The sequence below is a fragment of the Bacillus sp. LNXM12-1 genome, from assembly GCF_003004375.1.
Classification (GTDB): Bacteria; Bacillota; Bacilli; order Bacillales; family Bacillaceae; genus Bacillus.
The window spans coordinates 168,912-399,597 of the sequence record NZ_PVWX01000003.1 but is presented as its reverse complement, the minus strand read 5'-3'; the positions used below and the strand labels follow the sequence as shown (position 1 = coordinate 399,597).

Here is a 230,686-nt window from a genome sequence, read left to right as displayed (position 1 = left end):
ACAAACATTATGAATTGTAAACGCATCGAAACGGCGATGAAAAAGCAGCTTGGGGATACTGAAGGAATTACGCATCATGCGACGGTTCCCCTCAAAGCATGTAAGCGTACGTTCGGATTATTGAATGTGGCGGCAAAAGGAAAAGTCACATTTACGCAAGAAGAATTGAACTTGCTTGAAAGCATTGCGCTTCAAATTGGTACCGCCATTCAACGGATGAAGCTTGTGCAAAACGAACATCAACATGCTCTTTTGGAAGAAAGAAACCGGCTTGCACAGGACTTACATGATTCCGTCAACCAGATGCTATTTTCAGTCAGTCTGACTGCTAAAGCTGCCCGTCAAATGACTAATGATCAAAATCTAGGGGAAATGATTGATTTTATTCAGCATTTGTCACAAGATGCACTGGTTGAAATGCGGTCACTCATTTGGCAGCTAAGGCCAAGAGGACTTGAAAAAGGATTCACTACAGGAATTCAAGAGTATGCAAAGCTTTTAGGATTACGCTGTACATTATCGTTATCAGGCTGTATGGAGATGGATCATTCGCAGCATGAAACGTTGTTTCGGGTATGCCAAGAAGCGCTGAATAATTGTCAAAAACATGCGGGAGTAGAGGAAGTTAAGGTCCAGCTTGAACAATCAAAAGACACGTTTGAGATGAAAATCATTGACCGCGGAAAAGGGTTTCAGTATGACGAGCAAATGAGCCTCCCTTCACTTGGTCTGAAAGGCATGTCTGACCGTATCAAAAGAGCTGGTGGAACATTTTGTATAGAGTCTGAGCTCGGTAAAGGAACCACCATTCAAGTGAAGGTGCCATTTTCTCAAGAAAGGAAGGAGTCGTCATGAGAGTCGTGATTGCAGATGATCATCATATTGTGAGAAAAGGGCTTGTGTTTTTCTTGCAGACACAGCCTGACGTCGAAATCGTTGGTGAGGCTTCTAATGGAGAAGAAGCATTAGAAGTTGTCAGACAAACGCGGCCTGACATCGTTCTAATGGATCTATCGATGCCTGTGATGAATGGTATTGAAGCCACGAAACAAATGATGCTGGAAATGCCCGATACCCGCATTGTGATTCTGACAAGCTATGCGGATAAAGATTATGTTATTCCCGCTATTCAAGCAGGGGCAAAAGCCTATCAGCTCAAGGATGTAGCGCCAGAAAAGCTCCTTACGACAATGATTGACGTACAAAAGGGCACCTATCAATTAGATGCTCATATCACCAACTTTCTTGTGCAGCATTTGACTGAGTCAAAAGAGCAAAAATGGAAGTTAATGAAAGAGCTGACCAATAGAGAGCGAGATGTCTTATTCGAAATTGCAAAGGGGAAAAGCAATAAAGAAATTGCCTCATCACTGTTTATTTCTGAAAAGACTGTCAAAACACACGTATCTCATGTATTATCAAAACTAGAGCTGGCAGATCGTACACAAGCGGCTCTGTATGCAGTGGATTATCAAAAAAATCAGCCGAAAGAGCTGCTATGACAGAAGGGAATTTAGTCGTTATGCTAAAACTTTTAAGCGCACATTCAATTCAATGAATTGAATAAAAAAGAGCACAGATGTTGGTTTATTTGACGTGCCCTTTTGCGTAAAAAGAGAAGCATGTCCAGTCTAATTTCTAATAATGAAACGATAAAAGGCTTGATGAGTATATGCTCATCAAGTCTTTTTTTATTTTGAGGGAGGTGATGAACCGGCTGACTAAAGGTGAATTTAAAAAAGGAGGGAACAAAGTGGAGACATATGAATTAGTGAATGGTTATCGCCATGATGACAAATTGAAAGAAAGCTTTAATGCGTTAGCGATCAATACATTTGATTTGGATTTTAGTGACTGGTATAAAAGAGGGTACTGGGATGAAAAATATATTCCTTATTCCTTTGTCCATCACGGGAAAGTGATCTCAAACGCTTCCGTCTACCTCATGTCCCTGATCATTGATGGCCAAACGTATCGAGCTGTTCAAATTGGCACGGTGATGACGGATCAAGCCTACCGCCATAAAGGATTAGCGACAAAGTTAATGCAGCATATTATGGATACGTACGAAAATGACTATGATATGATTTTTCTTTTTGCCAATGAAACTGTACTGGATTTTTATCCAAGATTCGGCTTTACCCGTTACCACGAAAGCGAATTTAGTCTAAATATCGGCAAAAGCGCCATTCAAATGAAAAAGGACATGCGCAAAAAGCAGCTGACGTTGGAACATGACCTGCCATTACTTGAACAGTTCGCAGAAAAACGTCAAACGGGATCAATGAAATTAGATGCTGAAGACCATGGCAGCTTATTGATGTTTTATTTTACATTCGTTTGGCCGGATGCCATTTTCTATATTGAAGCGTTGGATACCATTGTCCTGATGAATGAAGAAAATGAAACCATACATGTCTTTGATATCATTTCTCTCCAGCCGCAAAATATAGAGGAAGTTGTTGCACATATTGTGAATGAAACGACGGAAAAAGTGATATTCTATTTTACACCTGATACGTCAATTGACGGCTTACATGTGGTTATGGCGCCAAATGACGAGGATGCGCTGTTTATTTATACAAAAAAAGAATGGGTAAAAGACCACTTTATGCTTCCAATCACTGCGCACTGCTAAGTGTATGTAAAAAGGCTGATAATCAGCCTTTTTCTTTATGTGTACATCGGTTGTGAATAAACTTCAGATGCAGCAGCCTCTGAAGCATGGTCAATGTACTGCAGGAGCCCATATAAACATTTTTCAACATCAGCATCGTTCCGGTTAAATTGATACGCGTGTAAGAAATGCTCAATACGTTTCGAGAGCAAGTCATCTTGCGTACGTACCATAAGAATAAGTAAATTATCCCATTGCGAGCGATGCGTATAATAAAGTGCTTTATCATAATCCGCCACATTCATCAAACCTTCTCCTTTCCCTTGAGAAGTCCTCATTAGTTTGCTCGGAACATATCGACATTTTCAGGGGAAAAGTTGGTGTCCGCATTAATCATGTACCGGGAATTTTAGGCTGAATAAATGCTTCATGTATGAAAAAGGATCGACCAGCAAAACATAAACAAAATATACATGAAAGTGAGATCAATGATATTATGCAGCCGAAATGGTGGATGCCTTTTGCAGCAGGAATGGTTTTGTATGGCATTTTCATGATCCATCCTGCAGCAAATGCAGCGATGCAGCCTGTTGAAAATTGGGAAAGACTTGCGTACACAGCGTTGCAAGAGGAATATGAAGGCGCCGCTTTAAACGATTATCAATATATTGGGCGTACACAAGTAAATGAAGATCAGACAAAAGATGTGTTTCGCGTCACCGTGAAGGAAGGCTCAACGCTTTTTGCCGCACATGCAGAAATCTATTTTCACCCGGTGACCGGTCATTTGATTAGTATTAACGTATTCCGGCTATAAAAAAAGCACCTCTAATAAAGAGGTGCTCCAGCGTGTAGACAAACCCTCGCATTCGGTGTCAGTCCTTGCGTGCCGGTGCTCACGAATGTCAAATTCGCTCCGCACCAGTACTCGTCCTTCCTAGACTGCAAAGGTTTTCTATCACGCTGAAAAGAAGACAAAGGGCCAAAATAAAGCTCATTTTAGCCCTTTGTCAATCTGAAGCACCTCTAATAAAGAGGTGCTCATTACGGATCAATTATTTCATGCTTCCTTGAAGGTATGAGCGAATATCCACACCAAGTGAATCGGCTAATCGTTGTCCGTAGTCTTCGTCTGCACGATAGAAGTTGCAGATCGCAAGTAATTTTGTTTTGTCATTTACATCTTTCAGGTCAGCTGTTAGGTTTTTGATCAATGCTTGCTTCTCTTCTTCAGAGTAGCTTCGATATTTTTCCCCAGCTTGTTTGAAATCGTTCGGTTTTTCAATTTTTTGTCTCACCATACGGTCACCGTGAAGAACTTGCTCACTTTCTTTGTAGTGAGGATTTTCTTTTGGCTGATCATCGTAACGGTTTGGTTCATAGTTAATATGACCGCTTGGACGAGTCGTTGTCATAAAGCCATCCTGCTGATTATTGTGTACTGGTGCATAAGGACAGTTCACCGGAATGCGCATGTAGTTTGCACCAAGACGATGACGCTGCGTATCAGGATATGAGAACAGACGGCCTTGAAGCAGTTTATCTTCTGATGCTTCGATTCCTGGAACAAGTGCACTTGGCGTGAAAGCAGATTGCTCTGTTTCAGCAAAGAAGTTCTCAGGATTGCGGTTGAGTGTCATGCGTCCTACTTTTTGAAGCGGATAATCTTCCTCGCTCCATGTCTTTGTTGGATCACATGGATCATAGTCAAGGTCATCATAATCGCTAAGCGGCATCAGCTGGACATATAAGTCCCATGCTGGGTAATGGCCATTTTCAATGCGGTCATATAAGTCTCTTGTCGCATGCTGGAAATCATTCGCTTGGATTTCTGCTGCTTCTTCCATAGATAAATTGCGAATACCTTCTGAAGGTCTCCAGTGATATTTCACATATTTTGTTTCTCCATATTTGTTGACCCATCTAAATGTATGCACACCAGAACCGCGCATTTCAGCGTAACTCGCAGGGATTCCTTCATCAGAGAAGAGCCATGTGAGCATATGAGTTGATTCAGGTGTTAAGGTCATAAAATCCCAATAACGGTCAGGATCTTGGATATTGGTTACAGGATCTGGCTTGAGAGAGTGAACCATATCAGGGAATTTCAATGCATCACGTATAAAGAAGATCGGCAAGTTGTTACCAACTAGATCATAGTTACCTTCTTCTGTGTAAAATTTGACAGCAAAGCCGCGCGGGTCACGCAATGTTTCAGGTGAACCTTTAGGATGAATAACTGTTGAGAAGCGAACAAAAACGTCTGTCTGTTTTCCTTCTTCACTTAAGAAGTCAGCTTTTGTATGTTTCTCCATGCTATTTTCAACTTCAAACACACCATAAGCGCCGGCGCCTCTTGCATGAACGACACGCTCTGGAATACGTTCACGATCGAAGTGTGCAAGTTTTTCAATCAAATGGTAATCATCAAGAAATGTAGGTCCGCGGTGACCAGCTGTTCTTGAGTTTTGGTTATCGCCAACAGGCACGCCTTGATTCGTTGTCAAATTTTTATGATTTGAATTTGTCATTCTTTTCTCCTCCTGTAAACAAAAAAATGATTTCTAGTAATCTATATACCCTAATTATATTAAATCAAACCTGATAGTCAATATTTATTTATAATAATTTTAAATTAATTATTATTACAAGAAGGTAAAGAAAAAGACGAAAGAAAAGAATTCTTTCGCCTAAAGGAGGAGCTCTCTAAGAGCATCTTTGTTTTGAGTTAAATCTTTTAATGTGTATTGATCAAGAACGCGTAAGTAAGCAGTAAGTGCTTCATGAAGTACATGCTTTAATGAACAAATCGGAGAGATGATACAGCTGTTTTTCTTTGAATCAAAGCATTCAACCATGACTAAATCATCCTCAGTATAACGGACAACTTCTCCAATATTAATGCTTTCTGGGCTTTTCCCAAGCCTAATCCCGCCATTTCTTCCACGGATCGTTTCCACATACCCGCGTTTTCCAAGATGATAAATCACCTTAGTCAGATGATTTTTAGAAATGCCATAAACATCGGCGATCTGCTGAATATTTGACAGTTCATTGTTTTCTCTTGATGCTAAATAAATGAGTACTCTTAATGAGAAATCTGTATAATTCGTTAGTTTCATTTTGACGACCTCTAAACCTGATAGAGTTTTGTATCATCGTAACACATTTTAGACAAAAACTGTTCGAGAAAGTGTTAAATGTGACAACATTTAAAACATGTATTATAAATATTGCTTTTATAAGCTGTCATCCATTACGATAAAGATGTATTTAAAATACACCTTTTTGAAAGAAGGAATGACGATGTTATCTAAAGATCAAATGAATGCCATTAAACAATCAGCCCCTCTATTAAAAGCTGAGGGAACCAAACTTGTGACTGTTTTTTATCAAAATATGATTCGGCAGCACCCAGAACTACTCAATCAATTTAATAAAACAAACCTCATGAACGGAAGTCAGCCAGAGGCGCTTGCTGCGACACTATATCAAGCAGCACTGCACATCGATCGATTAGAAGAATTACTTCCTGCGGTCAAACAGATTGCCCATAAGCATGTCAGTGTGATGGTCAAAAAAGAGCAATATCCAATCGTCGGATATCACCTCATTGAAGCGATGAAAGAAGTGTTTGGTTTAACGGAAAAAGATGACACGCTTTTAGCTTGGAAGGCCGCATATGACATTATTGCAAATATTTTTATCACGATTGAAGCAGAAATGATGGAGGAGAATGTAAAGCAAACTGGCGGATGGGCAGATGTGAAGCCGTTTGTGATTAAGAAAAAGGTACAGGAATCTCCATCGCTGATCTCCTTTTACTTAGTACCAGAAGATGAATCAGAGCTGCCAATGTATGAAGCAGGCCAATATGTTACGGTACAGGCAGATATGCCGGGTGAAGCTTATATGTGCAGCAGACAATATAGCTTATCTGATCAGCATCATCCTTCTTATTACCGCATTACAGTAAAGCGTGATGGTCATGTGTCTACATTTTTGCATGATGAAATGGAAGAAGGGGACGTTCTTCAAGTGAGTATGCCGCAGGGAATGTTCTGTTTGCAAGAAGACACTAAAGAGCCTGTTTATTTTATTAGTGCTGGTTCTGGTGTCACACCAATGATCGGTTTAATGAAAACAGCAGCGCAAAACAGCCAGCCGTTTACAATGATTCATGCAGATCGATTAGAGGATGTAACTGCTTTTGAAAATGAATTTGAAAGCGTTCTAGCTGCAGCTTCTCATGGTCGCATCATCTTATGTAATGAACAATTTGTACAGCCTGGTAAGGGTGAGCTTGTTGAAAAGGCAGCTTCCCGCATTGACCGTCCATTCCTTCAATCAGTGATTGGAGAAGGGAAAGGCCAATTTTATCTATGCGGTTCCCCGGTGTTTACACAGGAGATGATTCATATGCTAAAAGAGCTGGGAATTCCAGAACAGAATATTCATTTCGAGTCATTCGGCGGGCAATCCACGAAAGAAATGGAAGTCGTCTAAACGAATGGCGGAACATCATGTTTTTTTAGGTGCGCTCATATAGTAGGGATAAGTCCGATGAGGAGGGATGGTTTCCTTGAGCGTATCTGAAAAACGTCTTTTACAAAGAGCCATTGATGAAATTACAGAAATTGCAGATGGATTTGGTCTAGATTTTTATCCGATGAGGTATGAAATCTGTCCCGCGGAAATTATTTATACGTTCGGTGCATACGGAATGCCAACACGATTCAGCCACTGGAGCTTTGGGAAGCAATTTCATAAAATGAAGCTTCATTATGATTTAGGGTTAAGCAAAATTTATGAGCTGGTCATCAATTCAAATCCTTGCTACGCCTTTCTACTTGATAACAACACGCTTGTTCAAAATAAATTAATTGTGGCTCATGTACTGGCACACTGTGATTTCTTCAAAAATAATTGCCGTTTCCAAAACACAAAACGAGACATGGTAGAAAGCATGTCAGCAGCGGCAGAGCGGATCAAAGAATATGAGCATCTTCATGGAACAAAAGAAGTGGAATCCTTTTTAGACGCCGTATTGGCTCTGCAGGAGCATATTGATCCGTCTCTTGTTCGTTCAAAACTAAGCTGGAATATGGACGATGAAGAAGAATGTGAAGATGATAAACCAAAACGTCAGACGCCGTATGATGATTTGTGGGGAATGGATGAGCCGAAGACGCATGAGAAAAAGAAAATCGTCAAGCAATTTCCACCAAAGCCAGAAAAAGATATTTTGCTCTTTATTGAGGCGCACTCCCGGGAGCTAGAGCCGTGGCAGCGGGACGTCCTCACCATGCTGAGGGAGGAAATGCTCTATTTTTGGCCGCAGCTGGAAACAAAGATTATGAATGAAGGCTGGGCATCGTATTGGCATCAGCGGATTATGCGTGAGCTTGATTTAGATTCAAGTGAATCGATTGAGTTTGCCAAATTAAATGCAGGCGTGGTGCAGCCATCTAAAACAGGCATCAATCCTTACTATTTAGGTCTGAAGATTTTTGAAGATATCGAAGAGCGCTATGACAACCCATGTGAAGAATTAAAAAAAGCAGGGGTGACAGAAGGATCGGGCCGCAGCAAAATGTTTGAAGTCAGGGAAATTGAATCAGATATTTCCTTTATTCGAAATTACTTAACAAAAGACCTTGTGATGAGAGAAGATTTGTACTTGTTTCAAAAACAAGGGAGAGACTATAAAGTCATCGATAAAGAATGGAAGGCTGTTCGTGATCAGCTAGTCAGCATGAGGGTCAATGGCGGCTTTCCTTATTTGACCGTGATGGATGGCGACTATTTAAAAAACAATGAACTCTATATTAAACATTGGTATGAAGGCATTGAACTAGATCTGAAATACTTAGAAAAAGTACTCCCTTATTTGCATCAGCTATGGGGAAGAAGTGTGCATATCGAATCAGTTCTTGAAGGAAAAGAAGTCATGTTTTCGTATGATGGAAAAGGGGTTCATAGGAAATATCTCGCTTAAAAAAGACCAAAAAAAGATGTCTCTTAGCAGACATCTTTTTTTGCCCGTTTTATTGGTTTTTCAGCAGTTTGAAAATGTGTTTTGCTTGATCGGTGTTTTCCATCAGACCTTTTAGCTTTTGGCTTGTTGGGCCATATGCAAAGAATGGAACTTCATCACCCGTATGACCTGATGTTGTCCAGCCTGTATGTGATCTCATGTTGATCACTTCTTCAATCGCATCATCAATTTTAACAGCATCCTTTGTTTCAGAAGCCTTTTGAATGGAGGCTATTTCTTCTTTTGTAAATTCAAGATCGATATATTGTTTCAGCGCTGATTCAACAGGCATGCCGCTGACAATTTTGTTTGCAATAAAGTCAGGCGTCTTTTTCGCTGCTTTTACCGGTTTGTAATCCCAGCTGCCCGAGCCGTCTGCTCCGAAGGAAAGTCCGCCAGTTGAATGATCGGCAGTGGTGATGACTAACGTATTTTTATCCTTTTTTGCAAAACGAATGGCTTCTTCAAATGCTTTTTCAAAATCCTTCATTTCACTCATTGCACTGACAATATCATGATCATGTCCAGCCCAGTCAATTTGGCTGCCTTCAACCATAAGGAAAAATCCTTTTTTGTTTTTAGACAGCTGTTTAATGGCTGAGGACGTCATGTCTTGCAGGGAAGGGGTCTTTTTATCACGATCAATCGCTTTATCAAGACCACCGTCAGCAAAAATGCCTAGCACCTTTTGATTTTTGTTTTTTTGTAAGGCATCTTTATTGGTGACATAATCATATCCGGCTTGCTTGAATTCTTTCGTCAAATCACGATCCTTCCGGACAAAATCGACAAGACCTCCGCCAAGCATGACATCGACTGTATGCTGTTTTCCGATTTTTTCATCGAAGAAATCATCAGCGATGGCTGCTGTGTTTTTTCTCGATACATCGTGAGCCGCATACGCAGCAGGAGTGGCATTTGTTAATTCAGAGGTCACGACAAGACCTGTAGATTTTCCCTTCCGTTTTGCTTCTTCTAGAACTGTTTTTAATTTTTTGCCGTTTTTATTTACACCGATCGCATTGTTGTAAGTCTTTTTACCAGTTGCCATAGCTGTACCAGCTGCGGCAGAATCGGTGATATTGCTTTTAGAGTCGTTAGGGTATGTTTTGTGCATGCCAGTGAGGTAAGGGTCAAACGCTGTTTGTTTTGAAAGGTCTCCGTTGTGTTTAAATGAACGGTAAGTTGAAAGATAAGGTGTTCCCATGCCATCCCCGATCAGCACGATCACATTTTGCACGTCATTTTTTGGCTTCTTTTTAGCCTCTGCTTTGTCAGCCTGTCCAAATTCAATCCCTGAAAAAATGCCAATCGATAGCACAGATGCTGCCGCTACTGCAGCGATTTTCGTTTTCGAGCTTTTCAACACACTCATTCATTTTGCCTCCTCATTGTTTATGTATCGCTCTTACGTTTACAATGGTAGAGCAGAATTGTGGATTCCCATTTACAGGATCGTAAAGTTCACTTTAAAATTGTAAAGGTCCACTTTACATAGAATGGACCAAAAAGAGAAATGAATGTATCATTTATCCATGACAAGATGCGTTTATTTTGTCATGATTGTGTAATGAAAATGAAATATAAAGAACCCTAAAAAAAAATAAATTTTGCCGAATTAATAAGCATAATGTCGTAGGAAGTCAAGACTATTTCTTCTGGTATTTGATCCTTATAATAGTAAGTAGATAAAATTCGGATCACGATAGATACATACAGGAGGAACAAATGAAAAAACAATTGATCACAGCTGCAAGTGCAGTTCTACTTGGGACGACATTATTTGCCGGAGCTGCCTCAGCACAATCAGTAAAAGTTCAAAAAGGTGACTCTCTTTCTGTTCTAGCGAAAAAATACAAAACAAGTGTGAGCAAGATTAAATCAGATAATAAGCTGAAATCTAACACGATTTATGTTGGACAAACTTTAAAAGTAAATGGTACTTCCTCAAAAAAAACTACGAAAACATCAAAAACAACAACAAAAGTAAAAGCGGCGTCAGCGACAGCTACTCATAAAGTTGTTAAAGGTGATACATTATCTAAAATCGGCAAAAAGTACGGCATGACTGTAAAAGAGCTGAAATCGTTAAATAAACTCAAAACAAACCTGATCAAAATTGGGCAAAAGCTAAAGGTCAAAAAGACATCTAAAAAAGTGAAGACAACACCTGTTAAAGAAAAAACAGTTTCTGCTTCTTCTTTAAACACGTCTAAGCTTGTAGCAGATGCTAAAGCGCACAATGGCACACCATATAGATGGGGTGGAACGACACCAAAAGGCTTTGATTGCAGCGGATTTATGTGGTATATCATTAACAAACAAAAAAAGATTTCAAGACAAACAACTGAAGGTTTCTGGGGATCAATGAAAAGCGTATCAACACCAAAGGTTGGCGATTTTGTGTTCTTTACAACATATAAATCGGGTCCATCTCACATGGGTGTCTACATTGGGAACAACAAGTTTATTCATGCTGCTTCTGATGGTGTGACGATCAGTAATATGAATTCAAGCTACTGGAAGCCGATTTACCTTGGAGCGAAAACATTTGTGAACTAATTTATTCTAAGAGACTGCTTATGAAGCAGTCTTTTTTTATTTGCGCTGTAGACTTACCGTTGGGTATATTTAAGAAAACACCAAAAAGCCAGTGCTGCTTGGCGTTAGTCAAGTAACACTGGCTATTCATCTAATGAGATTTAAAAACCTAATTGAAGATCGACATCGATCGATACGATGGTGTAGACACAAACAATAACAAAGATATTCAGTACGACACCAAGGAACCCTGGGCCCGTACGGCCTTTTTTAATGAACAGTTCAATAATGCCAAATGGAACTGCGGCCATTGCAAAAGGAAGCATCTGAAAAGAATAAAATGTCACGTTGCTGATAATGGCGAGGTTCAGCATGAGCAGGGATAATATCGCTGTACCGACGGAAATCCAGCCAAATACATTATGCTCTTTAAAAATTCTTACCAATTCCATAATTCCACCTCGCTCACTTTTGCCGTTTTAATGCGTTTTGTCTTCACAAATTTCTCGATTTCTTTCGAAGGACCTGTGATCACAGAGCCATAAATCGTGACACCATTTTGGTTGATATAGCGTATTCGGTTTGACAGATCCAGTTCAGGTCTGCCAGAGATCGTTTTTGCCCAGGTTGGGTGCTGATCGACATAAGCAAGGGCATCTTTAAATTGATCTACCTCTGTTTTTGATGTGTGCTGAAGCTCTTTTAAGAATTCAGAGTCTTTCCCAGGGAAGCCGATTGGCCGCTGATTCCCGCTTAATGAATCCTCTGTTTTAATCGCATTCCAGAGCACTTTCATATCATATTTTTTAGCAAAGGAATAAACGTCCTTTGGTGTATAAGCTTTGTCATAGGATACATACACTTCACTGACTGTTCCTTCAGGAAGCTTGTCTAAAGTAGTGAGTGTTTGTTTTTTTGATGCATCTGGCTGCGCCGAAGGATGGGTAAAGAAATCCTCCGTATCGCGTGCGCTGTCACCATAATAAGAGATGGTAGGCTGCTTTAATTTATCGAAAAACATCTCGATTTGTTCACTGCCAATGGCTTCTGTTTTATTGCCAATTTGTTTTTGCAGCTTCAATTCGGTGTTCATCCCAAAAAGCTTGACTTGGCCTTTTAAATCCTTCATATCAATCGCCACGTTTGGTTTCGTCAAAGCGACGGTGACAGCGGCTGTTTCCATGAAGTGATTCCCTTTGCTCTCTGCTCCGCCCACACCGTAGTATAGATAACTTCCTAATGTACAAAGTGGTAAAATAATGAGTGTCGATATGACAGCAAGCACGGAAATACGTAAATAAGACTTTCTTTTTCCGTATTGTAAGATGGCTTTTTGCTTTTCAGGACTGATGGAAAAATCTGTCCAATCCGAGTCGTTCAGTTCCTGACTTAAGCGTTTTTCGTTTTCTTCAAGTTCTTCTTCAAACGCCATCATTTCTTCCTCGTTCATCTCACCATTATTATATTGTTCCCATCGCTTGTTAAACTCTTCATTCATCATTAACACCTCTGTTGTAAAGTGCTTTTAGGCGCTGCCTTGCACGAAATAAAACACTTTTAAAATTTGCTTCAGTAATATTCATGACCTTGGATGCTTCCTTGTAGTTCAGTTCTTTTAAATAATACAATGTCAACGCTTCCTTGTAGTTATCTGGAAGCTGCTCCAAATACATGTTGAGGACTTCTTTTATTTCAACCTGTTCAGCAGGGCTTTGTACAGACGTTTGTAAAAGGCCGCCAATTAGATCATCCGATATGGTCACTTCTTTTTTATGTTTCCTGACATAATCAATAAAAGCATTTCGTGCCACCTGAAATAACCAAGGTTTCACTTTGCTATGGTCGTAGGAATGAATATGTATATAAGCACGCATAAAAGTTTCCTGCAATAAGTCTTCTGCCAAATGTTTGTCTTTTGTCATGGAGAGCAGAAACCTGTAAACATCGTTCATATACATTTGATAAATTTCATCGATCGTCACTGATTTTTCTCCCCTCTATGTTATACACGCATAAGAAAGGCATAAAGTTGCACGAAACTTCTCAATACCGTACATTACTCATCTCTTTCGCCGAATCAAAATCATTTCTCCTTATCATAGCGAAATTTACGCCATTTATAAAGCATTTTCAATAGAACAAATCAGGAAAAAACCTTAAAAAACGACAAAATTGGACACAATTCCTCTTCTATTCTCTCCTAAAACCATGGACCTGGATACAGAAAGAACGGTGATTCTTAACGAAAAATGATGTGATGGTTTGGCTGTTTAATGAAATTTTTAGTACCAGGTAATAAAAAATTTGTTATAATAGAAACAAATCCTTCATTCTTCAAACAAAGGAAGTGCACTATGTATAAATTTTCAGGCTATACCATCAAAGTATTATTTTCTCTCCGAGGCGGAATCAAAGTATATCAAAAAGAGAATCTGCCAACGGATCGGGGGTTTGTCATTGCATGTACACATGAGGGTTTTGTGGATGTTCTTGCATTAGGCGCAGGGATTCTTCCGTTTGAGATCCACTACATGTCGAAAAAAGAATTGTTTGCAAATAAATGGATCGGTGGATTTTTAAAGAAGATTCATGCCTTTCCAGTTGATCGAGAGAATCCTGGGCCAAGCAGTATTAAAACGCCCATTAAATTATTAAAAGAGGGGAAGATCGTTGGGATTTTTCCAAGCGGAACACGTACAACAGAGGATGTACCTTTAAAAAGAGGTGCGGTCACCATTGCCCAGCTCGGTAAAGCGCCAATCGTTCCAGCAGCGTACAAAGGACCGTCCAATGCGAAAAGTCTTTTCAAAAAGGGGAAAATGCGCTTAATTATCGGTGAACCGATTGAGCAGTCAGAATTTGAGCATCTGCCGCCAAAAGAACGGTTAGGTGCCATGACGGAAGTATTAAACACGAGAATTAAAGAACTTGAAGCTCAATTAATGGAAAAGGCATAAGAAAAACGACCGCTTGCTTTGGCAAGGGTCGTTTTTTTTCTTAAGAAGCGCCTTCTTCAGCGGCTTCTGCTAATTGTTCATTTAACTTTTTGACTTCGATATATACCACATGGTGTCCATCGACTTCATTAATGATAAATTCATAGCCTTGTTCACGAATGGTGTCATTTTTCTCAACTTCATATTTCTGTGTAAGGAACCATCCGCCGATCGTATCGACCTCTTCGTTATCAAGCTGTGTACCTAAGAGCAGGTTGACTTGGTCAACTAGAACCTTTCCATCAAAGATGTAATGGTCTTCTCCAAGTTTACGCACTTCGTTGATTTCATCAATATCGAATTCATCACGAATTTCACCGACGATTTCTTCAAGGATGTCTTCTACAGTCACAAGACCTGCTGTACCGCCGTATTCATCTGATAAAATCGCCATGTGTACACGTTCACGCTGCATTTTGAGCAATAAATCATGTACAGGAACTGTTTCAATCACATGAATAATCGGGTTGACAAACTTTTCGATTGTATCACTTGTAGAACACTCACCGCTAATGCAGGCAGTGAGAACCTCTTTAATGTTCAGAACACCAATCATGTTATCTTTATCGCCATCTTCAATTGGATAACGTGTATATTTTTCTACCTTGGTCACCTTCAGCATTTCCTCAATGGTAATATCATGAGGGAAGCTGACAACTTCGGTACGAGGAATCATAATTTCTTTCGCCAGACGGTCATCAAATTCAAAAATTTTATTTACATATTTGAATTCAGACTGGTTAATTTCGCCGCTTTTATAGCTCTCTGATAAAATAATCCGCAATTCTTCTTCAGAGTGCGCCATGTCATGCTCAGAAACTTGCTGAAGACCGAACGCTTTTGTTAACAAACGAGCAGATCCATTTAATACCCAGATAAACGGGAACATCACTTTGTAAAAAATCATGAGCGGTCTAGCAAAAAGAAGAGATACTTGCTCCGCCTTTTGAATGGCGAGTGTTTTTGGTGCAAGTTCTCCAACCACAACGTGTAAAAACGTCATAATACTAAACGCAATAATAAAAGTGACAATAGAACTAGCTGATTGAGGAATGGACAGCTCTACAAATAGTGGAGCAAGCATGTGCGCAATTGTTTCTTCCCCTAACCAACCAATACCAAGGGCGGTAATGGTAATACCGAGCTGACAGGCCGACAGATACTCATCAAGGTGAGTCGTGACATGCTTGACAGCAACTGCTGTTTTATTACCTTCTGCGATTAACTGATCAATTCTTGAGCTTCTTAAGCGAATGATCGCAAACTCTGATGCTACGAAAAATGCGGTTAAAGCTATAAGCAAAGCAACTATAAGTAAATTAACTATGTCCAATTAAGGCCTTCGTTCTGACTTTGAGAACGAAGGTAACACCTCCTGTTTAGTAAAAATTTTAACTTAACAGCAGTAAAAATGATTGGACAGCCGTCATCTTTTCAGGTGTAAGCTGCTCTTTTAATTTTTCACGTTGTTCTGGCTGAAGCTGCTTACAACGTACCAAAATGCGGTCCATATGCTCGTTCATCCGATCGATATCAGAGGTTAAATGGACAAGTTCATCAGGATCTTCCTTTTGAGAAGGGAATTGTTCATCTAATCTGGATTTGATGTCAGAAAGAGCCAATCTCTGCTGTTTGCAAAGAACGATTAATTGTAATCGTTTTAAAGCATGTTCATCGTAATAACGATAATTTGAGCAAGATCTAACAGGCGCAAGCAAACCTAGATTTGTATAATAATCTACAGTTCGTTTCGTCACCTGTGCAATCTGTGCTAGTTCACCAATACGATACTTTTTCTCAGCCCCATCTGAACATCTCCTCCTAACCGTCACGTTATAGTTTATGAAAATAGTTTAATATAATTCGAGTCTGAAATACAAGTTAATTGTTCATATTTCCTGCCGATATGAACATTAGAGAGGGATTTCTCAGTCTAGATTGTCCTGTCAAATTTAACATGGTGATACAGGAATTTTCAGATTATTTATGGTAAGATAAAATGAATACCGTTTCATATATATGTAGAGAGGCGGATTTATACGTGAACCGGAGGTGGTTAAGTGGGGCCCTCAATGTAGTCTTATTTAATCAGTTAACCGTTTTGCAAAATATAACATCATCAATCAGGAGGTGACTCCTTGTTCTTCTAAGAAAGAGCAAGGTTAAATGGACGATATTGTTAATCTGAGTATAGTTGGTGTTTTGATTGCTTTAACAGCTTTCTTTGTTGCATCTGAATTTGCCATAGTAAAGGTGAGAAGTTCAAGAATTAATCAGCTTGTTGCCGAAGGGTCCAAAAAGGCCATCGTGGCGAAAAAGGTGACATCAAGGCTAGATGAATATTTGTCAGCCTGTCAGCTCGGTATTACAGTGACATCCCTTGGTTTAGGGTGGATTGGTAAGCCGGCTGTAAAAGAACTTTTGGTTCGAGGTTTTGGTTTGACAAACATTCCTGATTCAGCAATCAGCCTGATCTCAGCAACACTTGCGTTCTCTATTATTACCTTTTTGCATGTAGTCGTCGGTGAGCTTGCACCAAAAACGCTTGCGATTCAAAAGGCGGAAAAAATGACGCTCTGGCTGTCAGGCCCGCTGCATGCATTTTATATCCTGATGTTCCCTTTCATTTATGTGTTAAACGGGTCAGCCCGTGTTCTAACCAAAATGATGGGCATCGATATGGGGTCTGAAAAAGAACATTCCCATTCTGAAGAGGAATTGAAGATTTTATTATCTGAGAGCTTAAAAAATGGGGAAATCAACCCATCAGAATATAATTATATGAACAAGATTTTCGACTTTGATAATCGAATTGCCAGAGAGATCATGGTACCGCGGAGAGAAATTTGTGCCATTCCAGAAGATATGCCGCTAGATGATATCCTCTCCATCATGACGCAGGAAAAGTATACACGCTTTCCCGTGTTTTCAGGGGATAAAGACCATGTCATCGGCATGCTGAACAAAAAGCAGCTCTTTGCAGATCTTGTGTATCAAGGAGAAAAAGATCAACTGAAGATTCAAGATTATATATATCCAGTGATTGAGGTCATTGACACGATTCCTATTCAGGAGCTTCTCGTCAAGATGCAGCGCGATAGAATGCATTTGGCGATTTTAACCGACGAATATGGCGGAACGTCTGGACTTGTCACAACAGAAGATATTTTAGAAGAGATTGTTGGAGATATTCGAGATGAATTCGATGAAGATGAGCAGCCGGTTATTCAAAAAAGAGCCGATCATCATTATGTTTTAGATGGCAAAGTAAGATTAGATGAAGTTCAAGATTTGATCGAAATGTCATATCATGATGAAGAAATTGATACAATAGGCGGGTTAATCTTAAAAGAGAATATTGATATCCGAGAAGGACAATCCATTTATCTTGATGATATTCGGATGAAGGTCTTGGAGATGGATGGACGCTATGTTAAAAAGATCGACCTGAAGAAAGGCGTCATATCATCAGAAAAAGGAAATGCACGCACTGGGCTTGATATAAAAGAGCCGCTGTTAGTAAATGAAATGACCTTGAGCGAAAAATAAGCTCAAGGTTTTTTTAGGTATTTAGTCTCTTTTTACGAATGTTTGTTCGAGTTATAATAAGAACAAATGTTCGATAGAGGGGGATGGACATGCTTTGGTATGAAACAGCAAGTATCACAGAGAAAAAAACCTCAATGAAACGTATTGAGTTTCATTTGAAGAATTTCAAAAATTACCAGGCAGCGATTTTAAATATCGAAAGACAGCTTGAAAAAAGAAGCCCGCATCATCTGGATCACATGACACGGAAGAAGTTAGAAGAGCAAAAAAATCAGTATGAACTCATCGTTGCATGTATTAAAACAGCATTAAAAGAGTTGGATGAAATAGAGCAGCAGCTCATCGATTACAAATATTTTCGAGATTGGCGGATGGCCAAATGTGCGATGGAAATCGGCTACAGTGAAAAAACACTCTTTTTAATGAAGCGCCAGCTCATGGATCAACTGCTCATCAGCTTAGCCGCCATTACCAATATTTAAAAAAGGTGATGTCCTATTTGATAGAACGCAGCAAAGAGACAGAAAGACCCGATGATCGTCATCAATAAGTAGACAGCAAGTTTTCCGATTTGCCGCTGCTCTAGCATGGTCGCAGACTCTACACTAAACGTAGAGAATGTTGTAAAGCCACCGAAAAAACCTGTTCCAATGATCATAAGCAGCGGATGATTGGCAGTCACGGCACCTGTCAGTATACCTAAACCGGCAGCACCTAATAAGTTGATGAGAATAATACTATACGGGAAACGAGCATGAGACTTGGTTTTCTGTATTAATTGGCTAATGAAAAAACGAAGGGCGCTGCCAATCCCGCCGGCAACAGCTGTATATAAAACGATCATTTATCTGCCTCCTCTCTGCTGCTTATTTTGATGAAAGAGCCGCTGAGCAAGCATCAGTCCACATAAGGCAGCGGCTACTCCGGCAATGACTGAGAGCAGGATGTAGATCACACTTGAGGTGAATTGCCCAGTCTGTAATAAAAGAACCGTTTCTTTAGAAAAAGTGGACATTGTCGTAAAACCTCCGCAAAATCCTGTTCCGATCAAAGCGGCAAGATATTTTTTTCCCTTCTGGAACATAAAATATCCTGTTGAAAAACCAAGAAGCAGACTGCCTGTTACGTTTTCGATTAGCGTTGCATAAGGGAATGTTTGGCTGACAATCGATTGGCTTAGTTCATATCTGCAAAGTGTCCCAAGCAGTCCGCCTATAAATACAGCAAGATACGCTTTCATTTACATCATTTCTCCTTTAGAAAAAATGGCGGGTGATCCGTCACCACTCCATCAACGGGATATTTTTTGATCCGATCGGCTGTTTTTTGGTCTTTCACAGTCCATATAAACACATCCATCCCGAATGAGTGGATGCGGTCTATCCACCATCTGTTGATCATCGTTTTCTTCATATTAAGACAATCAGCAAACGAGCTGTATGCAGTTAACTTTCTTTTCGCCAGTTTATATGCAGTAGGCTTTATAATCAAAGCTGTTCGAAGAGAAGGGGCGAAAGCTTTGATTCTTTGAAGTGCATGATCATCAAAAGATTGAATCATGATATGACGAGAATAGGCAAACCGATTGATGATGTCGACAACTGCCTTTTCAATTCCTATCTGCCGTCTTGGGTGTTTGATCTCGATCAATATCCCGATCCGCTGACTGTATCTCTCAAGAACTTCTTGTAATGTTGGAATTCGTTCATTCGTGTACTGCTGGTCAAACCAGCTTCCTGCGTCCAGTTTTTTCAGCTGATCAAGTGTATAGCTTTTGACTAAACCGTTTCCGTTCGTCGTTCGGTCAACTGTATCATCATGGATCACGACTACGTGCTGATCCAATGTGAGCTGTACATCTAATTCAATATAATCTGCACCCTGCTGAACAGCTAAATCAAACGCGGCAATTGTATTTTCTGGGGCAGCACTTGATGACCCTCTATGCGCGATAATATACACATGCTCCAGCTCCCTGACATAAGTTCTGGTCTTATCATATCAAATGCTTTACCGTTTTTCCTTCTTTACTATATGGAGGGAAGAAGAGCTGTATGTAATGGTGAATCGCATTGCTAAGAAAGTATGATGATTCAAATGTGAAAAGTTGCAGGAATATCCCAAGCCATGATTGAGTAAATCTGAAGTACATCAATTTTTCTTCGATCAATTTTGTCCAAATCGTCAGCGTTCGCCAAAATATTAGTGCTTTCGTCATGTTGACTGAAAATTCTGATGTTTTATAATGATGAAAAGGAGGCGAGATGATTGGGTAAAGGGAGAATTAGAGTGGAAGAACGTATTAAGGCCGAAACGGATGCTGAAATGTTTAAAGCGACTCTCCTTGATCAGGCTCAGAAGAAAAAGTAGTTTGCTGCCCGTCGATATGTCTCTAGCCAAAATTTCATAATTGAACATCATGCCTCGGGACTGGTCCCGAGGCTTTTTATATAGAGGTCAGACATTTATGAGAGGACATAAACGAAGGTTATATTATAAACTAGAGAGGATTGTTTTAAAGGAGAGAGACAAACATGATTACACAAAAATGGATGGATACATATTTTACAGTAGATGTTGCGATCCAAATCGGTATTAGCCTTTGTATTTTATTGCTTTTTTTATTGCTTCGGAAAGTATTTACGAAGTACTTATTTCATCTTCTCTTTAGGCTGACCAATCGGTCTAAAACGGAGGTCATTAACCAAATTGTTGTGGCTTTCGAAAAGCCAGCCAGACTGTTTTTTGTCGCACTTGGGTTATATTTTGCGTTAAGACAGGCACCATACTTTGAGCATCATATGGATGTCATCGTCAAATTATATAGATCCTCCATTATATTGATGCTGACATGGGGGCTTTGTAATTTAACCGCAGCTTCTTCTTTCTTATTTCAAAAAGTAAATTCGAAATTTGAATTGGAAATGGATGATATTTTAGCACCGTTTTTATCAAAGGTACTTCGCTTCATTATCATTGCACTAAGTATTAGTGTCATTGCACAAGAATTTAATTATGATGTAAATGGACTTGTGGCAGGTCTTGGTCTAGGTGGTCTAGCCTTTGCGCTTGCTGCCCAGGATACGGTGGCGAACTTTTTTGGAGGGATCGTCATCATTACAGAGAAGCCTTTTACAATGGGTGACTTTGTGGAGACGCCAAGTGTTCTTGGAACTGTCGAGGACATTACATTTCGAAGCACAAAGTTTAGAACACCTGCTGAAGCTGTTGTGACAGTTCCGAATTCTACGCTTTCAAAGGAACCTATCACGAACTGGACGAGAATGAATAAACGCCAAATTACGTTTTCCGTACGTGTATCCTATAATACACCAAAGGAAAATCTTGACCGATGCATCAAACGTCTCAAACAAATGCTTTATGAACATGATGGGGTGCACAAGGAGACGATCATGGTAAATCTCGATGTACTGGCAGACAGTTATTTGAATTTATTTTTCAACTTTTACACAAACACGACGGCCTGGGCTGAAAACCTTGATATTAAACAGGACATTAACTACCGTATCATGGATATCTTCCATCAAGAAGGTGTAGAATTTGCCTTCCCTGGACAGACCATTTATATGAAACAAAAAGGCGAAAAACAGCTGGGTGAATAAAGGAGGAATGGTGAGTGGATCAAACAAAGATGGCAGCGCTAAGCGAGAAATTAACGCAGGCTTCACATATTATGGTACTTTCAGGTGCGGGTATGAGCACGGAATCAGGTATCCCCGATTTTAGATCAACGGGTGGCTTATGGACTGAAGACACCGCCCGCATGGAGGCGATGAGCCGGTCCTACTTTTTATCACACCCTCAGCAATTCTGGCCGAAATTCAAGGAATTGTTTCAGATGAAAATGAGCGGAGAGTACGAGCCCAATAGTGGACATACCTTTTTAGCCAGCCTTGAGAAACAAGGAAAACATGTGGATATTTTCACCCAAAATATTGATGGCTTGCATAAAAAAGCAGGAAGCCAGCATGTATATGAACTCCACGGCTCCATTCAAACAGCTACTTGCCCATCGTGTCATGCGACATATGAACTGCCTTATTTATTACAAGAAGAAGTGCCTGTATGTCTAAAGGTTTCCTCAGACGGACGGACATGTGGGCGTGTGCTGAAAACAGATGTTGTCCTTTTTGGAGACAGGGTCAAACATTTTGATCAAGTAGAGAAATCACTTCAGCGAGCGGACCTTCTGCTCGTCATGGGAACTTCCCTAGAAGTGGCGCCAGCAAGATATATTCCAGAAGATGCCGCTCAAAATCCTTCCATCTTCAAGGTGATGATGAATTTGAGTGAAACAGAATACGATCCACTGTTTGATCTTGTCTTTCATGAGCGAATTGGCGATCTCGTGAAAGCTTTATAAATCATCAAAGACCCCGCATCCAAAAAAGGTGCGGGGTCTTTCTTTATTGTTGCAGCGGCTTCATCGATTCATCAAGGACTTCAAATGTATAGCCCTTCGCTTTTAGCTGTGTGATTAAACTGTTTAAGTATTTTGCTGTCGCTGGCTGATCGTGCATTAAGATGATTTTTGGTTCTTTTGGATGTTTTGTCTCAAGCACTTGCAGCTGATTTAATACCTCTGGTACATATTTTGAGCTTTTATATTTCCAGTCAAGACTGTCAATTGTCCAATCCCAGTATACAAAGCCTTTTTGTTTTAAACGTGCCTTTTGCTGATCCGTTAAATTTGGGGCGCTGCCATAAGGTGTTCTCACAAGATGTGTATACTCACCTGTGACAGAAGCCAAAATGCGCTGATCTTCCTTCATCTCATTGACGGGAGAATCACTTTTTTGATAAAAGCGTTTCACATCATGTGTGATACCATGAAGCCCTAACTGATGACCTTCTTGATGAAGTCTTTTCACAGCTGCCGGGTGTTCCTTAATCTGCGGCCCAAGCATAAAGAATGTGGCCTTTACTTGATGCGCTTTGAGCACATCTAAAAGCTGATTTGATGTCGCTGACGGACCATCATCAAAGGTTAAAAAGATCGTTTGATCCGTTACATGTTTGTTTGGGTTGATCTTAAAATGTGCATCTAATGTTTTCGTAGAATCATCTTTTGCTTTCAGACTTGTGCTTGTGTCTCGGAATTGACTGCTCGCAGACATTTTAGCCGGCTGATCTGCTGCCTGCATATTGGTTTTAGATATATCCCAAATAAAAAAGAGGATCAGTGACAGAATCACTAAACCAATCGCCTTTGAGAGCAGCATCGTGTTTGAAGGTGTCTGTTTTTTCGTAACCCGTTGCATTACAATCGCTCCAATAAATCAAAAATTTGTGTCGAATCATGTAGTAGATTCTGTCTTTTTCCGCTGTTTTTTGTCGTGCTCATATCGATTAAGTATACAGGAAAAAAGAGCCTATGAATATAGAAGATGCTAAAAAATTGGAATCTTTTTGGTTATGAGTCTATGTTTGTTACAATAGAAAGTTGACCATTTATCATGATGTGAAATAATTCTGAATAATCATTGAAACGTACTCATTTATCCGCTAAGATAGCATCAGACTCAACCATTAATGCGAAGCGAAGGGGAGATTCCGTATGAAAGTATTGTATAATGGCGATTTCATTGAAAAAAAGGATGCACATGTTGATATTGAAGACAGAGGCTATCAATTTGGTGACGGCGTCTATGAGGTCATCCGTGTATACAATGGGACTTTGTTTACATTAAAAGAGCATACAGAGCGTCTGTTCAAGAGTGCAAAAGAAATCGGCATTCATCTTCAAGGTGCAGTATCAGATATGGAAGAAAAGTTAAAACAGCTCGTCGCCCACAACCAATTAACAGATGGAGGTGTGTATATTCAAGTCACGCGGGGCATCGCACCTCGTAAACATCAATATGGCGATTCTCTCACTCCTCAAATCACAGCATATACGTTCCAGGTGAAAAAGCCTGTTCATGAGCAGACAGCTGGTGCAAAGGCCATATTATCTGAGGACCTTCGCTGGTTAAGATGTGATATTAAAAGCTTAAATCTCTTATATAACGTCATGGAAAAGCAGAAGGCATCTGAAGCTGGTGCATTTGAAGCCATTCTCATTAGAGATGGTTTTGTGACTGAGGGAACCTCCTCGAATGTATATGCCGTCATTGATGGCGTGATTCGCACACATCCAGCAAACAATCTTATTCTAAACGGTATTACCCGTAGAAAGCTTCTTGAGGTATGTAAAGAAGAGGGATGCAGTGTTGAAGAAACTCGTATAAGTAAAGAAGAGCTGCTGCGCGCGCAGGAAATCTTCATCAGCTCGACGACGGCTGAAGTCATTCCGATTGTTGAAATTGATGGCCAGCCAGTAGGGGAAGGCGTTCCAGGAGAGTTGACAAAGCGTGTACAGGAAGGCTTCCAGCAAAAAATTAAACATGAAAGTGAAGCATCTATTTCTTCATAAATAAAGAGAGGCTGTAAACCAATGTTTACAGCCTTTTGTGATTCTTTTATTTTACAATAAGCACAGGTATATCTGATTTTGATGATAACTTTTCACTTACACTGCCAAAGAGCATTTTTTTCAATCTGCTTTGGTCACGTGCTCCCATGACGATGAGGTCTGCTGATATGTCTTCAGCATATTCGATAATCGCTTCCGCTGGTTCCCCCTCAACAATTTCAATGGCAGCTTCAAACTGCTCCTCATTTAAAAGCATTCTTGCTTCTGCAACGACCTCTTCTGTATGATCTTCAAAAATCAAGGGACTTTGCTGTTCATCATGAGGTACATACACAGGGGGTGTTTGAAGGTCTGCCATGCCGCCGCCGATATAAGCTCCGCCAGTCATTGGGCGTGGTGCATCAAACACCTGTCTGCTTGATTTGCCATCATGTGCATAGGCAACAGTCAGCTTGGCATTCAAGGTTTTGGCTAGAGCGATTGCCTTTTTTAATGCTTTCTTACTGTCTTCATGTCCATCAAACGCAACGACCATCCGATCAGCTTGAAACAATGTCCTCATTCCTTTCAAAAGGAGTCTTTACACTCATGGTATACCCGTTATCTGAAAAAGATACACATGAAGGCGGTGAACTTTTTGTTAGAAAATTTCATTTATTTAAAAATATTTATTGACAAAATGGTGACAGCCACTATAAGATAAAAAAAGATTCAAGAGCCAAAAGGAGGAAATGTCATGTGCAACATTGGAAGAATGAAATCAAACTGCATGAATGGGTTGATTCACGTGACAATTACACCTTCATTGGTCATTGAAAAGGGACTCGTATGTTCCAATTGATCGGATGAATCAAGGCGTATGTTGCGTATTTGTCAACATGCGCCTTTTTACATGACTAAAAGAGGCGTACCAGACAGCTGGTTGCCTCTTTTTTTGTTGTATTCATTTCGCATTTCGAAATAAAGGGATGGAGATCAACAAGTAAATGAAGAGGAGTGAAAGCATGTGAACATGCCAAAAGCAAGACAAATGACAAAAACCAAAAAAACGAAACAAGGTGACAGCCAGGAAAATCTAGAAAGCGGCTAGCTTTAAAAGGAGAGACAAACATGTTTTCAGTATTTGCGAAATTAGGCTGGTTCTTCAAACAAGAGTGGAGGCGTTATACGATCGCCATTACGCTTCTGCTCATTGTGAATGTGCTTGAAATGCTGCCGCCAAGATATCTTGGGCAGGCAGTTGATGACATTCGTTCTGGTCAATTTACAACATCCAGTATTGTGTTTTATGTAACCATTTTTTGCTTGCTAGGTGTCGTCGTCTATACGCTGACATATTTTTGGATGTATCAGTTATTTGGCGGCGCAAATGTCATGGAGCGTGTGATGCGCGGGAAGCTCATGCGTCACTTACTTAAGATGACACCCACCTTTTATGAAAAGAAAAAAACCGGTAATTTAATGGCATTAGGTACAAACGATTTAAATGCTGTGGCTTTAACGACAGGTTTTGGCGTTCTGACATTGGTTGATTCCACTGCTTATATGCTGATGATCTTCTTTACGATGGGGCTGACGATTAGCTGGAAATTAACCTTAATGGCGATCATCCCTATGCCGCTGATGGCGCTCTTGATTGCGTATTATGGCAGCAAGATTCATGATCGCTTTACAGTTGCTCAAGATGCATTTGGTGATATGAACGATCGCGTCCTTGAATCAGTCGCAGGTGTCCGGGTTATTCGGTCTTTTGTACAGGAGAAACAAGATGTCGAACGCTTTCGCCAAATGACAGATGATGTATTTCAAAAAAATATGAGAGTGGCGATCATTGATTCATTGTTTGAGCCGACAGTGAAATTACTTGTCGGTGTCAGCTACTTAATTGGAATCGGCTACGGAGCCTATCTTGTGTTCCAAAGTGATTTAACCATTGGTGAGCTTGTCGCATTTAACGTCTATCTTGGAATGATGATCTGGCCAATGTTTGCGATAGGCGAATTGATTAATATTATGCAAAGGGGAAATGCGTCGTTAGACCGGTTGAATCATACACTCAGCTACAAGCCGGATGTCACAGACGCTTCTCAGCCAAAAACGTTACAAGAGCCTGGCGATATTCAGTTTGATCACGTGACATTCAGGTATCCAACTTCCCCTAAAGATAACTTAATTGATGTGTCCTTTACGGTTCGAAAAGGGCAGACAATCGGAATTACAGGCAAAACAGGAAGCGGTAAAACGACTATCGTAAAACAGCTTCTACGCCAGTATCCAACAGGTGATGGTCAAATCCTGCTATCAGGAGTCCCAATCCAAGAGATCGAATTGGATCAGCTATTTCAATGGATCGGATACGTACCGCAGGATCATATCCTTTTTTCAAAAAGTGTAGAAGAGAATATGCGCTTTGGTCATCGGGACGCAAAACAAAATGAACTAGCACAAGCGATCAAAGATGCTTACTTTGAAAAAGATTTACGTCTTTTGCCAGAGGGTCTCGAAACCATGGTGGGGGAAAAAGGTGTGGCACTGTCAGGTGGACAAAAGCAGCGAATTTCCATTGCACGCGCTTTATTAATAGACCCCGACATTTTGATACTGGATGACTCGCTTTCTGCGGTAGATGCAAAAACAGAAACCGCTATTTTAGAAAATTTAAGGCAAAATCGTCATGGGAAAACGACGTTTATTACGACTCATCGTCTATCAGCTGTTGAGCATGCGGATCTCATACTTGTCATGGAAGAAGGACGCATAGTCCAAAAGGGCACCCACGAAGAGCTCATTCAGCAAGATGGGTGGTACAAAGAACAATTTCTGCGTCAGCAGCTGACAAACCAGCTGGAAGGAGGGGATGAGGCATGACAACAGGAAGAAGACTCCTTGCCTACGCACTCCTTTATAAGAAAGTACTGTCTGTTGCCTTGATCTTTCTCATCATTGCAGTAGGTGCTGAACTGACAGGACCATTTATTGGGAAGAAAATGATTGATGATCATATTTTAGGTGTAGAAAAACCATATGTCGAGGTCAATGAAAAAACAGACAAAACCGTTTATTACCAGGGAAATAACTATATACGAAGCGATCGATTAGACAGTGATATGAAATCCGGAAAACAAATCAATGTGGTGCAAGTCGGATTCGGTTACTATTTTGTAAATGAGCCGATTCGTTTTGATGGAAACCGAAAGATATCCGGAGATCAGCTTACCATTGAAAATGGGAACGAGCGCGAGACATATCAAGTACAGCGTTTATCAAAAGAGGAAATTTTCTCTTTTTATGAGCCGGAAATCAGTGGTTTGGTGCAGCTTGTTCTATTTTATCTAGGGCTTCTCGTCATTGCGATTTTCTTTCAGTATGCGCAGCATTATCTGCTACAGCGGATAGCCAATCGAATTATTCAAAAAATGAGGGTTGATGTATTTGAGCATATTCAAACGCTGCCTATCCGGTATTTTGATAATTTACCGGCTGGAAAGGTCGTAGCGAGGATTACCAATGACACAGAAACCATTCGTGATTTATATGTGACAGTCCTCGCTAATTTCGTGACGAGTGCTATTTACATGATTGGAATTTATATTGCCATGTTTTTATTAAATGTGAAGCTGGCACTCATTTGTTTGGTGGCGGTACCGATTATTTTCCTATGGTCAATGACCTACAGAAAGTTTGCATCAGTGTACAACCACCGCATTCGTTCGATCATTAGTGACATCAATGCCAAGCTAAATGAAGCCATTCAAGGGATGACCATTATTCAAGCGTTTCGTCATGAAAAAGTGACGAAAGAGGAATTTGATGAACTGAACAACAATCACTTTCGATATCAGCGAAAGATGCTGCATTTAAATTCACTTCTGTCGCATAACTTGGTTAACCTGCTTCGGAATTTAGCATATGTGGCACTCATTTGGTATTTTGGCGGTGCGTCCTTAAGTGCGACGGACATTGTGTCAATTGGTGTGCTCTATGCGTTTGTCGATTATTTAAATCGATTATTTCAGCCGATTACAGGCATTGTGAACCAGTTCTCGAGATTGGAATTAGCAAGGGTTTCATCGGAAAGGGTTTTCCGATTATTGGATGAGCCAGGAACAACAGTGGAAGAACCTGTTCAAAAGAAAATGGAGGGACACGTTCAGTTCCAAGATGTCACCTTTGCTTATAATGAAGGAAATAATGTATTAAAGAACATTACGTTCGAGGCCAAAAAAGGCCAAACAGTTGCACTTGTGGGGCATACCGGTTCTGGGAAAAGCTCGATCATGAACTTGCTGCTGCGTTTTTATGACATTCAGCAAGGAGACATTCTCATAGATGGGGAAAGCATTTATCACCAGTCACGCCAAACGTTGCGTAAACAAATGGGCATTGTGCTTCAAGACCCGTATTTATTTTCCGGAACGATTGCATCCAATGTCAGCTTAGGAAATGAAGACATTAAAAGAGAAACGATTGAATCATCATTAAAGCAAGTAGGCGCAGTAGAGTTATTGAAGCACCTGCCAAAAGGATTTGATGAACCAGTCGTTGAAAAGGGAAGTACTCTTTCCTCAGGAGAACGTCAGTTAATCTCATTTGCCCGTGCATTAGCGTACGATCCAGCGATCTTAATTTTAGATGAAGCCACCGCAAACATTGATACAGAAACAGAAGCGATCATTCAGCGGGCGCTTGATGTCGTCAAAGAAGGACGAACGACTTTTGTCATTGCTCACCGATTATCCACCATTAAGAAAGCCGATATGATTTTGGTATTAGAAAAAGGTGAAATTGTCGAGCGAGGCAGTCATGATCAACTCATGCAGCAAGAAGGGCTGTATGCGCAAATGTACGAACTGCAAAAGGGTGCTGTTGCAAACAGCTGATGAATAACAAAAAAGAGCCTATTCACTTTGAATGAGGCTCTTTTTATTTGCATAAAAAGTCGAGGATTCGTTTTTGACCTCGACCTTTACTAGTTATATCGTTTACACGAGCTGCATCATCAGTAGGCAATGCCGACGCGTTGATGTACAAATTCCTTCGAATTTAACTGCTGATATAAAAAGTGTGCGGTATCTTCAACTGAAATTTTCTTTCCATCTATAGGGAGAAAATCTTTCTCATAGCGATATGACCGTGTCACTTCTCCATCTGGTAAATAGGTTGGACAAATAATGGTCCAATCTAGATCAGTCGATTGAAGGATTTCAAACGCTTTGGCATGCTCTTTAGCTGCTCGGGAAGTAGTCCGCCTTGATTCATTTGTTTCAAAACGGTAAAGCTCCGGCTGCTGCCTTGCCTTTAAAATACCTGCCGTACCAATTGTAATAATTCTTGAAGTATTTGATTGCTTCATGGCTTGTACGATATGCTCCATTGAAACAGATAATGTATCATCACCATCTGTTGATAGACAGCTCACAACAATATCTGCTCCTTTGATCGTCTCAAGCACATCTTCTCGATTTCTTGAATTGCCGGTGACTTGAAACATACCCGCAAGCATTTCTTCTCGGTTTGTCCGAATCAATGAACGAACTATGTAACGATCATCTACTTGAACGAAACGAAGAAATGCTTGTCCTACACGTCCATGAGCACCGAAAAGAGCTATTTTCATCTGTTCGATCCCTCCACTACATACTATAAGTGAAAAGAACACAAAATGGTACAACTTTTATGTGATGCTTTTTTTATAAAGGTGAAAGGACCGAATACTATGAGCATATTCACATAATAGAGAGATCCCTACAAATTGTAGAAGTTCAAAGTTCATACCGGAAATAATGTCCATGAAGATCCGCTCCTTTCTACTACATGATATGAGCTGGAAAGGAGATTGGTGAGGGATAAAAATAAAAAAAGAAGACACCTTAAGAGAGGTGCCTTCTATGATCCAAATATGAAATTAAGCTTGTGTTCCACCCATGTGTTGTTGAGCGTAAGATACAAGACGCTTAGTGATTTCTCCACCAACTGATCCGTTAGCGCGAGATGTTGTTTCTGCACCAAGGTTTACACCGAATTCAGAAGCGATTTCGTACTTCATTTGGTCGATTGCTTGCTCTGCTCCAGGAACTAGTAATTGATTTGAACTATTAGAATTTGCCATGATGTGAATCTCCTTTTTGTATATGATTTGGTTTTTGGTTGGGTTTGCTGGAATCGCACCAGCGAAATGAGCAAGTCATTTGCCACTTGGCGAAACCCAATGCAGTAACTGCTTTGTACTAAGTATTATGGTGATTTCTGAAAAAAACATACGAGAAAAGAACATGGTAAATGTTGTTCAACATGCAAAAAAACCATCACTCAATCATGAGTGATGGTGCTGCATAGATCTCTTTAATCAGCAGAGCGAATGCGGAGCTCCGTATCCGAGTCAAAGAAGTGGGCTTTGTTCATATCGATGGCAAGAGGGATAGACTGTCCAGCCTGAACATCAGTACGAGAATCAACACGTGCAATAAAAGACTGACCATCGAGAGAAGAGTAAAGCATCGTTTCTGCTCCCATTAATTCAGCAACTTCTACACTGGCATCGATCTTTGTGCCCTCAGATGCCTCTATAAACACGGGTTCATCATGAAAATCTTCTGGTCTGATACCAAGGATGATATCTTTTCCGATATAACCTTGGCTGCGTAATACCTTCATCTTTCCTTCTGGTACACGAATATGCGTTTTTCCAACTGCAATAGCACCGTCAGAGAGTTTTCCTGTGAAAAAATTCATCGCAGGAGAGCCAATGAATCCGCCTACAAATACATTCTCTGGATTTTCATATACATCCTTCGGCGCTCCAACCTGCTGAATAAAGCCATCTTTCATCACAACAAGGCGAGTAGCCATTGTCATAGCTTCAGTCTGATCATGTGTGACATAGATAAATGTCGTTTGCAGACGCTGATGAAGCTTAGATATTTCAGCACGCATCTGAACGCGAAGTTTTGCATCTAAATTAGAAAGCGGCTCATCCAAAAGAAAGACCTTTGCATCACGCACAATTGCTCTCCCAAGTGCAACGCGTTGTCTTTGACCGCCAGACAGAGCTTTTGGTTTTCTGTCTAAATATTGCTCAAGCCCCAATATTTTCGCAGCATTTCGAACCCGCTCATCAATTTCTGATTTCGGGAACTTCCGCAGCTTTAATCCAAAAGCCATATTATCGTATACATTCATGTGAGGGTACAAAGCATAGTTTTGGAAAACCATTGCGATATCCCGGTCTTTTGGTGCTACATCATTCATCCGTTTTCCGTCTAACAGAAAATCCCCTTGTGAAATCTCTTCAAGTCCTGCAATCATGCGAAGGGTTGTTGATTTTCCGCACCCAGATGGACCAACAAACACAATAAATTCTTTATCTTCTATATGTAGATTAAAGTTGTCTACTGCTGTTACCTTGTTATCATACACTTTATAAATTTGATTGAGCATCATTTCAGCCATAGATGATAACCTCCCCATCCTCTTATTGAAAGCGCTTTACTTGTAAATAAAGTGTATAAAATGGGGAAGCGTCTGTAAATGGACAACGTGCACAACATCTCATTTTCACTTTTGGGCAGGATGCTCATGTCATTGATTGTTATGAAAGGTCGAGAAGATTCATCATAAAATAAACAGCAGATGCTTCTGGAAAATGCCGTATATCGATTCCTGTGCGCTCAATAAATTTATCGATTCGATATTGAAGGCTGTTTCTGTGAACATATAAAGCTTTTGCTGCCTTGGATGCATTTAAGTTACATTGCATATAGGTCATGAGGGTGCGGTAAACGTCCCGATCAAAGACCGCCTCTTTAAAAGCATCTGAAATAGCATGAGAGAGCGCGGATTCATCATAAAGTATGAGTGATGGCAGACATTCATAAAATGTGGAAATCCCTGATCTAAGCTTGCCTCGCTGCACATGGTCCAAGAAAAGCTGCTGTTCATTTAACAATTTCTTCTGTAAATGTTCATTTGGCAAATGGAGCTGTCCTTGTAAAAAGACTGAGTCTGTTAAAAAGTCACTTGTAATGGCTAGAGACAAATCGTTTAGCAGATCTAATTGACCATTTTCTGATGTAGCGTTTGTTTGAATCAGCATCGCTGTATCAGCGCCTGTCCAAATGAAATGAGTATGTTCGAGGCTGTGAACCACAGCCTCTTTTATTTGCTGCCTTTGTTCTGCTTGATGGGACATTTTAAAATAATATACACGGACGGGGTGCTGAACGGTTAGTGGTTTGTTATCAAAAAGATAGCTGTACCATTTTTGTTCATCCTCAGTCTGCTTTGTATGAGAAAGATCAATTGGTGTAAGGAAAGTATTGAGAAGAAGTGTTTCTCTTGCTGTAAGCTCTGATTTGTCTACTCCAAATAATTCGCCTTCGTCTGTTTGATACCAAAGAATTTGATGATCATTTGTAGGTGAGCTGATGATATGCTCTCCGTAAACAAGCTTTAATTTTTCTAACATGGCGAAGCTCCTTAAACAGTTTAATCATAGACATGGAATAGCATTAATTCGTGGATTTCTTCTTTTAAGGTTGGTTCGACTTCATGGGGCGGAAGCTGAGAGCCCCATTCAATATCACCTGTTTTGTGATAGATGCCTTCGTAGTGCGCACCATTGTGAAAAAAGGATATTTTCCAGCCTGGCAACTGTGCTTTCTTAAAGAGAGGTTTCCATTGAAAATGAGAAATCATATCATCATTGCCTCCTTGCTTTTATTGATGAAACAATAAATAAACACGACAATACGGAAACAACCTTGAACTTGATTTTATTGTATCTCATCTGATGAAAAGAGCATAGGAAAAGCATAGATTTCATAACACCATCAATTTAAAACGAAAAACAGTTAGTAGACGTTCGTGTGGTCTGTAGTTGTTGAGGTCGTTTGTGAAAGATAAGATGCATAATCCATGATTTTTTTCCCAATCAGCCTTTCTGAGTTTCGCAATGAAACATGCTGGAAAATCTCGCGGCCAGGGCGAGAATTGGCTTCAAACATCCAGATAGCTCCTGTCTGATCAATGCCTAAATCAAAACCGATTTCACCAATATGGCCGGACATTTTTTCATCTATCACCTGACTAAGCGTGATGGCAGTATAAGAAAGCTGCTCTAAAGTTTTCAAACGCTTCTTCTTTTCTGGAAAAACATCATAAAGTGTTTTTACTAAGCCACCATGTAAATGGTGAGTCGTTACTGTGTGATTGCCAGAGACTTTTGCTGCTGCTGCCGTGACTGTCCAATGGCCGTACTTATTTTTATTCGTATGAACTCTGAAATCCATTGGTTGATTGTCTATTTGAAGAAGTGCAATGCCTTGTTGAGCCATAAAGTCTTGAATTGCGTGATCTTTCCGGAGCTTGGTCACGAAATGCTCTATTGAGTCATATGGAACAGCGCTTCCGTGATTTGAGCATACAGTGATTCCATGAGCCGTCTTCTTTAATTGATAAATACCGTCGCCGTGACTTCCGTTCGATGGTTTTAAGTATATGACCTGATGTAGATGGAGGAGTGTTTCTATTTTATTTAGAGCGTCCACCGGATCCAATTGTATGGAATGTGGAAGAAAAGGACATGTTTTTTCATCTGTTAACAGTTGTTCATGAATATCCCATTTATTGAAAAAATAAGGGTTGAACCAAGGAATATCATAGTCTTGTGTGAGTTTACGCTTTGTTTCTTGAATGAATGCCGACTGAGCAGCCTTTCTATTTGGAAGACGGTCGTAAATGACTGACGGCAGGGGCATCTGTTTTTTAACCCATGTTTGCTGTTGGTACAACAATCCTTCTACTATTCCTTTATCCCAATCAATAGAATGTGTACCAAAAAGGTAGGCAAATCCAGCATGCTGCCTGAAAGAGTGCAGCAGTTTGATAAAAAAGTCTGATCTCGTTCCTAGTGGCTGCGTGCTTTGCCCAAAACCTGCTGTGAAAATGCCAAGCAGCGGCCCTATAAACAGTGTATGATCAACGGCAATCACATCAGCTTTTGATTGATAAGGAATTAGTAAATTTCTATATAGATTTTCTGATAATAAAATTTTATTTGGATGTTGATGATAGGAAACGGTGAAGTCATCTACTAAACGGGATCCTAAAGCAAGAGAATAGATCGCATCCTGCTGTTTAAAATGGGCGGGAAGATGAACTGTTTTTTCACTTGTGAGATGAGGGGCGATGATGAAGCGATTTTTGTTCATAAGAAACCTCCTTCGGTTGAGACGTCATCGATTGAGCATGTGCAAGAATGGTACGAATCAATTGATCTTCCTTGTCAGGATAAGCTTTTAAAAAAGCGGATCGCCCTGGCTTTGATCTTATATTTGATATGAAAAGCCTGCCTTCACTTGTATGGAGTAAGTCTACAGCGAATTCAAAGCAAGGGGAGAAGGTTTTATCTATATATGCTGGGAGAGATGCTTGAATGGATGCAATATCATCTAAAAGAAGCTCTTTGATGTGCGGCTGCAATGTGTTTAGATAGTGATCAAAGCCTATCATGGGAGCTGATTTTTGTGTAATGTTTAAATGACTATTTTCTGTAGGTGATTTTGTGTGAATCCCTATGCGACTCCATTGATTTTGTGAATCTTTCATAAGGAAAATCCTTATTTCATTGAATAAAAAGTCTTTTTGATCACTCGTCTGAAAAAATTGAAGGAAATATCGGCCTACGTACTTTTTGCACCAGCGCTCTATATCTGATGGACGCGAAAATGTGATGACTTGCTCGGGACTTAGCTGAACAGTGAAAGTGTTGTCTTTTAAGAAAATGAAGTAAGTAGATGCTGCATGCTGTTGAGAGAGCGGCTGCATTTTACAATAACCGTCTTTCCTTACCATGTTGAGAAGTTCTGATGGCTCTTTTAATAATGAGCAGACAGGTAAATATGGCTGTAAAGAAGGGAGGAGACGGAGCTGCTCAAATAGCATCATTTTATTTGAAATACCTGTATTCAAAAAATCTGTTTTCGGATACTTTTTCAGCCATTCCATGATTGGTTTTGCTTTTTTAGATTGTGCGTCATGCTTGTAAAGGCATCGATCGTAAATCAAGTCAGGAATCTCAAATTCTGCTGCGGCAAATCCTTGACCATTCGTATAAGTTTGACCTTGTATCAAATTTGAAGCCGGCTTTAAATCAAATGGTGTAAAACGAACAACCTTTAAACCATAAGAAGGGGCAGCTTTGGCTAACCCACGAGTGAATGCCTCTTCATACTTTGAAGAAAGGGTCACAATACCTAATGTTGATGTCATTAAAAAACACCTTCTTTTCAACTTCTTTTTTTACCAGCACAAAAACACTTTTTCATGATTTTACATAAAGATTGCGCTCCTTTATCATTACGACAGATCGATTGATCATATGTCTAGCAACATGCTTCATTTGCTTGGGGACTTGACAACAACTATAATACGTATAGATTAAACCAATAAACTTCGGGTGTTGTTTGAAAGGTAGATGACGACTTTGAATATATTCACAACGTTTATCTTTATGATTGTTATAGGCGCAGTCATAGGAGCAGCGACAAACCATCTTGCAATTAAAATGCTTTTTCGCCCTTATAAGCCGTATTACTTATTCGGGAAACAGCTTCCTTTTACACCAGGGCTCATTCCTAAAAGAAGAGACGAAGTAGCCAAGCAGGTTGGTGTCATGGTTATGGAGCATTTGCTTACGCCAGAAGGAATTCAAAAGCGATTTGAATCATCGGAGGCAAAGCAAGAGATCTTGCATACAGTCCATCGATATATTGACAAAGGCGCTGAAATGGAGATAACAGTGCTATCTTTGCTTGAAAGAGTCGGCGTATCACAGGCTGACGTCAAAGCAGATGAATGGATCCATCAGTGGTCTGATCAGAAGCTCAATTCACTGCTTGAAAAATATAATGAGCAAACTTTATCTGAATTGCTTCCGCTAGATGTGGAAAACAAAATATCTTCAAAAATTCCAGATGCAGCTGATTATATTTTAAAGAGGGGCATTCATTATTTTGAAAGCGAGGAAGGTAAAGCAAGGCTTGGTAATATGATTGATGATTTCTTAAAGGAACGAGGCATGCTTGGCAGTATGGTTCAAATGTTTCTAGGGAATTCAAGCTTAATTGATCGGGTACATCCTGAAATCATCAAATTTTTAAGAAACGCAGAAACAAAAAGATTTTTATCAGATTTGCTTGTTCAAGAATGGGACAAGGTGAAGCAGTTTTCTCTTCAGGAGCTAGATGAAAAATGGAATGTGAAGGAGCTTGCTTATAGTGTGAAAAAGCAATTGCTTTCACACTTCTCTACAAAGCTGATATTAGACAAGCCAGTTGGATATTATGTCAGTGCAGTAGCGCTTGATCTCAAAACACACTTTGCACCAGTGCTTGTCGACAAGGGGGTTAAAGCAGCATCGAATGCTTTAGAGGGACTGCTCGCAAAGCTCAAATTTGAAGATATCATTCGTGAGCAGATTGAACATTTTCCGCTTAAAAAAATGGAGGAGCTTGTGGTTAGCATTTCCAACAATGAACTTAAAATGATCACGTTTTTAGGCGGTTTTTTAGGCGGATTAATCGGCGCAATTCAAGCAATCTTTGTCACGCTATTTTAAGACAAGCTAGAGAAATTTTGATGAATTCATTGTATATATGTGAAACGAAAGCCATAGTTTGTTATAGTGGAGTGGTGTCCGCCGATCATATCGGTGATAACGGATAGAAAGGAGACATAACATGTCTGTAAATGTTTATGATGTTGCATATGACCTTGAAAAAGCACTGCGTCATAGCGAAGAATATTCAACTTTAAAAAATCTTTATGATGAGGTAAACGCGGATGAGTCCTCTAAAAGAATGTTCGAGAACTTCCGGGACATTCAAGTAAACCTTCAACAAAAACAAATGACTGGTCAAGAGATCACACAAGAAGAAGTGGAGCAAGCTCAAAAAACAGTGGCACTTGTTCAACAGCACGATAAAATCTCTCAGTTGATGGAAGCAGAACAACGTGTGAGTGTTCTCATCGGAGAATTAAATAAAGTGATCATGAAGCCTCTTGAAGAGCTTTATGGGAATCCAGAAGAAAATGAATGAAAAGGGCGATGATATTCGCCCTTTTTTTATTTCACATGTTCCCTGTCCAACTTTTCAAAAAAAGGTTGTCGAAGCTCATAAATTCTGCGATAATACTTATATTGAAAGTGCTTTCAAATGAGCGCTCTCATGGGACAATTGGGTGCGTTTCACTTGGGATTTAAGGCGATTAGCCAAACGAGAGAGAAGCGCTTCTGGGAGAAACGCAAAGCATAAGGGGATCTGATATAAGCAATGCTTTGGTGTGTGAAAGATAAGGGGATCATGGGGAGCTTCATCACCTCATTGTGACGCATCCAAACCATACATAAAAAAAAGCCTAGGGGTAGGCTTTTTTTATTTACAAAAGATTCATAACACAGGGCTCTTTCAACTGCATGTTCTAAAGCACCAAGCTAGGGCATATCCTCATCGTAAGTACAGTCATCAAGAAGGGGGATGCCTCAGTGTCAAAAAAACTACTTGCACTCAATATAGATGGAACGTTACTTCGTTCCAATGGAAAAATCCATTCCGCTACAAAAGAAGCTGTGGAATACGTGAAGAAAAAAGGGGTTTACGTGACGCTTGTCACCAACCGGCATTTTCGTTCCGCACAAAAAATTGCCAAGGCGTTGAAGATTCCAACTTCAACCCTTGTGACGCATAGTGGTGCATTTATCGCGAATAAACTCGATGAGCCGCTTCATGTGAAGAAATTAACGGAAGAAAAAACTTTTAATCTTGTGCAAATTCTTGAAAGCTTTGATTGTAATGTTCGCTTACTGCATGAAAAATTCTCAATTGGCAACCGGAAAAAAACGCAGTCACAGCTGATGGGAAAGACGTTGATTCATCCGTCTGATCCAATTTTCTATCCTGTTCAATTTGTTGAATCGCTAAGTGATATGCTGATGGATGAACCGGTCAGTACACCAGTGATTGAAGTATATTCAACCGCAGAGCTTCAGCCTGAAATTCACCGAACCATTCAACAAGCTTTTCCATCTGTCGATCTCATTCGGATCAGTGATGAGAAAATGAATATTGTATGCAAAGGCGTATCGAAAGAAGCGGGGCTTTCTCTTTTGACCTCAGCATTAGGTTTGACTTTAGAAGATACTGTGGTCATTGGACAGGGGACAGATGACATCCCAATGCTCGAATTGGCTGGCTTAGGCGTTGCGATGGGAAATGCCCCTCATTCTGTTAAGCGTAAAGCCGATTGGGTGACACGTTCGCAAGATGAACAGGGAGTCGCTTATATGATCAAAGAATACTTTAGAATGCAGCAAAGAGAAGGATTTTTACATCAATTCGATATTAAACGATAATATAGACGAAGGCCCTGTCAATCAAGAAATGGCAGGGCCTTCAACTGTTCCAGTCATTGCTTTTCCTACATAGATTTTGTAAAATGAAACAAGTTTGAAGATAAAGGTGATACGATGCGAATTTTAATTAAAGGGCTGTCAGATGAACGATTTCATCGCCCGCTTGTCAATATAGCCAATTTATTTGAAGAAGATAGTGAAGTGCTGTTTGATACAGGTGAATTGGAAGATGGCTTAACCATGGTGTTTAGCTGGAAAGAAGAAAATGGAACGGTGGAAGCATCTGGCCATATCGCTGGATCAGACATCACTAGTCGTTTTTCGCGAGACGTCCCAGAGGGCTTGAATGACAAGGAGCGCTGGAAACAAATCAAAAACACAGTGCTGTCTGTTTATTTACATCTGCTTCAGGAGCACACAGGAATGACGCAAAAGTGGGGGATTCTCACAGGGATACGTCCTACAAAATTACTCCATAAGATGCTGAGAGAAGGAATGACAAAGGAAGGTGCGCATGCCGCACTAAAGCGTGATTATTTGATTCATGATGAAAAAATCGATTTGATGCAGGAGATTGTCGACCGTCAGCTTCAAGCGATTCCTGACCTGTATGACCTTCAGCAGGAAGTAAGTATTTATATTGGTATTCCTTTCTGCCCAACAAAATGCGCTTATTGCACGTTCCCTGCTTATGCGATTAAAGGACAAGCTGGAAGAGTGGGAACATTTTTGTTTGGTCTGCATTATGAGATGCAAAAAATCGGTACTTGGCTAAAAGAATATGGTATCAAAGTGACGACTGTTTATTTTGGCGGAGGTACGCCGACGAGTATCACTGCGGAAGAAATGGATTTGCTGTATGAAGAAATGTATCGCTCGTTCCCTGATGTGAAACATATACGGGAAGTGACTGTCGAAGCAGGGCGTCCTGATACGATTTCGCCTGATAAGCTAGAAGTGCTAAACCAATATCATATTGACCGGATTAGCATCAATCCACAATCGTATGAGAATGAAACACTGAAAGCCATTGGCCGGCACCATAGTGTAGAAGAAACGATTGAAAAGTATCACTTATCAAGACAGTATGGCATGAATAATATTAATATGGACTTAATTATTGGTTTGCCGGGAGAAGGGCTAAAGGAATTCCAGCATTCCTTGCAGCAGACTGAAGAACTTAAGCCTGAATCTTTAACCGTGCATACGCTCTCCTTTAAAAGAGCTTCTGAGATGACGCGCAATAAGGACAAATATCAAGTAGCAGACCGAGAAGAAATCACACGTATGATGGATGAAGCGGTCGCTTGGACGAAAGCACATGACTATCATCCCTATTATTTATATAGACAAAAAAACATCTTAGGGAACCTTGAAAATGTCGGGTATTCATTGGATGGGCAGGAAAGTTTGTATAATATCATTATTATGGAAGAAGTGCAGACAATTATAGGGATTGGATGCGGTGCTGCTAGTAAATTCATTGATCCGCGTTCAGGAAAAATTACGCAGTACGCCAATCCAAAAGATCCAAAATCGTATAATGACCGCTATGAACACTATACCGAAGAGAAAATTGAATTTCTTGAGTCATTATTTGTTCCTCACGTTTAAACACTGCGGTGACGCAGTGTTTTTTTCATTTGTAAAAGGGTATATAAGTGATAAAAAGTTAAAGCAGGTGTACATATGATTGATGTGATCGGAATTGGGATTGGGCCCGCCAATTTAGGTTTGGCGGCTTTGTTAGAGGAGTATGAAGATGTTTCATGCTGTTTTTTTGAACAGGAGTCCGAGTTTGCCTGGCATCCTGGTATGCTGATCAAAGGAACGGATTTACAAGTCTCCTTTTTAGCTGATCTTGTGACGATGGCGAATCCAAGGAGCAGGTATACATTTTTAAATTATTTACATGAATCAAATAGACTTCACCGGTTCTATACATTTGAACAGTTTGACATTCCGCGAAGAGAATTCAATGAGTATTTATCATGGGTCGCAGGTGAATTAGATAGCTGTCAATTTGGGATGAAGGTAGAGGAAGTGACGGACTGCCAAGGTGGTTATCTTGTGAAAGTCCGGCGATTGAAGGATGGATCGCTCTCTGAGTATCGGGCAAAGCATGTCGTGCTTGGAACAGGGAGCAAACCGATGATTCCTGTCGATGTGCCTGATGCTGCACTGCCATATGTGACACATAGCAGCCGTTATTTAGACCAGCAGGAAGAACTTCATGAAGCTGAGTCGGTGACGGTGATTGGCTCTGGGCAGAGTGCAGCCGAAATCTTCTTAGACCTGCTTCAGCATCAAAAGAAAGGACAGCAGCTTTCGTGGTTTACGCGATCTAGTGAATTTAGAGAGCTGGAGACGGCAGAGCTTGGCCAGGAGCTATTTACACCGAAGTACGTCGAATATTTCCATTCGCTTCCTTATGAAGAACGAATGAACACATTGCCTAGGCTGACTGGATTAAGAAATGGTATAGATACATCGACGCTCTCGCGTATTTATCAGGAATTGTATCATCGGTCTGTTACAGGTGAAGAGCCATCTGTGGTGATTCAGCCAATGACCGAGCTTGAAGCGATTCAGGTGGAGGAGAATCAGTCCCTGAAGCTGCACCTAAAGCAGTGGCAGCTAAAGAAAGAAAAGAGCATCACAGCTGATCGTGCCCTATTGGCTACAGGGTACACTCCGAATATCCCGGCGTGGTTTAGTGCGTATGAACCTTTGATTGAATGGGAAAGTGAAGAGCATTTTAAAGTGACAGAAGACTTCAGGCTTGTGTTCAAAGACAAGCGCCCTCATCATTTCTTTACATTCACGCATCTTGATCACTCTCATGGAACAGCGGCGACCAATTTAAAACTATCCATCTACCGCAACCAGAAAGTGATTCAAACGATTCGCGGGATGAAAGAAGCGTCAGTCAAGCAAGAAACAGCCTTTCAGCAATTTGAATAAGAGATAAAAAGGGCCCAAGTATAGGGCCCTTTTTCATTAGATTGTCGTTTCTTTTTTCACTTTTGGTTTTTCTGTTTGCCATTTGAACATTTTGTTCAGAATTTGATAAATTCGCTTAGATTCCTTCGTCACAAGCGGTCCTAAAATCGCAAGGATTAAGACGTACAATGCAGCAAATGGCTTCAAGGTAGCGGCAAGTCCGCCCGCAATACCGAGCTCGGCTACAATGATTGAAAACTCTCCTCGTGATACGATGGTTAATCCAATATTAGAAGAGGCTTTATGAGAAAATCCAGCTCTTCTTCCAGCGAACATTCCAGCAGTGAAGTTCCCAATGAAGGTGAGAATCACAGCGCCGATCGCAAGCCAGAAGGCATCACCTAATGTAAATGGATCAATGCTGAGACCGAAGCTGAAGAAGAACATGGCCCCGAAGAAATCTCTAAATGGAACCACAAGATGTTCGATGCGGTCAGAGTGCTCTGTTTCTGAGAAAACAAGACCAAGTAAGAGTGCCCCAATGGCCTCTGCTACATGGATTGTCTCTGAGAAACCAGCGACAAAGAATAAAGCCGCAAAAATCACAATGATGAACACTTCGTTCGAACGGATATCGAACAACTTGTTTAATCGTTTTGGCAGCTTACGTGCGATGATAAAGAAAAGCATCATATAACCAAAAGCAATGAAAATGGATAATAAGGCACCGCTAACCGTTGTGGCATCTCCAAGGACAAGACCAGATACGACGGATAAATAAACAGCGAGGAAAATATCCTCAAACATAATGATCCCAAGAATTAACTCAGTTTCAGGGTTCGCAGTCCGTTTCAAATCAACAAGGACTTTGGCCACAATGGCACTGGATGAAATCGTGATAACTCCTGCCATAATGAGAACCTCAAGGAACCCAAACCCTGTGATAAAACCGTAAAGCAGTCCTAAGCTGAAGTTAATCAAAATATAAATAGATCCGCCGACAGCAATGGATTTGCCCGATTTAATAAGCTTTCCGACAGAGAACTCAAGTCCAAGATAGAAAAGAAGGAACAAGACGCCCATTCTGCCAAAAAACGAAATAATTTCGGTGCTTTCGATAAATTTTAGATCAATAATCCCGATGGTTGGAGCATGCGGCCCAACGATCATACCGAGGACAATGAGAAAAGGGATGATAGAGAATTTCATTTTATTGGCGATTAAGCTGGCGATGGCGATGAGAATCAGCGCCGTCCCAACTTCAAAGACTAAATGATCCATTCATCACTCTCCCCCTCTAGAAAGAAAATCACGTATCAATCGCTTTAAGTGTTTTCTTTCGCCTGAAATGACCATCGTATCATTTGCTTCAATAATCGAATCGGCACCAGGGTTCAGTAATTTTTCATTTGTATGTTTAATGATCGCAATGACGGTGACTTCATAGTTTTGCCGCACATCTAAATCACCGAGTGTATGTCCAACCGCTTTTGCGCCTTTTTCCACCTTAAACCATTCAATCATCAAGTCATTGAAGGCCATTTCAATGGTTTCAAGTGCCTGCGGTTTATACACCATGCCGCCGATAATCGCAGCGATTTGCCTTGATTCAGCATCATCGAGAGAAATGGTGGACAGCACTTCATCTGGATCATCATCGTCAAAACGATAAATCTCCCGTCTGCCATCATCATGAATCACTATCGTCATTTTTTCTCTATTTCTCGTTTCAATTTCAAATTTCTTTCCGATCCCAGGAAGATCATTTTCTTTAATATTCATTTTATCCCTCCGAATATGATAGGTTGTGTTTTTCATATAGTAATACGGATGAAATAAAATGAATCAGTAGAGGTAATTTGATTGACACATAATGGGGATCGCACACTTCATTTCCAAAAAACATAGATCAATGGATAACGCAGCTGATGGAGCAGGCTTGAGTAGAAAAACCTTTGAATCAGCCAGTGATAATCTGTTCTTTAACAGAATAGAGAAGGCATGTTTTTTTGAAAATGGAGGTGTCTTCACAGCTTGAATTTCTTCATCGTAGATGGATGGAGAAATAAGACTAGGTGCACTCGCTTCTGCCTGTGGAGCAAAAACGACATTTGAAAAAGGAGAAAACATGACGATGAAACTAACCAATATGAATATGGAACACCTTATCAATCATCCTCCCCCTTTCAAAATCATTTCTTTCTTCATTTACTATATAAAAATATATTTCTTGTTTCAACAATTATGCTTATTTTAGTATCAATTGATCTTGAAATTTTTCATGCAGAGGAAAAGGAATTATTCGGGTTGAAATGGAATTAAGTCATGAGTTTAAAAGAAAAGGGGGATGGATGATGACATATATCAATTGTCAGTTAAACGGGGATATTTTTGAAATCGTTTTCAACAGGCCTGATGCTTATAATTCATTTCATGTGGACATGTTTGCTGAATTCAAAGAGGCATGTGATGCAGCGGAAGAAAGCAGTGCAAAAGTCGTTGTGATCAAGGGAGCGGGGAAAGGGTTTTCTGCAGGCGGAGATATTGGCATGATGCTTAAGCAGGAAAGTGAAGAAGATTTCCATCGTGTGATGGATTTGATCGAGGGAATTACACTTTCTCTAGCCGGTATGAAAAAAGTGACGATTGCCCTTGTCCACGGGTCAGCGGCAGGCCTTGCTTTTAGCTTTGCTTTAAGCTGTGACTACTTGTTTATGCATCAGGATGCACAGCTCGCCATGAATTTTAATGGAGTAGGATTAATTCCAGATGGCGGAGGGCATTTTTTTCTCACAAAAAGAGTCAGTGAACAAACCGCGAAACAATTGATTTGGAGCGGACAAAAGCTGCCGGCTGAAGAAGCGTTAAAATTGCGCCTTGCAGACGGGGTGTTTCAGGATGAAGTCGATGCGTATCAAAAAGTATGTGTGAAGCCGTTTATGAACATGCCGCTTCAAGCATTTGTCGAAACAAAGCTGATCTATTTTCAGCAGTCAGAACCTGAGCTGCTAGCCGTTCTTCAAAAGGAGAGGGCAGCACAGGCAAGACTGAGGCAAAGTCATGATCATAAGGAAGGCATTCAGGCCTTTTTAGAAAAAAGACGACCTGTGTTTCAGAACGTATAAACGAATGTGAGACCGGCGAATGCCGGTTTTTTTAACGTTCAAATAAAAGAAGCTTGCCTGCATCATCAACGAGCCGGTGGGAATGCTTCGTGTATTGCTGTTCGATTAAGCGATGGCGCCCTAATTCCTTTGCCTTTTCATCACTATCCGTTGTGATTTTTTCATTTAATAAGGTCTCACCCGACCGGTCAAATACAGTTAAAAAGTATGTCTTCTCCATTCCTCATCTCCCTTTCCTCTGCTTTTCTATGTAATTAAACAATGAATAAGACAAAACCTCTTTTTTAACTCTTAAAAATGTGTTTTTTAGAATGAAAGCGATAGAACGTGCATTCGTAAAAATGGCATGATAAAATATGGACAATGACAGTATCGGACAAGGAGATAGACGTTTGACTAAGCTTACCTTTATTCATGCCGCAGATTTACATTTAGACAGTCCATTTGCAGGAATGTCGAATATCCCTAGCTTACCATTTAAGCGGCTCAAAGAAAGTACATTTCAAAGTGCGAAGAATATGTTTGATCTCGCCATTGCTCGATCAGTAGACTTTGTGCTGCTGAGCGGAGATTTATTTGACGAATCAAATCGCAGTCTGAAAGCACAGCTGTTTTTAAGAAATCAGTTTCTAAGACTGCAAACTCAAGGGATTGACGTCTTTATTATTTATGGTAATCATGATCATTTAGGCGGTGAATGGACACCGATTGAGTGGCCTGAGAATGTGCACGTTTTTTCAAGCAGTACACCAAGTGAGCAATCCTACTATAGAGGGGGGCAGCTTGTTGCAAGTATTTATGGGTTTAGCTACAAAGAGCGGGCTGTCTATGAAAATATGACATCTCATTATGTCAAAACGACAGATGCTGCCTATCACATTGCGATGCTTCACGGTACATTAGCCGGACAAGAAGGGCATGATGCGTATGCACCATTTCAGCTTGAGCAGCTTCTTTCACGGGATTTCGATTATTGGGCGCTTGGACATATACATAAGAGAGCCCTTCTGCATGAAGACCCGTTGATTATTTACCCTGGTAACATGCAGGGCAGACATATAAAAGAAACAGGAGAGAAAGGCTGTTACGTTATTCAACTCTCCGAGGATTCTGAGACAGCGGAATTTATTAGCTGTGCGGATGTGATGTTTGAGACACTTGCAATAGACATGACAGAAACGGTTCATATGACGGATCTTGTGACACTTGTGGATAGCAAAATCAGTGAGCTGAAAGAGGAGGGCGTCCCTCATTTTGTGAAAATTGAATTGACGGGTGATGCTCCTCCTTACTTTGAGCGTACTCAGCTTGAGGTTCTTGAGGAGCTGTTGACCGTTCTTCATGAACAGGAAGAAGATGAAGAGGTATTCGTTTGGGTGATATCGATTGACTGCCGAACAAACGAGGATGTGATCTATTTAGAAGATTCTTTTTTGAAGGAACTCACTGCTGAAATTTCACAGTTTGAGGCATATGAAGAGCTGTTATCACCGATCAAGCGTCACCCAACCTATAGAAAATCAGGAAAAGCTCTCACAAAAGAGGATGAAGTGGATATAAAAGAAGAAGCACAAAGGCTGCTGACAGAACAGCTAAAGCAATTATGAGAAAAGGAGAGGCACAATGAAAATACGTTCACTCCATATCGCCCATTTCGGGAAATTTTCAAATCGGACCTTTCACTTTTCTGATGACGGTTTTCAGCTAGTTTACGGCCTGAATGAATCGGGGAAAACGACATTGAAAACGTTTATTGAATCGATGTTATTTGGTTTTCCGAAAAACAAGATGTACAAGACGAAACAGGGTTCTTTTTATGGTGGTTCCCTCACTTGCCAAGATGACGAGTTAGGCGTTATTCATATTGAAAGAACGTCCGATCGAGGTGGTCAAGCACAGGTGTTTTTACCGAATGGTGAAGTGAAAGACGAAGTTTTTCTACAGACACTTTTAAAGGGAACGGATCGCAGGTTATATCAATCAATCTATTCATTTGATGTGTTTGGACTGCAAAATGTCCAAGCCTTAAACCAGGACCAAATAGGCGAATTTCTACTTTTCTCAAGTTTATTTGGCTCGGATGCAGCCACCAAGATGGATAGCAGGCTGCTAAAGCAGCAGGAGCAGCTGTTTAAACCAAATGGACGCAAGCCGGAATTAAATCAGCAGCTTGATCGTTTAAAAGAGCTGACAGGTCAGCTGAAACAAGCCAAATTGGTAGAAGGCCGTTATACCGAAAAGAAACGGGAGCAATCTGAATTAACGGAGACGATCGAAATGCTTCAAAATGAAATGAAGCAAGCTGAGGAACACATTCAGAAACTGGCTGAATCCATTCAAGTTTATCCCATGATCGAGAGAAAAGTGGAATTAAAAAAGGAATTAGCCCGCTATCCAGACCGAGTCAAACGTTTTAGAGCAGAAACAGAGCATGAGCTGGATAAACTAGAATCACACCTTCACCCGAAAAAGGCTCAATTGACTGCACTGAAGCAGAAGTTAGCCCATTTGCAAACCTCACTTGTACAAGTTCAACCGCTCTATGACAAGGATACCATAATGGAGATGAAACGAGTCGTAGATGAAGCATCTGATGCTGAGCTTGTGAAAAAGCGCATAGCAGAGTGTCGAGCAAACCGTGATTCATTGAAACAAAAAATAGACGAAGCGGTAGCAAAGCTAAAGTGGGAGTACCCGATAAAGTTCGAACAAATCGACGATTCGCTTGAATTTGAGTGGGAATTAAAGGAAACTGTCACTCAATACGTTCGTCTCATGGATAGAAAAGCGCAGTTAGATGAACGATTTGATCACGCAAGACATGAGCTGGACGAAGCAGAAGCCGCTCTAAAAGGATTAAAGGAACAGCAAGTCAGACAGCACGGAGCAGAAGACGATGCGAAGGGGACAAGATCGAAAAAGAAACCGATTCATTCCCGGGCGTTGTTATTCCGAGGCTTGATCGCATTTGATGTGGTGCTTCTGCTTGTTCTATTCTTTTTAACAGAGTGGTGGATCACGCTCTTGTTTGCGGGATTTTCTGTTTTTCTCTTCTTTCTCATTTACCCATTCAGTCAAATGAGCCCGATGAAACAAAGAAGCGGCGAAGGGGCCTTTGATTCATTTCAAGTGCAGGCAGCTTCAGCTGAAACACTTATGAGGCAGAAGGAGCTTCTGTACGAAAGAATCATTCGGCAATATGAAGACTGGGAGCTAGAGCTGGAACCTGTCCAGCAGCAAGTAGAGGAAAAGAAGAGACAGCTTGGCTTGTCGTCTGAGCTTTCTTTCCTAGTAGAGGCCTTCCATATCCTAAAACAATTAAAAATGAATACAGCGGCATATGAGGAGCTTCATCGTGAAATAGGCGTGCTTTCCGATCAGCAATCGATTTATGAGCGCAGGGTTTCAGCGTTAAGCAGTATCCTTCAAAAAAAGGAAGGAACCATTCAGGAGAATATCTCAGCTTTTCAAGAGATATTGAAAGATGAGGCGAGAAGAGAAAAAGAACGCCAGACATTGCACGTATCCATTCAACATGCGATCCAGCAGCTCACGACACTAGAAGGGGAAATTCAATATTACGAAAAACAAACTGACGAGCTTTTTCGTCAAGTAGAAGCAGAGTCCAAAGAAGATTACCAAGTGCTTTCTCATCTATCTAAAGAATACCGGGAACGGATTTCCCATTTGCAGCAGCTGAATCAAGAGCTTCATAGAAGCGGTTGTTTTGATGAGGAGGAATGGATTGTTCGCAAAGGATTACCTCTCCTTGAAGAGGAGTGTGCAGAAGCAAAGCAGCACCTTCATGACGTTCAATTGAATGCGGAGAATATGGAAAAACGTTTAGCAGAACTAGCGGTGGAAATCCGGCAAATAGAAGCTTCTGGAACGGTGTCTGATTTGACTCATCAGCTTGCCGCAGAGCAGGAGCATGCGAAGCACCTCGCAAAAAAATGGGCGGCAATTCAGCTTGTCCGCTCCGTCATACGAGAAAAATTGAATGAGCATAAAGAAACAAGGCTGCCTGCATTGCTTCAAACAGCCTCAAGTTTTATTCAACCGTTAACAAATGATCGTTATGAAGCGATTTTATTTTCACCTGAAGATGACTTGCTGATGGTGAAAAGAATGGATGGACGAATATTCCGTCCAGAGGAGCTTTCACAGGCAACGTGTGAACAGATCTATCTGGCGATTCGTTTTGCGCTCGCTTTGTCTCATCAGCAAGATTGTCAGCTTCCGTTTATGATGGATGACAGCTTCGTTCATTTCGATCACGTTCGTCTAGGAAGAGTGCTGGAGATGATGAACGAGCTCACACGTTTTGAAACACAGCTGTTTTATTTCACCTGTCATGAGCATATGAAGCAAGCAGCAGAAGATGGACAGATTACGAGTTTAGCAGTTGAATGATTGACAAATAATGACTTATGTTATACTTATATGAGCAGAAACATGGAAGGAGCTTTTATTGAATGGCTAAAGGGATCATGACCTATGATGTCGGCGAACAAGTTGACCTGCATTTATTAATTAAATCATCTACTAAAGGGATTGCGAGTAATGGCAAACCATTTTTAACGTTAATTCTTCAAGATCAAAGTGGAGATATTGAGGCGAAACTATGGGATGCAAAGCAGAATGATGAACAAACCTATGCCGCGCAAACCATTGTGAAGGTAGTAGGCGATATTCATCATTATCGCGGGAGGAATCAGCTGAAACTTAGGAATATACGCCCTGTTGCTGAAAATGAGCAAATTCGAATTGATGATTTTCTCGAAACAGCTCCTATTCCAAAACATGATATGATGGATACGATTATGCAATATATCTTTGATATGAAAAACCCTAATATACAGCGTGTTACAAGGCATTTGCTGAAAAAATATGGACAGGAATTCGCTGACTATCCAGCAGCGACAAAAAACCATCACGAATTTGTCTCTGGTCTTGCTTATCACGTGGTGTCCATGCTGCATTTGGCTAAATCAATTGTTGACCTATATCCATCATTAGATCGAGATCTTTTATATTCAGGCATCATTCTTCATGATTTAGGGAAAGTCAAAGAGCTTTCGGGCCCAGTCTCAACCACCTATACGGTGGAAGGGAATTTAATTGGTCATATTTCGATTATGGTGACAGAAATTGCGAAAGCTGCAGAAGAGCTTGGCATTGATTCAGAAGAAATTCTGATTTTACAGCACTTAGTACTGAGTCATCACGGAAAAGGAGAGTGGGGCAGCCCGAAACCACCAATGGTGAAGGAAGCCGAAATACTCCACTATATTGATAATTTAGATGCGAAGATGAATATGATGGATCGTGCGCTTGAGCATGTGAAGCCAGGAGAATATACAGAACGTATTTTTGCGCTAGAGAATCGTTCATTTTATAAACCAACCTTTCATCACGAATAACCATGTCAAAACGTCCGTTTATTGCGGGCGTTTTTTTCATAACTTGTCTTCTTTTCGCATAAGCATGTAACACAAAGGAAGAGAGAGCTGTTCTGAAAAAAGGAGGCGATGAAAAAATGTTGTTTTTTCCATGGTGGGTGTATGCATGTATCATTGGCATTATTTTCTGTGCGTATAAATTAATGACAACGGCCAAAGAGGAGCAAGAGATTGATCAATCCTTTATTGAAAAGGAAGGAGAAATTTTTATCGAGCGAATGGAACAAGAAAGAGAGCGTAGACGTCAGGATCAGCAAGTGAAAAGATCACATGATACGGCGGCACATGAAGACTCGATTGCTTAATCAGGTCATATAAAAACCCCTCTGCACGATCACGGCAGAGGGGTTTTTTGTGATTACTGGTTTTGTTGAGGTTGTTGATTTTGTGCGGGTTGTTGAGACTTTTCTTTGAATGTGTTTTCAAGTTCTTTATCTTTTACTTTCACATCGGCATCTTTCACCAATTTGTTTAAGATCGTTTGGATTTCATTTGTGTCTGCTTGTTTTTGATTAAGCAGTTCTTTTTTCAAGTCTGCTTTCATGTCATCGTATTTACCGCGTTCTTCGGTCTTTTTAATGATATGGTAGCCGAATTGTGATTTCACTGGTTTGCTGATTTCATTCACTTTTAGTTTGAAAGCAGCTTTACTGAAGTTCTCGTCCATTTGGCCTTCTTTTGCGAACCAGCCTACATCGCCGCCTTGTGCTGCTGAAGCGGTATCAGTTGAATATTCAGACACAACGGCATCCCATTTTTCACCTTTATCTAATTTCTTTTCCACTTCGTCAGCTGTTTTCTTATCAGCTACTAAAATGTGGCTTGCGCGGATTTTCCCTTTTAGGTCATCGTAATACGCTTTTACTTCTTTATCAGTGATTTTGATGTTAGCTTTGGCAGCCTTTTGAGTCAGCAGCTCATATTTCACTTGATCTTTGATGTAATCTTTTCCGAATTCATCTTGAAGTTGTTTTAAACGATCTTCACCAAGTGTCTTTTTATATTCTTCCATTTTCTTATCAATTTCTTTATCAGATACTTTGTATTTGTCAGCAAGAACCTTTTGTTGAACAAGTAGATTTAAAGCATCTCCACCTGCTTGTTTCTTAAGAGTTGTATAAAGCTCTTCTTTTGTGACATCTCCTGATTTTGTTGTTGCGATGACATCTTTATCACCGCTACTGCATGCGCCAAGAGTTAAAACACTAACTGCTGTTACAGCTGCTAAAGCCATTTTTTTCATTCAAAAAACACTCCTAATCTTTCCAATTTATTTATCATTGCTTGTATCATAACATATTGTGACACGCTGTAAAAAGAAATGCAAATGGGAGGGCATTCGTCTAGTCAAAAATTTGCGCGCGACATACACATATAGTGATCACAAAAAGGAGGCTGAATTATATGGGAGCAGGATATTCTAATGGGTTTGCTTTATTGGTCGTGCTATTCATTTTGCTGATCATCGTTGGTGCAGCATATCTTTACTAATTAAATCGCTGTGACAGAAAGGAGCCGTCCTGCCATGCGTGCGGGCGGTTCTTTTTTCAAACGATGACAGGTGCCTAAACGTTTTCATTTTTTTTGCATACACTGAGCTTAGAACAGAGCAAGAACTGGCAGGAGGTGTTTTACATGGGAGGAGAAGTCTTTGCTGGCGGTTTTGCACTAGTCGTCGTGTTATTCATCTTATTGATCATTATCGGTGCATCTTGGATTTGCTAATCAATCAATATACACAAAAAGCTGCCCTCAAACTGGCAGCTTTTGCTTTGATCTTAAATAGAAATGGTAATTTCAACAAATGATGAGATCAGTAAGATCAGTATCGATACATTGATAAAGCGAAACACCTTATCTTGCCGTTCTTCAGGAATCTCTCTGACAAGGCATAATGTATTAGTAAGCCTGTTTATTGAATACACAATAAACGCGGCAAAGACGATGAAGTAAAATAAAACTATCGGAGATCCCCCCTCTCTATGCTATTCCCATACTACATTACCAAATTTTTTATGAAAAAGATAGAAGTTGGCTTTAAAAACCTCATGATGAGGAAGTTTGGTCAACTAAAATATCAAACTCGTCTTGGGCTTGATCGATGATGCAGGATTTAGGTGCTTTGAGCAGTTTCCATGCAAATAAAAAGTCAGGCAAACAATAGCCTGCATGAATACTTGCGATGATGATAAAATAGTGTGCATACATTGGAAACGCCACGCCTAACACAAAGTAAAGCAGTGAAATCAAACAAAATGGACTGAGAAGTGAATAAAGCATTACTTTCTTTGGCACACGCTTCCAGCAATTTCGTTTAAATAGCGTCATTTTTTTCTTGTTTTTCATCACTGGGATCAAGTGAACCACACGGTGGACAAGCAATGTCACAAGTAAAAGCACAGCAAAAAGCGGTGCGTTGTGGCTGCTTAGTCTCGTTTCAGGATGAGTCAGTTGAAAACATAAAAAAGCCATAATGAAAAAAAGTATAGCAAGACTTATGGCTGAAATCAGCAGTCTCGTATAACCATAATCCTTTTCAAGATTAATGGTCTTCCAACAATTCATTTTTCATCCTTCCAATCTTAAAAAACTAATTGAATATCTCAAGATAATTTACTCTTCCTAAGGATAAAAATCAATGGTTTTGTTGAAAAAAAATAAAATGTTGCCTTCATATGGAATAAAGAGAGGAAACTTTGGGTTTTTCAAGAAAAAAAGACAGAAGAGGGAGGTTCGTCTCTTTCGTCAATGAGTAATTTCGGCTAAAATAGAAAGACTAAGAGAAAGAGGGAACGTACATGAGTATTGAGGAACGAATGAGCCAGCTCGAATATTATATGGAACTTTTGCTGACGGCGACCGATATGAGCCGTTATCCATATTATGCATTATTGATCAGGCAGCGGGTATCGAAAGAAGAGGCGAAGGAAATTGAGCGTATTTGTGCTGAGCTTTCAGAGGAAATGGACAAGCAAAAAGCACAAGGCTACGTCATGTTTGACGATATGCTTGCGCTTTTTGCAGGACAGTTAATTGAAAAGCTGGATGTGCATGAGACGATATTTGCATTGCATGATCAAGGGCTGTTTCAGCCGTTAATGAATGAATTTATAAAGATCATTAAACAATTTGATTTGCTTTAGCCGCTTTTTCTGCTGCATCAGCTGAGTCTTCAAGTTCCTCAGGCTTTTTCGTGACTTTTCCTCGCTCATTCAAAAAGTCCTTCTCAATGTTTGAAAACGATTTCTCAAAAATCTCCATGAAATCCTCACCATAGATGTTTCGGATAATACACATCATTTCTAAAATCTCAGGGAACTTTCCGTAAATGTCATGAAGCGGCTGTGCGCCTTTGACAATACCAGTTCGTGCCGGGTCATAATCTTCAAGTAGTTTATGGAATGTCTCTTCGCCTTTTGGCGTTAGCTCAATATACGTATTGCGTTTATCGTTTAACTTTTTAGAAAATTTTAAAAATCCTCGTTCCTCCAGTTTCTTGGAGAAGTTAAACGCCGTTGATACATGCATGACGCCAAACTTTGCAATTTCTGATATTGAAGCTCCTTTTAATTGATACGCAATCCACAAAATATGATGTTCATTGATATTTAGGTTATACGGTTTGATCCACTGCTGCCAGTCCTTTTCAATGGATTTCCAAAGAGCTTTGCTCAATTGGGCCATTCTTTGACTGAATAAAAGTGCTTCTTTTACATCGAAAGGCTGTTCCGAATGATTCATCCATTTCACCTACTTCTCTTTTTCTTGTAATTCTATTATGCCAATAAAATAAAGATTAATAAAGCTGAAAATTCAAGAATTTTTAAAACTCATGAAAAACATTGACAAAATAACCTTTTTTCAACAAAAAAAGTGCGGGATACGCACCCCGCACACTTTTGTAAACGAATATTTTTTCGTGAGTATATTAGTTTTGTAAGGTTTTCTCCAGTTGTTTGAGCTTTTCCTCAATTTCCTGAATTTCCTTTTGCAAGTCCTGCTGGTGAGGTTTGATTTCTTCGCGCCATTGCTGAATCGATGCTTGTAATTCAGTTCCGACTTCTTTAATGACCTCTGCGCTTTCTTTTGCTGTTTCAACAATTTGCTCTTTTAAAGCTTGTCCATCTCTTTTTAATCTTGTCAGCGTATCTTCGAATTTGTCATAGCCGTCTTTCATCTTTCCGCGCACATCTCTGCCAGAAGAGGGAGTCGTCAGGAGCACTGCCGCACCTCCGAGGAGACCGCCTACAAATAATCCTGTTAATAAAGAACGTCCACTAGCCATTCAAATCACCTCTAGTCAAATTTTACACATTCGCATGTTCTCTCTGAGCTGACGATCAGCTTCATTGAACTTCCATACATAGCTTGCTTTATTTTAGCATACTTTTGAAGAAAAGGGAGGGGAGAAGGTTGTCTGTCTTTCTGTTCGTTTTTACGTGTATCGGTGTCGTTTTTACAGGTGGTTCTATTCATTATGCAAGACAGCTGGGGTATGCAGGGTCTTATCCGCCAAAACATGTATTAAAGCAAAAAGCACTTGTGTGTGCGGCAGGTGCAGGGATTTCGCTCCTCATTTTGCTGCTGACCCTTTTTCTTTTATAAAAGCATGAAAAAACCTCTTCATCTATTATGAAGAGGTTCGATTATTCGTTAAGCAACTTCTATCATTCTTGCACGCCTTAGAATGGACTGAGCAATTGGGAAGACAAATACCATGGCAATGGTATTAATCACGGCTGCTGGAAGGACAACGCCCACAAGAAGTGCCGGTAATGCAGCTGGCAGTCCAGTAATCAGTAAAGCGGCAGATAGGAAAATCACGCCGGATACGATGGTTCCAATCGCAGTTAACACAGCGGTCAGCACCACTTTGTTCTTTATCTTCAAGCAAGATAAGAAAAGGGCTAGGAAGATAAAGGCTGTCACTGGTTTATCAATCATATTTGGAATTTGTCCGCCTGGGAAACCCGTTGTTAATGCAGAAATGACGCCAGTCACTAGGGCAATAACCACTACATGCTGTACCTTTGGGAAAAGGATGATGCTTAAAAACATCATGACCAGCATCATATCAGGTTTCATTCCGAAAAAGATGGGCGGGAAAATCGTATGCAAAACAGCTCCCATTGCTGCAAGCAATGACATAATCACTAATTCTTTTGTTTTCATTTCTATGCTCTCCTCTGCTAAGCTCTTAGGACTCTTCAATAATATGGCTCATCATTTATTGCAAGAGTCATCACTTTATATTTCTCGTTATTATAACAAATTTATTTCTCTATAGAAAAGCTTTTTTACTCATTTTCTTGCTGGAACTTTTTCATAAAGTCCGCAAGCTTTTGGCAGTCTTCAATCGATACCGCATTGTAAATAGATGCTCTGCATCCACCGACAGAACGGTGGCCGGCAAGTCCAACCATTTGTTCCTGCTTTGCTTTCTCTACAAAGGAAGCAGTGAGCGCATCATCACGAAGGGTAAACGTGACATTCATATGCGAACGGCTGTCAGTGCGTGCGTGTCCTTTGTAAAAACCGCCGCTTTGATCAATTGTGTCGTAGAGAATGCCTGCTTTTTGTTCATTGCGTTTTTCCGCTGCTTCTACGCCGCCAGCCTGTTTGACATGCTCAAGGACAAGAGACAGCATATAAATCGCAAAAGTCGGTGGTGTGTGATAAAGAGAGTTGGCTTTTGCGTGTGTTGAATATTTTAATATTTTCGGTGTGCTGCTTTTCTCTTTCTCTAATAAACGTTTGCGCGCGATCACAATCGTGATACCAGAAGGCCCTAAGTTTTTTTGTGCCCCAGCATAAATGAAATCAAATTGAGAAACATCGATTTTTTTGCTGAGAATATCACTGGACATATCTGCAATAAGCGGTAATGATGTACCAGGGAACGTTTTCCACTGAGTGCCGAAGATCGTATTGTTTGATGTGATGTGTAAGTAAGCGCCATCTGTTAAACCGGAGGCATCTACTTCTGGAATATACGAGTAGTTGTCGTCTTCACTTGAAGCAAACACAGATGTTTCACCAAACCCTTTTGCTTCTGATAATGCTTTTTCTGACCAAGCGCCTGTTTGAATGAAATGAGCCGTTTCGCCTTCATGTAAGAAGTTCATAGGAATCATCGCAAATTGAAGACTAGCTCCGCCCTGTAAAAAGAGGACTTCGTAATCTTCAGGAATGTCCATCAGTTCCACCAACAGTGCTTTTGCCTTATTGTGGACTTCTTCATATTCACCGCTGCGATGAGACAGCTCCATCACAGACATCCCAGTTTGTTTAAAATCAACAAGTTCTTCCTGTGCTTTTTGAAGCACTTCTAGCGGCAGTGCCGCCGGACCAGCATTAAAATTCGTCGTTCGCTTCATCACAATCTCTCCCTATTTCTCGCGTTAATGGATCAAAAGATAAAACCATCCTATCACAAATTTGAAGCAATTGGACGAAAAATTTGAATCGTTTTAAATATCTTACTATTAAGAGTTGAAAGCGATAAAAAGGGGCAGAAATAAGAAAAACCTCATCTATTAAGATGAGGTAAGCCGCGTGTGGATGGCAGAAGAAATATCTTTTAAATCCTCTGACGTGTATTGCTCTTGATGTGATTTCCATACAGCACCAAAGCCATCGCCTTTTCCGTAGCGCGGAATGATATGCATATGGTAATGGAACACAGATTGTCCGGCTTTTTCGCCGTTGTTGTTTAGAAGGTTTAACCCAATTGGTTCAAATTCCTGTTTGATTGCTCTTGCAATTTTCGGAATCGCTTGGAAGTAGTGATTAGACACTTCTGGTGTCATCTCGTAGATATTTTCTTTATGTATTTTCGGGATTACAAGGGTATGTCCTTTTGTTACTTGGCTAATATCTAGAAAAGCCAATACATGCTCGTCTTCATATACTTTTGCACATGGAATGTCTCCATCAATGATCTTGCAAAAAATACAATCGCTCACGTCATGTCACTCCTCATTCATTTTCCTTCATCGTATCACAAAAAGAAGCAAAAAAGAAAACAGGACAAGCGAACTCCTTTGGTCGCTCATCCTGCTCCTGCAGAAGAAATGCTGATGCTTTCATTCGATATGCCTTTTGAATTCTCTATTTACTGAAATAAAGAATTCGTATGCCTGCTATTTCTGCCGTAAACACCTCATTTGACGTTTTGGTTTGTCGTATACATATTGTATAGGACACAAAAATCAAGAATCAGTGAAGCAAAACAGAAGCTAAGGTTTTTAGATGAAAAACCAACTTGTCATGCGGTTCTTTGCCTTTAACAAACACCTCATTTACTTATTGGTCATCAAGTTCATTTCTTCTACATACATTATGATGACCAAAGCGCCTATTTTTTATTCATGCCGCGATTAAGGTAAACATTTCAAATTACCTTTCGTTTTTGTTACTATAAAGGAAAAAAGAAAGAAAGGAACGAATTCATGTCCCTTCTCACTGTAAAAGATGTAACGGGTGGATATACGAAGAATCCCGTTCTAAAAAATATCTCATTTGAATTAGAAAGAAATCAAATCGTCGGTCTCATCGGCTTAAACGGGGCGGGGAAAAGCACAACCATTCGCCATATCATCGGGCTCATGAAACCGCATAAAGGTGTCATTGAATTGAATGGACGAACTCTTCAAGACGATCAAGAGGCGTATCGTTCGCAATTTACGTTTATTCCAGAAACACCTGTATTATATGAAGAATTAACCTTAAAAGAGCATTTAGAGCTGACAGCGATGGCTTACGGTCTGTCAAAGGAACAATTAGATGAACGTCTGCCGTCATTGCTGAAAGAATTTCGAATGGAGAAACGTTTGAAATGGTTCCCTGCTCATTTTTCAAAAGGAATGAAACAGAAGGTCATGATTATGTGTGCATTCCTTGTTGAACCAGAACTGTATATCATCGATGAACCGTTTTTAGGGCTTGATCCTCTTGCGATTAATGCACTTCTTGAACGGATGAATGCTGCGAAGAAAAACGGCGCAAGTGTCCTGATGTCGACGCATATTTTGGCGACAGCTGAGCGCTATTGTGATTCCTTTATTATTTTGCACGAAGGGGAAATCAGAGCGAAAGGAACACTGACAGAGCTGAGAGAACAGTTCAATATGAGAGATGCGACACTCGATGATCTTTATTTGGAATTAACAAAGGAAGAAAGCTATGAGTAAAATGACGCAAACCATTTGGAAATCCCGATTAGAGGAACACATGCAAGATACAAGAAAATATTTAAAATACATGTTCAATGATCATCTTGTCATTGTGCTCATTTTTTTTCTTGCAGGCGGAGCGAGCTGGTATAGTAACTGGCTCAAACAGATTCCGGCTCACTTCCCATCCTACTGGGTCATGGCAGTTGTTTTTTCATTGGTGCTGACAAGCTCTTACGTGCGTACGTTGATCAAAGAAGCAGATCTCGTGTTTTTGCTTCCCTTGGAAGGGAAGATGGAGCCTTATTTAAAACAAGCTTTTAATTTTAGCTTCATTTCTCAGCTGTTTCCTCTTATTGCCGTATCCATTGTTGCACTTCCGCTTTATTCTGCGGTGTCTTCAGGCGGCCTCAAGATGTATGTGCTGATATTGGCGCAAATGATTTTGATCAAGGGTGTGAATACAGCAATTCAATGGAGGATCACTTATTTTCAAGGAAAACAGATCAGATGGCTTGATGCAGTCCTTCGTTTTCTATTGAATATGATTTTGGTATATACCGTTTTACAGGCATCCTATGCAATCGCAATCGTTTTTTATCTGATCTATGGTGTCTATCTCGTTTACTTAACCAATGCAGTAAAAAAACAGCCTTTTCAATGGGAATTGCATATTTCTGACGAATTAAAACGAAAACAGCGCTTTTATCGTCTGGCAAACTTATTTACAGATGTGCCTCATTTAAAGAAACAGGTGAAAAGAAGAGCATACATGGACTGGCTCTTGCAGTTTGTTCCGTATGACCAGCGTAAAACTTTTTCTTACATGTATGTGAGGGCGTTTTTACGTTCAAATGACTATTTTGGTCTCGTGTTTAGGCTAACCGCCGTGTTTGTGCTGATTATTTTGTATACAGGTGCAGCAGGCTGGGTGGGTGCGCTGCTTGTCTTGTTCACCGTGTTTATCACAGGTGTACAGCTTGTGCCGTTAACGAAGCACTTTTCCCATCTTTCATTACAGGCACTTTATCCAGTTGCTCAGCAAGAAAAGGATCGGAGCTTTTTTGTTCTCGTTCGTAATGTGCTTATTATTCAATCGATATTGCTGAGCTGTGCAGTACTCCCGGCAGGAGGATGGCAGGGAAGTGGACTTGCCCTTCTGATTTCGCTGGCATTTGTACTTGTCCTCTTCAAGCCTTACGTACTCAGTCGATTAAAAAAGATGAGATAAGCGGAGATATGTTTCTGACAGCAAGCGTATGATGACATCAAGGAGGGGTCCGGATGAATGCAGCTGAACGGGAGTTGTATGAAGAAGCCATTTTTTTTCAAACGCGTTTTTTAAGAAAACCTTCGAAGATCGAACGGTTTTCAAAAGGAGTTCAGCAGCAGGTGAACCGCCGAATCCCTGCTCGATTTCATCAAGTCATCACAAGTGCGGTCAAAACAATGGTTGAATCCACCGTATCAGGATCGCACTTCACTTCATTTTCGGTGATTGATGAGCAATTATCTATCATCGAGCGAAATGAACTGGCAAAGGAGAAAGTGAAGTACTATCAAAAGGCAGCTGCGATCGAAGGAATTGGAACAGGTGCAGGTGGTATATTGCTCGGTATGGCAGACTTTCCGCTGCTGCTTAGCATTAAGATGAAATGTCTTTATGAGCTGGCATGTATTTATGGCTTTGATTTGTCTCAAAAAGAAGAAAGACTCTTTTTGCTCTGTATATTTCAACTCGCCTTTTCCGGCAGTGCACATCGTCAAAAAATGATGAACATCATAGATGATTGGGAAACGAGCTGCGAGGAAATGGATTGGTACAGCTTTCAGCAGGAGTATCGAGATTACATTGACCTAGTGAAGCTATTTCAATTAATGCCGATCGTCGGAGCCGCTGTTGGCGGTGTGGCAAATCATCAGCTGACAGGACAGCTCGGAGATGTCGCTCGTCATGTGTTTCACTTACGAGTGTTGAAAGAAATGAAATAGAAAAGCCGCTGGCGACAGCGGCATCAGCGTGTAGACAAACCCTCGCATTCGTTGTCAGGGCTGCGTTCCGGTGCTCACGAATGTTCAATTCGCTCCGCTCCGGTACTCGTCCTTCCTAGACTTCAAAGGTTTTCTATCACACTGAAAAGAAGACAAAGGGCTAAAATAAAAATCATTTTAGCCCTTTGTCAATAATCTAAAGCCGCTGGCGAGAGCGGCTTTTTTTTCATTCATCGTAGGAAAGGACGGCACGGGCGAGTACCTTTGCTGCGACAGGCATTGCTTTTTCGTTGATATCAAATTTTGGGTGATGATGGGGATACACGTCTTGGCTGTTTTCAGGCATGGCGCCTGTGTAAAAGAAGGTACCAGGGACATGCTGAAGGTAGTAAGCAAAATCTTCTCCACCCATTTGGGTTTCCGCTTCTTTTACTTCTGTGACACCTTCTGTCTGTTTTGCGATGTCAGCAATATATTCAGTCGGCTTTGGATGATTTTTAACAGCAGGATATCCTCTCACATATTCATATGTGTAGTCGGCATCATGCATGTCGCACACCCCTTTCACGACCTGTTCAATTTCTCGTTCGATGGTGTGTCGTGCACTTTCTTCAAAGGATCGTGCAGTACCAGTTAAAACAGCTGAATCTGCAATGACGTTAAAAGCATTCTCTGCCACAAAACCTCCAACAGATACAACAGCAGAATCAACTGGATTGACTTTACGGGCAACGACTTGCTGCAGGTTTGCGACGATTTGTGAACCGATGAGTACGGCATCTTTCGTTAAGTGAGGCTGTGCGCCGTGTCCGCCTTTCCCCTGAACTCGAATAGAGAAGCGGTCGGCGGCTGCCATAAAGTTCCCGCTTTTATAAAGAACGGTGCCACAAGGCTCTGGAGACCAAAGGTGCGTACCGAATATGACATCGACACCGTCTAAGCAGCCGTCTTCAATCATTGGTTTTGCACCGCCTGGCGCATATTCTTCTGCGTGCTGATGAATGAGGACGATTTTCCCTTTTAATTGATCGCGGTGCTCATTCAAGATTTTCGCTAAGACAAGTAGTGTCGCTGTGTGCCCATCGTGCCCGCATGCATGCATCACACCTGGCTTTGTTGATTTGTAAGGCACTTCCTTTTCATCATGGATGGGAAGTGCATCAAAATCAGCCCTGAGGGCAATCGTCGGCCCCGGAGAAGCTCCTTCGATAAAGGCGAGTACACCATGGCCGCCCACCTGTGTACGTGTTGGTATATGTAATGTGTCATAGTAGTTGGCGATGAAAGCGGCTGTTTCTTCTTCCTGGAAAGAAAGTTCAGGATTCATGTGGAGATGGCGTCTAATTTCAACCATTTCCTCATAATGTTCATCAAGACGTTCATTAATGCTTTTTTGTAAAGTGGATATTGTCATTGAGTCGAAAACCTCCTTCATGCTCTTTTACTGATTGTATGGTAATTGTTAGAATCTTTCAACAGAAGAGGATTTCGCATGCTGCATCAAAAGGTCATTTTACATAAAAGTCGAAGTTGATATGAAGCGGGGAAAGGGAGGAATCGTGTTGGGAAGCTGTCCAAATTGTTCAAAAGCATTTTCTTTCGTTGAAAAGTTTCAATTATCACATACGAAAATGATGATGTGTCCAAGCTGTCGTCATCAAGTCAAAGAAACCTTTGTCTCCAAGATGAGTTTTTTCATGATCTGCTTGATTCCGCTATTGGTGATGCTCATTCAATTGAAAGGTGCTTCACCTATGTTGAAGTGGCCGATCTTATTAGGATGGATACTATTGAATTTTTATGTGCTTCAGCCGATCATTCATCGGTACGAGCTGACATCACGACGATAAAATGAAAAGCCCAGCTATTGGGCTTTTTTTCATGAAAAAAAGAAGTGCTGCTTTCAGCACTTCCTTAATTGTCTGTAACGGCATGATAGGATGTGAGAAAAGCAGGACGAGAGAAGATGGAGCCAGTATCCTCGTTTGGCTGAAAGAACGCTTCTGATTCTTGAAAGTCTTCAAATAAGTCCTCTGATTCCCAAAGTGTCATAATCAAATACACTTCTTCATCTTTTTTCGGTCTTAACACTCGAAGAGCCTGGAAGCCCCGCTGATGTTCCGAGATGTTCGTCTTCTTCTGAAAAGTAGATTCAAAAAGTGCTCTGCTTTCAAGCTTCACAGGGATATGATTCAAGGTGACGAAGCCAGATTGGACTAGCTCACCTTTCGCATAAATCACATCATAGGCATGAGGGGCTTTAAAAACAGTCTCGCCCTCCGTCTCATGGAAAAGAGCTGCTTGTTCTTTTCCGACCATATAAAGCAGATTTTCCTGATCGTGTTTCTTTGTGATTTTATGCAAGAAATCTGCTGTTCCATATGTGATATAGACATTCATCTAAACCGCCTCCTGCTTGATAGTATAACAAAAGAATGATATATAATTCTTTGGTAGTCAATCCATAAAACATATTATGAAGCAATACATCCCATACTATCCGTATAAAGGAATGAGGTGACCTAATTTGAAGAAAAAGAAGATAATCATTCCATTAGTCATTGCAGGAAGTACCATCGTACTTTCATTTATTGGCTATCTGACCATTTTATTTTTAGGACATTATGTCATAGATGAAAAGAAGCTTGTTTTTCACGCTTCATCCCAAATCATTGATCAGAATGGAAAAGAACTTACAAGTATGTATTCAGAAAATCGGGACCCTGTCTCATTAAAGGAGGTACCTGATAAAGTAGCGAAAGCTTTTGTGGCTGTCGAGGACAAACGATTTTATGAGCATCATGGTATTGATGCACAGTCAATTTCAAGGGCGGTTTATCGAGATATATTAGCAGGAGGAAAGGTAGAGGGCGGCAGTACAATCACTCAGCAGCTCGCAAAAAATATTTTTCTCACAAATGACAAAACCTTTCTTCGAAAAACAAAAGAAGTCATTATTGCCATTAATTTAGAAAGAGATTATTCAAAGGATAAACTGCTCGAGATGTATCTGAATCAGCTTTACTTCGGTCATGGCGTCTACGGTATTCAGGCAGCAGCCAATTATTACTTTAGTAAAGATGTGAAAGATTTAACTGTCAGCGAAGGGGCTACACTCGCTGCGATGCCAAAAGCGCCGTCTACTTACTCGCCTGTTTTACACCCTGATAAAAATAAACAAAGGCGGGACACCATCCTTAATTTAATGAATGAGCAAGGATATTTATCATCAACAGAAACAGTAGAAGCAAAAGGGAGAACACTAGGCATTCATTTGAAAAAGAAATCAGAAACGCCTTGGGTCGACAGCTATGTCGATCTCATCATTAAGGAGGCAGAATCAGAGTATGCCATTTCACATGAGCAATTGCTTCAAGGTGGTTATACCATTACAGTTCCGATCGATATGAATCTGCAAAAGGTCGCTTACGATGCGATGAAAAACAACCGTTATTTCCCGGGAAAAAGCGGTTCTCCTGAAAGCAGTGCCATCTTTATTGATAATGAGTCTGGCGGAGTAAAAGCAGCGATTGGAGGACGAGAATATCAAGCGAGGGGCTATAACAGGGTGACCGCTGTTAGACAGCCTGGATCTGTTTTCAAGCCGATCGCGGTATATGGTCCGGCAATGCAGGAGAAAAAATTCCGACCTTATTCCCTGCTTGAAGACAAAGAAAAAAGCTATGACGGCTATTCACCAAAGAATTACGATGGGCAGTATGAAGGCAGGGTCACAATGGTGGATGCGCTCATGAAAAGTAAGAATACAGCTGCGGTGTGGACATTAAGCGAGCTTGGTATTGATACCTCGAAATCATATCTCGAGAAAATGGGAATGGAGATTTCGGATAAAGGACTTGCCATGGCACTTGGCGGCTTAGAAAAAGGGGTTTCTCCACTTCAAATCGCTGGAGCTTTCCACACATTTGCAAATGAAGGCGTATATAAAAAGCCTTTCTTCATTCAAAAAATCACCAATGATGAAGGAGAAACGGTAGAGAAGAATCGCAGTAAGCCAGAACGAGTGTTTAGCGTGCAGAATGCTTGGAATATGACAAGAATGCTGCAGCAAGTCGTCAAAGGCGGAACAGCCCAGAGCGGTTCATATGCTGGAGATTTAGCAGGTAAAACAGGCACGACCACATATTCAGGTGTGAAAGGTGCAACAAAAGATGCTTGGTTTGCCGGCTATACGCCTAGTACAACGGGTGCGATCTGGATGGGGTATGACACAACCGATAACAGTCACTATTTAACTGGCGGCAGTCAATACCCAGTGCAGCTGTTTAAAGATATTTTAACGACAGCCCAAATCACCAATGAAACGTTTGAAAAACCAGAGGGAATTAAAGAACTTCAATCGCCAATCCATTTAGAGGGACTTTCAGGATTTGAAGCCCGCTATGCGTTTAAAATCAAAGGATTGTTTACATTAGAGCTTTCTTGGGACAAGCAGGAGGATAAACGGGTTGAATACCGTATTTATGAGAAGAGAAATGGAAACGAGACGCTGATCGATTCAGTGACAGGCGTGGGCAGCTACACAATGCCGTATGCCAACGTGTTTTCAGATGCGGAGTATAAGGTTGTTCCATATAATACCCAAACGCAAGAAGAAGGAGAAGGCAGTCCGTATGTCAAGCCAGAGGCTTTTGGACGTTAATATTCGGCGAATTTTTGAACATTGAGCCGCTTTAGTATACCGTGCCTTGAAAAAGCGGTATAGTAAAAGCAGTGTTTGAGCCTTATACAAAGAGCGTGTAAGGCGAAAGGTGGAATGAAAGGTAATGGGAAAAACGAAGGCTTTTAATGACACGTTCTTAAAGGCGTGCAAAGGGGAAAAAACAGACCATGTACCAGTTTGGTATATGAGACAGGCAGGACGCTCACAGCCTGAATATCGTGCCCTTAAAGAAAAATACGGGCTATTTGAAATTACGCATCAGCCAGAGTTATGTGCTTATGTAACAAGACTTCCTGTAGAACAATATGGTGTAGATGCCGCTATTTTATATAAAGATATTATGACCCCGCTTCCGGCTATTGGAGTGGACGTTGAAATTAAAAATGGAATTGGACCTGTGATTGATTCACCGATTCGGACAAAAGCAGATATTGAACGTCTTGGGGAGCTTCATCCTGAAGAAGACCTGCCATATGTGCTTGATACCATTCAGCTTTTAACGAAGGAGCAGCTGAATGTACCGCTCATTGGTTTTGCCGGTGCACCATTTACGATGGCAAGCTATATGATTGAAGGCGGCCCATCTAAAAACTATCATAAAACAAAAGCGCTGATGTACAGTGAGCCTGAGACATGGATGCTGCTCATGAACAAATTAGCTGATATGACGATCACGTACATACGTGCGCAGGTAAAAGCAGGGATCAGTGCGTTTCAAATCTTTGACTCATGGGTTGGTGCTTTAAATGCAGCAGATTACCGGACATTCATTAAACCTGTCATGCAGCGAATTTTCACAGAGTTGAAGAGTGAAAATGTACCAATGATCATGTACGGAGTTGGGGCAAGCCATCTGGTGAAAGATTGGCATGACCTGCCGCTAGATGTCGTTGGACTGGATTGGCGTATGAGTGTAGACGAGGCTCGAAAAGAAGGGCTCACAAAAACGTTACAAGGGAATCTTGATCCAACGATCTTACTTTCTCCTTGGGAAGTCATTGAAGAGAGAGCAAAAGATATTTTAGATCAAGGGATGAAATCAGATCACTTCATCTTTAACTTAGGTCATGGGGTATTTCCAGATGTTTCACCAGATACGTTAAAGAAGCTGACCGATTTTATTCACGACTATTCAGCTAAACATAAAAAAACATCCATCTAAACTATTTCAAATGATCTGAAGGAGTGTTGGTTGTGGAGAAAAAGAAAATGGGGCTTCTTGTCATGGCATATGGCACCCCATATAAAGAAGAAGACATTGAGCGTTATTATACACATATTCGTAGAGGCAGAAAGCCGGAGCCAGAAATGCTGCAAGATTTAAAGGATCGCTACAAGGCAATCGGCGGTATTTCTCCTTTATCAAAAATTACAGAGCAGCAGGCAAATGGTTTGTGTGAGCACTTGAATGACATTCAAGACGACATTGAATTTCATGTCTACATTGGCTTAAAACATATCGAGCCTTTCATTGAGGATGCAGTTGCTGAAATGCACAAGGACGGCATTACAGAAGCTGTGAGTATCGTTCTTGCGCCGCATTTCTCAACCTTTAGTGTGAAATCGTATAACAAACGTGCACAAGATGAGGCAGACAAGCTGGGCAATTTACAGATTACGTCTGTTGAAAGCTGGTACGATGAGCCGAAGTTTGTGGACTATTGGGTGAAACAAGTGAAGGATACGTATGCATCAATGAGTCAAGAGGAACGAGATTCCGCGGTACTTATTGTGTCTGCACACAGTCTGCCTGAAAAAATTATTGCAGCAGGAGATCCATATCCTGATCAGCTCGCACAATCGGCCAAAATGATTGCGGAAGGTGCGGGAATTGAACACTATGAAATTGGCTGGCAAAGTGAAGGCAACACGCCGGATCCATGGCTTGGACCAGACGTGCAAGACTTAACGCGGGATTTATTTGAACAAAAAGGCTATCAAACATTCGTGTATGTGCCTGTTGGTTTTGTCGCTGACCATCTTGAAGTGTTATACGACAACGATTATGAATGTAAAGTCGTGACAGATGAAATTGGTGCAGCATACTATCGTCCAGAAATGCCAAATGCGAAACCAGCATTTATTGATGCTCTGGCAACAGTCGTATTAAAGAAGCTTGACGAAAGCAAGTAATCATATAAAAGAAGGCGATCCTATGCATGACAATCAAAAACACCTTGTCATCATTGGCGGTGGCATCACTGGTTTAGCCGCCGCCTTCTATTTGGAAAAGGAAGTCGAAGAAAAAGGTCTTCCGATTCAAATATCTCTTATTGAAGCGAGCCCTAGGCTAGGTGGAAAAATACAAACATTATATAAAGACGGCTACATCATCGAACGTGGACCTGATTCATTTTTAGAAAGAAAAGTCAGTGGACCGCAGCTGGCTAAGGATGTCGGTCTGTCCGATCAGCTCGTCAATAATGAAACTGGGCAAGCGTATGTACTAGTCAACGAAACCCTTCATCCGATGCCAAAGGGTGCTGTGATGGGTATTCCAACTCAAATCAGCCCATTTATTACAACTGGTCTTTTTTCAGTTGCGGGAAAAGCGAGAGCGGCGATGGATTTCGTGTTGCCAAAAAGCAAGCAGACCGAAGATCAGTCGCTTGGTGAATTTTTTAGAAGACGTGTGGGTGATGAGGTCGTTGAGAATTTAATCGAGCCGCTTCTATCAGGCATTTACGCAGGGGATATTGACCGCCTGAGCTTAATGTCCACCTTCCCGCAATTTTATCAAACAGAACAGCAGCATCGCAGTTTGATTCTTGGGATGAAAAAATCACAGCAGCATGCGAAAGCACAGCAAGTGACTGCGAAAAAACAAGGACAGTTCCAAACGATCAATCAAGGACTGCAGTCGCTTGTGGAAGCAGTAGAAAGTAAGCTCAAGCTGACAACGGTGTATAAAGGGACAAAAGTGAAGCAGATTGAAAAAACAGAGGGAGGCTATGGTGTGCAATTAGACAGCGGTCAAACGCTTTTTGCCGATTCAACCATTGTCACGACTCCGCATCAATCGATCTATTCCATGTTTCCTAAAGAAGCAGGGCTTGAGTATTTGCATGACATGACCTCTACTTCTGTTGCAACGGTAGCACTCGGTTTTAAAGAAGAGGATGTTCATAATGAATATGACGGCACTGGTTTTGTCATCTCAAGAAACAGTGATTTCTCTATTACGGCCTGTACATGGACAAACAAAAAATGGCCGCATACAGCTCCGAAAGGAAAAACGCTATTGCGTGCGTATGTCGGAAAAGCTGGCGACGAATCGATTGTCGAGCAGTCAGACAGTCAAATCGTCAGCATCGTGCTTGAAGATTTAAAGAGAATCATGGATATTAAAGCAGATCCAGAATTGACGACAGTGACTCGCTGGAAGACCAGTATGCCGCAATATCACGTCGGTCATCAAAAAGCTATTTCGAACATGCGAGAAACGTTTAAGCAATCATATCCTGGTGTTTATATCACAGGTGCTGCTTTTGAAGGTGTTGGAATCCCTGATTGTATTGATCAAGGAAAAGCCGCCATCTCAGAAGCTGTATCGTATCTATTTTCATAAAAAACAACTCCCTTTTCTGTCATGGAAAGGGAGTTTTTCATGTTCGAATCATTCGAAAAGAGTTGGGAATCATAAATGTGAACAAAGTTGTTGCATCCGGGGAAAGGGATATGGTATATTACTTTCTGTACTTAATGACCAAAACGTTCAAATAGTCATTTCGGGAGTGAGATCATGAGTGTTGATAGGAGACAAATGATTTTAGATGGTGCGACGAAGGCATTTACTCAATTCGGGTATAAAGCGACCACAATGGACCTCGTGGCGAAGCTTGCCAACGTCGGGAAAGGTACCATTTATACATTTTTCAAAAACAAAGAAGAGTTGTTCGATGAAATTTTCACATCCCTTTTACTAGAGATGAGGAAAATTGCGGATGAGGCGATTGATGAGAAGAATAGTTTCTCTGAAAACCTTCACTTAGCACTCTTTGCAATTTTAGAATTTCGAAAAAACCACCAGCTCACAATTAAGATTTTTCAGGAAAATGCGGAGCTTGGCACGTCAGCGGTCAAGGAAATGATCGAAAAGATGGAGCAGATGATCATTCGCTATATCAAAATGAAAGTACAAGAAGCGATGGATAAAGGCGACATTAAGCCTTGTGATCCTGAATTGACTGCATTTGTGATGGTGAAACTATATATTGCACTGATTTTTGATTGGGAAAAGCGATACGAGCCTTTAACAAAAGAAGAGGTAGCCGAATCGCTGGAGCTTTATGTCTTAAAAGGACTATCTGCAACAACATAATTTTTTTTGAGTTCATATGACCAAATTTTATATTTAGTCATTCATCTATGGGAGGAAAACAGCAATGAATTTAATTCGGAATCAATGGAAAGACATTGTAACGAGCAAAAAACTACTGATCCCGATTTTAGCTGTCTTATTTATTCCGCTGATTTACAGTGGTGTATTTTTAAAAGCATATTGGGATCCATATGGTACAGTTGATCAACTGCCTGTAGCGGTTGTCAACTTGGATGAAGGCAGTCATTATGACGGGAAAACCCTTCATGTCGGCGATGATTTAGTGAAGGAATTAAAGAAAAACGATAATTTCAAATGGAATTTTGTCGATAGTGAAGAAAAGGCCGTAAAGGGATTAAATAACGAGGATTATTATCTCGTTGTGGAAATACCAAAAGACTTCTCGAAAAATGCAAGTACAGTGTTAGATAAACATCCGAAAAAATCGAATCTGAAATATTATACGAATCCAGGCGCAAACTATGCGGCGTCACAAATTGCGAATAATGCCATTATCAAATTAAAAGATTCGGTTTCAAAGGAAGTCACAAAAAATTACGCCGAGGTCATCTTTGATAACTTCAAAACGATTGCAAAAGGATTAGATCAAGCAAGCGATGGCGCGAAGAAAATTGATGACGGAACAAAAAGCGCAAAAGATGGCAGTACAAAGTTAAAAGACAACTTAGCCAAATTGGCTGAAGGTACGTTAACCTATAGCGAAGGTGTTCATCAGTTCGCAGGGAAAATGGGTGAACTGAACACAGGCATACAGTCTCTAGACAGTGGGCTCGGTCAGCTCTTAACAGGCTATCAAACCATTGATCAGAAATTTGGAGATCTTGGTACAGGAATTGATACATTAACCGAAGGATTAAACACAAGCCGTGAAGGACATCAGCAGCTCGCTTCTAAAATGCCGCAATTCACAGCGGGCATTGAGCAGCTAAACAATAAAGCACAATCCTTTTCAGAAAAAATTGCAGCAGTAGAAAAAGTCTTATCGTCACCAGAATTAGCGAATCTTGAAAAGATGGCGCCTAAACTCGATCAGGTGAAAAAAGACGCAAAAACGTTCAGTACAAAACTTGCTTCATTAAAAGAAGCATTATCAAATCGAGATGCTAAAGTAAAAAGCATTATCCAAAACAGCTCCATGACAGATGAAGAGAAAAAGGCGGCAATGGATCAGCTGAACAGTCTGCCTAAAATCGAACTGCCTGATCTGTCTGGACTCGAACAAAGCTTAGCGGCCTTGCAGGAACTGCCTGATGCAAGTGAGGTACAGTCTGCGGTTGCATCTGCAAAAGCTCAGCTGCAGCAAGTCAAACAGCTGCCAAAGAAAACAGAACAGCTGTACACGTCTACAGTCGCGATACAAAATGCGATCGACCAAATGACATCTGGTACGAATAAATTATATCAAGGTGCATTGAAGCTTCAAACAGGTCAAGGCCAATTACAAGATGGCCTGCAAACAGCAAATGGAAAGCTTGATACGGCGAAAAGCGGAGCGGATAAGCTTGCAAATGGATCAAGCCAGCTTAGCGCAGCGTTAAATAAGCTGGAAAGTGGTTCAACAAATATCCAAAGCAATACATCTAAGCTTGCCGAAGGCTCAAAATCGCTTGATAAAGGATTGGGAGATTTAAAGAGCGGTACAGGTAAGCTGTCCAATAAATTGAAAAGCGCCGCTGATGAAACAGGGGAAATTGATGCAAATCAAGACAATTACAATATGATTGCAAGCCCTGTTAAAACAGAGAATGATACAGCGAAAAAGATTGATAATTATGGAACAGGGCTCACGCCTTATATTTTATCCATGGGACTCTTTGTTGGGGCTCTGATGCTCACCGTTGTATTCCCAATGAAAGACCCTGCTGGACGCCCTAGAAATGCGTTTGAATGGTTTGTCAGCAAATATAGCGTGCTTCTGCTTGTCGGTATCCTGCAAGCAGTCATTGCAAGTACGATGCTCATCTTTGGGCTTGGTCTTGAGGTGGAAAGCCTCTGGCGCTTCTATCTCTTTGCAATCATCGTCAGTCTGACATTCTTAGCGATCATTCAGCTGCTATCGACAACAATGGGGAACCCAGGACGCTTCATTGCCGTCATTATCTTAGTTCTTCAGCTCGCAGCAAGTGCTGGTACATTCCCGCTTGAGCTTGTTCCTAAATTCTTCCAAGTCATTCATAGTCTGCTTCCAATGACGTATACAATCAATGGATTTAGAACGATCATTGCAAGCGGTGATGACAGCTATTTATGGCACCAAGCAGCGATTCTTGGAACAGTTGCGATCATCATGATGGCGGCAACAACCGCATACTTTGCTTGGAACGTAAGAAAAATGAAACAAGACGAAGCTTAATCAATGAATCCTTTCTCTTGATAGAGGAAGGATTTTTGATTTGAAATTAGACATCTTGAACCCGAAGCGATATATTTTAAGAAGAGATGCTATAAAAGGCATACATGGAAGGAATTGCTTTCAGACAAAGGAGGAAATGCCGAATGACAACTGAAGTAAACGAAACCGTTCAGCTGATTCAAAAGCTCGTATCGATCCCAAGTCCGTCAGGGAATACAGAAAAGGTGATTGGCTTTGTTGAACGCTTTTTACAGGATGTAAATATTGAGACAAAACGAAATCGAAAGGGCGGCTTAATTGCCACTATTAAAGGAACCGATGATAAGGAACACCGCATGCTGACAGCACATGTCGATACGCTTGGTGCGATGGTAAAGGAGATTAAATCAAATGGACGGCTTCGTCTTGCACTCATTGGAGGCTTTCAGTATAACTCAATCGAAGGTGAATACTGTGAAATTGAAACCGCTTCAGGCCATACATACACAGGAACCATTCTCATGCATCAAACGTCAGTTCATGTCTATGCGGATGCGGGAAAAGCAAAACGAAACCAAGAGAATATGGAGATCCGACTCGATGAAAAGGTGCAAAATGCAGACGATGTCAAAGCACTTGGCATTCAAGTAGGGGACTTTATCTCATTTGATCCTAGAGTGGAAGTGACGTCTTCAGGTTTTATTAAATCAAGACACCTTGATGACAAGGCAAGTGTGGCGCTCTTGCTGCGACTCATCCACCGCATTCAAAAGGAAAACATCACATTGCCGCATACGACGCACTTCTTAATTTCCAATAATGAAGAGATTGGCTACGGTGGAAATTCCAATATTCCAGAAGAAACGGTGGAATACCTCGCTGTCGATATGGGAGCTATCGGCGATGGTCAATCAACAGATGAATACAGTGTGTCTATTTGTGTGAAGGACTCAAGCGGTCCTTATCATTTTGGATTACGCAAGCATTTAGCCGCATTAGCAGAGGAGAACAATATTGATTACCGTCTAGATATTTACCCTTATTACGGCTCTGATGCATCAGCAGCCATTAGAGCAGGATATGATATCATACATGGACTGATTGGTCCTGGCATAGATTCCTCGCATGCATTTGAACGAACACATGAAGATTCTCTCGTCCATACAGCGAATCTCCTTTATCACTATGTTCAATCAGAATTAATCACGAAAAAAGAACCCCGATAGATGGGGTTCTTTTTCGTTAGCTTGAAAGCTGTGTCGGTTCAGGTACTTCTTGTCCAGTCATCACGCGATGTCCTTTTTCAGGGTCATATTGTCCTTCCCATTTAGACATCACAACAGCTGCAAGTGCATTTCCTGTTAAGTTAACAACTGTTCGCGCCATATCCATGATACGATCCACACCTGCAATAAATGCAAGACCTTCAGCAGGTACACCGATCGTTCCTAATGTTGCGAGTAATACAACAAAGGAAGTGCCAGGAACGGCAGCCATTCCTTTAGATGTCACCATCAGTACAAGAACAAGTGTGAGCTGCTGGACGATCGTGAGGTCAATGCCATATACCTGTGCAAGGAAAAGCGCAGCAATAGCTTGATACAGTACGGAGCCGTCTAGGTTAAACGTATAACCGATTGGGATAACGAAAGAAACAATTCCCTTCGGACATCCAATGCGCTCCATTTTATCCATGACTCTTGGTAAAACTGTTTCAGAGCTGGATGTACTAAAGGCAAGAAGCATTTCGTCTTTCATGTAAGCAAGAAATCTGAAAATATTGACGCCAATCATCTTTCCAATAATTCCGAATACAACGATAAGGAAGAGAGCGAGCGCAAAATAAACAAGACCTACAAGCTTACCTAATGAAATAAGAGATTCAAGACCAAATTTTGATACAGTCACACCAATGAGTGCGAAGACACCAAATGGTGCAGCTTTCATCACAACATTGACGACATGGAACATGGCGTGTGATACACCTTCGAAGAAGGCGAGCACTGGTTTGCCGCGTTCACCAATGGCTGAAACGCCAAGAGCAAATAACACAGTGAAGAAAATAATCGCAAGCAAATCACCTTCCGCCAATGATTGGAAGAAGTTCGTTGGAACGATATGAAGGAACGTATCAGCAACTGATTTGCTGCTTTGCTCTTTTTCCGTTTCAACATACTGGCTAATATCTTGTTTTTCCGTATTTCCAAAGTCAACGCCTGCACCAGGTTGAACAAAGTTTGCAAGCGCAAGACCAAGAATAATCGCAAATGTTGTGATAATTTCAAAATAAAGAATAGTTCTAAAACCAAGTTTCCCTACTTTTTTACCATCACCGGCACCTGCAACACCTAAAATTAAGCTAGATACGACAATTGGTATAACAATCATCTTAATGAGTCTTAAGAAGAAGTCTCCAATTGGTTTTAAATAAGTCTCAACGCCTGGGTTACCGAAAAAGATTGCCCCAACAACGACACCGAGAATAAGACCGATTAGGATTTGTGTAGCTAATCCAAATTTTAATTTTTTCATAGATTTCCTCCCTAACATATTCATTAAAGGAATATTCCCATCATATTAAGTTTTAATATATGAATTAAAGTATAACTAAAATTAAAGAGGCTCGTCCACGATTAAATTATATTAAGAAAATACAAAATTGTTTGAAAAAATGAACATTTAGAACCTCCTTTATTGATTCAAGTCAATAAAAAGTGTCTTCAGAACTAAAACTCATCATATGAAAATACTAAAAAACCCTTTTAGGACAAGGGTTTTACCTTTTTACCTATTTTTTAGAAAAAATAAAAAGCACTTTTGACTCCAACTGACGATGGAGGAAAAAAGTGCTTTTTAATTCAATTTTTTACCTTATTTAAGATAACTTACTTGTGAGCATTCCTCACATTCATTACCGTAACACTCGTGTTGTTCCATTAAATCATTTCCACATTTTGTGCATTTCTTTGAGGGCAAATTTCTAAAAAACTCAGTGATTTTTCCTAGCATTTGTCATCCTCCAATACATTTTGTTGCTATTATTGTATTATAACAGATTTATAATTGTCAATCTGTTTTGCAACAATAGGCAAGAAGAATGCTTTTTTCATGAAAAATGGGTATATTGTAAGAAGGGGATTTTTAGAAAAGGAGGGAAAAATGACGATGAAATTAACTGTCATTGGATGCTACGGAGGGTTTCCGGCCGCTGGTGAAGCGACGTCAGGGTACCTTTTTGAATCAGATGGCTTTCGTCTGCTTGTAGACTGCGGGAGCGGTGTTCTTTCCAAACTGCAGCAATACATGGATATAGAAGAACTAGATGCTGTTCTCCTTTCTCATTATCACCACGATCATATTGCGGATATCGGACCACTCCAATATGCGAAGCTAGTGGGATATCATTTAGGAAAAAGCAGCGGTCCGCTTCCGATCTATGGACATACGGGTGATCAAAAAGCATTTGGGCGACTTGCGGATGATGTACATACTAAGGCAGAGGCTTATCAGCCAGAAGAGGGTATTCAAATTGGTCCATTTCAAATTGATTTTTTGAAAACGGTTCATCCGGCAGAATGCTATGCTATGAGAATTCAGGCAGGGGATGCTGTGGTGGTGTATACAGCAGACTCAAGTTATCAGGACGCATTTATCCCATTTAGCAAGGATGCAGATCTACTGATTGCTGAAAGCAATTTTTATGCTGGACAGGACGGATCGGGTGCAGGACATATGAACAGTACAGAGGCGGGCAAGCTTGCAAGGAAAGCAAATGTTGGGGAACTCATCATCACGCATTTGCCCCATTTTGGTCGTCATAAAGACCTAGTCAATGAAGCACAGGCGTTATATACTGGCAATATACAGCTTGCCCATTCAGGGCTTAGATGGAACAAGGAAGGAAGATAGAGATGCTGTTTATCGATAACGAACAACATTATGATCCAATGATTAATTTGGCAATAGAAGAGTATTGCTTAAAATATTTAGATCCTGATGAAACGTATTTGCTGTTTTACATCAATCAGCCGTCGATTATTATTGGAAAGAACCAAAATACAATAGAAGAAATCAATACGAAGTATGTGGAAGACAACGGCATCAAAGTTGTCCGCCGCCTGTCCGGTGGTGGTGCAGTTTACCATGACAAAGGAAACTTAAACTTCAGTTTTATCACAAAAGATGATGGGGACAGCTTCCATAACTTCAAAAAGTTCACCGAGCCAGTCATCAAAGCGCTTGAAAAGCTTGGTGTCAAAGCGGAATTAAGCGGGAGAAATGACATTATGGCAGATGGACGAAAAATTTCTGGAAATGCCCAGTTCGCTACAAGAGGACGTATTTTCAGCCATGGCACGCTGCTATTTGATTCAGAAATCGAACATGTCGTTTCGGCTTTAAATGTGAAAAAAGAAAAGATTGAATCAAAAGGCATTAAATCCATTAGAAGCAGGGTTGCCAATATTAGTGAATTGATGGATCAAAAGATGACAACAGAAGAATTTAGAAAAATTCTTTTAAGCTACATTTTCGATACGAATGGGGATGTCCCTCAATATCAGTTGACTGAGAAGGATTGGGAAAAGATTCACGAGATTTCTCGGGATCGATATCAAAAATGGGAATGGAACTACGGCCGTTCACCGAAATTTAATTTACAGCATTCTAAAAGATTCCCAGCAGGCTCCATTGATCTTCGATTAGAAGTGAAAAAAGGCATCATCCAAGACTGCAAAATCTTTGGTGATTTCTTTGGTGTAGGGGATATTGCTGATATTGAAAAAAGACTCATTGGGCAGCAATATGATCGCAAAACGATCAGCGACGTATTAGAAGATATGGATATGCGCCACTACTTCGGCAACGTATCAAAAGAGGATTTTCTTGATTTGATTTATTAAAAGGGACAAGCACGGCTAGAGATAGCGGTGCTTTTTTGATTGAAAGAAATGAAAGCGATTCACATTTGATCTTGTGGATTTTTTCGATTGTCTATTATAATAGAAAGGAGGAATGTTTGGCCATAAAATGAATGGCTATTCATTCATTAATGACGTGTAAGGGGTGGGAGAATGGATTTGATCAAAAATCTAGAGCAGACGGCGATGACGAAAGGAGAAAATATCGCACTGATCTTTGAAGGAAATAAGTGGACCTATCGAGAGCTGATGACAAGTATCGAGCGATTTGCAGATGGATTAGTCAACGAAGGGTTTCAAGCTGGGGACCATATCGCGCTTATTTTAGGAAATTCACCGCATTTTGTCATTTCTTTTTTTGGTGCCTTAAAGGCAGGACTTGTCGTAGTACCAGTCAATCCAACATACACGCCTAGTGAAATTGGCTATATGCTGATTACAGGTGATGTAAAAGGCATTGTTGCCCCTGAACAGCTACTGCCAGTGTACGAGCAGGTGTACGAACAGCTTCCGTCTATTGAACGAGTGATTATTTGTGCAGAAAATGAATCTGCATGCAGATCAAGTTTTAAGGAAGTATCTGATCGTCTTGTCTTCTTTGGAAAGCTTGTGTCTGGTCATGCGAAAGAGAACGTGCATCCTTCTATTCATCAGGATGATACGGCAGTTATTCTATTTACATCTGGCACGACAGGAAAACCAAAGGGTGCGATGCTGACTCATTTCAACCTTTATTCAAATGCCAGAGACGTCGCTGAGTACCTATCCATTGATGAAAAGGACAAGGTCATCGCCGCTTTGCCGATGTTCCACGTATTTTGTTTAACGGTTTGTATGAATGCACCATTGATTCATGGCGCGACCATTTATGTCATGCCGCATTTCAGCCCATCGGAGCTTTTGCGTATGATGGAAAAAGAGAAGCCAACGTTATTTGTTGGTGTTCCCACTATGTATAACTATTTGTACTGCCAGGAAGGGCACGAGGAAGCGATGTCCTCAGTGAGGATTTGTATATCTGGCGGTGCCTCAATGCCTGTTGCCTTACTTCACGGTTTTGAGAAAAAATTTGGTGTCACGGTGCTGGAGGGCTACGGATTATCAGAGGCTTCCCCAGTAACTGCATTCAATCCTCTTGATGGAAAAAGAAAACCCGGTTCAGTTGGGACCGACATTATGAATGTGAAGAATAAGATCGTGAATGAACTGGGAGAAGAAGTCGGTCCAAATGAAGTCGGAGAGCTGATAGCAAAAGGACCAAACATTATGAAAGGCTACTATCAAATGCCAGAAGATACTGAAGCTGCACTAAGAGGCGGCTGGCTGTATACCGGTGATTTAGCGAGAAGAGATGAAGAAGGATACATTTATATTGTCGATCGGAAAAAGGATATGATTCTCGTTGGCGGGTATAATGTTTATCCAAGAGAAGTAGAAGAAGTGCTTTATCAACATGAAGCTGTAGCAGAAGCCGTCGTCATCGGTGTGCCAGATCCGAACACCGGAGAAGCTGTCGTCTGTTACATTTCCCCTAAGAAACATGCTCACATCAATCAAGAAGACATCATCACACATTGTTCACGCTTTTTAGCGAAATATAAGCAGCCCCAAACGATCCATTTCATAGATGATATTCCAAAGAACACAACAGGTAAAATTTTAAGAAGAGCACTAAAGGAAAAGTATCAAGCAGAAGAAAGTAAATAAAAAAAGGGAGTCTCTTATGAGGAGGCTCCCTCAGCGTTTAGACAAACCCTCGCATTCAGGTCTGAAAAGGTTTTCTATCACGCTGAAAAGAAGACAAAGGGCTAAAATAAAATTTTAGCTCTTTTGAATCGCTTCTTTTAGCTGTTTCTGAAAAGAATTAGACTGTTTTTGATTCAGTTCATAATAAGTCCCATCTACTAAAAAAACGACCTGTGATCGGCTCGTCCAGAGCTGAAAGGTGGTGCCGTTTGTTCGGCCGTACATCACCTTGGCGATATAATCTGGTTCCTTTAAATTTTTCTTAAGATGATTGCTTGTTTGTTTGCCTTTGTTTAATTCTTCTATTAAATCTTCTGCTGTGTCCTTATCATCTATTTCATAAGAAGTGGACTCGTTTGCAGGTGAAAGCAGCAATTTTTCTGCTCGATTCTCATCAAAGATTTCGCTCGTCCGGCTGAACACATAAAAGAAGGTAATGAGTAAAAGTCCAAAGATCACAACTCCTGCAAGGATTTTCTTCATTTTAATCCTCCAACTCTCTGTTTTATATGTAGCATCTCCGATTTTCGAGTAGCATAATCATTTTTTTCGCGAAAGCTTTTTCAGATGGGGCATGCTATGATGGAGCCACATGAGACAGGTTCTAAACAAAAAAATGGTTGATTAGAATAGAGAGAGGGATGGAAAGGAGGCTGACCAGTGCGAGTACGTAAATGGGTAGCTCTTGCAACGGTAGCTTACATATTGTACGGTCTTTTTATTTATTCTTATTTGTTTCTATTTGGGGATTCATCGGTTCCTGAAAGTGTAAAAGGAACAAGTGCAGATCCGCATACCTTTATGACAAGCCATGAACTTGTCATCAGCGAGAATTTCTCGAACATACGTAATCTGCTGTATTTCATGACAATTCCATTAGATTGGTATGTTTTTTTTCTTCTGCTCATTTCAAGGTTTTCACGAAAAATAGCAGACTGGAGCCTGGCAGCAGCTCGTTTCACATTTTTAAGCAAACTTGTATATGTGTTTGTGTTGTCGCTTTTGACAATGCTGATTTCATTGCCCATTAAGTGGATTGGCTATCAGCTGTCTTTGCACTACGGAGTATCTGCTCAAAGTACGGCAAGCTGGTTTAAAGATCAAATACTGGATTTCTGGATTCAATATCCACTTCTTGCCCTATGTGCTATTGTATTCTTTTGGCTCATTCAAAAAAGAAGAAAGCGTTGGTGGCTGTATGCTTGGTGTTTGACAGTCCCCTTCACGCTATTTCTCTTCTTTATACAGCCGGTCGTCATTGATCCGTTATATAACAATTTTTATCCACTAAAGGATCAAGCTCTTGAGAACAAGATCTTAACGCTTGCAGACAAAGCACATATCCTCTCAGATCATGTATATGAGGTCAATATGTCTGAGAAAACGAATACAATGAATGCTTATGTCACAGGGATTGGTGAAAATAAGCGTATTGTGTTATGGGATACGACACTGCAAAAGCTGAAAGATCGCGAAATTTTATTTATTATGGCACATGAAATGGGACATTACGTCATGAAGCATGTCTATATAGGATTAGCAGGATATCTAGTGCTGTCACTTGCCGGATTTTTTGCGATTGACCGTCTCTATTTTTATTTTTATCAAAAGGGAGCAGTTCCATTTCGGCTGAGGGTGTCAAACGACATCGCTGCTCTTCCGCTTCTTCTCATTATCGTATCGATGCTGTCATTTGCAACTTCACCTTTTACAAATGCAGTTTCAAGACATCAAGAACGAGCAGCTGACGAATATGCGGTAAACCTGACAAAAGACGGAGAGGCAGGGGTGACGTCTTTTCAAAAGCTTGCAAAATCAGGGCTGTCTCAGGTGAATCCACCGCTTTTAGTGAAGGTCTTCCGCTATGGACACCCAACCATGATGGAGAGAATCATGGAGATGGAAAATGCAGCGGAAAAAGAGGAAACGTCGAGGAAGCAATAAATAAAAAAACCGGCTGGATCAGCCGGATTTTTTTCGCGGTTGTTTAGTTAGAAGCCGCTTGAGCGTTGATTAACCCTTTTCCGTAATAGAAGGAGTTACCAAGCGGTGTTGCCGTGTTTTCTAAGCGCTGGCGAACCTGTGAATTTGATAGGTTCGGATTTTTAGAAAGAATAAGCGCTGCTGCTCCTGCTACATGAGGAGACGCCATAGAAGTTCCAGTATAAGATGTGTATCCACTGCTTGGTACTGTACTTAAAATAGAAGTACCAGGTGCAGAAACATCTAATTCAGGACCTGCGCTGGAAGACGAGTTTCTGACATTGCTGCTGTTTACATTGGCAACGGCAATTGTAGAATCATATTTTGCTGGATAGCCAACTGTACTTGTAGAGCCAGTGGAACCTGAATTACCTGCGGCCGCCACAACAACGACTCCGCGGTTATTTGCTGTATCAACGGCATTTTTAAGCGCTGTTGAACCGTTTGGTCCACCTAAGCTCATATTGATGACATCCATGTTATTGGCTACAGCCCATTCAATACCGCTAATGATCCAGCTGTATTGTCCGTCGCCATTGCGGTCTAATACTTTAACAGCATATAGGGAAGCACTTGGAGCGACCCCAAGAACACCAATTGTGTTATCAAGGGCAGCAATGGTTCCGGCTACGTGAGTTCCATGTGATTGAAAGTCTTGGGTGGCATTTGGCTCTGAAGGGACGAAGCTGGCACCGCCTGCAACATTTAAGTCAGGATGTGCAGCGTGGATTCCAGTATCAAGGACAGCTACTTTGACATTAGCACCTTTATAACCTTGAGCGTGTACAGCTGGAGCTTTGATTTGAGGGATTCCATAAGGGACGGTTTGTGCATATGCTTCTGCTTTGTGGTCTTCTTCTACGTAAGCAATGCTAGGGTCATGTTCAAGTTTTTTTGCGGCTTGTTCGGACATCTTTACTTGTGCGGCATTAATAAGACGATATTGCTTTTCTAGTTTTCCGCCATTTTGAGTGACGGCTTGTTTCTTAGAGCTGTTTGTGGTGGCAGAGGCTTTAAAGCCAACAATATAGCTCTTTTCACTATCTGACTTTGAGACCGTCTCGGCATTTGCCATTGAGCCTCCAAACCCTGCTGAAAACAGAAGAGGGACAGCCAATAAAACACTTGTCATTACATTTTTCTTTTTCACGCACAATCCACATCCCTTTTTTCTTATTTCAGAATAATCATTCGTAGTCTATAAGAATGATTCGTTTGATTATTCTGTATATTCAGTTTAAGGGAAGTAGGCAAATAAGAGTAGACCCGAATTTTTGTGAAAGTCCTAGCGAAAATTGGGGAATTAAGTCACTTGGAAACGTTGGGAAAATATGTTTGTTCTACTGTTTCAGCGGTTATCTATTAAAAAGGAAGTGTGCTTTTTTTCTTATGATCCATTTTCGGACAAATATTCGATACCCGAAAAGCCTTAAAATAGGTAGAAACGTCTAGCATCTATTTCGAATTTCGATATAAAAAAATATTATTTTATTTTGTTTTTGTCGTTTAAAAAGAACCTGTTACAATAACAGGTTCTTTAAGAAGGGGAGGATTGAGTTAAATGGCTGACCACGTTGTAATCAAGGACCTTCCATTCACCATCTTTCCATTCCACATAATTTAAGCAAGCATTGACAAGTCTCGTGTTCTCTAGACCCAGATGTTCATCCGCTAAGGTGGTAAGTAAAGCATGGATAGCAGCGCCGTGTGCCACGATCAGGACTTTTTGATTTGGATAGGCTGCTCTGACTTTCTCAATGCCTTCTACCATTCGATCTTGAATCGCCTCAAGCGGCTCCATGTTTGGATACTGTTTATCTGGGAACAGCTTTTGGCGCTCCTCAAACGACATGCCTTCAGCGTCACCATAATCACGTTCAATGAAATCATCCATGATGACAAGAGGCGCATCTACATGTTTTAAAATCAAGTGAGCCGTTTCTTTTGCCCTTGTGAGTGGACTGGAAATGACAACATCCCAATGGACATTCTTTAAGTAAAGTCCCGTTTGTTCAGCCTGCCATTTACCAGTGTCGTTTAAAAGGATATCTGTTCGTCCTTGAATTCGTTTCGCTGCATTCCAATCTGTTTCCCCGTGTCTGACTAGGCAAATTGTTGTCAAGCAAATCCCGCCTTTTCTATCTTTTCTTCTATTATACTAAAGCAGAAAAAAAAAGACTGGATCAGCGATTTGTGAGACTTGTTAAGGATTCGACTGAGCTGGCAACTTGGGACACCGTTTGTTTGACTTCCTTCAATTCGTTAAGGAAGGTTTGAAGGTCGATTTCAATTTTTCCATTTTGGTTTTTACTTAAGTTCATGCTGCTGACGATATCATCGAAGAGCGAATTGATTTGAGTCATTTTTTCTTTACTGTCTGTCACGAGTAAATTCACGTCCCCAATGTGCTGAGACACAATGGAGATTTGTGAATTGGTATTGTTGACGAGTTCAGACACGGTTGAAACCGTTTTCTTTGTGTCCTCTGACAATTTACGAACCTCGTTTGCGACGACAGCAAAGCCTTTACCATGTTCACCAGCTCGTGCAGATTCGATTGAGGCATTTAAAGATAACAAATTCGTCTGCTCTGCAATGCCTGTGACAATCCCAAAGATTTGTTCAATCTGTTTGGCGATTTCTTCTAAACGCTTAATTTCTGTTTCAATCTTTGTCATGCTGCCATCAATTTGGTTCATTTGTGTTTGTTGAATTTCTAATTCTTTTTTACCGCCGATCGATTTTTCCTCGACCTGTGCTGAAATTTGCGTTCCAGCTTGCGACATGTCCGCCATCTCATCAGATTTTGATACAAGCTTGTCCACTGCATTTGTTGTGTTTGAGAAGAGAGAAGCAAGCGAATTTGATGTTTCTGTGATTTTTGTATGAAGCTCCTGCTGCTGCTGTTCTGCTTCATCACGAATTTTAGAATATTCATTTTGGAATGTATCCAGGACAAGCTGCTGCTCTAAATTTAAGATTTTCGTCGTCGCTTTGACTGCTGTCTGATATTCTTTGAAATCTTGGATATGCTGAGCAAATAAATCCATAATCGATAGCAGAAGATCCTGGAATGCTGCCATATACCATTTAGGCTGGAGGCCAATCCGTAAATGAACTTGCGCAATTTTAATTCGTTTTGCCACATAGGCTTCATCAACCACACCTGCAAACATTTCACTAATATGAATGCGGAGTGTTTTTTTCAAACGTTCGACAGAACTATTATCTTGAATGATATGCATCAAGGAAGATTCGACTTCTAAATTTTTATAAAATTTATCAACGATATGTGCAATATCCTCCTGAACAATTGGATTGAGCTGTTTTAGAATAAAGAGGTCATGCTGCGTCAGGTCTATCATTTTGATTTGTTTCGCGATATCCGTATTGTTTAAAAAGTTGATTCGTTTTATCCCATCATCCTGCTGTGTGAAAAAAGCAGTGTTTTTTCTTTTCGTCTCTTTTTTAAATAACAATGTTTTGGTCCCCCCATAATCATCACAAATTATCAGACTTTATATTATTTATCGGATAATATTGGATTTTTTAAAGGGAATCAGTAAAATTTTACTGTTCTTTATAAGACCTTTTTAGTGGTTTCTTTGCTGGGCCTTCTACTACCTCTCCAGTAATGGAAAAACGTGAGCCGTGACACGGGCAATCCCAAGTGCGGTCGCTATTATTCCAAGCGACTTCACAGCCTAGGTGAGTACACGTTGTATCCACAAGAAAGATATTCCCGTCCTCTGATTTAAAGGCGCCGCATTTTTTATGTTCGTAAGATACAATACCGCCTTCACCTGGTTTTAAATCATCAATTGTTTGATCGGTTCGTTTTAATTTACCACTGATCAGCTTGGCAGCGACATTGCTGTTTTCTTTAATAAAATCTTTGACGAAAGAGTCAGAAACAGGTCTTGATGGCGTAAAAATCGATTCGTATGGATTCGATTTTCCCTCAATCAAATCACCGATAAGAGTGGCTGCGACATGGCTTGTCGTCATGCCCCATTTTCTAAAACCGGTTGCAACGAAGATATTTTGGTGGTGTTTGGTCAGGCGGCCAATGTAAGGGATTTGATCCATTGTGACCATATCGTGTGTCGACCAGCGATATAGCACCTCTTCAATTCCAAGGGTGGCGTCTCCAAACCTTTCTAATCCTTCATAGTGAGCAGATTCAACCCCGCCTTGTCCAGTTTTATGGCCTTCTCCTCCGATGAGAACCACTTCCTCACCATGCCATTCTGCGGTTCTTAAAGAATGAGCAGGCTGGTCGATTCCTAAATACATCCCGTCTGGAAGCGGCTTCGTTGTTTTGGCTGCTACCACATAAGATTGTTCTGGGTGAATTCGTGTGAAATAAAGTCCTTTCCCGTCATAAAAAGGGAAGTGCGAACAGGAAATGATATAGCGTCCTGTCAGGTGATGTCCGTCTTGTGTGACGACAGCAGGCCGGTTTCCTTCTTTCACGTCAACAGCAGTTGTCTGTTCATAAATACGTACACCTCGCTCTAGGAGCTGGTCGATTAGTGCATTTAGATAATGAAGGGGATGAAACTGTGCCTGCTGCGTCATTGCTAGGGCAGCTTTGATGTCAGCATCAAAAGGAAGCGCTGTTTTCCATTCTCGGTCAATCCCAAGCTGTTTGTAGGCATCTAATTCCTTCTTTAACTTTTTTACACCGCTTTCTTCCTTTGTATAAAGGTAAGCATCTTTTATCTCTAGCTGACAATCGATGTCGTACTCTTTGACACGAGCTTGAATCAGCTCTTTTGCTTTCTCGTTTGCTTCTACATACAATCGAGCTTTGGGCATGCCAATTTGCTGAATCAGCTCATGGTAGTACACATCGTGCTGTGAGGTAATCTTAGCTGTCGTATGTCCGGTCGTACCTTGCAGCAGTTGATCGGCATCAATGATGATGACATCCAGCCCGCGCTCTGTCATTTCAAACGCAGTAGCGATACCGGTAATGCCGCCGCCAACAATGATGACATCTGCTGTGAGATCCTCATGTACAGCAGGAAAAGAATGCTTCCGACTTTCTGCTATCCATAACGATTTTGCCTGTTCCGATCCTTTATGTTCTTGCTCCATATTGTCGCCTCCAGTTAGTGACTTGTTGTGTATAATTTTTCCACAATGATGAAAATCATACATTCGTAAGGAAACTAGTTTGACATACATAAAAAAATAGCCAACACATAAAAATAAACAAGATAAAAGGAAGGAGTGGACAGACGTGTCAACAAAGCAGCCGAAGAAAACATTGCCGCCTCAGCATCAAAATGAACGTCCAGGTCTGGAATATAAAATGAACCCTAGACCTGTTTTTGATCGAGAGGTGCCGGATAAAAAGTTAGCAGGGAAAACAGCCATTGTGACAGGTGGAGACAGCGGGATCGGAAGAGCAGTCTCGGTCTTGTTTGCGAAGGAAGGAGCCAATGTCGCCATTGTTTACTTGAGTGAACACCGCGATGCAGAGGAAACGAAGGACTATATTGAAAAGGCGGGAGGCCGCGCCATTTTAATTGCAGGTGATTTAGGAGATGAGGCGTTTTCAAACGAGGTCGTCAAAAAAACGAAAGATGTTTTCGGTTCCATCGATATTTTGGTGAACAACGCCGGGGAACAGCATCCGCAAAAAAGCATTGAACAGATTACCTCGCATCAGCTTCTTCGAACATTTCAAACGAATATTTTTGCCATGTTTTATTTAACAAAAGCGGTTCTTCCTCATTTAAAGAAAGGAAGCAGTATCATTAATACCACATCTGTTACAGCCTATAAAGGGCATGAAACCTTGATCGACTATTCATCTACAAAAGGGGCAGTCGTGACATTTACGAGATCATTATCTTTATCGCTCATTAAACAGGGGATCAGAGTGAATGGGGTAGCCCCAGGGCCTATTTGGACACCGCTCATTCCATCGACCTTTACGGAAAAGGAAGTCTCAGAATTTGGCGGAGATGTTCCAATGGAACGTCCTGGTGAGCCAGTAGAGCTTGCGCCGAGCTATTTGTTTTTAGCGAGCGAAGACTCCTCTTATATGAATGGACAAATCCTGCATGTAAATGGCGGAACCATTTTAAATGGATAAACAAAAAACTTGCGGTAAAGAGACGAGTTGCTGTCTCTTTGCCGCAAGTAAAATCATCATGATTGATGTAAGCAGTGTTCTGCATATTGAGCTGACAGGTCGTTGAATCGCTTTACATCACGCTGATCCAGCGCCTTATCAATCTCTTCTCTAAGGAAGGTTAAGCGCTGTTTATAAAGCGCCTCATCTAAAACCATTTGAATATAGATGTCTAAAATAGTGACGCCGTTTTCTTCGGTTTTTTGGGTGTTGCGGGACTTCATGAGCTCAGCATACGTTTTTTTCTCTTTCATAAAGAATCCCCCCGATGCCTTTTTTATAGTATATGGATTGCCGGAGAAAAAATCAACAAGAATTTATAATTTTTAGACAATTTATTTTTGAGCGAAATCGACATCTCTTGTCCGATCGACAGGATGTGATATATCATTAAAAAAGGCTTTTCGATAGATCGAATGGACTAAAAAATACGATAAAAAGATGATTTTTAATAAATTTTGAAAAAATCCTGTCGTTTCTTATATGTTGGTGATAGATTAATAGTATCTAAAATAACCAAAAATTAACACAGGAGGAAATGAAGTGTCAGGAATTAGTGAAACACCTTTAGATTCATACGTCATTAATCAAACAACAATGGCGGTCCTTCCGGTTGAAGAAGGAAAAAGAGTATATTCAAAAGTCATAGAAAGAGAGACAAGCTTTTACGTTGAATTAAAGCCCCTGCAAATTATTGAACGCAGTTGCAGATTCTTCGGCTCAAGCTATGCGGGCAGAAAAGCGGGAACATATGAAGTAACAGGAATATCTCACAAGCCTCCAATTGTGATTGACTCATCCAATCATTTGTATTTCTTCCCAACCTATTCATCCAACCGTCCTCAGTGCGGCTGGATCTCCCACAAATACATTCATACCTTCCAGGAATCATCCCTCGGAGACACGGTGGTCATCTTTACAAATGAGCAAACCGTCGAACTCGATGTCTCATATAAATCATTTGAGAGTCAGGTGCACAGAACAGCGTATCTCCGAACGAAATTTCAAGATCGCCTTGATGGAGGTCTTCCTAAAAAACAAGAATTTATGCTGTATCCAAAGGAACAACAGCTCAACCTTGTATACGATTTTATATTAAGGGAGCTTCGGAACAGATATTAACTAAAACCAGCGGCAGGACAGCCGCTGGACTCCTTATGAAGCGAGGGTTTAGCATATCGTCTTTCTTTCTCGAAGAAAAAAACATTGATAATTATATAAAAAATTATATAATTCAACTATAACGTATAAAAATTTATATAACGAGCAGCAGTGAAAGGGGATATGATAATGACTTATGATGAACTAGATACACCGGCGCTATTAATTGATAAACGGGTAATGATGGAGAATCTAGCTGCTATGCAGCAGTATGCGGACCGTCAGCAAGTCAAACTGCGTCCTCATACGAAAACACATAAAACACCTAGTCTTGCGAAGGTGCAGGAGGAGATGGGCGCATCTGGCTTAACTGTAGCGAAAGTAGGAGAAGCGGAAGTAATGGCGGCGCATGGGCTGACAGATATCTTTATCGCCAATCAAATTGTAGGCGAGACAAAGCTCAAGCGAATTCGAAAGCTGGCAGAGTCGATACAAATTTCATTTGGAATAGATTGTGTAGAGCATGTGCATCAAATTGAACATGTCTTTCGTGGAGCAGAGAAAAAAGCGGAGGTTCTAATTGAGATAGAAGTTGGAGAAGAAAGATCTGGTGTCATTGAAGAGAGTGATTTCCGTCAAATCTTGCAGGCGATTCAAACATGTGACTTCGTTCATTTAAAGGGGATTTTTTCTCATGATGGACATACATATAAGGCGGAAAGTAAAGCGCATTGTCACACATTATACGAAGACGCTGTGAATCGCACGCTTCAGTTTGCACAGATTGCGAAAGAAACAGGCATGCTGCTAGAGGTAGTGAGCATAGGATCAACACCGCCGTTCTTATTTCAATTTGATATTCCAAAGGGAGTCACCGAAATCAGACCAGGCACTTACATCTTCATGGATGCCTCTCAATCCAATGTGATCGGCACTTTTTCACATTGTGCGGCAGCTGTGCTGACGACGGTGATCAGTAAGCCAACAAAGGCCCGTGTCATTACAGATGTTGGAGCCAAAGGGCTCACGGCTCAAACCCGTACAAAAGGGCTGACGAAAACAAAAGGACTAGGCAAAGTAAAAGACTATGATGATGTATTTGTTTCAAGTGTATTTGATGAGCATGCCATCATCTATCACGAAGGCTTCCGTCAGACTGTCCAGATCGGTGAGAAGGTGCAAATCATTCCAAATCATATTTGTCCCGCTGTCAATCTCCATGAAAAAGCATATCTCATTCAAGATGGTGAAGTAGTCGAAGAGCTTGAGATTGCTTGTAAAGGTAAACTTCAATAAATCAACAGGATGTATAATTTAAGACTTGGAAAATACAAGGCGACTTCGTTTGGCATCATCATGATGACACGAACGAAGTATTTCTTTTCATTAGAAAACATCCACCATGAACTTATTGAAACCAAATCCATATATCCAGTCGTCTATTAAGTGTATCGGTAGACTGTCAATCAAATGACAGGAAAATGTGGATCCTTAGACGTATTTTCATCCATTTACTCATAAATCGCAGAAGTGACACGAGCCGTCTGTTACAATAAAAGAAATCATTTCTTGCAAAGTGTTCGTATGTGGTAAAGGATACTCCTATTTTGACCGATATGAACGAATGGGAATAAGAAATGGAGGCTCTGTATGAAAAAACAATCGCATTTGATGCTGCTATTCACCTTGACAGTGATATTACTAGCAGCCTGTCAGCAAGCAGGTCAATCGCCTTCAAAACAAGACACAAAAGAAGCTGCGTATGAACAATGGGTTCAGCGTTATATGGATGAGTTAAATGAAGCTTATGAAAACATGACCGACCAATTTATTTCAGATGGACATGGAAAGATCCAAGTAAATAAAAAATTGAAAAAAGCGACGAAAGCCTTTGATCGTGTGATTCAAAAGGGGCTTGCTCATCAAGAAGTTCCAGCCGCTTATCAAAAGGCGGATCAACAATTAAAGACAGGTCTTCATTCATTTGAAAAAGGAATCGGTCAGGTGGAGCAGCTATTAAAGCACCCAGGTCAAGAAAAGCTGTTTATTTCCGCTACCCATCATCTGCAAGATGGATTGCAGCAGACAGCTGCATTTATTGAAGAAGTAGGCCGCATTCAGCAATCAACGTAAAAAAGCTTGGAAGGCGGACTTCCAGGCTTTTTTTACATATAAAGTATTTGCTTTAAGCGGCGGACACCCTCTTGAATCATGTTTTCGTCCGTACAGGCGAAGCCTAGCAGTAATCCCTTTCGATTGCTCTCAAAACAATAAGGACTTAATGGATAAATGCCAACGCCCGCTGCTTTGGCTGCTTCAATACTGCCTTTTTCGTCAAAGTCTGGCGCTCCTTCTAAAAAGACATGAAGACCCGTATCGGTTCCATAGATATGAAAGTGCTTGTCAAAGTGTTGTGTCAAAAGGGCATCCATCATAGCAGCCTGTCTTTTTTTATACAGCTGTCTCATTCGCCTGACATATCGCGTGAATTCTCCTTCTCTGAAAAAAGAAGCGAGTGTGATCTGTTCCATAATGGGCAGCTGTCTTTGAATGAGTGATTGCAGGGAAGCGATTTCTTTTATGACCGCTTTGGAGCCGATAATGGCAGCAAGGCGGATGCCGGGTGTCAGCACCTTGGAGAAGCTTAAGATGTAAATCACATGGTCGGGTGCTTCTGAAAATAATGAAGGAAGCGGTCCGCCATGATAACGATAATCTCCATCAAAATCATCCTCTAGTATATAAGACTGATGGCTGACAGCAAATTTCAGCAGCTGCTGCCTTCTGTTGACACTCATACATACACCGGTTGGACGCTGATGGGAGGGCGTCACCGCAATCAGCTTTGTTTGCCGTGGCACTGTATTCACCATGATTCCTTCTTCATCGACGGGTGCGGGATAAATGTTCATTTCACGATGCATAAATGAAAGCCTTGCCCCAGGAAAGCCTGGATCTTCAACAGCTACTGTATCGCCTTTTTTAAGCAATACCTGTGAAATCAAATCAATGGCTTGCTGCGTGCCACCTGTTAACACCATTTGATCTTCTTTTACATCGATTCCGCGTTCTACAGATAAGTATTGGCGTATTTCTGAACGTACTTCCCATAATCCGTGCGGGGAGGAATAGCCCCAATCTTTCATATCTAATCGCTGTAATGCTTTCGTGAGCGACCGTTTCCATATATTTTGAAAATGTTCATCGATGGCTGGCTCCTGATGTCGAAAATCAATATCGAGTTTCTCATGAAATTGATTGGCCGACAGCCAGTGGTCCATTTGTTTCTCCGCCTCTTGAAAGTGTGGTCTTACCGGAAGAGGGAAAGGGGGCTCACTTTGATGGGGAGTGGAGGCTGCATAGTGGTCACTCGAAATGACCTTTGTACCGCCTCTTCTAGATGTGCTGACATATCCTCTTGCCAGCAGTTCATCATAGGCAAGCTGTATAGTTGATCTTGATACATTGAGCTCCTGTGCTAATACCCGTGTTGGTGTTAACTGATCGTCAGGATTCAGTTTTTGTGAATGAATTTGTTGAATGATCCCAGTCACGATTTGCTGCCAGAGCGGGGTTGTACTTGAGCGGTCTAAATAAATATACATCGGACACCTTCTCTCATTGTCACATATAACTTGATGATGACACGGAATTATGGAGTGGTCAATAGCATCATTTTTGGATATAGGAAGTAAGCCAAAAGGTGTGTACACTGTTCTCATATGCTTATGACATAGAGGAGAGAGTCAAATGATTCCTGCATCTAAAGAAGAAACAGCACACCTATCCATCATTCCATTTATATTCGTTTTATTTGGTCTTTTTATGATTACGACCGCAGTGAATCTGCAAGTGCCCCTTTATACGTTGTATGCGGAACAAGCAGGGTACGGAAAGGCGGCTACAGCACTTGTATTTGCTGCATATGTCTTCGGACTGATTCCAGTCTTGCTTTTTCTTGGCGGCATATCTGATCGGGCTGGACGCAAACCGGTTTTATTGGTCGCGCTAAGCTTTTCGTTATGTGCTACCCTATTGATGATCGTGCACCCTACCATACAAATGCTCTTTGCAGCCCGGCTGCTGCAAGGGGTGGGGCTTGGTCTGAGTGTTGGCACATGCACCGCTTATTTGATTGCTTTATATCCAGAAAAATCAAGCTGGATTCCAACTTTTATTGCGTTATGCAGTTCGGTTGGCTTTGGGGGCGGTGCTCTTTTTACGGCACTGCTTTCTTTTCAGCGTATGTCGCTTGTGCCTCTTAGCTATTGGATTGTGCTGGGCCTTTTAATCCTAACCATCGTGGGTGTCTTCTTTTTCGTTCCGCCTGTACAAGGAGATTCAGGTAAACCGATGATGAACATGCCAACATTTCCAAAAGGAACAATGCCGGCGAATGCAGCGATTGCCATCGCGTGGTCGGTGTGCGGCCTCGTCATTTCGGTTTTGCCAGCACAGCTTAAATTGAATGGATATGAATTATGGGTAGGGCCGGCACTCTTTTTGATTAATATGGCAGGTGTCCTGATGCAGCCTTTTGTTCGCAAGATGAATAGCACAGTAGCGCTCTTTGCCGGGTTTATCTGTCTTCCATGCGGATACGGCCTTTTGCTATTTGGAGCAAATAGCGGGTCCATCTTTCTTGTGCTTGCCGGAACGATGCTTGCGGGTACTGCCTGCTATGGATTTACTTATTTAGGTGGTCTTCAGCTTATTGTCGAACGGGGGAAAAAGGAGGCAGCTAGAGCCGTTGCAGGGTTTTACTTGTTTGCCTATTTAGGCCTGGGTATTCCGAGTGTTTTTATCGGTCTTTTTGCTGATCTGTACGGGACCCAGATGGTGTTAACCGTCTTTTTCTTGGTCGTTTTGGCTGCTTGTCTCATCCTTTTGATCTCAAGTGTCAGACAGAAACAAAAGTGAGGAGTCCCGCTTTCTCTTTTTCCTTCTGTTCGTTTAAAATAAAGGCATGAGAGGGGAAGATGACATGAAAAAAGTGCAGCTGGACGGCGCATCGTGCAGGTCGCAAGAAGAGCTTCATGACCAACTAAAAACAGTTTTACACCTTCCTGACTATTACGGGAAAAATCTTGATGCCCTATGGGACTGTTTGACAGGAGAAGTAAATCTTCCAATAGAGCTGACATGGGTAAATTTTGAAACGAGCAAAGACGCTCTTGGCGAGTATGCAGAAAGCGTAAGGCAGTTATTTCAAGAAGCAGAAGAGGAATTGAAAGGACAATTTCAAGTGAGCATTCAATAATGGTGAAAAAGCAGCCGCTGCCGCAGGCTGTTTTTTCATGAGTTTCCGTCTTTCTCAATCTGCTATTGAATATTTTACTAGATATGATAATATATGAACTGTCGCTTAATTGATAATGATAATCATTTTTAGCGGAAAGAGCTTGATAGAAAGAGAGAAACCAGTATGAAGTTGTATCAATTAAGTTTATTATTTGTATGTTTGGCATGTGTATCACTGTTTGTCGGTGTACAGGATCTGTCCATTTTACAGATGTTTCATTTAACAGATGAACAATTACATACGTTAGTTTCAAGTCGCATCCCGCGTCTCATGAGTATTGTGCTTGCTGGCATGAGCCTTAGTTTATGCGGCTTTATTATGCAAAGCATGACGAGGAATAAATTTGTTTCACCAACCACTGCAGGAACGATGGATTGGGCGAAGCTTGGTATTTTAGCAGCAATGCTTGTTTTTACACATGCGAGCCCGCTCATGAAAATGGGAATCGCGTTTCTATTTACTTTAGCTGGGAATCTTCTTTTCTTAAAAATCCTGCGGCATATTAAGGTGAACGATACGATCTATGTACCGTTAGTCGGCTTAATGTTTGGCGGGATTGTCAGTTCAATATCTACGTTTATAGCCTATAAATATGATCTGATCCAAAACGTATCTGCATGGCTTCAAGGGGATTTTTCTCTTATTGTTCAGGGGCGTTATGAACTGCTCTATGTGAGTGTTCCACTATTGATCATCGCGTATTTATATGCTGACCGCTTTACAGTGGCGGGTATGGGTGAGAGCTTTGCCATCAACTTAGGTTTAACGTATAAACGTGTGATGGCGGTTGGTTTGGTGATCGTTTCGATGATTACATCTGTCACCATATTAACTGTCGGAATGTTGCCATTCCTAGGCTTAATCATTCCGAATATTGTATCGATCTACCGCGGCGATCACTTGAAAAAGAGCCTTCCGCATACAGCCTTACTAGGAGCCATTTTTGTTCTGATTTGTGATGTGCTCGGAAGGGTGATCATTTATCCATATGAAATTTCAGTTGGGCTCATGGTAGGCATCGTCGGAAGTGCGATCTTCCTGTACATGTTATTAAGGAGGAAACGCTATGCATAAGAAACGTACATTATGCCTGATTGCAGCCATTGCAGCCGTGCTGATCGTGATTTTCATTACCTTTCAAATGGGGTACTGGCCGTACACAGTGCCAAGTCGTTTAAAGAAAGTGCTGGCGATGACATTGACGGGAGGCGCGATTGCCTTTTCATCTGTTGTCTTCCAAACCTTGACCAACAATCGAATCTTAACGCCGAGCATACTAGGTTTAGACGCACTGTACTTGTTTTTGCAAACAGCGATTATTTATCTGTTTGGCTCGACCAATTTTATGATCGTCAATAAAAACCTGAATTTTTTCCTTTGCGTTGGGCTGATGATTCTATTTTCTGTGCTGTTATATACGGTGATGTTCAAACGGAAAAATAAACACATTTTCTTGCTTCTGCTTGTTGGTATTGTCTTTGGGACATTGTTCAAAAGCCTTTCTTCTTTTATGGAAATGCTGATTGATCCAAATGAATACCAGGTCGTACAAGATAAATCCTTTGCAAGCTTTAATCACATGAACACAGATATCTTACTCATTGCTTCTGTTTTATTTGCGGCGCTGTGCCTTTACATTTGGACATTCCGCTCCAAATTAGATGTCATGTCACTTGGGAAGGAGCATGCGGTGAATCTGGGAATTGACTATGACAGCATCACAAAAAAGATGCTGATCGTGATAGCCGTTCTTGTGTCCATCGCAACAGCACTTGTCGGACCGATTACGTTCCTTGGCTTACTCGTCGTGAACGTCGCACGAGAGCTCTTTCGGACGTACCGGCATACATACTTGCTGCTAGGCTCTTTTTTCATCAGTGTGATTGCCCTTGTAGGCGGGGAGTTTCTTGTAGAAAAGGTATTTACTTTTCAAACGCCGCTGAGTGTCCTGATTGATTTAGTAGGCGGATTGTATTTTATTTACTTACTTTTAAAGGAGAGTCGTTCATGGTCGTAATGAAGGGAGTCAGTAAGACATATAACGGAAAAACAGTGCTTCACAAAACAACTGTCAGTGTGAAAAAAGGACAGCTGACCTCTCTCATTGGTCCAAATGGTGCGGGTAAGAGCACGCTTTTGTCCATCATGAGCCGCTTGATTCAGCCAGACACAGGTGCAGCTTATTTACAGGACAAACCATATAGCGCGTATCCTCCGCAGGAGCTAGCGAAAAAGATGAGCATTTTAAAGCAGGCCAATCACATGAGTGTGCGCCTGACCGTACGGGAGCTTGTCAGCTTTGGCCGTTTTCCTTACTCACAGGGCCAGCTGACAAAAGAAGATGAGAAGATGATCGATGTGTCTCTTCAATACATGAGGCTTGCCGATATCCAGCATCAATATGTAGATGAACTGAGCGGCGGACAAAGGCAAAGAGCCTTTATTGCGATGGTGCTGGCTCAGGATACGGATTATATTTTCTTAGATGAGCCTTTAAACAACTTGGATATGAATCATTCTGTTGAGATGATGAAGCTATTTAAGCAGCTCGTCAAAGATCTTGGGAAAACAATTGTTGTGGTTCTCCATGATATTAACTTTGCATCTGTGTATTCCGATCATATCGTCGCTTTAAAAGATGGACAGGTGATCAAAGAAGGCGGAGTAGAAGAAGTGATTCAAACAGATGCACTTGAACAAATTTATGACATGCGCATACCGATTGAAGTCATTCACGGTGAGCGTATTTGCTTATATTTTTCTTAAAAAAATGAAGAGGTGATCAAGTATGAAAAAATGGATATGGATGATGACTGTATTAACAGCGATTGTTGTACTCGCTGCCTGCGGGAACCAAGGAAAAACAGAAGGAACAAAAGAGGAAACCGTCACGGTAAAAGACATGCTGAATAAAGATGGTGTGAAGATCAAGAAAAACCCGAAAAAAGTCGTCGTGTTTGATATGGGAAGTCTTGATACGCTGGACAAACTAGGTGTGGATGTGACAGCTTTACCAAAACAAGTCGTGCCTAAATATTTATCCAAATATGAAGGTGACAAATATGAGAATGTCGGCGGTTTAAAAGAGCCGAACTTCGAAAAAATTGCAGAGATTAAGCCCGATTTGATTATTATTCAGTCTCGTCAATCAGATGCATTCGATGAATTTTCTGAAATTGCTCCTACGATTTTGATGGATGTAGACACTGCCAACTATATGGAATCATTTAAAAAGAATGCCACGACGTTAGGGGAAATTTTTGATAAGGAAGACGAAGTCAAAAAAGAACTAGCAGCCATTGATCAAAAAGTAGATGCATTAAAGAAACAGGCAAAAGAGTTGAAACAGAATGGTTTAATGATCATGGCCAACGACAGTAAAATGACAGCCTTTGGTGCTAAGTCAAGATACGGACTCATCCATGATGTGTTTGGTATCACGCCGGCAGATCAAAAGCTTGAGCCATCTGACAAACACGGACAAAGCATTTCATATGAGTACATGGTCAAAACGAATCCGGATTACTTATTTGTCATTGATCGAGGCGCAGCGATCGGAGAAGAAACTTCTGCGAAACAGCTTGTTGAAAATGATTATGTGAAATCAGTCAAAGCGGTCAAAAACAACCATGTGGTGTATTTGAACTCTGACATGTGGTATTTATCTGGCGGCGGCCTTGAATCATTGACTGCCATGATTGATGAAGTAAAACAAGGAATTGACCAAAAATAATGGAAGAAAAGCTGCTCATACTGAGCGGCTTTTTTTATTGTGGATTCATAAAAATATGTTGCGTGCAGGAAACTTTCATCAAAATATGTTATAGTGGAACCTACATTGATAGACTAAGATAGAGTGAGGGTTCGGAAAGGATGAAGGAAAAAACAAGATCAAAAAGAAGGCTGAGACCTTGGGTGAAAGCGGTGCTGTTTATCATGGCTTTTGTCATGGTGATGGCAGTGTCCGTGACAGGATATGCTTACTATAAAATTTCAAAAGCGTCGGATAAGGCGCAAGTGTCATTAGAAAGAGGAGACACCTCGCAAAAGCGTGTGAAAGCTTTTGATCCAGGAAAAGATAGCTTCTCGGTGCTGCTGCTTGGAATTGACAGCCGTCCAGGTGAAACGGTAGACGAAGCAAGAAGTGATGCGGTCTTACTGGCGGCGGTGAACCGAACAGAGAAAACCATCAAGCTCCTCAGTATTCCTCGTGATTCTTATGTTGATATACCTGGAAGAGGATATGATAAAATCGCCCACGCCCATGCGTTTGGGAGTGCAGATTTGTCAGTCAAAACGGTCGAAAACTTGCTGAACATTCCTGTAGATTATGTGATTTCAGGGAACTTTAAGGCGTTTCAAGACATTGTGGATGAGTTAAATGGAATTGACGTCACGATTGAAGATGAAGGTATCGCAAAACAAATGGAAAAGGATTCAAAGGGAAAAGTTCATGTGCAGACAGGCACCCATACATTAAATGGTGAAGAAGCATTAGCCTTTGTGAGAACGAGAAAGGCAGACAGTGACCTCATGCGCGGGAAGCGCCAAATGGAAGCACTTCAAGCCATCTTTGAAAAATCTAAATCTATTTCTTCGATCCCGTCATATGACAACATCATTGATACACTTGGTGATAATGTTTCAACCAATCTGTCCATGAAGCAGTTTATCGGTCTTTTCCCGTTAATGAGCTCATTGAAATCAGTGGATACCATTCAGCTGAAGGGCCATGATTATCAGCCTGGGAATGTGTATTACTTTGAGTTAGATGGCGCTGGATTAGACGAAGTGAGAACAGAGCTGAGAGAACAGCTTGAATTATCATAAATAAGTAGGAGCCTGCCGCTGTGGCAGGCTTTTTGCTTTGAATGGGTAAGCGCGACAATGAAGCAAATTCAGTTCGCTTGATGAAGAAAATACTGAGTCAGCAGTTCCTCTACCCGGTGGCGTATACGTGGATTAAAGTATTTATGCTTTTCTTCATAGCCATCTATGATAAATAGATAAGTTGTAAATCCTTCATCGTGTTCAATTTGCTGTACCTTCATTTTTTCTTTACGTAAATGCTGCTTCAGTTCATAAAGTGCTTTCTGTGCTTCCTTTAAGGCAGAGGTCACAAGCTGAATGTATGGTTCATTTAGTTTAAATGTTTGATGTTGTTTTAAGTGAGTCAAATCACGATTGAGGATGGAGATGACCATTGGAAGAAAGATGGCCTGTTCCATCATCTGAAGCTGTATTCTTGATAGTCTCGTCATGTCCAAGCCTGCTTTCTTTATTTATGGAACACCTGTTCTTATTTATTATATCGGATGAGTCAACCAATCTCAAGGGGGCAGGGGGGATTCATTTGTATATTTTTATGTTTTCCATGTAAAATGAAAAGTAGACAAACCTTGAAGGAGTCAAAGAAGTTGACATCATTTCTTTCCCTATTTACTCATGAAAATATCACATCATTTTTTGAAAGCTACAAGGCCTTTGGACCGATTGTGGCCATATTGCTACCCTTAATAGAAGCATTTCTTCCGTTTTTACCACTCGTTGCGTTTGCTGTAGCGAATGCAAATGCATTTGGCCTTTGGGAAGGCTTTTTATTGACCTGGATTGGCGCAAGTGCAGGGTCTATTCTTGTCTTTTTGCTGATCAGAAAATTTGGACAGATGAGAATGCTCAACTTTATCAGTAGGCATCCTTCCATTAAAAAATTGATGCTTTGGGTGGAGAAGCGAGGGTTTGGTCCGTTATTTATTTTACTTTGCTTTCCTTTCACGCCCTCTGCTGCTGTCAATGTTGTAGCGGGTTTATCAAGAATTAGCTTTTGGCAATTCTCATTAGCTGCTTTATCTGGCAAGTGTGTCATGCTTTTTATCATTAGTTTTATTGGCTATGATCTTTCTGCTTTAGTTAAGAATCCGTTAAGAAGTGTTTTTGCGGTTCTAGTTATCGCGTTATTATGGTATGTTGGAAAGAGAGTAGAAAATAGGTTGAACATTCGAATGAGCAAGCGTGAGGACAAAGGAGGCTCTTAATGAAAAAGAAGCCATTGCTATGGTTGATGATTATTACAGGCATCGTCTTATTGTTCCAAGTAAAGAATTTCATGTTTGTCACGTACAAAGTAGAAGGGGTTAGTATGGACCCAACTTTTACAGATGGAACAGAATTATTAATCAATAAGTTCTCGCCAAAACTCACGAAAATTAGCCGGTTTGATTATGTGTTATTTCACGGACCTAAAAATCAAATCTTGATCAAACGGGTCATTGGACTCCCAGGAGAAACGATCAAGTATGAAGATGATCAGTTATTTGTCGATGGTGAAAAAAAGAAGGAACCTTATTTAAAAGAGCAGAAAAAACATAAAATGGGGAACGTCCTGACAGGAGATTTTCAGCTGAAAGCCATCACAGGAGACGATAAAATCAAAAACAATCATTACTTTGTGGTTGGAGATAACCGAATACATAGCTTTGACAGCCGGCATTTTGGCACCATTTCAAAGGATCAAGTCGTCGGTGTCAAAAGGAATACCAGCGAATAAAAAAGGCGCTCTGCATATGCAAAGCGTCTCTTTTTTATTTTGCGGCTTTATAATCAGGCTGCCTTTTTGCCCAGACATGATGTAAGAACCGGAAAAACGGTGGCAGCATTGCAATGACGAGAATAATTCTGACGACTTGTACAGCCACAACAAAGGTAGAATCCTCGTGAAGTGTGACCGCTGTTGTTGCCATCTCTGCAATACCGCCAGGCGAAAAGGCAAGAATGGCTGTAATGACAGAAATGCCTGTAATCTCAGCAATGGCAATAGAGCTGAGGACAGTCGCAGCAATTAGCCCGGCTGAGCTGACGACAGCCACAATGAGAGTGTTTTTTAGTCCAACAAACATCTGTTTATTCATTTTTGATCCGATGGTTGCACCTAGAAATACTTGAGACGCAATGTTCGCTTGTGCCGGCCAATAAGGAATCAAATCATAACCTATGAGTGCGCCCGCACCAACTTGAAGAGCTGCGACGCCTAGCATGCTGCCGATCAGCCAAGGGGCAGGGAAATGAAGACGAACTGCCAGGCGTGACATGAGCCAGGCACCTAAAATAAGTGCAGCGGTCCAAGAGATGTTTGACAGGGTGAAAACGCCCGAAGAGAAGGCACTTCCTTGCGTAGCTACAACCGCATCCGCTTCGTTTTTTGTATTTAAATAAAACACTGTAAAAGGGATAGTGAGTACAACCATTAATACACGTATCGTTTGCACGAGACTCACAACAGCTGTATTTGCTCCCACCTCTTGGGCAATCCCCGGCATAGCGGATAAACCGCCGGGGGCAGTTCCGACAAAGCTTGTCAGCATATCTGTTTTGCTCAGCTTCCATAAGACAAAGCCTGAGAGCATCGCCAGTAGAATAGAAAAGACGAGCATGAAACTCACAGGGAGCCAATTTTCAGCGAAAATGTGAAGGACCTTCATATTCATTTTCTGTCCGAGTTCGATTCCGAGAATGAATTGACCAAGGAGCAGCCATCTGCTGTGAATACGTAAGGTGCTGGTTCCTTTACGCTGAAACAGGGTGGGGCGGCGCATGGCAATAAAAGCTGCTGTGATTAATGTACCAACCATCCAGCCAATAGACATTCCTGTTAAAGACAAAAGAAATCCACCTAAACCGCTTATCGCAATCAGAATGAGATCGGTTCGAAGGCTGTTTCCTTGTTTCATCACATGTAAACCTTCTTCCTATATGTTTGTTCAGTAAGTGAAATGTTGTTATCTTCACTATAATACAAAAGTCTCTATAAATAAAATACGATTTTTTTTACCATTTTCATAAGATTATCTTATCAATAAATGGTTAGCAAATTCTTATAAAGAAAGAAATAATTTTTACCAAAAGCAAAGTCAATATACAACGATTTTCCCCTATTTATCTTATCAGTTGACTATCATTTTCAATTACACTACAATGCTTAGTGTGGGGTGATAACATGAAAATTCCTTCTTTTAAATATAATGAAAAGGGATTGAATCGTTTTTTTGGTCCTTTAGAGGGAAGAATTATGGAGATCCTTTATCAAGGTGAGGATATGCCGATTAAAGAGGTGCAGCAGAAGCTGTCAGATGAAAAGCCGATTAATTTCAACACGGTGATGACTGTGCTGAACCGCTTAACCGAAAAAGGAATTGTGGAGAAGAAAACAAAAGGGCGCTCATCTATTTATAATCCCATTTTAACAAAAGAAGAATTTCTAAATGAGCAAACAAAATGGATTACGCAAGGATTGATGGACGATTTTGGTCCATTGGCAGTGAATCATATGGTGGATGCGATTGAAAGTGCTGATCCTGAATTACTCAAAGTTCTAGAAGCAAGGCTAGCATCTAAAAAAGAGGAGCAGCAAAATGAATAAAATGAAGTCGAGTCTGCTGTTTTTAGGCGGTATATTGATTGGTTTAGCCATTTTTTATCAGATGGGGTATTACGTGCTTTCAAGCTTTTTTGGCTGGAACCAAGCATATAACCTGATCCATGTATGCCAGTCCGTGCTCGAATTTTATGGATTCACTCCTTTAAAGTATTTTCTAGATGCCTTAGTCCTCTACACATTGGGATTTGCAATTTTCTATATGGCAAAGCAAATCAGCAAGTACATTCAATTCAAACGACATATGATGTTGGCAGTCGAACAACAGTCAACCGAATTTCTGTCAGAGAAATATCAAAACGATATCATTGTGTTTCACTGTCAAGAACCGCTTGCCTTTGCAATGGGGATGCTTCACCCAAAGGTTTATTTATCAACAGCCCTCATGGACATGCTGGATAAAGAGGAGATTGACGCTGTTGTTCATCATGAATTGCATCACAAATACAGCTATGATCCCTTAAAAGCTTTCATGTTCTCAATGCTCACAAAAGTCATTTGGTACATTCCAGTGTTAAAGCATATGAGACAAAGCTACTCTGTTTTTCGCGAAGTGATTGCAGATGACTATGCCATTCAGCAGACAGGTACTGAGCTTGGAGTAGGGCAGGCCCTTTTGAAACTGATTAAAAAGAAAACCCAGTTTCAAAAACAAACAAAGTTTGCGGTGTCCTTTGGAGATCGGGCATTGAATTTAAGAATACAAAAAATCTTAAATCCAACTTACAATATTCCTTTTAATGTACCAATTATTCCAATTGTCACATCAGCCATTCTGATGGTGGTCTTAATGATTATGCTCAACTTAAATTACTAATTTTTTTTACTTATTAACATTACATTATGTAGTGTAAAAACAGGAGGAATTCACTATATGAAAACGAATCAAGAAATAGGAACACTTTTTGTACGCGTTATTTTAGGTATTATTTTCTTTTTACATGGACTTCAGGCATATCAAGGAGGACTGGGAGGAACAGCAGCATTCTTTGGGCAAATCGGTTTACCCGAATTTATGGCCTATATTGTCAAGACAATTGAGCTAGTCGGGGGTATCGCTTTGATTTTAGGTCTAGGAACACGTATTTTCGCAGCATTATTTGTACCAATTATGGCTGTAGCGATTATTACTGTTGGTTTTTCTAAAGGATTTGTTGGCGGTTATGAATTTGAACTTTCGCTGCTCGTCATGGCGCTTTATTTAACACTTAGCGGCAGTAAGCTGCTGTCAATTGATGGGGTTCTCAAGCATCAGCAGCAAAGCAATGAAGCAAAATTTCATTAAAAGATCATGAAAAAACTCCTTCTGCATTTGTGGCAGAGGAGTTTTTTTAATGGTCAAATTCTCATTTTCTCGTTTGAAAATGAGGAAGGGATGTGAGACTTTGCTGCATTTAGCGCTAACTTTGACATATTGAAGGAACGAAAAATCGATTTCATTTTTTGACGGAACATACGATCTCCTATTAAAATAGGACTATCTAAGACACATGGTGCGTTAAAAGGTATAAAAACCATACAGCATGCTGCTGTTCATCTTGAGCGATACGTTTCATTAGCTCTTTTGTTCCTTGGTCACGGACATAGTCTGATACGCTTAAGTAAAAATCGACCGTTTTTTGTTCATCTTTAAAGGCAAACATAAGTCCTTCTCTGAATTGTTCTGGACAAGGTTCTGTTATGCTTGGTTTGTGGTTTCTACCTGTTAAAGAATAATATAGCTTTGAAAATAGTTGATAGTGTCTGACTTCATCCTGACGTATTTCTTGAATGACCTTTTTCGCCTCAGGGTTTTTTGCTTTTTGGGCAAGTTTTTCGTAGCATTGGATCGCAGAATATTCACCATTGAGCGCTTTCTCAAGGTCTGAAATGATCCTTGTGTTTTGACGCATGTCATATGGCGAGTAGTCATAGTAATCGTAATACATGATATTGCCAGCCTCCTTTTTGTTCATGATGGTTTATGATATGAAAAGAGTGAGGAAAGGTGCCTATGTTATTTCAATCAGATAGGAGAACGGGAACGTGATAGGAAAATAGCTATTTCCCTTTATTTTCGCTAGAATATGAGTACATAAGAAAGGTGTTGTGGAACGTGGAGATTCAGTTTTTAGCAGGCAGATCGGGGAGTGGAAAAACGACTGCAATCTTAAAGGAAATCAAAGAACAGCTTCGGCTTGATCCGTTGGGTCCGCCAATCATTTTTTTAGTCCCGGATCAAATGACATTTTTAATGGAATATGAGCTTGCAAAAACGTCTGAAGCTGGCGGAATGATCAGGGCCAAAGTATTTAGTTTCACACGTCTTGCTTGGTCTATTTTACAGCAGACTGGCGGAGCGAACCGGCAATTTGTGACAAGCACAGGAATTCAAATGCTTTTAAGAAAAGTGATTGAAGAGCAGAAAGAAAAGTTTAAAGTGTTCAAAAAAGCGAGTGATAAGCCGGGATTTGTGGAGCAAATTGAAAAGACGATGGCTGAATTCAAAAGGTATTGTATGTTGCCGGAGGATATTGAAAAAATTTCAATGTCGAGCATGTATTCAGAGTATACAGAAGAAAGACGGGCAGCCGAAAAATTGCATGATCTGCATGTTCTTTATCAGCAGATGGAGCAGCATTTACAAGATGAATATGTGCACTCAGAAGACTATTTGACACTTCTCACGCAGCAAATTCCTTCATCTGAAGAAATAAAAGGAGCACACATTTATATAGATGGTTTTTATCAATTTACACCGCAGCAACTTCTTGTCATTGAACAGCTCCTGCTGCATGCAGCAAAAATAACTGCTGCTTTCACAGTGGATCGCTCCTATCATGATAGGCAGCCAAATGAACTTGATTTATTTCGTATGACAGGGAAAACGTATTTCCAGCTCTATCAGCTTGCTAGAGAGTGCGGAGCTGACATTTCTGAAAACGTTTTGGAAAGAAATAAACGGCACATTTATACACCAGATCTTGCTTATTTAGAACACCAATATGAGCAGAGACCAGTGCAGCCATATCAGGAAAACACCCCTCATCTCACAGTGTCTAAAAGTGCAAATAAACGAGCTGAAATTGAGGGTGTAGCCAGAGATATACTTGATTTAGTGAGAGAAAAAGGACTTAGATTGAGAGATATCTCGATTGTTGCACGACATGTAGACGACTATAAAGATACATTAAAAGAGGTTTTTCGAGATTGCGATATTCCTTTTTTTATTGATGGAAATGAATCGATGCAGTATCATCCGCTCATTGAATTGATTCGTTCGAGCTTGGATGTCATAAAGGGAAACTGGCGGTATGAAGCGGTATTTCGCTGCGTGAAAACAGAGTTCTTATTTCCGCTTGAACTCGCTAAGAACAAAGCGAGAGAGCAGGCAGATCAGCTCGAAAACTATTGTATTGCTTATGGTGTAAAAGGAGAACGCTGGACAAACGGTTCCCGGTTTCATTACAGGCGCTTCCAATCATTAGATGAGGATTTTGGACAAACAGATCAAGAAATTGAAATGGAACAAATGCTAAATGACGTCAAAGAATGGATCGTGCCCCCGCTTTACCAGTTGCAGAAAAGGCTCAAAAAAGCGCAAAAGGTAAGAGACATGGTAGAGGCTGTCTATGTCTTTTTAGAAGAGATACAAGTACCAGATAAGCTTGAAAAAGCGAGGCTTGAGGCTGAAGAAGCAGGTAGATTAGCTGAAGCAATGCAGCACGGACAAGTATGGGATGCGGTTATTCAATTAATGGATGAATTTGTTGAAATGCTAGGTGAAGAAGAGCTCTCATTTCCTTTATTCCAACAAATGATGGATACAGGATTAGCTTCTCTAAAATTCGCTTTGATTCCGCCTTCACTCGACCAAGTATTTATTGGAAGTATGGATTTATCGAGAATGTATCAAGTGAAGTGTACGTTTATCGTTGGTGTAAATGATGGCGTTATTCCCGCACGCCCCTCTGATGAGAGTGTATTGTCTGAGGATGACCGTGAATGGTTAAAACGAGCAGGAGCAGAGCTGGCAGAGACAGGAAAGGAACGGCTGCTAGATGAGCAATTTTTAATTTACCAAGCGTTATCGAGTCCATCACGTCATTTGTATCTATCCTATTCGGCTGCTGATGCAGAAGGACGTTCTCTTTTGCCTTCGACACTTATCAAGTATTGCCAAGAGCTTATGCCAAATCACCAGCAGGCTCTTTATGTGTTAGATCCAGAACAACTGGATGACGAGGAGCAATTAAAATTTGTAGCGAATGAGCATGTTTCGTTATCGTATACCGTTTCACAGTTGCAGCAATGGCTCAATCAATATCCCATTAGTGGTGTATGGTGGAGTGTCTATAACTACTTAATGACATCTCCTCATCGGGATGTATCAAAAAACATCATGTCAAGTTTGTTTTTTACAAATCGAGCGAAGCCATTAAAGCCTAATGTCACAAAAGAGCTTTATGGTGATCATATTCAGGGCAGTGTTTCAAGAATGGAGAAATTCAATGCGTGTGCATTTTCTCACTTTGCTTCCCATGGGTTAAAACTAAAGGATCGACAATTTTACAAATTGGAAGCACCTGATATCGGCCAGTTGTTCCACTCGGCTTTAAAACATATTTCAGATACGCTTGTTGAACAAAAAAAGGATTGGAAAAACCTAACGAAGGAAGATTGTGTCACTTATTCAAAACATGCGATTGAACAGCTTGCTCCGCGTCTTCAAAAGGAAATTCTATTAAGCTCTAATCGGCATGCTTATATTAAAGAAAAGCTCCAGAAAATCTTGATTCGAGTCTCTTCTATATTAAGTGAACATGCCAAAGTGAGTGGATTTTCTCCAGTAGGGCTAGAGTTAGGTTTTGGGGGGCAAGGGCCATTGCCGCCGTTTACTTTTCAATTAAAGAATGGCTGCACGATGGAGCTTGTCGGAAGAATTGACCGGGTAGATAAAGCAGAAGGTTCAAAAGGGCTGCTCTTGAGAATAGTCGACTACAAATCCAGTGAGAAAGGTCTTGACTTAGCAGAAGTATACTATGGGCTGGCCTTGCAAATGCTCACTTACTTAGACCTGACCATTACGTATTCGAAAGAGTGGCTCGGGGTTGAAGCGACGCCTGCTGGCATTTTATATTTCCATATCCATGATCCGCTCATTCAAGCACCTATTCCGCTTGCGGAGGATGACATTGAGCAGGAAATATTCAAGAAATTTAAAATGAAGGGTTTATTGCTTGAAGATGTAGAAGCAGTAAAACTCATGGATCAAACGCTTGATTCAGGTAGATCACAAGTCATTCAAGCCGGCTTGAAAAAGGATGGGTCTTTCCGTTCTGACTCTGCAGTTTTAAGTGAAGATCATTTCCATATACTCACACAACACGTTCGGCGCACATTTGAAGAAGCAGGCGAAAGAATTACAAATGGAGAGGTCGCAATTAATCCATATAAATTGAAGGATCAAACACCTTGCCGCTTTTGTTCATTCAAGTCTATTTGCCAATTCGATGAATCAATAGAGGATAATGATTTTAGGGTGCTCACCTCTGAGAAAGATGATGTTGTGATAGACCGGATCAAAAAAGAAGGGGATCAGTATGCAAATACCAAAACCGAATAACAGTACGTGGACGGATGACCAATGGGAAGCCATCGTTTCAGAAGGACAAGATATCTTGGTTGCGGCGGCGGCAGGGTCAGGAAAAACAGCTGTTTTGGTTGAACGGCTGATTCGAAAAATGACCCGGCCTGAACATCCAGTTGATGTGGACCGTCTGCTCGTTGTGACTTTCACAAATGCATCTGCGGCAGAGATGAAGCATCGGATTACAGAAGCACTTGAAAAAGAATTAGCCAAAAACCCTGGGTCCCTTCATATGAGAAGGCAGCTGTCCCTCATGAATCGTGCCAATATTTCTACCTTGCACTCCTTTTGCTTGCAGGTTTTGCGCACCTTTTACTATGAAATTGATCTTGACCCAGGCTTTCGTTTGGCAGATCAAACAGAAGGAGAATTATTAGGAGATGAAGTGTTAGATGAACTGTTCGAGGATGAATATAAGGCTGGAAAGCCATCATTCTTTGAACTGGTTGATCGTTACACTTCTGACCGCCATGACTTAGATTTGCAATGGCTTGTGAAGAGAATTTATGAGTTTTCTAGGTCTCATCCTTTACCTGAGCAATGGATGAGGGCATTCCTTTCACTTTATGATGTAGATGCACAAACAAAAGTAGAAGAATTACCGTTTTATCCATATATCAAAGAAGATCTTTCTCTCGTTCTCCGGAGCTGCCAGGAGCTGCTTGAACGAGCTCTTTCGCTATCAAAAGAGCCGGACGGCCCAGCACCGAGAGCAGAGAATTTTATAGATGATTTAGAGCAAGTCAATGAATTAATCTGTCATCAAGATGATTTTGAGGAGCTTTACGAGCTTTTGCCGAACGTCAATTTTAAAAGGCTCAAAACGTGCAAAGGGGATGAATATGACCCTGTTTTGTTAGAAAAGGCCACAGATGCACGTAATCAAGCAAAAAAACAACTAGAAAAGCTAAAAGATGAATACTTTATGCGCAGTCCTGCCCAGCATTTAAAAAGCTTAGCTGAAATGAAGCCAGTTGTGGAGACGCTTGTAGATCTTGTGATCCAATTTGGTGAGCGTTTCGAGAGAGCGAAGCAGGAAAAGTCAATTGTCGACTTTTCGGATTTAGAGCACTATTGCTTACGCATTTTAGCGGAGCAGGATGCAGAAGGACATTTGATCGAAACAGAAGCTGCCAAGTACTATCAACAGCAGTTTGAAGAAGTGCTCGTTGATGAATACCAGGATACAAACCTCGTACAAGAAACGATTTTAAAGCTTGTGTCTAAAGGGGAACATTCTGCAGAGGGCAATCTGTTTATGGTTGGTGATGTAAAGCAGTCCATTTATCGTTTTAGACTGGCTGAGCCCATGCTCTTTTTAAACAAATATAAACACTTTCAACCAGACGGCAAAGAAACAGGGAAGAGAATTGATTTAAATAAAAACTTCCGAAGCCGTTCAGATGTTTTAGATAGTACGAACTTTTTGTTCAAGCAGCTGATGGGGGAAACAGTTGGAGAAATTGAATATGATGAACAAGCTGAATTAAAGCTTGGAGCGAGTTATCCAGAAAGCAAAGATACAACGACAGAAATGCTCCTTGTCCACTTAGATCAGCAGGAAGCAGAAACCGGCGAAGAGCGAGAAGAACTTGAGACCGTCCAATTTGAAGCGAGAATCATTGCTAAAAAAATAAGAGAATTGGTGGAGCAGCCATTTCAAGTGTACGATGCAAAACAGCAAATGACCCGTAACTTGCAGTATCGTGACATTGTCATTTTGCTTCGGTCTATGCCGTGGGCCCCGCAAATGATGGAAGAATTAAAGAAGCAGGGAATCCCAGTATATGCGAATCTTTCCTCTGGTTATTTTGAAGCAACAGAGGTGTCTGTCATTCTTTCTTTGTTAAAAGTCATCGATAATCCGTATCAGGATATTCCGCTTGCAGCTGTTTTAAGATCACCTATTGTTCATTTAGATGAAAATGAAATGGCACTTATTCGAACGAGTGATAAAAAAGGCACTTATTATGATGCTGTAAAGGCATTCATGAGTGTGACGCATTCTGATCACCCTACATGCAAAAAATTAGAGCGATTTTTCCAATTGCTGCGTAAGTGGCGTGATTTCTCCATCAATCATTCGGTGGCAGAATTAATTTGGGAAGTATACCGAGATACGCAGTATCTTGATTATGTTGGCGGGATGCCTGGAGGTAAGCAGCGGCAGGCGAATCTTCGTGCCCTTTATGATCGAGCCAAGCAATATGAAAAAGCTGCCTTTAGAGGGCTATTTCGATTCCTTCGTTTTATTGAAAGAATGCAGGAGCGTGGAGATGATCTTGGTGCGGCAAAAACGTTCAGTGAAACAGAGGACGTTGTGCGCATGATGACGATCCACAGCAGTAAAGGATTAGAATTTCCAGTCGTCTTTACTGCAGGACTCGGCAGGAACTTTAATATGATGGATTTAAACCAGTCCTACTTACTTGATAAAGAGCTAGGCTTTGGAAGCAAGTATATCCATCCAGAGCTGAGAATTAGTTATGCGACATTACCGCTTGTGGCGATGAAAAAAAAGATGAGAAAAGAGTTATTATCTGAAGAGCTGAGGGTCTTATATGTGGCGCTCACAAGGGCTAAGGAAAAATTATTTCTGGTCGGCTCTGTCAAAAATCAGGTGAAAGCATTAAGCAAATGGCAAAATGCCGCGACTGGAGAAGAGTGGCTGCTCCCTGATTTTGAACGTTATCAATCGAAAACATACTTAGATTTTATTGGCCCTGCCCTTATCCGTCATCAAGCGATGTCATCTGTTTTAGAAGAAACAGGCGATGTTGTTCTTTCGCATCCGTCTACATTCACTATCTCATTTACGCAAGCTTCTGATCTTCTAAAGGAAGATATGTCACTTGAAAAGAAGCAGCAAGACGAGGTAGTACAAGCATTGATGGATGGTCTGCCTGTTGAAGGATATGGTGATGCTGATGAGAAGGTGGCAGAGAGACTTTCATGGAAATATCCATATCTAGCGGCCTCGCAAGTCGGCACAAAGCAGTCTGTTTCCGAGATAAAAAGGATGAAAGAAATACAGGATGAGTACAGTGTTCCTTCTTCTATTCGAAAAGCTCGTGCAACATTGTATGACCGGCCGGCTTTCATGAAGAAAAAAACACTCACTGCCGCAGAACAAGGCACCGCAATGCATACAGTCATGCAGCATATCACGCTTCCTTCTGAGGAGCCCTATGATGAATCACGTATAAGGCACCTGCTCAAATCCTTACAGCAGCGAGACTTGCTAACAGATGAGCAAGTCCAGTCAATTGATCAAGAAGGAATTGCTGCTTTCTTCTCTACTTCAATTGGTCAAAAACTGCTGAAAGCGGACTGGGTAAAACGAGAGGTATCATTTAGTATGGTGTTACCTGTTAAAGAGGTATACAGTCATATTGATACTGAGGGAGAGCCTGTTCTGATTCAAGGAATGATTGACTGTTTATTTGAAACAGATGGAAAGCTATTTTTACTAGATTATAAAACGGATAGAGTGCAAGGCAGATATACAGGTGGACTTGACGCTGCTGAACCTATCTTGAAAAAGCGCTATGAAACCCAAATAGCGTTATATGCAAAAGCAGTAGAGCGTTTGACAAACAGAACATTAGAGGAGAAAATTCTCTATTTCTTCGATGGGAATTTAGAAATCTCTTTATAAATGTATCGGAATGAGAGGTGAATCACATGAGGATTCTGCATACAGCGGATTGGCATTTAGGGAAAACCCTTGAAGGTCGAAGCCGGCTTGATGAGCAAGCACAGTTTTTAGATGAACTGTATCAAATCGTGAAAGACGAACACATTGATGTCATTGTGATGGCCGGTGATGCCTTTGATACAGTGAATCCGCCTGCTAGAGCAGAGCAGCTTTTTTATGAAAGTCTATCTGCCTTATCTGATAAAGGAAAACGGCAGGTAGTGGTCATCTCAGGCAATCACGATAATCCGGATCGCTTATCAGCCGCATCTCCTTTAACAAATGATCAGGGTATTCATTTAATTGGATATCCGACAAATGACATCATCCGTGTCGATGTTCCTTCTTCGAGTGAACGTTTATCCATTGCAGCACTCGCTTATCCGTCTGAGGCTAGACTAAATGAGGTGCTGGCTGAAACATTTGAAGAGAAAGTGCTTCGTGATCATTACAATTTAAAAATTCAACAAGCGTTTCAACATTTAAGTACTCAATTCCAGCCGGATACAGTTAATATTGCAACAAGCCACATTTATGTGGCAGGAGGAAGTCAAACAGATTCAGAAAGACCGATTGAAGTAGGCGGCGCATATACCGTTGCGGCTGAAAGCCTGCCAGAAGCAGCTTGCTATGTTGCACTTGGTCATTTGCACCGCCCGCAAACGATCAAACGTGCCAAAACGATTGCCCGGTATTCTGGATCACCTCTTGCTTATAGCTTTTCTGAATCAGGCTATGCCAAATCAGTCACAATTGTAGAGGCAAAACCTAATGAAAAGGCAAGCTGGAAAGAAGTGTTTTTATCAAGCGGAAAACCACTTGTGAAATGGAAGGCGACTGAGGGACTGAGTCAAGTGCACGAGTGGCTGGATGAAAAACGTGATCTTCAGGCGTGGATTGATTTAGAGATTCATTTAACAGACCAGCTCTCTATTGAAGAGATTCATCAGCTCCGTAAGCAGCATAGTGGGTTTGTTCACATTCGACCAAAGTTCAAAGAACTACAGCAAATAGAAGAGCAAAAGCAAGTGGAAAAGCTCTCGATCGAAGAGCGGTTCGTGAAATTTTATGAGCGCCAGACAGGTGGCGGTCTACCCGATGAAAAAACAGTCAAACTGTTTTTAGAGCTAGCCAATGAAATGCAAGAGGAGGAAGCGACTTGAAGCCGATTACGCTGACCATTAAAGGACTTCATAGCTTCAGAGAAGAACAAACAATTGACTTTAGCTCATTATGTGGTGCAGGTGTGTTTGGCATATTTGGACCGACAGGAAGTGGAAAGTCGTCCATATTAGACGCCATGACCCTGGCACTCTATGGCAAAGTGGAACGTGCGTTAAATAATACACATGGTATTTTGAACCAAGCGGAAGAAAAGCTGTCGGTTTCCTTTACATTTGCTTTGCAAAAGGAACACCATATTTCTTATAAAGTTGAACGTGCTTTCAAACGAGCGGATGAAATGAAAGTCAGAACGACATTATGCCGTCTGATTGAAATCGGTGATACGCAGACCGTTCTCGCAGATAAAGCGAGTGAGGTCAATCGTAAAGTAGAAGAATTACTCGGATTAACCATTGATGATTTTACGCGAGCGGTTGTCTTACCTCAAGGGAAATTTGCAGAATTTCTCTCCCTAAAAGGGGCAGACAGACGTCAAATGCTTCAGCGGTTGTTTAACTTGGAAAAGTATGGGGATCAGCTCGTCAAGCGTTTGCGTGCAAAAGCTCAGAATCAATATGGGCAAAAAAATGAACTGCTGGCTGAACTGAATGGTTTAGGGGAAGCTGGCCCAGAGGCGCTGGCAAAAGCAAAGGAAGCAGCAGAGCAGGCAAAAGCCATTTTTCATGAGAAAAAACAAGCGCGGGACGAAGCGTTCACTGCTTTTACAAAGGCGCAAGCGATCTGGCAGTATCAAAAGGAACAAGAAGCTTATGAGACTGAACAAAACAAACTGAATCTACTGGCACCATCAATGGAAGAGAAAAAGGCCAAGCTCAATATCGCAGAGCAGGCAGAGGCGCTAAAGCCCTATGCGGATGCATTAACAAAGGCTGAAAAACAGCTTTCTCAAGCATCAAAGGAGAAGCAGGAAGCAGAAAAGCAGCTGCTGCATCAACGAACGATCTATGATCAAATGACGCATGAGTATGAGCAAGCCCGGCAAAAGAAAATAGAGACTGAGCCAGAACTTCTCCAAAAGAAAGAGCAGCTGATTCATCTAAAGGAAATTGAACGAAAAAAAGAGACAGCTTTTCAGGAAAAGACAGGAATAGAACAGCAAAAAAATGAAAAAACGCAGCAATTCATACAAAAGAAAAAAGAAGCGGACAATCTTCAATCTCTATTAGAGCGTGCACTGACGAAACAAACACAGCTGAAGCATGAGCTGGAGCAGTTACAAGTCTCAGTAAAAGAACGGAAAAGTGTACAGGATGCTTTACGTTTAAGTGAAAATGTTGAAAGAATAAACCGCAGCATTCAAAAAGAAAAGCAAAAGCTGGAGGAGCTCAAAAAGCGAGCCTCACAGACTTCAGAAGCATATGAAAAGCTTCAAAAACAGCAAAACGACCATCATGAAAAAATAGACCAATCGTTTCAAGCAATTGAACACCTCTATTTTTATGTATGTGAATTCGAACGAGCTCTAACAGAATGGAGTAAAAAAGAACAACATCAGAAGCTCGAAAAATTAAAACAGCGTGATGTTGTAAGGGCGGCTGAATTAAGAAAAGAATTAGCGGCAGAGCTAGTAGATGGTGAGCCATGTCCGGTTTGTGGATCAATTCATCATGATCCAAAGGCTTTGGAATCCAATGACCATAAAGAAACCGTGGCACAAGTCGATGAAGTCATTCAACGGATGGACAAAGAGCTCAAGCAGGCAGAGGAGTATGCGAGAGACATGTATGCCGCAAAGCAGCTCCTCGAAACGAATGCCAATCAATTAGTGAAACAATTCGCTTTCTTATCTCAGAAAGCCCCGGGAGCAGAAGTAGCTGCAGCAGTAGAAACCGTACAAAATCCGCAGTCTTTGCAGGATCTGATGCAAGAATGGAGAGGCATAAAGCAGGATATTCAAGAAGTTGAACGTAAACGAGCTCGTTTAATGGATGAAACGCATAATCAAGCAGCAGAGATGAGCAAGATGAAAGAGCAAATGACTTTTGAACAGCAGCGCATCGAAGAATTAGAGGTGCTGATCAAAGAGCTTCAATCTGAGCTTTCAGAGCAAACGACTCAATTTGAACAGGCCTTCCCTCATTTTACATTGAATCAAGTACAAGAGCTGCAAAAGCAAATCGATGAAAAGGACCAACAAGCGGAAGGCTATAAAGAACGTATTGAGAAAAGCATTTCGTTTTTGGAAGAAAAACAGCTAGCAAAAGAGCAGCTGCAGACAGCGATATACAATGTCGAGAAAGAACTTGATAAACTAGCGCATCAGCTAGAAAGTCAGCATCAGCTTATCCATCAATATGAAACAGATTTAGGCCGATATCCATTAAAAGCTGCCTCTATTTCTGATGAACTTATTGAGGTTGAACATACTCTTGCTCTTCTTAATGAAAAAGAACAGCAATCGTACAAGCAATTGCAGCACGCGCAGCAGTTGTTTAGTGAGGCGCAAAGCCATTTTTCAAGCAGTGAGCGTCAGCTTCAAGAGGCGAACCGGCGAAAACAAGAAGCAGAAGCAGCATGGGAAAAAGAAACAGAATCCTCTCCTTTTCATATGCCGCAGGAAATTGAGTCTGCTTCAATGGAACAGGCAGTACGTCAATCGGTCAAACAGGAAATGGAGGAATTTGAGGATAAAAGAAAGGAATGTGCCGCAAACTTAAAGCGAATTTCTGAATTACTGAAAGAAGAGTCACTGGATGAAAAGCAGTGGACTGACATTCAGCACAGAAAAGATGCAGCTGAAAAAGCATTGGAAGAAGCGACAGCAATGAGTGGGTCCGCACATGAACACCTGCGTGTGATTGAAGAAAATCATCAGCGCTTTGCAAGTATTCACGAACGCTTGGAAGCACTGCAGCAAGAAATTGATCGCCTCGATAAACTGCAAACCGTTTTTAAAGGGAATACGTTTGTTGAATTTTTAGCAGAAGAACAGCTGGAAAGTGTCAGTCGTGATGCATCCGCCCGCTTGGGTATGTTGACGAGACAAAGATATGCGATTGAGGTCGACTCAGAAGGCGGCTTTGTTATGCGTGATGATGCAAATGGTGGTGTCAGGCGTCCTGTGTCCAGCTTGTCCGGCGGGGAAACCTTCCTGACATCGCTGGCGCTTGCCCTTGCTCTTTCTGCACAAATTCAGCTGAGAGGTGAATTCCCGCTGCAATTCTTTTTCCTTGATGAAGGATTCGGTACGCTCGATCAAGACTTGCTTGATACGGTCATTACCGCATTAGAGAAACTGCAGTCTCACAATTTAGCAGTTGGTGTGATTAGCCACGTGGAAGAATTGAAAATGAGACTGCCGAAGAAACTGATTGTCCATCCAGCAGATCCAAGCGGGAAAGGGACAACGGTCTCAATGGAATTAATGTAATTGTTGAGGTGATGACAGGGTGGCAAAGCAAACCATTGGATTATGTGAGCTGTGCGGAAGACAAAATGTCCTGCTCACAGAACACCACTTAACACCAAGAGAAGAAGGTGGGGCTTTTTTAGCGACTGCCTTCCTGTGTATCCCCTGCCATAAACAAGTGCATGCACTCTTTACAAACCAGGAGCTTGCCGCACGCTTGAACACACTTGATGCACTAAGGCAGGATGAAAAGCTTGCTTCGTACATCAAATGGATTCGAAAACAGCCGGCAAGCAAGCTGGTTAAAACAAAAAAATCGAGACAACGCAGAAAAAAATAAGCATAAAAAGCGCTCCTCTAAATGAAATGACTGTAGAGGAGCTGCTTTATGCATTGCCTACCATATTCTGATCATTTAAGTCAGGATCCACATAGTTGGTGGCGCTGATGCCATTATTTAATATCAAGAAATCTCCGGTATTTCCCGCTCCAGAGCCTAAAGCAGATTTTGACGAACTTTTAGGCGACAGGTAGAATGAGTCACCGACGTTTACGACGCCTCCAGAAATAGAGTTAATGTAAATGGGTCCGACAATTGCTGGCATAATCGACATCCTTTATTCGAAGTCATATCACCATCATATGCGTAGGTAGGTCCATTTGTGAGTTTGGCGGACTTTCGTCGTTGCTAAATAACTCTCGAATATGCTTCACTCTTGCAACGCCATTCACTCCACACGTAGAGCCAATTTGAAACACAGAGGAGGAAGACACCCCTTCTACATGTATTGAAGACACTTTAATCACAGGCTTTTCATGGTAAAATGCTGTTCTGACGGATCGTTCCGGCAGCATCAATGGAATAGGCTCATAATACACTTCAAATTCTTTCGCATTTAAGTTTTCTGCTTCATTGCCATAAAACAAACTAATGGTTCGTTGAACAGCTAACACCTTAACCTTCGGGCATAGCTCCTGCGTATCACCGATTTGAACAACACTTGAAATCCCCACAGAATTCACCTTCGTGAAACTCACTTGAGATGTGCGCTTTATCATTATCGAGGTGCCAGAGGAACAAACGGGCCAATGATAAGAGATTCTGGCGGTGTATCAAAAATGGAGGATAATTGTACATGATCTGTGTCCCCGATGATAAATAGGGAAGAGGACGAAACCCCAACTACTTTAATGCATCCGGTCTCGATGTTGCGGTTGACGACTGTGAAATTCATCCGTTTTCCTCTCCTTTCGTTTCATTTGGAATATGGGCTAAGAAATGCTCAATCGCTCGTTTGACATCATGCTTCACATATTCAGCAATTTGCTCTGAACGCTGCAGCGGGGTCATATCTTCCCGGTGCGGGAGCTGTCCTGCATAGTATTTGATTCTGCTGTCAATTTGCTTGCGAATGTCCTCAATGATGTGGTGTTTGTTGCTCTCATCAAGAGACCCTTCATATCGCTGCTCTAGCTCTTCAAGAAGTTCTGGCGCTTCTTCATTTAAGAATGCGTCGACAAGCTGGCGTGTTTGATTGAAAAATTGATCAGCCATTTCTTGCTGCATCATTCCAATACCCGGGGTTGTTGTTTGGCCCACTTCAAAGTTTTGAACACTGTTTGGATCAGATGGATTGAGGCCGATGTTCAGTGTGCCTTCAAGCCGCTCGATTTTCAGTTGATCAAATTGATAATCAATCCGTTCAATCGTCGTTGTCGGTTTATCTTTGATCATTTGCATTTCCTGCTGAAGTTCGTTAAGCCTTTTTTCAAGCATCATAATTTGTTGTGTTTGCTTTTGAATGATGCCATGCACCTGTGAAGCGTTGCTTTGATAATCATACATTGACATACACCTCCGGGGATAGCAGATGAACTTAAGTTGTTGGTGACTGAAGCGGTACAAAAGGTGTTGTGATTGCGCCTTGGGATTCTTCAATTCCTTGTGTACCTGCTGCGGCAGGTGCTGCTTCTACGTAGCTGCCCGTGTTATACAGATTAGAAAGAGCTTTAATTGAACCAGCGCTCCCAATTTGCAGCACAGAGGAGTTACTGACAGACTCTACACGCAAATAATTAATTTGTATCGCTTGATTAATATAGAAGTTCAACGGATTCTCACTCCTTACAAGTTACCAACAAGCGGTTGATCAATGACATCACTGTCGTACGTATTTGTCACACTTTTATAGTTGCTAATGCGCAATTGATCACCAGTGTTAAAACTGCCTGCGCCAGCAAACGTTTTAACCTGACTATTTGGAGAAATGGTGATGCAGTCTCCAACATGAACGACTCCGCTCGTTCCGACGGCATTTACTTTAAAGGCTCCAACAATAGCCGGCATAGCGGTGCACATCCTTTATAAAAATAAGGCACTTTGTTTTTGGGCGTTTCACCATAGCTTATGATGGGTCTTTTAATGTGTGATTGTCTTTTTGAAAGCTTTTGATGAGAGGAATTAGGTGTATGGTTTACCCTTTTTTAGAGCATTCATTCGAGGTGTATTTGATGCCTTTATTTAAGAGTGTATCAAGCTCTTGACTGCACCTGATGGTTTCTTCGGCATTCATCCCGAATTTTTTTGCTGTCTCAATTAAATGTAATCTTTTTTGTTCAATTTCATAATTGATCATAACGGACGCCAACTCTCACATTTTTTATATAATAGAAGGATATGGTTAGTATACCCTATTTTTCTATAAAAAAAGCTGTTTCGTCAATATGAGTAATAAAGTGACAAAATTCGAAAGCGTCCTTACGTGCCATATATCTCTTTTCTTATTTCAGCCTGTAAATAACGTCGTCTTTTGTTGATATACTGCCGGATGACCTCTCGTTCTGATTGTAGGATGTCTTTGCGGTCTCTCGTATAAGGATCATCTCCAATTCGGTTCTCGATAGAAGCATGCCATTTTTCGATGATTGGACAAAGCCGGTCTTCTAAAAAATGAGTATTGAGTACATGCTGAAAAAGCGTGTAATAGGCTCTCTTAAATGAAGGGATATCTAGTAACCTAGCAGTTAAAGTATTAAAGCCGTTTACTGGAATATAATCAAATGCCATTTCTTCTCCATGAATGTCACGGCCCCATGTCGCATCATAATCCCAAGGAAGTACTTGAAATTTTCCTTGTTCATTCACATAAAGAGCGTAGTTATGGACAAAGCCGTCAAAGTTTTGTGTGCACACGACACCAATGAGCCAGCGGAAATACTGTGTTACATCTAGGTATTGCTCAATTTTTTCTGCAAATATGTCATCTTTCGCTGTGTTGAGAAAGTAAATAAATTCACTCAGCTGCTGATCGTGTTGAGAAGTCCCCGTTTTTTTCTCGTACCCGAGGAGGAGGTGTTTTTTGGGCTTTTTATCAAACGAACTCAAAAGGGAGAAGTTGGCATCGTCATCGACTGCATAATAAATGCCGCCTCCTGAAAGCTGCCTTTTCTGAAAAAAGTGCTCATCAACAGATTCTATTTTTAAATAAATGCCTTCTTTTCTTCCGTTTATAGTGAGAAACACATGAGACGCAGCCGGGCTTAGCACCCCTATCTGCTCGAAGAAATAAAAGGACAGTCTGTTTCGGATAAACGAGGGGTCATTGTATTCTGCATTTAAATGAAAGATAGATTCGCCTTGTCTTTGCTTTGGCTTTCGATATTCAATTTGATAGGACTTTTTTTTCAGCTTTCTAATGTGAGACCCGCGGTATGAAGCATAAATGTGTGATTTGGTCTGGCCGGTTTTCAAAATGGCCTCAACAGGTTCATCGTTCCATATGTCTTTTCTTAATTCAATCAAGTCCTTTGGATGAATCCAAATATCTATTTGCTTTAAAGGTTCTGTGGTCATGCGTTCATCAGCCTCCTATGCTCTTCTTTACGATATGAAAGTGAAGGAATGTCCTGTACCCGCTTGTTAGGTATTCATGGAGTTTTAAAAGAAAGGGGCATCCGCCAAGAACACTTGTCTACCAAGTCTCGTAACATAAAGCAGAGAAGATAAACAGCTTGATCTGTTTGTTTTGTCAAAGTATAGACTGGGAGGGGAATCGTTCGTGAGCACATTTGATCATTCACATATTGAACATGCAGTGGATTCACTTCGAAGTGAAGGACGTGATCATCACTTAGATCGTGAACCAGAATCGAGACGATCGCACAAGTCAGCACGTTCTCGCCATTCAAAACGCCGTCATTGGTTCTTTGGTGGAGGCGAATGCCGTAAATCACACCGCAGTAAAAAAAGCTGTAAGAGCTATCGTTCGAAAAAAAGTCGCTGTTCAAAGAAAAGCGTGAAAAGTGAGAAACCATGCAAAAGTAAAAAGTCGTGCAAAAGCAAGAAATCTTGCAGAAGTAAAAAGAGTGAACCGAAAAAATCATGCCGCAGCAAACACAGATCCCATCATAAGAAAAGCTGCCGCAAGTCACATCGCAGCCATCGATCTAAACGATCTCATCACCATAGAAGCTGCCATCGATCTAAACGTTCTCATCACCATAAACGCAGCCGCTCTTGCAAAAGATGTGGAAAGAAAAAGCATCATTCCCACAGCAGAGGAAATGTTGATCGCAAATGGGACCAAGGGAACATGTGGGAGTATCGCCGCTACCGCTAAACATCAGATCATCTTTTTTGAAACCCTTTTTAAAAGAGAGTATGATAAAAAAGGGTTTTTTTTATTTCATAGAGAAATAAAATGAGACATCATCACTTAGCGAAATGAAGATTGTGAGGGGAAGACATGAAGTTTTTTACAGGTGAGATACATAGCAGAATGTTTATTGGGGTAGTGATTGATGATGAATGGGTCATGGACGTCAAAAAGGCAGAAGCCAAATTATTTGAGCTTGAGACACTGCCAAACTCTTTAGCTGAATGTATTAATATGGGGGACAAGTTTGTTGAGCATGTCAAACAGCTCCTTGACTGGGCTGAGAAAAAAGAAGAAGACCGCGGTTCTTATGTATATCCGCTTTCGGAAGTGAAACTCCATGCGCCGATTCCAAAGCCGGCTAAAAACATCATGTGTGTTGGAAAGAATTATCAAGATCATGTCATGGAGATGGGAAGTGCAGCGGATATTCCTAAAGATGTGATGATCTTTACAAAGGCACCTACTTCAGTCGTTGGACATGAAGCGGATATTCTCCTTCATGAAGATGTGACCAGTGAGCTGGACTATGAAGGGGAGCTTGCGATCGTGATGGGCAAATCAGGGAAGAATATTGCACCTGAAGAGGTCCGTGATTATCTATTCGGTTACACCATTTTAAATGACGTAACGGCAAGAGATTTGCAGAAAAAACACAAACAATTTTTCATAGGTAAAAGCTTAGATACAACCTGCCCGATAGGACCTTATATTGTGCATAAGTCAGTGGTCGAGGATCATGGTGCGCTCCATGTGGAAACAAAGGTAAACGGAGAGGTTCGCCAGTCTGCCAGTACAGAATTAATGATTTTCTCCATCGAGAATATTGTTTCTACTCTTTCAAAAGGGATGACACTAGAAGCTGGTGACATCATTGCAACGGGAACACCTTCTGGGGTTGGCAAAGGCTTTGAACCGCCTAAGTTCTTAGCTTCAGGGGATCGAATTGACATCACGATTGAGCCGATTGGAACGCTATCGAATCGCGTCAAATAAAGAGTGCGATGACACAGGATTGTCGCTTTGTGTTCGACTTATTTCGTGGTACGATGAGAAGGTAATTGTTCTGATAAAGGGGGAAATAACAGATGGGAACGCATTTACATATTACAGCATGGGTGCTAGGGATTATTTTATTCTTCGTTGCCTTTGCTCTAGCAGGTAAAAATGACAAAGGTGCTAAAATTGTGCACATGATTGTCAGACTATTGTACTTGATCATTATCGCAACAGGCGTAGAGCTGTATGTTCGCACAGGAATGAAAATTCCAGGTTTCGGTGGCGAGTATATCGGTAAAATGATTCTCGGTATCCTTGTGATCGGCTTCATGGAAATGGTTCTTGTACGCAAGAAAAAAGGAAAATCGGTGACTGGTGTATTGATTGGTTTTATCGTATTCGCCATTGTGACCATTCTTCTCGGTTTACGTCTGCCGATCGGTTTTCATATCTTTTAACATAAAAAGGGCATTGCTTATACGAAGCAGTGTCCTTTTTATATGCCATCAAACTGTGAAACCGACCGGTGACCGTCAGAAGTGGTCCATTCAAAACGAATTTGACCTGCGGCGGAGTCATGGTGACATTGAAGGGCAAGTGATTGTGAATCTGTCGAAAACTGAAAGAAAGAAACTCGTTGAAAAGAATGAAAGGAGGAGAAAACACAATCGTAGACGGAAAAACCAAGCTGCTCTACCTGTGCAATGATTTCATAAAAAACGTTTTCAGGAACGAACATCAGGAGGTCAAGCCATCCTTTGGCAAGTGATGCCGTATATTGAATCACTTCACCGCCTTGTACTTCTACTAGCTGCCCACTTTCATGAAGTATCATGGACCCGAGCAGTTCCCCTTTTGTCCACCTGCCATTTTCCTTCAAACAGATCATCGTGCTTTGAAGACTTTCTGGCAGCATGATGTCTCCTTCTTCATCTTCAATCAGACAATACCCGTTTTCAATCAGTAAATACCCGCTGCACCATCTTCGACTGCAGCGTTCAAGCTGCTTCATTCGTTTTTCCATTTGCAAAAGCTCCTTTCCTCTTTCTTTTCTTACCAAATCATGCTTGTCCTATACGCCCGAGAAAAAAAGGACAAATCAACTATCAAGGAGACGATGCATAAACTAAGAAAGGCTGAATGAGAACACTTGAGGAAAAACGGATGGGAGCTGATGATGATGTGTGGAATAACAGGCTGGGCAGACTTTAAAAAGCAGCTCATCCAACAGGATCATGTAATCAATCAAATGACAGATACATTATCTAAAAGAGGGCCAGACGATACAAATACGTGGAAAAGTGAGCACGTTCTATTTGGGCATAAAAGGTTAGCGGTTGTAGATGTAGAAGGCGGAAAACAGCCGATGACATATACACATCAAAACCATGCTTATACCGTTGTATACAATGGAGAGCTCTATAACACAGAAGATATAAGAAAAGAATTGTTAAAAAGGGGCCACCGCTTTCTTGGGCATTCTGATACAGAGGTTCTTCTTCACGCCTACACAGAATGGAAGGAAGAGTGTGTGACCCATTTTAATGGTATTTTTGCATTTGTGATCTGGGATAGTGAGCGTGAATTATTATTTGCAGGGAGAGACCGGCTCGGCGTCAAGCCATTTTTCTATACAGAACGTCATCATTCCTTTTTATTTGGTTCGGAAATCAAAGCGCTACTTGCTCACCCTGATATGAAAGCAAAAGTCGATCATGAAGGATTATCGGAGATCTTTGGTTTAGGACCGTCTAGAACACCAGGGCAAGGAGTGTTTAAAGGGGTAAAAGAGCTGAGACCTGCTCATGCTTTGACTTTTTCAAAAGACGGACTGCGTGTGTGGAGATACTGGAATGTCAAAAGCAAGGTGCATACGGACTCACTTGATGACACCGCACAGCACGTCAAGCATCTCTTTACAGATGCCGTCACAAGACAGCTCGTTTCTGATGTGCCTGTTTGTACATTTTTATCGGGTGGCGTCGATTCGAGTGCCATTACCGCCATTGCCGCTAAGCACTTTGAGAAAATAGGGAAAGCACCGCTTCATACGTATTCGGTTGACTACGAAGGAAATGATCAATTCTTTGAAGCAAGTCAATTCCAGCCGAATGCTGACGGTCCATGGATTGACCGCATGACCAAGGCGTTTCAAACGAATCATCACAGCTGCGTCATTGGACAAAAGGAGCTGGCTGCTTATTTGAAGGAAGCGGTTGAGGTCCGAGACTTACCGGGTATGGCAGATATTGATTCTTCTTTGCTTTGGTTCTGTCGAGAAATTAAAAAGGACTTTGTTGTCGGTTTGTCAGGTGAATGTGCGGATGAAATTTTTGGAGGTTATCCTTGGTTCCATGCGGCAAATGAAACGAATGGTTTTCCTTGGATGAGATCGACGGAAGCCAGAACGCAGCTCTTACAAGATTCGTGGCAAAAGAAGCTGTCACTAAGAGAATATGCACAAAGCAAATATGAAGAAACCGTGGCTGAAACGCCTCTTTTAGATGGAGAAACTGGAGTGGATAAAGCCCGGAGAGAACTTTTTTACTTAAATATGGTCTGGTTTATGACAACGCTGCTAGATCGAAAAGACCGAATGAGTATGGGGGCGAGTCTTGAGGTACGAGTGCCATTTGCAGACCATCGCCTTGTCGAATATGTGTGGAATATTCCTTGGGAAATGAAAATGCATGGAAATCGTGAAAAAGGGGTTTTACGAAAAGCATTAGAGGGAATTTTACCGAATGAAGTGCTTTATCGCAAGAAGAGTCCTTATCCGAAAACACATCATCCAGCCTATACCCAGGCTGTGAAAGAGATGTTAACAGATTGCCTTGCGCAAAAAGATTCTGTCCTTCACGAATTTCTAGATGCACATCAATTAAACCAGCTGATTGAAACGGAAGGAGCCTCCTTTCAAGTGCCTTGGTATGGCCAGCTCATGAAGGGCCCGCAGTTAATCGCTCATCTGGCGCAGATTCATCATTGGTTTGAAACGTATCGAATTGATATAGAAGCGTAATAAAGGGTCGGCTTTCTTACATTTGTTGAAGGGAAGCCGGCTTTTTTAATACATAGCATGAGACGAATAGAGCACATCAAAAGTTGATCTAATCTTTCTAATTTGTATAATTAACTTAAAGTGAATTAATTTGGAGGAAAAAGGATAATGAAAATCATTGTGATCGGAGCAGGACCAGGGGGACTTGCGGCAGCTATGATGCTTCAAAGCAAAGGACATGATGTTCAGGTATACGAAAAACAGCCCTTTGTTGGCGGACGTAACTCTAAGTTTCAACTCGGTGATTTCACGTTTGATACGGGTCCTACCTTTCTCAGCATGATTCATATTGCAGAGGAGCTGTTCACCTTTGCTGGTAAAAATCTTTATGACTATATTGATGTGATCGAATTAAAAGAAATGTATAGATTGATTTTTCAAGACGATCAGCTAGATATGATTCGAGATCGTGATGAAATGTATAGACGGTTAGAAGCCTTTGCACCTGGTGAGGGCGAAGGGTATTTACGATTTATGAACGATACAAAGCGCAAAATGGATCAGCTTACACCTATTTTACAAAGTAAAATGGATCGTTTTCATCACTATTTGCGTCCAAAGGTGCTCAAAGCACTTCCGCAGCTTTCATTGAATAAGAGTTTATATGATGTGCTGTCAGATTATTTCTCAAATGAATCAGTGAAATATGCGTTTACATTTCAATCAAAGTATTTAGGCATGTCACCGTGGGAGTGCCCTGGTGCTTTCTCCATTCTATCGTTTATGGAACATGACACAGGTGTTTTCCATCCGAAGGGCGGGGTCAATCAGCTGTCAGAAGCGATGGCAAAAGCAGCGGTTGAAGCTGGAGCGACGATTCATCTGTCAGCTGGCGTCGAAAAATTGCTGACGGAAGGCAGGAAAGTAAAAGGCATTCGCTTAGAATCTGGGGAAGAAATACAGGCAGATGAGGTTGTCGTAAATGGAGACTTTGCACATGTGATGACAAAGCTTGTAGAGCCAGGACTTTTAAAGAAATATAGCGAGAAAAAATTAAAAAAGAAAAAATTCTCATGCTCCACCTTTATGCTTTATTTAGGATTAGATACCATGTATGAGGAGCCGCATCATACCATCGTATTTTCCGATGATTATGCTCAATTCGTCAAAGGCATTACGAAAACATATGAGCTGCCAGATGATCCATCTATTTATATTCAAAATGCAAGTGTCACAGATGACTCGCTTGCGCCAAAAGGAAAGTCAGCTCTTTATGTGCTGGCACCTGTTGCCAACAATCAAAGCGGTATTGACTGGGAAGTGCATCAAGATGAATTTAGAGAACTTGTGCTGGACACACTTGAGCGAAAAACCGGTTTTAAGAATGTGAGACAGCATATAGAAGTCGAACGGATGATCACACCGAAGCAATGGGAGGAAGACCTTTACGTATACGAAGGAGCTACATTTAACCTTGGCCACCAGCTGACGCAGATGATGGTCCTAAGGCCGCACAATGAATTTGATGAATTGGACCATTGCTGGCTTGTAGGAGGAGGGACGCACCCAGGAAGCGGGCTGCCGACCATTTTAGAATCAGCACGTATCACGACAAATGCGATTCTTTCAAAAGAGAAACATACGCACAAAACATTGCCGCACCAAGAAAAGGGGAGTGCCTCATGAAAAAACATATATTGATTGCAGGTGGCGGGATTGGCGGGATGATCTCAGCACTTTATTTAAAAAAAGCTGGACATGATGTCACGCTTGTCGAAAAAAATGAGCGACTTGGCGGAAGACTTGCTTTTGTACGTGAGAAAGGATATAAAGTAGATGAAGGTCCGACCATTGTCCTACTTCCTGATATGTTAAAAGGTATTTTACATGAGGTTGGAATGGACGAAGCATCTCTTGATCTTTTGCAGCTTGATCCGCTGTATACGATTCAATATCAAGATGGAACCTCCTACACGAAGTACTCTGATGCATTTCGTCAGCTAGAGGAAATCAGACGTGTATTTCCAGAGGAAGATCAAGGATTTCTAAGGTTTATGGAAGAAATGACAGACCGTTTTCAAGAAGGGCAGCAAGCCTTTCTAGAGAAATCATTTCATGAAAAACGTACATTTTTTACAAAAGCAAACATGAAGATTTTAATGAAATTAAAGGCGTATCGAACGGTTCAAAGTGCTCTGAAAAAGTATTTCTCAGACGAACGCCTGCGAGATGCATACGCACTGCAAACCCTCTATGTCGGAGGGAACCCGTATGAAGCATCTGCTATTTATTCGCTCGTTTCATATAGTGAGCACGCACATGGAATCTACTATTTAAAAGGCGGCTATGCGAGCTTAGTAGATATACTGGAGAGGCAGCTCATAAAAATGGGTGTGCATGTAAGAAAAAATGAAGAAGTCACGGAGCTAGAGTTTGAGGGGAAACGCGTGGTTAGAGCAAAAGTCAGTGACGACCGTATAGCAGCTGATGCATTTGTGATCAACGGAGATTATCCAGCTGCGTTAAAACAGCTTGGTTTAGACGAACAAGATCGGCGTAAATACGTGCCGTCTTCTGGCTGTGTGATGGTGTATCTAGGGTTAAACAAGATGTACCATGATGCGCCTGTTCACCAATTTTTTATGGGAGAACACTTTGATCAGCATATGAAAGAGGTTTTTCAAACGAAGACGATCCCTCAAGATCCGTCGTTTTATACGTTTAATCCATCGATCATTGATCCATCTCTTGCCCCGGCAGGCTGTAGTGTTTTATATATGCTGATTCCCGTTCCCTCAGGAGATCATATCAACTGGGAAGAGGAGACAGATTTTGTAGAGAAAATGGTGGATCGTCTTGAGAAAAGAGGCTTTCCAAGATTGCGAGAGTCGATTGTCTGGGAAAAAATCAGAACACCAAATGATTCCTTGCGAGAAGGATTGTTTGAAGGCGGCAGCTTTGGACTTGCGCCTAACTTGTTTCAATCAGGTGTGTTCCGCCCGCAAGTGAAGGTAGCTGAGACGGGCAATCTTTATGCAGTAGGTGCTTCCATCCATCCTGGGGGCGGAGTGCCGATCGTGATGCAAAGTGCGAAGCTGATGGCTTCTGTGCTGTTAAAAGATTTGAATGACAGAAAGGAAGTGAAGCTAAGTGGTTGATGTACAAACAGCATTGAAATTATGTGAGGAGACGATTCAAACCCATTCTAAAACGTTTTACCGTGCCTTTTCCATGCTGCCTAAAAAGAAAAGACAGGCCGTCTGGGCTGTGTATTCCTTTTGCCGGAGAGCAGATGATATTGTAGATGAGTCCCCCTCGCCAAAAGAGGAGCTTGCATCCTTTCGAGAGACGTTTGATCGATTTTTACATGGTGAGGTAGATCGGAATGATCCGATGTGGGTGGCGCTAGAACATACATTTCAAGAGTTTCGTATGGATGAAGCCCCGTTCCGTGACTTGCTCCAAGGTCAAGAGATGGATTTAGAGCAGCATCGGTATGAAACGTTAGATGAACTGCTCATCTATTCCTACCATGTGGCTAGTACCGTTGGGCTTATGTTGCTTCCCATTATTGCACCGCGTAAAAAAGAACAGCTGAAAGAAGCAGCCATTTCATTAGGGATTGGCTTGCAGCTGACCAACATCCTTCGTGACATCGGCGAGGATAAGGCTGAAAGAGACCGCATTTATTTGCCAAAGCAAGTCATGGATCAATTCGGATATACAGAGCAAGAATTGCAAGAAGGCATTGTCAATCAAGCATTTCAGCACGTATGGGAGTACATTGCCTTTGAGGCAGAGGCATACTACGAGGAGTTTTTTGACCATCTTCATGAATTCCCGCTTTATTCACGTATATCAGTGAAAGCAGCTGCTCATTTTTATAAAGCCATTTTAGATAAAACAAGAGAAAATGAATACCGCGTGTTTACACAGCGATCATTTATTTCAAAGCAGGAAAAAGAACTTATTTTAGAAGATATTACGTAAAAAAGGACTGCACCCGCAGTCCTTTTTATGTGGAAGAAAAGCGATACTCTGTCCATACCCTTGAACGCCACCGCCTATACATAAAGATGCCTCTTACCCATTCATCCACGATAAAAGAAATCCAAACTCCAATGAGACCCATCTCAAGCTGAATGCCTAAAAAGTAAGCGATCGGAAGCCCAATGCCCCACATTGAAATCATCGCCATATACACTGGAAACTTCGCGTCACCAGCAGCCCGCAAGGAATTAATAATGACCATATTAAAAGAACGGCCCGGCTCCAAAATAATTGTCAATAGGAGGAGTGTGGCGGCGATTTGAATGATCTCGCTGTTGCTAGTGAAGAAAGCAAGCAAATGCGCCGATGATAAAGATAAAGCAGTGGAAGAAAGAAGGGAGATGCCAATGGCCCAGTATAAGCTTTTCATGCATCTGTGATAGGCAGCATCGAATTCCTTCGCCCCAATATGGCGCCCGATTAAAATTTGTGTCCCTTGGCTAATGGCTGCACCAAATAGCATAATGAACATCATTAAATTTTGAGTATAGACCTTTGCTGCTAATGCCTGCGTCCCCATAAACGTAATAAACAGTGTAATGATCATTTGAGAGCCGTTATAAGAAAGCTGCTCTCCAGCAGAAGGAATCCCGATTTTCAGAAGCTTTTTTAAATGTGTCCGCTGGATGTGAAACATCTTCTTCAGTGAAAAGCGTAATCCAATTCGGCGGCGTACAATGAGGATCATTGCCATTAATCCGATCAACCGAGCAAGTGAGGTAGAAAAAGCGACCCCCATCACACCTAATACGGGGAAGCCAAACGGACCGAAAATGACCAGATAGTTACCGGCAACGTTTAGCAAGTTCATTCCGATGGTGACATACATCGTATCTCTTGTATATCCGTAGCTTTTTAAAATTGCACTATACGTCATAATGAGCGCTTGAATAAAAGAAAGCAGTCCGACAATTTGTAAAAATACCGCCGCATCCGGCATGAGCTCACTCGATAGGCCCATCAGGTGTAAAATGGGAACAGCTAATACAAACATGAGAAGACTAATGACAAAGCTAATCAAGAAGTTGGTTCCTAGTGAGACATAGGCGACTTGAGTCGCTTCCTGTCTGCGGCTAGCTCCTAAAAGCTGGGCAATCACAATCGTCGTTCCAGTTGTAATGAAACTGAACATGACAATCAATAAATTCAGGAGCTGGTTGCTTACACCAACTGCGGCAACACTATTATCGGAATATTGGCTGAGCATGAGGGTATCCGCGCTTCCCATGAGCATATATAAAGAGATTTCAATAAAAATAGGCCAAGTTAATGCAAATAATGAAGGGTGGGTTTTCTTACCCCTAGCTTGAACCTTTTGAATTGGCAGTGATTGAGGTTTCATCAATCAACCTCCTTTCGTATAAATCCGATTTATAGTGTACCTTGCATCGACTATAATAAGAAGAGATGAAACCGAAACTTATTGGAGAAATCCGACTTCATAAGGGGATGAATATGAATCGATTTATTACATTTACTGTACCGCCGTTCCCGGTTTATATTGCTTCAGGCAAAGGTGTATTTCATCAAGGAGAAAGACATATCTCTAGAACCTTCACTGTGTTTGATCTTCTTTATGTCACAAAGGGGGAACTATGGATCACAGAAGACAGAGAGGCTCATCACGTAAAAGAAGGAGAATATATCATTCTCTCACCTGGCTTGTCTCATGGGGGGCACCTGCCATGCGAAGAAGAAACTCACTATGAGTGGCTGCATTTTTCAATTGATCCATTTGAGTTGACGAATCGGCTGAGAGAACACTGGTTTGATATGAAACAAAATCAAGCCACCTTTGAAAAGCCGGCAACATATGAATTTAGCCTGCCTCGTATAGGAAAAGTGAAAGGAAGAAATGTGTTCGAAAAACATCTTTCAGCAATGCGTGCACTAAATGATGACGCGTCTGAACTGCCGCTGAAAAAGCAGCTTCAGTTTGAGGAAATGCTCATTCATTTACAAAAAGAAGCATTTCATATTCCAAGTGCAAAGGAGAATGTCGCCTCAGAAGTGGTTCATTATCTTGAGCGTCACTTTATGAAGAAACTACAAATGGAAGAGCTTGCAGAGAAGCTGCATTATCATCCTGATTACATGACAAGGTGCATGCAGACTGTATATGGACTGACGCCAAACCAATACATCAATCGTCTCAAGGTCGAAAAAGCCAAAAGCATGCTTGCCTCAACGAATGATAAAATCGCAGCTATTGCTGATCACGTAGGCATTGACGACCCTACTTATTTTTCTAAACTGTTTCGGCAAAACGAAGGCATGACGCCTATCGAGTACCGTCATCTAGCAAAAAGAACGACAAAGTAAAGGAACGTGAACAGATGAAAAGTGAAAAGGAAGAGCATGTGAGCATACAAGCATTAAACGAAGCCGATTTAGAGATGGTATGGCATTTAAAATTCAAAGCACCAGATCAGTCCTATCGAAAGTGGAATGCCCCATATTTTTATGAACACGAAATCCCGCTTGCTGCATTTAAAAAACGATACTTACAGGACACATCCATTCCGCCAAAGCTATATGGCATTGAAATAGACGGCGAAATCAAAGGCACCGTGTCATATTATTGGGAGAATGAACGTACACGGTGGCTTGAATGCGGCATTCTCATTTATGACTCGCGTTTTTGGAGCGGTGGCGTTGGGACAAAGGCGTTAAGTCTATGGACTGATGAGTTATTTACACACATTGATATCCCTCGAATTGGTCTTACCACATGGTCGGGAAATGAACGGATGATGCGGTGCGCAGATAAATGCGGATTTGTCCTTGAGGGGAGACTGCGAAAGGTCCGTTACTATCAAGGAGAATATTATGATTCGATGCGCTATGGGATGCTGAGAGAGGAATGGAAAAGCCTCCCGCGACATGCTACTTAACAATGATGAATCATTTTAGGACAAAAGGATCGAATGTTTGAATAAACTGAAGAAGAAGGGGGGCTAAAAAGCATAATAGAGAACATGTAATTTACATAAGGAGGAGTTTGAACGTGAGAATTACGGGGTTATTCGTTTCACTTGCTGTTGCCATTTATTTATGGTTTGATGCGCCAAAGCATGATAAAGACAAATGGCTGTGGGCCATTTTAGGGGTCCTATTTAGTACCATCGTTCTCGGTATTTATTTGATCAAGACAGAGAGGAAGGGACTTGGCTGGACCATTCTCATTTTAACGATCTTGTTTTATCTCATGCTGCTCATCTCTGTTTTGATCGGTATCATTCTTTTTTATCAGGTGAGTCCTTCATGAAGAAGGGCTTTTTTCTTTTACCTTTTGCGCAGGCATACCTGCAATAACAATCTTCTCCTCGTGAAAAGAACGGTTTACAACAGCATTTGCTCCGATTGAAATATGATTTGCAATATAGATGTCCCCAAACAGCTTAGCACCAGGGCCAATCCATACATGATCCCCAATGGTTGGCACATCCTTTTCATGATGGTTCTGACCAATATTCACCCCTTGATGAATATCACAAAATGCCCCAATTTTTGCATGCTTGTTCACAATTAAGAGACCCGTATGATTGATTCTAAGGCCAGGGCCGAAGACACCAATCGGAATATCAAAGCCAAGCTGCATGCCTTTCTTTTTATGTAAATAGCGATAAAACCATTTGCGAAGTGTAGCGCCGCTATTAGAATAGTATTCATATTTTCGTAAAATCCTTTGATATTTCCATATATCATCCCCAAACCACTTAGGTCTTTTGCGCTTAATGGCTAATGCTTTCTTATCCTGTGCCAAGTAGTGGTGAAGATCGTGCTTCGTTAAAATCATCAGATCCCTCTCCATTCCCTTTTGTTTCAGAGAAATTATACCATTATAACCATTTATATCAATATAGAGAGGCGTTTATTTCTTTCTTTTTCTACATCACTTTCATCCAGTTTCCTGTATAAAATAAGAGCTTCGTCATGAGTAGAACAAAAGAACCAGGAAGAATGATTTGTAATTTTTTCTACACCATTCCGTCTCATCCGTTTGATCTTCTTATGGCAGTAGAGGTTTGTAAAAATTACACGAAAATACTCGCTAAAAAGAGAATATAGCATTCATATGCTTTTCGAATCATCTTTTTGAATACAATTGACTTTCATATCTCACATCCTCTAGGCTAGTAAATGAAAATGATAATCTTTATCAATTGGAGGAGTGTTTTATTATGTCCATCAAAACCGTTTCTAAAAATCAGCAATTTTTAGAGCAGCAAAGTCAAAGAGAATCTAATGCAAGGTCTTACCCGAGACGGTTCCCATTAGCCATGCAAAAAGCCGAGGGTATGATCGTGACAGATGCGGATGGCAGAGAGTTTTATGACTGCCTGGCAGGCGCAGGAACACTTGCACTTGGTCACAATCATCCAGTTGTTATAGAAGCTATTGAACGTATGCTTCATGAAAAAAGACCGTTGCATACGCTGGACATAACCTCAGAAATTAAAGAAGAGTTTGTGAATGAAATTTTTTCTCACTTGCCAGAAGAGTTTGCAAAGAGAGCCAAAATTCAATTTTGTGGACCAACTGGTGGTGATGCCATAGAAGCAGCAATTAAATTAGTCAAAACAGCGACAGGGAATCGAAGCATTCTATCATTCCATGGTGCGTATCACGGTGCGACACATGCCACGATGTCATTAAGTGGGAATTTATCTCCAAAAGAAAGAGTGCAAGGGTTAATACCTGATGTTCATTTTATGCCTTACCCATATGAATATCGCTGCCCATTTGGAATTGGTGGGAAGGATTCGCACCGCATTTCAAGTTCGTATATTGAGCGTGTATTAAATGATCCTGAAAGTGGTATTCTTCCGCCAGCAGGTATGATCTTTGAAGCAGTGCAGGGCGAGGGAGGCTCCATTCCAGCATCTATTGAATGGATGAAGGAAATGAGAAGAATCACAAAAGAAAAAGGGATTCCGCTCATTATTGATGAGGTTCAATCAGGCATCGGCCGAACAGGTAAGATGTTTGCCTTTGAACATGCAGGAATTGTACCTGACGTCATTGTGCTGTCAAAAGCCATTGGTGGAAGCCTGCCGCTTTCAGTTGTGATTTATGATCAAGATTTAGATCAATGGAATCCAGGTGCACACATCGGGACATTTAGAGGGAATCAAATGGCGATGGCTGCAGGAACCGCTACGCTTAAATTTATAAAAGAAACCAACCTGCTTGATCATGTAGAACAGTTAGGAAATCGTATGCAGGCGCATCTAAAAGACATCCAAAAACAAGTACCTGCTCTCGGTGATGTTCGAGGAAGAGGTTTAATGATTGGCGTTGAAGTAGTCAATCCAAATGAGAAACAGGATGTGGACGGAAGCTATCCAGCGAATCCAGAGCTGGCCAGTCTTATTCAAAAGAATTGCTTCGATAAAGGCTTAATTGTGGAGACAGGAGGCCGTTTCGGAAGTGTGATTCGATTCCTGCCGCCACTCATTATGACAGAAGAACAGCTTGAAAAAGTCATCGCTATTTTTAAAGAGGCCGTGTACGATGCAATCAACTAAAGCTTCTGTGGATTCATTATTTATGAATCAAAGCCAGCTTGGAAGAGAGTCCTTCCAAGCGGCTCTTCATACATCTATCGACAGCTTACTGGAGCAATGGCAAAAAGACACAGGACCATACAGCGGAATATTGCCTGGGAAATTAGCGGCTAGTGTCGAATCGTTATTCCGATTTCAACCGTTTGGAGAATCAATTGAATCTGTCTTTCAAGATATAAAAGAATATCTTTTGCCGCATTTGATTGATGTATCGCATCCTAAATGCTTGGCACATCTGCATTGTCCGCCGCTCATTCCTGCACTTGCCGCAGAGGTGATGGTGAGTTCCTTTAACCAATCAATGGATTCCTTTGATCAAAGCGGTATTGCTTCTTTGGTTGAGGAGGAAATCCTCAAGTGGCTATGTGCAAAGTTTTCTTATGGCGGCTTAGCAGATGGGACATTTACAAGCGGTGGAACCCAATCTAACTATATGGGGCTGCTTCTGGCGAGAGATGCCTTTTGTGAAAACACATGGCAGTGGAATGTTCAGCAGAAAGGCTTACCAAGTGAAGCTCACCGCATGAGAATTCTTTGCTCTAAAAATGCTCATTTTACGGTGAAAAAATCTGCATCCCAGCTCGGTTTAGGGGAGCAGGCTGTTGTACTGGTCGAGACGGATGAGCATCACCGAATGGACCTCAATGATTTGAAAAAGAAGATGGTTGAATTAAAGGATCAGAACCTGCTTCCTTTTGCGGTAGTAGCGACTTGCGGGACAACTGATTTTGGAAGTATTGACCCGGTTCGAGATGTGTATGACATCGTCAAACCAGACGGTCTGTGGATTCACGCAGATGCTGCCTACGGCGGAGCACTTGTATTAAGCGAAACCTACCGAAGTAAATTAGCCGGTATGGAGCTTGCTGATTCAATCACGATCGACTTTCATAAGCAATTTTATCAGCCGATTTCTTGCGGGGCATTTTTGCTGAAGGATAAAAGACATTTTGGTTTGATCGATTATCATGCAGATTATCTTAATCCAAAGGAAGATGAACTAGATGGTATTCTACATCTCGTCAATAAATCTATCCAAACGACGCGCCGGTTTGATGCTCTGAAGTTACTTCTCTCTCTTCGTCTAATTGGAGAAGAAGGATTTGGTGACATCATTGACCATACCATTCATTTTGCGAAGGATGTGGCCGCGCTTATTGAGAGAAATGATCACCTTGAAGTAATCAATCCTGAGCCGGAAATCAATGCGATTGTGTTCCGATTTAAGGATGAGCACCGAACAGATGACATCAATAAAATCATTCATCGGACATTGTTCAAAACGGGAACTGCTGTCATTGCGAAAACAGTGGTTGATGGCCGAACATGCTTAAAATTCACTTTGTTAAATCCGAGAACGACAATCACACATATTGAGGAAATCCTTTCTGACATCGTTGATATCGGGATCGCTCATATTCAATCCGGGAGGGTACTACGTTGAGTCAATATAAACAAATGGCTGAAAATGCAACTATGCAAAGCTTTTTAAACTGTTTTTTACGCGAAACAGGAATCGATCGATCTGCAAAAAAAGAGACGAGAGCAGATGGCTCGCTTGTATTCATCGCAAAACTAGCAAAGCAAGATCTAGAGCTTGTGATTCCGATCCGATATGTTTCATCTGTTGGCCGCCATCTCTTTGATTTTCCGATTCGCTTCCGTCCGCAAGGCAGTGAACAAGAGGGCGCAATCGCCGATTACACGACACTTGTTGCTCTATGTTCAAAGGAGCTTCTCATTGAATATGGCCGCACAGATGCAGAGGATGAATTCATGCTTCGCATCATTTTAAGCTGCCGAAATATTGAACGATTCTTAAAGGAGCGAGAAAGTGATCGAGCAGCTCTTTCTGAAGCCGATTTTGAGTATATCGAGGCTGAGCAGTCACTTCTTCTTGGACATTTAACGCATCCCACTCCAAAAAGCAGACAAGGGATGACGGAGGAGGAAGAGGCGGTCTATTCTCCTGAGCTGAAAGGGGCTTTCCAGCTTCATTACTTTAAAGCGCACCATTCGATTGTGCTTCAGGATTCGTCTATTGCACAGTCTGCGGCAAGCCTCATGTTAGAAGAGCTCTTGCGCCAGGTACCAGAAGAAACAGAGAGACTGAATACGTTAACAGAAAACGGAGAATATGTGCTCATTCCGATTCACCCGCTGCAAGTCAAAGTGGTCATGGAGAAAGCGTTCGTCCAGCGTTATATAGAGGAAGGGAAACTGACTTATTTAGGACCGCTGGGGTCTGAATACACAGCGACTTCATCCTTTAGAACTGTCTATCAAAAAGATTCTGCTTACATGCTCAAATTCTCTGTTCCTGTGAAAATTACAAACTCCTTACGTGTCAATAAACAAAAGGAACTGGATCGCGGAGTTGAGATGTCTCGCATTTTAAAAACAGAATTAGGCATTTCTTTATACGATAAATTCTCTGGATTCCGGGTCATTGAAGATCCTGCCTATTTATCCATTCAAGGAGAAGAGGCGGAATCTGGCTTTGAAGTAGTCATTCGTCAAAACCCATTTTTGCATCGTGAAAAAGGGGCAAGCTTAATTGCTGGATTATGTCAGGATCATGCGTATGGTGGAAAATCGCGATTAGCAGGGATCATTCATGACCTTGCAGACGCAGAAGGCCGATCAACAGATGCTGTGAGCCAAGATTGGTTTAAGCAATATTTAACCATTTCGTTAGAACCGATGCTCTGGCTGTTTGAAACATATGGTCTTGCACTGGAAGCCCATCAGCAAAATGCTGTTGTGCAAATGAAGGCTGGTTACCCGGACACCTTCTATTATCGTGACAACCAAGGCTACTATTATAGTGAATCGAAAAAGGATAAACTCGCAAACCTTGTCCAAAACTTGAGCGTGAGAAGTGAAACCATTTGTGCAGATGATGTAGCCGTTGAGAGACTGCGTTATTATTTCTTCTTTAATCATTTATTTGGTCTCATTAACGGCTTTGGCACAGAAGGACTGGCAAAGGAAGAAGACTTGCTGGCACTCGTGAGAGACACATTGCTCGCTCATGAGGAAACATACGGGGCATCTGAACTGACAAACAGCCTTCTCCGCTCAAAGGAACTGCCTTCAAAAGCGAATTTGCTGACACGGTTTGAAGATATGGATGAGCTGACAGGATCTCTGGAAACACAGTCTCGTTACACAGCTGTCTTGAATCCGCTCTTTTTACATAAGGAGGCGCTGATTGGATGAGGCATCGTATTAGGTTTATTCGCGCTGAATATGAAAGGGATGTCCGGCTTGTCCACAAGTGGATGCAAGAAGAGTATGTTCACCCATTTTGGCATTTGAATATTCCGTTTCCTGCTTTTGAAAAGCATTTTTATCAGGCGATTCATGATCCGCATCAAACTCTTTATTTAGGAACAATTGATGGGACGCCAATGAGTTATTTTGAGGCATACAACGTCAAAGGTGACGTCATTGAATCCTACTATCAGCCTTCTCCGCATGATCAAGGAATCCATCTATTAATAGGGGAGCCGGATTATGTGGGAAAAGGATTTGCGGCCCCGCTGCTTCAGGCAATGACAGCCTTTCAATTTGAGCAGAACAAACGAACAGAAAAAATCGTCGCTGAGCCGGATATTCGCAATGAAAAAATGATCCATGTATTTGAAAAATGCGGATTTGAACGTGTAAAACCAGTCAATTTACCCGATAAAACAGGTCTTTTGATGTTTTGTGATCGAGAACGATTCGAAAGGAAGTATAACCATGACGCGGTTCAACAAGCAAAATAATGTAGTGGATGTAATTGGAATCGGCATTGGTCCGTTTAACCTGGGACTGGCCGCATTATCTGAAGAGGTAAATGAAATCGACGCTTTGTTTTTTGAAAGAAGTGAAGCCTTTCATTGGCACCCAGGTATGCTCATTGAAGGGACGACACTGCAAGTCCCCTTTTTAGCGGACCTTGTCAGCATGGCAGATGTGAAAAACAAATATAGCTTTCTTAACTATTTGCAGGAGCAAAACCGTTTGTATTCATTTTACTTTCTAGAGGATTTTCATATCCCGCGCAAGGAATATAGTCATTATTGCCGCTGGGTCGCAGATCAGTTAGACTCTTGCCGATTTGGCATGAACGTCGAATCTGTCTCATTGATTGAGAAAGCAGGAGAAAAGCGATATGAAGTGCATGTCCGTCATGTGAATGATCAAACCGTAGAGGTATTTGAAAGTAAGCATCTCGTCTTAGGAATTGGTACACAGCCGGCGATACCAGCATCGCTCCAGCCAGCTTTAGGAGAGAAAGTTTTTCACTCTGCTGACTATTTAAAACGAAAGAAAGAAGGCTGTTTTAAAGGGAAATCTGTGACAGTTATCGGCTCTGGCCAAAGTGCGGCAGAAGTGTTTTATGATATTTTATCAGATGATGAGGCAAAGGATATTCACTGGTTCACACGCTCTAAAGGATTTTTCCCAATGGAATATTCAAACCTTGGTCTTGAATATTTCTCTCCAGATTATATTGATTTCTTTTATGAGCTTCCCCAAACAAAAAAGGATGCTTTGTTAAAGCAGCAAGACTTGCTGTATAAAGGCATCAGCTCTGCAATGATCCGTGATATTTACCATTTGCTTTATGAACGTTCTGCCTGCGGAGAGCAGTTGAACACAGTGCTTCAAGCAATGACAGAGGTCAACTTGATTGAGGAAACAGCGGACGGCTTGTCCCTTTCATGCATGCAATGGGTCAAAGAGGACACCTTTACCCATGAGACCGATATTGTTGTGCTGGCGACTGGCTATCAATCGGTACTGCCGCCGTTTATCAACCCAATTTCTCATCATATTCAATGGGACGATCAAGGACGATTCCAGGTCGAACGTGAATATCGTTTAAAAACAAATACAATGGGTGAAAATGATATTTTTGTGCAAAATGCTGAGCTTCATACACATGGGGTTGGCGCTCCGGATTTAGGGCTTGGTGCTTACCGAAACAGTGTAATTATCAATGAACTTGCTCGTCAAACCGTGTATCCACTTTATCAAAAGCACGTCTTCCAGACATTTGGTACACACAAGAACGTCAACACATTTGAAGAAATCAAAGGTTAAGGAGGATGAAGCGATGAGTGTACAAGATGAATTGAAAAAAGCGGCGAATCCTGCTGCTTGGAAAAAGGCAAATCAGCGAATGGTGGCAAAAATGCTGTCTGAATACATGTATGAGGACATGCTTCATCCCGTGCAGCTAGATCGCAAGGATGGCATCGCTCAGTATGAATTAATCATTCATGAACATAAGAAATATCGCTATCTCGCAAAACCTCGTTTGTTTGATAGTTTTGATACAATCGCTGAATCAATCGAGTGCTGTCAAGACGGAAAATGGTCAAAGGATGTCAGTGCGATTGTGTTTTTACTAGACATTCAGCCGCTCATTCCAATGTCTTCTGATACAACAGGCCATCTTATCAAAGAGCTTCATCATACCCTGTTAGCTGATGTACATTTGCTGTCGAAAAAAGCACTTCGTGCGGATGAACTGACAGATACAGATTACGCTTGGATTGAAGGAGAGATGACAGGCCATCCTTGGATTGTGTATAACAAAGGACGAATTGGGTTCAGTTACGATGACTACCTAGCCTATGCACCTGAAAGGCAAGAAAGTGTGCAGCTGTCTTGGATTGCTGTTCACCGGGACCTTGCGACATTCCATGCGGTCGATCATGAAAATTATGAGCAGGTGATCGCCAAAGAATTAGATGAAGTCACGATCCGTCAATTTCACCGCGTGTTAAAGGATGAAGGATTGAATGCAGCTGATTATTATTTGATGCCTGTTCATAAGTGGCAGTGGACGCATATGATTATTCAGCATTTCCCGGAAGATTTGGCCTTGCGCCGGATTGTGTATGTAGGAGAGGGACTGGATCAATATATCCCGCAGCAGTCCATCAGAACCTTTACAAACATCTCAAATAAAGGCAAGCATCATATTAAACTGCCAATGAGTATTTTAAATACACTCGTGTACCGGGGACTTCCGTCAGAACGGACAGTCATTGCCCCTCGTATTACAGCGCATATTAAAGGGATTGCGGATCAAGACTCATTTTTATCGGATGTCTGCCGTGTGATTTTACCTGGTGAGAACGCAAGTATCAATGTCGATCATCCTTACTACAGCAAACTGCCTGGTGCGCCGTATCAATATCTTGAGATGCTCGGTGTGATTTTTAGAGAAAGCATTTATACGTATTTAGATGAAGGAGAGAGCCCTGTTACACTTGCAGCACTCACTTATGAGGATCATGAAGGTGAGCCATATGTGAAACAGCTGATTGAAAAATCTGGTCTCTCAGCAAAGGAATGGATGGCGAAATTTTTCCATGTGGTGATGCCGCCGCTGCTGCACTTTATGTATCAATACGGCACCGTCTTTTCACCGCACGGACAAAATACGATTCTTGTGTTAAAAGATCATCAGCCGCATCGTTTGGCGATCAAAGATTTCGTTGATGATGTGAATATTAGTGATCAGCCGCTGCCTGAATTAGCTTCACTAGGAGAAGATTTAAAAGAAGTGCTGCGGAGTGAGCCGCCGGAAGGGTTAGTGCAGTTTATCTTTACAGGACTGTTTATTTGTAACCTGCGTTACGTATCAAATGTGTTAGACAATCATCAATTGTTAGATGAAACGACTCTTTGGCGCTTGCTTGCAGAAGAAATTCAGCATTATCAAAAACAATTCCCGCAGCTGAAGGACCGTTTTGAACTATTTGATCTATTCCAGCCGAAGCTGACAAAGCTGTGCTTAAATCGTAATCGAATGATTGATTATGGGTACGGAGATGGAGATGACCGCCCGCATGCGTCAGAGCATGGGAAGGTCAAAAATGCACTCGCTCATGTTCTTTCGTCCGCCTGTGAGAAGTAATAGAAAAGCTGTAGACATCAACTGTCTACAGCTTTTATTTTTTACGAAAATGCTTGAGAGGCAAGGAAATAAAGAAGTGCGGGATCGTTCTGCTTTTCTTTTCCGCGAATCATCATAAAATGCGCTTTGTTTGTTTTCGTAAAACCTGCTTCAACAAGTGTTGCGTGCAGGCGCTCAGCTGTTTCCTCCTGCATATCTAAACGAATCGCACCCGAATAAGACGAGATGAGCGAATGGATGAGCGAAAGAGCTGTAAGTTCATCAATTGCTGCAAGCGGTCCAATCATTAAATTGGCAGGCGTTTCAACGCCAAATGCAAAGCCAGTTGTTTCGTGATGTTCATTCTTTGCAATGATACGCCGTGCTGCCCGGTTCATCCGGTTTTTTAAAAAGCTTGATCGATTTGTACCTGCGCCTTTTTCATCAAGTGCTTCAATGGACGGAAGGTGCGTTTCATCGGCAGGAGACAGGTGAATGTCATCTGACACACGAAGAGCCTCTGGGTTCGGTTTTTGCGCTTTGTAAGTATGAATGTAACCAGCCGTGTGAAACCCGATTTTTTCGTAAACAGGCCGCCCTTGGACAGTAGCGGTTAAAACGACAGGAATGCTCTGATCACTTTGACCTATCAGGGTGTCAATCATTTTCCGTGCAAGACCTAATCCGCGATGTGTCTCAGATACAATGACTGCCCCAATTGACGCCAATTGATCATATTGGAAAAGTCCCGCACATGAGATGACTTGTCCGTCCGTTGTTGAAAAACCTGTGAAATATCCATTTGTTAAAAGAGATGTGAGTTCTTCCGCATTGTAATCAGGCCATTCTACCTCTTTAGACAATGCGATGAGATCTGGTATGTCATCAATTGTTAATGCTCGTTGAACAACGTTTGTCATGACACGCAACTCCTTCTTAGCTGAATTCATTTATATGTATCGTACCATAAGAAGCATAGTGTAAAAATTGGTGTTTACAATCAAAAAAGAACCTCCAATTCCGGAGGCCCTGCATTAATGAACATTAAAATATCGAGCTTCAGGATGAGAAACGACGATTGCTGAAACAGATGCTTCAGGTTCCATCATGAACCCTTCTGTCAGATGGATGCCAATTTTTTCAGGCTGAAGCAGCTTGAACAGCTTTTCTTGGTCTTCAAGATTTGGACAAGCGGGATAACCAAAGGAATAGCGCTGCCCTTGATATTTTGCCTGAAATCGTTTTTCCATTGTGAAATCGACTGGGTCAGGGAAGCCCCATTTGTCACGAATCACTTGGTGGGTTCTTTCGGCTAATCCTTCTGCAAGCTCAAGCGCCAGAGCTTGGACCGCATGCATTTTTAAATAATCTCCTTCTTGCTTAAATTGCTGCGCAACTTCACGTATACGCGCACCAGCTGTGACGGCAAATAAGGCAATATAATCTTTCTCGTTTTCGCCGCTTTTCCGCACATAATCAGAAATAGAGCGGTACGGAAGCTTCTCCTGTCTTGGGAATTGGAACGTTTCAAGGATGCGGTCAGGCGCTTCGGGATCATAAATACGCAGATCATTTCCGTTTGAACTGGCAGGGTAAAATTGATATACAAATGCAGGCGCAAACCAGTTTTTCTCTCTGCCTTCGTTTAGAAGGTCTGTGACAAGCTGCTTTAATTCCAATGCTTTTGGATGCTGGTTAGCTAACAATGTTTTGACCTTTCCTTTTAATCCGAGGTGGTGACCAATGAGCATTTGTTCATTCACATAAGGCATAATGTGATGCAAATCGATGTCCCGCACATAATGACGTGCCGTAGTCTCTGGCGTAAAAATAGATGCCTGCGGGAGTGCCGCACGTTTTTCTAGTAATTCAATGACAGCTTGTGGCTGCTTTGCTTCTTTCTCTTTAAAAGGAGCCGCTGGCTCTTCTCCGGACTTTGTTTGAAACTGAAGAGGATTCGCTTTTAACTCATTGGCTAAAGATAAGCCGTCCATGGCATCTTTTGCATAAAGAACCGGTCCGTCATAATGAGGCGAAATCTTCATTTTCGTAAATTTCCGAGAAAGTGCAGCGCCGCCGACCAAAATGGGAACGGAAATATTCGCTTTTTGTAAATCCTGAGCGGTGAGTACCATTTGCTGAGCTGATTTCACAAGCAATCCTGATAATCCAATCATATCTGGTTTTTCCTTTTGCACAGCTTCGATCAATGTTTGAGGTGTCACCTTGATGCCGAGATCGACCACTTGAAAGCCATTATTGCTCAAAATGATGTCGACAAGGTTTTTCCCGATATCATGGACATCTCCTTTTACAGTTGCAAGTAGAATCTTACCTTTCCCGCTTGCATGCTGCTTTTCCATATATTGCTCGAGATACGATACAGATGCCTTCATCACCTCTGCCGATTGAAGCACTTCCGCCACAATCAGCTCGTTTTGATTAAAAAGACGTCCAACCTCAGCCATTCCCTGCATTAACGGACCATTGATGATATGAAGTGGTGATTCAAATTGCTCTAGAGCAAGGGATAAATCATCGATAAGTCCTTCTTTTGTTCCTTCGACGACGTAGAGTGCCAGCCTTTCATCAAGTGATAAGGAGACCTTTGGTTTTTTCTCCGTTTTCTTTTTGCCTCGGTAAAATTGGGTGAATTCAGCAAGTGTTTGATCATTTGTTTCATAGAGCAGCGTTTCAGCCAGCTTGATTTCTTCCTTTGGAATGGAAGCGAAGCGTTCAAGCTTTTCCGTATTCACAATGGCGTAGTCAAGTCCTGCTTGGACGCAGTGATACAAGTAGACGGCATTCAAGATTTCTCTGCCAAGAGGCGGGAGTCCGAAAGACACGTTGCTGATGCCTAAAATCGTCAGGCACTCAGGCAGATTTTCCTTGATCATTTTGATGCCTTTGATCGTTTCTTCGGCAGCCCCAATATACTGCTCATCTCCAGTGCCTACTGGAAAGACAAGTGGATCAAAAATGATGTCACTTGCGGGAATTCCATATTTCTTCGTTAATAGATCATGAGAACGTACGGCAATCTCGAGCTTTCGTTCTGCTGTTACGGCCATCCCTGTTTCATCGATCGTGCCGACAACAAGTGCACCGCCGTACAGCTTCACAAGAGGGAGAATTTCTTCAAACCGTTCTTCGCCATCCTCAAGGTTAATGGAATTGATGATGGCTTTCCCTTGGGAATACGTGAGCGCCTTTTCAATCACGTGTTTATCTGTTGAATCAATGACAAAAGGGGCTTTGACTTTTTTCATGGCCTCTTGTAAAAAACCTTCCATGTCAGCTGCCTCGTCACGGTCTGGATCAGCGAGACACACATCAATCACGTGAGCGCCGTTTTTTACCTGTGCGCGAGCAATTTCTGACGCTTCTTCAAATTTTTGTTCCGCAACGAGTCGTTTGAACTTGCGTGAACCAATAACATTGGTCCGTTCTCCTACAAAAAGAGGACGCATTGATTCCTCATACATAAGGGGCTCAATTCCTGATACGGTATGCTGAGACGATTCATGCGCGATGTGACGCGGCTGAATCGTGCGTACTTCATCTGACAAAGCTTGAATATGTGCAGGTGTTGTTCCGCAGCAGCCGCCAACAATATTTAACCAGCCTTCCTTCGCAAAAGCGGCGATTTTTTTAGCAAGAGAAACAGGGGATTCGTGATATTGACCTTCTTCATCTGGAAGACCAGCATTTGGATAGCAGCTAACCGCTGACTTGGCGATGGAGGAGAGCGTGCGGATATGGTCTGTCATAAATTCAGGACCAGTCGCACAGTTAAGGCCGACACTAATTGGTTTCATATGTTCAAGAGAGATATAAAAGGCTTCAATATCCTGACCAGCAAGGGTGGTTCCCATTGGTTCAATTGTACCTGATACCATGAGTGGTAATTGAATGCCTGCCTGCTGAAAGGCTTCCTGAATGCCTTTGAATCCAGCTTTTACATTCAGCATGTCTTGGCTTGTTTCTAAAAGAAGCGCATCACATTTGCCATCAATCAGGGCGCGGGCCTGCTCCTCATAGTTGGCAACGAGCTCACCGAAGGTTGTGCCGCCTGTCACAGATAATGTTTTTGTTGTGGGTCCCATTGCGCCTACAACAAATCGAGGCTGCTCCGGCGTGGAGTAACGGTCAGCTTCGTCCTTTGCCAGCTGGGCTGCCCGTACATTGAGTTCATAGGCAAGGTGGCCAAGCCCGTATTCATCAAGGACGAGCTTTGTAGCCCCGAATGTATTTGTTTCAATGAGATCGGCACTTGCTTCAAGGTATTCCCTATGAATCGCGCGGATGATGTGAGGGGCTGTTACATTCAAATACTCGTTACAGCCCTCATACTCTTCTCCGCCAAAGTCTTCTGCTGTGAGATTGGCATTTTGAATCATGGTCCCCATTGCACCATCAAGGACGAGGATGCGTTTCTTTAGCTGTTCAGTGATAGTTGACATGGATGTTTGACTCCTTTTCTTTCTGATGAATGTAGGTGGTCAGTTCTGCTGTTAAATCTGATCGAAGGAAAGGGGTAATTAAATAAATGCCATTAAACAATTCACAGGCTGTATCTAATAAAGAGCGGGCAATCGCTAAGCCTTCTGCTCGCTGCTTTTCCTTATCCTCGCCAGCCTTGGCCATAATGTCACGAATGGAATCAGATAATTTGATGCCTGGAATTTCATGATGAATAAACTCTGCATTTCGGCTGCTTGTTAACGGCATAATGCCAATATAAATCGGTTTATCCAAATGACGGCTCTCCTCATGAATTTTCACAAGCTGTTCCTCAGAATAAACAGGCTGTGAAATAAAATAATCAGCGCCGTATTCGATTTTTTTCTCAAGACGTTTGACCGCTTTATCAATGTGACGAACATTCGGGTTAAACGCGCCAGCTACTGAAAAATTGGTCTTTTTACCAAGCGGCTTCCCTGAGAAAGAAAGACCTTCGTTAAACTGCTTGATCAGCCGGATCAAATCAAAGGAGGTTAAATCATAAACCGACGTTGCACCTGGGAAATCTCCAATCTTAGAAGGATCGCCTGTAATGGCTAAAATATCAGTTAAACCAAGGGTGTCGAGACCCATCAAATGGGATTGAAGCCCAATCAAATTACGATCACGGCACGTAATATGGACAAGTGAACGCATATCAAGCTGCTGTTTCAATAATGCGCCGCAAGCCACATTGCTAATGCGCGGGGTCGCAAGAGAATTATCAGCTAATGTCAAGGCATCAATGCCTGCATTCTTTAACTCATTTGCAGCGACGAGAAATTTTTCGAAGTTCAGCTTCTTCGGCGGATCAAGTTCTACAATAATCGTCCGTTTTTCCGCAGCCAGCTCATCAAGACCTGGTTCAGTCCGCTGATCTTGAATCGAAATGATTTCTTCTTTTAATACTTTCACTTCTTTTTCAGTGATCGGCGCTAAATCCTTGACCGCTTCAGCCATTGCGTGAATATGCTGAGGTGTTGTTCCGCAGCAGCCGCCGATAATACGTGCGCCTTGATTTCTAAACTCAAGTGCACTTTTTCGAAAATAATCGTTATCTGTATCATAGACGAGTCTGCCTTCTTCAAGAGAGGGAAGACTGCTGTTAGGATAGACTGACAAATGGGAATTTTCTAAAATCGGTACGCCTTCGAGTGCCTGAATCATATGATAAGGGCCTAGCCTGCAGTTGATGCCGACGACATCTGCGCCAAGAGAGGACAATTCAGATAAACCATCCTTGAGCGGGGTTCCATCCTGCAAAACACCTTGTTCATGCATGGAGACGTTCATGACAATCGGGAGAGTCGTTTCTTTGCGTGCAATTTGGAGAACGGCCTTCGCTTCTTCCATGTCATAGTACGTTTCTAGCAATAATCCGTCAGGCTGTTCATTTAATAGAATGTACAACTGCTCTCTAAAGCTTCGTTTAATTTCTTCAATAGAGTAGGCATTTTTGTTAAATGTTCGAATGCCGCCGATCGTTCCGAGTACATAAGCGGAGCCTGCGGCTGTTTTTGCGATTTGTACGGCCTTTGTATTGATGCGCTTCGTTTCTTCCTCTAAGCCGTAGCGGGATAGTTTAATATAATTCGCACCGTACGTATTTGTTTGGATGATGTCAGCACCAGCCTGCACATATGCCTCATGCACGCGCTTTACTTCCTCTTCTTTCGATAAATTTAATTCTTCAAAGCAGCGGTCAATGCCGTAAGAGTATAAAAGTGTTCCCATTGCACCGTCAGCAATCAGTACGCGGTTTTGTAAGTCTTGTAATAGGCCCATTGGTTTCCTCCTTATTTCTATGTAACAAAAAAAGCCTTCTGATAAGAAGAAGACTTTTTGGCTGTATCGTAATTCTTCTCCTTATCTTCCAAGCAGTTGCTTGCTGGATTTAGCACCTTGGTCATAGAAAATATATTTCTACTACACCGGTTGCTGAGGCTTCACAGGGCCAGTCCCTCTGCCTCTCTTGATAAGAAAGTGATATGAACATGTCAATGAATTGAACTTCCATCAACTGTATCGAAAAAATCGAAAATAATCAATGGAAAATTTGAAATTTATCGAAAATTTATAAATTGAACGTCAATCGGTAAATCTGCCTTGCGCATAAGTGAAATAACCTCTTGTAAATCATCTTTATTTTTCCCTGTTACACGCACTTGGTCATCTTGAAACTGTGACTTCACTTTGATGCCGGATTGCTTAATGAGTGCATTGATCTTTTTGGCGTTGTCTTGATCAATCCCGCTGATCAGCTTCGCGCGCTGGCGTACTGTTCCGCCAAGGGCATGCTCGGTTTTTCCGTAGTCGATGTTTTTGGTAGGAACATCTCGTTTGATCAGCTTTGTCACAAGCACATCTTTTAGCTGCTCCAGCTTAAAGTCATCATCAGAGATGAGAACAAGCTCTTCTTTTTCAAGAGAAATATCACTTTTACTTCCTTTAAAATCATAACGGTTTTTAATTTCTTTCAGCGCTGCTTGAACAGCGTTTTGCACCTCTGGCAGTTCAACCTTCGATACAATGTCAAATGAGCTTTCTTTTGCCATAACACATGACCTCCATGTATAGATATTGCGTCTATTTTATCATGCAAATAGGAGAAGAAGAAACTTTATCGAAGAGACGAGTCAAAGAGTTCAGCCGGCAGCGGTATAAATCGTGTCCAGTTTGTCCACTTTAGCTAACAGAACTAGAGATGTTCATGTGAGGAGAAGTATAGTAGAATAAAGTGAATCAAAAGATGAACGAACGCTCTTTTATGGGCAGATAGGAAGGAAGAGAACATGAGACCAGGTGAGCAACTGACCTTGCAAATAGAGAACGAGATGGAATACGGCTACTTTTTGACAGATGGTGAAGATTCGGTCCTCTTGCACCGCAGTGAGATGACAGAGGATATTGGTGACCGAGATGAAGTAGAGGTCTACTTATATGTAGATCATGAAGAAAGACTGGCTGCCACGATGAAAATACCTACAATCAATGCGCATACATATGGCTGGGTAGAAGTCGTAGACGTGGTAGAAGACATGGGCGCATTTGTCGATGTCGGGCTGTCAAAGGATGCACTTGTTGCAACAGAACACCTCCCGCCTTTTGAGGAAGCATGGCCAAAAAAAGGAGACAAACTCTACTGTATGCTGAAAGTCACAAGCTACGGCAGAATGTTCGCAAAGCCAGCGACTGAAGATGTGATCAGTGAATTGTTTACTGAGGCACCTGAAACCTTAATGAACAAAGAAATCACTGGTACCATTTATCGCTTAATTGCGACAGGCTCTTTTATGCTGACAGATACAGGCGTGCGTGGGTTTATCCACCGTACGGAACGAAAGGAAGAACCAAGATTAGGATCGACCGTGACAGGACGCGTCATTGCCGTGAAAGAGGATGGAACCGTGAACGTTTCTCTGCTTCCTAGAAAACAGGAAGCGTTATCTGTCGATGCAGAAGAAATCTTAACCTATATGAGAACGAGAAATGGTGCCATGCCTTATGGGGACAAAAGTGATCCAGAAGACATCCGCGAACGATTCCAAATGAGCAAGGCAGCCTTTAAACGAGCATTAGGTCATATGATGAAAAATGACTTAATCTACCAAAAAGAGGGCTGGACATACGAGAAAAAATGAGCAGCGTGAAAACAAACCCTGACTTCAAGGGTTTTCATATCTCACTGAAAAGAAGAAAAAGGGATAAAATCATCATGATTTTATCCCTTTTTTTATATTTGTTATAAATAATGGGTTTTTTCAGTGAAAAAAGTCATGAAAAAAAGCTGAAAAACCTTCACTTAATCATTGAAACAACGCCTCTCAAATCCGATAAGAAAGGAGTAAGGATGATAAAAGGAGTGTGTGTGTGGATGAAAGTGAAAATTTCATTGCTTCTGGTGGCAGCCCTGCTTATGGTGCTCGCCGCATGCAGCAATCAGCAAGGGAAACCACCGGCATCAAATGCGAAGCATATTGGCGTTATGCTCACAGATGATGGTCTTGGTGATCAATCATTTAATGATTCATCATTTAAAGGATTAGAAAAAGCACGTGATGACCTAGGGGTTGAATTTGATTATAGAGAAATTGCAGAAACCGATACATATGAAAAAGGACTGACCGAGCTCGTAAAAGATGGCAATGACCTCGTCATCGGAGTAGGCTTCAGTATGCAAGAAGATTTAGAAAAAGTCGCAAAGAAATATCCGAAGAAGCAGTTCCTTCTCATCGATGCCGTATCTGAGCTGAAAAATGTGACCTCCGTGACGTTTAAAGAAGAGCAAGGCAGCTATTTAGCGGGCGCACTTGCTGCCATGACAACGAAAAGTGATGTCATTGGATTTGTTGGCGGTGTCGATGCGGATTTGATCCATCGTTTTGAAAAAGGGTTTCAAAAAGGCGCCAAATCAGTGAATCCGAACATCAAGATCTTATCCACCTATGCTAATACGTTTAGTGATGCGGGCAAAGGCAGTAAAATAGCTAAAGGCATGATCAAAAAGAAAGCTGACGTTTTATATGCCGCAGCTGGCTATACAGGTGTCGGTGTATTAAAAGAAGCGCAAGCGCAGGGCAAATATGCCATTGGTGTAGATAGTGATCAGTACTACACCGCTGAAAAAGCGGTAATTTCGTCCATGGTAAAAAAAGTCGATGAAGTGGTCTATCAATTCAGCGAACAGCTCGTCAAGAACAATCAGATCAAAAGTGGGCATGTTGTCTACGACTTAAGCAATGACGGAATCGATATGGCAAGAATTCGGGTGCTGAAGAACGCTGAGACATTGACCAAAAAAGTAAATGAGCTGAAGCAGAAACTTCTGAAAGAAGAGGGGGACGCATCATGAGCTTACGCATCAAAATTTTACTCAACTCACTCGTCTCACTTCTTTTAGCAGTTGGCGTCATTGCCTTTATCATTGTCAGTATGACAAAGATCCAATCATCAAATGAAACAGAAGTTCAAACCTTATTAAACGTTCAAAAAACAAAAGCAAGCTTTGAAAGTGTTGAACAAGCCATGACCAATTACTCCATGACACTTTCTGATGAACAGCTAGAAGTAGTTCAAACCGATATTTCTACAGCAAAAAAACAGCTGCAAACGTTAAACAAACATGCAGGTAATATCAACAAAGATGCACTAACAAGGTTAAATACAAAATATGATACGTGGACCAAGGAAGCGAATGGTGCCATTGGTGAAAAAAATGCATCAGATGCAAGACGGGTCGCTGCAAGAATTGATGGTGTTTTAAACGACGTCCATACAATGAATAAAAGAGCAGAAGAAGCGTATAAACAAAATCTAGAGAATACATCTGATAACGTGCAATGGATCATCACCAGTGCACTCGTTGCAGCCCTCACACTAATTGTCATTGCTGTCTTTTTAAATATTGGGTTAACAAGATCCATCGTGACCCCTATCAAATCACTATCCTACCGAGCGAAGCAGATCGCAGAAGGCAACCTTGCTGTCGAACGGATGGACATTCAGCGCAAGGATGAAATCGGCGGCTTGAATGAATCCTTTAATCAAATGACAGATCAGCTGATTAGTCTGATTAAAGAAATCAGCAATGTCTCAAGTCAAGTAGAGACATTCTCGATCCAGTTAGATGATGAAAACAAAAAGCTGATGGAATCTGCAAATCAAGTATCTGTCTCGACAGACGAAATGGCAAATGGGTCACAAGCCATTTCAGAGGATCTCCAGCATGGCGTCAGTTTGATTGAAAAGATGGATCAGCATGGACGTAAAAATTCCGAACGTTCACAAACAGTCATCCAAAGTACTGAGGATGCCATAGAAGCAGTGGAAAGTGGAAAGCACACGTTAACAGAAACAAAAACTGCGATTGAAAAAAATACACATGCCACAAGGCAAATCGAGCAGTCAGCAGGAGAATTCACGCAATACGCCAGCGGCATCTCGGCCATGGCCAAAACTGTTTCTGACATTGCGGATCAGACAAACTTACTTTCGCTAAATGCGGCGATTGAAGCGGCAAGAGCAGGTGAAGCTGGAAAAGGCTTTGCTGTTGTTGCAGATGAAATTCGTAAGCTTGCCGATGAATCATCTAACGCTACAAGACAAATCTTTGATATGGTCAGTCATATTGAAAGAGGCATTCAATCCATTAGTCAAACTGTCAAAGAAGGAGTCAAGCTTTCACTTCAACAGCAGGATGCGATGGACAAAACCTCACACTCCTTTGAAGATATAGAAACAAAAGCGCAGCACATTAAACAAGAAATGGCTGTCTTAAATGACCAAATTGTTCAATCAACAGAGCTTGGCGGACAAGTGCTGAACTCGATTGAAAATATTAGTGCGGTTGTAGAAGAAACAGCAGCTGGCAGCGAAGAAATTTCTGCCTCTGCCAATGAACAGCTGCAATCATTCCATCAAATGAACAAACAGGTAGAAGAACTGATGAGTATGACGGCAAGGTTAAATGAAACCGTCCATCGGTTTAAACTTTCATAAGTCATAAGAAAAGCACCCTTCCCGTGATGTGTCAGGGAAGGGTGCTTTTTATGAGGGTTTGCCTGTAAAGAAGATGGCAAGCGTGCCTGGGCCTGAATGGGACCCAACAGCCGCGCCGACAATCTGAATATCAATTTCTTTTGGATGAAATTCGGCTTCAATCAATTGTCTCATGTCTTCTGCAAGTGCAGGATCATCACCATGACTAATGCCCACAGTTTGATTTGGCCAATCCGTTCCACGTTCTTTCATCAGTTCAATAATGCGTTTCAACAGCTTTTTACGTCCGCGGATTTTCTCAAGTGGTATGAGCTTTCCATCCTCGACGTGTAAAATGGGCTTAATGCTTAATAAACCGCCAACAAATGCGGACGCTTTACTGATTCTTCCGCCTCTTGCTAAATACGATAAATCGTCTACAGTAAAAATATGTTGTAAAGATTCGCAAAAATGCTTTACAGACGTTTCAATTTCTTGTATTGTATTTCCGTCAATGGCAAGTGATTGAGCGTGTTTGACAGCAAGCCCATAGCCGAGTGAAGCACATTTAGAATCAATGATTCGCAAATCAAAATCAGGGTATTCTTCCTTCACTTCGTTTGCCATCATCACAGCTGTTTGGTATGTACCGGAAAGCTCTGATGAAAAGGCAACATAGATTGCAGATGTATGGGTTTGTGCGACAGAAACAAAGGCTTCTTTGATTCGGTTTGGTGAAGCTTGTGACGTTTTTGGGCTGGCACCTTGTCTCATCGCATCAAATACTTGTTTTGGTTCAATGGTGATCAAATCTTCAAATTCCTGCTCGCCAAGTAACACACGCAGCGGAATGAGCGTCATGTTATGTTCATCATAATAAGAAAGAGGCAGATCAGCAGCACTGTCTGCTATGATATGAACAGTCATCAAAATCCCTTCTTTCTAAAAATATCAGCCATATTTTACATCTTTTTAGCCTAACTATATCACAGAAATCATCTTTTCGTGTTCAAATTCTAAATTTTAGGGAAAACCATAGAGAGAATGGTAAGTGGAGGAATGACAATATGTTCATTGGAGAAGCAAAAAAACTCATTGTCGTCGTCATTGGTGCACTGCTCAATGCGATTGGACTGAACTTATTCTTAATCCCAGCTGATGTATACGCGAGCGGGTTTACAGGGGTAGCCCAGCTGTTATCCAGCTTAATGGATCAATATGCGCCATTTTATATATCAACAGGGATCCTATTATTTATTTTAAATATTCCAGTCGGCATTTTAGGCTGGATGAAAGTTGGCCGTTCCTTTACGTTATACAGCATCATCAGTGTTGCACTGACGACCATTTTCCTCGGCATCTTACCAGAAACGAGTGTTTCACAGGATATATTACTAAATGCTGTGTTTGGCGGCGTCATATCTGCACTCGGGATTGGGATCACCCTCAAATACGGGGCATCAACAGGAGGGCTCGACATCCTTGCCATGATCTTAGCGAAGTGGAAGGATAAACCAGTCGGCACATATTTCTTCATTTTAAATGGAATCATCATCTTTACAGCAGGATTATTACAAGGTTGGGAGAAAGCATTATATACCCTTGTCACATTATATGTGACCACAAGGGTCATTGATGCCATCCATACAAGACATGAGAAGCTGACCGCGATGATTGTGACGAAGAAAGCTGATGAAATCAAAGAAGCCATTTATGGAAAAATGGTCAGGGGCATTACGACTGTACCTGCAAAAGGAGCTTTTACCAACGAGCAAAAAGAAATGATGGTGATCGTCATTACAAGGTATGAGCTGTATGAACTTGAACAAATTATTAAAGAAGTCGATCCAAAAGCCTTTACAAATATTGTGCAAACAACCAATATTCTTGGATTTTTCAGACGAGATTAAAAGGTGGGTAGCAAATGAAAAAAGGGTTGGTGCTTCTTCTCGTTTTATTGATTTTAGCCGCTTGTGGACAACAAAAAAAGGATGAACCAGACAAGGAGGTATCCGGTCAAATGGGAGAAAAAACGGTTGTACTCACAGTAGACCCCGTCCAGAAAGGTTCTTCGGTTCAATTTAACATGTCGCTGAAAAATGAATCAGATCGAGATATTGAATTTACTTTTAACACAAGCCAGAAATTCGAACTCAGTGTGTATGACGAAAACGGAAATGAACAATACCGCTATTCGAAAGACCGTATGTTCACACAGGCCATCCAATCTTTTGTACTGAAGAAAGGCGAAGCCTATGATTTTCAAGATACGTGGTCAAACGGTGTCAAGCCGGGAATGTATGAAGCGGTCGTCACATTTAAAGGAAAAGCAGAAGGGCTGAAGCAAGTCACGGAAAAGAAAACGTTCCAAGTGAAATAAGTGCTTCCTGCTTCATGAGAATCAGAAAAAGCTGTCCAATGGTGGACAGCTTTCAGCGTGTAGACAAACCCTCGCATTCGGTGTCAGACCTGCGTGCCGGTGCTCACGAATGTCAAATTCGCTCCGCGCCAGTACTCGTCCTTCCTAGACTGCAAAGGTTTTCTATCACGCTGAAAAGAAGACAAAGGGCTAAAATCAAGATCATTTTAGCCCTTTGTCAACAATCTGAAAGCTGTCCAATGGTGGACAGCTTTTTTTATGTTAGAGATCATCGAGCAAGTCTTGGAAGGTATGCAGCTGGTTTCTTTCTGCATCTGTCGAATTGGCAAATGCAGAAGATACGGCATTTTTGGCTCGTTTGACCGCCTGTTGACGCTCTAACCCAGATGAAAATGAAGAAGTAAGGGCTTCTTCAGTAAATGATTTGGCTTGATCAAAAAGTTCGTTTCTCACAATGAACCTCCAGAAGCATCAGTCTTCATATTTCCCCTGTCCGCCGCCGCTTCTTCAAGTGTCGAACGATAAGGAAAACGTGCGTCATGCAGACTGACTGAATCTTTACCTTGTTGTATAAAGCGTTTCGATTTGCTTCTTTTACCCATTCGGAATCCGCCCCTTTACACAAGCTGACAGGACAACCTGTCTAACGGTAGTATGCCCGCTTCCTTCGGTTATGTATGAATGGAAAAATTAAAGCGAGAAGTAATTCGTTAGAAACTTTGCAATCCCATCTTGTTCGTTCGTATCAGTGACTTCATTTGAAACACGTTTCACCGCATCGATTCCATTGCCCATTGCCACGCCGCATCCAGCAAATTCAAGCATTTCTAAATCATTGTCTTCATCTCCGAATGCCACAATCCGCTCCTGGGGAACGCCGTAATAATCACTGATCTTTTGCAGTCCAACGGCCTTATTCATGCCTGTTTTAATGATTTCAATCACGTGCCACGGAGCAGCCCATCGCCGATGATCAATCACTTCTGCATGAACATCTGATAAATAGCTTCGAATGGCTCCGACGTCCTCTTCTTTTGCATGGATTAACACGCTCGTCACATTTTCTCCAAGGTTGTCCCGAAGGTCTCCCACGGTGACTTTATTTGCATTCATATTAAATATATCAATGAGCTTCTCATCATGGTAATGGAAATACAAATCATCTAACACTTCAGCTAGCACATTGTGCACTTTGTACTCCTCACTAATGTCTACAAGCTGTTTAACGACTTGGAGATCAAGTGACGTATGAAATCTGCCCCATTTTTCATCAAGAGGATGATGGACAAACGCTCCATTAAAATTCACAATGGGTGAATCAAGCTGTAATTGCTGATAATAAGGAGAGCTGGAACGAAATGGCCGGCCGGTTGAAATACAGACATGATGCCCGCTGTCTTTCACTTTTTGAATGACGTCAAGCGTGTGTGTAGAGATGGTTTTATCATCTTTTAATAACGTGCCATCCAGGTCAAGTGCGATTAGATAAGGTTTAGTCTCCATAAAATCTCCTTTGATCTGTAAGTGATAGGAGGCAGTTCGTGCGGCGCCTCTACCTATAGTGTATCTTTATCACATCTTTGTTGTCTACATGTTAAAATAAACAAAGACGGGAATGATAAAGGAGGATTCATAGGCTGTGATCACCATTGATGAGCAAACTGAACACGATATTCCATTTTTACATATCGTAAAAGCTGAAAATAAAGACAAACCGCTTCCGCTTGTATTTTTCATACACGGATTTACAAGTGCACGTGAGCACAACTTACACTTCGCCTTTCATTTGGCGGAAAAAGGCATGAGAGTGATTTTGCCTGACTGTGCTTATCATGGTGTAAGATCAGAAAACCTCAGCTTAGAGGAACTGGCATCAAAGTTCTGGGAAATTGTCCTGAACGAAATACGTGAAATCGATATACTCAAAACATACTTTCAAGAAAAACAATTGATTGAAGCCGATCTGATAGGTGTTGCGGGTACTTCCATGGGCGGCATCACCACCTTTGGTGCACTGGCCAAGCATGATTGGATTAAAGCAGCAGTCAGCTTGATGGGCAGTCCGAAATATACGACATTTCTACAAGCACAAATCATGGACATGCGGCACAAAGGGTTGATGAAAGAGATTACAGACGAAGAGGTTCATCAGCAATTAGACGCCCTGCGCCCTTATGATTTAACGCTGCAAACGGATCGATTAAACAAAAGACCACTGTTATTCTGGCATGCAGAAAACGATCCAGTTGTTCCTTACCGGCATGCAAAGGCTCTTTATGACGAGTTAGCAGCAACCCAATATAAAGAAGACCCGCACCTGATTCGTTTTATCACAGACGGACAAGCTGGCCATAAGGTCTCAAGACAAGCAATGTTTGAAACGATTGACTGGTTTGTGACACATCTGAAAAGCACAAACGTTTAGTCAAAGGAAAAAGTACGTTATACTAATGGAAAAGGAGTGGATATCATGGATGAAGCATTGAAAGAAAATATTTTAGGCGCCCTAGAACAGGTGATTGACCCTGAGCTGAATGTCGACATCGTCAACCTTGGACTTGTCTATGATGTCGATCTTGATGAGAATGGAAAAGCGGATGTCACCATGACCTTAACATCAATGGGTTGTCCTCTTGCACCAATTATCGTGGATGAAGTCAAAAAAGCATTAAGTGATCTTCCAGAAGTAAAAGAAACAGAAGTTCACATCGTATGGAATCCGCCTTGGACACGAGACAAAATGTCAAGATACGCAAAAATCGCGCTCGGTATTCAATAAGCAAAAATGAAAATGCCTGGTATGAGTTGAACTCATGCCAGGTTTTTTTTATGAAAAAATAAGGTGGAGGAAGAGAACGTATTGATATAATGGGTGTAATATAACAGATCGGAGCCTCATAATGAAACGAAAATGGTTATGGATTGTTCTTTTAGTGGGATACGCTGCTGCATTTTTTGCATCAATCACCATTCGTGAGGAGCAAGCACACAAAAGCCAAGATCTTGAAGCCTTTACAGATGTCAGTCATCTTATGCCTGTCAAAATAAAAAAAGTCGTTCAAGGAAAAGAAATAGACACTTTAAAAGAAGTATTAAAAGAAGCGAAAGCAAAAAACCTGCCGATATCCATTGCAGGGAAACAGCATAGCATGGGTGGCCACACGTATTATGAAAATGGCATCGTGCTTGATATGACCAAATTCCGTCAGATTTTAGCATTTGATGAAAAAAAGAAAACCATCCGTGTCCAAAGCGGCGCTACATGGGATGATATACAAACATATGTGAACCCCTACGGTCTTGCCGTGAAGGTCATGCAATCACAGAATATCTTTACAATTGGCGGTTCTCTCAGTGCAAACGCACATGGACGTGACATTCGGTACGGATCACTCATTGACACGGTTCGTTCCTTTAGGCTGCTAAAGGCAGATGGGGAGATCGTTACAGTGAAGCCAGGCGATGATTTGTTTACAGCCGTGATTGGCGGATATGGTTTGTTCGGCGTGATTTTAGATGTTGAGCTTTCGCTAACGAGAGATGAATTATACAAAATGGAGACAACCTCTCTTGATTATCGTGAATACACCGATTATTTTCAAAAGCATGTCAAACACAATAAAGAAGTACGCATGCATCTCGCAAGAATCTCAACAGCGAAAACAAACTTTTTGAAGGAGATGTATGTAACGAACTATTCCCTCTCAACTCATCAAGAGCTCGAACCATACCGAGAGCTAAAGGAAGATCAGCTCGTCATGCCATTGAAATTTATGCTCGGCCTTTCAAGAAGATTTGATATGGGGAAAGATCTGCTCTGGAATTTGCAAAAAAAGTATTTCCAAAGTCAAAATGATCAGCTGATCACAAGAAACAATGTGATGCGTTCAGATTCTGCTTTTTTAGAATATGAAAATGAGTCAGACACAGATGTGCTTCAGGAATATTTCGTCCCAGTTGACCGCTTTCGTGCGTATATCGATGAAATGAGAGACTTTTTACAACAGGAAGAATTGAATTTAATGAACATCACGATACGCTACGTACAAAAAAATGAAAAAGCGGATCTCTCATATGCGAAAGAAGATATGTTTGCCCTTGTTCTTTTAGTGAATTGTGGTTTTGAGAAAGAAGAGAAGGCAGAAGCAGAGCGGATCATCCGGCAAATGACAGATATCACGCTGCGGCACCATGGAAGCTATTACTTACCGTACATGCCTTATCAAACGAAGGCACAAATGAAGCGGGCGTATCCTAAAACCGATGTATTCTTCCAAAAGAAAAAGCAAGCAGATCCAGATGGCAGGTTTATCAATTACTTTTATGAAAGGTACAATACACAATGAATGCAAAAGCAATGAAATGGTTCGTCTACTCACAAAGCCTGCTGTTTTTCGCCAGCAGTTTGATTTTCCCTTTTTACATTCTTTTTATTAAAAATGTTGGTTCAAGCTATTCACAGTTTGGTCTTGCCTATGGCCTCTTTGGTTTAAGCGGAGCGTTTATTCATTTACTCTTAGGGAAACTACCCGAAACTACTGACAGGCGTCTCTTTTTAATCATTCATTCGTTCGGTATGGCGTTTCTTTTACTGCTATTTCCGCATATAACAGAAGTGGAGCAAGTGTATATGATTCAGCTTGCACTTGGTGCGTTAGGCGGCTTTCAAAAACACGGGGAGAAACTGCTCGTCACGGAACTGACAACAGGTAATAAAAGAATGAAGGAGGTTGGCCACTATCATTTTTGGACAGCTCTTTTTTCATCCATCGCGATTATGCTTGGCGGTCTGTTTGCTGATTTCTTTACCGTTCATTTCATTTTTTATGCAAGCTCCATATTATATTTATGCAGTGCGCTCATGGTCATCTATATCAAAAACGAAAGATAAATCCGCATGTCTCATGAAGATATGCGGATTTTTTGTTGAAAAAAAATGAAAACAAATATTAAATATACAATTGAATTAATTTTTATACATGTTATAATGTTAAATAATTTCACAAAGATCAAGAGGGTGTATTGACGTTGAAAATAGGTATTATAGGTGCTACAGGGTACGGTGGTGCGGAATTGGTTCGTATCTTCAAGCATCATCCACATGTGGAGGAATGTATATTGTATTCATCAAGTGGTGATGGGCAATTATACAGTCAATCTTATCCGCATCTGACAACTATTACTGATCAAACATTAAAAGCCATTGATCCAGCTTCCATTGTGCGAGAAACAGATGCTGTGTTTTTAGCGACACCAGCAGGCGTATCAAGTGAACTTTCGCCGAAGCTCATGAATCAAGGAGTGCCCATTATTGATTTATCAGGTGATTTGCGCATTCAAGATGGCGCAACCTATGAAGCTTGGTATAAACGAAGGGCAGCTGATCAAGCATCTGTTCAACAAGCTGTGTACGGATTATCTGAATTAAATCGTGAAACAATTGAGCAGGCTGAAGTTATTGCAAACCCAGGGTGCTTTCCTACCGCAGTTCTTCTCGGTTTAGCACCGCTGATGAAACAGAATCTAATCGATGAATCTATGATCATAATAGATGCAAAAACAGGCGTGTCCGGTGCAGGACGATCTGCCTCACTTGGAACACATTTTTCAGAGCTAAACGACAATTTCAAAATTTATAAGGTAAATGAACATCAACATACACCTGAAATAGAGCAAATATTAAGAGAATGGAATCCGCAAACGGCGAACATCACATTTTCAACGCATCTTGTCCCGATGACAAGGGGGATTATGGCGACGATGTATACACAGCTGAAATCAGATATCACAAAAGAGGAATTGATGAAGCATATGAAAGGCTTTTATGAAGATTCCTATTTTGTCAGAGTGAGAGATCACGGCGTGTATCCGCAAACAAGGGAAGTCTACGGCAGTAATTTCTGTGACATTGGCTTTCATTTAGATGAACGTACAGGCAGACTCACGATTGTGTCTGTGATCGACAATCTCATGAAAGGCGCAGCCGGCCAAGCGGTTCAAAACTTCAACATCATCAAAGGCTTAGATGAAGAGGCGGGCCTCACAATGACACCTCTCTATCCATAAGAACAGGGGAGACAACAAACATGATCGAATTGAATGAAAAAGGCATTGTAAAAATAGACGGTGACGTATCATCACCAAAAGGCTTTGAAGCAAAGGGGATTCATATTGGATTACGCTATTCAAAAAAAGACCTTGGACTGATTGTCAGTGAGGTGCCGGCAGCGAGTGCAGCGGTATATACACAAAGTCACTTTCAAGCTGCACCTCTACAAGTCACTCACAAAAGCTTAAAAAAGACAGGGCAATTAAAAGGTGTCATTGTCAATAGTGCCATCGCCAATGCATGTACTGGTGAGCAAGGTTTGAAGGACGCATACGAAATGCAGGCAGCCTGCGCAGATATGTTAGGGGTAGAACCTGATTACATTGCTGTTTCTTCTACTGGTGTCATTGGAGAGTGTCTGGATATGGATAAAGTCAAAAAAGGCATCTCGCAGCTGAAAGAAGCAAAAGCAGGAAATGGTCATTTTGAAGAGGCAATCTTAACAACAGATACAGTCATTAAAAATACAACATACACCCTGACGATAAACGGCAAAGAGATTCTGATTGCAGGTGCAGCAAAGGGCTCTGGCATGATTCATCCGAACATGGCAACGATGCTTGGCTTCGTGACAACGGATGCAAATGTCGAACAGGAAGCCCTGCAAAACGCACTTCGTGACATTACCGATGTGACCTTTAATCAAATTACCGTCGATGGGGAAACATCGACAAACGATATGGTACTCGTAATGGCAAATGGCATGGCAGAAAATGAAGCACTCAATGAAAAGCATCCAGAATGGCCATTGTTCAAAGAAGGATTAAAGCTAGCTTGTGAGGATCTTGCCAAAGAGATTGCAAGAGACGGAGAAGGTGCAACGAAATTAATTGAAGCGCAAGTTGCTGGCGCCAAAAATAATTTAGAAGCCGGCATCATAGCGAAGAAAATCGTTGGTTCAAGTCTTGTGAAAACAGCCGTCTACGGCACCGACGCCAACTGGGGGCGAATCGTTGGAGCCATTGGTCATAGTGCAGCTTCCGTCACACCACAAGAGGTAGAAGTTTATTTAGGCGGACAATGTCTGTTTAAACATAATGAACCGCAGCCATTCTCAGAAGAGGAAGCAAAAGCGTATCTAGAGCAGGATGAGATCACGATTTTGATTCAAATGAATGAGGGAAATGGTAAAGCAGCAGCATGGGGCTGTGACCTTACCTATGATTATGTGAAAATTAACGCGAGCTATCGCACATAATGAAGGAGATAGACATGGATAAAACGATCGTATTTAAGTGTGGAGGCAGTGTCATTCGAGAACTTTCAGATACCTTTTATGAAAATGTCCGCTCACTTCAAGCTGCTGGATTTAAGCTGGCTATCGTCCATGGTGGAGGTCCTGAAATCACTAGCATGCTGCAAAAATTAGAAGTGAAAACAGAATTTGTTGACGGGCAGCGCAAAACAACGAAGCCTGTGTTAGAGGTAGCCGAAATGGTCCTCTCGGGAACGGTCAATAAATACTTTGTGTCAGAGCTCGCAAAGCATGATATCTCATCTGTCGGCGTGTCTGGGAAAGATGGGCAGATGCTTGTCGCGGATTTCCTCGATCAAGACGTGTACGGATACGTTGGTGAAATCAAAGAAGTCCATCCAGAGATGGCAGAAGCATTAATGGAAAAACAATTTATTCCTGTGATTGCACCGCTGTCTATGACAGAAGAATGCCAAACGTTAAACGTAAACGCTGATTTAGCAGCATCAGCTGTCGCAGGAGCCATGAAAGCTGATAAGCTCATGTTTGTCACAGATGTGGAAGGCATTTTAAAAAATGGTGAATTATTAGATGTCGTCACCGAACAAGAAGCCCTTTCACTCATTGATGAAGGCATTATTTCCGGGGGAATGATTCCAAAAGTGCAATCCGCTTTGAGTGCTTTATCAGGAGATGTGGATGAAGTCATGATCGTGAATGGCAAAGGCAGTATCTTTACAGGGGAAACCTTTAAAGGAACAAGAATTGTGAAACAAAAGGAGGCGGTCCTGTGAGTCATCTCTTTCAAACGTATGGACGGTGGAATGTTGAAATTAAAGAGGCAGCAGGTTCTTGGGCAGTCGATACAAATGGAAAAAAATACTTAGACTTTATACAAGGCATTGCGGTTACAAATCTAGGCCACAATCACCCAAAGGTCAATCAAGCCATCAAGAAGCAGCTTGATCACGTCTGGCATGTATCGAATCTATTTGAAAATGGACTGCAGGAAAAAGCAGCAGAAAAGCTTGCGGCAAACAGTTCAGGAGACCTCGTGTTTTTCTGCAATAGCGGAGCTGAGGCAAATGAAGGTGCGATCAAATTAGCGCGTAAAGCAACAGGGAAAACAAATATCGTGACATTTTTGCACTCTTTTCATGGGCGCACGTATGCTGGTATGGCTGCTACAGGTCAAGATAAAATTAAAACTGGCTTTGGCCCTATGCTGGAAGGCTTTCATTATGTACCGTTTAATGACCCAGACGCTATTGCCGCGTGTGAAGTCGATGATGTGGCAGCGGTGATGCTTGAGGTTGTGCAAGGAGAAGGTGGAGTAAATCCAGCGACAGCAGAATTTCTAGAAGCCGTTCAAGCGTTTTGCCAAAAGCATGAAGCACTGCTGATCGTAGACGAAATTCAAACGGGTATTGGACGTACAGGAACAGCGTTTGCATACGAACAAACGGGACTTGATCCTGATATTATCTCTTCTGCTAAAGGCTTAGGAAACGGCTTCCCAGTCAGTGCGGTCATAGGGAAAAAGGCTTTAGGAGATGCATTCTCACCAGGTTCACACGGAACAACCTTTGGTGGCAACATGCTTGCCATGGCCGCAGTGAATGCAACACTCGATGTCATTTTCAAAGAAGAGTTTCTTTCAGAAGTCAAAGAAAAAGGCGCTTATCTGTTAGAAAAGCTGCAAGATCTGAAACAACTGAATATTGTAAAAGAAGTACGCGGAAAAGGATTGATGGCAGGGATTGAATGTCATCAGCCAGTCGGTGATTATATCACAGCTCTTAGAGAACAAGGGTTGCTGGTACTTCCAGCTGGTCCAAATGTGATTCGGTTATTACCTCCGCTGAATGTAGAAAAAGCAGAAATAGATCATGCAATAGAAGCGATTACTCAGGTTTTAGCAAATGAAGCAGTGACGGTATAAATTTTTTTACACCAAAACGCATAAAAATGCATTTATATTACTAATTATTCAATTTGGGGTGACACAAGCATGAAAGGTTATTTAAATTTAGAAGATGGAGCCTCTTTTGAAGGAGATCTGACAGGAGAAGCTGGCATGACAGGTGAAGTGGTTTTCTTTACAGGGATGACAGGTTACCAAGAGGTGCTCACAGATCCTTCTTATAAGGGACAAATCATTGTTTTCACATATCCACTCATCGGAAATTACGGTATTAATCATGAAGACTTTGAGAGCAAAAAACCACAAGTGAAAGCTGTCGTTGTGTATGAAGCAGCTGATCATTTCTCTCATCATCTTGCAGCGGTTAGCTTAAAAGATTATTTACAGAAGTGGAACATTCCGCTTCTGACGCATACAGATACACGTGCAGTCGTGCAAAACATCCGGGCTAATGGGACGATGAACGCTGTGATCAGTGTAGACGAAAACGAAACACCGCCGGTCATGAAACAAGACAATGTGGTCGCACAGGTGACAGAGGACGAGATCTACACACAAGGCAGTGGCGAGGAACATGTAGCGCTCATTGATTTTGGCTTTAAAAAATCAATTGCAGATTCGCTTGAAGCGCGCGGCTGTAAAGTAACCGTCATTCCGTACAAACAGCTGGAAAAGGTGTTTGAGATCAAGCCAGATGCGATTCTGCTGTCAAATGGACCTGGTGATCCCAAAACAATGAAGCCATATTTAAAAACCATTCATGACATCATGATGACCTTCCCGACACTTGGAATCTGCTTAGGTCATCAATTAATCGCTCTCGCACTTGGCGGGGATACGTATAAGCTTCCATTTGGCCACCGCGGGGCGAATCACCCTGTACAAGATACAGAATCCAAACGTGTTTTCATGACAAGTCAGAATCACAGCTATGTGGTGAATGAAAAAAGCATGAATGACAAAGAAGTGGACGTGAAATTCCTTCATGTCAATGATGGATCTGTAGAAGGTTTCATTCATAAAGAGAAGCTAATTATGTCAGTTCAATTTCATCCAGAAGCACACCCAGGTCCTGCTGAAAGTGAATGGGTATTCGATGATTTTATTGAGAAAGTGAAACAAGCAAGGAGAGAAGTTGCACATGCCTAAAGATCAAAGCATACAAACCATTCTAGTCATCGGGTCTGGTCCAATCATCATTGGTCAGGCAGCAGAATTTGATTACTCAGGAACACAAGGATGTATGGCCTTAAAAGAAGAGGGCTACAAAGTCATTTTAGTGAATAACAACCCAGCAACCATTATGACAGACGAATCATTTGCTGATGAAATCTATTTTGAACCGCTTTCAGTTGATTCAGTGACAAGAATCATCGAAAAGGAAAAACCAGATGGTCTTTTAGCCAACCTTGGCGGACAGACCGCTTTAAACCTTGCTGTCGAGCTAGAAAAAGCCGGTGTGCTGAAGAAGCATGGGGTAACCCTGCTCGGAACGTCAGTTGAAACAATTGAAAACGGTGAAGATCGAGAGAAATTCCGTGCTCTCATGAAGCAGTTGAACGAACCTGTGCCAGATAGTGAAATTGTGGATAATGCGAAAGATGCCCTTCAATTTGCAAAAGAAGTAGGCTTCCCAGTCATCCTAAGACCAGCATACACACTTGGCGGAAAGGGCGGCGGAATTGCTTTAACAGAAGAAGCGTTTAAACCGCTCATTGAAGGAGCCCTTTTAGCGAGCCCGATTCATCAGTGTTTAGTTGAAAAAAGCATCGCTGGCTTTAAAGAAGTCGAATATGAGGTCATGAGAGACCGTCAAAATACGTGTATTACGGTTTGTAATATGGAAAATATCGATCCAGTTGGTGTGCATACAGGAGACTCGATTGTCGTTGCACCTTCCCAAACATTAACAGACCAGGATTATCAAATGCTTCGTTCAGCGAGCTTGAAAATCATTTCAGCACTGGATGTAGTCGGCGGATGCAACATCCAATTCGCCCTTGATCCACTCAGTAAAGAATACTTTGTCATTGAGGTGAATCCACGGGTCAGCCGTTCATCTGCTCTTGCCTCAAAAGCAACAGGCTATCCAATTGCTAAAATGGCGGCAAAGCTTGCGGTAGGCTACACACTAGACGAACTCAAAAACCCGCTCACAGGCACAACTTATGCTAGTTTCGAGCCGGCACTCGATTATGTCGTCGTGAAATTCCCACGCTGGCCGTTTGATAAATTTAAACAGGCAGATCGTCAATTAGGAACAAAAATGAAGGCGACTGGCGAAGTCATGGCGATTGACCGTAATTTAGAGTCAGCCATTCAAAAAGCCGTCGCCTCCCTTGAAATCAAAACAAAGGGCTTCCATCTGCCAGAATTGAAAGACCAATCGACTGAACAACTATTTGAACTGATCAAAACACCAGACGATCGACGTTTCTTCGCTGTCATGGAGCTTCTTTCAAGACAAGAAACGGTCGAAACGATTCATCAAGCGACGAAAATTGATCTATTCTTCTTACATGTGTTCAAGAATATGATCATTCTCGAACAGGAATTGAAGAACCATGAGGGAACGCTCTCAAAAGACACCTTGAAAAAGGTAAAGGAAAAGGGCTTCCTTGATGAAACGATTGCTCTTCTTACAGGCCACAGTGAAGAGGCCATTAGACAGCTTCGTCAAGAATATGACATTACGGCTTCATTTAAAATTGTCGACACATGTGCGGCAGAATTTGATGCAAAAACGAACTACTTCTATTCCACATACTTTGGCAAAAGTGATGGAGAGCATCAGGAGAAAACAAAGCAGCGTGCACTCATCATTGGCTCTGGTCCGATTCGAATTGGGCAGGGAGTCGAGTTTGACTATAGTGCAGTTCATGGCGTTCTTACCCTGCAAAAGCTTGGCTTTGAAACCATCATGATGAACAACAATCCAGAGACGGTCAGTACGGATTATGAGATCGCAGATCGTTTATATTTTGAACCCATTACATTAGAGCACATCTTAAACGTTGTCGAAGCAGAAAAAATTGATTTCGTCATCGTCCAATTTGGCGGACAGACTGCCATCAATGTAGCAGAAGGCTTAGAAAAAGCCGGTGTCACGTTGTTAGGTACATCCTTTGACACGCTAGATGCGCTCGAAGATCGTGATTTGTTCTATCAGCTTCTTGATGAACTGAATCTTCCTCATGCAGAAGGAAATACGGCTGACTCAAAAGAAGAAGCACTCGCACATGCCAGAATCATTGGTTACCCTGTGTTAATTCGCCCATCGTATGTCATTGGCGGAATGGGGATGATCGTTGTCCAGTCAGAAGCACATTTGACATCATTGCTTGATCAGCCAGATCATTTGCCGTACCCGATCTTAATTGATGAGTATGTCACTGGAAAAGAAGTTGAAGTGGATCTGATTTCTGACGGAAAAACGACCTTCATTCCAACGATCGTGGAGCATATAGAGAAAGCGGGCGTCCATTCAGGTGACAGCTTTGCCATTTTACCAAGTGTCTCCATTAGCGAAGACATCAAACAGCAGGTGCATACTGCGTCCGAACAAATAGCGAAGAAATTAGCGTTTAAGGGCATTATGAATATCCAATTTGTGATCAAAGGGGATCAGGCGCTTGTACTAGAGGTAAATCCGCGGGCAAGCCGGACGGTTCCAGTCGTCAGCAAAGTAATGGGCATTGACATGATTCCGCTTGCGACTCAATTATTAGCGGGTGCGACGCTTGAAGAACTGAACCCTGCAACGAAAAACAAAGGGGGAACAGCGGTCAAATTCCCAGTCTTCTCATCACATGCCATTCAAGATATTGACTTAAAGCTGACACCTGAAATGAAAGCGACAGGAGAAGGAATGTGTGTAGGCAAGAACGCCGAAAGCGCTTTGAAAAAAGTGTTTGCGTCAATCTGGCATCAGAAAGGCAGCCTCTTTATAAAAGGCAGTGAACAATTGGTAGATAAAGCGAAACATGCAGGCTTTGACGTCTGGACGGACAGCTTTGAAACTTGGCTGCAAAACGAAGATAAGTCGCTTCATATCCATTTAGGGGAAGATGAAGAGGCAAAAGAGCAGCGTGTAAAAGCACTCACACATGGCGTCCAAGTTCTAACCGAAGATGAAACAGCTCAAGCATTCCTGCAAGGGAAAAATGGAGATGTATCACCAGTATCGCTCAAAGAATTATATAAAAAGGAAGTGACGGCATGAGTCAAGTCGACGTGCAACCGGCATTATACGGAAAAGACTTTTTATCGTTAAAAGATTTCTCAATCAATGACATTGCTTATTTAATTGAAAAAGCGGAAGAAATGAAACAAAATCCCTATCAGGATTTATTCAAAGGGAAAACGTTAGCGATGATCTTTGAAAAATCGTCAACTAGAACCCGTGTATCGTTTGAAGCGGGAATGACGCAGCTAGGAGGACATGCGCTCTTCCTCAGCTCAAATGATTTGCAAATTGGCAGAGGAGAAACGATCAGTGATACGGCACAAGTGCTGTCTGGCTATGTAGATGGCATTATGATTCGGACCTTTGAACATGAGAAGGTCGAGGAGCTAGCACAATACGCGTCTATTCCTGTCATCAATGGACTGACTGACTACTCCCATCCATGTCAGGCACTTGCTGATTTATTGACAATCAAAGAAGTAAAAGGAACATTAAAAGGAATCAAAGTAGCCTATATTGGTGACGGAAATAACGTGGCTCACTCCTTGATGGTTGGCTGTGCGCAGCTAGGCTGTGACATTGCTGTTGCATCACCAGAAGGCTATGAACCGCTCCAAGAAGTAACAGACACGGCACGTGAGTTTGCAAAACAATCAGGCGCAGAAGTCATCGTTACGACAGACCCTGTCGCTGCTGTTCAAGATGCAGATGTCATTTATTCCGATGTGTTTACAAGCATGGGGCAGGAAGAAGAAACAGAGAAACGTCTTGCTGAATTTAAAGAATATCAAGTCAATGACGAACTAATGAGTTATGCAGCAAAGGATTATATTTTCCTTCATTGTCTCCCGGCACACCGCGGAGAAGAAGTGACAGCAGACATTATTGACGGGCCGCACTCAAAAGTTTTTCAGCAGGCAGAAAACCGTTTGCATGTACAAAAAGCGTTAATCAAAGAGCTCATGTATCAACAAACCAATTAAATGAAAAGTGTCCCTGACTCGTAGGAGCAGGGACTTTTTGCATAAAGGATTGGAGAGGCAAGTGACGGGACATAATAACATCATCGAGAAAGGAGGATGGGAATGGGTCAGAAGCATCAATTTAAATCAGGGAATAAAGCACCGAATAATGGTGTGTATATCGAGATCGGTGAAACCGGCAGTATGGTGAAAGATCCTTTAAAGATTAAGCTTCAAGCAGGCGACGTCTTTCCGGATAACTCGAACCATAATCGTGTTTGGACCTACCAAAGAAAGCCATAAGCAATTGACTAAGAGTCAGAAGGAATAAGTCTTTAGAGGCATGTGTCATGCCTCTTTTTTCTTTATAATAAAAATCAATTAAGTTCCAATTTTCAAAAAACAGTATAAAAAAAAGAAAATTTAAGGTAAAATATGTAATTGGAATATATTGTTGAAAGGATTTGTGTGATGGAAAAGACGAATCTCAGTGAAAGTGTTTGGAATAAACGCTTCACCTCATTATTCATATCAAGACTGATTAAAAACACAGGAGAAAGTTTTGCTTTTACATCCGTCCTTTGGCTATTGATTTTGAGAGGGGATGGAGCACTCGGTACAGGACTTCTCCTAGCAGTAACCGTTCTTCCTTCATCTTTGTTAGCCCCAATACTAGGACCTCTTATGAAAAAGCACCATTTGTCTAAATGGATGTTCGCTTCAGACGTCGTTCGAGCAACAATTGTACTCATTATTCCGCTTCTGCATTTTTCGCATCTATTGCCTTTATGGTTATTGATCTCATTAATGGTTATTCAATCGGCAACAGGTGCAGCATATAATCCAGCCTCTGTGGCCATTTTACCGCAGATTGTTCCGAAGCATCTGATTCAAAAAGCAAATGCCATCCTGCAATCTTCTTTTGAGATTGTCGCACTTGCAGCAGTCATGGTGGCTGGTCTCTTGGTCAAATTAATCGGACCTGCAGATACCCTGCTCATCACCACTGCCTTATTCATCATATCCGGCCTGTTTATTATCGGCGTCAAACTAAAGAAAACCGATGAAGAAAAAGCAGCAGGCATTAAACAAGCAAAGAATACATATTTGTATAACTTAAAAAGAGGTTTTCTCGTCGTTAAAAATCATCACATTTTATTTGCACTGACGCTGTATTGTATTTTAATGAATGTCGCCGCAGCACCGTGGCAGGCACTATCTGCTGTATACGTAGCAGAAGCACTGCAAAGCGATTCCATGGTGTATTCCATTTTAAGAGGTGTTGCCGCAGTCGGCGCGTTTATGATGGGCTTTGCTCTAGCGAAAGTGAAAATTAAGAGATTTGGTTTGTTCTTTATTGTCGCTGGTATGATTGAAGGAGCTGCGTTCTTTATCACAGGGATGAGTACATGGCTGCCGGTCGTTCTACTTGCATCCTTTATATTCGGTGCCGCCGTTAGTGCGATCAATGTACCGGAAATGGTCATTATTCAAACGTCTGTCGACCAAGACGATCAGCCGCAAGTATACGCCGTGATCAATGCTTCATCAAATGTTTTTCTCCCGCTTGCAGCTGTCGTATCAGGTGTTCTGGCAGAAAGGTTTGGAGCAGGACCTGTCATTGCTGGCGGTGGGGTCCTTGAAATTTTATCTGGTATCGCGATCTTCCTGTTTACAGGGCTTGCGAAAAGCCATTTGACAGCAGACAAACAGAAGTCCGAAACCGTCGAGGTGTAATCGATAAAAAAACCCCCTGTGGCTGCAGGGGGTTTTAGCGTACCGCTTTTCAATCAAAAAGAAAAAGAGCTAAAATCAACATCATTTTAGCTCTTCCTCAGCAATCAAGTCTTACGTATTAAGAGTGTTTTGTTGAACTTTCCGTTTCTTTCATTGGACTTACTTCAGCAAAGATGAATAAAATAACCGTAAACACCACTGCAAGAATAGAAGTCAAAGTAAAGTCATAAGCAGCGCCATTCATCGAGGCAACGATGTAACCAGCCATATGTGTCAGCAGAAAAGTCCAAATGAGGGTGATAATATAATGCATAATCCCACCGTCCTTTATGTAACAATCTATTGATTATCATACCATAGATACGAGTGAGGGGAAAAGACTGTTTTAGCCTTTATGTGACCATTTTAAGACCTTCTGCTATAAAAATAAAAAGAATTCTTCTCTCTTTAGGGGATTTCCTTATTCCTACAAGAGTTGTTGTTCATATCATAGAAAGCAGAATCACTGAAAGGAGGCTGGCCATATGGGTGTAAGCGAACGGTTTTTCCAGCTTGGTTCCCAGTGGAACGTCATTCACCTTCCTCAAAAACCAAATGGCTTTGGCATTCTTATCCTCGGTGACCGAAATCACTTTGTGCAGGAAAATACATCATTCTGGCTTCAGCACTATGGAAGAAACCAGCTTTTAACTGCCTTAAAGGATGAAGGATATACATTGTTTAATAGTCATCTTCATGGGAATCACTGGGGATGCGAAGATGCTGTTTTTAGTGCAAAGCAGCTCGTTCATCACACATTAAAACAAGAAATATTAAACCGGGAAATTCATGTGCTGGCAGAGGGGATGGGCGCACTCGTTGCCATGAGCCTTGCTGAAGAGATGCCAGAAGTGCTAAGGTCCATTGCGCTCGTGAATCCATGTCTGCATCTCTATGCACAACGAGAAAGAGAAAAGGAACACAAATTCTTTTATAAACAGCTGATCAAAGAATTAGCGAAAAGCTACGGCTGCTCTGAAAAGGAAGCGGAAACGTACCCGCTCCCTGCTTGCCCTGTTCATTCTGCTCATGTACCGATTCACATATGGCAAAGACTAAACGGCGCACCGTATGCATATGAACTACATGCAAAGCCTTTTATAGATCAGCATATGAAGAATCCAGAGCATTGTCAGATCGATCTCACCTTGCATATGTTTGATCATCCGAGAAGAATCTTTCAATCCATTCACAAGTTTTATAAATCGCATGAAAGAGAATTGTGATGAATAGGATGATAACAGCCCTTCATGGAAAGGGCTCTTCTTTTTATTCGATAAGCTAAAAAAGGGGACATGAACATGGAAACAGGACTGATCATAGGGGCAGATGAATTTTTTGGTCTAGCGCTGTGTGAATATATGATGAAAGAGGGCATTCAAGTGGATATCACATGTCCTCATGATCATACAGAAGAGCAAAAGATGTTATTAGAAGAGCGAATGATGTGGCTCGGCAGAAATGATCTCTTCCGTGTCATTGACCTTCAGGATGGAAAAGACACGTATGACCTCATCTTTATTCAATCAGAGGAATCAGATAAACGACACAAAGACATGAAAGCGAAGCATAGCATGTACCGGGTTCTATACGAAAAACCCGAAGACGAATCGTCCAATCAGAATGTGCCGGCTGTTATTCTCCCTCGCATGTTCGGACCATGGGCACTTAATAAAGAAAGAACTAAGCGTGATGAAGCATTTTTTGTAGAAGATGTGGCAAGGGATTTGTTCAAGTGGGCATCGGGCACTGAACAAAGACAGGAAACACATGAATTGAAGGTAGAAAGACAAACGGATGACAAACAAGCAGAAGAAATGATGGTAGAATGGAAAAGACAAAACTCAACATTTTTCGACAAAAAGCAAGAATGATCTTCCATCTTATCTTTTTTCAGTATAAAATAAACCTATATTTAACATACAGGTTCATGCCTGCATGTGGCAAAGGGAGTTGAACATGGCATGAAGTATCAGCGGCTTGTCATGATCTTTTCGTTCCTTCTCCTATTATCTGCCTGCTCACAGGCACCTTTAAAAGGACAGATTGAGAAGGTGGGTTTACTCGTCCCCGATACAATTAATGATCAAGTTTGGGGAACGAAAGGTTATAAAGGCTTATTAAATATTCAATCAACATTTGGTGTAGATGTTTATTATAAGGAAGGAATGGTCGACAAAGAGAAAATCGTTGATGCCATTGAAGAATTTCACAAAAAAGGAGTCAATTTGATTATTGGCCATGGCAATGAATACAGCGAAATTTTCAACTTAATTAGTGAAGATTATCCGAAAACACAATTTATCACGGTAAATGGAAACAAGCCTCAGGCGGATAATGTCGCGAATGTGACGTTTAAAGGTGAAGCGATGGGCTTTTTCGGAGGCATGACAGCAGCACATATGTCAAAATCAAAAAAGATTGGTATTCTTGCTACATATGATTGGCAAAGCGAAGTAGATGGCTTTATCAAAGGTGCAAAATATCAAGATGAACATGTACAAGTGCTTGCCGAGTTTGTCGAAAACTGGGATGATGCTGACAAAGCCGTGGAGCTCTATCAAAAATTGAAAAAGCAGGGCGTAGATGTTGTATATCCAGCAGGCGATGGTTATAATATCCCTGTCATTGAACAAATCAAAGCCGATAATTTATCAGCGATCGGATATGTCACTGATCAATCCAACCTCGGCAGTCATACCGTCTTAACAAGCACAGTCCAGCATGTGGATAAAGCGTACACTATTATTGCGAAGAAATTTAATGAAGGCAAGCTAAACGAACAAGGTGACTACTCCTTTGATTTTAAAGAAGGAGTGATCGAAATGGGGAAATTTAGTTCCACCATTGACCGTGCTTTTGTGAAAGATATTGAAAGTGATATTGCGACTTACAAAAAAACTGGCAAACTGCCAAATGAAAAGTGAGGATACGACGATGCAGCACGAAAAATCGATGGAGTTTTTACAAATTGCCATGAAGTATTTTCCGCAGGCAAAAGAAGAATTAGATAAAGCGGGTATTCAGCTTGAGCCCGAAGCTCTTCAGCCGCTTTTATCATTGTTTACATCTGTCATGCAAGAGGCATATGAGCTTGGGAAAGCAGATGCAGAATCAGAAAAAGCCACAGAATAGTGGCTTTTTTTATGATAATTTTTTCTTGAAGGCACTAATCATAGGGCCAACATCTTTAAACACAGGCTTCAGTTCATCGATGGAGTTCATAATGTTCCCAATTTGATTCATGACATGCATGTAATCAATTGAGTCTTCACTTGGAGATGTCTCCTCACGTTCCTCCTTTGCTTCTGTCTTGCTTTTCTCCTTTTCAAGCGGCTGGCCAAACATCATAGCCGAAAAAATATCTTTTTGCGCCATATCACATGCTCCTTTCTACTATCGGTATATCAATAATCTATGAAAAAAGTGAGAGGAAAGGTTAGACGTTTGTATTGCCAAGGAGAAAAAAATAAGGTAAAATTAGTACCAGATACTAATATAAGATCACAATATCACATGCTCGTATGAGTAAAAGGAGTCTTATTCAATGAATGCTGGAATTATTGGCCTTGGCCGCTATATACCTGAAAAAGTGTTAACAAATCTTGATTTAGAAAAAATGGTTGAAACTTCTGACGAATGGATTCGTACTAGAACAGGTATAGAAGAAAGAAGAATTGCTTCTGATGATGTCAATACATCACATATGGCGCTTGCTGCTGCAAAAAAAGCATTAGCTGACGCAAATGTAGCTGCAGAAGATATCGATATGATTCTTGTGGCGACAGTCACGCCAGATCAAGCATTTCCGACAGTCGCTTGTATGATTCAAGAGCAGCTCGGTGCACATAAAGCATGTGCAATGGATATTAGCGCTGCGTGTGCTGGCTTTATGTATGGGCTTGTTACTGGAAAACAATTTATCGAATCAGGTACGTTCAAGCACGTGCTCGTCATTGGCGTTGAAAAGCTTTCTCGCATTACCGACTGGGATGACCGCAATACTGCTGTTCTGTTTGGAGATGGAGCAGGTGCTGCTGTGTTAGGAGAGGTCAGCGAAGGGAAAGGAATTCTCTCATTTGAGCTTGGAGCCGATGGAAGAGGCGGGAAGCACTTGTACTTAGATGAAAAAGATCATACAATCATGAATGGACGAGAAGTATTTAAATTTGCTGTAAGACAAATGGGCGAGTCAAGCGTAAACGTCATCGAAAAAGCTGGACTATCAAAAGAAGACGTTGACTTCTTGATCCCGCATCAAGCAAATATTCGCATTATGGAAGCAGCCCGCGAACGCCTAGAGCTGCCAGTTGAAAAAATGTCGAAGACGGTCCATAAGTATGGAAACACATCAGCAGCATCTATTCCAATTTCACTATGTGAAGAAATCGAAGCCGGAAAAATTCATGACGGCGATGTGATTGTAATGGTTGGTTTTGGTGGCGGATTAACGTGGGGCGCAATCGCTATGCGATGGGGCCGATAAAAGAGTGAGGTGCACAAATTAATGGATAAAAAACGAGTAGTTGTTACAGGATTAGGTGCTTTGACACCTCTTGGCAACGATGTAGAGTCAACATGGAAAAATGCTGTAGCAGGTGTATCAGGAGTTGGACCAATCACACGTGTCGATTCAAGTGAATATACCGCAAAAGTAGCAGCAGAACTAAAAGATTTTAACATTGAAGATTACATGGAGAAAAAAGAAGCACGAAAAATGGCACGCTTCACGCAATATGCAGTCGTTGCTGCTCAAAAGGCGCTAGAAGATTCACGTCTTGAAATCACAGATGAAATCGCACCGCGTGTTGGTGTATGGGTTGGGTCTGGTATTGGCGGACTTGAAACATTTGAAGAGCAGTTTGAAGTGTATTCAAATAAAGGAGCAAGACGCGTAAGCCCATTCTTCGTTCCAATGATGATTCCAGATATGGCAACAGGCCAAATTTCAATTGCACTTGGCGCAAAAGGGGTTAACTCTTGTACAGTGACAGCATGTGCAACAGGGACAAACTCAATTGGTGATGCATTTAAAGTCATTCAGCGCGGAGATGCAGATGCGATGATCACAGGCGGAACAGAAGCGCCGTTAACAAAAATGTCATTTGCTGGTTTCTGTGCGAACAAAGCTCTTTCGACAAATCCTGATCCAGAGACAGCAAGCCGTCCATTTGACAAAAACCGTGACGGATTTGTTATGGGAGAGGGTGCAGGGATTGTCGTTCTTGAAGAACTCGAGCATGCGTTAAAACGCGGTGCGACAATTTATGCAGAAATTGTTGGATATGGTTCAACTGGAGATGCGTATCATATTACAGCGCCGGCTCCAAACGGAGAAGGCGGCGTCCGCGCAATGAAAGAAGCGATTCGAGATGCTGGTTTGTCTGTGGAAGAAATTGATTATATCAATGCCCACGGAACAAGCACACCTTACAATGATAAATTTGAAACAATGGCCATTAAAGAAGTGTTCGGAAAGCATGCGAATCAGCTTGCCATCAGTTCGACAAAATCAATGACAGGTCACTTACTTGGCGCAGCAGGCGGAGTAGAAGCTATTTTCTCTGTTCTTGCGATTAAAGCCAGCGTCATTCCTCCAACTATTAACCTTGAAACACCGGATGAAGAATGTGATCTAGATTATGTGGCAAATGAAGCACGTTCAAAAGAAGTACAAGTGGCTCTAAGTAACTCACTTGGCTTTGGCGGACATAATGCGACAATTATCTTTAAAAAATACGAAGCGTAATATTTCCTAAGAAGGCGGCGATCTATAAACAGATCGCCGCTTTTTTGCATATGTTGAAAATGGAGGTGTTTAGCGGTATGGGTCTAGTCAATACACAATATCTCATTCATCAATCATCATCATTTCAGGAGCTGGCATCGCGCTTTATTCCTTATTTTAAAGGGGCAGAGGAAAAAGAATGGTCCTCTATTCTCTCCCACCTGCAGCATCACGGAATGATTCGGTCTTTTAGATCATGCAAAGACATGATCGACAAGCTCAAAGAAAAAGGGTACTTCCAGCTCGTCATGAAAGAATACCAAACGCTGCAAAAGCAGTGGAAAGGTCCTGACATTCCTGTCTTTATTTTGCCAGTCAATGAGAGCAGCAAAGAAATTAGAGAACAATTTTATTATCAATCCGGCATGGCATTTGACGACAAGGTCTTTCTCTTTTTGTCGACAAATACTCCGAAAGAACGTATCGGTACATTGCTGACTCATGAATATCACCATGTATGCAGGTTGCATTTTCTCACGAAAGAAGAAAAAGATTTTACATTCCTTGATACAATCATGATGGAGGGGCTCGCTGAATATGCTGTGTATCATAGATACGGAGAAAGCTATACAGCCAAATGGACCACTCTCTATGACGAAACGCAGCTTCAGCACTTGTATAAGAAATGGGTATCCAGTCATCTTGATCAAAAAGTGCAGGACGACGAAAGACTGATACAGAACCTCCTTTATGGAAAAGGGAACTACCCCAAAATGCTTGGTTACGCCACCGGGTTTTATATCGTGAAAAAGTATTTCAGTGAGCACCGAATCAGCGAGGAGTCTATGATTGCAGAGCCGTCCGAAACTTTTTTAAAGGCGGTAGACTCATAAAGTGAATGATTCACATAAAAAGAGACATATTACAAATTTACTAAATTCTTCTTGATTTCGTCATAACAATGTAATAATATACAAATATAAATTTTGATAATTCTTTTTATTCAAAAAAGACAGAATTTTTTATTCACTTCTATTGTCTATGGAGAAAGGGGCGAATGAATGACCAAGCTGCTCGAAGTGCAAAACTTAAAAACATATTTTTTTCGAAAAAAAGAACCGATACCTGCTGTTGATGGCGTTGATTTCAGCATCAACAGAGGAGAAACTGTCGCGTTAGTCGGTGAGTCTGGATCTGGTAAAAGCATTACGTCCTTATCCATTATGGGGTTGATAAACGGCACTGGTGGAAAAATTATGGACGGTTCCATCAAGCTTGATGGAAAGGACCTAGTTACATATGGTGAAAAGGAATTATGCAGCATTCGTGGTAATGATGTATCTATGATCTTTCAGGAACCCATGACCTCACTTAATCCCGTCCTAACCATCGGGGAACAAATAACAGAAATCCTCATCTATCACAAAAAACTTTCAAAAAAAGAAGCGACGAAAAAAGCGATTGATCTGCTGAAGATTGTTGGTTTTTCCAGACCGGAACAAATCATCAAAGATTACCCGCACCGTTTATCAGGCGGCATGCGGCAAAGAGTGATGATTGCCATTGCGCTAAGCTGCGATCCGAAGCTTCTCATTGCAGATGAACCGACAACTGCCCTAGATGTAACGATTCAAGCCCAGGTGCTCACATTGATGAAAGATTTATGCACGACATTTGGTACATCTATTCTTCTCATTACTCATGATCTAGGTGTCGTGTCTGAAGTGGCAGATCGAGTCATTGTCATGTACTGCGGACAGGTTGTTGAAAATGGGACCGTCGAAGAATTATTTGATCAACCGCTTCATCCTTACACAGAAGGGCTGCTTGAATCGATTCCTGTCATTGACGGAGACATACAGCCGTTAAGGGCGATAAAAGGGAATGTCCCTGCGCCAGATCAGCTTCCAGCCGGCTGCCGCTTTGCTCCTAGATGCCTGAAAGTGAAGGAGCGCTGCCTAGGAGAGCTGCCTAAGCTGAGGACATTTGAGAATGGCAGAAGCGTCAGATGCTTCTTATATGAGGAGGCAGACCATACATGACCCTTGCTCAAAATCAACCACAGCCAACAGATCTAACAGAGAAAGAAACCATCCTTGAACTGAAACAGATCCGAAAACATTTTCCGATTAAAGCGGGCGTCTTTCAGAAGAAAGTCGGTGCAGTCAAAGCTGTTGACGGCATAGACTTGAAGATTTATAAAGGTGAAACGTTAGGCATTGTTGGGGAGTCAGGGTGCGGTAAATCTACACTAGGCCGGACAATGATTCGCTTATATCAGCCAACTGACGGTCAAATCTTTTTTAAAGGGCAAGATATCTCCCGCGTATCAGAATCAAAGCTAAGACAATCAACACGAAAAAACATCCAAATGGTTTTTCAAGATCCCTTTGCATCACTCAACCCTAGAAAAACACTTCGAAGCATCATCAAAGAACCCTACAAAACACATCACTTATATTCCTTAAAAGAAAGAAATGAAAAAGTAGAACAGCTTTTATCAAAGGTGGGCCTTCATCCAAGCTTTGCAAATCGCTACCCTCACGAATTTTCTGGCGGGCAGAGGCAGCGAATCGGCATCGCTCGTGCGCTTGCCATGAATCCCGAAATGATCATCGCAGATGAGCCGGTATCAGCACTTGATGTATCCATTCAGGCGCAGGTGATTAATCTGATGGAGGAGCTTCAGGAGGAATTTGACCTGACATATCTATTTATCTCTCACGATTTAAGTGTGGTCAGGCACATTAGTGATAGAGTCGGCGTGATGTATCTGGGCAAAATGATGGAGCTTGCCGATAAGCACAGCCTGTATGATGAACCGCTCCATCCATATACACAGGCACTGCTTTCTTCTGTTCCTGTTACCCGTAAAAAGGGTCAGATCAAAAGAGAACGTATCATGCTTCAAGGCGATCTGCCAAGTCCTGCGAATCCGCCAAAAGGCTGCGTATTTCACACAAGATGCCCGCATGCGAAGGAAATCTGTAAAGAAAAAATACCAGCATTTCAGGAATTAAAAACAAACCACTTCGTTGCCTGCCACCTCTACGACGCTTAATCAGCTTGGAAGATCTCATCTTTGAGAGGGGGGATGAAGCGGCATCTGTCGTCATTTCTAAAAAAGGATAGGGGGAATTGTATATGAAAGGTAGAAATAGAAAACCCATTTTGGTCAGTTTACTGCTGATCTTTACACTCATGCTTGCGGCTTGCTCTAGTGGAAATAAAACATCTGGAGACAGTGAAAAGAAATCAACTGGAAAACCTGTACAAGGCGGAGACCTTGTCATCGGTTCAATTGCAGAGCCTACGTTATTTAACTCGCTGTATTCAACAGACGTGGCAAGCTCTGATATTGAGGAAAGAATCTACAGCTTCTTACTTCAAACTGACGGAAAGCTGAACCCTCAGCTATCGCTGGCAGAGGATATTAAAGAATCTGATGACGGCAAGCAATTTGATGTGACCATTAAAAAAGGCGTAAAGTTTCATGATGGTGAAGAACTGACGGCTGATGATGTTGTGTTTACATACAGCATTCCGATCAATAAGGACTACAATGGAGAGCGCGGATCAGGCTTTGAAGTATTAGATTCTGTTAAAAAGACAGGGGATTACTCAATCGAATTCAAGCTCAATAAAAAAGATCCCTATTTCTATAATGTCACATTAGGAAGCTATGGCATTTTGCCTAAGCATATTTTAGGTGATGTGCCTGTAAAGGATCTCGGTGAAAATGAATTTAACCGAAAAAATCCAATTGGTTCAGGTCCATTTAAATTTGCCGAGTGGAAAGAAGGAGACTACGTTAAACTAGAAGCCTTTGACGATTATTGGGATGGACGTCCATACCTTGATACCGTCACGATTAAAACCATTCCTGATCAGAATGCAGCGATTGCCCAGCTGTCAGCAGGCGATATTGATTTCTTTGCTGTACCGGGAGCAGAGCTGCAAACAGCTGAAAAAGTCAGCAATATTAAAATTGAATCTGATCTAGGGCTCAATTATTCATACATTGGCTGGAACCAGAAAAATGATCTCTTTAAAAGTAAAAAGGTCCGCCAAGCGCTGACACATGCCATTGATCGTCAAACGATTGTCGATCAAGTGTTAGACGGAGACGGCAAAGTAGCCAACATTCCAGAAAGTCCGCTGTCATGGAACTATCCGAAGAATGATCGTGTTCCAGTATTTGAGTTTGATCAAGAAAAAGCGAAAAAGATACTGAAAGAAGAGGGCTGGGAGGATACAGATGGAGATGGCTATCTTGATAAGAACGGCAAAAAATTCTCCTTTGTCATAAAGACCAACCAAGGAAACAAAGTCCGTGAAGACATCGCTGTCGTTGTCCAGCAGCAGCTCAAAGAAATTGGTGTTGAAGCGAAGCCGCAAATTGTGGAATTCAGTGCACTCATTGAGCAGACGACACCGCCTAAGTGGGATTACGATGCGCTGCTGCTCGGCTGGAGCCTTGCCACATTCCCTGATCAATTCAGCATCTTCCACTCAAGCCAGTCAGAAAAAGGCTTGAATAACATCTGGTATAAAAATGAAGAGGTCGATAAGCTGTTAGTGGATGCTAAGAACTTAAGCGATCGAAAAGAATATTCAAAGGCATATGAAAAAATTTATGAACTGATCGCAGAAGATCAGCCATATACGTTCCTTTATTATGCCAACTCACATCGCGCGATGCCATCTAATCTCCAAGGCTACTCTTACCACCCGAAAGATGAGTATTACAAAATCGAGAAATGGTGGATTGAACAGTAGGCTGTTAGTGAAGAGGGGGGGAGGGTTCTCCCCTTTCAGCGTGAAGACAAACCCTTCTATTCGGCGTCAGTCCGGCGCGCTGGTGCTCACGATGATTTCATTCACCAAGCACCAGTTAGATTTTAAGGGTTCTCATATCACGCTGCAATGAAGACAGAGGGCTAAAATAAAGACTATTTTAGCCCTTTTTCATCACAGTATGGCGATCCGATGAAAAAGGAGTTGTGCATATGGTTACATATATCATTAGAAGGACACTGCTTTCCATTCCCATCTTATTTGGGATTACTATTTTGTCCTTCGCCATTATGAAAGCAGCACCAGGCGATCCAATGTCACTCATGATGGACCCGACCATTAGTGCCGCAGACCGGGAAGCCTTTATTGATAAGTACGGCTTGAACGATCCTGAATATGTGCAATATATGAAATGGCTTGGCAATATGCTTCAAGGTGACTTTGGCACTTCCATTGTTAAAAAGGGAACGCCCGTGGCTGATTTGATTTTTGCCCGGCTGCCAAATACCCTCATCCTCATGATCTTTTCTACATTAGTCGCACTGATCATCGCCATCCCATTTGGTGTTCTTTCAGCAAAACGTCCATATACAAAGCTTGACTATGGCATTACGGTTACATCTTTTATCGGACTGGCTATTCCGAACTTTTGGTTTGGACTCATTCTGATTATGGTTTTATCTGTGAATCTAGGATGGTTCCCGACAGGCGGTGTTTCTACCTTAAATGCCGATTTTAATGTGTTTGACCGGCTCCATCACATCATTTTACCAGCCTTTGTTTTAGCAACTGCTGATATGGCAGGGCTCACCCGGTACACAAGGTCGAGTATGCTTGATGTCATGAGGCAGGATTATATTCGCACCGCAAGAGCGAAAGGCTTTCGAGAAAACAAAGTCATTTTCAAGCACGGGTTAAGAAACGGTCTTATGCCTGTCATTACGATTTTCGGATTGATGGTTCCATCCTTTATTGGCGGCGCAGTCGTGGTGGAACAAATTTTCACTTGGCCAGGGCTTGGAAAGCTGTTCATTGATTCTGCCTTTTCGAGAGATTATCCGGTCATTATGGCGATGACTGTTATTTCCGCAGTGCTCGTGGTGGTTGGAAATTTAATAGCGGATATTCTATATGCGATCGTTGATCCGCGTATTGAATATTAGAAGGGAGCTGAAGCACAATTGGCACAGCCTAATATGGGAACACCTCCTGTTGATCTCAAATTAAAAGAGGGTCTTCCGCCAAAGCCAGAGACGATGCTGCGTTTATTTTGTGAGAAATTTTTCAAAAATAAACTGGCGGTTGCCGGCTCCGTGATCTTATTGGTCATTATCTTTTCAGCCATTTTCGCTCCAGTGATTGCCCCTTATGCACCAGAGCAGCAAGATTTATTGAAACGGCTCCAGCCGCCAAGTGCTGAGCATTTGATGGGAACTGACAAGTTTGGCCGAGATATTTTCTCAAGGGTGCTTTATGGAGCGAGGGTCTCTCTGCTAGTTGGCTTCGTCTCAGTGGTCGGGGCGATCACCATTGGCACCGTCGTTGGAGCGGTAGCAGGGTATTTCAAAGGATTTGTTGATTCTATCTTAATGAGATTTGTTGATGTGGTATTGTCGATTCCTGACATTTTTCTATTGATCACGCTTGTCACCATTTTCAAACCGGGCATTGATAAATTGATATTAATCTTTGCTTTGACCGGCTGGACCACAACCGCGAGACTGATACGCAGTGAATTCTTATCACTACGAACAAGAGAATTCGTACTTGCGGCAAGAACCATTGGAACGAAAAACCATGTCATCATCTTTTCGCATATTTTACCGAACTGTATCGGTCCTATTATCGTGTCAGCTACACTTAAAGTAGGTTCCGTCATTTTAGCCGAATCAACGCTGAGCTATCTAGGGTTTGGCATACAGCCGCCAACAGCAAGCTGGGGCAACATGCTGCAAGATGCACAAAACTTCTCGATTATGGTGCAAGCGTGGTGGTATCCGCTCTTCCCAGGTTTACTGATATTGCTGACCGTTTTATGCTTTAATTTCTTAGGAGATGGGCTGAGAGATGCGCTTGATCCTAAAAAGCTAAAGTAATGCCTCATTTTTTATGACAAGATGAAAGGGACTCTGCGACACGCACTTTGTTTTCTTTATAAAAATAAAAAAATGCACGCCATCATTCACTCCGCTTGAAGTTTAATAAAGTTGGAATAATTTCTCTATCCCTTGCCCATACTGTGGACAACAGTTTTTATAAAGTGAGGGATTGGTTATGTTATTTCTTCATGACGTATGGGTGAATTGGTTTGAAGGGGAAGAAAATGGCTACAATGTGTGTCATTTTCATGAGTGGCGTAAGGAGGACAGTGTGGAGCTGTTAGATCAAGTGCCTTTACTCAAGGTGCAGAGTCCTTTGTTTGATTACATAGAGAATGATCTTTCAGAACTGCCGAAGACGCTGCTAGAATCTGTCTTTGAGAAATCATATATTCGAAAAAATCATGAACGGCGTAAACTAGAATATTGCTTTGTGGTCACGGACGGTATCCGGATTATTGCTGTGGATACGATTGGGTATTCCATTCCTGTGAGGAAAAGCCGCTTAATCCCAAGGCAGGAGCAATTGGTGTATGAGATGGTGAAAGATGTGAAGGCTGAGGAATATGAATTTTCTCTGGATAGTCTTGAGTCGGCGAAGGAGTATCATATTTTGTCTTTGCCGCCGCAGCACATCAGCGGATTAACGAGAAAAGAAAGACAGTTGAAGCAGCTAATGTTTATGGCGCTCGATCAATTAAAAGGTCTTCAAAACAGAGCAGAAATTGCGTATTGGTATACGGAATGGAACCCGCGCATGTACAATCAAATCAAACGAATGTCATTCGAAGAGATTTGGAACATGCTTTACAATGAAACCATTGATGGATGGTCAGAGAATCATTTAGCATTTTGTGAAAAAATGATTAAGGGACAGCCGTTTTTTGAAAAGCTTTGGGAAATGGAAAACGAATCAAAAGTGAATTAGAAAAAGCTTGCAGCGTGATGTGCTGCAAGCTTTTTTTATTTGCGTTTTCTGCCAAGACCCATCGCATTCTCCATTTTTTTCAGCATTTTGTTTGCTGCGCGGTTTGCTTTTTCAGCACCTTCGTCAAGAATGCGGTCAAGCTCGTCTGACTCAATGAGTTCATAGTACCGATCTTGTATTGGTTTTAAAGCATCAACGACTACGTTCGCAAGATCTCCCTTAAATTCACCATACCCTTTGCCTTCATACTTTTGCTCAAGCTCTGCAATCGATACGTTGCCTAACACAGAATAAATCGTCAGCAAGTTGGCAATACCAGGCTTGTTCTCTTTGTCGTATTTGACGATGCCTTCTGAATCCGTCACAGCACTTTTGATTTTCTTTTCTAGCTGCTTTGGTTCATCTAATAAGGTAATGAAGGATTTTTGGTTCGGATCGGATTTGCTCATCTTTTTCGTTGGATCTGTTAAAGACATAATCCGAGCGCCTTCTTTTGGAATTTTCACTTCAGGTACAGTGAAGATGTCATTGTATTTTCGATTAAAACGTTCAGCAAGCGTTCTAGTCAATTCAAGATGCTGCTTTTGGTCTTCTCCGACAGGGACTAAATCAGTACCGTATAATAAGATATCGCCAGCCATTAATGGGGGATACGTTAATAGGCCTGAAACAACCGCTTCCTTACCAGCGGATTTGTCCTTAAATTGGGTCATTCTTTCTAATTCCCCAATATAAGCAACACATTGCAGCATCCATCCTGCCTGGGCGTGAGCAGGTACCTCTGATTGGATAAACAATGTTGCCTTCTCTGGATCAAGTCCAACTGCTAAATAAAGAGCTGCTAAGCTTCTAATATTTTGGCGAAGAGCTAGCCGGTCCTGACTCACCGTAATCGCATGTTGATCGACTACACAAAAATAGCCATGATAATCATGCTGCAAATCGACAAATTGCTTCATTGCTCCAATATAGTTCCCTAAAGTCACAGAACCGCTCGGCTGAATGCCAGAAAAAATTGTCTTCTTTGTCATACTAAAACCTCTTTTCTTCAATATAAAAAGGCCCACCCGTCACTTTTCAACAGAAAAGGGACGAATGAACCGTGGTACCACCCTTGTTATTTCACAAAGAAATCACTCAAGACGTTGATATCGGAGACTGCTCCGTCTAAGCCTACTAACTTTCAAAAGTGTTCGGTTAGCTGCTCCAAAGCCCATTCCATACATGCCATTATCTGCTCGCACCAGCCGCAGACTCTCTGTAAATGGTGAATATATGTACTCTTCTTTTTCATCGCAACAGTATGTCTATCTATTATAAAGGATGACCATAAAAAAGTCACGAAGCCCTCATGTGACCTTCTCATCATGCCGTTTGACATCTAAAATTTTAGATAAAAAACCAACTATCTGTCAGAATTTTTTAAAAAAGGATGATTAATTATATGTATAAAACATTATTCCTGCTGAATTTGTTAAATTATTTTAATCAATTTACGCTTTAATTTGTTGAAGTGATTGAGACTTTAGTTTATAAAAATCCCTCTTTATCCCCATTTACGTTTTTTTAAAATATATGAAATTGATATTGCAATAAATTATTCTATTCATTATAATTAATTTGTTCACACGTTTGTGCTAGGCTCTTTACATAGTGAAAATTCAGAAAAAACAAAAGAAATAGAAAGTAAGCTATTTAGGGACTTTTTTACGCTATTTCTTAAATCTGAATCTCATCTTCTATCGAGACCTTTGAACTAAAACATATTATAAGGGGGAATACAGTTGAAAAAGCGTTGGTCTGTTGTTACTTTAATGCTTATTTTCACACTTGTATTAAGCGCTTGTGGTTTCAGCGGAAACAAATCAGGCGACAGCACGAGCAGTTCTGGAGAGGCTAAAACAACATTAAATGTGAATATCTCCACTGAGCCTTTTTCTCTACATCCGGGATTGGCAAATGATTCAACTTCAGGAAGTGTCATCCGTCAGACTTTTGAGGGATTAACAAGAATTAACGCTGAAGGTAAGCCAGAAAATGCAATGGCTTCTGATATCAAAACAAGTGCTGATGGTAAAACATACACATTCACACTTCGTGATGCAAAATGGTCTAATGGTGACCCTGTCACAGCTAAAGATTTCGAATATGCTTGGAAATGGGCATTAGATCCTAAAAATGAATCTCAATATGCTTACCAGCTTTACTATATTAAAGGTGCTGAAGCAGCGAACAAAGGGAAAGCGAAAGTTGCTGATGTTGGCATTAAAGCTAAAGACGACAAAACGCTTGTAGTTGAGCTAGAGAACCCAACACCGTTCTTTACTGAACTAACTGCATTCTATACGTATATGCCAGTCAACAAAAAAGTGGCTGAAAAGAATAAAAACTGGTTCACAAATGCTGGTGAAAACTACGTATCTAACGGACCATTCGTTCTTTCTAAATGGAAACATGGCGGTTCTATCACGCTTGAAAAGAACAATGAATACTGGGATAAAGATACTGTGAAATTGAAAAAGATCAACATGTCTATGATCAAAGATACAAACACTGAGCTTAGCATGTTCAAAAAAGGCGAGCTTGACTGGGCTGGTTCACCAACTGGAAGCCTTCCAACTGAGTCTTTAAAAACATTGAAAAAAGAAGGCGGTCTTAAAATCCAAACGATCGCAGGTATCTATAACTACAAATTCAACACAGAAGTAAAACCTTTAAACAATGCAAACATCCGTAAGGCCCTTGCATACTCAATCAACCGTCAAGCGATCGTTGACAAAATTACGCAAGGTGAGCAAGTGCCAGCTATGGCAATCGTTCCTCCAACAATGGAAGGATTCACTGATAACAAAACTGGCTACTTCAAAGATCACGATGTAGCAACTGCGAAAGAATTTCTTGAAAAAGGTGTGAAAGAATTAGGTTATAAGTCAGTTTCTGATCTTCCAGCATTGAAACTTTCTTACAACACAGATGAAGGCCACCAAAAGATTGCACAAGCAATTCAAGAAATGTGGAAGAAAGACTTAGGCGTGAAAGTTGAACTTGATAACTCTGAGTGGAACGTATACATCGACAAGATCCACAGCGGAGATTACCAAATCGGACGTATGGGCTGGTTAGGTGACTTCAACGATCCAGTGAACTTCCTTGAGCTTTACAAAGATAAAGACGGTGGAAACAACGACACTGGATGGGAAAGCAAAGAGTACAAACAATTGTTGAATGATTCTGCGAAAGAAACAGATAAAACGAAACGTGAAGAAATGCTGAAAAAAGCAGAAGAAATCATCATCAACGATATGCCTATAGCACCAATTTACTTCTACACTCAGCTTTGGGTACAAGATCCAAAACTAAAAGGTGTGGTTGTATCTGGACTAGGTGATGTTCAATACAAATGGGCACATTTCGAAAAGTAAGAATTATAGTGTAAGAGATCTACGGCAAGGATCTTAAGGTATATGGAGGATGTCTCTCCATATACCTTTCTTGCTGATTAGAGAAAATGTTGTAAAATCATGGAGGTGCAATTCCGTTGCTTAAATATATCGGTAAGCGATTAATATATATTTTAATCACACTGTTTGTTATTGTAACTGCAACTTTCTTTCTCATGCAGGCAGCACCGGGTGGTCCATTCTCTGGTGAGAAGAAACTTCCTGCTGAAATTGAAGCAAACCTAAACGAGCACTACGGGTTGGACAAGCCCTTATTTGTTCAATATGTAAACTACTTAGGTTCAGTTGCAAAATTAGATTTTGGTCCCTCATTTAAATATAAAGGACAAACTGTAAATGACTTAATCAGTTCTGGATTCCCCGTTTCCTTTACCCTCGGAATTGAGGCAATTCTCCTCGCATTAGCATTTGGTGTATTGTTTGGGGTCCTTGCAGCGCTCTATCATAACAAGTGGCAGGACTATACGATTGCCATTTTAACGATCTTTGGAATTTCAGTTCCAAGTTTCATTTTAGCTGCGCTGCTACAATATGTATTTGCATCTGAGGCAAGCGTTTTAGCGATTTTCCCAGTTGCAGGATGGGAGTCTTGGGCCAGCACCGTACTACCTTCTATTGCACTTTCCTTCATGCCTATGGCATTTATCGCTAGACTTGCACGGTCAAGTATGCTTGAAGTTCTAAACAGTGATTACATTAGAACGGCTAGAGCGAAAGGATTAACGAAATCAGCTGTGACGATTAAACACGCAATTCGAAACGCATTGTTACCTGTCATTACATATATGGGACCAATGGCTGCTTCAGTGTTAACAGGTAGTTTTGTCGTGGAGAAGATTTTCGGTATTCCTGGATTAGGCTCTCACTTTGTCACAAGTATTACAAACCGTGATTACACCGTCATCATGGGTGTCACAGTCTTCTACAGTATTATTCTATTAATCAGTATTCTAGTCGTTGACGTCCTCTACGGTATTATCGATCCTAGAATTAAACTGACGAAGGCGAAGAAAGGGGTCTAACACATGGAAGAGATGAGAAAAGATTTATTTGTTCCTGCGACAGCTGACGCAGCAGAATCTGAAAAAATTTCTAAACCTAGTCTATCTTTATGGAAGGATGCTATGCTTCGCTTCCGTGCAAATAAACTTGCAATGGTTGGTCTTTCAATCATTTTTATTATTGTGATGCTGGCCATCTTTGTTCCGATTTTTTCTAAATATGATTACTCGACGACCGATTTACTGAATGCAGACCAGCCACCTTCAAAAGAGCACTGGTTCGGTACAGATGATTTAGGACGTGACATGTTTGTCCGTACATGGGTCGGGGCAAGAATTTCGATCTTCATCGGTCTTGCTGCAGCGGTCCTTGACGTGATCATCGGTATTATCTGGGGAAGTATTGCTGCGTTCAAAGGCGGCCGTACAGATGAAGTCATGATGCGTATCGCAGACGTTTTATGGGCAATTCCAACACTATTAATGGTTATCTTAATGATGGTTGTTCTGCCAAAAGGATTATTAACAATTATCCTCGCCATGACAGTCGTAGGCTGGATAAACATGGCACGTATCGTTCGGGGACAGGTTCTACAATTAAAGAGTCAAGAGTACGTTCTTGCTGCACAAACATTAGGTGCGAAAACATCTAGACTTTTATTTAAACACTTAATTCCAAACTCAATGGGACCAATTCTTGTCACAATGACACTCACCATTCCTTCAGCTATTTTCACGGAGGCATTCTTAAGCTATCTAGGACTTGGTGTACCGGCTCCATTAGCGAGCTGGGGAACAATGGCGTCTGACGGAATTCCGGCCATGACGTACTATCCTTGGAGATTATGGTTCCCAGCCGCATTTATCTGTATAACAATGTTTGGTTTTAACGTGGTTGGAGACGGACTAAGAGACGCTTTAGATCCGAAGTTGCGTAAATAAGGAGTGATTAGGATGGAACGTGAACGTATTCTAGAGGTGAAAGACCTTGCAATCTCATTTAAAACATATGGTGGAGAGGTTCAAGCCATTCGTGGTGTGAACTTCCACTTAAATAAAGGCGAGACACTTGCTATTGTAGGTGAATCTGGCTCTGGTAAAAGTGTGACATCACAGGCCATCATGAGATTAATACCGATGCCGCCGGGTTATTTCAAGCGCGGACAGATCCTGTTTGATGGGCAAGATATCGTCAAGAAAACAGAAAAACAAATGCAAACCATTCGAGGAAAAGACATCTCAATGATCTTCCAGGATCCGATGACTTCTTTGAATCCAACGATGAAAGTCGGGAAGCAAATTACAGAAGTACTGTTCAAGCACGAACAAATTTCAAAAGAAGCGGCTGAAAAAAGAGCCATTGAATTACTGGAGCTTGTTGGAATTGCAATGCCTGAAAAAAGAATCAAGCAATACCCGCACGAATTTAGTGGCGGGATGAGACAAAGGGTTGTCATCGCGATGGCGCTCGCAGCAGATCCAAAGCTATTGATTGCCGATGAGCCGACGACAGCACTAGATGTAACGATTCAGGCGCAAATTTTAGAATTAATGAAAGAAATTCAGCAAAAGGTGGAAACATCTATTATCTTTATTACGCATGATCTAGGTGTTGTCGCCAACGTCGCTGATCGTGTAGCCGTTATGTATGCAGGACAGATTGTGGAGACAGGGACTGTTGATGAAATTTTCTACAATCCAAAACATCCATATACGTGGGGACTTTTAGCATCAATGCCGAGCCTTGACACAGATGGCGGAGATGAAGGAAAGCTGACTGCAATCCCAGGAACACCGCCAGATCTGACAAACCCGCCGAAAGGAGATGCATTTGCACTCCGAAGCGATTATGCAATGAAAATTGACTTTGAACAAGAACCGCCAATGTTCAAAGTATCAGATACGCATTATGTGAAATCATGGCTACTTCATCCAAATGCACCTAAAGTTGAACCGCCTGCTTCTGTAAAGGCGAGAATGCGTGAACTAGAAGGTAGCTACGAAAAACCTGTATTAGTAAAAGAGGGTGAATAGCATGGCAGAAAAACTGTTAGAAATCAAAAATTTGAAGCAACATTTCCATACAGCAAGAGGGACTGTGAAAGCAGTTGACGGAGTTTCATTTGATATTTATAAAGGTGAAACACTTGGCCTTGTAGGGGAGTCTGGTTGTGGTAAATCCACTACGGGCCGCTCCATCATTAGACTTTATGATGCGACAGATGGTGAGGTTCTTTATAAAGGGGAAAGTGTACACGGGAAGAAATCAAGACAAAAAATGCTTGAGTTCAACCGTCAAATGCAGATGATCTTCCAAGATCCATATGCCTCACTCAACCCTAGAATGACAGTCCTTGATATCATTGCAGAAGGCATCGACATTCATGGCCTAGCAAAAACAAAGCAAACACGTAAAGAGCGTGTGTACCAATTACTTGAAACTGTTGGCTTGAACAAAGAGCATGCAAACAGATACCCGCATGAATTCTCAGGTGGTCAAAGGCAGCGTATCGGAATTGCCCGTGCATTAGCAGTTGAACCAGATTTCATCATCGCCGATGAACCAATCTCTGCATTAGATGTGTCGATCCAAGCACAGGTCGTCAACTTAATGAAAGAACTTCAAGAAGAAAAAGGCTTAACGTACTTATTCATTGCCCATGACCTGTCTATGGTAAAATACATCAGCGATCGTATTGGCGTGATGTATTTCGGAAAATTGGTTGAACTGGCACCAGCGAATGAATTATACGAAAATCCGCTTCATCCATATACAAAATCATTACTATCTGCGATTCCGCTCCCAGATCCAGATTATGAGCGTAACCGCAAACGAATCAAGTATGATCCATCTGTTCACAAAGGAACGAACACCGAGTTCCGTGAAGTGAAGCCAGGTCACTTTGTGAGCTGCACAGAGGAAGAATTCAAAGAGCTTCAAGCTAAACAATCATAAGAAGAAAGAAGCGCTGCTATGTCAGTGCTTCTTTTTTTATTTTACAAAAAAATAAGATGATGGTAATTTCTAGATAACAACAAGCAGGTTCTAGGAGGAAATCAGATGTCCATATGGAAGACGTTTCGCTACTCATTATTTCACTTTCTAATTGTATTCATGCTTTTTTCAACGTCTTTTTTGAGGAAACCAAATGGGGGACAGTGGATGCTCGTGTTTATGGTGCTCATTGGCATTGTGTCTTTTTCGGTGGAATATATGCTTAACCGAAAGACAAGCAATCAGAAGCAAGAAGCACGGCGCATGAAGTATCTTTATTTCATTATGTTTCAAATAGCGATGACACTTATCCTCTTTGTTTGTTTTCAACTACTCATGGACCGTTCGATATAAAACTTTTTTCTGTTGTTTGAAAAAAAGTGAAACTAGTGAAGACTTTGCTGCGTCTTACTACTAGTACAGGCGTTTAAATAATAGGAAATCGGGAATATCTAAGGAAGTGGTTCTTAACGATATCATAAGGAGCGGATCCATGAATTGGTATGAAAAGCTCAGTGAATACTTCCCGATAGAAGAAATGAAGTCAAAAGAGCATATGGAAGCTTTATTAAAGGAAAGAAGTGATGTTTATCATAAGGAGGAAGGACCTCATCATGTGATGATGTACGCCGAATTTGATTCTTTCATCTTTATTGATTATTTATTTGTTTCCAGAGATGCAAGAGGTGAAGGCCTCGGATCAAAGCTCATTTATAAGCTGAAGGAAAAAAAGAAACCGATCTTGCTTGAGGTCGAGCCTGTAGATGAAGATGATGCAGATACTGCAAAACGCCTAAAGTTTTACCAAAGAGAGCACTTCAAGCACGCAGAATCAATCGGTTATAAACGCAGGTCACTTGCAACAAATGAAGTGAACCGCATGGAAATCCTTTATTGGTCGCCTCTTACAGATAATGAGGAAGAAATGATGGAGGCTATGAAGAAGACCTATGAACGAATCCATACGTATAAAGATGAAGAATGGTATGGGCAGTCGTATGAGGATGTTGATGATGTATTGAAGGTCATTGAAAATAGAAAACAAAAAAATATTTTCGATCATCTCGACTAAATGAGAATGTTCAGACATCAAACGGCACCAAAAAATGAATGAAATTGTCTAGTTTTTGTCACAAAAATTGCAAGAAAATCTGTTCACACTTACTTTTTTATAGTATAATCACTATAAAGATTACTTATTTAGAACAATTTTAATTTAAGAATACAGATCAATATTCATTCTACAAATTGAGGAGTGAAGATTTATGGTAACATTATACACATCACCAAGCTGTACATCATGTAGAAAAGCAAGAGCGTGGTTAGAAGAGCACAATATCCCGTATCAAGAGAGAAACATCTTTTCTGAGCCTCTTTCAATCGATGAAATCAAAGAAATTCTTCGAATGACTGAAGACGGTACAGATGAAATTATCTCAACACGTTCAAAAGTATTCCAAAAGCTAAATGTGAATGTTGAGACAATGCCTCTTCAACAATTGTATAAACTGATCAATGAGCATCCAGGTCTTTTAAGACGTCCAATCATCTTGGATGAAAAAAGACTACAAGTTGGCTACAATGAAGATGAAATTAGACGTTTCCTTCCAAGAACGGTTCGTACATTCCAACTAAGAGAAGCTCAGCGACTTGCTAACTAATAGAAAATAGAAAATTGAAAAGCTGCCGATCATTTGGCAGCTTTTTTTATTTGTTTTCAGCTGTTTGTTCGTAAAATAAGCTGGCTAAAATGACCATTACGACCGTTAAAAACGGAAGCATAAATTCGAGAGTCGCATGCTGAGCCATAAATTCATTCAATTTCACATCACGAACAATCATTTCACCGCCAGTAAAAGCCAAAAGAGCACTTCCTCCGTATAAAAGAAACGGGAATTTGGTTAAAGCGGCATGAATCAATTTACTTCCCCAAATAATAATCGGTACTGAAATCATAAGGCCAAAAGCGGTCAGCAGCATGTTGCCTTTTGCCGCACCTGCAACTGCAATCACATTATCAAGTGACATAAAGAGATCTGCAATCACAATGGTCTGAACCGCACGCCAAAGGGAGCCGCTGCTTTTAATGCGAATCGATTCTTTCTTTTGTTCAATTAACAAATTGTATCCTATATAAAGGAGAAAAAGCCCGCCGATAAATTGCAAATAAGGGATGGTCAATAAATAAACTGCGGCACCTGTCATCGTAATTCTCATCAGCACTGCCAAAAGTGTACCGATCCATATGGCTTTATTGCGTTTGTCATTTGATAAGCTGCGGCTAGCCATCGCAATGATCAACGCGTTATCTCCGCCTAAAATCAGATCTATGCCAATAATCATCAGTAAGGATATGATCCACTCTGTTTCCATCCATTTCACCTCATGTCTAATAGAGCTCGTACAACCAATATATGAGGACAATTCAAATATATGTTTCTGTAAGTTTTCTCTGCAAAAAATGCGTTTTTATTTCTTTTATTCATGTTTTATCATAAAATAGACAGTACGAAGCAATACCTCAATTCTTTAAAAGGTTAACATGTAGACGGAACGGGTAAAGTGTAGTAAAGTACTATTAATTGGGAGCTTGTATGTCCCTTCAACATCTTATATAGAAGGGAAGGTTGGCAAAATGGAAATCGAAAGAATTAATGAACATACAGTGAAATTTTATATTTCCTACGGTGATATTGAAGACCGCGGATTTGACCGTGAAGAAATTTGGTATAATCGTGAACGCAGTGAAGAGCTGTTTTGGGAAGTAATGGACGAAGTGCACGAAGAAGAAGAATTTGCAGTTGAGGGACCTCTTTGGATTCAAGTGCAGGCACTTGACAAAGGTCTTGAAATTGTCGTGACGAAAGCCCAACTTTCTAAAGATGGACAAAAGCTCGAATTGCCGATTCCAGAAGATAAAAAAGATCAAACAGATGAAGAAAGTCTAGACGCACTGCTTGATGATTTTCAAAAAGAAGAGCAGGATCAAGAAGACCATAATGAGAAGGACAAAAAACTTCAACTTCAATTTGTGTTGAAAATGGATGACTTTGAAGATTTGATTGCACTTTCTCAATTAAATATGCAGGATTTTACCACAAGTTTATATTCGTTTGAAAACCGTTATTATCTATATGTTGACTTCCACGAGGATTTGTCAGATGAGCAAGTGGAGAATAAGCTCAGCATTTTGCTTGAATATGCTCATGAATCAGTGGTCAGCATTTACAGACTGAAAGAATACGGTCAGCTGATTATCGAAGGAAATGCCCTTGAAACGATTCAACAGCACTTCTCGTAACCAACAAAAGTCGATTTCTATAGAGGAATCGGCTTTTTTATCTGAATGAATAGGTAAATAAAGAGATCGGCAAGGAGAAAATGAAATGAGAAATTTAGTCAAAGTTCTATTTTTTCTTATCATTACGATAGGTGCTTATTTAGTCATTCAATTAATTGCTGGTGATTTAGCGGTAAGTGTATTAAGTTCTGTCAGTGTTCTATTCACTTTATCGATTATCTTCATCGGGTTTGTCATATTCTTGGAGAACCGGAATCCATCTCAAACAATAACGTGGCTTGTCCTGCTTGGCAGCTTTCCGTTATTCGGCTTTCTGTTCTATATTTTCTTTGGACGCAATATCAAAAAACGCAGGCTGTTTGAAAAGAAAGCCATTCTAGATGAACAGTTAATCCAGGAAGATGAGCATATTCATAGAGAAGCGATTGAGAAAATGACGCATATGGGTGATCATCAGCAGCTCTTATTTAAGCTGGCCCACAGACTCGGACATACCCCTATTACGTATCGCACGTCCTCTAAAGTCCTGACGAATGGAGAAGAAACATTCTCTCATATTTTTGAAGAAATCAAAAAGGCGACACATCACATTCATTTAGAATATTATATTCTCCGCCACGATGACCTTGGACAAGAATTAAAAGATATTCTCATTGATAAAGCGAAAAATGGCGTGATTGTCCGCTTTTTATATGACGATGTAGGAAGCTTAAAGCTCTCTCGTCAATATATTGCTGACCTCGAAAAGGCCGGCGTTCAGATCGTTCCATTTTTACCTGTGAGACTACCCCTGTTAAATAATAAAATCAATTTCCGAAATCACCGAAAAATTGTCGTGATTGATGGAGAAGTTGGATTTGTTGGCGGGCTGAACATTGGAGACGAATATTTGGGCAGAAGCAGACAATATGGTTTTTGGCGTGACACGCATTTGATGATTAAGGGTGAAGCTGTACGTGATCTGCAGCAGATTTTCATGCAGGATTGGTACTATATGACGAATGAAAGATGCGCAGGTGTAGACTACTTTAAAGATTTCAGTCACCTTGAGAGCACAACAGAAGGCGTACAAATGATTGCTGGCGGTCCTGATAAACAGTGGGAGGTCATTAAAAATCTCTTTTTCTCCATGATTATCTCTGCCAAAAAGTCTATTTGGATCGCTTCACCGTATTTTGTGCCGGATGATGATATTTTGTCTGCATTAAAAATTGCTGCATTAAGCGGAGTAGACGTACGGATTATTGCTCCGAAGAATCCAGATAAACGGATCGTCTTCCATGCGTCCCGTTCATACTTCCCAGAGCTTTTAGAAGCAGGAGCAAAGGTGTATGAGTATGATCAAGGCTTTATGCATAGTAAATTTATCATTGTGGACAGCGAGCTGGCTTCGATAGGAACGGCCAACATGGATATGAGAAGCTTTCATTTGAATTTTGAAGTGAATGCCTTCCTATATAAAACGAAAAGCACAGAGAAGCTCGTGAACGACTTCTTAGGTGATTTAGAGCAGTCGCATGAAATTGTCCCAGAAGAATTTGCAAAGAGACCGTTAAGGGTAAGACTGTTTGAATCCACAGCAAGATTATTATCACCATTACTATAAAGATTGTATTTCCCCCCTTTTTATCAGGGGGTTTTTTCATTTTCCTCAGGAAAACATCAGTAAAATCATGTTTTGATATGATAAAAGTTCAATTTGCCTATTCGCTTCTTAATAGACGAACAAGCTATAATACGGTCATCAAAGAGTAAGGGGCGAGCAGAATGAATACAGCGATCATGGATAATGGAAAGCTTATTCGAATTACACATCATTTATCTAAAAACCGGCTGGAGCATGTAAGGACGACGTGCAAATTTTATTGTCCTGATTGCAGGGAAGAGGTGCAATTAAAGCTTGGTGAACAACGTGTGTATCATTTTGCACATAAACAGCTGACAGCATGTCCACTAGCCTCAATCGAAACGGCTTATCATCAGGCGGGGAAAGAAGCCATCATGAATTGGCTTCAGCGGCTGGGACATAAACCGGTGCTTGAAAAGTATGTGTCAAAGGTTCATCAGCGTCCTGACGTGGCCGTCTCTATTGGAGGAACAAGTTATGCAATAGAATATCAATGCTCAAATATTTCACGGCAAGAGCTGCGCAAAAGAACAGCAGGGCTCCGTGAAGCGGGGCTCATCCCTATATGGGTAATAGGGGCAAATCGTTTAAATCGAATATCTGCCCAGCTCTTTTCCTTCTCCTCCATTCATTGGGGAATGTTAAGGGAATCACAGAAAGGGAGTCTGATTTTTTACTGTCCGCTCCAGAATAGATTCATCCATCTTGCTCAACTTCTCGTATTTCAACCAACGAAAATATGTGCCGCCATGACTGTCAGACCGCCAACAGCATACCGCGAACTTTCGGCGCTCCTATCTCCGCCCTCAAGCAAGCGTCCAGTCTACAAGCAATGGCTTAGATGCATACAGCAATTTAGGCAGCGGCCTCCCCGCATTTTATCAAATGAAAGCAAGCGGTTGAGAGACATTTTCTATGAGCATCATCAAATGGCTTTCCCTTTTCTGCCAACTGAATTATTTATCCCGCTGAAAGAAACGTATATTTTTACAAGTCCTGTTTATGTCTGGCAGGGGTGTCTGTATGATTGGATGATGAGGAAAAAAGGAAGCAGTCCAGTAACGGTTCAACTGCTGATGAAAGAAATCAAGCGGTGTGTCCAGATGAAAGAAGTAAAGCTCCGATACGGTGATGTTTCAATAGAAGAAATACAAGAGGTCATCACTGCATATGTTAAGGCGCTTGTCAGACAAGGGTTTTTACACATGACGAAAAAGGGTAATTATGAAGTAGCGTCGAATCAAATGCCGATACGAACAGTAGATGAAGCGTTCAAACGAGATGCTTTCTTATTTCGTTAGCATGTTTCATGCCCACTTTGATCATGATAAGAAAAAGGTGGTGCTGCGATTGAATAGAAAGAAACGCTTTTTTCTCATTTTTTTAGTCTGTTTGGTATTTTTTTCTGCATATGATTTGACAAATATAGTTCAAAACAAAGAAGATAAATACAACACCAATTTCTTTCACTTTCCGAAAGGTTGGTTCAACACAACTTATGCAAGGGGGATTCATATGACTTCACAAAGCAAAAATAACCATTTACCAGACAGAAGCGAAGTAAAAGAAGAAAACAAATGGCGTCTTGAAGATATTTTCGAAAGCGTTGATGCATGGAACAAGGAATTCGAAGCTGTCAAAAAAGAAATTCCTAAGCTAGCCCAATTTAAAGGCAAGCTGGCCCATTCTGCTGATGTACTGTATGAAGCCCTAACCTTTCAGGATCAGCTTTCTGAAAAGCTTGGTAAGCTTTATACATATGCGCACATGAAATACGATGAGGATACAACTAACTCATCATTTCAAGCGCTGAATGATAAAGCATCGAATTTATTTACACAGCTCTCTAGTACTTCTGCTTATATTGTTCCAGAGATTTTATCGATTCAAGAAGATAAATTGCAGCAGTTTATTCTGGAAAAAGAAGAATTAAAACTGTATTCCCATGCTCTCGAAGAAATTAATAAAGAGCGTCCACATATTTTAAGTGAGGAGCAAGAAGCTTTATTAGCTGAGGCCTCTGAACCACTCTCAACTTCATCTACTACTTTTAGTATGTTTAACAATGCTGATATTTCGTTCCCTTCTGTAAAGGATGAAAATGGGGAAGAAAAGAAGATTACCCACGGCAACTTTATCACATTTTTAAACAGTGATGACCGTGAAGTGAGAAAGAATGCCTTTAAAGCTGTGTATAAAACGTATGATCAGTATAAAAACACGCTTGCTTCGACACTGAGCGGTTCGATTAAAAAGGATAATTTTTATGCAAAAGTACGAAATTATAACTCAGCAAGAGAAGCGGCACTATCTCGGAACAGTATTCCAGAAGAAGTATATGACAATCTGATTGATACAGTTCATCAATATTTACCGTTATTACACCGTTATATTGAATTGCGTAAAAAGGTATTAAAGCTTGATGAAGTGCACAATTATGACTTGTATACACCACTTGTAAAAGATGCTGGTATGAAGCTAACCTACGATGAAGCAAAAGATTATATGCTAAAAGGGTTAGCGCCATTAGGAGAAGAATATGTGTCCGTGTTAAAAGAGGGACTGAGCAATCGCTGGGTAGACGTTTATGAGAATAAAGGGAAACGCAGCGGTGCGTATTCATCTGGAAGCTATGGTACAAATCCATATATCCTCATGAACTGGCAAAATAATATTGATAATTTATTTACACTGGCTCATGAATTTGGGCACTCTGTCCACAGCTACTATACAAGAAAGCATCAGCCATATCCGTATGGAAACTATAGTATCTTTGTAGCTGAAGTGGCTTCTACGACAAACGAAGCGTTACTTGGCGAATACCTGCTGAATCATCTAGATGATAAAAAGCAGCGTTTGTATGTGTTAAATCACTTGTTAGAAGGATTCAGAGGAACGGTATTCAGACAGACGATGTTTGCTGAGTTTGAGCATCTTATTCATGTGAAAGCGCAAGAAGGAGAGGCTTTAACGCCGGAATTTATGACGAACCTTTATTACGACCTGAATAAGAAGTATTTTGGAGACGGCATGGTTGTGGATAAAGAAATCGGATTAGAATGGACGAGAATTCCTCACTTCTATTACAACTATTATGTATATCAATATGCAACAGGCTATAGTGCTGCACAGGCATTAAGCAAGCAAATATTAGAAGAAGGAAAACCTGCGGTGGAGCGCTACACAGACTTCCTTAAAGCAGGAAGCTCTGATTATCCAATTAATGTGTTGAAAAAAGCAGGTGTTGATATGGCTTCCAAAGAACCAATCAAAGCAGCATGTCAATTGTTCGAAGAAAAGCTGAAAGAAATGGAAGAGCTCATCTCTAAAACGGGTGAGTGATGAAAAGACTTCTGTCAGACGTGTGAGTGCAAACTCATCTTTTGACAGGAGTTTTTTTCTCATAAAAAAAGACCTCTTCGCATGTAGAGGCCGTTCCTTATCATCAACCTTTAAATCCCTTAAAGGTCTTCCGGTGGTTCATTCGATAAAGTGTAAAAAGAATAGAAGCAAATAAGAGTGGGGATGTTAGATAAAGAGGAAGCATTTTCATTAAGCCTAATATATTTAAAAAGAAACATAAGCCAATGGAAACAAGTCCAATGGTTGTGCTGCGCATGCAGATCCCTCCATTTTTTCGTTATTTTCACTATATGAAAGTGACAACCCTCTTATGTTTTGTGACAAAAATATGAACATATAGTATATCTGTTGTCATAAGTCGACAAAATTTGATATACTACAGATGTGAAATTAATCACATACAAACATTACCCCTTTGTTTGACCGTGAAAAATTTCTCCCATCCCCTTTGTTGTCGTTAAGACATAGTGAAACCGCGCTTATCCCGGCGCGGTTTCTTCGTGCCTAAAAATAGAACGGGTGTTCCTTTTTAGGGTAAAGAAAAAACATGGGTCAGCACCCATGTTCATTCTCACAGCGGTAGAGATCAAGATCTGAATGATGATCATCTACTTTATAGCGCCAAAACATTTCTTGATGTACTTGTACACGTTCTACCTTTTTAGCGAAAGCCAGCTTTTTCATTTCTCGTTCAACTTCTTCAAGTGTCAGGTCATAAACGACAGCAATCTCTTTTGCAGATGCAAATTGAAAGTAAGCAATAAACCATTCAATTGGAGGCCGTTCTGAAGGTGTTGGTTTTTCACCAATCATTTCAAAAAGGATTTCCTCGTATACATCATAAGAGTACGCACCTGAAATTTTTAAACCTTCATCCCCGTTTACTGTATTAAAAAAGGCAAAGGTCGGAAGCTCAGATACGTCCATTTCAGCTGCAATTTTCATATCACATTGTAGTGCTTTAACAGCACTTTGAGAATGAATATCGCGCTGGAATTCCTCGATGTCCAGTCCAGCACTTTTTGCATTTTCTAGCAGCACATGTTCACTTGTCACATCTTGCTGATGGTAAAAAAGTGATTCTTGAATGAGACGCAGAAACTTCATTCCGCATTTTCTGCCTTGAAGCTCAGCCGCTTTTAATGCAAGCGAGGCGAGGTAGGGTGAAGTCACAATTTGTTCGGACAGCATTTGTTCTTTTTTGGTCTGAGTTTTGGTAGCAAATTTCCCCCATGCTTCGGTCAGTAAATGCTTTTTTCGTTTTCGATTCAATGCATTAATACTAGAACTTGTCACCGTTCGTAAAGTGAAAAAACGGCCGTACTTCATTTTCAATTTTTTAATGGATGGCTCTAATAACCAGCAGTCTGGACTTAGAGGGTCAATGAATACATAGATTTCAATCGGCTTTTGAGGATGTCCGTGACAGTGTGAGAAATATTGATCGTGCGTATTGCAGCTCAAGATCGTCCATCCTTTTCAGGTGTTTGATTGACCATATGACGAGCCGTTAGAGAAAGCCGCTCAAATAAAAAGTCACGAATATCGCCGGTTAATCCTACTTGATCCATCGCATCCTCCATGCATTCAAGCCATGCGTCAGCCCGCTCCTCAGTAATCGGAAAAGGGAGATGTCTCGCCCGCAGCATAGGGTGGCCATGCTCCTCTGTATAAAGCGGGGGTCCGCCTAAATATTGAGTTAAAAACTGTTTTTGTTTTCTTGCTGTTTCTTTTAAGTCATCCGGGAAAATAGGATGAAGCAAAGGATGACACTTTACATTTTCATAAAAAGTATCAACAAGTTGCGATAGAAGTTCCTCTCCAACCGCTTCGTAAGGTGCGTTAAACGATTGTACCATGTTGACTACTCCTTTTACTCGTAGTTAATAGGATGAAGCGCCCTATTGTGAATTCATTTATTTCAAAAGTGATATTCAGTTTGTTCTATTTTATTGTTTCTATTCTTGTATACTTATTTTAACAACCTCAACTCAATTCCACAAACAAACCGCTTTGGTCTATTGGAAATAAGGGGAGAGGCGGGTTCCGTGATCAATTGACCATATCATAACACATTCAGTCAAAAAAGGGTGAAAAGCGACATACAAAAAACCGAAGAGGTTATTCTCTTCGGTTTAAGCGAAATATTGTGCTGTGATTTTCTTTACATAATTTTGTGTTTCTTTGAATGGTGGTATGCCACCGTATTTATCAACATTTCCTGAGCCTGCATTATAAGCAGCTAAGGCAAGTGAGACATTTCCATTATATTTCTGAAGCATTTGTTTTATATACTTCGTGCCGCCTTCGATGTTTTGGGCCGCATCAAAGGCATTATTCACACCAAGTGACTTAGCAGTAGATGGCATAAGCTGCATGAGGCCAAGTGCTCCTGCATGACTGACCGCATTCGTACGATAGCCGGATTCTTGCTTGATGACCGCATGAATCAGCTTCTCTGGAACGCCATGCTTTTGAGCCATTTGTGACACGATTTGATTAATTTCTTTTGATGATGAACCGTTTGAAACAGCCTTTTGAAGCGGCGGCGTGTAGCTGTTGTTTAAGACATTCCCAATGCCGTTCGCTGTATTCAATTGAGCGTCATTCGCATATGAAGATGGAGATTGAAGCTGCTCACTGCCAGCGATAGCAGACAAGTATGGGTTTGTACGCGCGTATTGCGTGTTCGGAGCCGTTGATGGGTCCGTTCCCATAAACGCAGAAATAGAAAGCGGCAGGCGTGATAATTCTGATCCGCCTAAAAAATCTTGCAGCAGCGACTGAAATGAAGCTTGTGCATTCGATTCTTGGCCGGCCGGTATTTGTGTTTGTCCAGGGTCTGATTGTAACGTTTTAAGCGCTTGAAGCTGCATAAAGGATTGAAGTTGATTGACGTTCATCATGTTCCTCCTTCAAGGAATTCATCTATTCTGTGTTTTCATTTTCTCTTCATAAAAACGTACGACTTTGTTTTTCGTGTTTCGTACAGGGATTTGGAATTTTTGGAGCAATGCGGAGAATGCGGCTTGTCCGATTTCCAGGTCGCTCACTTCAAATTCAAGTTCATAGTCCTCTACTGTTAAATATCGGCTGTGATCCAAAACAATTAAGCCTTCTTTGATCTTTTTTTCAGCTCTTGATGTTTCAAGTGAACCAAAATACACAATTTGATCCTTTTGAATGTTCAGATGGTCTAACCTGTCAGCTACTTCACCTTCTGGCAGCTGAAAATCGTCAAGGCTTGAAGGAGGAGCGATCGTTTGGTGGGTTTCGAGCAAGCCTATTTCGTGTGGTTCCTTTAACGTGAGAACCCACTGACCGTCTTTTTCTCTCATTCTTAGTGCAGCGAATTGAGATTTTATATCAAATTGAGGTGTATCAAAGTAATAGTTGGTTTGTGTGTGAAAATCCGAATCCTTCAATTGAAAATGTTGTTTCAGCTGTTCAAATTCTTTTTTCATTAACAATTGCTTTAGCTCTATTTCAATTTCCTGTGCCATTTTGACATCAACCTTTCATTTAGAGGAAATATGATTATTGTACATGAAGTGTGTTCATCATGTAAAAGGCTGTTTTTATCTCTTATTTCTCTTTCCACATGTGCCAAAATAAATGGAGAATCATGTGAAAGGATCATTTATAAGAAGAAAATAGGATTTTCTCAAAAAGTTCGGTTTATCAATATTGAACTTGATATGATAAAATAAAGCTGTACTTTGTTGTAAAGGAGATCATGATGCAAAACCGAATTGAAATCACAGAAGCAACTTTAAAAGAAGACAGGCTAATTTTGACGACCACGTCAGAAGAGCAAATCCAAAAAGCAAAAGCATCAGGACAAATGCTTGTTGATTCTGATCACTTTGCGTTCGTTTACATACTTGAAAACGAGGAGTCCTTTTCGTATCTTATCTTAGGGGAACATACATGGGCTCCAATAAAAGAAGCAATGAATCTTGACATCCCTGTCTATTTGGCAGCGGGAGAACATTCGTTAGAACTCATTCAGCTTCATCAAGAATTACATTATTTAATCGACAATATTAAAGACAATGCCAATTACGGAGATATGGAAGAGAAAGTGAAGAGCACATTCCTCTGAAATAATTAGGTATATGGAATTGGGGGAAGTTTCATGGACAAAAAACAATGGGATCAATTCCTCGCACCGTATAAACAAGCAGTCGAAGAATTAAAAGTGAAACTAAAAGGCATTCGAAAGCTGTATGAATTCGAGGATGACCATTCACCAGTAGAATTTGTCACAGGCCGAGTGAAACCTGTTGCCAGCATATTAGAAAAGGCAAAGCGTAAAAACATCCCGATGCATGAAATCGAAACGATGCAGGATATTGCTGGGCTTCGCATTATGTGCCAGTTTGTAGAAGACATACAAGTCGTGAAAAAAATGCTCCAGTCACGAAAAGACTTTGTGGTTGTTGATAAACGCGACTATATTGCAGAACATAAAGAAAGCGGATACCGTTCATACCACCTTGTTGTGTTATATCCGCTGCAAACGATCAACGGAGAGAAGCAGCTCCTCGTCGAAATCCAAATTCGTACACTTGCGATGAACTTTTGGGCGACCATTGAGCATTCTCTGAATTATAAATATAGCGGGAATATCCCGGAGAAAGTCAAGCTGCGCCTTCAAAGAGCTTCTGAGGCAGCATCTCTGCTTGATGATGAGATGTCTGAAATTAGAGGGGAAATTCAAGAAGCACAAGTGGCATTTTCCCGGAAAAAGAAAAACGATAGCTGAGCCTGAGCTTGATCAAATATGATGCTGCCCTCTCATAGCAGCAAGGTGGAAAAGGAGAAGAATTCATGAAATTTGCAGTTTCTTCGAAAGGGAATTCTGTATCTGACACACTCAAAAATAAAATTCAGACCTACTTATTGGATTTCGGGATGGAACTCAACGAAGAGGAACCGGATCTTGTCATTACGGTTGGTGGAGACGGCACCCTTCTTTATGCGTTTCACCGTTATAGCGACCGTCTGAATGAAACAGCTTTTGTCGGTGTTCATACAGGTCATCTTGGTTTTTATGCTGACTGGGTGCCAAGTGAAATTGAAAAACTCGTCTTAGCTATTGCGAAAACGCCTTATCACATTGTGGAATATCCGATCTTAGAAGTCATTGTCAGATACAACGACGGCCGCAGAGAAGAGAAATATTTAGCGATGAATGAATGTACCATTAAAAGTATGGAAGGGACGCTTGTGGCAGATGTTGAAATTAGGGGTCAGCTGTTTGAAACATTCAGAGGTGACGGTCTTTGTCTGTCTACACCGTCTGGCAGTACAGCCTATAATAAAGCACTTGGAGGCGCCATTATTCATCCTTCCATTAGAGCCATTCAGCTGGCAGAAATGGCTTCAATCAACAACAGAGTGTTTCGAACGGTCGGTTCACCGCTTATTTTGCCAGACCACCATACTTGTGTCATTAAACCGATGAATGATGTTGATTTTCAAGTAACCATTGATCATTTGACGCTGCTTCATAAGGACGTCAAATCCATTCAATGCCGGGTAGCCGACGAGAATGTCCGTTTTGCCCGATTTAGACCATTTCCGTTTTGGAAAAGGGTGCAAGATTCCTTTATCGGAAAAGGAGAATAAGAAAGAGGTCGTTCTCGCTGGAATACTTTACGCTAAATAAAACCGTGACAGCCAAAGAAGAAGGGCTGCTTTTAAAGAATTATTTAATAGATCTTGGCATTTCAAAAAGAATGCTGGCGGATATTAAATTTGATGGCGGTGATCTCCTCATTAATGGAGAGCATGTGACTGTGAGATACAAGCTGCATAACGGAGACAGGCTCACCATTTTATTCCCAGAGGAAAAAGTGAGTGAAGGGCTGAAGCCTGCTCCGATTCCGCTTGATATTTTATTTGAGGATGAGCATGTCCTTGTGCTGAATAAAAAGCCATATATCCCGTCCATTCCTTCTCGGGAACACCCAGAGCACAGTATTGCGAATGGATTGCTGCACCATTATGCAGAGCAGTCTGTTCGGCTGACGGTTCATTTGGTGAACCGCCTTGATCGTGATACATCGGGCGTCATGCTCGTGGCCAAGCATCGCTTTGCCCACAGCCTTTTATCAAAAGCGCAAAAAAGTGGAGCGGTCAAACGAACATACAGAGCGTTTACACATGGCATGATCTCGGAAAAGTATGGAACCATTCGTGCAAAAATTGCCCGAAAAGGAGATAGTATCATCGAGCGAATGGTCGATGATACTGGACAGGAAGCAGTGACGCATTTTACAGTGCGAGCGGTGGACGCTGAGTTGAACATGTCAGATGTGGCTCTATCACTTGAAACTGGGAGAACACATCAAATTCGTGTTCATATGAAGTATCTTGGTCACCCGCTCATCGGAGATACGCTATATGGCGGAACGAGTGAGCGGATGGACCGTCAGGCACTGCATAGTGAGACTCTTGTCTTTCCTCATCCGATGACTGGGGAGGAATTGACATTCTCGGCTCCGCTTCCTGAAGACATGAAATCATTGCTGCTTTAAATAGAGAAACCCGGCTACCTGCAAGCGCAGGACCGGGTTTTTTTATGATGTGAAATGCTGAAACCTTGAATCGTCATAAGGCATAGAGGAAGGAACAGAGACCGTTTCAAGCTCAGGATATGTGAGGGCAGACAGCCGGTGGCCAAATACGCAGCCTGTATCAATATTGACGGTTCTGCCAACGAAGCGGGGTTCTTTCACTGGTGTATGTCCGTATACAATCCACGGTTTTCCGCGATATTCCTTTGCCCAATCCTTCCGCACAGGTCGTCCATCTGGCCATGTTTCTCCTGTGACCGCGCCAAATAATAGATAGGATCGCACCTGTTTGTTCGGTTTTCTTCCAATGTCCTTTTCCTTCATCGCTGCGTGAGCAATAATCAGTTCATCAGGAATGAGTACATCGTAAAGCGGAGCCTTCTCAAATAGCTGCTTAAATTCATGTGACAATTTGGTTTGTTCATGAAGGGGCAGCTTTTTTATTTCGTTCACTGTGGTTTCGATGCCATGAAGTAATTTCACGGGATTTCCTTTCAAATAGCGATAAAGCTTAAAGCAATGGTTGCCAGGTACGTAGCGGATCGCGCCGTGTGCGTAGGCATGAATGACAAATCGCATCACATCTACTGACTGAGGGCCTCGATCTGTTAAATCACCGACAAGGGCTAGCGTTCTCTTATCAGGATGGACGGGTAATCCATGTTTGAGTTCGTATCCTAGTTTGTGTATGAGGGTAAGCAGCTCTTCGTAGCAGCCGTGGATATCTCCAATGATATCAAATTTCATAAGATTTCCTCCTGATCTTTCTCATCCATTCATTGGGGTTAAAGAAGTTTGAATTTTAGAACATATAACGAATGGCTTTCTTTTCATTTAGGCAATTGTTAGAATCAATGCTTTAACGTAAAACTTAAAAGATTAAACATCAATGTTAGGAGGCTTTAGCCAATGGAGCATACATCTGTTTCATCACTCGTTGTCGTTATTATTGTCGCCTTTTTCACCCCACTTTTATTGCACCGATTTAAGCTGACCATTCCGGTCGTTGTTGCTGAAATCATCATGGGGCTCATCATTGGAAAAAGCGGTCTTCAACTGGTAGTTGAACATGATGCATGGTTAGACACGTTATCCATGCTCGGTTTTATTTTTCTGATGTTTTTAAGTGGACTTGAAATAGATTTTTCTTCTTTTGAGTCAAAGAAGAAAGCACGAGAACTGCCAAATGGTCTAAAAGAACCAAATACGTTTAAGGCAGCCACGATTATTTTTGTTGGCGTATTTAGTATTTCTTTTATCCTGTCCTATGCGTTTGTCCTTGCAGGGTTTATCCAAAATGCCTTTTTAATGACGCTCATTATATCGACCATCTCATTAGGGGTAGTGGTTCCCACCTTAAAAGAGGAAAAGTTAATGCAGACGAATATCGGTCAAATCATCTTGCTTGTCGCCGTCATTGCTGATTTGGTGACGATGATTTTACTTGCTGTGTTTTCCTCCATTTATGGCGATGGTACAGGGAATATGTGGCTTCTGCTCTTATTATTTGCTGCGGGCATTCTGCTTTATTTATTTGGCCGCGTATTTAAGACAAAGTCGATTTTTCAGTCCATGTCAAAAGGGACCGTGCAAATTGGGACAAGGGCGATCTTTACTCTCATTATAGTCTTAGTTGCCTTATCTGAATCACTCGGTGCTGAAAATATTCTTGGGGCGTTTTTAGCGGGCGTACTTGTGTCCCTTCTTTCGCCGAATAAAGAGCTTGTCCAGCAGCTGGATTCATTTGGCTACGGATTTTTGATCCCCATCTTCTTTGTGATGGTCGGAGTGGATTTAAATATATGGGCACTGTTCAAGGACCCAACCATTATGATCATGATCCCGCTGCTGTTTATTGCATTACTGGTTAGTAAGCTCATCCCGATTCTTTATTTGAAAAAATGGTATGACATGAAAAAAGTGATCGGTTCTGGCTTTTTATTAACATCGACGTTATCACTCGTCATTGCAGCTGCGACGATAGGGGAGCGGCTCGGAGTCATTGACCATAAAATGTCTGGAGCGCTGATTCTAGTCGCGGTACTCACGAGTATTTTAACGCCTGTTTGGTTTAAAGCGCTGTTTAAAAAAGAACAAGCTGCGAGCCATAAAAAACGTGTGACCTTTATTGGTGCAAATCAGCTGACCTTACCTGTCACACTTGATTTACATCAGGATGAATATGATATTCGGATTTTACATGTCTTTCAAGAAAATAAAGAAGCGCTGCTTGCTGACTCCATCTTTGAAGTCGAATCGATTGAAGAGTACGACGATGAGACGCTGCGAAAGGCAGGCGTTGGCCAGGAGGATGTCCTCGTCGTCGCAACAGGCAGTGAGACGAAAAATAAGGAAATTGCTTTATTTGCAAAGGAAGAAGGAGCGAAACAAGTCATTGCTAGTGTCAACAAAGCTGAGACAGAGCTGACATTGAAGGAAGCAGGCATTGATACGTTTTCTAATTTCCTATCATCTAAAACGGTGCTAAGAGCCTTGATTGAAGCACCGGATGCGATTCGATTATTAACAAATGAGGATACTTCTTTGTATCAAATTCAAATGAACAATCATCGTTATCACAATGTCATGCTGAGGGAATTTCCGTTTACCGGTGATTTGGTCTTTGTCCGTATTTTCAGAGGGGTAGACAGCTTAGTACCACATGGAGATACCACGCTTAGAAGCGGCGACCGTGTGCTTGTGTCAGGCTCTCGTGAGTATGTGGCAGGACTAAGAGCCCAATTAGAGTAAGAATGAACCCTTGACCAATGAACAATTCCTGATTAAGATAGAAGTACAACATCATATATTTGATCCACTAGGGGAGTCCTTTAAAAGGGCTGAGATAAAAGTGTCGACTTTTAGACCCTCATTACCTGAACAGGTTCATACCTGCGTAGGGAAGTGGTGCGGTTTTTGACTATGCTTTTTACAAATTCCAAGCCACTTTCCACGCGGAAAGTGGCTTTTTTATATGGAAAAACAGGAGGAGAGAAACATGACGTTTTCAACTGAATGTAAAGAAGCAGCAGCAACATGGTGGAATGGAAGCTTCACACACCCATTTGTCAAAGGGATTGGAGATGGCACGCTTTCACTCGATCGTTTCACGTATTATGTGATGCAGGATTCATATTATTTAACTCATTTTGCAAAGGTGCAAGCATATGGCGCAGCGATTAGTGAGGACTTACATACGACGGGCAGAATGGCGTATCATGCGCAGGGTACGTATGAAGCAGAGCTGTCGCTGCATAGAAAGTTCACAGAGCTTTTGCAGATTTCAGATGAAGCCATCGAGAACTTTAAGCCTTCTCCGACTGCTTATGCGTATACCTCTCATATGTACCGATCTGTGAAAAGCGGGCGATTTGAAGAGATTTTAGCCGCATTATTGCCGTGCTACTGGCTATATTATGAGGTGGGTGAAAAGCTGAAACAAACCACACCTGACCATCCGATTTATCAGGAATGGATTTTGACATATGGAGGGGATTGGTTTAAGGAGCTCGTCTTTGAACAGGTCAACCGCTTTGATGAACTAGCCGAAAAAGCGTCAGAACAAGTACGGGCCAATATGAAAGAAAATTTTGTGATTTCAAGCTATTACGAGTACCATTTCTGGGAAATGGCGTATCAAAAAGAAACATGGCAAACAGCATGCTTAGATGGGGTTGGTGCAAATGGAACTCCACGCAGTGACAAATGATTCGCTTCCTGTGGATGAACTGATCAAACAAATAAAAGCCATCGCACCTGAAGTGGATTTTATTCATATCCGGGAACGGTCTAAAACAGCAAGTGAGCTTGTTGATCTCGTGAAAAGACTCTTTTTAGAAGGTGTACCGAAAGAGAAGCTCATCATCAACGACAGAGTAGACGTTGCACTGCTCACCAATATTCACCGGGTACATCTCCCAGGCCATAGCTTTTCGCCAAAAGAGCTGCGGCAAAAATTCCCTCACCTTCATGCGGGTGTCTCTGTTCATTCGATAGAAGAAGCGAAAGCAGCGGAGAAAAATGGAGCAGAGTATGTCATGTTTGGGCACGTATATGACACCACTTGTAAACCAGGACTTCAGGCAAGAGGCGTACAGCTTGTGAAAGAACTGACATCTTCACTGTCTATTCCTGTGGTGGCGATCGGTGGATTGACACCTGACCGCATTCCAGAATTGAAACACGCGAATGTGAAAGGGATTGCTGTCATGTCTGGGATTTTTACTCATCATCAGCCGCGCATGATGGCACAAGCATTTTCTAAACAGGTAAAGGGGCATCCTTATGAAAAAGCATTATGACGTTGCAATCATTGGTGGTGGAATCATAGGAATGTCCATTGCCTATCACCTTGCAAAAGCAGGAAAGCAGGTCGTCTTACTTGAGGCGAATGAGGTAGGGAAGCAAACGACAAGTGCGGCTGCTGGGATGCTCGGTGCACATGCTGAAGGAGAGGGGCATGAGAATATTTTTTTCCAAGCAGGCAGAGCAAGCCAGGCATTGTACGAGAAGTTAAAAGTCGATCTACAGCATGAATCTGGCATTGATATTCGGACATCAGCGGGCGGTATCATGAAGGTAGCCTTTACAGAAGAAGAGAAACAAGCACTTTGCCGGATGCAGTATTTGTCTACATTTGATTGGCTGGACGCAAGCAGCGTAAAAAAATGCATGCCTCAAATGGCAGATAACATCTTAGGAGCAGGTTTGATTAAAGAGGATGTTCATGTCGAACCTTATGCGGTATGCCGGGCATTTTGGCAGGCGGCGGTAAGGTTCGGGGCAGATGTGAAAGAATGTACACCCGTGATCGAAGTGAAGCGGGAGAAAGAAGCGTTAGCGATTAGAACAACGAAGGGAACATTCACATGTGATGATCTGACTGTAGCGAGTGGTGTATGGTCTGGCCGTTTTTTTGAAGAGCTTGGATTAACTCATTCTCTTTATCCAGTAAAGGGGGAGTGTGTGTCTGTATGGAATAATGGTCCAGCACTCGCGCACACCATTTACCATGATCATTGTTATATCGTTCAACGAGATAGCGGCAAACTGGTCGTTGGTGCAACGATGAAGCCAAACGAATGGCAGGCTGTTCCAACGCTTGGCGGCATCGAAGCTGTGATTCAAAAGGCGTCTCAGCTTATGCCTTCGATCAAGGAGATGCCGATTGATCAGTGCTGGGCTGGTCTTCGCCCGGCGACAAGCGACCGGCATCCCTACATTGGAAGACACCCAGAAGATCAGCGTATTCTTTTTGCTGCAGGGCATTACAGAAATGGCATTTTACTTGCCCCGATTACTGGAGAGATCATTCGCGACCTGATATTAGGTGAACCGGTCAAAAAGGAATGGCTTCACGCGTTTCGTATTGGCCGAAAGGAGGCACTGTTTGTATGAAAATTCAATTGAATGGCAGAATCGTTGATTTCGATCAAGAGAATGGTACGATCTATGATCTGCTATCAGCCTATCAGCTTGAAAATAGAGTAGTGATCGTGGAAAAGAACCAAGAAATTATTGACAAAGAAGCGTTTCAACAAGTAAAAATTCAATCTAATGACACGATTGAAATCGTTCACTTTGTAGGAGGAGGATGACAACATGCTGAACATTGGCGGAAAAACATTCACATCAAGATTATTACTTGGTACAGGGAAGTATCCATCATTTGAAGTTCAAAAAGAAGCCGTGAACGTATCAGAAGCAGAAATTTTAACCTTTGCTGTGAGAAGAATGAACATTTTCGAAGCATCTCAGCCTAATTTTTTGGAGCAGCTTGATTTATCAAAATATACGCTGCTTCCGAATACAGCTGGTGCAAGTACTGCGGAAGAGGCAGTTCGTATTGCTCGTTTAGCGAAGGCTTCTGGACTGTGTGACATGATCAAGGTAGAAGTCATTGGCTGCTCAAGGTCTCTTCTGCCAGATCCAGTCGAAACGTTAAAAGCATCGGAAATGCTACTCGAAGAAGGGTTTATCGTGCTGCCCTATACATCTGATGATGTGGTGCTGGCGAGAAAATTAGAAGAGCTCGGTGTCCATGCTATCATGCCAGGGGCTTCTCCGATTGGTTCAGGTCAAGGCTTACTAAACCCTCTGAATCTCTCATTTATTATCGAGCAGGCGAAGGTACCGGTGATTATTGATGCTGGTGTAGGCTCTCCAAAGGATGCAGCTTATGCGATGGAGCTAGGGGCTGACGCTGTATTACTGAACACAGCTGTGTCTGGTGCAAAGGACCCTGTGAAAATGGCAAAAGCCATGAAGCTGGCGATTGAATCAGGAAGACTAGGCTTCGAGGCAGGACGGATTCCTTTGAAAAACTATGGGACAGCAAGCAGTCCGCAGGAAGGAATGCCGGCATTTTGAGCACACGTTATTCGCGCCAAGAGCTCTTTCAGCCAATCGGCACAGAGGGGCAAAAGCGGTTAAAAGACTCAAAGGCTGTCATTATTGGTGCAGGGGCACTTGGAACAGCCAGTGCTGAAATGCTCGTTCGTGCTGGCGTTGGATCTGTCACCATTTTGGATCGAGATTATATTGAATGGAGCAACCTTCAGCGACAGCAGCTTTACACGGAGCAAGATGTGCATGATCGGCTGCCAAAGGCTGTGGCGGCTGAAAAAAGACTCAAGCAGGTGAACAGTGACGTACATGTCAAAGGAATTGTCATCGATGTGACCGCTCAACATATTGATGAACTTGTCAGCGGGGCTTCGATTATCGTGGATGCAGCGGATAATTTTGAGGTGAGGATGATTGCAAATGATGCTGCTGTCAAACATCAAATTCCGTTCCTTTACGGAGCCTGTGTAGCCAGCTATGGTATTCAATTCACTGTGATTCCTGGTGAGACGCCGTGTTTACACTGTCTGCTTGAACATTTACCCGCACAAGGCATGACCTGTGATACAGCCGGTATCATTAGTCCAGTGGTGCAGCAGGTGGCGGCATATCAAGTGGCAGATGCCCTTAAATATTTAACAGGCCATCAAGTGACGCCAATTTTAAGATCCTTTGATTTATGGACCAATGAACGATCTGACATCCGATCAGCCAGTTCCTTAAAGAAGAAGCAATGTCCAAGCTGTGGGCTGAAGACATATCCTTTTCTCTCCTATGACAAGAGAGCGAAGGCAGATGTACTATGCGGCCGCAATACGGTACAAATCCGCAGTGCTGCTGAAATCCCGCCGCCATTACACGAAGTGGCTATTCGCTTAAAGAAAGCAGGAATGGATGTGCTTGAAAATCCGTATTTACTTTCTTGTCAAAAGGATGAATATAAGCTTGTTTTATTTAAAGATGGCAGAGCACTTGTACATGGTACAAATGATATGGCCAAAGCAAGAACCATTTATCATCAATGGATTGGCTAATGAGAGGTGTGATGAAATGACGATCAAAAAAGCATTCACAATCGCGGGTTCTGATCCGGGCGGTGGAGCAGGCATTCAAGCTGATTTGAAAACCTTTCAGGAGCTCGGTGTGTACGGAATGTCTGCGATCACAGCGATTACAGCACAAAACACACTTGGCGTTCACGGTATATACCCTCTTTCAATCGAGGCGTTAAAAAGTCAAATAGATGCAGTCGCAGAAGACTTGCTGCCAGATGCCGTCAAAACAGGAATGCTGTGGAGTGCCGAAATGATCAATACGGTTGCTGAAAAAACGGTTCAATATGAGATGAAGCTGATTGTCGATCCAGTCATGATCGCAAAGGGAGGGGCCTCTTTATTAAATGAAGATGCGGTCTCTGCGTTGAAAACATACTTGCTGCCTGTCAGCTATGCCGTAACGCCGAATCTTCCTGAGGCAGAAGTGCTGACAGGCATGCGCATTCAGACAAAAGAGGATCGCTATCTAGCAGCGGAACGTCTATATGAGCTTGGTACGAAACATGTCGTGATCAAAGGGGGACACGGCCCCTCTGGCGGTATGATAACAGACCTGTTGTATGATGGAAAAGGCTTTATAGAAGTCACAAACGAACATATTGATACCCCGCATACACATGGCACAGGCTGCACGTTTGCAGCGGCATTAACAGCTGAAATTGCGAAAGGGTACTCCATGAGAGAGGCCTTTGAAACAGCAGAAACCTTTGTCCATGAAGCCATCAAATTCCCTTTGAATATTGGAGCTGGACATGGACCTACCAACCATTTTGCTTATCAGCAAAACAGGCTCAAACGATAAGAGAATCGAACCGTCTTCACTTGCGAGGGCGGTTTTTTGATGAAAAAGAAACTTTCTTTCAGCGGAAATTGTCATTCTCTCATGATCTGTGATAATATTATGATCAGGTACTAATACTATGTCTTGAAAAAATAGGAGGCTTTATTACATATGAACTTTTCTTTAGAAGGCCGTAATATCGTGGTGATGGGTGTTGCCAATAAACGAAGCATCGCTTGGGGAATTGCCCGCTCACTTCACGAAGCTGGAGCTCGTTTGATTTTTACTTATGTTGGAGATCGTCTTGCTGAATCTGTAAAAGAACTTGCAAGCACACTTGAGCGTGATGATTCAATCATTCTTCCATGTGACGTGACAAGTGACGAAGAAATCGAAAAATGTTTCGCTACAATTAAAGAAAAAGTACAAGTCATTCATGGCGTTGCGCATGCGATTGCATTTGCAAACAAGGAAGAACTTGTCGGTGAATACTTAAACACGAACCGTGAAGGTTTCCTTTTGGCGCACAACATTAGTGCATACTCATTAACAGCTGTAGCAAAAGCAGCACGTCCATTGATGACAGAAGGTGGAAGCATTGTCACGCTTACATACTTAGGCGGAGAGCGTGTGGTATCTAACTACAACGTAATGGGTGTAGCGAAAGCAGCACTTGAAGCAAGTGTGAAATATTTAGCAGCTGATTTAGGCGCAGAAGGTATCCGTGTGAACAGTATTTCTGCTGGTCCAATTCGTACGCTGTCTGCAAAAGGCATCAGCGGCTTTAATACAATCCTGAAGGATATTGAAGAGCGTGCACCGCTTCGCCGTACAACGACTCCTGAAGAAGTTGGCGATACAGCTCTATTCTTATTCAGTGATCTATCACGCGGCATGACAGGTGAGAATCTGCATGTTGATTCTGGCTTCCATATCATTGCCCGCTAAACGAATCATTGAATTGCAGCATACCAAAGATGGGTATGCTGTTTTTTTATTTTTCTTCTGATTTGAGACATCCGCTCATATATATAAGGAATGAATCATTCGGGAGGGATTAGTATGTCAAATAAAGGTGATGAGAACCAGAAGCCGCTTATGTATATTGTTCAGCCGAGCTATGATGAATCAATGCCGGCCATGCAAAATATCGTGAGAAAGCGAAAGAAATCAGAAAAACCGCAAGAAAGTCATCAGAGTGCAAAAGACGTGATCGAAGAAAGTACGCACGAGGAACCCGTGGCTCAAGAAATAGAGAAGAAAAAAGAAGTCGGGCCGCCTGAACTTCAGCAAGAACAAGACATCACACAAGAAGCAGAACTTGCACAAGAACAAGACATCACACAAGAAGCAGAATTTACACAAGAACAAGACATCACGCAAGAAGCAGAGCTTACACAAGAACAAGACATCACACAAGAACCAGAGCTTACACAAGAACAAGACATCACACAAGAACCAGAACTTATACAAGAACGAAAACCCCAGCGAGAAGAGGAAAAGCCGCCAGAAGGTGTATTTCATGAAACAAAAGAAGAACCTAGAAGAAAACGAGTGAAAAAGCCTTTAAGTCAGATGAGTATTGACGAAAAAGTCGATTTTCTCACAAGCCTGCCTCATAATATGCCAAGAGCCCTTTGCCTGATTGAAGCTGATGGTAAAACATATAGAGGAATTATCATGGATCGAAAAGAAGATCTAGTGGTCATTCGAACAGCGGGCGGGGGAAATCCAGTTGAATTAGCAATAGATGAAATTTCCTCGATTCATCCGCTTGGCTTTTAACGAATAAAAAAAGTCCCATAGAGGGACTTTTTTTGTTAGCAGTTACGGTTGATGAGTCGTGGATTTAAGCACTCGATTGCGCAGAAGCAGTCAAGATCTACTTCAATGCAATACTTCGATTTTTCTAATCGGAACACATCACATAAGGAATCTTTATCTGTAAAATCTAAAATATGACGGTCTTTGTCAAATGCAATAAGCAAGCTGAGTGTTGCGCAGTGATCACAGATGTGTTCGACTCTGAAAAATGCAGTGCTGAAGCAAGGACCTGCATCTACTTCTCCGACGTTTCCGAATGCGACGAATGGTTTTGATTTGGATGTAAAGAGAACAAACGGGACAGTGTCACCTAATGAATGGGATGTAGAAAGGAGATTGCTGTAACAGCTGGTCGGGCAATCTTCTTCGACGGCACTTTGTAAGTCGTTAATATTTTCAACAGCCTCTGCTACACAGCTCCATGAATGTTTGCGGCTCATATTCAACCCTCCTATACTAGGAAATTTGTTTGAGTGTTTGAGCACTGTCATCATCTACAAGCTTTTTTGTTTTGCCAGTTGATACATCTACTTTCAATCAATGCGGAAGCGGCAGCTCTTATGCTGACTGCTCCGCATGATTGGCTGTCATTCGTAAGGAAGGGGATGCTTTGACTCATGACAAGTTAGGTCAACGGACGATTGGTTTAGCCGTGGTGATGATGCTTTTTATCTTTCGATGGCATGACTCTGTCGACAAGCTCTGGGTTTAAACATTGGATCGCGCAGAAGCAGTTTAGATCAACCTCAATACAAAAGTCCGTTTTTTCTAGACCAAAGAAGTCAGGGTCACAAGGGTGACACACGCTTAGCGTATGTCCGTGTACATCAACAGGTCTTAATACAGATAACGTAGCACAGCAGTCGTGTAATTTTTCAACCCGGAAGAAAATGGATTCGAAGCATTGGCAATCGTCAACAAATCCTCCAATGTTTCCGAAAGTAGAAAACAATCCGCCCTTTTTATCAAAAATTAAAAACGGAATTGTATCTTTTCCAGAAACTGTCGGGCTTAATAAATTACTGTAGCAGCTCGTAGGACATTTATCTTCTACAGCTTCCTGCTCTGCTAAAATCTTTTCAACCGCATCGCATACACAGTTTTCATCATGTCGGCCATGGTGTTTTCCGCAGCTCATGGATTTCAGCTCCTTTAACAAGGTATTTGACTTTAGTCCTTAACAACATATGTATGCGCCCTCTAGTTGGTGTGGGTAAATGACTATTTATATTTGTTGTATTTTTATAAAAGGAAAAGCAGAGCTTTTCGCTCTGCTTTTGGACATTAGAGGATACCAATTGCAACGATTGTCGCAACAAGTGTTTGAGTAAGTGTTTGAATCGCGATCGAGATATCCGCATCGATTGTCGATACTGTAACGTTTCTTGAATTTTCGATGACAAGTTTCTGGCGGTTTGTTTGTTTGTGAGTAGCGGCTTGTAAAAGATCTTGTGTGACGCGGTCAGCCAGATCACCGTCTGCGATTGAGATATTTGTAATGGTGATGATCGCTGTTTGAACAGCTACTTGGATAGATGCTGCAACCTGTGCATCAACAGAAGAGACGTTAATGTCACAAGAGTCTCTGACGATAATGACTTCCTCAGATGTCTGCTTTGTGAAGCTTACTTGATCAAATTCTTGTAAGACATCTTCATCATCATAATAGTGGCCATCACAAACTGCTTTTCTTTCATAGTTGTAATCGCCGTGGTGTCCGTGGTGTCCGTGGTGTGTACAGTTACGATCTAGAGCGACCCAAGAATATGGTTTAGAATCCATTTCTATTCCTCCTTCCGTTTACTTTATTAAATGCTGGAATGCGTGGTTTTGTCTCGGGCATTTACCCTAGCAGGCAACCCATTTTTATTTAATCGTTATTACGCTGCGCATCACGGCGCTGCTGAATACGATCTCGAAGTGAATTTCGTTTTGGACGTACTTTTGGTTCAGGCTGTACTTCTTCCGGATGTTTTGCTGCCTCAGCCTGCCTTTTTTTCTCCTGCTGCTGTTCTACGAAATCATTTGCTTTCTTTTGCAAGTCCTCCACTAATTTCAAAATCATTCTTCTTTGATCATCTGAGATATTTGCTTTCTGATCATCTGTGATATTGTTTTTGTTTAACACATCACTTACAAGAAGACTCGTTAATGGATCAACATCAGTATTGATTTGAAACTCCTTTTTTTCGTTCTCTTCAGCCACGATGATTTCACCTCTTTCATACGTCATGTTAGAAAAGAAAGGGTCAAAGAATGCCGGCTTCAACTAAGAGTACATTCAATGTTTGAGTGAGAATTTGGACGGAGTTCATAATGGATGCATCTGATAATGTAATCGTAATGTTATAGCAGTTGATGATTTGAATCACAGTTTTCTTTTGGACTGTCACTTGTTGTGTGGATAAAAGCTGATCTGTGATGTCTGCAGCCAATTCATCGTCTGGTACAAGAAGTTGAATTAAAAGAGTAATGATTGTCGTTACGGTCGCTTGAAGGGAGAGTGCAGCTGTTACATCTGTTTTATGAATTGTGACATTTTCGGAATCTTTGATCTCAATGAAATCATCATAATTGCTGATTAATTCGTTTAACAGTTGTGTGTATAATAAATCAGCACTTTCTTCAATAGACAATACTTTCACTCCTTTCTTATCTATACATTATTTAATGCAGCAGAGGCTCAAGGTGGAATCGGAAAGCGTGAAAAAGTACAACCCAATTTTATTTCCGCTCGATTCATCATGGCGGTCTTTCTTTTTGCATATATAAAGAAAGGACGCAAAAAAGAAGAAAAAAGGAGGTGGAGGCTCCTGAGTGGTGCTTTGTCATTTGTCGTGTTTGCCCTCGCATCCTTTAGACTGACGAGGCTGATTGTGTTTGATACCATTACTGCTCCTTTCCGCCGTTTATTTCATGAAGAACAGGAAGAGGTCAATGAACAAGGTGAAGTGGAGACATATATCATCATTAAAGGTAAAGGGCTGCGGTCTTGGATAGGAGAGCTGTTAAGCTGTTATTGGTGTACTGGCATGTGGTGCACTGCTGCTTTACTTCTGATATACATACTATTTCCTGTCATCAGCATGTGGCTTAATTTACTATTAGCAATTGCCGCGGCAGCAGGCATTATTGAAGCGATCGTCTCAAAGCTGGTGAAATAAACAGGCATACTGATCAGACACGCTTTCAAAAAATGCATATACTATCATGGAATAGGAAAGGAAGGGTTGCGATGAAACCAACTGAAACACCGTCACATATGCTTCAAGGTTATCCAGCGCAGTCAAATCAACAATCTGTTTATACGAAGAAAATCAAAAAAGCAGATTGCGGTTGTGGAAAGAAAAAGAAACCTCAATAGAAGAAAAAACAAAAGCCGGATTTATCCGGTTTTTTTGTTGCCCTTTTTTTGAGTGATGCATATGTAAGAGAGAAGGGGTGACCAGAATGGATGCATTCGAACAATTAATCGGCTCCTTGTTCACTAAACCTCATGATGGAAAAGAACAAGCGCACGAAAAGGGTGAAATGGATCTAGCGGATAAAGCGAATGATCTTGAGCAGCACTTAAAGGTATTTGGCGAGAAGATGGATGCTTTTGCGAAAGAAACAGAAGCATTCATGATGCGTCATGGAGAGGCAGATTACGTCTTTAAACAGCAGAAATAAAAATTCCGCACTTTTTTATGTGATCGTCCAAACCATTTGTAGTATTTTTCATATTTTGTAAGGGAGAAGAGGAGGTGCTTATATATGAGTTGTTACGGTTACGGTGGCGGTTCTTGCGGCGGCTACGGCGGAGGTTATGGCGGCGGATATGGATCAACATTTGTTCTTGTCGTCGTGTTGTTCATCCTTCTAATCATCGTTGGTGCTTCTTTCTTTAACTAAACAGTAAGAAGGTGAGGGAAGCAATGGGGGAGCCTTTTGCTTTCCTTTCTCTTTGGGCAAACAAGGCTTTAGGATAGGCACATATCTCGCCTATTTTCATATAGTAAGGTGATTACTCCACAAAGAGGAGGCAAATGAATGGATAATAAATTCTTTAAAAGCGTTGAAAATAAAACGGGTGTGAATATGAATGATGTTTTTAAGCTTGCAGGTTCTTTGCAAAATGCCAACTTTAAAGATGAAGCAACGGTTCGAGGCGTCATTAAAAAAGTAGCGCAGCTTGCGAATAAGCGTGTACCTAAAGAAATGGAAGACAAAATCGTTCAATCGATTACAAGTGGAAAAGAAAAGCTTGATTTCAATACAATCGCTAAAATGATGAACAACAAAAAATAAACAACAGGCTCTCCGCTTAAAGGGGGGCCTGTTGTTTTTCTGTGAATAATTCTCGGTTTTTCTTTAGTAGGGGATACAAAAAGCGCGAGCGATGAGCGGTTTTTCCTCGCCTAAATGATGGAACAGATAGATAAAGAGATTGTTCAGCTCTTGTCATGGCCACGTATAATAAACGGCGTTCTTCTTCTAGGGCTTCTTCATCACCGTTTCTTAGTTCATCGAGTGAGAAATCATGAGGCAGTGCTCCGTCGACCACGCAAGTGATGTACACCGTTTGGAATTCAAGTCCCTTTGCGCGGTGAATCGTCATGAGCTGAACACCTGGTTCGTCTGTTTTTTCCTTTTCGGCAGATTTCATATGTTCGGCATGTGCGAGAAAGGCTTCAATCGTTTCAAAGCGTTTGGCGGCGGTTTTTACATCTCGTACATCATCCGCCCCTTTTTCAAGCACATTCGTATCGTTCACTCGTTTTTTTAAGTAATCACCAAGTCCCATCTTTTGTTCAATAAACGTCACAGCGTCAGACGGCTTTAACGTTCGTAACGTGCGGAACAGAGGAACAATGGATTGCAGCTTTTTCTGTTGAAACGGCTGAATATCTGTTAGTTTTCCGAGTGCGTCTACCATTGAACAATCTTCCGTGATGGTCAGTGCCTTCATCGTGTTCAAGGTCTGCTGCTTTAAAAAGAAAACCGGAAGCAGCTGTTTCATAGCAGCCACATCATCGGCATCCTGACTTAAAGAGAGAAAGGCGAGAAGAACCCGAACAATTCGTCTGCTGTAGAAGGCTTTGACACCAGCCTCCGTCTCATACGGAATCGCGGATTGATGCAGACGCTCATAAATCGCGCGGCCTCCTGTATTGGTGCGAAAGAGTACGCAGATATCATTCGGCTTTGCGCCGTTTTTAATTTTCTCCTGAATATCTGCCACGATCATGGTCGCTTCCTCTTCCTCGTCATATGGATAAAAGAGCGTAGGCGGGATTGTCTCCGCACGGACGGCTTTTAACGTTTTTTCATAACGATGTTGATTTTTCTTAATAATGGCATCCGCACTTGCGACAATCGTATGATGCGACCGGTAATTCGCATGTAAATGGACGATTTGAGCCGAAGGATAGTCCCGTTTGAATTCAAGAATGAAAGCAGGATTGCTGCCCCTAAAGGCATAAATGGCTTGATCATCATCACCTACACAAAATAGCTGCTCATATTCTCCAGCTAAAAGCTGAATCAATTGATATTGAACTGGATTAATATCCTGAAATTCATCCACTAAAATATACTTGAACCGTTCTTGATATCGTTTCAGCAGTTCAGGCTGTTCTGTCAGCATGTGCAAGCAGGCGATTGCCATGTCATCAAAGTCAAATTGCTGATTGTCTCGTTTTTGCTGTTCATAAGATTGATAGATCGTCCACATGTGTTTTTCCTTTTCATCCTTCAAATCAGGAAGCTCGCCTGGTAAAAAAGCATTTTTCCAAAAGCCGATCGATTGCAGTACTTGATCGGTAGGGTAGTCTTTTTCATCAAGTCCTTCATTTATGATGGCTTTCCGAATGTACTGTTCCTTCTGCCAGTCAAACTTGATCAGGTGCTGGCCGTTCCATTTGCTTGCATCGTCATGAAGCAGCATTTTATAAAAAAGACTGTGGAAGGTGCCTGTCACCACTTGACTTGCTTGTGATGGGTGAAGCTGGTATTGCTTGCGCAGTCTTTCTTTCATTTCACTGCTGGCTTTTGTGGTGAAAGTCACGAGTAAGATATGGTGAGCAGGAATATGATGATGTGACATGAGATATGCCGCTCTAGCTGTCAAGACTCTTGTTTTTCCGCTGCCAGCGCCAGCCAGCACCAGCATTGGACCTTCTTTATGTGTGACAGCTTGAAGCTGCGGTGTGCTAAAGGTAATATGCGGAAAGAGCTCGATGGTATGTGCTTGTTCATTCTCTTCTAAATGTAACGCATCGCTAAATTGAATCGACCTTGGTTCCTGCCAGTCATATGATTCATTCGTTTGCGAGATGATCTGTTTACCTGTTGGAAAACGGAAGCCCCCAAGTTCTTTATAGGAAGCACTTTCCTCTTGCTCTGCATTTTTTTTCTGATCTTCTTGTTCTTCTGCTTGTTCACACATCTCTTGCTGCGTCATATGTTTATGAATAAAGGCAGGTTCTTCATGTATATTTAATCTGAAAAAGACTGGTTGTCCGCAATATGGGCAGGATAAGTGCCCTTTTTTTCCCTCGTCATGGAGGAATTGATAATGTTCTCTCGAATACGTATGTAATGAGATCGTTCGATCATGTCGTCGTGCGCATTTCAAAGCTAGTCCTCCAATAGTTAATCAATCTTAAAAAGAAACACATCTAATCATATCAAATGAGACGTGTTTCAAACAGTCATAATTAGGGAATAGTAGAGTAGAAGAGAAGCAAAGGAGGCGTTCTTGATGGGATATATAGCCCCGATTCAGCCGGATCTGTATTTTCAATATATCAATCGTCCTGCTCCTCAGGATAAAGAAGACTACGCGAAAGTAACAAAGGTTACTCGCACCTTTCATGACAAGGTATACAGAGAGCTGGAGAAAAAAGAGGACTTAGTGACAGAAGCAGAAACGAAAGTACAGCAAAAAAAGCGGGAACGTTTTGTACGAGATATGTTTATGGAAGAAGGCAAAGGCGTTCATATTAATGCGTATATATAAATGATTACGCTTTCTTCCCTTGACGAACGATGATAAAGAAAAGCCAGGGCATCATGGATGCTCTGGCTTTTTCTTTTGGTCAAACAGATAGTGTTTTTGTCATTTTGACATGTGTGATCCCTGCTTCTTCAAACGGTTCAGAAACGGCTTTGTAGCCTTTCTTTTCGTAGAAAGGAAGAGCTTGGACTTGTGCGTGCATAACCGCTTCCTTCGCTCCATTAGCAATGGCTTCTGTTTCCAGCGCTTCTAATAGTTTGTGGCCAAGGCCGAAAGCGCGCGCCTCTTTTAACACACAAATTCGTTCCAGCTTTGCCTTTGGCCCTTCAATGATCCGCAGTCTAGCGGCTGCTTGAGGCTTCATTTCATCATTATAAATGACAAAATGAATGGCCTCGTCCTCTAGTTCATCTATTTCAATCTCTAACGGGACTTCTTGTTCTTTGACGAACACTTCTTTTCGAACGTAGTATGCATCTTCTCGTTGTGTTTGTGCTGTTGCGATGACTGTTTTCAAATGTCTTTAACCCTCTTCTCCTAAAATAAATGTTTCATAGACGGTCCAAGATCCGTTCTCTAACTGATATAAAAGGTGGAAGCGATCCACGGTTTCTTCATGGTCAATTTTTCTCAGCTTTAATGTACCAAGTACGTCTGAATGCTCATCATCTGATAGTTTTTGAGCTACTGTCACATGCGGAACAAAAGCATATTCAGGTGTGCCAGCAAGTGGATCTGCGTACAACCTTTCATTGAGCGCCATGATTTCCTCGTTCGGTTCTACTTTCATATAAATGACGTTGTTTACAGGAGCGAATGAACTGAATTTTTTAATACGTAACGTAATAGGAGAAGCATTTTTTGCATACTCTCTTAACGTTGAGACGACCTCAGCCGCTTCTAGATCCGTTAATTCAAAAGGTGTTCTTAATGTTAAATGAGGCGGTATAAGTGCATAGTTCGGATCATAACGCTTCCGGTAAGAGTTCGCAATATCTTGCAATTTTTTTGATGGAAATATAACAACTCCGTATTTCATCATGTTCCCTCCTGAATAAGAAAGTATTTATTATTGTTTATTATAACAAAATTCAGTTGATTAACGAATATGGGAGCATTTTTTTTAACGAAGGCGCAATGAGCGGCTGCCAAAACGTCCATTTATGATCCCCTTCGAATGTCTCAAATAAATAATCCGCACCTGACTGTTCAAGAAGCGCCTTTAAATCTTCATTCGGCTGAATAAAATCAAGCACTTGGCCATCTGTCGTTTTCACAGCCGTTTCTTCCAGCCCAATTTGATGGATAATGGCATAAGGGGAAAGGGCTGTCGACTGTTTAACGGCTTCTAGGACTGAATCATCAACGTAAGGAGACTGCAAAATCAGCCCGCCAAATAAAGAAGGATAATCAATCGCTGTCATAAGGGAAATCGTAGCACCTAGCGAATCACCAATAAACGTGCGTCCTGAGCCAATTTGATAGGTTGGATAGTGCGTATCAATATAAGGGACAAGTTCATTTGCTAAAAAGCGTTTATACGCTTCAAACTTTGTGCCATCTGGATGATACGTATTCCGTCTTTCCGAGACATTTTCATAAGGGACACCAATGATAATCGAGCGTTCCATTTCTTTGTTTTGCATCAATTCTTCCGCCTGTCTGCCTATTTTGCCTAAGCGGAAATAATCATGACCATCTTGGGCAATGATGACATGATATGTATAAAGGGGGGAGTAATTGACTGGCAAATAGATCAAAAGGGTCATATCCGCCCCAAGTTCTTTTGAATGTAAGGTTTCTTCTTGAATAATGCCTGTTTTCTTCACCATAATCCATTCCTCCAGCTAACCAATTTCATCACAAAGTGAAACGTTTCCATTCATTGTAACATGAAAAACAGCGTTGTTCCTATATGCTAACATGCAATCCATTCAGTTGACATCGAATCTGTTATAAAATACAGAAAATTTTAATTAATTGGTCCGATTCCTCTTGAAAAATGAGATTTAATGCGTTACAGTATTAAGAATTAGAACAGACAGACAACACATTCTTATCGTGAGAGGTGGAGGGACTGGCCCTTTGAAACCTCAGCAACCGGTATGCATCACTTCATGTGATGTACCAAGGTGCTAAATCCAGCAAGCAGCTTTTTTGCTTGGAAGATAAGAGGAAGCGATTAAACCCCTTCTTCTTATGAAGAAGGGGTTTTCTGTTTTGAAATCAGATTTTACTTAGGATGGTGTCAAATGACAGAACATGTGGAAACGACATTAGCGCAAATTGGAAACCGCAGCGAAGAGGCGACTGGCACGGTCAGTCCCCCCGTTTATCTTTCAACAGCATACAGACATAGAGGCATAGGGGAATCAACCGGATTTGATTACATTCGAACGAAAAACCCAACAAGGCAGCTTGTAGAGGATGCGATTGCTTCACTCGAAGAAGGGACGGCCGGCTTTGCCTTCAGTTCGGGAATGGCTGCGATCCAAACGATCATGGCATTATTTGAAAGCGGAGATGAACTCATCGTCTCATCAGACCTATATGGCGGTACATACCGTTTGTTTGAAAACGAATGGAAAAAGTACGGCTTACGGTTTCTTTACGATGATTTTTCAGATGAAGACTGTTTACGTTCTAAAATCACGCCAAACACAAAAGCGGTCTTTATTGAAACGCCGACAAATCCACTTATGCAGGAAGCAGATATTCAAAAAATAGCAAAGATTGCAAAAGAATATGGCGCTTTGGTCATTGTCGATAACACCTTTTACACACCCGTTTTGCAAAAGCCGATTACACTTGGAGCGGACATTGTCATCCATAGCGCAACCAAATATTTAGGCGGACACAATGACGTCCTTGCCGGTCTTGTGGTGACAAAAGGAGAGCAGCTGTCTGAAGACATGTTCCAGCATCAAAACGCAATTGGAGCCGTTTTATCTCCGTTTGACTCATGGCTTTTAATGAGAGGAATGAAAACACTGGCTCTTAGAATGCGCCAGCACGAGGCAAATGCGAAGGAGCTGGCAGAGTTTTTAAAGAAACAGCCAGAAATTCAAGATGTCCTTTACCCAGGCAAGGGAGGAATGCTGTCATTCCGTGTAGCCAAGGAGGACTGGGTCAATCCATTTTTGAAGCAGCTGAAAACGATCTGTTTTGCTGAAAGTCTTGGCGGAATCGAAAGCTTTATTACGTATCCTGCAACGCAAACGCATATGGATATCCCAGAGGAGATTCGCATTGCAAATGGCGTTTGTAACAAACTGCTCCGTTTCTCCGTTGGCATTGAGCACGTAGATGACCTGAAAGCAGACCTGAAACAGGCACTATCACAAGTAAGAGAGGAGGTACACGCCAAATGACCACACACGATTGGACACTCGAAACCCAACTCGTTCATAATGCGTTTAAAACAGATCGTTCAACAGGTGCAGTCAGTGTGCCAATTCAGCATGCATCCACATTCCATCAAAGCAGCTTCGATGAATTTGGTCAATATGACTACTCAAGATCGGGGACTCCTACACGTCAAGCGTTAGAGGATACGATTGCGGCGCTAGAAGGAGGAACAAGAGGGCTTGCTTTTGCATCAGGCATGGCAGCCATTTCAACTGCTTTTCTACTATTATCAAAGGGAGATCATGTCCTTGTCACAAGAGATGTGTACGGTGGTACATTTCGAATGATCACCCAAGTTCTTTCGCGATTTGGCATCGAGCATACCTTTGTGGACATGACGGATTTGAATGAAGTCAAAAGAGGCATTCAATCGAATACAAAAGTCATTTACATGGAAACACCGTCAAACCCGACTCTAGGTATTACGGATATTGGGAGCGTCGTCCAGCTTGCCAAAGAACATGACTGTCTGACATTCTTAGATAATACATTTTTAACGCCTGCTCTTCAGCGTCCGCTGGATCTTGGCGTTGACGTAGTCCTGCACAGCGCAACGAAATTTTTGAGCGGTCACAGTGATGTACTGTCAGGCTTAGCTGTCGTGAAAGACGAGAAGCTGGGAGAAGAACTCTATTCGCTGCAAAACTCCTTCGGTGCGGTGCTTGGCGTGCAGGATTGCTGGCTTGTGTTAAGAGGGTTAAAAACCCTTCAGGTCAGATTAGAAAAAGCAAGCCAAACGGCCTTCGAACTGGCCTCATTTCTCAAAGAGCATCCTGCGGTGAAAAAAGTGTACTATCCAGGCTTAGATGACCATCCAGGGGCGGACATTCAGCGAAAGCAAGCAAGCGGAGCAGGAGCTGTTCTTTCATTTGAATTAGAAAACCAAGCAGCTGTCAAAGAATTGGTGGATGCTGTCACATTACCAGTATTCGCCGTCAGCCTTGGCGCCGTCGAATCCATTCTGTCATACCCAGCCAAAATGTCACATGCCGCTATGCCAAAAGAAGAAAGAGAAAAAAGAGGGATTACAGATGGCCTGCTTCGATTAAGTGTAGGGGTCGAAAACGGAGAAGACCTCAAACGCGACTTCAAACAAGCACTAGACCAACTAAAGCCTGTTCTTGTCAACCAATCATAAAGGAGAGAAAAAAGCCGGTCCGGCTGCCGGCTTTTTGACCTTTTTTGAATAAAACCATTGACGACGAATCATGATGGTTATATAATAGAGACTGTCAGTAACAGAAAGCCCAGAACTGATACATAACCCGATTCCGTAGCTCAGCTGGGAGAGCGCTACCTTGACAGGGTAGAGGTCGCTGGTTCGAGCCCAGTCGGAATCATCGTTGAAACCCTTGCCTAGCAAGGGTTTTTTGTTTTTTTGACAACGAATATTTGTTCTGTTTCTTTTGATTGGGGACGAATTGGGGACGAACTTTATCCGCCAGATTGTTTCTCAATATTTTTAGGATCAAAATGATTAAAGTGTTCTGCAGTGTTAAATTCTAATTTGTTTGTGACATGACCATAAATATCTGAGGTTGTTTTAGCACTGGCATGTCCGGCTCTTTTCTGAATAGCATTAATGCTCTCACCTGCCTCTATAAGGAGAGCGACCATTGTATGTCTTAAATCATGTAGTCGAATGTTTTTTAATTTGTGTTTGTTTTTGATTTTTGACCATTTGGAAGTAGGGGTTGTGTAATAGTAAGGCTCACCAAAACCATTATGAAATAAATATTGGTGATCATCACCTTCCCATAAGTCACCAACTAATAGTTTTTCTTTTTTCCACATGATATGGTACTGCTTTAATTCATCCATATACCAGTTAGGCATCTTTACAAAGCGTTTAGAACTTCTTGTTTTAGGTTCTTTAACATAGGGTTTGCCATCAACTGTCTTTGAAATTGAACGATTAATATGAAAGCCGCCGAGATCCCAATCAACATCCAAATGCCATTCAAGTGCAAGACCTTCACCGCGTCTTAGACCACCAATCATAGCAGCTAAAAAATAAAGTCTCCATTTAATATCAACTTCTTTATACAAAATTTTTATACATTCAGTAGCTTCGTCAGCTTCAAAATAGTTCATTTCTTGCTTTTCATGTTCTGGTTGAGGGAGTCCTTTCATAGGATCAACCTTAATGATCTTCCATTCTTCAGTTGCAGTTTTAAAAACAACTTGTAAAATTTTAAAAATGTCCTGTATAGTGGCCCCGCTTAAACCTCCTGGTTTCCCATCTTTTCGTGCGCCATCTTTTTTTAAACTGTCTAAAAAATCTACAATATGAAGGCTTTTTATTTGCTCCATTTTTTTATTGCCAAAGACAGGTAGAATGTGATTTTTTAAATGTCTCCAATATACATCTGAAGTAGTGAGAGAGTAAGGTTTTCCGCTCTTTTGATAAAGCTTCTTCTCTTTCCACTTAGCGATAAAAGATTCAAATGTTAATTTTTCAGGTTCTATGTATTCTTCAGAAGAAACTTCGATTTTAAATTGATAGAGCTGGTCTGAGAGATACTCTTGCAATCTTCTTTTCGTCTTTAATAGTTTAGTATCTTCTATGCGAATGGTTTTAGTTTTTTTCTTTCTTTTTCCGTTTATATCGTGACCAGCTTCAACAATTAATCTAAAAGAATTGTTTCCTCTTTTTTCAATGCTAGCCATATAAAACACCCCTTGTCTGAGAATAAGTTTTTTGATAATAGAGATTTAAACGGTGATTTGCAAATTCAGGAGTAACGTTAAAAATATTAGAAACTTTCAAGACAGCGAGTTCTGGTCTTTTGGGTAAATCCAAATCAATTAACATGAATGTGGGGATACAAAAATGATAAGCAAAATAATTCGCTTGTCTTTCTTGATAGATATTCCATAAAGTTTTAGTCAAATGAAAATTAGTGAATTTGCTAGATTGTCTAACTATATGGCAAAGTTCATGAGCGAAATCCTGCCATTGTTCCTCTTTAGATAGGTTTTTATTTAGAAAAATAGTGTACAGATTGTTAATTTCTACATAATGACTTGTGTCATTAACATAAAATATCCAAATGTCTAGATCATTAGCTATTTTGTGTTTATTTAATTGTGAAGGTTCAGTTATGCCAATATTACTAAGGAATGACTCAATCCAATCTTCTAAATGACTATTTATATATCTCAATGTTAATAAGCCCCTTTCTAAAAGATAATGCTCTTAGATGAGTTGGAAACATATGTTCTGTTTTGATGTAAAAATAAAAGCCCAATATGGGCAGTGTTTATTTAGTTTTAAAGAATAGTTTACCTGAAGTAGATATACTTTTATAAGCTATTAAAAAATCATCGTCTTTTTTTACTTGATTCACTATATAACCTTCAAGTGAACCACCGTTATATACTTCGCCTTCAAAATCTTTTGGCACAACAGTACCAATTTCCTCAGAATAAGGAGAACCATCACTACTAAAAAAGTCAAAGTTAAGAATTGGACTGAATAGTATAGGTTCATCATCTGTTTCAGAATTTGTCATCTTCACTTTGACCTTAACGAGTGCCCATTCAAACCCCTTTTTAGGTTGAGAAACAGTGCTATTCCTCTTATATAAAACATTAAATGCTTTATCTCCTCGAATAACCTCTTCTACATTCATCTTTAATTCAGCAGTATATTCATTATCCGATGCACTAATGTAATCGTCGAAATATATTGGCTTTTTTAAAGGTATAGGAGCAGTTCGTGTTCCATCAGCTTCTTTTTTAGTTTTCTTCTTAGCAGATGAACCCCCATTAGATTCCTGTTTATCGCTTTTTTCATTTGATTCATTTACTTTTGTATTCTGTGAATTACACGCTGTTAAAGACGTTGCTATTAAGAAAATAAGCACGCAAAAAAAAGTCTTTTTCAAAATATGCGCCCCTTTCATGAAATACATGTATGAAAGTAATTGAAGTCTTTTATTTAGTCACCATAGAAGTCTTTCTGCTTATCCCCTGGTTTACGACCTTCCTGAAGTCTTAGTGCTCTTTCAATTCTTTCAATTCTCTTTTCTATATCAGAATTTCCATCACTTGCAGCAGTAGACGCGTTGCCTGATCTCAGAAGTTGTTCTGCTTCAAACCTATAATCTTTCCCGGTTAGCAAATAATCTGTAGATACCCCAAAAACCTCAGCGATTTTCACAATTTCAATATCAGTTAAAGGACGAGTTCCTTTTTCTATTCTGTTCATTACACTGACATTCATATTGATTTTTTGAGCCAATTCTTTTTGGTTCCACTGTTTTTGTTCTCTCAATTTAATTATTCTTTCGCCTACAGCCAGCATCTTTAATCACCAACTTTCTATATTAGCAATATAAATCTTAACATTTTTCCAAAGTAGAAAAAAATAAATTGCTAAATTAGAAATAAAACAGTTGAAATTTCTTTTTTAGAAATGTATTATTAAATCAACAACAGGATTTCTAAAACAGAAATCGAGAGGAGGGAAATATGTTAGATTTAAAATTTGTCAAATCGAGACGTCATGTTAAACAAATTAATTTGCAACAAATGGCCAAGGCTCTAGGATTCAAAAATGCCTC

General features: G+C 41.3%; 236 protein-coding genes, 1 tRNA gene, 3 pseudogenes, 3 riboswitches and 1 other annotated feature (2 of these 244 only partly in view). Of the genes and pseudogenes, 151 read left to right on the top strand and 89 right to left on the bottom strand.

Translation table 11 applies throughout. The annotated features are described in order from the left end of the window. The 3 genes from C6Y07_RS14395 to C6Y07_RS14380 all read left to right on the top strand — a co-directional run. Positions 1-855, top strand: the 3' portion of a protein-coding gene (locus tag C6Y07_RS14395; protein WP_106156931.1) for a GAF domain-containing sensor histidine kinase. 291 nt of this gene lie to the left of the window's left edge; the window shows 855 of its 1,146 coding nt (coding positions 292-1,146); its start codon lies beyond the left edge, outside the window; it ends in the stop codon at positions 853-855. After that, positions 852-1,502, top strand: coding sequence for a response regulator (locus C6Y07_RS14390; protein WP_106156929.1), 651 nt, complete (start codon positions 852-854; stop codon positions 1,500-1,502). Before C6Y07_RS14395 ends, C6Y07_RS14390 begins: the two co-directional genes overlap by 4 nt. A 251-nt stretch (positions 1,503-1,753) precedes the next feature. Continuing rightward, positions 1,754-2,638 carry a GNAT family N-acetyltransferase gene (locus C6Y07_RS14380; protein ID WP_060595855.1) on the top strand — a complete coding sequence of 295 codons (885 nt, stop codon included), beginning with the start codon at positions 1,754-1,756 and terminating at the stop codon, positions 2,636-2,638. A 35-nt stretch (positions 2,639-2,673) separates the two neighbouring features. On the opposite strand, the gene C6Y07_RS14375 is transcribed toward C6Y07_RS14380, so the two are convergent. Next, positions 2,674-2,922 (bottom strand): YhdB family protein, encoded by a 249-nt coding sequence (locus C6Y07_RS14375; protein ID WP_024426598.1) that lies wholly within the window; start codon positions 2,920-2,922, stop codon positions 2,674-2,676. 128 nt (positions 2,923-3,050) lie between these two features. Here C6Y07_RS14375 and C6Y07_RS14370 point away from each other — a divergent pair, with 128 nt between their 5' ends. Then, on the top strand, positions 3,051-3,434 hold the full coding sequence (locus C6Y07_RS14370; protein ID WP_060595857.1) for a YqzG/YhdC family protein: 384 nt from the start codon (positions 3,051-3,053) through the stop codon (positions 3,432-3,434). A gap of 238 nt (positions 3,435-3,672) precedes the next feature. Here C6Y07_RS14370 and C6Y07_RS14365 read toward each other — a convergent pair whose 3' ends face one another. Together C6Y07_RS14365 and C6Y07_RS14360 are read right to left on the bottom strand one after the other, a co-directional pair. Then, positions 3,673-5,148, bottom strand: a complete 1,476-nt coding sequence (locus C6Y07_RS14365) for a catalase (protein ID WP_066031106.1) — start codon at positions 5,146-5,148, stop codon at positions 3,673-3,675. A 159-nt stretch (positions 5,149-5,307) separates the two neighbouring features. Further along, on the bottom strand, positions 5,308-5,739 hold the full coding sequence (locus tag C6Y07_RS14360) for an Rrf2 family transcriptional regulator (protein ID WP_034663719.1): 432 nt from the start codon (positions 5,737-5,739) through the stop codon (positions 5,308-5,310). Positions 5,740-5,923: 184 nt separating this feature from the next. Between C6Y07_RS14360 and C6Y07_RS14355 the strand changes: the two genes are divergently transcribed. Both C6Y07_RS14355 and C6Y07_RS14350 read left to right on the top strand, forming a co-directional pair. Then, positions 5,924-7,123, top strand: a complete 1,200-nt coding sequence (locus C6Y07_RS14355) for a globin domain-containing protein (protein ID WP_106156927.1) — start codon at positions 5,924-5,926, stop codon at positions 7,121-7,123. 67 nt (positions 7,124-7,190) lie between these two features. Further along, a complete protein-coding gene (locus C6Y07_RS14350) occupies positions 7,191-8,615 on the top strand; it encodes a SpoVR family protein (protein WP_374955730.1) in 1,425 nt (474 codons plus the stop codon). A 49-nt stretch (positions 8,616-8,664) separates the two neighbouring features. On the opposite strand, the gene C6Y07_RS14345 is transcribed toward C6Y07_RS14350, so the two are convergent. Beyond that, positions 8,665-10,029, bottom strand: a complete 1,365-nt coding sequence (locus C6Y07_RS14345; RefSeq protein WP_106036602.1) for an alkaline phosphatase — start codon at positions 10,027-10,029, stop codon at positions 8,665-8,667. Between the two features lie 353 nt (positions 10,030-10,382). On the opposite strand from C6Y07_RS14345, the gene C6Y07_RS14340 reads away from it, so the two are divergent. After that, positions 10,383-11,216, top strand: coding sequence for a C40 family peptidase (locus C6Y07_RS14340; protein WP_034663692.1), 834 nt, complete (start codon positions 10,383-10,385; stop codon positions 11,214-11,216). Positions 11,217-11,356: 140 nt separating this feature from the next. Here C6Y07_RS14340 and C6Y07_RS14335 read toward each other — a convergent pair whose 3' ends face one another. Genes C6Y07_RS14335 through C6Y07_RS14325 form a run of 3 tightly spaced genes read right to left on the bottom strand, consistent with a single transcriptional unit; the run spans position 11,357 to position 13,177 of the window. Continuing rightward, entirely contained in the window at positions 11,357-11,647 is a 291-nt protein-coding gene (locus C6Y07_RS14335; protein WP_034663689.1) for a hypothetical protein, read from the bottom strand. Next, positions 11,635-12,693: an anti-sigma factor gene (locus C6Y07_RS14330; protein ID WP_034663685.1), complete on the bottom strand. Its 1,059-nt coding sequence runs from the start codon at positions 12,691-12,693 to the stop codon at positions 11,635-11,637. Before C6Y07_RS14330 ends, C6Y07_RS14335 begins: the two co-directional genes overlap by 13 nt. Further along, complete coding sequence (locus tag C6Y07_RS14325; RefSeq protein WP_003211938.1) at positions 12,686-13,177, bottom strand: sigma-70 family RNA polymerase sigma factor; 492 nt, start codon at positions 13,175-13,177, stop codon at positions 12,686-12,688. The genes C6Y07_RS14330 and C6Y07_RS14325 overlap by 8 nt, the downstream gene beginning before the upstream one ends. Before the next feature lie 372 nt (positions 13,178-13,549). On the opposite strand from C6Y07_RS14325, the gene C6Y07_RS14320 reads away from it, so the two are divergent. Then, the gene (locus tag C6Y07_RS14320) at positions 13,550-14,152 is read left to right on the top strand and encodes a lysophospholipid acyltransferase family protein (protein WP_034663683.1); all 603 of its coding nucleotides are present in this window, start codon (positions 13,550-13,552) and stop codon (positions 14,150-14,152) included. A 40-nt stretch (positions 14,153-14,192) separates the two neighbouring features. On the opposite strand, the gene C6Y07_RS14315 is transcribed toward C6Y07_RS14320, so the two are convergent. After that, on the bottom strand, positions 14,193-15,524 hold the full coding sequence (locus tag C6Y07_RS14315; protein WP_012009419.1) for a hemolysin family protein: 1,332 nt from the start codon (positions 15,522-15,524) through the stop codon (positions 14,193-14,195). Between the two features lie 58 nt (positions 15,525-15,582). Continuing rightward, complete coding sequence (locus tag C6Y07_RS14310; protein ID WP_034620022.1) at positions 15,583-16,023, bottom strand: MerR family transcriptional regulator; 441 nt, start codon at positions 16,021-16,023, stop codon at positions 15,583-15,585. A gap of 334 nt (positions 16,024-16,357) precedes the next feature. Between C6Y07_RS14310 and C6Y07_RS14305 the strand changes: the two genes are divergently transcribed. Then, positions 16,358-17,740, top strand: a complete 1,383-nt coding sequence (locus C6Y07_RS14305) for a hemolysin family protein (protein ID WP_060595863.1) — start codon at positions 16,358-16,360, stop codon at positions 17,738-17,740. A gap of 89 nt (positions 17,741-17,829) precedes the next feature. Further along, positions 17,830-18,222, top strand: a complete 393-nt coding sequence (locus C6Y07_RS14300; RefSeq protein ID WP_060595866.1) for a hypothetical protein — start codon at positions 17,830-17,832, stop codon at positions 18,220-18,222. Here C6Y07_RS14300 and crcB (C6Y07_RS14295) read toward each other — a convergent pair. From crcB (C6Y07_RS14295) to C6Y07_RS14285, 3 genes are read right to left on the bottom strand one after another with little or no spacing between them, the layout of a single operon-like run. After that, positions 18,219-18,584: a fluoride efflux transporter CrcB gene (gene crcB, locus C6Y07_RS14295; RefSeq protein WP_060595868.1), complete on the bottom strand. Its 366-nt coding sequence runs from the start codon at positions 18,582-18,584 to the stop codon at positions 18,219-18,221. The genes C6Y07_RS14300 and crcB (C6Y07_RS14295) overlap by 4 nt on opposite strands. After that, positions 18,585-18,980 carry a fluoride efflux transporter CrcB gene (crcB, locus tag C6Y07_RS14290; protein ID WP_060595870.1) on the bottom strand — a complete coding sequence of 132 codons (396 nt, stop codon included), beginning with the start codon at positions 18,978-18,980 and terminating at the stop codon, positions 18,585-18,587. Between the two features lie 5 nt (positions 18,981-18,985). Further along, positions 18,986-19,702, bottom strand: a complete 717-nt coding sequence (locus C6Y07_RS14285; RefSeq protein WP_106071595.1) for a glycerophosphodiester phosphodiesterase — start codon at positions 19,700-19,702, stop codon at positions 18,986-18,988. A gap of 306 nt (positions 19,703-20,008) precedes the next feature. On the opposite strand from C6Y07_RS14285, the gene C6Y07_RS14280 reads away from it, so the two are divergent. The 3 genes from C6Y07_RS14280 to C6Y07_RS14270 all read left to right on the top strand — a co-directional run bounded on the left by C6Y07_RS14280 (position 20,009) and on the right by C6Y07_RS14270 (position 22,124). Further along, complete coding sequence (locus C6Y07_RS14280) at positions 20,009-20,110, top strand: YhdX family protein (RefSeq protein ID WP_017360338.1); 102 nt, start codon at positions 20,009-20,011, stop codon at positions 20,108-20,110. A 164-nt stretch (positions 20,111-20,274) separates the two neighbouring features. Continuing rightward, entirely contained in the window at positions 20,275-21,363 is a 1,089-nt protein-coding gene (locus C6Y07_RS14275; RefSeq protein WP_060595874.1) for a mechanosensitive ion channel family protein, read from the top strand. Positions 21,364-21,392: 29 nt separating this feature from the next. After that, a complete protein-coding gene (locus tag C6Y07_RS14270) occupies positions 21,393-22,124 on the top strand; it encodes an NAD-dependent protein deacylase (protein ID WP_189318382.1) in 732 nt (243 codons plus the stop codon). Between the two features lie 43 nt (positions 22,125-22,167). On the opposite strand, the gene C6Y07_RS14265 is transcribed toward C6Y07_RS14270, so the two are convergent. Beyond that, complete coding sequence (locus C6Y07_RS14265) at positions 22,168-23,022, bottom strand: polysaccharide deacetylase family protein (RefSeq protein ID WP_060595876.1); 855 nt, start codon at positions 23,020-23,022, stop codon at positions 22,168-22,170. A 296-nt stretch (positions 23,023-23,318) separates the two neighbouring features. On the opposite strand from C6Y07_RS14265, the gene dat reads away from it, so the two are divergent. Further along, positions 23,319-24,176, top strand: coding sequence for a D-amino-acid transaminase (dat, locus tag C6Y07_RS14260; protein WP_060595878.1), 858 nt, complete (start codon positions 23,319-23,321; stop codon positions 24,174-24,176). Between the two features lie 46 nt (positions 24,177-24,222). Here dat and C6Y07_RS14255 read toward each other — a convergent pair whose 3' ends face one another. Then, positions 24,223-24,729: a universal stress protein gene (locus C6Y07_RS14255; protein WP_003210990.1), complete on the bottom strand. Its 507-nt coding sequence runs from the start codon at positions 24,727-24,729 to the stop codon at positions 24,223-24,225. 557 nt (positions 24,730-25,286) lie between these two features. On the opposite strand from C6Y07_RS14255, the gene bmrC reads away from it, so the two are divergent. Then, positions 25,287-27,044, top strand: a complete 1,758-nt coding sequence (bmrC, locus tag C6Y07_RS14250) for a multidrug ABC transporter ATP-binding protein BmrC (RefSeq protein WP_060595882.1) — start codon at positions 25,287-25,289, stop codon at positions 27,042-27,044. Continuing rightward, complete coding sequence (locus C6Y07_RS14245) at positions 27,041-29,056, top strand: ABC transporter ATP-binding protein (protein ID WP_106156924.1); 2,016 nt, start codon at positions 27,041-27,043, stop codon at positions 29,054-29,056. The genes bmrC and C6Y07_RS14245 overlap by 4 nt, the downstream gene beginning before the upstream one ends. 119 nt (positions 29,057-29,175) lie before the next feature. Here C6Y07_RS14245 and C6Y07_RS14240 read toward each other — a convergent pair whose 3' ends face one another. The 7 genes from C6Y07_RS14240 to C6Y07_RS14210 form a co-directional block, all read right to left on the bottom strand. Continuing rightward, positions 29,176-29,793: an NAD(P)-dependent oxidoreductase gene (locus C6Y07_RS14240; protein ID WP_060595886.1), complete on the bottom strand. Its 618-nt coding sequence runs from the start codon at positions 29,791-29,793 to the stop codon at positions 29,176-29,178. A gap of 288 nt (positions 29,794-30,081) precedes the next feature. Continuing rightward, on the bottom strand, positions 30,082-30,285 hold the full coding sequence (locus C6Y07_RS14235; RefSeq protein ID WP_034663637.1) for an alpha/beta-type small acid-soluble spore protein: 204 nt from the start codon (positions 30,283-30,285) through the stop codon (positions 30,082-30,084). Positions 30,286-30,518: 233 nt separating this feature from the next. After that, positions 30,519-31,625 carry an ABC transporter ATP-binding protein gene (locus tag C6Y07_RS14230; RefSeq protein WP_060595888.1) on the bottom strand — a complete coding sequence of 369 codons (1,107 nt, stop codon included), beginning with the start codon at positions 31,623-31,625 and terminating at the stop codon, positions 30,519-30,521. A gap of 139 nt (positions 31,626-31,764) precedes the next feature. Then, positions 31,765-32,640, bottom strand: a complete 876-nt coding sequence (locus tag C6Y07_RS14225; RefSeq protein ID WP_066031097.1) for a helix-turn-helix domain-containing protein — start codon at positions 32,638-32,640, stop codon at positions 31,765-31,767. A gap of 20 nt (positions 32,641-32,660) precedes the next feature. Beyond that, complete coding sequence (locus C6Y07_RS14220) at positions 32,661-32,870, bottom strand: YheE family protein (protein WP_003211787.1); 210 nt, start codon at positions 32,868-32,870, stop codon at positions 32,661-32,663. Between the two features lie 155 nt (positions 32,871-33,025). Then, on the bottom strand, positions 33,026-34,384 hold the full coding sequence (locus C6Y07_RS14215) for a YheC/YheD family endospore coat-associated protein (protein WP_106156922.1): 1,359 nt from the start codon (positions 34,382-34,384) through the stop codon (positions 33,026-33,028). Continuing rightward, positions 34,341-35,444: a YheC/YheD family protein gene (locus C6Y07_RS14210; protein WP_066031095.1), complete on the bottom strand. Its 1,104-nt coding sequence runs from the start codon at positions 35,442-35,444 to the stop codon at positions 34,341-34,343. The genes C6Y07_RS14215 and C6Y07_RS14210 overlap by 44 nt, the downstream gene beginning before the upstream one ends. A 214-nt stretch (positions 35,445-35,658) precedes the next feature. Here C6Y07_RS14210 and C6Y07_RS14205 point away from each other — a divergent pair, with 214 nt between their 5' ends. From C6Y07_RS14205 to C6Y07_RS14185, 5 genes are all read left to right on the top strand, one after another. Continuing rightward, positions 35,659-36,792, top strand: a complete 1,134-nt coding sequence (locus C6Y07_RS14205; protein WP_106156921.1) for a DUF445 domain-containing protein — start codon at positions 35,659-35,661, stop codon at positions 36,790-36,792. Between the two features lie 121 nt (positions 36,793-36,913). Continuing rightward, positions 36,914-37,273: a YlbF/YmcA family competence regulator gene (locus C6Y07_RS14200; protein ID WP_034663625.1), complete on the top strand. Its 360-nt coding sequence runs from the start codon at positions 36,914-36,916 to the stop codon at positions 37,271-37,273. A 446-nt stretch (positions 37,274-37,719) separates the two neighbouring features. Next, on the top strand, positions 37,720-38,586 hold the full coding sequence (locus C6Y07_RS14195; protein WP_060595898.1) for a Cof-type HAD-IIB family hydrolase: 867 nt from the start codon (positions 37,720-37,722) through the stop codon (positions 38,584-38,586). 114 nt (positions 38,587-38,700) lie between these two features. Next, the gene (locus C6Y07_RS14190) at positions 38,701-40,200 is read left to right on the top strand and encodes a coproporphyrinogen III oxidase (RefSeq protein WP_106156919.1); all 1,500 of its coding nucleotides are present in this window, start codon (positions 38,701-38,703) and stop codon (positions 40,198-40,200) included. A gap of 75 nt (positions 40,201-40,275) precedes the next feature. Then, on the top strand, positions 40,276-41,550 hold the full coding sequence (locus C6Y07_RS14185; RefSeq protein ID WP_106071590.1) for a lysine N(6)-hydroxylase/L-ornithine N(5)-oxygenase family protein: 1,275 nt from the start codon (positions 40,276-40,278) through the stop codon (positions 41,548-41,550). Between the two features lie 36 nt (positions 41,551-41,586). On the opposite strand, the gene C6Y07_RS14180 is transcribed toward C6Y07_RS14185, so the two are convergent. Together C6Y07_RS14180 and C6Y07_RS14175 are read right to left on the bottom strand one after the other, a co-directional pair. Continuing rightward, the gene (locus tag C6Y07_RS14180) at positions 41,587-42,810 is read right to left on the bottom strand and encodes a cation:proton antiporter (RefSeq protein WP_066031091.1); all 1,224 of its coding nucleotides are present in this window, start codon (positions 42,808-42,810) and stop codon (positions 41,587-41,589) included. Positions 42,811-42,813: 3 nt separating this feature from the next. Continuing rightward, the gene (locus C6Y07_RS14175) at positions 42,814-43,311 is read right to left on the bottom strand and encodes a cation:proton antiporter regulatory subunit (RefSeq protein WP_034663613.1); all 498 of its coding nucleotides are present in this window, start codon (positions 43,309-43,311) and stop codon (positions 42,814-42,816) included. A gap of 569 nt (positions 43,312-43,880) precedes the next feature. Between C6Y07_RS14175 and C6Y07_RS14165 the strand changes: the two genes are divergently transcribed. Next, positions 43,881-44,654: an enoyl-CoA hydratase gene (locus C6Y07_RS14165; protein WP_081311426.1), complete on the top strand. Its 774-nt coding sequence runs from the start codon at positions 43,881-43,883 to the stop codon at positions 44,652-44,654. A gap of 31 nt (positions 44,655-44,685) precedes the next feature. On the opposite strand, the gene C6Y07_RS14160 is transcribed toward C6Y07_RS14165, so the two are convergent. Further along, positions 44,686-44,874, bottom strand: coding sequence for a YhzD family protein (locus tag C6Y07_RS14160; RefSeq protein WP_034663606.1), 189 nt, complete (start codon positions 44,872-44,874; stop codon positions 44,686-44,688). Between the two features lie 172 nt (positions 44,875-45,046). On the opposite strand from C6Y07_RS14160, the gene C6Y07_RS14155 reads away from it, so the two are divergent. The 4 genes from C6Y07_RS14155 to C6Y07_RS14140 all read left to right on the top strand — a co-directional run bounded on the left by C6Y07_RS14155 (position 45,047) and on the right by C6Y07_RS14140 (position 50,421). Continuing rightward, positions 45,047-46,261 (top strand): metallophosphoesterase family protein, encoded by a 1,215-nt coding sequence (locus C6Y07_RS14155; protein ID WP_066031087.1) that lies wholly within the window; start codon positions 45,047-45,049, stop codon positions 46,259-46,261. 16 nt (positions 46,262-46,277) lie between these two features. Beyond that, complete coding sequence (locus C6Y07_RS14150; RefSeq protein WP_106156917.1) at positions 46,278-49,067, top strand: ATP-binding protein; 2,790 nt, start codon at positions 46,278-46,280, stop codon at positions 49,065-49,067. 62 nt (positions 49,068-49,129) lie between these two features. After that, positions 49,130-50,077, top strand: coding sequence for a 3'-5' exoribonuclease YhaM (gene yhaM / locus C6Y07_RS14145; RefSeq protein ID WP_034663598.1), 948 nt, complete (start codon positions 49,130-49,132; stop codon positions 50,075-50,077). A 116-nt stretch (positions 50,078-50,193) separates the two neighbouring features. After that, entirely contained in the window at positions 50,194-50,421 is a 228-nt protein-coding gene (locus tag C6Y07_RS14140; protein ID WP_034663596.1) for a sporulation YhaL family protein, read from the top strand. Between the two features lie 53 nt (positions 50,422-50,474). On the opposite strand, the gene C6Y07_RS14135 is transcribed toward C6Y07_RS14140, so the two are convergent. After that, on the bottom strand, positions 50,475-51,359 hold the full coding sequence (locus C6Y07_RS14135) for a peptidylprolyl isomerase (protein ID WP_003211354.1): 885 nt from the start codon (positions 51,357-51,359) through the stop codon (positions 50,475-50,477). Between the two features lie 161 nt (positions 51,360-51,520). On the opposite strand from C6Y07_RS14135, the gene C6Y07_RS14130 reads away from it, so the two are divergent. Together C6Y07_RS14130 and C6Y07_RS14125 are read left to right on the top strand one after the other, a co-directional pair. Continuing rightward, positions 51,521-51,607 (top strand): YjcZ family sporulation protein, encoded by an 87-nt coding sequence (locus C6Y07_RS14130; RefSeq protein WP_008361129.1) that lies wholly within the window; start codon positions 51,521-51,523, stop codon positions 51,605-51,607. A gap of 144 nt (positions 51,608-51,751) precedes the next feature. Continuing rightward, the gene (locus tag C6Y07_RS14125) at positions 51,752-51,841 is read left to right on the top strand and encodes a YjcZ family sporulation protein (protein ID WP_017360317.1); all 90 of its coding nucleotides are present in this window, start codon (positions 51,752-51,754) and stop codon (positions 51,839-51,841) included. A gap of 53 nt (positions 51,842-51,894) precedes the next feature. Here C6Y07_RS14125 and C6Y07_RS19115 read toward each other — a convergent pair whose 3' ends face one another. Both C6Y07_RS19115 and C6Y07_RS14115 read right to left on the bottom strand, forming a co-directional pair. Beyond that, positions 51,895-52,080, bottom strand: a complete 186-nt coding sequence (locus C6Y07_RS19115; protein WP_072368131.1) for a hypothetical protein — start codon at positions 52,078-52,080, stop codon at positions 51,895-51,897. Between the two features lie 82 nt (positions 52,081-52,162). Further along, complete coding sequence (locus C6Y07_RS14115) at positions 52,163-52,681, bottom strand: DUF3267 domain-containing protein (RefSeq protein WP_060595916.1); 519 nt, start codon at positions 52,679-52,681, stop codon at positions 52,163-52,165. Between the two features lie 233 nt (positions 52,682-52,914). Between C6Y07_RS14115 and C6Y07_RS14110 the strand changes: the two genes are divergently transcribed. Then, the gene (locus C6Y07_RS14110) at positions 52,915-53,259 is read left to right on the top strand and encodes a YhaI family protein (RefSeq protein WP_034663590.1); all 345 of its coding nucleotides are present in this window, start codon (positions 52,915-52,917) and stop codon (positions 53,257-53,259) included. On the opposite strand, the gene C6Y07_RS14105 is transcribed toward C6Y07_RS14110, so the two are convergent. Further along, positions 53,237-53,857 carry an HTH-type transcriptional regulator Hpr gene (locus C6Y07_RS14105; protein ID WP_034663587.1) on the bottom strand — a complete coding sequence of 207 codons (621 nt, stop codon included), beginning with the start codon at positions 53,855-53,857 and terminating at the stop codon, positions 53,237-53,239. The genes C6Y07_RS14110 and C6Y07_RS14105 overlap by 23 nt on opposite strands. Positions 53,858-54,044: 187 nt before the next feature. After that, positions 54,045-54,401 carry a YtxH domain-containing protein gene (locus tag C6Y07_RS14100; protein ID WP_034663584.1) on the bottom strand — a complete coding sequence of 119 codons (357 nt, stop codon included), beginning with the start codon at positions 54,399-54,401 and terminating at the stop codon, positions 54,045-54,047. A gap of 128 nt (positions 54,402-54,529) precedes the next feature. Here C6Y07_RS14100 and yhzF point away from each other — a divergent pair, with 128 nt between their 5' ends. Beyond that, positions 54,530-54,721: a membrane protein YhzF gene (gene yhzF / locus C6Y07_RS14095; RefSeq protein WP_003211362.1), complete on the top strand. Its 192-nt coding sequence runs from the start codon at positions 54,530-54,532 to the stop codon at positions 54,719-54,721. Between the two features lie 48 nt (positions 54,722-54,769). Here yhzF and C6Y07_RS14090 read toward each other — a convergent pair whose 3' ends face one another. The 3 genes from C6Y07_RS14090 to C6Y07_RS14080 form a co-directional block, all read right to left on the bottom strand. Next, the gene (locus tag C6Y07_RS14090; protein ID WP_024425455.1) at positions 54,770-55,288 is read right to left on the bottom strand and encodes a tryptophan transporter; all 519 of its coding nucleotides are present in this window, start codon (positions 55,286-55,288) and stop codon (positions 54,770-54,772) included. A gap of 125 nt (positions 55,289-55,413) precedes the next feature. After that, entirely contained in the window at positions 55,414-56,493 is a 1,080-nt protein-coding gene (gene serC / locus C6Y07_RS14085) for a 3-phosphoserine/phosphohydroxythreonine transaminase (protein WP_060595918.1), read from the bottom strand. Positions 56,494-56,652: 159 nt separating this feature from the next. Further along, positions 56,653-57,081: an HIT family protein gene (locus C6Y07_RS14080; RefSeq protein WP_034663580.1), complete on the bottom strand. Its 429-nt coding sequence runs from the start codon at positions 57,079-57,081 to the stop codon at positions 56,653-56,655. Between the two features lie 486 nt (positions 57,082-57,567). On the opposite strand from C6Y07_RS14080, the gene C6Y07_RS14075 reads away from it, so the two are divergent. Genes C6Y07_RS14075 through C6Y07_RS14065 form a run of 3 tightly spaced genes read left to right on the top strand, consistent with a single transcriptional unit; the run spans position 57,568 to position 60,282 of the window. After that, positions 57,568-58,308: an ABC transporter ATP-binding protein gene (locus tag C6Y07_RS14075; RefSeq protein ID WP_003212171.1), complete on the top strand. Its 741-nt coding sequence runs from the start codon at positions 57,568-57,570 to the stop codon at positions 58,306-58,308. After that, positions 58,301-59,521 carry an ABC transporter permease gene (locus C6Y07_RS14070; protein ID WP_060595920.1) on the top strand — a complete coding sequence of 407 codons (1,221 nt, stop codon included), beginning with the start codon at positions 58,301-58,303 and terminating at the stop codon, positions 59,519-59,521. Before C6Y07_RS14075 ends, C6Y07_RS14070 begins: the two co-directional genes overlap by 8 nt. 53 nt (positions 59,522-59,574) lie before the next feature. After that, the gene (locus C6Y07_RS14065; protein WP_060595922.1) at positions 59,575-60,282 is read left to right on the top strand and encodes an EcsC family protein; all 708 of its coding nucleotides are present in this window, start codon (positions 59,575-59,577) and stop codon (positions 60,280-60,282) included. Between the two features lie 226 nt (positions 60,283-60,508). Here the strand turns inward: C6Y07_RS14065 and C6Y07_RS14060 are convergent, their stop codons facing one another. Further along, on the bottom strand, positions 60,509-61,696 hold the full coding sequence (locus C6Y07_RS14060; RefSeq protein ID WP_060595923.1) for a M20 family metallopeptidase: 1,188 nt from the start codon (positions 61,694-61,696) through the stop codon (positions 60,509-60,511). A 283-nt stretch (positions 61,697-61,979) separates the two neighbouring features. Between C6Y07_RS14060 and C6Y07_RS19110 the strand changes: the two genes are divergently transcribed. Then, entirely contained in the window at positions 61,980-62,132 is a 153-nt protein-coding gene (locus C6Y07_RS19110) for a hypothetical protein (protein WP_223249501.1), read from the top strand. A 64-nt stretch (positions 62,133-62,196) separates the two neighbouring features. Here C6Y07_RS19110 and C6Y07_RS14050 read toward each other — a convergent pair whose 3' ends face one another. Continuing rightward, the gene (locus C6Y07_RS14050; protein WP_060595924.1) at positions 62,197-62,682 is read right to left on the bottom strand and encodes an antibiotic biosynthesis monooxygenase family protein; all 486 of its coding nucleotides are present in this window, start codon (positions 62,680-62,682) and stop codon (positions 62,197-62,199) included. Between the two features lie 127 nt (positions 62,683-62,809). On the opposite strand from C6Y07_RS14050, the gene C6Y07_RS14045 reads away from it, so the two are divergent. The 7 genes from C6Y07_RS14045 (at position 62,810) to C6Y07_RS14015 (ending at position 72,866) form a co-directional block, all read left to right on the top strand. Beyond that, positions 62,810-64,945 carry a transglycosylase domain-containing protein gene (locus tag C6Y07_RS14045; RefSeq protein ID WP_060595925.1) on the top strand — a complete coding sequence of 712 codons (2,136 nt, stop codon included), beginning with the start codon at positions 62,810-62,812 and terminating at the stop codon, positions 64,943-64,945. 124 nt (positions 64,946-65,069) lie between these two features. Next, the gene (gene hemE, locus C6Y07_RS14040) at positions 65,070-66,128 is read left to right on the top strand and encodes a uroporphyrinogen decarboxylase (RefSeq protein WP_060595926.1); all 1,059 of its coding nucleotides are present in this window, start codon (positions 65,070-65,072) and stop codon (positions 66,126-66,128) included. A gap of 32 nt (positions 66,129-66,160) precedes the next feature. Further along, positions 66,161-67,099, top strand: a complete 939-nt coding sequence (hemH, locus tag C6Y07_RS14035; protein WP_034663560.1) for a ferrochelatase — start codon at positions 66,161-66,163, stop codon at positions 67,097-67,099. 22 nt (positions 67,100-67,121) lie between these two features. Beyond that, the gene (gene hemY, locus C6Y07_RS14030) at positions 67,122-68,534 is read left to right on the top strand and encodes a protoporphyrinogen oxidase (protein ID WP_060595927.1); all 1,413 of its coding nucleotides are present in this window, start codon (positions 67,122-67,124) and stop codon (positions 68,532-68,534) included. 174 nt (positions 68,535-68,708) lie between these two features. Next, a complete protein-coding gene (locus C6Y07_RS14025; RefSeq protein ID WP_034620016.1) occupies positions 68,709-69,287 on the top strand; it encodes a TetR/AcrR family transcriptional regulator in 579 nt (192 codons plus the stop codon). A 64-nt stretch (positions 69,288-69,351) separates the two neighbouring features. Next, complete coding sequence (locus tag C6Y07_RS14020; protein WP_106156915.1) at positions 69,352-71,661, top strand: YhgE/Pip domain-containing protein; 2,310 nt, start codon at positions 69,352-69,354, stop codon at positions 71,659-71,661. Positions 71,662-71,804: 143 nt separating this feature from the next. Then, a complete protein-coding gene (locus C6Y07_RS14015) occupies positions 71,805-72,866 on the top strand; it encodes a M42 family metallopeptidase (RefSeq protein ID WP_106036613.1) in 1,062 nt (353 codons plus the stop codon). Between the two features lie 16 nt (positions 72,867-72,882). Here the strand turns inward: C6Y07_RS14015 and gltT are convergent, their stop codons facing one another. Continuing rightward, positions 72,883-74,172 carry a glutamate/proton symporter GltT gene (gene gltT / locus C6Y07_RS14010; protein ID WP_034663550.1) on the bottom strand — a complete coding sequence of 430 codons (1,290 nt, stop codon included), beginning with the start codon at positions 74,170-74,172 and terminating at the stop codon, positions 72,883-72,885. A 339-nt stretch (positions 74,173-74,511) separates the two neighbouring features. After that, positions 74,512-74,649: a protein YhfH gene (yhfH, locus tag C6Y07_RS14005; protein WP_008359029.1), complete on the bottom strand. Its 138-nt coding sequence runs from the start codon at positions 74,647-74,649 to the stop codon at positions 74,512-74,514. Between the two features lie 156 nt (positions 74,650-74,805). On the opposite strand from yhfH, the gene C6Y07_RS14000 reads away from it, so the two are divergent. The 3 genes from C6Y07_RS14000 (at position 74,806) to C6Y07_RS13990 (ending at position 78,266) form a co-directional block, all read left to right on the top strand. Continuing rightward, complete coding sequence (locus C6Y07_RS14000) at positions 74,806-75,549, top strand: MBL fold metallo-hydrolase (RefSeq protein ID WP_189318381.1); 744 nt, start codon at positions 74,806-74,808, stop codon at positions 75,547-75,549. A 2-nt stretch (positions 75,550-75,551) separates the two neighbouring features. Further along, positions 75,552-76,541 (top strand): lipoate--protein ligase, encoded by a 990-nt coding sequence (gene lplA, locus C6Y07_RS13995; RefSeq protein ID WP_060595930.1) that lies wholly within the window; start codon positions 75,552-75,554, stop codon positions 76,539-76,541. Between the two features lie 171 nt (positions 76,542-76,712). Beyond that, positions 76,713-78,266, top strand: coding sequence for a fatty acid--CoA ligase family protein (locus tag C6Y07_RS13990; protein ID WP_060595931.1), 1,554 nt, complete (start codon positions 76,713-76,715; stop codon positions 78,264-78,266). Between the two features lie 114 nt (positions 78,267-78,380). Here the strand turns inward: C6Y07_RS13990 and C6Y07_RS13985 are convergent, their stop codons facing one another. Beyond that, positions 78,381-78,788 (bottom strand): YhfM domain-containing protein, encoded by a 408-nt coding sequence (locus tag C6Y07_RS13985; protein WP_066031080.1) that lies wholly within the window; start codon positions 78,786-78,788, stop codon positions 78,381-78,383. A 177-nt stretch (positions 78,789-78,965) separates the two neighbouring features. Here C6Y07_RS13985 and C6Y07_RS13980 point away from each other — a divergent pair, with 177 nt between their 5' ends. Further along, positions 78,966-80,249: a M48 family metallopeptidase gene (locus tag C6Y07_RS13980; protein ID WP_106156911.1), complete on the top strand. Its 1,284-nt coding sequence runs from the start codon at positions 78,966-78,968 to the stop codon at positions 80,247-80,249. A 43-nt stretch (positions 80,250-80,292) separates the two neighbouring features. Here the strand turns inward: C6Y07_RS13980 and C6Y07_RS13975 are convergent, their stop codons facing one another. From C6Y07_RS13975 to C6Y07_RS13960, 5 genes and pseudogenes are all read right to left on the bottom strand, one after another. Beyond that, positions 80,293-81,438, bottom strand: a complete 1,146-nt coding sequence (locus tag C6Y07_RS13975; RefSeq protein WP_060595933.1) for a serine alkaline protease SapB — start codon at positions 81,436-81,438, stop codon at positions 80,293-80,295. A 387-nt stretch (positions 81,439-81,825) separates the two neighbouring features. Continuing rightward, positions 81,826-82,410 (bottom strand): histidine phosphatase family protein, encoded by a 585-nt coding sequence (locus C6Y07_RS13970; RefSeq protein WP_106061820.1) that lies wholly within the window; start codon positions 82,408-82,410, stop codon positions 81,826-81,828. Positions 82,411-82,471: 61 nt separating this feature from the next. After that, positions 82,472-82,987: a methyl-accepting chemotaxis protein gene (locus tag C6Y07_RS19350; RefSeq protein WP_407707228.1), complete on the bottom strand. Its 516-nt coding sequence runs from the start codon at positions 82,985-82,987 to the stop codon at positions 82,472-82,474. 240 nt (positions 82,988-83,227) lie between these two features. Next, positions 83,228-83,767, bottom strand: a pseudogene (locus C6Y07_RS19345) (protoglobin family protein); the annotation flags it as partial. A gap of 91 nt (positions 83,768-83,858) precedes the next feature. Then, positions 83,859-85,391: an FAD-dependent oxidoreductase gene (locus C6Y07_RS13960; RefSeq protein WP_106061819.1), complete on the bottom strand. Its 1,533-nt coding sequence runs from the start codon at positions 85,389-85,391 to the stop codon at positions 83,859-83,861. Positions 85,392-85,536: 145 nt separating this feature from the next. Between C6Y07_RS13960 and C6Y07_RS13955 the strand changes: the two genes are divergently transcribed. Then, positions 85,537-86,397, top strand: coding sequence for an SDR family oxidoreductase (locus C6Y07_RS13955; RefSeq protein WP_106061818.1), 861 nt, complete (start codon positions 85,537-85,539; stop codon positions 86,395-86,397). A gap of 56 nt (positions 86,398-86,453) precedes the next feature. Here C6Y07_RS13955 and C6Y07_RS13950 read toward each other — a convergent pair whose 3' ends face one another. Then, the gene (locus C6Y07_RS13950; protein WP_060595937.1) at positions 86,454-86,690 is read right to left on the bottom strand and encodes an IDEAL domain-containing protein; all 237 of its coding nucleotides are present in this window, start codon (positions 86,688-86,690) and stop codon (positions 86,454-86,456) included. A gap of 289 nt (positions 86,691-86,979) precedes the next feature. Here C6Y07_RS13950 and C6Y07_RS13945 point away from each other — a divergent pair, with 289 nt between their 5' ends. The 3 genes from C6Y07_RS13945 to C6Y07_RS13935 all read left to right on the top strand — a co-directional run bounded on the left by C6Y07_RS13945 (position 86,980) and on the right by C6Y07_RS13935 (position 89,670). Further along, positions 86,980-87,558, top strand: coding sequence for a competence protein ComK (locus C6Y07_RS13945; RefSeq protein ID WP_034663525.1), 579 nt, complete (start codon positions 86,980-86,982; stop codon positions 87,556-87,558). A gap of 168 nt (positions 87,559-87,726) precedes the next feature. Continuing rightward, positions 87,727-88,833, top strand: a complete 1,107-nt coding sequence (locus C6Y07_RS13940; protein ID WP_066031076.1) for a D-TA family PLP-dependent enzyme — start codon at positions 87,727-87,729, stop codon at positions 88,831-88,833. A 354-nt stretch (positions 88,834-89,187) separates the two neighbouring features. Continuing rightward, on the top strand, positions 89,188-89,670 hold the full coding sequence (locus C6Y07_RS13935) for a hypothetical protein (protein ID WP_066031075.1): 483 nt from the start codon (positions 89,188-89,190) through the stop codon (positions 89,668-89,670). A gap of 32 nt (positions 89,671-89,702) precedes the next feature. Here the strand turns inward: C6Y07_RS13935 and pdxR are convergent, their stop codons facing one another. Continuing rightward, positions 89,703-91,142, bottom strand: coding sequence for a MocR-like pyridoxine biosynthesis transcription factor PdxR (gene pdxR / locus C6Y07_RS13930; protein ID WP_106061817.1), 1,440 nt, complete (start codon positions 91,140-91,142; stop codon positions 89,703-89,705). Positions 91,143-91,287: 145 nt separating this feature from the next. Between pdxR and C6Y07_RS13925 the strand changes: the two genes are divergently transcribed. From C6Y07_RS13925 to C6Y07_RS13895, 7 genes are all read left to right on the top strand, one after another. Continuing rightward, the gene (locus C6Y07_RS13925; RefSeq protein ID WP_106156909.1) at positions 91,288-92,457 is read left to right on the top strand and encodes an MFS transporter; all 1,170 of its coding nucleotides are present in this window, start codon (positions 91,288-91,290) and stop codon (positions 92,455-92,457) included. 64 nt (positions 92,458-92,521) lie between these two features. Beyond that, positions 92,522-92,797 carry a barstar family protein gene (locus C6Y07_RS13920; RefSeq protein ID WP_060595943.1) on the top strand — a complete coding sequence of 92 codons (276 nt, stop codon included), beginning with the start codon at positions 92,522-92,524 and terminating at the stop codon, positions 92,795-92,797. Positions 92,798-92,962: 165 nt separating this feature from the next. After that, entirely contained in the window at positions 92,963-93,913 is a 951-nt protein-coding gene (locus C6Y07_RS13915) for an ABC transporter permease (RefSeq protein WP_066031073.1), read from the top strand. Beyond that, a complete protein-coding gene (locus tag C6Y07_RS13910; RefSeq protein ID WP_044140714.1) occupies positions 93,906-94,856 on the top strand; it encodes an iron chelate uptake ABC transporter family permease subunit in 951 nt (316 codons plus the stop codon). Before C6Y07_RS13915 ends, C6Y07_RS13910 begins: the two co-directional genes overlap by 8 nt. Then, positions 94,847-95,605: an iron ABC transporter ATP-binding protein gene (locus C6Y07_RS13905; RefSeq protein ID WP_060595945.1), complete on the top strand. Its 759-nt coding sequence runs from the start codon at positions 94,847-94,849 to the stop codon at positions 95,603-95,605. Before C6Y07_RS13910 ends, C6Y07_RS13905 begins: the two co-directional genes overlap by 10 nt. 22 nt (positions 95,606-95,627) lie before the next feature. Continuing rightward, a complete protein-coding gene (locus C6Y07_RS13900) occupies positions 95,628-96,572 on the top strand; it encodes a siderophore ABC transporter substrate-binding protein (RefSeq protein WP_034663500.1) in 945 nt (314 codons plus the stop codon). 140 nt (positions 96,573-96,712) lie between these two features. Next, positions 96,713-97,669, top strand: a complete 957-nt coding sequence (locus C6Y07_RS13895) for an LCP family protein (RefSeq protein ID WP_106061815.1) — start codon at positions 96,713-96,715, stop codon at positions 97,667-97,669. A 68-nt stretch (positions 97,670-97,737) separates the two neighbouring features. Here the strand turns inward: C6Y07_RS13895 and C6Y07_RS13890 are convergent, their stop codons facing one another. After that, positions 97,738-98,100 (bottom strand): YhjD family protein, encoded by a 363-nt coding sequence (locus C6Y07_RS13890; protein ID WP_060595947.1) that lies wholly within the window; start codon positions 98,098-98,100, stop codon positions 97,738-97,740. Between the two features lie 156 nt (positions 98,101-98,256). Here C6Y07_RS13890 and C6Y07_RS13885 point away from each other — a divergent pair, with 156 nt between their 5' ends. Beyond that, the gene (locus C6Y07_RS13885; RefSeq protein WP_034663493.1) at positions 98,257-98,874 is read left to right on the top strand and encodes a TVP38/TMEM64 family protein; all 618 of its coding nucleotides are present in this window, start codon (positions 98,257-98,259) and stop codon (positions 98,872-98,874) included. Next, positions 98,874-99,386, top strand: a complete 513-nt coding sequence (lepB, locus tag C6Y07_RS13880; protein WP_034663490.1) for a signal peptidase I — start codon at positions 98,874-98,876, stop codon at positions 99,384-99,386. Before C6Y07_RS13885 ends, lepB begins: the two co-directional genes overlap by 1 nt. A gap of 34 nt (positions 99,387-99,420) precedes the next feature. Here lepB and C6Y07_RS13875 read toward each other — a convergent pair whose 3' ends face one another. Next, the gene (locus C6Y07_RS13875; RefSeq protein ID WP_060595948.1) at positions 99,421-100,566 is read right to left on the bottom strand and encodes an AbrB family transcriptional regulator; all 1,146 of its coding nucleotides are present in this window, start codon (positions 100,564-100,566) and stop codon (positions 99,421-99,423) included. 266 nt (positions 100,567-100,832) lie between these two features. On the opposite strand from C6Y07_RS13875, the gene C6Y07_RS13870 reads away from it, so the two are divergent. Genes C6Y07_RS13870 through C6Y07_RS13860 form a run of 3 tightly spaced genes read left to right on the top strand, consistent with a single transcriptional unit; the run spans position 100,833 to position 102,555 of the window. Continuing rightward, entirely contained in the window at positions 100,833-101,255 is a 423-nt protein-coding gene (locus C6Y07_RS13870; RefSeq protein WP_024425495.1) for a BlaI/MecI/CopY family transcriptional regulator, read from the top strand. Next, entirely contained in the window at positions 101,248-102,087 is an 840-nt protein-coding gene (locus C6Y07_RS13865; RefSeq protein ID WP_106041511.1) for a M56 family metallopeptidase, read from the top strand. Before C6Y07_RS13870 ends, C6Y07_RS13865 begins: the two co-directional genes overlap by 8 nt. Positions 102,088-102,144: 57 nt before the next feature. Next, on the top strand, positions 102,145-102,555 hold the full coding sequence (locus C6Y07_RS13860; RefSeq protein ID WP_034663477.1) for a DoxX family protein: 411 nt from the start codon (positions 102,145-102,147) through the stop codon (positions 102,553-102,555). Positions 102,556-102,751: 196 nt separating this feature from the next. Here the strand turns inward: C6Y07_RS13860 and C6Y07_RS13855 are convergent, their stop codons facing one another. Further along, positions 102,752-103,198 (bottom strand): ferritin-like domain-containing protein, encoded by a 447-nt coding sequence (locus C6Y07_RS13855; RefSeq protein WP_106061814.1) that lies wholly within the window; start codon positions 103,196-103,198, stop codon positions 102,752-102,754. Positions 103,199-103,365: 167 nt separating this feature from the next. On the opposite strand from C6Y07_RS13855, the gene addB reads away from it, so the two are divergent. From addB to C6Y07_RS13830, 5 genes are read left to right on the top strand one after another with little or no spacing between them, the layout of a single operon-like run. Continuing rightward, entirely contained in the window at positions 103,366-106,875 is a 3,510-nt protein-coding gene (addB, locus tag C6Y07_RS13850) for a helicase-exonuclease AddAB subunit AddB (protein WP_106031475.1), read from the top strand. Continuing rightward, positions 106,853-110,557: a helicase-exonuclease AddAB subunit AddA gene (gene addA / locus C6Y07_RS13845; protein ID WP_066031069.1), complete on the top strand. Its 3,705-nt coding sequence runs from the start codon at positions 106,853-106,855 to the stop codon at positions 110,555-110,557. The genes addB and addA overlap by 23 nt, the downstream gene beginning before the upstream one ends. Positions 110,558-110,583: 26 nt before the next feature. Then, positions 110,584-111,759 (top strand): exonuclease subunit SbcD, encoded by a 1,176-nt coding sequence (sbcD, locus tag C6Y07_RS13840; RefSeq protein WP_060595952.1) that lies wholly within the window; start codon positions 110,584-110,586, stop codon positions 111,757-111,759. Then, a complete protein-coding gene (gene sbcC / locus C6Y07_RS13835) occupies positions 111,756-115,151 on the top strand; it encodes an exonuclease subunit SbcC (RefSeq protein WP_066031068.1) in 3,396 nt (1,131 codons plus the stop codon). The genes sbcD and sbcC overlap by 4 nt, the downstream gene beginning before the upstream one ends. A gap of 19 nt (positions 115,152-115,170) precedes the next feature. Then, the gene (locus C6Y07_RS13830; protein ID WP_060595954.1) at positions 115,171-115,470 is read left to right on the top strand and encodes a hypothetical protein; all 300 of its coding nucleotides are present in this window, start codon (positions 115,171-115,173) and stop codon (positions 115,468-115,470) included. Between the two features lie 46 nt (positions 115,471-115,516). On the opposite strand, the gene C6Y07_RS13825 is transcribed toward C6Y07_RS13830, so the two are convergent. The 8 genes from C6Y07_RS13825 to C6Y07_RS13790 all read right to left on the bottom strand — a co-directional run bounded on the left by C6Y07_RS13825 (position 115,517) and on the right by C6Y07_RS13790 (position 118,983). Continuing rightward, complete coding sequence (locus C6Y07_RS13825) at positions 115,517-115,735, bottom strand: spore germination protein (RefSeq protein ID WP_003211468.1); 219 nt, start codon at positions 115,733-115,735, stop codon at positions 115,517-115,519. A gap of 22 nt (positions 115,736-115,757) precedes the next feature. Further along, the gene (locus C6Y07_RS13820; RefSeq protein ID WP_060595955.1) at positions 115,758-116,189 is read right to left on the bottom strand and encodes a spore germination protein GerPE; all 432 of its coding nucleotides are present in this window, start codon (positions 116,187-116,189) and stop codon (positions 115,758-115,760) included. Then, positions 116,189-116,365, bottom strand: coding sequence for a hypothetical protein (locus tag C6Y07_RS13815; RefSeq protein WP_060595956.1), 177 nt, complete (start codon positions 116,363-116,365; stop codon positions 116,189-116,191). The genes C6Y07_RS13820 and C6Y07_RS13815 overlap by 1 nt, the downstream gene beginning before the upstream one ends. Continuing rightward, on the bottom strand, positions 116,362-116,976 hold the full coding sequence (locus tag C6Y07_RS13810) for a spore germination protein GerPC (RefSeq protein WP_066031066.1): 615 nt from the start codon (positions 116,974-116,976) through the stop codon (positions 116,362-116,364). The genes C6Y07_RS13815 and C6Y07_RS13810 overlap by 4 nt, the downstream gene beginning before the upstream one ends. A 31-nt stretch (positions 116,977-117,007) precedes the next feature. Further along, positions 117,008-117,241: a spore germination protein GerPB gene (locus C6Y07_RS13805; RefSeq protein WP_060595958.1), complete on the bottom strand. Its 234-nt coding sequence runs from the start codon at positions 117,239-117,241 to the stop codon at positions 117,008-117,010. 14 nt (positions 117,242-117,255) lie between these two features. Continuing rightward, entirely contained in the window at positions 117,256-117,477 is a 222-nt protein-coding gene (locus C6Y07_RS13800; protein WP_003211745.1) for a spore germination protein, read from the bottom strand. A gap of 127 nt (positions 117,478-117,604) precedes the next feature. Then, positions 117,605-117,766, bottom strand: a complete 162-nt coding sequence (locus C6Y07_RS13795; RefSeq protein WP_012009503.1) for an aspartyl-phosphate phosphatase Spo0E family protein — start codon at positions 117,764-117,766, stop codon at positions 117,605-117,607. A gap of 122 nt (positions 117,767-117,888) precedes the next feature. Further along, positions 117,889-118,983, bottom strand: a complete 1,095-nt coding sequence (locus tag C6Y07_RS13790) for a CotH kinase family protein (protein ID WP_066031065.1) — start codon at positions 118,981-118,983, stop codon at positions 117,889-117,891. A 205-nt stretch (positions 118,984-119,188) separates the two neighbouring features. Between C6Y07_RS13790 and C6Y07_RS19405 the strand changes: the two are divergent. The 4 genes and pseudogenes from C6Y07_RS19405 to C6Y07_RS13775 form a co-directional block, all read left to right on the top strand. Continuing rightward, a pseudogene (locus tag C6Y07_RS19405) lies at positions 119,189-119,263 on the top strand (CotG/ExsB N-terminal domain-containing protein); the annotation flags it as partial. A 232-nt stretch (positions 119,264-119,495) separates the two neighbouring features. Next, entirely contained in the window at positions 119,496-119,834 is a 339-nt protein-coding gene (locus tag C6Y07_RS19400; protein ID WP_181185448.1) for a hypothetical protein, read from the top strand. Between the two features lie 41 nt (positions 119,835-119,875). Further along, positions 119,876-120,781: a fumarylacetoacetate hydrolase family protein gene (locus C6Y07_RS13780; RefSeq protein WP_060595961.1), complete on the top strand. Its 906-nt coding sequence runs from the start codon at positions 119,876-119,878 to the stop codon at positions 120,779-120,781. A 92-nt stretch (positions 120,782-120,873) separates the two neighbouring features. Continuing rightward, the gene (locus C6Y07_RS13775; RefSeq protein ID WP_034663442.1) at positions 120,874-121,242 is read left to right on the top strand and encodes a YisL family protein; all 369 of its coding nucleotides are present in this window, start codon (positions 120,874-120,876) and stop codon (positions 121,240-121,242) included. A 38-nt stretch (positions 121,243-121,280) separates the two neighbouring features. On the opposite strand, the gene C6Y07_RS13770 is transcribed toward C6Y07_RS13775, so the two are convergent. Further along, entirely contained in the window at positions 121,281-121,808 is a 528-nt protein-coding gene (locus C6Y07_RS13770) for a DUF2777 family protein (protein ID WP_106031481.1), read from the bottom strand. A 156-nt stretch (positions 121,809-121,964) separates the two neighbouring features. On the opposite strand from C6Y07_RS13770, the gene asnB reads away from it, so the two are divergent. The 4 genes from asnB to C6Y07_RS13750 all read left to right on the top strand — a co-directional run bounded on the left by asnB (position 121,965) and on the right by C6Y07_RS13750 (position 127,775). After that, entirely contained in the window at positions 121,965-123,806 is a 1,842-nt protein-coding gene (gene asnB, locus C6Y07_RS13765; RefSeq protein ID WP_060595963.1) for an asparagine synthase (glutamine-hydrolyzing), read from the top strand. A gap of 147 nt (positions 123,807-123,953) precedes the next feature. Then, positions 123,954-125,471 carry a phytoene desaturase family protein gene (locus C6Y07_RS13760; RefSeq protein ID WP_106048737.1) on the top strand — a complete coding sequence of 506 codons (1,518 nt, stop codon included), beginning with the start codon at positions 123,954-123,956 and terminating at the stop codon, positions 125,469-125,471. After that, entirely contained in the window at positions 125,468-126,943 is a 1,476-nt protein-coding gene (locus C6Y07_RS13755) for a phytoene desaturase family protein (protein ID WP_066031059.1), read from the top strand. Before C6Y07_RS13760 ends, C6Y07_RS13755 begins: the two co-directional genes overlap by 4 nt. Further along, the gene (locus tag C6Y07_RS13750; RefSeq protein WP_060595965.1) at positions 126,936-127,775 is read left to right on the top strand and encodes a phytoene/squalene synthase family protein; all 840 of its coding nucleotides are present in this window, start codon (positions 126,936-126,938) and stop codon (positions 127,773-127,775) included. Before C6Y07_RS13755 ends, C6Y07_RS13750 begins: the two co-directional genes overlap by 8 nt. A gap of 25 nt (positions 127,776-127,800) precedes the next feature. Here the strand turns inward: C6Y07_RS13750 and C6Y07_RS13745 are convergent, their stop codons facing one another. Then, positions 127,801-129,177 carry an MATE family efflux transporter gene (locus tag C6Y07_RS13745; protein ID WP_106156907.1) on the bottom strand — a complete coding sequence of 459 codons (1,377 nt, stop codon included), beginning with the start codon at positions 129,175-129,177 and terminating at the stop codon, positions 127,801-127,803. Between the two features lie 113 nt (positions 129,178-129,290). On the opposite strand from C6Y07_RS13745, the gene C6Y07_RS13740 reads away from it, so the two are divergent. From C6Y07_RS13740 to C6Y07_RS13730, 3 genes are all read left to right on the top strand, one after another. Next, entirely contained in the window at positions 129,291-130,157 is an 867-nt protein-coding gene (locus C6Y07_RS13740) for an AraC family transcriptional regulator (protein WP_060595967.1), read from the top strand. A 14-nt stretch (positions 130,158-130,171) separates the two neighbouring features. Continuing rightward, positions 130,172-130,729, top strand: a complete 558-nt coding sequence (locus C6Y07_RS13735; protein ID WP_106156905.1) for a GNAT family N-acetyltransferase — start codon at positions 130,172-130,174, stop codon at positions 130,727-130,729. Positions 130,730-130,842: 113 nt separating this feature from the next. After that, a complete protein-coding gene (locus tag C6Y07_RS13730) occupies positions 130,843-131,103 on the top strand; it encodes a hypothetical protein (protein WP_081311424.1) in 261 nt (86 codons plus the stop codon). Here C6Y07_RS13730 and C6Y07_RS13725 read toward each other — a convergent pair. Continuing rightward, positions 131,098-131,634 carry a serine O-acetyltransferase gene (locus C6Y07_RS13725; RefSeq protein WP_060595970.1) on the bottom strand — a complete coding sequence of 179 codons (537 nt, stop codon included), beginning with the start codon at positions 131,632-131,634 and terminating at the stop codon, positions 131,098-131,100. The genes C6Y07_RS13730 and C6Y07_RS13725 overlap by 6 nt on opposite strands. A gap of 385 nt (positions 131,635-132,019) precedes the next feature. On the opposite strand from C6Y07_RS13725, the gene C6Y07_RS13720 reads away from it, so the two are divergent. Genes C6Y07_RS13720 through C6Y07_RS13695 form a run of 6 tightly spaced genes read left to right on the top strand, consistent with a single transcriptional unit; the run spans position 132,020 to position 140,330 of the window. Continuing rightward, a complete protein-coding gene (locus tag C6Y07_RS13720) occupies positions 132,020-133,366 on the top strand; it encodes an aspartate aminotransferase family protein (RefSeq protein WP_106156903.1) in 1,347 nt (448 codons plus the stop codon). Further along, entirely contained in the window at positions 133,353-134,849 is a 1,497-nt protein-coding gene (locus tag C6Y07_RS13715) for a pyridoxal phosphate-dependent decarboxylase family protein (RefSeq protein ID WP_066031056.1), read from the top strand. The genes C6Y07_RS13720 and C6Y07_RS13715 overlap by 14 nt, the downstream gene beginning before the upstream one ends. Next, on the top strand, positions 134,846-136,627 hold the full coding sequence (locus C6Y07_RS13710) for an IucA/IucC family protein (RefSeq protein WP_106031487.1): 1,782 nt from the start codon (positions 134,846-134,848) through the stop codon (positions 136,625-136,627). Before C6Y07_RS13715 ends, C6Y07_RS13710 begins: the two co-directional genes overlap by 4 nt. Further along, entirely contained in the window at positions 136,624-137,178 is a 555-nt protein-coding gene (locus C6Y07_RS13705) for a GNAT family N-acetyltransferase (RefSeq protein WP_060595973.1), read from the top strand. Before C6Y07_RS13710 ends, C6Y07_RS13705 begins: the two co-directional genes overlap by 4 nt. Continuing rightward, on the top strand, positions 137,153-138,502 hold the full coding sequence (locus tag C6Y07_RS13700) for a lysine N(6)-hydroxylase/L-ornithine N(5)-oxygenase family protein (RefSeq protein ID WP_060595974.1): 1,350 nt from the start codon (positions 137,153-137,155) through the stop codon (positions 138,500-138,502). The genes C6Y07_RS13705 and C6Y07_RS13700 overlap by 26 nt, the downstream gene beginning before the upstream one ends. A 13-nt stretch (positions 138,503-138,515) precedes the next feature. After that, complete coding sequence (locus C6Y07_RS13695; protein ID WP_106061805.1) at positions 138,516-140,330, top strand: IucA/IucC family protein; 1,815 nt, start codon at positions 138,516-138,518, stop codon at positions 140,328-140,330. 41 nt (positions 140,331-140,371) lie between these two features. On the opposite strand, the gene C6Y07_RS13690 is transcribed toward C6Y07_RS13695, so the two are convergent. The 4 genes from C6Y07_RS13690 to C6Y07_RS13675 form a co-directional block, all read right to left on the bottom strand. Then, positions 140,372-141,229, bottom strand: a complete 858-nt coding sequence (locus C6Y07_RS13690; protein WP_106072481.1) for a GNAT family N-acetyltransferase — start codon at positions 141,227-141,229, stop codon at positions 140,372-140,374. 114 nt (positions 141,230-141,343) lie between these two features. Then, the gene (metH, locus tag C6Y07_RS13685; RefSeq protein ID WP_106156901.1) at positions 141,344-144,772 is read right to left on the bottom strand and encodes a methionine synthase; all 3,429 of its coding nucleotides are present in this window, start codon (positions 144,770-144,772) and stop codon (positions 141,344-141,346) included. After that, on the bottom strand, positions 144,756-146,597 hold the full coding sequence (locus tag C6Y07_RS13680; RefSeq protein ID WP_106072479.1) for a bifunctional homocysteine S-methyltransferase/methylenetetrahydrofolate reductase: 1,842 nt from the start codon (positions 146,595-146,597) through the stop codon (positions 144,756-144,758). The genes metH and C6Y07_RS13680 overlap by 17 nt, the downstream gene beginning before the upstream one ends. A 78-nt stretch (positions 146,598-146,675) precedes the next feature. Then, positions 146,676-146,794: riboswitch (SAM riboswitch) on the bottom strand. Positions 146,795-146,875: 81 nt separating this feature from the next. Continuing rightward, the gene (locus tag C6Y07_RS13675) at positions 146,876-147,367 is read right to left on the bottom strand and encodes a YajQ family cyclic di-GMP-binding protein (RefSeq protein WP_034663377.1); all 492 of its coding nucleotides are present in this window, start codon (positions 147,365-147,367) and stop codon (positions 146,876-146,878) included. A 237-nt stretch (positions 147,368-147,604) separates the two neighbouring features. On the opposite strand from C6Y07_RS13675, the gene C6Y07_RS13670 reads away from it, so the two are divergent. From C6Y07_RS13670 to C6Y07_RS13660, 3 genes are all read left to right on the top strand, one after another. Next, a complete protein-coding gene (locus C6Y07_RS13670; protein WP_060595980.1) occupies positions 147,605-148,453 on the top strand; it encodes a CvfB family protein in 849 nt (282 codons plus the stop codon). A gap of 233 nt (positions 148,454-148,686) precedes the next feature. Beyond that, positions 148,687-149,664: a BMP family lipoprotein gene (locus tag C6Y07_RS13665; protein ID WP_060595981.1), complete on the top strand. Its 978-nt coding sequence runs from the start codon at positions 148,687-148,689 to the stop codon at positions 149,662-149,664. Continuing rightward, positions 149,661-151,310 (top strand): methyl-accepting chemotaxis protein, encoded by a 1,650-nt coding sequence (locus C6Y07_RS13660; protein WP_060595982.1) that lies wholly within the window; start codon positions 149,661-149,663, stop codon positions 151,308-151,310. The genes C6Y07_RS13665 and C6Y07_RS13660 overlap by 4 nt, the downstream gene beginning before the upstream one ends. 48 nt (positions 151,311-151,358) lie before the next feature. Here the strand turns inward: C6Y07_RS13660 and C6Y07_RS13655 are convergent, their stop codons facing one another. Further along, complete coding sequence (locus C6Y07_RS13655; protein WP_034663363.1) at positions 151,359-152,216, bottom strand: DegV family protein; 858 nt, start codon at positions 152,214-152,216, stop codon at positions 151,359-151,361. Between the two features lie 140 nt (positions 152,217-152,356). Between C6Y07_RS13655 and C6Y07_RS13650 the strand changes: the two genes are divergently transcribed. Together C6Y07_RS13650 and C6Y07_RS13645 are read left to right on the top strand one after the other, a co-directional pair. Further along, entirely contained in the window at positions 152,357-153,199 is an 843-nt protein-coding gene (locus C6Y07_RS13650) for a YitT family protein (RefSeq protein ID WP_034663360.1), read from the top strand. Positions 153,200-153,213: 14 nt separating this feature from the next. Continuing rightward, a complete protein-coding gene (locus C6Y07_RS13645; protein WP_106156899.1) occupies positions 153,214-153,669 on the top strand; it encodes a BsuPI-related putative proteinase inhibitor in 456 nt (151 codons plus the stop codon). Positions 153,670-153,930: 261 nt separating this feature from the next. Here the strand turns inward: C6Y07_RS13645 and C6Y07_RS13640 are convergent, their stop codons facing one another. From C6Y07_RS13640 to C6Y07_RS13630, 3 genes are all read right to left on the bottom strand, one after another. After that, a complete protein-coding gene (locus tag C6Y07_RS13640) occupies positions 153,931-154,122 on the bottom strand; it encodes a DUF3813 domain-containing protein (RefSeq protein WP_024425070.1) in 192 nt (63 codons plus the stop codon). Beyond that, positions 154,119-154,271, bottom strand: coding sequence for a hypothetical protein (locus C6Y07_RS13635; RefSeq protein ID WP_034663354.1), 153 nt, complete (start codon positions 154,269-154,271; stop codon positions 154,119-154,121). The genes C6Y07_RS13640 and C6Y07_RS13635 overlap by 4 nt, the downstream gene beginning before the upstream one ends. A gap of 88 nt (positions 154,272-154,359) precedes the next feature. After that, entirely contained in the window at positions 154,360-155,172 is an 813-nt protein-coding gene (locus tag C6Y07_RS13630) for a Cof-type HAD-IIB family hydrolase (RefSeq protein WP_012009535.1), read from the bottom strand. 136 nt (positions 155,173-155,308) lie between these two features. On the opposite strand from C6Y07_RS13630, the gene C6Y07_RS13625 reads away from it, so the two are divergent. From C6Y07_RS13625 to C6Y07_RS13565, 13 genes are all read left to right on the top strand, one after another. Next, complete coding sequence (locus C6Y07_RS13625) at positions 155,309-156,094, top strand: alpha/beta fold hydrolase (RefSeq protein WP_060595985.1); 786 nt, start codon at positions 155,309-155,311, stop codon at positions 156,092-156,094. A gap of 45 nt (positions 156,095-156,139) precedes the next feature. Beyond that, positions 156,140-156,448, top strand: a complete 309-nt coding sequence (locus C6Y07_RS13620) for a metal-sulfur cluster assembly factor (RefSeq protein ID WP_060595986.1) — start codon at positions 156,140-156,142, stop codon at positions 156,446-156,448. Positions 156,449-156,569: 121 nt separating this feature from the next. After that, the gene (locus tag C6Y07_RS13615) at positions 156,570-158,015 is read left to right on the top strand and encodes an FAD-binding oxidoreductase (protein WP_060595987.1); all 1,446 of its coding nucleotides are present in this window, start codon (positions 156,570-156,572) and stop codon (positions 158,013-158,015) included. Then, a complete protein-coding gene (locus C6Y07_RS13610) occupies positions 158,012-158,560 on the top strand; it encodes an MFS transporter (protein ID WP_034663338.1) in 549 nt (182 codons plus the stop codon). The genes C6Y07_RS13615 and C6Y07_RS13610 overlap by 4 nt, the downstream gene beginning before the upstream one ends. A gap of 137 nt (positions 158,561-158,697) precedes the next feature. Then, positions 158,698-159,735 (top strand): N-acetyl-gamma-glutamyl-phosphate reductase, encoded by a 1,038-nt coding sequence (gene argC / locus C6Y07_RS13605; protein WP_060595988.1) that lies wholly within the window; start codon positions 158,698-158,700, stop codon positions 159,733-159,735. A 20-nt stretch (positions 159,736-159,755) separates the two neighbouring features. Further along, on the top strand, positions 159,756-160,976 hold the full coding sequence (gene argJ / locus C6Y07_RS13600) for a bifunctional ornithine acetyltransferase/N-acetylglutamate synthase (RefSeq protein WP_106061800.1): 1,221 nt from the start codon (positions 159,756-159,758) through the stop codon (positions 160,974-160,976). 14 nt (positions 160,977-160,990) lie between these two features. Further along, the gene (argB, locus tag C6Y07_RS13595; protein WP_034663330.1) at positions 160,991-161,767 is read left to right on the top strand and encodes an acetylglutamate kinase; all 777 of its coding nucleotides are present in this window, start codon (positions 160,991-160,993) and stop codon (positions 161,765-161,767) included. Next, on the top strand, positions 161,764-162,915 hold the full coding sequence (gene argD / locus C6Y07_RS13590) for an acetylornithine transaminase (RefSeq protein ID WP_106039531.1): 1,152 nt from the start codon (positions 161,764-161,766) through the stop codon (positions 162,913-162,915). The genes argB and argD overlap by 4 nt, the downstream gene beginning before the upstream one ends. Positions 162,916-162,984: 69 nt before the next feature. Continuing rightward, positions 162,985-164,046, top strand: a complete 1,062-nt coding sequence (locus tag C6Y07_RS13585; RefSeq protein WP_106039530.1) for a carbamoyl phosphate synthase small subunit — start codon at positions 162,985-162,987, stop codon at positions 164,044-164,046. Further along, positions 164,039-167,119, top strand: coding sequence for a carbamoyl-phosphate synthase (glutamine-hydrolyzing) large subunit (gene carB / locus C6Y07_RS13580; RefSeq protein WP_060595991.1), 3,081 nt, complete (start codon positions 164,039-164,041; stop codon positions 167,117-167,119). Before C6Y07_RS13585 ends, carB begins: the two co-directional genes overlap by 8 nt. Continuing rightward, positions 167,116-168,066 (top strand): ornithine carbamoyltransferase, encoded by a 951-nt coding sequence (gene argF, locus C6Y07_RS13575; protein ID WP_060595992.1) that lies wholly within the window; start codon positions 167,116-167,118, stop codon positions 168,064-168,066. Before carB ends, argF begins: the two co-directional genes overlap by 4 nt. A 102-nt stretch (positions 168,067-168,168) precedes the next feature. Then, positions 168,169-168,348, top strand: coding sequence for a YjzC family protein (locus C6Y07_RS13570; RefSeq protein WP_034663316.1), 180 nt, complete (start codon positions 168,169-168,171; stop codon positions 168,346-168,348). 168 nt (positions 168,349-168,516) lie between these two features. Continuing rightward, a complete protein-coding gene (locus C6Y07_RS13565) occupies positions 168,517-169,782 on the top strand; it encodes an MFS transporter (protein WP_034663308.1) in 1,266 nt (421 codons plus the stop codon). A gap of 118 nt (positions 169,783-169,900) precedes the next feature. Here the strand turns inward: C6Y07_RS13565 and C6Y07_RS13560 are convergent, their stop codons facing one another. Further along, entirely contained in the window at positions 169,901-170,095 is a 195-nt protein-coding gene (locus tag C6Y07_RS13560) for a YjzD family protein (RefSeq protein WP_003211779.1), read from the bottom strand. A 211-nt stretch (positions 170,096-170,306) separates the two neighbouring features. Between C6Y07_RS13560 and C6Y07_RS13555 the strand changes: the two genes are divergently transcribed. From C6Y07_RS13555 to C6Y07_RS13540, 4 genes are all read left to right on the top strand, one after another. Beyond that, positions 170,307-171,047 carry an alpha/beta fold hydrolase gene (locus C6Y07_RS13555; RefSeq protein ID WP_060595993.1) on the top strand — a complete coding sequence of 247 codons (741 nt, stop codon included), beginning with the start codon at positions 170,307-170,309 and terminating at the stop codon, positions 171,045-171,047. A gap of 75 nt (positions 171,048-171,122) precedes the next feature. Next, positions 171,123-171,695, top strand: a complete 573-nt coding sequence (locus tag C6Y07_RS13550; protein WP_060595994.1) for a hypothetical protein — start codon at positions 171,123-171,125, stop codon at positions 171,693-171,695. Positions 171,696-171,785: 90 nt separating this feature from the next. Continuing rightward, positions 171,786-172,748, top strand: coding sequence for a BMP family ABC transporter substrate-binding protein (locus tag C6Y07_RS13545; protein ID WP_034663299.1), 963 nt, complete (start codon positions 171,786-171,788; stop codon positions 172,746-172,748). A gap of 10 nt (positions 172,749-172,758) precedes the next feature. Further along, positions 172,759-172,956 (top strand): ComZ family protein, encoded by a 198-nt coding sequence (locus C6Y07_RS13540; protein ID WP_003211983.1) that lies wholly within the window; start codon positions 172,759-172,761, stop codon positions 172,954-172,956. 9 nt (positions 172,957-172,965) lie between these two features. Here C6Y07_RS13540 and C6Y07_RS13535 read toward each other — a convergent pair whose 3' ends face one another. Continuing rightward, the gene (locus C6Y07_RS13535; protein WP_034663296.1) at positions 172,966-173,199 is read right to left on the bottom strand and encodes a hypothetical protein; all 234 of its coding nucleotides are present in this window, start codon (positions 173,197-173,199) and stop codon (positions 172,966-172,968) included. 169 nt (positions 173,200-173,368) lie between these two features. Here C6Y07_RS13535 and C6Y07_RS13530 point away from each other — a divergent pair, with 169 nt between their 5' ends. From C6Y07_RS13530 to C6Y07_RS13490, 9 genes are all read left to right on the top strand, one after another. Continuing rightward, entirely contained in the window at positions 173,369-174,307 is a 939-nt protein-coding gene (locus C6Y07_RS13530; protein WP_106156897.1) for a beta-ketoacyl-ACP synthase III, read from the top strand. 21 nt (positions 174,308-174,328) lie between these two features. Then, complete coding sequence (fabF, locus tag C6Y07_RS13525; protein WP_106156896.1) at positions 174,329-175,570, top strand: beta-ketoacyl-ACP synthase II; 1,242 nt, start codon at positions 174,329-174,331, stop codon at positions 175,568-175,570. A 77-nt stretch (positions 175,571-175,647) separates the two neighbouring features. Next, entirely contained in the window at positions 175,648-176,442 is a 795-nt protein-coding gene (locus C6Y07_RS13520) for a DUF2268 domain-containing putative Zn-dependent protease (protein ID WP_060595996.1), read from the top strand. A gap of 168 nt (positions 176,443-176,610) precedes the next feature. Further along, complete coding sequence (locus tag C6Y07_RS13515) at positions 176,611-177,591, top strand: ABC transporter ATP-binding protein (protein ID WP_106156894.1); 981 nt, start codon at positions 176,611-176,613, stop codon at positions 177,589-177,591. Then, positions 177,588-178,610 (top strand): ABC transporter ATP-binding protein, encoded by a 1,023-nt coding sequence (locus C6Y07_RS13510; RefSeq protein ID WP_066031039.1) that lies wholly within the window; start codon positions 177,588-177,590, stop codon positions 178,608-178,610. Before C6Y07_RS13515 ends, C6Y07_RS13510 begins: the two co-directional genes overlap by 4 nt. Before the next feature lie 83 nt (positions 178,611-178,693). Next, the gene (locus tag C6Y07_RS13505; RefSeq protein ID WP_060595998.1) at positions 178,694-180,328 is read left to right on the top strand and encodes a peptide-binding protein; all 1,635 of its coding nucleotides are present in this window, start codon (positions 178,694-178,696) and stop codon (positions 180,326-180,328) included. A gap of 230 nt (positions 180,329-180,558) precedes the next feature. After that, positions 180,559-181,509, top strand: coding sequence for an ABC transporter permease (locus C6Y07_RS13500; RefSeq protein ID WP_060595999.1), 951 nt, complete (start codon positions 180,559-180,561; stop codon positions 181,507-181,509). Between the two features lie 33 nt (positions 181,510-181,542). Then, positions 181,543-182,442, top strand: coding sequence for an oligopeptide ABC transporter permease (opp4C, locus tag C6Y07_RS13495; RefSeq protein ID WP_081311422.1), 900 nt, complete (start codon positions 181,543-181,545; stop codon positions 182,440-182,442). Between the two features lie 178 nt (positions 182,443-182,620). Further along, entirely contained in the window at positions 182,621-183,373 is a 753-nt protein-coding gene (locus tag C6Y07_RS13490) for a YjbA family protein (RefSeq protein WP_060596001.1), read from the top strand. Positions 183,374-183,408: 35 nt separating this feature from the next. Here the strand turns inward: C6Y07_RS13490 and trpS are convergent, their stop codons facing one another. Beyond that, on the bottom strand, positions 183,409-184,404 hold the full coding sequence (gene trpS / locus C6Y07_RS13485; RefSeq protein WP_060596002.1) for a tryptophan--tRNA ligase: 996 nt from the start codon (positions 184,402-184,404) through the stop codon (positions 183,409-183,411). A 53-nt stretch (positions 184,405-184,457) separates the two neighbouring features. Then, positions 184,458-184,676, bottom strand: a binding site (T-box leader). A 481-nt stretch (positions 184,677-185,157) separates the two neighbouring features. On the opposite strand from trpS, the gene C6Y07_RS13480 reads away from it, so the two are divergent. From C6Y07_RS13480 to spxA, 8 genes are all read left to right on the top strand, one after another. Beyond that, positions 185,158-186,795, top strand: a complete 1,638-nt coding sequence (locus tag C6Y07_RS13480) for a peptide ABC transporter substrate-binding protein (RefSeq protein ID WP_034666712.1) — start codon at positions 185,158-185,160, stop codon at positions 186,793-186,795. A 116-nt stretch (positions 186,796-186,911) separates the two neighbouring features. Further along, positions 186,912-187,856 (top strand): ABC transporter permease, encoded by a 945-nt coding sequence (locus C6Y07_RS13475; RefSeq protein WP_060596003.1) that lies wholly within the window; start codon positions 186,912-186,914, stop codon positions 187,854-187,856. Between the two features lie 3 nt (positions 187,857-187,859). Continuing rightward, positions 187,860-188,777: an ABC transporter permease gene (locus C6Y07_RS13470; protein ID WP_034663265.1), complete on the top strand. Its 918-nt coding sequence runs from the start codon at positions 187,860-187,862 to the stop codon at positions 188,775-188,777. Positions 188,778-188,789: 12 nt separating this feature from the next. Further along, a complete protein-coding gene (locus C6Y07_RS13465) occupies positions 188,790-189,869 on the top strand; it encodes an ABC transporter ATP-binding protein (RefSeq protein WP_034663262.1) in 1,080 nt (359 codons plus the stop codon). A 1-nt stretch (position 189,870) separates the two neighbouring features. Continuing rightward, positions 189,871-190,791, top strand: a complete 921-nt coding sequence (locus tag C6Y07_RS13460; protein ID WP_106156892.1) for an ABC transporter ATP-binding protein — start codon at positions 189,871-189,873, stop codon at positions 190,789-190,791. A gap of 105 nt (positions 190,792-190,896) precedes the next feature. Continuing rightward, positions 190,897-191,184 carry a hypothetical protein gene (locus tag C6Y07_RS13455; RefSeq protein ID WP_106031502.1) on the top strand — a complete coding sequence of 96 codons (288 nt, stop codon included), beginning with the start codon at positions 190,897-190,899 and terminating at the stop codon, positions 191,182-191,184. A 139-nt stretch (positions 191,185-191,323) separates the two neighbouring features. Continuing rightward, complete coding sequence (locus tag C6Y07_RS13450) at positions 191,324-191,902, top strand: GNAT family N-acetyltransferase (protein ID WP_106048723.1); 579 nt, start codon at positions 191,324-191,326, stop codon at positions 191,900-191,902. 193 nt (positions 191,903-192,095) lie between these two features. Then, on the top strand, positions 192,096-192,491 hold the full coding sequence (gene spxA / locus C6Y07_RS13445) for a transcriptional regulator SpxA (protein WP_003211421.1): 396 nt from the start codon (positions 192,096-192,098) through the stop codon (positions 192,489-192,491). Positions 192,492-192,537: 46 nt separating this feature from the next. Here spxA and C6Y07_RS13440 read toward each other — a convergent pair whose 3' ends face one another. Further along, on the bottom strand, positions 192,538-193,203 hold the full coding sequence (locus C6Y07_RS13440) for a TerC family protein (protein WP_060596006.1): 666 nt from the start codon (positions 193,201-193,203) through the stop codon (positions 192,538-192,540). A gap of 175 nt (positions 193,204-193,378) precedes the next feature. Here C6Y07_RS13440 and C6Y07_RS19335 point away from each other — a divergent pair. The 5 genes and pseudogenes from C6Y07_RS19335 to pepF form a co-directional block, all read left to right on the top strand. Continuing rightward, positions 193,379-193,499: pseudogene (locus C6Y07_RS19335) on the top strand (hypothetical protein); the annotation flags it as partial. Next, positions 193,466-194,131 (top strand): adaptor protein MecA, encoded by a 666-nt coding sequence (gene mecA, locus C6Y07_RS13435; RefSeq protein WP_012009573.1) that lies wholly within the window; start codon positions 193,466-193,468, stop codon positions 194,129-194,131. The pseudogene C6Y07_RS19335 and the gene mecA, both read left to right, overlap by 34 nt. Before the next feature lie 85 nt (positions 194,132-194,216). Beyond that, positions 194,217-195,737 carry a cardiolipin synthase gene (cls, locus tag C6Y07_RS13430; RefSeq protein WP_088003078.1) on the top strand — a complete coding sequence of 507 codons (1,521 nt, stop codon included), beginning with the start codon at positions 194,217-194,219 and terminating at the stop codon, positions 195,735-195,737. Positions 195,738-195,898: 161 nt separating this feature from the next. Further along, positions 195,899-197,059, top strand: coding sequence for a competence protein CoiA (locus tag C6Y07_RS13425; RefSeq protein WP_106156890.1), 1,161 nt, complete (start codon positions 195,899-195,901; stop codon positions 197,057-197,059). 214 nt (positions 197,060-197,273) lie between these two features. Continuing rightward, on the top strand, positions 197,274-199,100 hold the full coding sequence (pepF, locus tag C6Y07_RS13420) for an oligoendopeptidase F (RefSeq protein ID WP_282959334.1): 1,827 nt from the start codon (positions 197,274-197,276) through the stop codon (positions 199,098-199,100). A 103-nt stretch (positions 199,101-199,203) separates the two neighbouring features. Here the strand turns inward: pepF and C6Y07_RS19105 are convergent, their stop codons facing one another. The 5 genes from C6Y07_RS19105 to C6Y07_RS13400 form a co-directional block, all read right to left on the bottom strand. Then, entirely contained in the window at positions 199,204-199,377 is a 174-nt protein-coding gene (locus C6Y07_RS19105; RefSeq protein ID WP_034663238.1) for a hypothetical protein, read from the bottom strand. A 296-nt stretch (positions 199,378-199,673) separates the two neighbouring features. Continuing rightward, a complete protein-coding gene (locus C6Y07_RS13415; protein ID WP_106156888.1) occupies positions 199,674-200,585 on the bottom strand; it encodes a ClpXP adapter SpxH family protein in 912 nt (303 codons plus the stop codon). Then, positions 200,582-200,980, bottom strand: a complete 399-nt coding sequence (locus tag C6Y07_RS13410; RefSeq protein WP_008355333.1) for a globin domain-containing protein — start codon at positions 200,978-200,980, stop codon at positions 200,582-200,584. Before C6Y07_RS13410 ends, C6Y07_RS13415 begins: the two co-directional genes overlap by 4 nt. A 276-nt stretch (positions 200,981-201,256) precedes the next feature. After that, the gene (locus C6Y07_RS13405; RefSeq protein WP_034663232.1) at positions 201,257-202,024 is read right to left on the bottom strand and encodes a lytic transglycosylase domain-containing protein; all 768 of its coding nucleotides are present in this window, start codon (positions 202,022-202,024) and stop codon (positions 201,257-201,259) included. A gap of 21 nt (positions 202,025-202,045) precedes the next feature. Beyond that, the gene (locus C6Y07_RS13400; protein WP_060596011.1) at positions 202,046-202,624 is read right to left on the bottom strand and encodes a CYTH domain-containing protein; all 579 of its coding nucleotides are present in this window, start codon (positions 202,622-202,624) and stop codon (positions 202,046-202,048) included. Between the two features lie 236 nt (positions 202,625-202,860). Between C6Y07_RS13400 and C6Y07_RS13395 the strand changes: the two genes are divergently transcribed. The 4 genes from C6Y07_RS13395 (at position 202,861) to C6Y07_RS13380 (ending at position 205,666) form a co-directional block, all read left to right on the top strand. Then, positions 202,861-203,226, top strand: coding sequence for a UPF0738 family protein (locus C6Y07_RS13395; RefSeq protein ID WP_106036697.1), 366 nt, complete (start codon positions 202,861-202,863; stop codon positions 203,224-203,226). A gap of 33 nt (positions 203,227-203,259) precedes the next feature. Further along, the gene (gene yjbM / locus C6Y07_RS13390) at positions 203,260-203,889 is read left to right on the top strand and encodes a GTP diphosphokinase (RefSeq protein ID WP_003211990.1); all 630 of its coding nucleotides are present in this window, start codon (positions 203,260-203,262) and stop codon (positions 203,887-203,889) included. Positions 203,890-203,954: 65 nt separating this feature from the next. Then, positions 203,955-204,755 (top strand): NAD kinase, encoded by an 801-nt coding sequence (locus tag C6Y07_RS13385; protein ID WP_106156886.1) that lies wholly within the window; start codon positions 203,955-203,957, stop codon positions 204,753-204,755. A gap of 17 nt (positions 204,756-204,772) precedes the next feature. Continuing rightward, entirely contained in the window at positions 204,773-205,666 is an 894-nt protein-coding gene (locus C6Y07_RS13380) for an RluA family pseudouridine synthase (protein ID WP_189313019.1), read from the top strand. Positions 205,667-205,708: 42 nt separating this feature from the next. On the opposite strand, the gene prpE is transcribed toward C6Y07_RS13380, so the two are convergent. Then, positions 205,709-206,452 (bottom strand): bis(5'-nucleosyl)-tetraphosphatase PrpE, encoded by a 744-nt coding sequence (prpE, locus tag C6Y07_RS13375; protein WP_106072665.1) that lies wholly within the window; start codon positions 206,450-206,452, stop codon positions 205,709-205,711. Positions 206,453-206,614: 162 nt separating this feature from the next. Between prpE and C6Y07_RS13370 the strand changes: the two genes are divergently transcribed. The 10 genes from C6Y07_RS13370 (at position 206,615) to C6Y07_RS13325 (ending at position 215,671) form a co-directional block, all read left to right on the top strand. Continuing rightward, the gene (locus tag C6Y07_RS13370) at positions 206,615-208,456 is read left to right on the top strand and encodes a monovalent cation:proton antiporter family protein (protein WP_066031033.1); all 1,842 of its coding nucleotides are present in this window, start codon (positions 206,615-206,617) and stop codon (positions 208,454-208,456) included. A 59-nt stretch (positions 208,457-208,515) separates the two neighbouring features. Next, positions 208,516-208,625: riboswitch (TPP riboswitch) on the top strand. A gap of 78 nt (positions 208,626-208,703) precedes the next feature. Further along, positions 208,704-209,414, top strand: a complete 711-nt coding sequence (gene tenA / locus C6Y07_RS13365) for a thiaminase II (protein ID WP_066031032.1) — start codon at positions 208,704-208,706, stop codon at positions 209,412-209,414. Further along, complete coding sequence (tenI, locus tag C6Y07_RS13360; protein WP_106156884.1) at positions 209,389-210,006, top strand: thiazole tautomerase TenI; 618 nt, start codon at positions 209,389-209,391, stop codon at positions 210,004-210,006. The genes tenA and tenI overlap by 26 nt, the downstream gene beginning before the upstream one ends. Further along, positions 209,990-211,102 carry a glycine oxidase ThiO gene (gene thiO / locus C6Y07_RS13355; protein WP_060596017.1) on the top strand — a complete coding sequence of 371 codons (1,113 nt, stop codon included), beginning with the start codon at positions 209,990-209,992 and terminating at the stop codon, positions 211,100-211,102. The genes tenI and thiO overlap by 17 nt, the downstream gene beginning before the upstream one ends. Next, positions 211,099-211,302 (top strand): sulfur carrier protein ThiS, encoded by a 204-nt coding sequence (gene thiS / locus C6Y07_RS13350; protein WP_034663206.1) that lies wholly within the window; start codon positions 211,099-211,101, stop codon positions 211,300-211,302. The genes thiO and thiS overlap by 4 nt, the downstream gene beginning before the upstream one ends. A gap of 4 nt (positions 211,303-211,306) precedes the next feature. Further along, positions 211,307-212,074, top strand: coding sequence for a thiazole synthase (locus C6Y07_RS13345; RefSeq protein WP_106156882.1), 768 nt, complete (start codon positions 211,307-211,309; stop codon positions 212,072-212,074). After that, positions 212,071-213,084 carry a thiazole biosynthesis adenylyltransferase ThiF gene (locus C6Y07_RS13340; RefSeq protein WP_034663202.1) on the top strand — a complete coding sequence of 338 codons (1,014 nt, stop codon included), beginning with the start codon at positions 212,071-212,073 and terminating at the stop codon, positions 213,082-213,084. Before C6Y07_RS13345 ends, C6Y07_RS13340 begins: the two co-directional genes overlap by 4 nt. A gap of 16 nt (positions 213,085-213,100) precedes the next feature. Beyond that, positions 213,101-213,907, top strand: a complete 807-nt coding sequence (thiD, locus tag C6Y07_RS13335) for a bifunctional hydroxymethylpyrimidine kinase/phosphomethylpyrimidine kinase (protein WP_106156880.1) — start codon at positions 213,101-213,103, stop codon at positions 213,905-213,907. Positions 213,908-214,057: 150 nt separating this feature from the next. Then, positions 214,058-214,834, top strand: coding sequence for an enoyl-ACP reductase FabI (fabI, locus tag C6Y07_RS13330; protein ID WP_003211867.1), 777 nt, complete (start codon positions 214,058-214,060; stop codon positions 214,832-214,834). A gap of 114 nt (positions 214,835-214,948) precedes the next feature. Next, on the top strand, positions 214,949-215,671 hold the full coding sequence (locus tag C6Y07_RS13325; RefSeq protein ID WP_106071563.1) for a CotO family spore coat protein: 723 nt from the start codon (positions 214,949-214,951) through the stop codon (positions 215,669-215,671). A 35-nt stretch (positions 215,672-215,706) separates the two neighbouring features. Here the strand turns inward: C6Y07_RS13325 and C6Y07_RS13320 are convergent, their stop codons facing one another. From C6Y07_RS13320 to C6Y07_RS13300, 5 genes are all read right to left on the bottom strand, one after another. Beyond that, a complete protein-coding gene (locus tag C6Y07_RS13320; protein ID WP_034663193.1) occupies positions 215,707-216,150 on the bottom strand; it encodes a CotY/CotZ family spore coat protein in 444 nt (147 codons plus the stop codon). A 206-nt stretch (positions 216,151-216,356) separates the two neighbouring features. Then, positions 216,357-216,848 carry a CotY/CotZ family spore coat protein gene (locus tag C6Y07_RS13315; protein WP_060596022.1) on the bottom strand — a complete coding sequence of 164 codons (492 nt, stop codon included), beginning with the start codon at positions 216,846-216,848 and terminating at the stop codon, positions 216,357-216,359. A gap of 146 nt (positions 216,849-216,994) precedes the next feature. Further along, positions 216,995-217,492 carry a spore coat protein gene (locus C6Y07_RS13310; protein WP_106156879.1) on the bottom strand — a complete coding sequence of 166 codons (498 nt, stop codon included), beginning with the start codon at positions 217,490-217,492 and terminating at the stop codon, positions 216,995-216,997. A gap of 88 nt (positions 217,493-217,580) precedes the next feature. Beyond that, positions 217,581-217,916 (bottom strand): spore coat protein, encoded by a 336-nt coding sequence (locus C6Y07_RS13305; protein ID WP_066031768.1) that lies wholly within the window; start codon positions 217,914-217,916, stop codon positions 217,581-217,583. A gap of 43 nt (positions 217,917-217,959) precedes the next feature. Further along, positions 217,960-218,346, bottom strand: a complete 387-nt coding sequence (locus C6Y07_RS13300) for a spore coat protein (protein ID WP_034663185.1) — start codon at positions 218,344-218,346, stop codon at positions 217,960-217,962. Between the two features lie 177 nt (positions 218,347-218,523). Between C6Y07_RS13300 and C6Y07_RS13295 the strand changes: the two genes are divergently transcribed. From C6Y07_RS13295 to spoVIF, 5 genes are all read left to right on the top strand, one after another. Next, positions 218,524-218,874 (top strand): DUF1360 domain-containing protein, encoded by a 351-nt coding sequence (locus tag C6Y07_RS13295; RefSeq protein ID WP_060596043.1) that lies wholly within the window; start codon positions 218,524-218,526, stop codon positions 218,872-218,874. Between the two features lie 71 nt (positions 218,875-218,945). Next, positions 218,946-219,074 carry a hypothetical protein gene (locus C6Y07_RS19235; protein ID WP_258182060.1) on the top strand — a complete coding sequence of 43 codons (129 nt, stop codon included), beginning with the start codon at positions 218,946-218,948 and terminating at the stop codon, positions 219,072-219,074. Positions 219,075-219,160: 86 nt separating this feature from the next. Continuing rightward, positions 219,161-219,382 (top strand): hypothetical protein, encoded by a 222-nt coding sequence (locus C6Y07_RS13290; protein ID WP_060596024.1) that lies wholly within the window; start codon positions 219,161-219,163, stop codon positions 219,380-219,382. Positions 219,383-219,466: 84 nt separating this feature from the next. Then, complete coding sequence (locus C6Y07_RS13285) at positions 219,467-219,604, top strand: YjcZ family sporulation protein (protein WP_003212017.1); 138 nt, start codon at positions 219,467-219,469, stop codon at positions 219,602-219,604. 138 nt (positions 219,605-219,742) lie between these two features. Further along, positions 219,743-220,000, top strand: a complete 258-nt coding sequence (gene spoVIF / locus C6Y07_RS13280) for a sporulation-specific transcription regulator SpoVIF (protein WP_003212292.1) — start codon at positions 219,743-219,745, stop codon at positions 219,998-220,000. A 16-nt stretch (positions 220,001-220,016) separates the two neighbouring features. On the opposite strand, the gene C6Y07_RS13275 is transcribed toward spoVIF, so the two are convergent. Next, positions 220,017-222,329 carry a UvrD-helicase domain-containing protein gene (locus tag C6Y07_RS13275; protein WP_106071562.1) on the bottom strand — a complete coding sequence of 771 codons (2,313 nt, stop codon included), beginning with the start codon at positions 222,327-222,329 and terminating at the stop codon, positions 220,017-220,019. A 126-nt stretch (positions 222,330-222,455) separates the two neighbouring features. Here C6Y07_RS13275 and C6Y07_RS13270 point away from each other — a divergent pair, with 126 nt between their 5' ends. Next, entirely contained in the window at positions 222,456-222,713 is a 258-nt protein-coding gene (locus C6Y07_RS13270; protein ID WP_034663177.1) for a hypothetical protein, read from the top strand. Between the two features lie 79 nt (positions 222,714-222,792). Here the strand turns inward: C6Y07_RS13270 and C6Y07_RS13265 are convergent, their stop codons facing one another. Genes C6Y07_RS13265 through C6Y07_RS13255 form a run of 3 tightly spaced genes read right to left on the bottom strand, consistent with a single transcriptional unit; the run spans position 222,793 to position 224,542 of the window. Then, positions 222,793-223,227, bottom strand: coding sequence for a GNAT family N-acetyltransferase (locus tag C6Y07_RS13265; protein ID WP_058014269.1), 435 nt, complete (start codon positions 223,225-223,227; stop codon positions 222,793-222,795). Positions 223,228-223,233: 6 nt separating this feature from the next. Next, positions 223,234-223,749, bottom strand: a complete 516-nt coding sequence (locus tag C6Y07_RS13260; protein ID WP_034663172.1) for a YjcG family protein — start codon at positions 223,747-223,749, stop codon at positions 223,234-223,236. Between the two features lie 52 nt (positions 223,750-223,801). Next, a complete protein-coding gene (locus C6Y07_RS13255) occupies positions 223,802-224,542 on the bottom strand; it encodes an alpha/beta hydrolase (RefSeq protein WP_066031027.1) in 741 nt (246 codons plus the stop codon). Positions 224,543-224,763: 221 nt separating this feature from the next. Then, a riboswitch (SAM riboswitch) is annotated at positions 224,764-224,885 on the top strand. Positions 224,886-224,962: 77 nt separating this feature from the next. Here C6Y07_RS13255 and C6Y07_RS13250 point away from each other — a divergent pair. From C6Y07_RS13250 to C6Y07_RS13240, 3 genes are all read left to right on the top strand, one after another. Next, a complete protein-coding gene (locus C6Y07_RS13250; RefSeq protein WP_106071561.1) occupies positions 224,963-226,081 on the top strand; it encodes a methionine biosynthesis PLP-dependent protein in 1,119 nt (372 codons plus the stop codon). Next, positions 226,078-227,256, top strand: coding sequence for a cystathionine beta-lyase (gene metC, locus C6Y07_RS13245; RefSeq protein ID WP_066031025.1), 1,179 nt, complete (start codon positions 226,078-226,080; stop codon positions 227,254-227,256). The genes C6Y07_RS13250 and metC overlap by 4 nt, the downstream gene beginning before the upstream one ends. Before the next feature lie 129 nt (positions 227,257-227,385). Next, a tRNA-Val gene (locus tag C6Y07_RS13240) sits at positions 227,386-227,458 on the top strand. A gap of 94 nt (positions 227,459-227,552) precedes the next feature. Here the strand turns inward: C6Y07_RS13240 and C6Y07_RS13235 are convergent. From C6Y07_RS13235 to C6Y07_RS13220, 4 genes are all read right to left on the bottom strand, one after another. Next, positions 227,553-228,788, bottom strand: a complete 1,236-nt coding sequence (locus C6Y07_RS13235) for a tyrosine-type recombinase/integrase (RefSeq protein WP_106156877.1) — start codon at positions 228,786-228,788, stop codon at positions 227,553-227,555. Further along, positions 228,781-229,284, bottom strand: a complete 504-nt coding sequence (locus tag C6Y07_RS13230) for an ImmA/IrrE family metallo-endopeptidase (protein ID WP_046343204.1) — start codon at positions 229,282-229,284, stop codon at positions 228,781-228,783. The genes C6Y07_RS13235 and C6Y07_RS13230 overlap by 8 nt, the downstream gene beginning before the upstream one ends. 97 nt (positions 229,285-229,381) lie before the next feature. Continuing rightward, on the bottom strand, positions 229,382-230,008 hold the full coding sequence (locus C6Y07_RS13225) for a DUF4352 domain-containing protein (protein ID WP_189318378.1): 627 nt from the start codon (positions 230,006-230,008) through the stop codon (positions 229,382-229,384). 53 nt (positions 230,009-230,061) lie between these two features. After that, positions 230,062-230,427, bottom strand: a complete 366-nt coding sequence (locus tag C6Y07_RS13220) for a helix-turn-helix domain-containing protein (protein ID WP_223254151.1) — start codon at positions 230,425-230,427, stop codon at positions 230,062-230,064. 167 nt (positions 230,428-230,594) lie between these two features. Between C6Y07_RS13220 and C6Y07_RS13215 the strand changes: the two genes are divergently transcribed. After that, a protein-coding gene (locus C6Y07_RS13215; protein ID WP_046343209.1) for a helix-turn-helix domain-containing protein crosses the window boundary here: on the top strand, positions 230,595-230,686 show its 5' end (the start). The gene runs 106 nt beyond the window's last position; the window shows 92 of its 198 coding nt (coding positions 1-92); its start codon is at positions 230,595-230,597; the stop codon falls past the right edge of the window.

Coding starts and splice junctions, on each gene's coding strand:
- C6Y07_RS14390 (WP_106156929.1), top strand. CDS start 852: ATGAGAGTCGTGATTGCAGATGATCATCATATTGTGAGAAAAGGGCTT.
- C6Y07_RS14375 (WP_024426598.1), bottom strand. CDS start 2,922: ATGAATGTGGCGGATTATGATAAAGCACTTTATTATACGCATCGCTCG.
- C6Y07_RS14370 (WP_060595857.1), top strand. CDS start 3,051: ATGAAAAAGGATCGACCAGCAAAACATAAACAAAATATACATGAAAGT.
- C6Y07_RS14365 (WP_066031106.1), bottom strand. CDS start 5,148: ATGACAAATTCAAATCATAAAAATTTGACAACGAATCAAGGCGTGCCT.
- C6Y07_RS14360 (WP_034663719.1), bottom strand. CDS start 5,739: ATGAAACTAACGAATTATACAGATTTCTCATTAAGAGTACTCATTTAT.
- C6Y07_RS14355 (WP_106156927.1), top strand. CDS start 5,924: ATGTTATCTAAAGATCAAATGAATGCCATTAAACAATCAGCCCCTCTA.
- C6Y07_RS14350 (WP_374955730.1), top strand. CDS start 7,191: ATGGTTTCCTTGAGCGTATCTGAAAAACGTCTTTTACAAAGAGCCATT.
- C6Y07_RS14345 (WP_106036602.1), bottom strand. CDS start 10,029: ATGAGTGTGTTGAAAAGCTCGAAAACGAAAATCGCTGCAGTAGCGGCA.
- C6Y07_RS14340 (WP_034663692.1), top strand. CDS start 10,383: ATGAAAAAACAATTGATCACAGCTGCAAGTGCAGTTCTACTTGGGACG.
- C6Y07_RS14335 (WP_034663689.1), bottom strand. CDS start 11,647: ATGGAATTGGTAAGAATTTTTAAAGAGCATAATGTATTTGGCTGGATT.
- C6Y07_RS14330 (WP_034663685.1), bottom strand. CDS start 12,693: ATGAATGAAGAGTTTAACAAGCGATGGGAACAATATAATAATGGTGAG.
- C6Y07_RS14320 (WP_034663683.1), top strand. CDS start 13,550: ATGTATAAATTTTCAGGCTATACCATCAAAGTATTATTTTCTCTCCGA.
- C6Y07_RS14305 (WP_060595863.1), top strand. CDS start 16,358: ATGGACGATATTGTTAATCTGAGTATAGTTGGTGTTTTGATTGCTTTA.
- C6Y07_RS14300 (WP_060595866.1), top strand. CDS start 17,830: ATGCTTTGGTATGAAACAGCAAGTATCACAGAGAAAAAAACCTCAATG.
- crcB (WP_060595868.1), bottom strand. CDS start 18,584: ATGATCGTTTTATATACAGCTGTTGCCGGCGGGATTGGCAGCGCCCTT.
- crcB (WP_060595870.1), bottom strand. CDS start 18,980: ATGAAAGCGTATCTTGCTGTATTTATAGGCGGACTGCTTGGGACACTT.
- C6Y07_RS14275 (WP_060595874.1), top strand. CDS start 20,275: ATGATTACACAAAAATGGATGGATACATATTTTACAGTAGATGTTGCG.
- C6Y07_RS14270 (WP_189318382.1), top strand. CDS start 21,393: ATGGCAGCGCTAAGCGAGAAATTAACGCAGGCTTCACATATTATGGTA.
- C6Y07_RS14265 (WP_060595876.1), bottom strand. CDS start 23,022: ATGCAACGGGTTACGAAAAAACAGACACCTTCAAACACGATGCTGCTC.
- dat (WP_060595878.1), top strand. CDS start 23,319: ATGAAAGTATTGTATAATGGCGATTTCATTGAAAAAAAGGATGCACAT.
- bmrC (WP_060595882.1), top strand. CDS start 25,287: ATGTTTTCAGTATTTGCGAAATTAGGCTGGTTCTTCAAACAAGAGTGG.
- C6Y07_RS14245 (WP_106156924.1), top strand. CDS start 27,041: ATGACAACAGGAAGAAGACTCCTTGCCTACGCACTCCTTTATAAGAAA.
- C6Y07_RS14240 (WP_060595886.1), bottom strand. CDS start 29,793: ATGAAAATAGCTCTTTTCGGTGCTCATGGACGTGTAGGACAAGCATTT.
- C6Y07_RS14235 (WP_034663637.1), bottom strand. CDS start 30,285: ATGGCAAATTCTAATAGTTCAAATCAATTACTAGTTCCTGGAGCAGAG.
- C6Y07_RS14230 (WP_060595888.1), bottom strand. CDS start 31,625: ATGGCTGAAATGATGCTCAATCAAATTTATAAAGTGTATGATAACAAG.
- C6Y07_RS14225 (WP_066031097.1), bottom strand. CDS start 32,640: ATGTTAGAAAAATTAAAGCTTGTTTACGGAGAGCATATCATCAGCTCA.
- C6Y07_RS14220 (WP_003211787.1), bottom strand. CDS start 32,870: ATGATTTCTCATTTTCAATGGAAACCTCTCTTTAAGAAAGCACAGTTG.
- C6Y07_RS14215 (WP_106156922.1), bottom strand. CDS start 34,384: ATGAACAAAAATCGCTTCATCATCGCCCCTCATCTCACAAGTGAAAAA.
- C6Y07_RS14210 (WP_066031095.1), bottom strand. CDS start 35,444: ATGACATCAACATTAGGTATTGTGACCCTTTCTTCAAAGTATGAAGAG.
- C6Y07_RS14200 (WP_034663625.1), top strand. CDS start 36,914: ATGTCTGTAAATGTTTATGATGTTGCATATGACCTTGAAAAAGCACTG.
- C6Y07_RS14190 (WP_106156919.1), top strand. CDS start 38,701: ATGCGAATTTTAATTAAAGGGCTGTCAGATGAACGATTTCATCGCCCG.
- C6Y07_RS14185 (WP_106071590.1), top strand. CDS start 40,276: ATGATTGATGTGATCGGAATTGGGATTGGGCCCGCCAATTTAGGTTTG.
- C6Y07_RS14180 (WP_066031091.1), bottom strand. CDS start 42,810: ATGGATCATTTAGTCTTTGAAGTTGGGACGGCGCTGATTCTCATCGCC.
- C6Y07_RS14175 (WP_034663613.1), bottom strand. CDS start 43,311: ATGAATATTAAAGAAAATGATCTTCCTGGGATCGGAAAGAAATTTGAA.
- C6Y07_RS14165 (WP_081311426.1), top strand. CDS start 43,881: ATGATGACATATATCAATTGTCAGTTAAACGGGGATATTTTTGAAATC.
- C6Y07_RS14160 (WP_034663606.1), bottom strand. CDS start 44,874: ATGGAGAAGACATACTTTTTAACTGTATTTGACCGGTCGGGTGAGACC.
- C6Y07_RS14150 (WP_106156917.1), top strand. CDS start 46,278: ATGAAAATACGTTCACTCCATATCGCCCATTTCGGGAAATTTTCAAAT.
- yhaM (WP_034663598.1), top strand. CDS start 49,130: ATGGCTAAAGGGATCATGACCTATGATGTCGGCGAACAAGTTGACCTG.
- C6Y07_RS14140 (WP_034663596.1), top strand. CDS start 50,194: ATGTTGTTTTTTCCATGGTGGGTGTATGCATGTATCATTGGCATTATT.
- C6Y07_RS14135 (WP_003211354.1), bottom strand. CDS start 51,359: ATGAAAAAAATGGCTTTAGCAGCTGTAACAGCAGTTAGTGTTTTAACT.
- C6Y07_RS14130 (WP_008361129.1), top strand. CDS start 51,521: ATGGGAGCAGGATATTCTAATGGGTTTGCTTTATTGGTCGTGCTATTC.
- C6Y07_RS14125 (WP_017360317.1), top strand. CDS start 51,752: ATGGGAGGAGAAGTCTTTGCTGGCGGTTTTGCACTAGTCGTCGTGTTA.
- C6Y07_RS14115 (WP_060595916.1), bottom strand. CDS start 52,681: ATGAATTGTTGGAAGACCATTAATCTTGAAAAGGATTATGGTTATACG.
- C6Y07_RS14110 (WP_034663590.1), top strand. CDS start 52,915: ATGAGTATTGAGGAACGAATGAGCCAGCTCGAATATTATATGGAACTT.
- C6Y07_RS14105 (WP_034663587.1), bottom strand. CDS start 53,857: ATGAATCATTCGGAACAGCCTTTCGATGTAAAAGAAGCACTTTTATTC.
- C6Y07_RS14100 (WP_034663584.1), bottom strand. CDS start 54,401: ATGGCTAGTGGACGTTCTTTATTAACAGGATTATTTGTAGGCGGTCTC.
- C6Y07_RS14090 (WP_024425455.1), bottom strand. CDS start 55,288: ATGAAAACAAAAGAATTAGTGATTATGTCATTGCTTGCAGCAATGGGA.
- serC (WP_060595918.1), bottom strand. CDS start 56,493: ATGAAGCGAACGACGAATTTTAATGCTGGTCCGGCGGCACTGCCGCTA.
- C6Y07_RS14075 (WP_003212171.1), top strand. CDS start 57,568: ATGTCCCTTCTCACTGTAAAAGATGTAACGGGTGGATATACGAAGAAT.
- C6Y07_RS14070 (WP_060595920.1), top strand. CDS start 58,301: ATGAGTAAAATGACGCAAACCATTTGGAAATCCCGATTAGAGGAACAC.
- C6Y07_RS14065 (WP_060595922.1), top strand. CDS start 59,575: ATGAATGCAGCTGAACGGGAGTTGTATGAAGAAGCCATTTTTTTTCAA.
- C6Y07_RS14060 (WP_060595923.1), bottom strand. CDS start 61,696: ATGACAATATCCACTTTACAAAAAAGCATTAATGAACGTCTTGATGAA.
- C6Y07_RS19110 (WP_223249501.1), top strand. CDS start 61,980: ATGATCTGCTTGATTCCGCTATTGGTGATGCTCATTCAATTGAAAGGT.
- C6Y07_RS14050 (WP_060595924.1), bottom strand. CDS start 62,682: ATGAATGTCTATATCACATATGGAACAGCAGATTTCTTGCATAAAATC.
- hemE (WP_060595926.1), top strand. CDS start 65,070: ATGGGAAAAACGAAGGCTTTTAATGACACGTTCTTAAAGGCGTGCAAA.
- hemY (WP_060595927.1), top strand. CDS start 67,122: ATGCATGACAATCAAAAACACCTTGTCATCATTGGCGGTGGCATCACT.
- C6Y07_RS14025 (WP_034620016.1), top strand. CDS start 68,709: ATGAGTGTTGATAGGAGACAAATGATTTTAGATGGTGCGACGAAGGCA.
- C6Y07_RS14020 (WP_106156915.1), top strand. CDS start 69,352: ATGAATTTAATTCGGAATCAATGGAAAGACATTGTAACGAGCAAAAAA.
- C6Y07_RS14015 (WP_106036613.1), top strand. CDS start 71,805: ATGACAACTGAAGTAAACGAAACCGTTCAGCTGATTCAAAAGCTCGTA.
- gltT (WP_034663550.1), bottom strand. CDS start 74,172: ATGAAAAAATTAAAATTTGGATTAGCTACACAAATCCTAATCGGTCTT.
- yhfH (WP_008359029.1), bottom strand. CDS start 74,649: ATGCTAGGAAAAATCACTGAGTTTTTTAGAAATTTGCCCTCAAAGAAA.
- C6Y07_RS14000 (WP_189318381.1), top strand. CDS start 74,806: ATGAAATTAACTGTCATTGGATGCTACGGAGGGTTTCCGGCCGCTGGT.
- lplA (WP_060595930.1), top strand. CDS start 75,552: ATGCTGTTTATCGATAACGAACAACATTATGATCCAATGATTAATTTG.
- C6Y07_RS13990 (WP_060595931.1), top strand. CDS start 76,713: ATGGATTTGATCAAAAATCTAGAGCAGACGGCGATGACGAAAGGAGAA.
- C6Y07_RS13985 (WP_066031080.1), bottom strand. CDS start 78,788: ATGAAGAAAATCCTTGCAGGAGTTGTGATCTTTGGACTTTTACTCATT.
- C6Y07_RS19350 (WP_407707228.1), bottom strand. CDS start 82,987: ATGAACCAAATTGATGGCAGCATGACAAAGATTGAAACAGAAATTAAG.
- C6Y07_RS13960 (WP_106061819.1), bottom strand. CDS start 85,391: ATGGAGCAAGAACATAAAGGATCGGAACAGGCAAAATCGTTATGGATA.
- C6Y07_RS13950 (WP_060595937.1), bottom strand. CDS start 86,690: ATGAAAGAGAAAAAAACGTATGCTGAGCTCATGAAGTCCCGCAACACC.
- C6Y07_RS13940 (WP_066031076.1), top strand. CDS start 87,727: ATGACTTATGATGAACTAGATACACCGGCGCTATTAATTGATAAACGG.
- C6Y07_RS13935 (WP_066031075.1), top strand. CDS start 89,188: ATGAAAAAACAATCGCATTTGATGCTGCTATTCACCTTGACAGTGATA.
- pdxR (WP_106061817.1), bottom strand. CDS start 91,142: ATGTATATTTATTTAGACCGCTCAAGTACAACCCCGCTCTGGCAGCAA.
- C6Y07_RS13925 (WP_106156909.1), top strand. CDS start 91,288: ATGATTCCTGCATCTAAAGAAGAAACAGCACACCTATCCATCATTCCA.
- C6Y07_RS13920 (WP_060595943.1), top strand. CDS start 92,522: ATGAAAAAAGTGCAGCTGGACGGCGCATCGTGCAGGTCGCAAGAAGAG.
- C6Y07_RS13915 (WP_066031073.1), top strand. CDS start 92,963: ATGAAGTTGTATCAATTAAGTTTATTATTTGTATGTTTGGCATGTGTA.
- C6Y07_RS13910 (WP_044140714.1), top strand. CDS start 93,906: ATGCATAAGAAACGTACATTATGCCTGATTGCAGCCATTGCAGCCGTG.
- C6Y07_RS13905 (WP_060595945.1), top strand. CDS start 94,847: ATGGTCGTAATGAAGGGAGTCAGTAAGACATATAACGGAAAAACAGTG.
- C6Y07_RS13900 (WP_034663500.1), top strand. CDS start 95,628: ATGAAAAAATGGATATGGATGATGACTGTATTAACAGCGATTGTTGTA.
- C6Y07_RS13895 (WP_106061815.1), top strand. CDS start 96,713: ATGAAGGAAAAAACAAGATCAAAAAGAAGGCTGAGACCTTGGGTGAAA.
- C6Y07_RS13890 (WP_060595947.1), bottom strand. CDS start 98,100: ATGACGAGACTATCAAGAATACAGCTTCAGATGATGGAACAGGCCATC.
- lepB (WP_034663490.1), top strand. CDS start 98,874: ATGAAAAAGAAGCCATTGCTATGGTTGATGATTATTACAGGCATCGTC.
- C6Y07_RS13875 (WP_060595948.1), bottom strand. CDS start 100,566: ATGAAACAAGGAAACAGCCTTCGAACCGATCTCATTCTGATTGCGATA.
- C6Y07_RS13870 (WP_024425495.1), top strand. CDS start 100,833: ATGAAAATTCCTTCTTTTAAATATAATGAAAAGGGATTGAATCGTTTT.
- C6Y07_RS13865 (WP_106041511.1), top strand. CDS start 101,248: ATGAATAAAATGAAGTCGAGTCTGCTGTTTTTAGGCGGTATATTGATT.
- C6Y07_RS13860 (WP_034663477.1), top strand. CDS start 102,145: ATGAAAACGAATCAAGAAATAGGAACACTTTTTGTACGCGTTATTTTA.
- C6Y07_RS13855 (WP_106061814.1), bottom strand. CDS start 103,198: ATGTATTACGATTACTATGACTACTCGCCATATGACATGCGTCAAAAC.
- addA (WP_066031069.1), top strand. CDS start 106,853: ATGCAAATACCAAAACCGAATAACAGTACGTGGACGGATGACCAATGG.
- sbcD (WP_060595952.1), top strand. CDS start 110,584: ATGAGGATTCTGCATACAGCGGATTGGCATTTAGGGAAAACCCTTGAA.
- C6Y07_RS13825 (WP_003211468.1), bottom strand. CDS start 115,735: ATGCCAGCAATTGTCGGACCCATTTACATTAACTCTATTTCTGGAGGC.
- C6Y07_RS13820 (WP_060595955.1), bottom strand. CDS start 116,189: ATGATAAAGCGCACATCTCAAGTGAGTTTCACGAAGGTGAATTCTGTG.
- C6Y07_RS13815 (WP_060595956.1), bottom strand. CDS start 116,365: ATGAATTTCACAGTCGTCAACCGCAACATCGAGACCGGATGCATTAAA.
- C6Y07_RS13810 (WP_066031066.1), bottom strand. CDS start 116,976: ATGTATGATTATCAAAGCAACGCTTCACAGGTGCATGGCATCATTCAA.
- C6Y07_RS13800 (WP_003211745.1), bottom strand. CDS start 117,477: ATGCCGGCTATTGTTGGAGCCTTTAAAGTAAATGCCGTCGGAACGAGC.
- C6Y07_RS13795 (WP_012009503.1), bottom strand. CDS start 117,766: ATGATCAATTATGAAATTGAACAAAAAAGATTACATTTAATTGAGACA.
- C6Y07_RS13790 (WP_066031065.1), bottom strand. CDS start 118,983: ATGACCACAGAACCTTTAAAGCAAATAGATATTTGGATTCATCCAAAG.
- C6Y07_RS13780 (WP_060595961.1), top strand. CDS start 119,876: ATGAAGTTTTTTACAGGTGAGATACATAGCAGAATGTTTATTGGGGTA.
- C6Y07_RS13775 (WP_034663442.1), top strand. CDS start 120,874: ATGGGAACGCATTTACATATTACAGCATGGGTGCTAGGGATTATTTTA.
- C6Y07_RS13770 (WP_106031481.1), bottom strand. CDS start 121,808: ATGGAAAAACGAATGAAGCAGCTTGAACGCTGCAGTCGAAGATGGTGC.
- asnB (WP_060595963.1), top strand. CDS start 121,965: ATGTGTGGAATAACAGGCTGGGCAGACTTTAAAAAGCAGCTCATCCAA.
- C6Y07_RS13760 (WP_106048737.1), top strand. CDS start 123,954: ATGAAAATCATTGTGATCGGAGCAGGACCAGGGGGACTTGCGGCAGCT.
- C6Y07_RS13755 (WP_066031059.1), top strand. CDS start 125,468: ATGAAAAAACATATATTGATTGCAGGTGGCGGGATTGGCGGGATGATC.
- C6Y07_RS13745 (WP_106156907.1), bottom strand. CDS start 129,177: ATGAAACCTCAATCACTGCCAATTCAAAAGGTTCAAGCTAGGGGTAAG.
- C6Y07_RS13740 (WP_060595967.1), top strand. CDS start 129,291: ATGAATCGATTTATTACATTTACTGTACCGCCGTTCCCGGTTTATATT.
- C6Y07_RS13735 (WP_106156905.1), top strand. CDS start 130,172: ATGAAAAGTGAAAAGGAAGAGCATGTGAGCATACAAGCATTAAACGAA.
- C6Y07_RS13725 (WP_060595970.1), bottom strand. CDS start 131,634: ATGATTTTAACGAAGCACGATCTTCACCACTACTTGGCACAGGATAAG.
- C6Y07_RS13720 (WP_106156903.1), top strand. CDS start 132,020: ATGTCCATCAAAACCGTTTCTAAAAATCAGCAATTTTTAGAGCAGCAA.
- C6Y07_RS13715 (WP_066031056.1), top strand. CDS start 133,353: ATGCAATCAACTAAAGCTTCTGTGGATTCATTATTTATGAATCAAAGC.
- C6Y07_RS13705 (WP_060595973.1), top strand. CDS start 136,624: ATGAGGCATCGTATTAGGTTTATTCGCGCTGAATATGAAAGGGATGTC.
- C6Y07_RS13700 (WP_060595974.1), top strand. CDS start 137,153: ATGACGCGGTTCAACAAGCAAAATAATGTAGTGGATGTAATTGGAATC.
- C6Y07_RS13695 (WP_106061805.1), top strand. CDS start 138,516: ATGAGTGTACAAGATGAATTGAAAAAAGCGGCGAATCCTGCTGCTTGG.
- C6Y07_RS13690 (WP_106072481.1), bottom strand. CDS start 141,229: ATGACAAACGTTGTTCAACGAGCATTAACAATTGATGACATACCAGAT.
- metH (WP_106156901.1), bottom strand. CDS start 144,772: ATGTCAACTATCACTGAACAGCTAAAGAAACGCATCCTCGTCCTTGAT.
- C6Y07_RS13680 (WP_106072479.1), bottom strand. CDS start 146,597: ATGGGCCTATTACAAGACTTACAAAACCGCGTACTGATTGCTGACGGT.
- C6Y07_RS13675 (WP_034663377.1), bottom strand. CDS start 147,367: ATGGCAAAAGAAAGCTCATTTGACATTGTATCGAAGGTTGAACTGCCA.
- C6Y07_RS13670 (WP_060595980.1), top strand. CDS start 147,605: ATGAGACCAGGTGAGCAACTGACCTTGCAAATAGAGAACGAGATGGAA.
- C6Y07_RS13665 (WP_060595981.1), top strand. CDS start 148,687: ATGAAAGTGAAAATTTCATTGCTTCTGGTGGCAGCCCTGCTTATGGTG.
- C6Y07_RS13660 (WP_060595982.1), top strand. CDS start 149,661: ATGAGCTTACGCATCAAAATTTTACTCAACTCACTCGTCTCACTTCTT.
- C6Y07_RS13655 (WP_034663363.1), bottom strand. CDS start 152,216: ATGACTGTTCATATCATAGCAGACAGTGCTGCTGATCTGCCTCTTTCT.
- C6Y07_RS13650 (WP_034663360.1), top strand. CDS start 152,357: ATGTTCATTGGAGAAGCAAAAAAACTCATTGTCGTCGTCATTGGTGCA.
- C6Y07_RS13645 (WP_106156899.1), top strand. CDS start 153,214: ATGAAAAAAGGGTTGGTGCTTCTTCTCGTTTTATTGATTTTAGCCGCT.
- C6Y07_RS13635 (WP_034663354.1), bottom strand. CDS start 154,271: ATGGGTAAAAGAAGCAAATCGAAACGCTTTATACAACAAGGTAAAGAT.
- C6Y07_RS13630 (WP_012009535.1), bottom strand. CDS start 155,172: ATGGAGACTAAACCTTATCTAATCGCACTTGACCTGGATGGCACGTTA.
- C6Y07_RS13620 (WP_060595986.1), top strand. CDS start 156,140: ATGGATGAAGCATTGAAAGAAAATATTTTAGGCGCCCTAGAACAGGTG.
- C6Y07_RS13615 (WP_060595987.1), top strand. CDS start 156,570: ATGAAACGAAAATGGTTATGGATTGTTCTTTTAGTGGGATACGCTGCT.
- C6Y07_RS13610 (WP_034663338.1), top strand. CDS start 158,012: ATGAATGCAAAAGCAATGAAATGGTTCGTCTACTCACAAAGCCTGCTG.
- argJ (WP_106061800.1), top strand. CDS start 159,756: ATGATCGAATTGAATGAAAAAGGCATTGTAAAAATAGACGGTGACGTA.
- argB (WP_034663330.1), top strand. CDS start 160,991: ATGGATAAAACGATCGTATTTAAGTGTGGAGGCAGTGTCATTCGAGAA.
- C6Y07_RS13585 (WP_106039530.1), top strand. CDS start 162,985: ATGAAAGGTTATTTAAATTTAGAAGATGGAGCCTCTTTTGAAGGAGAT.
- carB (WP_060595991.1), top strand. CDS start 164,039: ATGCCTAAAGATCAAAGCATACAAACCATTCTAGTCATCGGGTCTGGT.
- argF (WP_060595992.1), top strand. CDS start 167,116: ATGAGTCAAGTCGACGTGCAACCGGCATTATACGGAAAAGACTTTTTA.
- C6Y07_RS13570 (WP_034663316.1), top strand. CDS start 168,169: ATGGGTCAGAAGCATCAATTTAAATCAGGGAATAAAGCACCGAATAAT.
- C6Y07_RS13565 (WP_034663308.1), top strand. CDS start 168,517: ATGGAAAAGACGAATCTCAGTGAAAGTGTTTGGAATAAACGCTTCACC.
- C6Y07_RS13560 (WP_003211779.1), bottom strand. CDS start 170,095: ATGCATTATATTATCACCCTCATTTGGACTTTTCTGCTGACACATATG.
- C6Y07_RS13555 (WP_060595993.1), top strand. CDS start 170,307: ATGGGTGTAAGCGAACGGTTTTTCCAGCTTGGTTCCCAGTGGAACGTC.
- C6Y07_RS13550 (WP_060595994.1), top strand. CDS start 171,123: ATGGAAACAGGACTGATCATAGGGGCAGATGAATTTTTTGGTCTAGCG.
- C6Y07_RS13545 (WP_034663299.1), top strand. CDS start 171,786: ATGAAGTATCAGCGGCTTGTCATGATCTTTTCGTTCCTTCTCCTATTA.
- C6Y07_RS13540 (WP_003211983.1), top strand. CDS start 172,759: ATGCAGCACGAAAAATCGATGGAGTTTTTACAAATTGCCATGAAGTAT.
- C6Y07_RS13535 (WP_034663296.1), bottom strand. CDS start 173,199: ATGGCGCAAAAAGATATTTTTTCGGCTATGATGTTTGGCCAGCCGCTT.
- C6Y07_RS13530 (WP_106156897.1), top strand. CDS start 173,369: ATGAATGCTGGAATTATTGGCCTTGGCCGCTATATACCTGAAAAAGTG.
- fabF (WP_106156896.1), top strand. CDS start 174,329: ATGGATAAAAAACGAGTAGTTGTTACAGGATTAGGTGCTTTGACACCT.
- C6Y07_RS13520 (WP_060595996.1), top strand. CDS start 175,648: ATGGGTCTAGTCAATACACAATATCTCATTCATCAATCATCATCATTT.
- C6Y07_RS13515 (WP_106156894.1), top strand. CDS start 176,611: ATGACCAAGCTGCTCGAAGTGCAAAACTTAAAAACATATTTTTTTCGA.
- C6Y07_RS13510 (WP_066031039.1), top strand. CDS start 177,588: ATGACCCTTGCTCAAAATCAACCACAGCCAACAGATCTAACAGAGAAA.
- C6Y07_RS13505 (WP_060595998.1), top strand. CDS start 178,694: ATGAAAGGTAGAAATAGAAAACCCATTTTGGTCAGTTTACTGCTGATC.
- C6Y07_RS13500 (WP_060595999.1), top strand. CDS start 180,559: ATGGTTACATATATCATTAGAAGGACACTGCTTTCCATTCCCATCTTA.
- opp4C (WP_081311422.1), top strand. CDS start 181,543: ATGGGAACACCTCCTGTTGATCTCAAATTAAAAGAGGGTCTTCCGCCA.
- C6Y07_RS13490 (WP_060596001.1), top strand. CDS start 182,621: ATGTTATTTCTTCATGACGTATGGGTGAATTGGTTTGAAGGGGAAGAA.
- trpS (WP_060596002.1), bottom strand. CDS start 184,404: ATGACAAAGAAGACAATTTTTTCTGGCATTCAGCCGAGCGGTTCTGTG.
- C6Y07_RS13470 (WP_034663265.1), top strand. CDS start 187,860: ATGGAAGAGATGAGAAAAGATTTATTTGTTCCTGCGACAGCTGACGCA.
- C6Y07_RS13465 (WP_034663262.1), top strand. CDS start 188,790: ATGGAACGTGAACGTATTCTAGAGGTGAAAGACCTTGCAATCTCATTT.
- C6Y07_RS13460 (WP_106156892.1), top strand. CDS start 189,871: ATGGCAGAAAAACTGTTAGAAATCAAAAATTTGAAGCAACATTTCCAT.
- C6Y07_RS13455 (WP_106031502.1), top strand. CDS start 190,897: ATGTCCATATGGAAGACGTTTCGCTACTCATTATTTCACTTTCTAATT.
- C6Y07_RS13450 (WP_106048723.1), top strand. CDS start 191,324: ATGAATTGGTATGAAAAGCTCAGTGAATACTTCCCGATAGAAGAAATG.
- spxA (WP_003211421.1), top strand. CDS start 192,096: ATGGTAACATTATACACATCACCAAGCTGTACATCATGTAGAAAAGCA.
- C6Y07_RS13440 (WP_060596006.1), bottom strand. CDS start 193,203: ATGGAAACAGAGTGGATCATATCCTTACTGATGATTATTGGCATAGAT.
- mecA (WP_012009573.1), top strand. CDS start 193,466: ATGGAAATCGAAAGAATTAATGAACATACAGTGAAATTTTATATTTCC.
- cls (WP_088003078.1), top strand. CDS start 194,217: ATGAGAAATTTAGTCAAAGTTCTATTTTTTCTTATCATTACGATAGGT.
- C6Y07_RS13425 (WP_106156890.1), top strand. CDS start 195,899: ATGAATACAGCGATCATGGATAATGGAAAGCTTATTCGAATTACACAT.
- pepF (WP_282959334.1), top strand. CDS start 197,274: ATGACTTCACAAAGCAAAAATAACCATTTACCAGACAGAAGCGAAGTA.
- C6Y07_RS19105 (WP_034663238.1), bottom strand. CDS start 199,377: ATGCGCAGCACAACCATTGGACTTGTTTCCATTGGCTTATGTTTCTTT.
- C6Y07_RS13410 (WP_008355333.1), bottom strand. CDS start 200,980: ATGGTACAATCGTTTAACGCACCTTACGAAGCGGTTGGAGAGGAACTT.
- C6Y07_RS13405 (WP_034663232.1), bottom strand. CDS start 202,024: ATGAACGTCAATCAACTTCAATCCTTTATGCAGCTTCAAGCGCTTAAA.
- C6Y07_RS13400 (WP_060596011.1), bottom strand. CDS start 202,624: ATGGCACAGGAAATTGAAATAGAGCTAAAGCAATTGTTAATGAAAAAA.
- C6Y07_RS13395 (WP_106036697.1), top strand. CDS start 202,861: ATGCAAAACCGAATTGAAATCACAGAAGCAACTTTAAAAGAAGACAGG.
- yjbM (WP_003211990.1), top strand. CDS start 203,260: ATGGACAAAAAACAATGGGATCAATTCCTCGCACCGTATAAACAAGCA.
- C6Y07_RS13385 (WP_106156886.1), top strand. CDS start 203,955: ATGAAATTTGCAGTTTCTTCGAAAGGGAATTCTGTATCTGACACACTC.
- prpE (WP_106072665.1), bottom strand. CDS start 206,452: ATGAAATTTGATATCATTGGAGATATCCACGGCTGCTACGAAGAGCTG.
- C6Y07_RS13370 (WP_066031033.1), top strand. CDS start 206,615: ATGGAGCATACATCTGTTTCATCACTCGTTGTCGTTATTATTGTCGCC.
- tenA (WP_066031032.1), top strand. CDS start 208,704: ATGACGTTTTCAACTGAATGTAAAGAAGCAGCAGCAACATGGTGGAAT.
- tenI (WP_106156884.1), top strand. CDS start 209,389: ATGGAACTCCACGCAGTGACAAATGATTCGCTTCCTGTGGATGAACTG.
- thiO (WP_060596017.1), top strand. CDS start 209,990: ATGAAAAAGCATTATGACGTTGCAATCATTGGTGGTGGAATCATAGGA.
- thiS (WP_034663206.1), top strand. CDS start 211,099: ATGAAAATTCAATTGAATGGCAGAATCGTTGATTTCGATCAAGAGAAT.
- C6Y07_RS13345 (WP_106156882.1), top strand. CDS start 211,307: ATGCTGAACATTGGCGGAAAAACATTCACATCAAGATTATTACTTGGT.
- thiD (WP_106156880.1), top strand. CDS start 213,101: ATGACGATCAAAAAAGCATTCACAATCGCGGGTTCTGATCCGGGCGGT.
- fabI (WP_003211867.1), top strand. CDS start 214,058: ATGAACTTTTCTTTAGAAGGCCGTAATATCGTGGTGATGGGTGTTGCC.
- C6Y07_RS13325 (WP_106071563.1), top strand. CDS start 214,949: ATGTCAAATAAAGGTGATGAGAACCAGAAGCCGCTTATGTATATTGTT.
- C6Y07_RS13320 (WP_034663193.1), bottom strand. CDS start 216,150: ATGAGCCGCAAACATTCATGGAGCTGTGTAGCAGAGGCTGTTGAAAAT.
- C6Y07_RS13315 (WP_060596022.1), bottom strand. CDS start 216,848: ATGAGCTGCGGAAAACACCATGGCCGACATGATGAAAACTGTGTATGC.
- C6Y07_RS13310 (WP_106156879.1), bottom strand. CDS start 217,492: ATGGATTCTAAACCATATTCTTGGGTCGCTCTAGATCGTAACTGTACA.
- C6Y07_RS19235 (WP_258182060.1), top strand. CDS start 218,946: ATGAAACCAACTGAAACACCGTCACATATGCTTCAAGGTTATCCAGCG.
- C6Y07_RS13290 (WP_060596024.1), top strand. CDS start 219,161: ATGGATGCATTCGAACAATTAATCGGCTCCTTGTTCACTAAACCTCAT.
- C6Y07_RS13285 (WP_003212017.1), top strand. CDS start 219,467: ATGAGTTGTTACGGTTACGGTGGCGGTTCTTGCGGCGGCTACGGCGGA.
- spoVIF (WP_003212292.1), top strand. CDS start 219,743: ATGGATAATAAATTCTTTAAAAGCGTTGAAAATAAAACGGGTGTGAAT.
- C6Y07_RS13270 (WP_034663177.1), top strand. CDS start 222,456: ATGGGATATATAGCCCCGATTCAGCCGGATCTGTATTTTCAATATATC.
- C6Y07_RS13260 (WP_034663172.1), bottom strand. CDS start 223,749: ATGAAATACGGAGTTGTTATATTTCCATCAAAAAAATTGCAAGATATT.
- C6Y07_RS13255 (WP_066031027.1), bottom strand. CDS start 224,542: ATGGTGAAGAAAACAGGCATTATTCAAGAAGAAACCTTACATTCAAAA.
- C6Y07_RS13250 (WP_106071561.1), top strand. CDS start 224,963: ATGACAGAACATGTGGAAACGACATTAGCGCAAATTGGAAACCGCAGC.
- metC (WP_066031025.1), top strand. CDS start 226,078: ATGACCACACACGATTGGACACTCGAAACCCAACTCGTTCATAATGCG.
- C6Y07_RS13235 (WP_106156877.1), bottom strand. CDS start 228,788: ATGGCTAGCATTGAAAAAAGAGGAAACAATTCTTTTAGATTAATTGTT.
- C6Y07_RS13220 (WP_223254151.1), bottom strand. CDS start 230,427: ATGCTGGCTGTAGGCGAAAGAATAATTAAATTGAGAGAACAAAAACAG.